The 165,772-nt window shown below is 59.1% G+C and carries 119 protein-coding genes and 1 pseudogene (1 of these 120 only partly in view); 62 read left to right on the top strand and 58 right to left on the bottom strand.

Annotated features, from left to right (window positions below):
- Positions 1 to 1,309: 1,309 nt before the first annotated feature.
- Entirely contained in the window at positions 1,310 to 1,954 is a 645-nt protein-coding gene (locus DRW39_RS13795) for an SET domain-containing protein (RefSeq protein ID WP_116107637.1), read from the top strand.
- A 96-nt stretch (positions 1,955 to 2,050) separates the two neighbouring features.
- On the opposite strand, the gene DRW39_RS13790 is transcribed toward DRW39_RS13795, so the two are convergent.
- On the bottom strand, positions 2,051 to 4,111 hold the full coding sequence (locus DRW39_RS13790; RefSeq protein WP_116107636.1) for an RICIN domain-containing protein: 2,061 nt from the start codon (positions 4,109 to 4,111) through the stop codon (positions 2,051 to 2,053).
- Positions 4,112 to 4,605: 494 nt separating this feature from the next.
- Here DRW39_RS13790 and DRW39_RS13785 point away from each other — a divergent pair, with 494 nt between their 5' ends.
- The 6 genes from DRW39_RS13785 to DRW39_RS13760 all read left to right on the top strand — a co-directional run bounded on the left by DRW39_RS13785 (position 4,606) and on the right by DRW39_RS13760 (position 16,006).
- Positions 4,606 to 5,568: a hypothetical protein gene (locus DRW39_RS13785; RefSeq protein ID WP_116107635.1), complete on the top strand. Its 963-nt coding sequence runs from the start codon at positions 4,606 to 4,608 to the stop codon at positions 5,566 to 5,568.
- 71 nt (positions 5,569 to 5,639) lie between these two features.
- Positions 5,640 to 9,701, top strand: coding sequence for a DEAD/DEAH box helicase (locus DRW39_RS13780; RefSeq protein WP_116107634.1), 4,062 nt, complete (start codon positions 5,640 to 5,642; stop codon positions 9,699 to 9,701).
- A 69-nt stretch (positions 9,702 to 9,770) separates the two neighbouring features.
- Complete coding sequence (locus DRW39_RS13775; protein WP_116107633.1) at positions 9,771 to 10,664, top strand: bestrophin family protein; 894 nt, start codon at positions 9,771 to 9,773, stop codon at positions 10,662 to 10,664.
- A 412-nt stretch (positions 10,665 to 11,076) separates the two neighbouring features.
- Positions 11,077 to 12,150: a leishmanolysin-related zinc metalloendopeptidase gene (locus DRW39_RS13770; RefSeq protein ID WP_116107632.1), complete on the top strand. Its 1,074-nt coding sequence runs from the start codon at positions 11,077 to 11,079 to the stop codon at positions 12,148 to 12,150.
- Positions 12,151 to 12,693: 543 nt separating this feature from the next.
- Complete coding sequence (locus DRW39_RS13765) at positions 12,694 to 13,761, top strand: leishmanolysin-related zinc metalloendopeptidase (RefSeq protein WP_116107631.1); 1,068 nt, start codon at positions 12,694 to 12,696, stop codon at positions 13,759 to 13,761.
- Positions 13,762 to 13,951: 190 nt separating this feature from the next.
- Positions 13,952 to 16,006, top strand: coding sequence for a glycoside hydrolase family 3 protein (locus tag DRW39_RS13760; protein ID WP_198664888.1), 2,055 nt, complete (start codon positions 13,952 to 13,954; stop codon positions 16,004 to 16,006).
- Between the two features lie 484 nt (positions 16,007 to 16,490).
- Here the strand turns inward: DRW39_RS13760 and DRW39_RS13755 are convergent, their stop codons facing one another.
- Together DRW39_RS13755 and DRW39_RS13750 are read right to left on the bottom strand one after the other, a co-directional pair.
- Positions 16,491 to 17,060 carry a hypothetical protein gene (locus tag DRW39_RS13755; protein ID WP_116107630.1) on the bottom strand — a complete coding sequence of 190 codons (570 nt, stop codon included), beginning with the start codon at positions 17,058 to 17,060 and terminating at the stop codon, positions 16,491 to 16,493.
- A 10-nt stretch (positions 17,061 to 17,070) separates the two neighbouring features.
- Positions 17,071 to 18,573, bottom strand: coding sequence for a class I SAM-dependent DNA methyltransferase (locus DRW39_RS13750; RefSeq protein ID WP_116107629.1), 1,503 nt, complete (start codon positions 18,571 to 18,573; stop codon positions 17,071 to 17,073).
- A gap of 69 nt (positions 18,574 to 18,642) precedes the next feature.
- On the opposite strand from DRW39_RS13750, the gene DRW39_RS13745 reads away from it, so the two are divergent.
- Together DRW39_RS13745 and DRW39_RS13740 are read left to right on the top strand one after the other, a co-directional pair.
- Positions 18,643 to 19,662: a HipA family kinase gene (locus tag DRW39_RS13745; RefSeq protein WP_157976113.1), complete on the top strand. Its 1,020-nt coding sequence runs from the start codon at positions 18,643 to 18,645 to the stop codon at positions 19,660 to 19,662.
- Positions 19,659 to 20,507: a hypothetical protein gene (locus DRW39_RS13740; protein WP_116107627.1), complete on the top strand. Its 849-nt coding sequence runs from the start codon at positions 19,659 to 19,661 to the stop codon at positions 20,505 to 20,507. The genes DRW39_RS13745 and DRW39_RS13740 overlap by 4 nt, the downstream gene beginning before the upstream one ends.
- A 358-nt stretch (positions 20,508 to 20,865) precedes the next feature.
- On the opposite strand, the gene DRW39_RS13735 is transcribed toward DRW39_RS13740, so the two are convergent.
- From DRW39_RS13735 to DRW39_RS13720, 4 genes are read right to left on the bottom strand one after another with little or no spacing between them, the layout of a single operon-like run.
- Entirely contained in the window at positions 20,866 to 23,019 is a 2,154-nt protein-coding gene (locus DRW39_RS13735; RefSeq protein ID WP_116107626.1) for a DUF262 domain-containing protein, read from the bottom strand.
- Positions 23,020 to 23,067: 48 nt separating this feature from the next.
- Positions 23,068 to 23,622 carry a hypothetical protein gene (locus tag DRW39_RS22280; RefSeq protein WP_157976112.1) on the bottom strand — a complete coding sequence of 185 codons (555 nt, stop codon included), beginning with the start codon at positions 23,620 to 23,622 and terminating at the stop codon, positions 23,068 to 23,070.
- A 21-nt stretch (positions 23,623 to 23,643) separates the two neighbouring features.
- A complete protein-coding gene (locus DRW39_RS13725; RefSeq protein WP_116107624.1) occupies positions 23,644 to 25,089 on the bottom strand; it encodes a restriction endonuclease subunit S in 1,446 nt (481 codons plus the stop codon).
- Positions 25,089 to 27,878 (bottom strand): DEAD/DEAH box helicase family protein, encoded by a 2,790-nt coding sequence (locus DRW39_RS13720; RefSeq protein WP_116107623.1) that lies wholly within the window; start codon positions 27,876 to 27,878, stop codon positions 25,089 to 25,091. The genes DRW39_RS13725 and DRW39_RS13720 overlap by 1 nt, the downstream gene beginning before the upstream one ends.
- A gap of 162 nt (positions 27,879 to 28,040) precedes the next feature.
- On the opposite strand from DRW39_RS13720, the gene DRW39_RS13715 reads away from it, so the two are divergent.
- Positions 28,041 to 30,860 carry a helicase-related protein gene (locus DRW39_RS13715; RefSeq protein WP_116107622.1) on the top strand — a complete coding sequence of 940 codons (2,820 nt, stop codon included), beginning with the start codon at positions 28,041 to 28,043 and terminating at the stop codon, positions 30,858 to 30,860.
- A 163-nt stretch (positions 30,861 to 31,023) separates the two neighbouring features.
- Here DRW39_RS13715 and DRW39_RS13710 read toward each other — a convergent pair whose 3' ends face one another.
- The gene (locus DRW39_RS13710; RefSeq protein ID WP_116107621.1) at positions 31,024 to 31,416 is read right to left on the bottom strand and encodes a hypothetical protein; all 393 of its coding nucleotides are present in this window, start codon (positions 31,414 to 31,416) and stop codon (positions 31,024 to 31,026) included.
- Positions 31,417 to 31,474: 58 nt separating this feature from the next.
- A complete protein-coding gene (locus DRW39_RS13705) occupies positions 31,475 to 31,804 on the bottom strand; it encodes a hypothetical protein (protein ID WP_116107620.1) in 330 nt (109 codons plus the stop codon).
- A 94-nt stretch (positions 31,805 to 31,898) separates the two neighbouring features.
- Between DRW39_RS13705 and DRW39_RS13700 the strand changes: the two genes are divergently transcribed.
- Positions 31,899 to 32,555 (top strand): endonuclease/exonuclease/phosphatase family protein, encoded by a 657-nt coding sequence (locus DRW39_RS13700; RefSeq protein ID WP_116107619.1) that lies wholly within the window; start codon positions 31,899 to 31,901, stop codon positions 32,553 to 32,555.
- 31 nt (positions 32,556 to 32,586) lie between these two features.
- On the opposite strand, the gene DRW39_RS13695 is transcribed toward DRW39_RS13700, so the two are convergent.
- Positions 32,587 to 33,198: an FMN-dependent NADH-azoreductase gene (locus DRW39_RS13695; protein WP_116107618.1), complete on the bottom strand. Its 612-nt coding sequence runs from the start codon at positions 33,196 to 33,198 to the stop codon at positions 32,587 to 32,589.
- 124 nt (positions 33,199 to 33,322) lie between these two features.
- Positions 33,323 to 33,694 (bottom strand): winged helix-turn-helix transcriptional regulator, encoded by a 372-nt coding sequence (locus DRW39_RS13690; protein WP_116107617.1) that lies wholly within the window; start codon positions 33,692 to 33,694, stop codon positions 33,323 to 33,325.
- 119 nt (positions 33,695 to 33,813) lie between these two features.
- Between DRW39_RS13690 and DRW39_RS13685 the strand changes: the two genes are divergently transcribed.
- From DRW39_RS13685 to DRW39_RS13670, 4 genes are all read left to right on the top strand, one after another.
- Complete coding sequence (locus DRW39_RS13685; RefSeq protein ID WP_116107616.1) at positions 33,814 to 34,029, top strand: hypothetical protein; 216 nt, start codon at positions 33,814 to 33,816, stop codon at positions 34,027 to 34,029.
- Positions 34,030 to 34,081: 52 nt separating this feature from the next.
- The gene (locus DRW39_RS13680) at positions 34,082 to 35,392 is read left to right on the top strand and encodes a DUF1684 domain-containing protein (RefSeq protein WP_116107615.1); all 1,311 of its coding nucleotides are present in this window, start codon (positions 34,082 to 34,084) and stop codon (positions 35,390 to 35,392) included.
- Between the two features lie 127 nt (positions 35,393 to 35,519).
- The gene (locus DRW39_RS13675) at positions 35,520 to 36,305 is read left to right on the top strand and encodes a hypothetical protein (RefSeq protein WP_116107614.1); all 786 of its coding nucleotides are present in this window, start codon (positions 35,520 to 35,522) and stop codon (positions 36,303 to 36,305) included.
- Between the two features lie 39 nt (positions 36,306 to 36,344).
- On the top strand, positions 36,345 to 37,139 hold the full coding sequence (locus tag DRW39_RS13670) for a hypothetical protein (RefSeq protein WP_116107613.1): 795 nt from the start codon (positions 36,345 to 36,347) through the stop codon (positions 37,137 to 37,139).
- Between the two features lie 2 nt (positions 37,140 to 37,141).
- On the opposite strand, the gene DRW39_RS13665 is transcribed toward DRW39_RS13670, so the two are convergent.
- Complete coding sequence (locus tag DRW39_RS13665) at positions 37,142 to 39,694, bottom strand: CHAT domain-containing protein (protein WP_116107612.1); 2,553 nt, start codon at positions 39,692 to 39,694, stop codon at positions 37,142 to 37,144.
- A 219-nt stretch (positions 39,695 to 39,913) separates the two neighbouring features.
- On the opposite strand from DRW39_RS13665, the gene DRW39_RS13660 reads away from it, so the two are divergent.
- Positions 39,914 to 41,476 (top strand): carbon-nitrogen hydrolase family protein, encoded by a 1,563-nt coding sequence (locus DRW39_RS13660; protein ID WP_116107611.1) that lies wholly within the window; start codon positions 39,914 to 39,916, stop codon positions 41,474 to 41,476.
- A 224-nt stretch (positions 41,477 to 41,700) separates the two neighbouring features.
- On the opposite strand, the gene DRW39_RS13655 is transcribed toward DRW39_RS13660, so the two are convergent.
- From DRW39_RS13655 to DRW39_RS13645, 3 genes are all read right to left on the bottom strand, one after another.
- Positions 41,701 to 42,597: an aminotransferase class IV gene (locus DRW39_RS13655; RefSeq protein WP_116107610.1), complete on the bottom strand. Its 897-nt coding sequence runs from the start codon at positions 42,595 to 42,597 to the stop codon at positions 41,701 to 41,703.
- A gap of 8 nt (positions 42,598 to 42,605) precedes the next feature.
- Positions 42,606 to 43,331 (bottom strand): hypothetical protein, encoded by a 726-nt coding sequence (locus tag DRW39_RS13650; protein ID WP_255419253.1) that lies wholly within the window; start codon positions 43,329 to 43,331, stop codon positions 42,606 to 42,608.
- Positions 43,332 to 43,630: 299 nt separating this feature from the next.
- The gene (locus DRW39_RS13645; protein ID WP_116107609.1) at positions 43,631 to 44,854 is read right to left on the bottom strand and encodes a cytochrome-c peroxidase; all 1,224 of its coding nucleotides are present in this window, start codon (positions 44,852 to 44,854) and stop codon (positions 43,631 to 43,633) included.
- Between the two features lie 196 nt (positions 44,855 to 45,050).
- Between DRW39_RS13645 and DRW39_RS13640 the strand changes: the two genes are divergently transcribed.
- Positions 45,051 to 46,865, top strand: a complete 1,815-nt coding sequence (locus DRW39_RS13640) for a UbiD family decarboxylase (RefSeq protein ID WP_116107608.1) — start codon at positions 45,051 to 45,053, stop codon at positions 46,863 to 46,865.
- Here DRW39_RS13640 and DRW39_RS13635 read toward each other — a convergent pair.
- Positions 46,831 to 48,021: an acyloxyacyl hydrolase gene (locus tag DRW39_RS13635; protein WP_157976111.1), complete on the bottom strand. Its 1,191-nt coding sequence runs from the start codon at positions 48,019 to 48,021 to the stop codon at positions 46,831 to 46,833. The genes DRW39_RS13640 and DRW39_RS13635 overlap by 35 nt on opposite strands.
- A 142-nt stretch (positions 48,022 to 48,163) precedes the next feature.
- A complete protein-coding gene (locus DRW39_RS13630) occupies positions 48,164 to 48,721 on the bottom strand; it encodes an OmpW family outer membrane protein (protein WP_116107606.1) in 558 nt (185 codons plus the stop codon).
- 166 nt (positions 48,722 to 48,887) lie between these two features.
- Between DRW39_RS13630 and DRW39_RS13625 the strand changes: the two genes are divergently transcribed.
- The 7 genes from DRW39_RS13625 (at position 48,888) to DRW39_RS13595 (ending at position 57,285) form a co-directional block, all read left to right on the top strand.
- Entirely contained in the window at positions 48,888 to 50,078 is a 1,191-nt protein-coding gene (locus tag DRW39_RS13625; RefSeq protein WP_198664887.1) for a molybdopterin molybdotransferase MoeA, read from the top strand.
- 11 nt (positions 50,079 to 50,089) lie between these two features.
- A complete protein-coding gene (locus tag DRW39_RS13620) occupies positions 50,090 to 51,196 on the top strand; it encodes an NTP transferase domain-containing protein (protein WP_116107604.1) in 1,107 nt (368 codons plus the stop codon).
- A 118-nt stretch (positions 51,197 to 51,314) separates the two neighbouring features.
- Positions 51,315 to 53,822 carry a nitrite reductase large subunit NirB gene (gene nirB, locus DRW39_RS13615; protein WP_116107645.1) on the top strand — a complete coding sequence of 836 codons (2,508 nt, stop codon included), beginning with the start codon at positions 51,315 to 51,317 and terminating at the stop codon, positions 53,820 to 53,822.
- A gap of 59 nt (positions 53,823 to 53,881) precedes the next feature.
- On the top strand, positions 53,882 to 54,247 hold the full coding sequence (nirD, locus tag DRW39_RS13610) for a nitrite reductase small subunit NirD (protein ID WP_116107603.1): 366 nt from the start codon (positions 53,882 to 53,884) through the stop codon (positions 54,245 to 54,247).
- 16 nt (positions 54,248 to 54,263) lie between these two features.
- Positions 54,264 to 54,866, top strand: a complete 603-nt coding sequence (locus DRW39_RS13605) for a DUF4202 domain-containing protein (RefSeq protein WP_116107602.1) — start codon at positions 54,264 to 54,266, stop codon at positions 54,864 to 54,866.
- A gap of 3 nt (positions 54,867 to 54,869) precedes the next feature.
- Positions 54,870 to 56,588: an ATP-binding protein gene (locus DRW39_RS13600; protein WP_116107601.1), complete on the top strand. Its 1,719-nt coding sequence runs from the start codon at positions 54,870 to 54,872 to the stop codon at positions 56,586 to 56,588.
- 46 nt (positions 56,589 to 56,634) lie between these two features.
- Positions 56,635 to 57,285, top strand: a complete 651-nt coding sequence (locus DRW39_RS13595; protein ID WP_116107600.1) for a response regulator — start codon at positions 56,635 to 56,637, stop codon at positions 57,283 to 57,285.
- Positions 57,286 to 57,302: 17 nt separating this feature from the next.
- Here the strand turns inward: DRW39_RS13595 and DRW39_RS13590 are convergent, their stop codons facing one another.
- The 5 genes from DRW39_RS13590 to DRW39_RS13570 form a co-directional block, all read right to left on the bottom strand.
- On the bottom strand, positions 57,303 to 58,103 hold the full coding sequence (locus DRW39_RS13590) for an ABC transporter ATP-binding protein (RefSeq protein WP_116107599.1): 801 nt from the start codon (positions 58,101 to 58,103) through the stop codon (positions 57,303 to 57,305).
- A 9-nt stretch (positions 58,104 to 58,112) separates the two neighbouring features.
- Complete coding sequence (locus DRW39_RS13585) at positions 58,113 to 58,985, bottom strand: ABC transporter ATP-binding protein (protein WP_116107598.1); 873 nt, start codon at positions 58,983 to 58,985, stop codon at positions 58,113 to 58,115.
- Between the two features lie 173 nt (positions 58,986 to 59,158).
- Positions 59,159 to 60,262 carry an ABC transporter permease gene (locus DRW39_RS13580; RefSeq protein WP_116107597.1) on the bottom strand — a complete coding sequence of 368 codons (1,104 nt, stop codon included), beginning with the start codon at positions 60,260 to 60,262 and terminating at the stop codon, positions 59,159 to 59,161.
- 50 nt (positions 60,263 to 60,312) lie between these two features.
- A complete protein-coding gene (locus DRW39_RS13575; RefSeq protein WP_116107596.1) occupies positions 60,313 to 61,680 on the bottom strand; it encodes a CmpA/NrtA family ABC transporter substrate-binding protein in 1,368 nt (455 codons plus the stop codon).
- A gap of 40 nt (positions 61,681 to 61,720) precedes the next feature.
- Entirely contained in the window at positions 61,721 to 63,001 is a 1,281-nt protein-coding gene (locus tag DRW39_RS13570) for an alginate export family protein (protein ID WP_116107595.1), read from the bottom strand.
- Positions 63,002 to 63,192: 191 nt separating this feature from the next.
- On the opposite strand from DRW39_RS13570, the gene DRW39_RS13565 reads away from it, so the two are divergent.
- The 5 genes from DRW39_RS13565 to DRW39_RS13545 all read left to right on the top strand — a co-directional run bounded on the left by DRW39_RS13565 (position 63,193) and on the right by DRW39_RS13545 (position 72,497).
- Positions 63,193 to 66,720 carry a nitrate reductase gene (locus tag DRW39_RS13565; RefSeq protein WP_116107594.1) on the top strand — a complete coding sequence of 1,176 codons (3,528 nt, stop codon included), beginning with the start codon at positions 63,193 to 63,195 and terminating at the stop codon, positions 66,718 to 66,720.
- On the top strand, positions 66,717 to 68,159 hold the full coding sequence (locus DRW39_RS13560) for a rubredoxin (RefSeq protein ID WP_116107593.1): 1,443 nt from the start codon (positions 66,717 to 66,719) through the stop codon (positions 68,157 to 68,159). Before DRW39_RS13565 ends, DRW39_RS13560 begins: the two co-directional genes overlap by 4 nt.
- A 57-nt stretch (positions 68,160 to 68,216) precedes the next feature.
- A complete protein-coding gene (locus DRW39_RS13555) occupies positions 68,217 to 69,302 on the top strand; it encodes a GNAT family N-acetyltransferase (RefSeq protein WP_157976109.1) in 1,086 nt (361 codons plus the stop codon).
- 37 nt (positions 69,303 to 69,339) lie between these two features.
- On the top strand, positions 69,340 to 70,137 hold the full coding sequence (locus DRW39_RS13550) for an enoyl-ACP reductase (protein WP_116107591.1): 798 nt from the start codon (positions 69,340 to 69,342) through the stop codon (positions 70,135 to 70,137).
- A 365-nt stretch (positions 70,138 to 70,502) separates the two neighbouring features.
- On the top strand, positions 70,503 to 72,497 hold the full coding sequence (locus DRW39_RS13545; RefSeq protein WP_157976108.1) for a putative porin: 1,995 nt from the start codon (positions 70,503 to 70,505) through the stop codon (positions 72,495 to 72,497).
- Positions 72,498 to 72,823: 326 nt separating this feature from the next.
- Here the strand turns inward: DRW39_RS13545 and DRW39_RS13540 are convergent, their stop codons facing one another.
- Both DRW39_RS13540 and DRW39_RS13535 read right to left on the bottom strand, forming a co-directional pair.
- On the bottom strand, positions 72,824 to 74,092 hold the full coding sequence (locus tag DRW39_RS13540) for an NAD(P)/FAD-dependent oxidoreductase (protein WP_116107589.1): 1,269 nt from the start codon (positions 74,090 to 74,092) through the stop codon (positions 72,824 to 72,826).
- 118 nt (positions 74,093 to 74,210) lie between these two features.
- A complete protein-coding gene (locus tag DRW39_RS13535) occupies positions 74,211 to 74,993 on the bottom strand; it encodes a M48 family metallopeptidase (RefSeq protein ID WP_116107588.1) in 783 nt (260 codons plus the stop codon).
- A gap of 265 nt (positions 74,994 to 75,258) precedes the next feature.
- Here DRW39_RS13535 and rnr point away from each other — a divergent pair, with 265 nt between their 5' ends.
- Positions 75,259 to 77,523, top strand: a complete 2,265-nt coding sequence (gene rnr, locus DRW39_RS13530) for a ribonuclease R (RefSeq protein WP_116107587.1) — start codon at positions 75,259 to 75,261, stop codon at positions 77,521 to 77,523.
- Between the two features lie 516 nt (positions 77,524 to 78,039).
- Here the strand turns inward: rnr and tnpA are convergent.
- Positions 78,040 to 78,534: an IS200/IS605 family transposase gene (gene tnpA / locus DRW39_RS13525; RefSeq protein ID WP_116107586.1), complete on the bottom strand. Its 495-nt coding sequence runs from the start codon at positions 78,532 to 78,534 to the stop codon at positions 78,040 to 78,042.
- Between the two features lie 960 nt (positions 78,535 to 79,494).
- Here tnpA and DRW39_RS13520 point away from each other — a divergent pair.
- The 3 genes from DRW39_RS13520 (at position 79,495) to murI (ending at position 81,424) form a co-directional block, all read left to right on the top strand.
- The gene (locus DRW39_RS13520) at positions 79,495 to 80,013 is read left to right on the top strand and encodes an OmpH family outer membrane protein (RefSeq protein WP_116107585.1); all 519 of its coding nucleotides are present in this window, start codon (positions 79,495 to 79,497) and stop codon (positions 80,011 to 80,013) included.
- 87 nt (positions 80,014 to 80,100) lie between these two features.
- The gene (locus tag DRW39_RS13515) at positions 80,101 to 80,604 is read left to right on the top strand and encodes an OmpH family outer membrane protein (protein ID WP_232830150.1); all 504 of its coding nucleotides are present in this window, start codon (positions 80,101 to 80,103) and stop codon (positions 80,602 to 80,604) included.
- 10 nt (positions 80,605 to 80,614) lie between these two features.
- Entirely contained in the window at positions 80,615 to 81,424 is an 810-nt protein-coding gene (murI, locus tag DRW39_RS13510) for a glutamate racemase (protein ID WP_198664892.1), read from the top strand.
- A 25-nt stretch (positions 81,425 to 81,449) separates the two neighbouring features.
- Here the strand turns inward: murI and DRW39_RS13505 are convergent, their stop codons facing one another.
- Together DRW39_RS13505 and DRW39_RS13500 are read right to left on the bottom strand one after the other, a co-directional pair.
- A complete protein-coding gene (locus DRW39_RS13505; protein WP_157976107.1) occupies positions 81,450 to 81,830 on the bottom strand; it encodes a response regulator in 381 nt (126 codons plus the stop codon).
- On the bottom strand, positions 81,820 to 83,271 hold the full coding sequence (locus DRW39_RS13500) for a sensor histidine kinase (protein WP_157976106.1): 1,452 nt from the start codon (positions 83,269 to 83,271) through the stop codon (positions 81,820 to 81,822). The genes DRW39_RS13505 and DRW39_RS13500 overlap by 11 nt, the downstream gene beginning before the upstream one ends.
- A gap of 472 nt (positions 83,272 to 83,743) precedes the next feature.
- On the opposite strand from DRW39_RS13500, the gene pnp reads away from it, so the two are divergent.
- The 5 genes from pnp (at position 83,744) to DRW39_RS22275 (ending at position 89,300) form a co-directional block, all read left to right on the top strand.
- The gene (pnp, locus tag DRW39_RS13495; protein ID WP_116107580.1) at positions 83,744 to 86,023 is read left to right on the top strand and encodes a polyribonucleotide nucleotidyltransferase; all 2,280 of its coding nucleotides are present in this window, start codon (positions 83,744 to 83,746) and stop codon (positions 86,021 to 86,023) included.
- 97 nt (positions 86,024 to 86,120) lie between these two features.
- Positions 86,121 to 87,416, top strand: coding sequence for a CitMHS family transporter (locus DRW39_RS13490; protein ID WP_116107579.1), 1,296 nt, complete (start codon positions 86,121 to 86,123; stop codon positions 87,414 to 87,416).
- A 2-nt stretch (positions 87,417 to 87,418) separates the two neighbouring features.
- Positions 87,419 to 88,735, top strand: coding sequence for an acyclic terpene utilization AtuA family protein (locus tag DRW39_RS13485; RefSeq protein WP_116107578.1), 1,317 nt, complete (start codon positions 87,419 to 87,421; stop codon positions 88,733 to 88,735).
- Positions 88,732 to 89,049, top strand: coding sequence for a hypothetical protein (locus DRW39_RS13480; protein ID WP_116107577.1), 318 nt, complete (start codon positions 88,732 to 88,734; stop codon positions 89,047 to 89,049). The genes DRW39_RS13485 and DRW39_RS13480 overlap by 4 nt, the downstream gene beginning before the upstream one ends.
- Before the next feature lie 89 nt (positions 89,050 to 89,138).
- Positions 89,139 to 89,300: a hypothetical protein gene (locus tag DRW39_RS22275; RefSeq protein ID WP_157976105.1), complete on the top strand. Its 162-nt coding sequence runs from the start codon at positions 89,139 to 89,141 to the stop codon at positions 89,298 to 89,300.
- An 11-nt stretch (positions 89,301 to 89,311) separates the two neighbouring features.
- Here DRW39_RS22275 and DRW39_RS13475 read toward each other — a convergent pair whose 3' ends face one another.
- Positions 89,312 to 90,244, bottom strand: coding sequence for a glycoside hydrolase family 43 protein (locus DRW39_RS13475; RefSeq protein WP_116107576.1), 933 nt, complete (start codon positions 90,242 to 90,244; stop codon positions 89,312 to 89,314).
- 189 nt (positions 90,245 to 90,433) lie between these two features.
- Here DRW39_RS13475 and DRW39_RS13470 point away from each other — a divergent pair, with 189 nt between their 5' ends.
- The 16 genes from DRW39_RS13470 to DRW39_RS13395 all read left to right on the top strand — a co-directional run bounded on the left by DRW39_RS13470 (position 90,434) and on the right by DRW39_RS13395 (position 106,593).
- The gene (locus DRW39_RS13470; RefSeq protein WP_116107575.1) at positions 90,434 to 91,750 is read left to right on the top strand and encodes a hypothetical protein; all 1,317 of its coding nucleotides are present in this window, start codon (positions 90,434 to 90,436) and stop codon (positions 91,748 to 91,750) included.
- Between the two features lie 74 nt (positions 91,751 to 91,824).
- Positions 91,825 to 93,375 carry a carboxylesterase/lipase family protein gene (locus DRW39_RS13465; protein ID WP_157976104.1) on the top strand — a complete coding sequence of 517 codons (1,551 nt, stop codon included), beginning with the start codon at positions 91,825 to 91,827 and terminating at the stop codon, positions 93,373 to 93,375.
- A gap of 2 nt (positions 93,376 to 93,377) precedes the next feature.
- Positions 93,378 to 96,062: a glycosyl hydrolase gene (locus DRW39_RS13460; protein ID WP_198664886.1), complete on the top strand. Its 2,685-nt coding sequence runs from the start codon at positions 93,378 to 93,380 to the stop codon at positions 96,060 to 96,062.
- A 63-nt stretch (positions 96,063 to 96,125) separates the two neighbouring features.
- Positions 96,126 to 96,812: a DUF2490 domain-containing protein gene (locus tag DRW39_RS13455; RefSeq protein ID WP_116107572.1), complete on the top strand. Its 687-nt coding sequence runs from the start codon at positions 96,126 to 96,128 to the stop codon at positions 96,810 to 96,812.
- A 31-nt stretch (positions 96,813 to 96,843) separates the two neighbouring features.
- Entirely contained in the window at positions 96,844 to 97,065 is a 222-nt protein-coding gene (locus tag DRW39_RS13450; RefSeq protein ID WP_116107571.1) for a hypothetical protein, read from the top strand.
- On the top strand, positions 97,062 to 97,463 hold the full coding sequence (locus DRW39_RS13445) for a hypothetical protein (protein WP_116107570.1): 402 nt from the start codon (positions 97,062 to 97,064) through the stop codon (positions 97,461 to 97,463). Before DRW39_RS13450 ends, DRW39_RS13445 begins: the two co-directional genes overlap by 4 nt.
- A gap of 152 nt (positions 97,464 to 97,615) precedes the next feature.
- Positions 97,616 to 98,182 carry a Dps family protein gene (locus DRW39_RS13440; RefSeq protein ID WP_116107569.1) on the top strand — a complete coding sequence of 189 codons (567 nt, stop codon included), beginning with the start codon at positions 97,616 to 97,618 and terminating at the stop codon, positions 98,180 to 98,182.
- A gap of 86 nt (positions 98,183 to 98,268) precedes the next feature.
- Complete coding sequence (locus tag DRW39_RS13435; protein WP_116107568.1) at positions 98,269 to 99,474, top strand: sensor histidine kinase; 1,206 nt, start codon at positions 98,269 to 98,271, stop codon at positions 99,472 to 99,474.
- Between the two features lie 46 nt (positions 99,475 to 99,520).
- Positions 99,521 to 100,717 (top strand): sensor histidine kinase, encoded by a 1,197-nt coding sequence (locus DRW39_RS13430; RefSeq protein WP_198664885.1) that lies wholly within the window; start codon positions 99,521 to 99,523, stop codon positions 100,715 to 100,717.
- A 128-nt stretch (positions 100,718 to 100,845) separates the two neighbouring features.
- Entirely contained in the window at positions 100,846 to 102,528 is a 1,683-nt protein-coding gene (locus DRW39_RS13425; protein ID WP_198664884.1) for a mechanosensitive ion channel family protein, read from the top strand.
- Between the two features lie 191 nt (positions 102,529 to 102,719).
- Complete coding sequence (gene rplM, locus DRW39_RS13420) at positions 102,720 to 103,160, top strand: 50S ribosomal protein L13 (RefSeq protein WP_116107565.1); 441 nt, start codon at positions 102,720 to 102,722, stop codon at positions 103,158 to 103,160.
- Positions 103,161 to 103,167: 7 nt separating this feature from the next.
- The gene (gene rpsI, locus DRW39_RS13415; RefSeq protein ID WP_116107564.1) at positions 103,168 to 103,557 is read left to right on the top strand and encodes a 30S ribosomal protein S9; all 390 of its coding nucleotides are present in this window, start codon (positions 103,168 to 103,170) and stop codon (positions 103,555 to 103,557) included.
- 107 nt (positions 103,558 to 103,664) lie between these two features.
- The gene (gene rpsB / locus DRW39_RS13410) at positions 103,665 to 104,414 is read left to right on the top strand and encodes a 30S ribosomal protein S2 (RefSeq protein WP_116107563.1); all 750 of its coding nucleotides are present in this window, start codon (positions 103,665 to 103,667) and stop codon (positions 104,412 to 104,414) included.
- A gap of 124 nt (positions 104,415 to 104,538) precedes the next feature.
- Complete coding sequence (tsf, locus tag DRW39_RS13405) at positions 104,539 to 105,369, top strand: translation elongation factor Ts (RefSeq protein ID WP_116107562.1); 831 nt, start codon at positions 104,539 to 104,541, stop codon at positions 105,367 to 105,369.
- Positions 105,370 to 105,468: 99 nt separating this feature from the next.
- Positions 105,469 to 105,684: a heavy-metal-associated domain-containing protein gene (locus tag DRW39_RS13400; protein ID WP_116107561.1), complete on the top strand. Its 216-nt coding sequence runs from the start codon at positions 105,469 to 105,471 to the stop codon at positions 105,682 to 105,684.
- Between the two features lie 9 nt (positions 105,685 to 105,693).
- Positions 105,694 to 106,593: a 1-aminocyclopropane-1-carboxylate deaminase/D-cysteine desulfhydrase gene (locus DRW39_RS13395; protein WP_116107560.1), complete on the top strand. Its 900-nt coding sequence runs from the start codon at positions 105,694 to 105,696 to the stop codon at positions 106,591 to 106,593.
- Here the strand turns inward: DRW39_RS13395 and DRW39_RS13390 are convergent.
- The 3 genes from DRW39_RS13390 to DRW39_RS13380 all read right to left on the bottom strand — a co-directional run bounded on the left by DRW39_RS13390 (position 106,590) and on the right by DRW39_RS13380 (position 109,324).
- Positions 106,590 to 107,447, bottom strand: coding sequence for a glycosyltransferase family 2 protein (locus tag DRW39_RS13390; RefSeq protein WP_116107559.1), 858 nt, complete (start codon positions 107,445 to 107,447; stop codon positions 106,590 to 106,592). The genes DRW39_RS13395 and DRW39_RS13390 overlap by 4 nt on opposite strands.
- A gap of 77 nt (positions 107,448 to 107,524) precedes the next feature.
- Entirely contained in the window at positions 107,525 to 108,499 is a 975-nt protein-coding gene (locus DRW39_RS13385) for a polyprenyl synthetase family protein (protein WP_116107558.1), read from the bottom strand.
- 15 nt (positions 108,500 to 108,514) lie between these two features.
- On the bottom strand, positions 108,515 to 109,324 hold the full coding sequence (locus DRW39_RS13380) for an SdiA-regulated domain-containing protein (RefSeq protein ID WP_116107557.1): 810 nt from the start codon (positions 109,322 to 109,324) through the stop codon (positions 108,515 to 108,517).
- Between the two features lie 136 nt (positions 109,325 to 109,460).
- Between DRW39_RS13380 and pdeM the strand changes: the two genes are divergently transcribed.
- Positions 109,461 to 110,111, top strand: a complete 651-nt coding sequence (gene pdeM / locus DRW39_RS13375) for a ligase-associated DNA damage response endonuclease PdeM (protein WP_116107556.1) — start codon at positions 109,461 to 109,463, stop codon at positions 110,109 to 110,111.
- A 112-nt stretch (positions 110,112 to 110,223) separates the two neighbouring features.
- Here the strand turns inward: pdeM and DRW39_RS13370 are convergent, their stop codons facing one another.
- The 5 genes from DRW39_RS13370 to DRW39_RS13350 form a co-directional block, all read right to left on the bottom strand.
- On the bottom strand, positions 110,224 to 110,766 hold the full coding sequence (locus DRW39_RS13370) for a hypothetical protein (RefSeq protein ID WP_116107555.1): 543 nt from the start codon (positions 110,764 to 110,766) through the stop codon (positions 110,224 to 110,226).
- 226 nt (positions 110,767 to 110,992) lie between these two features.
- A complete protein-coding gene (locus tag DRW39_RS13365; RefSeq protein WP_116107554.1) occupies positions 110,993 to 111,430 on the bottom strand; it encodes a hypothetical protein in 438 nt (145 codons plus the stop codon).
- A gap of 117 nt (positions 111,431 to 111,547) precedes the next feature.
- Positions 111,548 to 114,076, bottom strand: a complete 2,529-nt coding sequence (locus DRW39_RS13360; protein WP_116107553.1) for a hypothetical protein — start codon at positions 114,074 to 114,076, stop codon at positions 111,548 to 111,550.
- A gap of 150 nt (positions 114,077 to 114,226) precedes the next feature.
- Positions 114,227 to 114,568, bottom strand: a complete 342-nt coding sequence (locus DRW39_RS13355) for a hypothetical protein (protein ID WP_116107552.1) — start codon at positions 114,566 to 114,568, stop codon at positions 114,227 to 114,229.
- A 20-nt stretch (positions 114,569 to 114,588) separates the two neighbouring features.
- Complete coding sequence (locus DRW39_RS13350) at positions 114,589 to 115,476, bottom strand: SDR family oxidoreductase (protein ID WP_116107551.1); 888 nt, start codon at positions 115,474 to 115,476, stop codon at positions 114,589 to 114,591.
- A gap of 138 nt (positions 115,477 to 115,614) precedes the next feature.
- Here DRW39_RS13350 and DRW39_RS13345 point away from each other — a divergent pair, with 138 nt between their 5' ends.
- Positions 115,615 to 115,977 carry a winged helix-turn-helix transcriptional regulator gene (locus DRW39_RS13345; protein ID WP_116107550.1) on the top strand — a complete coding sequence of 121 codons (363 nt, stop codon included), beginning with the start codon at positions 115,615 to 115,617 and terminating at the stop codon, positions 115,975 to 115,977.
- Here the strand turns inward: DRW39_RS13345 and DRW39_RS13340 are convergent.
- Positions 115,974 to 116,654: a haloacid dehalogenase type II gene (locus DRW39_RS13340; RefSeq protein ID WP_116107549.1), complete on the bottom strand. Its 681-nt coding sequence runs from the start codon at positions 116,652 to 116,654 to the stop codon at positions 115,974 to 115,976. The two genes, DRW39_RS13345 and DRW39_RS13340, sit on opposite strands and share 4 nt — an antisense overlap.
- Positions 116,651 to 117,532, bottom strand: a complete 882-nt coding sequence (locus DRW39_RS13335) for an alpha/beta fold hydrolase (RefSeq protein WP_116107548.1) — start codon at positions 117,530 to 117,532, stop codon at positions 116,651 to 116,653. The genes DRW39_RS13340 and DRW39_RS13335 overlap by 4 nt, the downstream gene beginning before the upstream one ends.
- A 111-nt stretch (positions 117,533 to 117,643) precedes the next feature.
- Here DRW39_RS13335 and DRW39_RS13330 point away from each other — a divergent pair, with 111 nt between their 5' ends.
- Entirely contained in the window at positions 117,644 to 118,225 is a 582-nt protein-coding gene (locus DRW39_RS13330; RefSeq protein WP_198664883.1) for a Crp/Fnr family transcriptional regulator, read from the top strand.
- Positions 118,226 to 118,303: 78 nt separating this feature from the next.
- On the top strand, positions 118,304 to 118,690 hold the full coding sequence (locus tag DRW39_RS13325; RefSeq protein WP_116107547.1) for a VOC family protein: 387 nt from the start codon (positions 118,304 to 118,306) through the stop codon (positions 118,688 to 118,690).
- On the opposite strand, the gene DRW39_RS13320 is transcribed toward DRW39_RS13325, so the two are convergent.
- The 8 genes and pseudogenes from DRW39_RS13320 to DRW39_RS13285 form a co-directional block, all read right to left on the bottom strand.
- Positions 118,687 to 119,142, bottom strand: coding sequence for a MarR family winged helix-turn-helix transcriptional regulator (locus DRW39_RS13320; RefSeq protein WP_116107546.1), 456 nt, complete (start codon positions 119,140 to 119,142; stop codon positions 118,687 to 118,689). The two genes, DRW39_RS13325 and DRW39_RS13320, sit on opposite strands and share 4 nt — an antisense overlap.
- 1 nt (position 119,143) lies before the next feature.
- The gene (locus DRW39_RS13315) at positions 119,144 to 119,635 is read right to left on the bottom strand and encodes a glutathione peroxidase (RefSeq protein WP_116107545.1); all 492 of its coding nucleotides are present in this window, start codon (positions 119,633 to 119,635) and stop codon (positions 119,144 to 119,146) included.
- A 119-nt stretch (positions 119,636 to 119,754) separates the two neighbouring features.
- A complete protein-coding gene (locus tag DRW39_RS13310) occupies positions 119,755 to 120,573 on the bottom strand; it encodes an oxygenase MpaB family protein (protein ID WP_116107544.1) in 819 nt (272 codons plus the stop codon).
- Between the two features lie 147 nt (positions 120,574 to 120,720).
- Positions 120,721 to 121,143, bottom strand: a complete 423-nt coding sequence (locus tag DRW39_RS13305) for an SRPBCC domain-containing protein (RefSeq protein WP_116107543.1) — start codon at positions 121,141 to 121,143, stop codon at positions 120,721 to 120,723.
- 107 nt (positions 121,144 to 121,250) lie between these two features.
- A complete protein-coding gene (locus DRW39_RS13300; protein WP_116107542.1) occupies positions 121,251 to 121,679 on the bottom strand; it encodes an SRPBCC domain-containing protein in 429 nt (142 codons plus the stop codon).
- A 94-nt stretch (positions 121,680 to 121,773) separates the two neighbouring features.
- Positions 121,774 to 123,566: pseudogene (locus tag DRW39_RS13295) on the bottom strand (alpha-L-rhamnosidase C-terminal domain-containing protein).
- Positions 123,567 to 123,580: 14 nt separating this feature from the next.
- Positions 123,581 to 124,849: an alpha/beta hydrolase family protein gene (locus DRW39_RS13290; protein WP_198664880.1), complete on the bottom strand. Its 1,269-nt coding sequence runs from the start codon at positions 124,847 to 124,849 to the stop codon at positions 123,581 to 123,583.
- A 141-nt stretch (positions 124,850 to 124,990) separates the two neighbouring features.
- Positions 124,991 to 126,328 (bottom strand): hypothetical protein, encoded by a 1,338-nt coding sequence (locus tag DRW39_RS13285; RefSeq protein WP_157976103.1) that lies wholly within the window; start codon positions 126,326 to 126,328, stop codon positions 124,991 to 124,993.
- 1,240 nt (positions 126,329 to 127,568) lie between these two features.
- Between DRW39_RS13285 and DRW39_RS13280 the strand changes: the two genes are divergently transcribed.
- The 3 genes from DRW39_RS13280 (at position 127,569) to DRW39_RS13270 (ending at position 147,609) form a co-directional block, all read left to right on the top strand.
- Complete coding sequence (locus DRW39_RS13280) at positions 127,569 to 134,441, top strand: malectin domain-containing carbohydrate-binding protein (RefSeq protein WP_232830149.1); 6,873 nt, start codon at positions 127,569 to 127,571, stop codon at positions 134,439 to 134,441.
- A 231-nt stretch (positions 134,442 to 134,672) separates the two neighbouring features.
- Positions 134,673 to 142,058 (top strand): immunoglobulin-like domain-containing protein, encoded by a 7,386-nt coding sequence (locus tag DRW39_RS13275; RefSeq protein ID WP_198664879.1) that lies wholly within the window; start codon positions 134,673 to 134,675, stop codon positions 142,056 to 142,058.
- Between the two features lie 70 nt (positions 142,059 to 142,128).
- Positions 142,129 to 147,609: a MopE-related protein gene (locus DRW39_RS13270; RefSeq protein ID WP_116107537.1), complete on the top strand. Its 5,481-nt coding sequence runs from the start codon at positions 142,129 to 142,131 to the stop codon at positions 147,607 to 147,609.
- 355 nt (positions 147,610 to 147,964) lie between these two features.
- On the opposite strand, the gene DRW39_RS13265 is transcribed toward DRW39_RS13270, so the two are convergent.
- The 8 genes from DRW39_RS13265 to DRW39_RS13230 all read right to left on the bottom strand — a co-directional run bounded on the left by DRW39_RS13265 (position 147,965) and on the right by DRW39_RS13230 (position 162,574).
- Complete coding sequence (locus tag DRW39_RS13265) at positions 147,965 to 149,083, bottom strand: hypothetical protein (RefSeq protein ID WP_116107536.1); 1,119 nt, start codon at positions 149,081 to 149,083, stop codon at positions 147,965 to 147,967.
- A gap of 174 nt (positions 149,084 to 149,257) precedes the next feature.
- Positions 149,258 to 149,749: an HAD family hydrolase gene (locus DRW39_RS13260; protein WP_116107535.1), complete on the bottom strand. Its 492-nt coding sequence runs from the start codon at positions 149,747 to 149,749 to the stop codon at positions 149,258 to 149,260.
- A 158-nt stretch (positions 149,750 to 149,907) separates the two neighbouring features.
- The gene (locus DRW39_RS13255; protein ID WP_116107534.1) at positions 149,908 to 153,747 is read right to left on the bottom strand and encodes a glycoside hydrolase family 97 catalytic domain-containing protein; all 3,840 of its coding nucleotides are present in this window, start codon (positions 153,745 to 153,747) and stop codon (positions 149,908 to 149,910) included.
- A gap of 21 nt (positions 153,748 to 153,768) precedes the next feature.
- Positions 153,769 to 155,694, bottom strand: a complete 1,926-nt coding sequence (locus tag DRW39_RS13250) for an alpha/beta hydrolase-fold protein (protein ID WP_116107533.1) — start codon at positions 155,692 to 155,694, stop codon at positions 153,769 to 153,771.
- A gap of 32 nt (positions 155,695 to 155,726) precedes the next feature.
- On the bottom strand, positions 155,727 to 156,875 hold the full coding sequence (locus DRW39_RS13245; RefSeq protein ID WP_116107532.1) for an alpha/beta hydrolase-fold protein: 1,149 nt from the start codon (positions 156,873 to 156,875) through the stop codon (positions 155,727 to 155,729).
- 17 nt (positions 156,876 to 156,892) lie between these two features.
- Positions 156,893 to 158,005, bottom strand: a complete 1,113-nt coding sequence (locus DRW39_RS13240) for an esterase (RefSeq protein ID WP_116107531.1) — start codon at positions 158,003 to 158,005, stop codon at positions 156,893 to 156,895.
- Positions 158,006 to 158,015: 10 nt separating this feature from the next.
- Entirely contained in the window at positions 158,016 to 159,578 is a 1,563-nt protein-coding gene (locus tag DRW39_RS13235; RefSeq protein WP_116107530.1) for a glycoside hydrolase 43 family protein, read from the bottom strand.
- Between the two features lie 356 nt (positions 159,579 to 159,934).
- Entirely contained in the window at positions 159,935 to 162,574 is a 2,640-nt protein-coding gene (locus DRW39_RS13230) for a HEAT repeat domain-containing protein (RefSeq protein ID WP_116107529.1), read from the bottom strand.
- 199 nt (positions 162,575 to 162,773) lie between these two features.
- Here DRW39_RS13230 and DRW39_RS13225 point away from each other — a divergent pair, with 199 nt between their 5' ends.
- Positions 162,774 to 163,985 (top strand): hypothetical protein, encoded by a 1,212-nt coding sequence (locus DRW39_RS13225; RefSeq protein WP_157976102.1) that lies wholly within the window; start codon positions 162,774 to 162,776, stop codon positions 163,983 to 163,985.
- Positions 163,986 to 163,999: 14 nt separating this feature from the next.
- On the opposite strand, the gene DRW39_RS13220 is transcribed toward DRW39_RS13225, so the two are convergent.
- The 4 genes in view from DRW39_RS13220 to DRW39_RS13205 are tightly spaced (at most 11 nt apart) and all read right to left on the bottom strand, a layout consistent with a single transcriptional unit that may run on beyond the window.
- A complete protein-coding gene (locus DRW39_RS13220) occupies positions 164,000 to 164,335 on the bottom strand; it encodes a hypothetical protein (protein ID WP_116107527.1) in 336 nt (111 codons plus the stop codon).
- On the bottom strand, positions 164,332 to 164,907 hold the full coding sequence (locus DRW39_RS13215) for an RNA polymerase sigma factor (RefSeq protein ID WP_157976101.1): 576 nt from the start codon (positions 164,905 to 164,907) through the stop codon (positions 164,332 to 164,334). The genes DRW39_RS13220 and DRW39_RS13215 overlap by 4 nt, the downstream gene beginning before the upstream one ends.
- Positions 164,897 to 165,232, bottom strand: coding sequence for a hypothetical protein (locus tag DRW39_RS13210; RefSeq protein ID WP_116107525.1), 336 nt, complete (start codon positions 165,230 to 165,232; stop codon positions 164,897 to 164,899). Before DRW39_RS13210 ends, DRW39_RS13215 begins: the two co-directional genes overlap by 11 nt.
- An 11-nt stretch (positions 165,233 to 165,243) precedes the next feature.
- On the bottom strand, positions 165,244 to 165,772 hold the end of the coding sequence (locus DRW39_RS13205) for a serine hydrolase domain-containing protein (RefSeq protein ID WP_116107524.1). The gene runs 584 nt beyond the window's last position; only the last 529 of its 1,113 coding nucleotides appear in the window; the start codon falls outside the window, past its right edge — the gene reads right to left on this strand; the stop codon is at positions 165,244 to 165,246.

Here is a 165,772-nt window from a genome sequence, read left to right as displayed (position 1 = left end):
CCCGGTTGTGATCCAGATCACGTGTAGGTACTTTGATCGCCTCTACATTTGTATCATCGAAAGCGACAAACCATTGATCACCTTCGATAAGAAATAAGACTTTTTGTCTCGTGTAATTGTGTTTTGTTCTATAGTGTCATTTAGATAAAAAGCCCCGGCCCCGCCGGGGCTTTTCTTTTTTCCGGCCGTAGCGATGCAACGACTTTGCTGACATCTACTCTCCTCGAAATTTTCTAAGAAAAAGTACCCCGGTTGTGATCCAGATCACGTGTAGGTACTTTGATCGCCTCTACATTTGTATCATCGAAAGCGACAAACCATTGATCACCTTCGATAAGAAATAAGACTTTTTGTCTCGTGTAATTGTGTTTTGTTCTATAGTGTCATTTAGATAAAAAGCCCCGGCCCCGCCGGGGCTTTTCTTTTTTCCGGCCGTAGCGATGCAACGACTTTGCTGACATCTACTCTCCTCGAAATTTTCTAAGAAAAAGTACCCCGGTTGTGATCCAGATCACGTGTAGGTACTTTGATCGCCTCTACATTTGTATCATCGAAAGCGACAAACCATTGATTGCCTCCGATAAGAAATAAGACTATTTGTCTCGTGTAATTGTGTTCTGTTCTATAGTGTCATTTAGATAAAAAGCCCCGGCCCCGCCGGGGCTTTTCTTTTTTCCGGCCGTAGCGATGCAACGACTTTGCTGACATCTACTCTCCTCGAAATTTTCCAAAAAAAAGCACCCCGGTTGTGATCCAGATCACGTGTAGCTACTTTGATCACCCCTACATTTGTATCATCGAAAGCGACAAACCATTGATTGCCTCCGATAAGAAATAAGACTTTTGTCTCGTGTAATTGTGTTCTGTTCTATAGTGTCATTTAGATAAAAAGCCCCGGCCCCGCCGGGGCTTTTCTTTTTTCCGGGCGTAGCGATGCAATGACTTTGCTGACATCTACTCTCCTCGAAATTTTCCAAGAAAAAGTACCCCGGTTGTGATCCAGATCACGTGTAGCTACTTTGATCGCCTCTACATTTGTATCATCGAAAGCGACAAACCATTGATTGCTTACGATCAGAAATCAGACCCGCGGGTCGCATAAAATTGTGTTTTGTTCTATAGTGTCCTATAATAAAAAGCCCCGGCCCCGCCGGGGCTTTTCTTTTTTCCGCCTACCCCTCCAACACCTACCGCGCGACAACCGACATCCGACAACCGCCCAACCGCCCCCCGTGAAAATTTTTCACCACCGTATACCCAGGGATATTATTTTTATACCGCCGCGATTAAAAACCCCCGTGGCGCAACCATGATCCATCCAAACACCCGTCTGCAATTCATCAACCCTACCATCGGTTACGGCGTCTTTGCCACCGCCGATATTCCGGAAGGCACCATCGTTTACGTTAAGGATAGCCTCGAGTTGGTGATCACCCCCCAGGATTATGCCGGCCACGGTCCGGAAATGCGGGAGGTTGTCGACAAGTATTCCTACATCGACGAGAACGGCGACCGTATCGTCAGCTGGGACTTCGCCAAGTACGTGAACCACTGCTGCAACTGCAATACCATCAGCACCGGTTACGGCTTCGAAATGGCCATTCGCCCCATCAAAGCGGGCGAACAGATCACCGACGAGTACGGCATCTTTAACCTGGACGAGCCCATGGATCTCGTATGCCCCTCGGCGGGCTGTCGCAAACGGATCGGCCCCGGCGACTTCGACCGCCACTACCAGGACTGGGACGCCAAGATTCTACGGAGCATCGGCCGGTTGAGCCAGGTCGATCAGCCCCTGCTGCCTTACCTGACCGAGGCTACCCGCAACCAGCTGGATGTCCTGGCCGTGGACCCGGATTCGTACAAGTCGGTCTACGCCCTGAAGTACCACGCCGCCGGACCGGACCGGGCCACGGTGCGTAGCAACGGGGTCCACCACACGATCAAGGCTTAGGGGACCCGAGATACCCGTAAAAATAAAGGCCCGACAACATCCGTCCATTCGGGGATGTCGTCGGGCCTTTTTACGAAGGACGCAGTAGTTCGGGCGCTATTCCGTCACGACGAGTCGCCGGGCGATCGTTTGCTCGCCGGCCCGGATCCGGATCAGGTAGAGTCCGGCGGCCCGGTTGCTGACGTCGAAGTCCAGTTCGTGGGTGCCGGCCTGGGCGCGGAAGTTCCACTCCTCCACGGTGCGGCCCTGGGCGTCGCTTAGGGTGACCTGACCGGCTTCGCGGTCCTGGCCCAGGCGCAGTTCGAGGTGGACCCCTCCGTTAGCGGGGTTAGGATACAGGTCTACCTGCATTTCATCGGTGGTCCCGGTGACCAGGCTGCCGTTTACGGGTACGAAGCGGAAGTCGTCGTTGGTTTCGGTAGTACACGGCCACTGGACGGCGTTGCCCCCGTTCGACTTGGACGCGCCCTCGATATTCAGGCATTTATCGCTGTGGGTGGCGATCACGTGGAAGTAGTCGTCGCCGACCGATTCGAGCCGCCACTGCTGGTTAGCACCGCCGACGTAGCTCCACTGATGGACGTTGGCGCCATCCTCCGTGCTGATGCCGGATACGTCCATGGCCTTGCCACTGTGCTCGTTGACGATCTGGTATACATTGTTGCCGAGGTGGGTCAGGTTCCACTTCTGCGACCGCAGGTCGCGGGGACGGAACTGTATGATATTCGCACCGTCCGCCTGGCTGCCCCGGTCGATGCGCAGCTGCCGGCCACTGTGGCGGGCCGTCATGTAGTACTGACCGTCGGGCAGGAGGGCGGTGTCGTCGCCTCCACCGGTTCCGCCGCCACCGCCGCCGGTGCCGCAGTCAAAGCCGCTACAGCCGGCGTTGGAGGCGCGGCTCCGGATCCGGTTACCCGGTTGGGTGCCGAATCCCTTGGTGAAGTTGATCCCGACCTCGGTGAGGTGACAGTAGCTCATAATGGTACCGCCGTCCTGGGGAATCACGCCGTTGGCGGCACATCCGCCGCTGGGGGAGTAGCAGTTGTCGATGGGGGTATTGTTGCCGTTCCAGGCGCAGTCATGGGTATGTGGCGATCCGAAGTTGTGGCCGAGTTCGTGGGCCAGCACCATCACGGTCCAGGAGAAGTTGGGCACGGCCCGGTAGCCGTTGTCGATGCCGGAAAGCCCGTAGCCGTAGCTACCGTTACAAAGCACGTCGAGGTAGGCGACCCCGCCGCCGCCGCCGCGGTGCACGTAGTGGGCCACGCTGCCGTCCACGCGGTTACCGGCGCGGTAGGAGCGGTACTGATCGAGATTCTTGTAGAAGGGTTCGCGGGTGGTCCACACCTGGGTGCCGCTGATGGTGATGTCGATCGCTTCGTTGGCGTAGAGCGTCGCTACCTCCGCGAAGGCGCCCTGCATGAAGGCGACCGCCCCGTTCGTGCCGCCTTGCTCGATGTACACTTCCTGGCCGATATCGAGGAAGATGCCGAAGCAGCCGTCTACCTTGCCGACGATGCCTTCGGACTTCGATTTGTCGATCGGCTGGCGGACGTCGTCCGGCTCCAGTACGGTGCAGTCGAGGTCATTGAATTTGTCCTTGATCTGGACGTCGTCGTAAAGGAGGTAGGCGTCTTCGTCCTCCAGGCTGACCAGGTTCAGCTCACCCGATTGCCCGGGCAGGCTGACCAGTCCCATCACCTCGCTATCGATGATGCTGAGGACGGCGAAGGAGCCGGCCTGGTTCAGCACCTTGCCGCGATAGAAAACACCTTCTGGGGTGTCGGTTACGACGCGGTTGGCGGGCATTTCGATGACCTGGAAGTTGGGGCCCAGCAGATCGAAGCGGGCCAGGTCCAGGGATAGGTTGCCGCCGCTGGGGTTGGGCAGGTCGACCCGTAGCGTGGTCGGTTGTTCGGTTATTAGTCGGGCGGCTTCGGCTTCGTCGAGGGTCAGTAGGCTAAACTCCCTCAGGTCGGTATCCCGACTGCTGATGCGCCGGTTCAGGTCCGGCGAATCCACCGGGCGAAATAGCTGTGCGTGCGCCGCCGACCCTATGAACAGCGCGAGGAGCAGCAGCAGAAAGGGGAGGCGAGAGTTAGTAGGGAATGAAAATCGGCCCCGATCGGGGGTTTGCGAGTAAAAGTGTAATGGCATGCGTCATGGTTTTAGATGAAATCATCCGGCCCGTGTCTTCGTCGCACACCGCCGCCCGGCCACCGGGGACAGCGGGGCTCCCGGTCACGACGGTGCACGGGAACCTGCCGACTTTCTCCGTGGAAAGCGGGGTGTAGGAACAAAAACAAACTGGGGGATCGGTAGCCTGGGGAACTCCGGATGGGCGGACGAAATCAGTCCTTTGTATAGATGCTTAAAGCCGAAGCCGTCACACCGCGATCGCCGGCTATACCACCGGAAAATCGAGAATGACGCCTTCGCGATGGGGTGAAAATAAGCCAAATTTCCCAAACGGGAAAAACTGCGGTCCGGGTACATCCGATCGATGGCGGCGGAGCGCAGGTAAAAAGCCATTCTTAAATTGCGGCCATGCCATCACTCCCGCGCTCCGGCGCCCACCCGAAAAGCTTCCACGTGGTGGCTACGTGGTGGTCAGGCAAATGGTATATATTCGGCTTTTCCAACGGACACAAATGCAGAGCCTCCATCCAACCCTCGGCCCATTGGTGCAAACCATCGAGTCGGTCGTGTACGCCGTAGTGGACCGACATGCGCAATTACGCGACCGGGATGTCGAGTGGGTCTACGGCGAGTACCTGAAGTACTTCAGGGCCACCGGCGCCGGGCGGGAGGTGCCCGAGCCCACCGCTACCGGGATGCTGCGTGAGAAGTTATTGGCTGATATCTGGGAGGAGCTACTGAACCGCGAGGAGCAAGATGCGGACGATGATTTGATCGGCAGAACGGAGCCGGATCCGGCCGGACGGCCCATTCCGAACCTTGAACGGCTGTACATCATCGTCTTTTCTTTTCTGCGCGACATGGTGCGTACCTACCACAAGCGGGGCGGCTACCTCACGGAGCTCCGGGAGAATCACGTTGAAAATTTGGCGGAAGACGACGCCGATGACTGGCTGTACGAAACGGAAGACTTCGAGCTCGACCACCTGTGGGATGCATACGGCGTGGAGGTGCTGCAGGGCGACCGTGCGGATCCGGAAACCTCCACCCGCGCGATGCGCAATATCGCGGACGAAAAAGCCTTCCGGAACGCCGCAGAGGAGGCGGGCTTTTCGCTCCGGCTGCACCGCCACGACCGCCCGGAAGACGGTCTCCTTTACTACACGGACTTCCTCGATTTCAGTGCCGTAGCCATCCGCCTCGCGGCACTCCGGGGGCAGCGAAAGGAAATCTTCCGGCTCGTCGAGGATCTTGTACTCGTCGGCCTGCCCGAGCGGGATATGGCGGAACTGTACAGTTACGTCAAAGATCCGGTACTGGCCAATTTCCCTACTGACACAGCTGCGGCCGGTCCCTTCGATAACTATTTTCAAGACGATTCCAATCCCCTGGGGGCGGCCGAGGTACTGAAGTGGGCGCTATTCCGCAAGCTCGGTGAGGAGGAAGCCTTCCTCCACTTAGCCGAGGAGGAATAGAGGTGGTCCACCAGTAGGGGGACATTACGGGCGACGGGGCGCGTGAGAAACAGGTGCCGTAGATTGCGGGCATGCAGTTACCCTCGCTCACCGAAGACCAGGCCGCGTGCCTGGATGCCGTCCTGGTATCGGAGGATCACGTACCCGTAGCGCGGCTCGCCGATCTGCTGAATGCGGAAGGCATAAAAGAATCGACCGGTAGGGATTTCACGCCGGACCTGGTGAGCATCCACCTCAAATCTCTGGTGCCCGGATTGCTGTCCGTATATGGTTACGTTACTTGCCCCCCGGCCCGGCGCGAAGAATTGCTTGCCTGGCGGGGAACCGCGGACAACCCCTACCTGCCCCGGCTCGCGGCGCGCGTATACCGGCAGGAGGCGGATACGACGGGACGCAACTTCTCCCTCCGCGCCAGTTATCCGACCGTTGGGGGGCTCGCGCTGTTGGCTAATGACTTCCCGGCTTTCCAGGCGGCGTGGGAGTTTGCTAATCGGCGCGTTTGGTATGGGTCGCGGGATTTTCTGTTGCTCGATTCCCTGCTCCGGATCACCGAGCCGGCCTTCTGGAATTGGCGCGACACCGGTTTCCGCCGCGCTATTTTAGAGCGCGGCGGTCGCGAACCCTTCGACCTTGACGAAAGCGGGCAGCAGCTCATCGTCGATTTGCTGCGGCGGGACGATCTGCTCGGCTACGATAATTTCCGCCTGGCGGAACGAGCCGGCTTGTTTGCCCTCCCCACCATCTTGAAGGACGAACTAGTCCGCGACGCCCACCTGGATCTCGACCTGCTGTGCAGGCTGGTGTCGGGGGAGCAGATCGATTCGGAGCTGCTGCACGCCCGGCTGACGGCCGCCGAGGGGGAGCCCGACTTCATCGACGTGCCGCTGTTCATGGCAGCCTACCGTTCCGGTGCGGCCAGTGCGGCGGAGATCGAGGAGGTCCTGCACGGATATAGCCAGGCCACGGCCCCCAACGCCATCGAGGCTTTATGGTGCTGGTTGGACGAACGTCAGGGCCGGTCCCCGGAGGAAAACGAACTCGCCCTCGTGATCGAGCAGGGGCCGGAGGTGACCTGCCTCGACACGCTGGCACTGCTCTGGGTAGCCCATTGGACGGGCCTGCGATTGCCCGACGAATTCCGGGAGGCGACTATCGGTGAACTCGACCGGCTCACTCGCCTGCCTTGGGTCTACGGCGAAACCCTACATGCCCTGGCCGCGCTTTACCCCCTCCATCCGCAGCGGGCGGATTGGCAGCGCAAAGCCGACGCCTTGGCCGAGCGGTACGGCTTTACCTATCTGCTGGGCCTGCAGCCTGGCCGACCCCGCTGGGAGAGTGCCCTCCGGCAGGTCGAACAGCTTACCTCGGGCAAACGAAATACCCGTCCTACCTACCAGGACCTTCCGGCCTACCGCACCGTCTGGATCGTCGATGATAACCAGCGCGACATCTACCCCAAGGAACAGAAGCTGGGCGCCAAGGGCTATTCCAAGGGACGCAAGCTGAAGTGGAGCGAACTCTTTGGCGCCCAGCACCGCCGGCACCGGAAGCCGGAGGATCTGAATGCCGTCTTCGGGCTGCTCTACGCCGACGGCCGCCCGGTCCGCTCGGACTACTATATCCAGGAGGAGCTGATCGTCGTCCTCTTCGAACGGATGCTCTACGAATTGGCCGGTCATCCCCACCTTTACCTCGGCGAAAGCAAACGGCTGCCCCTGACCGTGGAGCGGGGCGAGCCCGCCGTAACGGTGGCGGATCAGGGGGAGACCCTCCGCCTGCGCTTCGATCCGCCGGTCGAGAGCCCCGGCCGCTACCAGCTGAAACGCACGACCCCCACCCGCTGGGTGGCGTACGCCCTCAGCGAGCGGCAGGCGGCCCTGGGCCGGGCGGTCGGCTACGGACTCGACGTGCCCGCCTCCGCCCGCGAGCGGCTCGAAGCTACCGTGGAGGGGATGCGCGACGACGTGAGCGTGCAGTCGGATACCGACCTGCTGCGTAGCGACCTGCCCGTAGTGGAGGGCGCGCCGCGGCTCAGCGTACACCTGGTGCCGCTGGGGGATGGATATCAGGTCCAGTTGCTGGTTCGACCCCTGGCCGGTCTGCCGCTGTATTTTCCGCCGGGGGAGGGCATGCAGCGCAGCCTGGTGGCGGTTGACGAGGGGCGGCGCATCCTGCAGCGGGACCTGGAAGCGGAGGCCAGGGAGGCCCGGGAGCTGATCGAGTCCTGCCCCGCGCTGGGCACGCCCCGCGCCGGTCACTACGAATGGCAACTGGACGATGAGGAAGCCACGCTGGCCTTCCTGCTCGAACTGCGGGTCCCGGTCAGCGCCGGCCAAGTGGAGGTAGAATACCCGCGCGGTCAACCCCTGCGGCTGGATAAGGTGGCCGACTTCGAGGATATGAAACTCCGCGTCGGTAAAAAGCGCGAGTGGTTCGAAGTGAGCGGCGAGGTGATCCTTGACGAACACCGCGTACTCGACCTGCAGCTTCTGTTCGAGCAACTACGCAACGACAAGAGCCGATTCGTCAAACTCCAAGCCGGCGAGTTCATCGCGCTGACCGACGAGCTGCGCGAACGGATGGAACAACTGGAGGGGATGCTGCACGACCGGGGCAAAAGCCTGCAGTTGCCCGCCCTGGCCGCCGAGCCCTTTGCCGATTTGGTGGAAGACTTCGGGGAGGTGACTAACGATGATGCATGGCGCGAAGCCCTTGCCCGTATTGAATCGGCTCGTTACCTGCGCCCCGCCGCCCCCAAAAATTTCCTGGCGGAGCTGCGGCCCTACCAGCGGGAGGGCTACGACTGGCTCTGCCGCCTGGCGGAGTGGGGGGTAGGGGCGTGCCTGGCCGACGATATGGGGCTGGGCAAAACCATCCAGGCCTTGGCCATACTCACCCAACGTGCGAAGCTCGGCCCCGCGCTGGTACTCGCCCCCGCCTCGGTGGTGCGCAACTGGCGGTCGGAGTGCGAACGCTTCGCGCCGGCCCTCCGACCCCTCCTGCTGGCCAAGCGCAGCGACGTGCACCTGATCGATGAACTGGGGCCCGGCGACCTGCTGCTGGTGAGCTACGGGCTGCTGACCTACGTGGCCGACGAACTGGGGGCAATCGATTACGCCACCATCGTGCTCGACGAGGCGCAGGCCATCAAGAACCCGACGACCAAGCGCTCCCGTACCGTGCGTGACCTGCGGGCCGACTTCCGCATCGCCACCACCGGTACGCCGATCGAGAACCACCTGGGCGAGCTGTGGAGCCTGTTCCGCTTCCTCAATCCGGGGCTGCTGGGCAGTCGTAAAGCCTTCAACGAGCACTACGGGGTGCCGATAGCGGGGGGTAACAGCATGCTCGGCGACCAGCTGCGCCGGCTGGTGCAGCCCTTCATCCTGCGGCGGCGCAAGGACGAGGTACTGAAAGAACTACCGGCGAAGACCGAGGTCGTCCTTTCGGTTTCGCCCAGGGCCGAGGAAGCCGCCCTGTACGAGGCCCTGCGCCGGGATGCGCTGCAGGAGATCAACGAAGCGCCGCCCGAAAAGAAAAAATTCATCGTGCTGCGGCAGCTGACCCGGCTGCGGCAGGCGGCCTGTCACCCGCGGCTGGTGCGGCCGGAAAGCGCCCTGCCCAGCGCGAAACTCGAACTGGTGGGCGAGACGATCCGCGAGCTGCTGGACAACGGGCACAAGGCATTGGTCTTCAGCCAGTTCGTCCAGCACCTCAAAATCGTCGAGGAGTGGGTGAAGGCGGCCGGCATTCCGTACCAGTACCTCGACGGCTCCACGCCGGGCAAGGAGCGGGCGCGGCGGGTCGATGCCTTTCAGGCCGGCGAGGGTGAGCTTTTCCTCATCAGCCTCAAAGCGGGCGGCACGGGGCTGAACCTGACGGCGGCCGATTACGTCCTGCACCTGGACCCCTGGTGGAACCCCGCCGCCGAGGACCAGGCCAGCGACCGCGCCCACCGGATCGGACAGCAACGGCCGGTGACCGTCTACCGCTTCGTCACCGAGGGCACCATCGAGGAAAGGGTGCTCGCCCTCCACGACGACAAGCGCGACCTGGCCGACCGCATGCTGGCCGGTACCGGTAAATCGGCCGGGCTGGACGTGGACGAGGTGCTGCGTATGCTGGCCGGCTAGTCCGGGCGCAACTCCCCCGGCCTTCTTTTCTTTGCGGGGCATTTCCCGCGCATTTATTCCCCCCGCCAAATGATCATACGCCAGTTTCTTCCGATCGAGTACATTTTCGACAAGATCAAGATCCCGTTCTTCGTGGTGCTCGTCGGCGCGACGGCCTTCGACTTGCTCTCCCTCGTCCTGGAGGATCGCCTGCCGGAATTCCCGATCAACATCGCCACGACCCTGGGTATCGCGATCTCGATCCTGCTGTCGTTCAAGATCGGGCAGTCGTACGACCGCTGGTGGGAGGCCCGCAAGATCTGGGGAGCCATCGTCAACGACTCCCGCTCGCTGGTGCTGCAGTTGCAACTGTACCTGGAGGACGGCAACCCCGCGGTCCGCGACATGGCCTACCGGCAGATCGCTTGGTGCTACGCCCTGACCCGTTCGCTGCGGGAACAGGATCCGCTACAGGACCTGGGCGAACTCCTCCCGGCCGAAGAACTGCAGGCACTTGCCCGGCATAAAAACGTCCCCCTCGGCATCCTCGGCCGGCAGATCGAGTCGGCCAAGCAACTGAGCGGCTCGGAACTGCTGGACAACTTCAGTCGGCTACAGATCGACGAGACGCTGGTGCGCCTCACCGCTTCCATGGGCAAGTGCGAGCGGATCAAGAACACGGTCTTCCCCACCAACTACCGCAAGGGGCTGCACGCGGCTATTTACCTCTTCGTCATCTTTTTGATCCTCTCCGTGCCCTTTACGCTCAGCGTCGTCATGGAGGTACTGATCGTGCTGCTCATCGCCATGGTCTTCTTCTTCCTCGAGAAGGCCGCCTACCTCCTGCAGGACCCCTTCGAGAACCTGCCCACCGATACGCCGATGTCGGCCATCAGCCGCACGATCGACATCAACATCCGGCAGCTGCTGGGGGAAACGGAACTGCCGCCGAAGGTGGAGCCGGAGGAGTTCTATCTGATGTAGCAGATGTTTTTTGCGGCGGAGCGCAGGTAAAATGCGAATCGCGCTACCGGCTTATAAATGCGTTCCTGCATCATCGGCCGGGGCGGGTGGATGTACGGACGGGGACCTTTTCCCGCGTCCACCCACACAGGGTGAGGGCACTCGCTTAAATACGATGGCTAAACACGTAATTTCCCTCGCCGCGGGCGGGAGGCTACGGCGATTTTTGGACTTTAGCCTCGTGAAAAGGGGGTTTACGCCAAATGGATGACTAAACCCCGATGAGTTTTTTTTACAACCGCTTAGCATTAGGATCGGGCTAATGGGCTGGTTACCTTTCGCCCACCCCCAGAGGGCCCGTTTGGGTTAACCAACCTCTAGGGAGCAGCGCTTTCTAACCAACGCAATTACCTGAACTCAAGTCACGGACTGTATGCTATTCAAAGATTTACAATTTTCCACCACCCTGTTGCGGGCCTTCTGCGCCGCCCTCCTTTTCCCCCTGCTCTTCGCCGCCTGTACGGAGGACGTAGAAGAGACCATTGCTCCGCAGGAAGAAGCCCTTCCGCAGGATATCATCCAACTGGCCCCCAACCCCGATAAATGGGTCACCATCGAGGCCAGCGACGTCGCCCAGATGGAAGAGCTCGGCAAAGCCAAGCGCGCGACCACGGCGCCCGGCGTCGACCGCGGCCGGTTCAACATTACCCTCAAATTCATCGTGCCGGTCACGGAGCAGCAGGAGCAGGTCTTTAACGACGCCGCCGCCCGCTGGGAGCGCATCATCATTAAGGATGTGCCTTCCTTCACCGGCACCATCCCCTCCGCCTTCACCGGTTTCCCCCCGGCCATTGACGGCACCGTGGACGACATCCTCATCGAGGTCGCCCTGGCGCCGATCGACGGTGCCGGTGGCATCCTGGGTCAGGCCGGTCCCCGCTTCGTACGGACCAGCGATAACTTAACCCTCTCCGGCGTCATGTTCTTTGACGTTGCCGACTTGGCGTTCCTGGACGAGCTCGGTCTCTTCGAGGAGGTCATCATCCACGAAATGGGCCACGTACTCGGCATCGGTACGCTGTGGAATTTCGGCGGCAGAAGCCTCCGGGAGTTCAATGCGGACGACCTTCCCTACTTCGACGGCAAGCAGGCCAACGTATTCTGGAACGCCGAAGGCGGCACCTACGAGCTGCCCATCGAGGATGATTTCGGCCCCGGTACCCAGTTCAGCCACTGGAAAGAAGCTACCCTTAACAACGAGCTGATGACCGGCTTCCTGAATCGCGGCGAGAACCCCCTCAGCCGCATCACCGCCGGCTCCGTGCGTGACCTCGGCTACGGTGCCGCCATGGTAGGCGAAAGCTACGACCTGCCCGAAGGCGCCATGGGCGTACCCGTCAACGGTGATCCCGCCAGCATGGACGAGGCCGAAAACGAGGGCGAAGGCATCCACATCGCCGCCCGCGAGATTACCCTGATGCCGATTGGCTCGGTTAATGACAAGTAATTGATTCGGTTTTCGGTTGCCGGTTTCGGCCATCGATCATCGGTGATAGGGTAGGGGTTACGGCCCTTGCTTACCGAATTTAGAAGAACCCCCGCACGTGGATCGTGTGGGGGTTCTTTTGTTTGGGCATTTTGGTTTTCTAATGTTTAGGTGCGCGACCTCCCTTCAATTTTCACGAGGTGGTCTCGAATGGCAACTGCTACGTCAACGGTTCTCAACTGCATTCCGGACGACACCCAATCAGCCCACCCACCAAGGCCGACCGCTCCGCCTACCTGTCCATCTCCATTCGAATTAGCAAGCAGGGAAAAGACGGTCATTTTCAGTCTTTACAACATAATCTCTTTGCCGGAGCTATGAAAGGCAGTTAAAAGGCAGGCGGCGGACAGAATTTCGATCAATTTCATTTCGGCGTCCTGGCATTGGCATGTCATCATGACCTAAACTATCTTGTCATTTCGCCGACCTTTAATCTTGTCAGAACAAAGGAATCGGCGCATTTTACACCTATTCACTACAACCCATAATCCAATCCTTTACCTGATGAAACGTAAAGCTTTACCCTATGTCAACTTTGGCAGGGTGCTCTGTGCCGCCCTGCTTTGTTCCGTCCTGTTCACCGCCTGTACGGAAGACCCCGAGGTCATTGCCTCACTGGGGGAAGAGGCCGCCCCGCAGCAGATCATCCAGCTTGCGCCGAGGCCCGATAAGTGGGTGACCATCCACGCCAGCAAGGAGGAGGAGCTGGAAGACCTCAGCAAGAAGCGGCGCGCCACCCAGGCCGGTGGCCCGGACCGGGGTCGCTTCAACATCAGTCTGAAGTTTATCGTGCCCGTCACCGAAGAGCAGGAGCGGGTCTTCAACGACGCCGCCGCCCGCTGGGAGTGCATCATCATCAAGGACGTACCGTCCATCACCGGTACGATCCCTTCGGCTTTCGTAGGTTTTCCCCCTGCCGCTGACGGCACGGTGGACGACTTCATTATCGAGGTGGCCCTGGCGCCAATCGACGGTCCCGGTGGCATCCTGGGGCAGGCCGGTCCCGTCTACATCCGTAACAGTGACAACCTGCCGCTGTCGGGGGTCATGTTTTTCGACGTGGATGACCTGGCGTTTCTGGACGAGCTCGGCCTGTTCGAAGAGGTCATCATCCACGAAATGGGGCACGTACTGGGGGTAGGTACGCTGTGGGACTACGGCGATCGCGACCTACTCCGCGGGGAGGAGACCAATCCCTACTACGCCGGAAAACTGGGCAACATCTTCTGGAAGCTGGAGGGAGGTAGGAAGCTCCTACCGGTGGAAGACACGGGCGGCCCGGGTACGGCGCTGGGCCACTGGCGTGAATCCGTCCTGGGCAACGAGCTGATGACCGGCTTCCTGAACCTGGGTGAAAATCCCCTGAGTCACATCACGGCCGCTTCCATGCGTGATCTCGGCTATGGCGCCATTCCCTTCGGTGAGCGCTACGACCTGGAGCGGGGTACCCCCGGCGTCGATCCCAACGACGAGAACACCACGCCCCCCGACATCGAGGATCCAGCCGCCGGCATTGACCTTGCCGCCCGCGAGATCACCCTGCGGCCGATCGGCTCGGTGGAGGTGAAGTAGTTCGGTTGTCGGTTGACGGCGATCGATGATAGGGTAGGGGTTACGGCCCCTGCTGACCGGATTTGGAAGGACCCCCGCACGTAATTCGTGTGGGGGTTCTTTTGTTTGGGGGAGCCGTGCCGCCCTGAAAGGACACAAGCAGCGAGAAAACTCTACCTTCCCTACGGGGCGGGTCTAAGTTTTGTCGATCATGCACGCTTACAATCTTTCGCTTTATTTGCTCGGTATGGGTTTGCTGCTCACCGCCTGCGGGCGCAACCCCACCGGAGAAGTGGCTGATGCCGCCGCCGCCGCGCCCCGTCTGGCTTACCGATCGGTAGCCCTCCTGACCGTAGACGGCCAATCCTTCAAGGATCTCAACCGCAACGATACCCTCGACCCCTATGAAGACTGGCGCCTAACCGCCGAGGAGCGCAGCCGCGACCTGGTGGGTCGGATGACCCTGAAAGAAAAAGCCGGCTTCATGCTCATCAGCACGACGCGGATGGAGAACGACGCGGGCTTCGGGCCGGGAAACGGGGAACCCATTGCCAGCGGCTTCAACGAGGAGGACCAGGTGAGCGAAACCAACATCTTCACCCGCAAGCCCCTGGACGCCCCGATGATGAGCTCGGCCGGGACGACGAAGGCGGTGACTGAATTCCACGGCCGCCACTTCATCCTGCGCGCCACTACCGAACCGGACATCATGGCGGAGTGGGCCAACAACCTGCAGGCGCTCTGCGAGGAGCAGCGACTGGGCATTCCGGCCATCGTGGCCTCCAATCCGCGCAACCATATTGCGGTCGACGTGGCCGCGGGCCTGAACGTAGGCACCTCCGCCTTCACCGCCTGGCCCGGGGAGCTGGGGCTGGCGGCGATGCGCGACTTCGAGCTGGTGCGGGAATTTGCCGACGCGGCCCGGCAGGAATGGACGGCCGTCGGTCTGCGCAAGGGCTATATGTACATGGCCGACCTGGCGACCGACCCCCGCTGGCAGCGGACCGAGGGCACCTTCGGGGAGGACCCCGAGCTGGCGGCGCGAATGATGCGCGAGATTGTCCTGGGCTTTCAGGGAGAGGCCCTCCACCTGCGCTCCGTCGCCCTGACCACCAAGCACTTCCCCGGGGGCGGTGCCGCGGAGGGCGGACAAGATCCCCACTTCGACTGGGGCAAGCGGATGGTCTTCCCCGGCGGCCGCTTCGAAGACAACCTGATCCCCTTCCGGGCGGCCATCGAGGCCGGAACTTCGGCGATCATGCCCTATTATTCTTACCCGACGGGCACCGAATTTCCGGAACTGGCGTACGCCTACAACCGGGAGGTGCTGCAGGGCGTGCTGCGCGAGCGGCTCGGCTTCGACGGCATCATCAATAGCGATACCGGCCCGATCGAGATGATGCCCTGGGGCGTGGAGGAACTGAGCATTCCCGAGCGCTACAAAATGGTCCTGGAGGCCGGCGTCAACCTCTTCTCCGGCACCGCCGACCCGGCCCTGCTGCTGGAAACCCTGCGCACCTACCCCGAACTGGAGGCGGCCGTGGACGACTCGGTCTACCGCCTGCTGCTGGAGAAATTTCGGTTGGGCCTCTTCGAGGATCCCTACGTGAATCCGGCGGCCGCTACCGCTACGGTCGGTAAGGATACCTTCCGGGAGCGGGCCGCGGAGGCGCACCGGAAGTCGATCGTGCTGCTCCGCAACGGGGAGGTAGCCGGCGAAGCGGCCCTGCCGCTGGCGGCGGGCACGAAGGTCTACTTCGCCACTTACCTGCCGCGCCGCGAGGGCGATCCGGTAACGGTCTACCGCCCCGAAGCTGCCGCAGACTGGCCCGTGGAGTTCGTCGACGACCCCGCCGCGGCCGACCGGGTGGTGCTGTGGCTGCTGCCCCGGGGCAAGTCGCTGTTCCAGTCGGACGGCAGCCCCCTACACGTCAACCTCTCCGCGAACGGCATCGACGTAGCGGCGGTCCGCCAACTGATGGCCGACAAGCCGACCGTCCTCCTCATCAACTACAGCAACCCCTGGGCCATCGACGAGCTCTACACGGACGGCGACCCGCAGATCCCGGCCGTCCTGGCCACCTTCGGCACGACTCCCGAGGCCGTGCTGGATATCCTCACCGGGGCGTACGCGCCTAGTGGAAAAATGCCCTTCACCACGCCGACGTCGGACGCGGCGGCGCAGGCGCAGTTGTCGGACGTACCGGGCTACGATGAGGAAGCGGGCTATGGCCTATTTGAGTTTGGGGAGGGGCTGAGCTGGTAGTGGCGGTCTCCGACCGCGCAGTACAACGCGGTTTCCAACCGCGCGGTAGGATGCGGTCTCCGACCGCGGCAGTAGGATGCGGTCTCCGACCGCGCAGTATCCACCCCTCGCTAGCGGATACATTAAATGACCACGATTATTCAGATCATCAGGTCACGAGCCGAAAGCATGAACTCAAGCCCCATTTCAAGTTCTTCAACTTGAAAATTTTCCCAAAATCAAGTCAATCCACTCGAAAATGGTCACCCTAGGCTATGTCATTATTACTCTCGATTGATCTTCCTCTGCGTTTGCGGGCGGTGGAGATTTTGGGATTACGAACCTGGGGAAACCGGCGATATTAGGATCATACTCCTAAAATGACCGATTATTTTGGGATTAGGGGGTCGGCATTCGCACATAAAAAGTGTTGCCAGAGATAGTGCTAGCGAGGAACTTCTCACCAGTCACAAATTCACTTGTCAAGACTTTCCTCATCCAAAGCCTAGATAAACAGCAGCCGGTCCATGTCACGCAGCGACTCCGGCCTGCCTTGCAGTTCACGATGAAACCAGCGGATCAACTTCTCTGCATGGCTTGCGATATCCTTTATCTGAAGGTTACGATGCACATCGTCCCGCTTGACCCGCCCGCTATTAATTAAAATCCGGCGGTCCAGAATAGGAATCAAATCAGGAAAATGAACGTGCAACAACGCGCTCAAATAAGAGGGTCCGAATCCACGCATACACGTCTTTTCAGAAGATGCCAATTGCAGCGTTTCTTCCACCCGCTCAATGAGAAGTTTTAAACTTGATTCGGATAGATCACGCAGCTCAGCATTACCAAACTTATCCCGTATAAGATTCAGTTGCTTGTCGTATTCCGGCAGCTTCTCGCTTATCGATGCTTCTTCCTCAGTGATTGATGCATTCCCGCCCTTAAAATTCGAGATGTATAGCAGATCGATGATTGATAGTTCTGCACCCTGTTTGCGATTCAAGTAGAGGCGGTAGTTTTCCAACGCGACGTTGAGGTTCTCCCAACGCTTTTCACTGCCTGTTCCTTTTTGCATCGCTCTATAGTCAGTTCTCCTGTAGCTCACCGGCTACGCTTCGAAAGCCTTCCAAAGCAGCCTCCAGACTCTCAATAATCTCCTCCGCCAGTACGTCCGGCTCCGGCAGATTTTCCAGGTCGGTCAGACTTTCGTCGCGCAGCCAGAAGATGTCGAGGTTGGTTTTGTCGCGGGCGATGATCTCGTCGTAGGTAAATTTCCGCCACCGGCCTTCCGGCTCTTCCTTTCGAGCAGCGCGGTTGCCGGGTTTGTAACAGTCGATGAAGGGCTGCAAATCCTCAAGCCGTAGCGGACGCTTCTTCAGCGTGTGGTGGATATTCGTGCGATAGTCATAAATCCATACTTCCTTAGTCCAGGGATCGCGGGCGGCGGGCTTATTGTCGAAGAAAAGGACATTGGCTTTTACGCCGTGGGCGTAGAAAATGCCGGTGGGCAGGCGGAGTATCGTATGCAGATCGGTGCTCCGCAACAGTTGTTTTCTAACCGTTTCTCCCGCGCCACCTTCGAAGAGCACGTTGTCAGGCAACACTACCGCAGCCTTTCCATTCGTCTTGAGCAGGGTGCGGATGTGTTGCAGAAAGTTGAGCTGCTTGTTGCTGGTCGAGGCCCAGAAGTCCTGCCGGTTATAAGACAAATCCTGCCGCTCCTGCTCTCCGACTTCGTTAGTAATGGTCATGCTGCTCTTCTTGCCGAAGGGTGGATTAGCCAGTACGTAATCGTAGCGGCTGCCATCGTCGCTAATTAGCGCATCGTTAGGACTGATGGTAGGCTCCCCATCGATTTCACCGATGTTGTGTAGGAACATATTCATCAGACAGAGCCGCCGGGTATTAGCCACAATCTCATTGCCGTGGAAGGTGTCGTTTTTCAGGAACTTTTTAGCCTCCCGGTCCAGATCGTTTTCCCGTACTACGTGATCGTAGGCCGCCAGGAAGAACCCACCCGTTCCGCAGGCGGGGTCGACGATCGTCTTCATGGGTTCCGGCTGCAGACAAGCCACCATTGCGCGAATCAGCGGCCGCGGGGTGAAGTACTGTCCGGCACCGCTTTTCGTGTCTTCAGCGTTCTTCTCGAGTAGTCCCTCGTAAATCTCCCCCTTAACGTCGGCATCCAGTAAGCTCCACTCCTGCTCGTCGATCATATTGATGACCTTCAGCAGCTTCGCCGGATCCTGAATCTTGTTTTGACTCTTCACGAAAATTTGTCCCAACATGCCGGGCTCGGTCGCCAGGCTGCGCAGCATCTGTCCGTAGAAGGCTTCCAGTTCCGCGCCGCGTTTGCTGCTCAGGGTTTCCCAGTTGCAGCGGTCACCGGTCGGGTCTTCGTTACCCTCAACGTCTTTGAGGTGAGGGAAGTGAATTTCCTTACTGTACGGTGGTTTGGTCAGCTCATCCGCCATTTTCAGGAAGAGCAAATAGGTGATCTGCTCAAGGTAGTCACCGTAGCCTACGCCGTCGTCGCGCAGGACGTTAGCGAAGGACCAAACACGGGAGACTATGGCGGATTGGGACATTAGAGCAGGTTTGTGGCAAGGTAGCAATTTGCATTTTCCCCAGTATTCTGCAAGGAAGCTTGCTTTAGCTTGCAAAAACAGCTGATTTCTGCGACCTATATCGGTTCAATTTTCAAACTAGACCAAAAACTGAAAAATCACTTGGGCGGCGGAGCGCGGATACAATGCTGCCTCGGGCCTCGCAAGCAAAGAGCGGTGTCCGACCGCGCTGGCCCGGATACTTATCGGCTACAAAACAGGTATACTTGTAGCATGTACACCGCCCCAAGGCTACATAGTATAGAGACCCTTCAGCCCGGCAAAATATTTCTAGGTACCGCATATAACCCTATTCAGGTGCGGGCGAACGATCTAAACTATTACGTCACAAAGGTGCAGGCCACCCCATCAGACGAAACCGTGATCCGGGAATATCTGGGTGGCCATTTCTTGAAATTTTGGAATTTACCCGTACCTGATTTTGCGATCATAGACATTAACCCAGCTCACATTCCGGACGGATTGCACCGTCGGTTAACTGCTTACGAATTCAGCAGACCGGCATTCGGAAGTAGTTTTATCCCCGATGCAACCTACGTAATGGATGCCGAGGCAATGGCAGGGGCGTACCAGGTCCGCCAGACGGAAGCGGATACCGAACTTATCCATCTGGCGCTATTTGACCTCTGGTTGGCTAACAACGATCGGAACTGGAATAATTACAATTTGCTCTACCGATTTCCACCGAACACTGGGTTCATACCGATCGACCACGAGCGACTGTTTGATCACGGGTCGCCCGGTGATCCGTTGACCCTTCAGACCGACAACGAGAGCCTTTCCGCGACGCCCGTTTTCCAATCGTTCGTCGGTCAGCAGCGAATCCGTTCGTACTGCCGTGACGAAGCCAGTAAGCAGACCTTTACCGAAAATGTTGCGTCCTGCCAGCATGAACTCCCCCGTATCATAGCTGAGATGCCGCCTGAATGGTCGCGTCTTTGCCCCGACTTGATCGACCGGTGTGCGCAAACTATCTTTGACCAAGCGTGGTTGGATAAAGTTTGGAGACAACATCTAGTCCAACTAGCCGCATCCGCCAGTCAGTCATGAGATCCTTCTATTCCGTCATCTACGTGCAAACCAACGCAGCCGCCCAGGACCGGTTGGCGATCGCTATGGTCATGATGGAACCAGAAGCCCAGGTGGTACGCTACGACTATTCAGCGCGCAAGCTGAAAGTGATCGGCGAACTTGTCCAACCGGGCGTGCGAACTGGGATCAAATGGACGCTTAGCAATCTCAAGAGCCTGTTTTCCGACCGACGAGTCGCCGGGGATACCGGCTTATTTGACCAGATTGAGGAAGCCTCAGCCCAACGGTGGCTATCCGAGCGCTACCTGAACCAGCTGGCTACTTACCAAAAGAATCTGATTCAGTTCAGCAAGCCGGTAGGGATTGAACTGCAGTGTACCGAGCAAACCTTTGAATTTCTCTACAAAGAGCAGATTGACGATATTCCGGACAATGACCGGACCCGCGATGACCGTCGTCTGCTACTGGAAATCAAAGATCGCCCCATCATCAAGCAGCGCTTCGACCAGAATGTACGCGTCGACCAAACCATAAATCCCCGCGTAGAAATCCCCGTCAAAGTATCCCTCTTCGGGCGCAACGGCGTCGACTACTTTGGAAAGGTCATCGATCCTTACCGGCCGGTGAATTGGCTCAACCAGGATGCCTCCAGCTTTTTGAGCTTGGCGCTACAAACCCCGAAGGACGTTCACTACCTGATTAGCAAGGAACCCGATCCGCGCACGCATCCCAAGCAGCATGACAGCTGGAAGCAGTACCGCAAGGTTCCCAGCTTTGAGTACATCGACGTGTCGGAGATTGAAAAGATTGAGCGAGTAGCCGAACGAAAAGACGTACACCGAGTCTTGGGAGAAGAAGAGTAGCGGGTCACCCTTCTCCCTCAGAAACCAGAGCCCAAATTCGCCGCAACGGCACCCGCGCCCGCCGTTCCTCACTCAGCTTATCGTAGTTGCGATAGATCTGCTCCAGTACGTCCTGCTGCGACCAGAGCCGATTGTAAAAATGGTCGTCCCGGGCTTCTTAGAGAACGGATTGCCTAAAACCGTCCCAAGATGGCAAATCCAGGAAGCTTTTCACTTAGCGCTCCGAAATCACTAGCCACCTCTTTCAGTCTCGACGAGCAAAAAAGATTGCTGGAGATTGTTAACGAACGGGTGATCTGTCTTGGCAGGTCACAAGGTAAATAACACCCCGCTCGCATAACGTCAATAAATAGATATTTTACCGCGACCAGTGCTTGTTGATATATTCGTTCGCTTCCATCATATTGTATGCCCGAGATGAAGCCGCATTGCGCACGTAAAATTCCAGGTCCTTACCTTTTTTCAGATAGACAGGCTTATTGCTAGCGTCAACTTTGACCACGGCCACCTCCTTCCCTTCTACTTGTACGAACTTCAGGTCGAGATGGGCATGCTGCTCCTTGCCAATCGATTTATCGATCAGGTTATCGTAGTGCAGCAGGAAGCCATCCTTTCCCTTGCTACCGAATGAGGCGAAATCCTTTTCGAGTCCCAGCACCTCTCCCTCATCACTGACGCCAATAAGCAGAGTGCCGCCTTCTGTATTGAGAAACGCATTAATTGTCTTCACAATACCGTGCTCAATGTAGTCCATCGGCTTATCCTGCCGGAGACAGATGCGAAGGCTACTCTTTTTCTCCATCCAATAATCTTCTTCCCGGCGGACGTATTCCGACCAGTCCATAGCGGTAGCTTTGCCGTTCGACGACTTTAGGTTCTCCGATTTTACCTGTAGGTTCTTCAGGTAATCGTTGATGGCATCGGCGATCAGATTGCGCCGTTCGTTGAGAAAGTCCTCGTAGCGCTCGGCCGTCCAGAGCCGCTGGTTATCTGGAATGAATTGCTGTTGCAGCGCATTGGGGTAGGCTTCCAGCACCATCGGGAAGTAGTCTCGCGGTGCCATATCCGATATGCCGTAGTTGGTATCGCGCGTGATGAAAGCCCGATTGGCGATCTCATTGACCGTTTTGCGGTGCATGTGGTTGTGGCCGTCGTAACCGTTTCCGTAGAGATAGTTGATTGGAAATACATGGTGGCTCTGAATGCTGTTGTGATCTCCGATTGTGTCGTGGATCGGCCCGCCTTTCGACCAGTCTTCCGCTTTGTTGGCTTTCGTAATGATGTAAAGGATACGGTATAGCGGATGTCCGGCCGTTCTGCCTTCCAGATCGGAGGCCTTTACTTCGATCCGCCCCCGCTGATCCTCGATCTGCTTAATCAGCTCGTCAATGAAGTCGCCCGGTGTATTGTAGATGATGTTAACGTCCTTATCCAGTCGCTGCTCGGTCTGGCCGGAGTACCGAGCCCACATGAGTGCCAGCATCATCCATTTGATGAAGCGATACTTCAGTTGGGTAGTAAAGCGATTTCCGTTCTTGACCAGGTAGGCTACCACCGGAATAAGCACGTTGTTCGTACTTAGGTCATCCGTAGTAGTGATGTAGGCGTCCTGTTTGAGAATGGGAATGAGGTAATCCAGCGCCTTGGACACTTTGCTCCAGGCCGACTGGTAATCCTCTTTCGTGAAGCTGTCGTACCGCAGTTTCGTATTTTCCTTGAACAGGGCGGAATCGGTCAGTGTGATGACCAGCATTCGCGTAAGTTGATCCAAGGTGAAGTCGAAGCCTCGGTCCTTAAAGTCCGCCATCTTGTCCTTCATCACACGCCGGGCCTGCGGCCAGCGGCCTACCACGTGCGTCAGTACCAGTTCGGCCGCGGTCAGCTTGGTTCCCTCGGAGTTCACGTTATCAAATACATCGATGGCCTCGTCAATTGTAGCGGACTTCGGCACGGTCAGAATGGGGTAGTCCCGCTCCGTGATCGAGCGGAGCGTTCCGAGGTTCTTGCTCACCGTCTGCATGACGGTTTTGAAGTCCGCGTCCTCCCGCGTGTCCGTGTACGACTGGGCTACGTCAAAGGCATCTACTTTCTCCGTGTTGAAGCAGTCGATCACCGGATGCCAACAGGGGTCACCCGACATGACGCTCTTTTTGTAAAACTGAAATTCCGAAGTCAGCAAATTGAAGGACAGGTTCCTTGGGTCATTTTGGATGTCCGCTTCGGTATAGTATGGAGGAATTTCGCCACGAAGCAGCATGTATAGGGTAGTCAGCCGTTGCTGCCCGTCTAGGATGACCTTTGTGAGCCCTAGCCGCTCATTATCCACGGCGGCATTTTTGATCTCCGGGGGCGTATTGGTTTCCCAGAATAGCAAACACCCGGTAGGGTACTCTTTGTACATGGACAGCATTAGGTTCTTGGCTTGGTCCTTGCGCCATACGTACTCCCGCTGAAATTCGGGCATGACCATTTCAAGGGATTCTACCCCGTCGAGTATCTGTTGTAGTTTCATTTAGCTTGTTTCCGATAAATACAATAAGCCTAGCGCAAAAGGCTAGACTCAATCCCAATTCAGTGATTCTGCGATTTCTTGAATAATAGCCTTAGCTGTTGCGGGTGCCCCCTTGTGATTTCCAAAATGAATTTCGTTTTGATAGGTTGGCCATTTGTCCAGAATGCCCCTTACCAAATAAGCCATCTCACCCTCGACTGCTTCAATTTCGCACCGCCTCTCTTCAGGATCAAATTCTTTCTCAAAAAGAAAGGAGTAGATTTTTAGTTCACTAGCATTGTTGTTATTCAATATTTCAATCCATTTGTAGCCCTTGTAGCCATTACGAGCCTTGCCGGTTCGCAAATAATGCCTGTAAGCAACAAAGCCTCGATGCAACCGAGTATTTAGACTTGACCTTGCCTCGCCAATATAGACTATCTCATTTTCGAATACTACCACATATAATAATCTAGTTGGGCATTCTAAGGATGCATTAAGCTCCCCATTATCAGGAGTAATGGTATAACTTACTCTTTGTGAATCAGTCGCATTAGGATGCTGATGGTGTCGACGGACTAATCTATGAGTTAAAGTGTAAACTTCTGAAGTGTAATTGAACATCACGTGATAATTTATATGCTTTTAAATTAACTCCCCAGCAAAAGCCCGCTTCAACACCCCCTGCCGCAACCCCCGCGCCCGCTCGAGGCTCTCCGCAATCTCCTGTTCGAGCTTGTCGGCTACGGAGAAACGGGTTTCTATTTCTTGAACTATCTGATTCTGTTCGGCTAAAGTTGGTAGAGGAAAGACTAGCGTCTTAAACCTTCCAGCGCTAATTTTCTTTTGCGCAACGCCTTGCGTAATTAATCCAAGTTGTTGCTTAATGTACACTGATTCTATAGCGTACCGGAAAAACTTCCTGTCCGCAAATTCTTCCCAAACACGAAATTTCAAACAATCAGATGTAAGAATTGCCATAGGAGCATCTGCCGGATAGATATCGGTATCTCCAGGCGGGTCCCCCATTTTTGTAACCAAAATATCTAAAGGCTTTACGCTATGGGGAATTAAATCTTGGTATTTTTCTTCCGTTACGAACTTTTGCCTCAAACTATAATCGGCCCGAGTTATATTTCTCACAAATATTAACGGAACACCGGATTCAGTATAATCTTCAACCTTAAGATTGCTCCCGAATGGTCCTATCCCGATGCTATAATCTTCGGGAGATGCGACATCTTGAGGGTAGACCGCAGTCCATACGTTCGGAATATCTAAGATTTCTCTTTCACTTTTTGAGACAGGCTTAGACTTAATACTTTTTGGCTTTTTTGAGCCATCCTTTTTACTTCTCCAAATTGCCAGCTGTGTTGTAAAGTAATTCTGTCGAGCTCTTTCAATTTCCGACAAATAGTCATTACCACTTACGATCGAATTTGTTTCCCGCCACCCCTCAGTCAACCGCCCAGCAAACGCCTCCTTCAACACACTCTGCCGGTACACCCCCAGCTTCTCCCGCGCCGCCTCCAGCTCCGCCACCGAGCGGTCCAGCTCCGCGAAGAGCCGCTCCAGCTTCGCTACGATGGCGCGTTGCTCGGGTAGGGGGGGGAGGGGGAATTCTAACTGTCGGACGATACTTTGGCTAATATTGGGTTGCGCTCCACCAATTCCCTGAGACATCAGTTTCGGTCTCTGATATTTCAAATACCAAAAGCAGAAATCAGAATCGACTTTTGGTGATTCAAAAATTCCGCAAATAGCTTGATTGGTTGCAGCATAGATTTTTAGTCGGGAGACTTTTCCAATTGTAGCACCGTATAATGCTAAAAGCAGTGTACCAGGAGGAAAAACCTTTGCGGAAGATTTTTTTACTGCTTCTTCAGTGATATGTTCTTCAGCTTGAGAAATAGGGCCATCTCCTAGTTCGCCAGATTTGATCCATGGTATTGTTCCATCAACATAAAATTCCTTGTTTCTCCGACTAGGTGTTCCTCCGCTAGTTGTTTGAAATACATTTCCAAATTTTACGACTTCCCATTTGTCTTTCGGAATCGTTCGTTCTATGACATCAACTTGCCCCTCTTCCATCACGCCACCAGTATTTCATTCATCTCCGCAATAACGGCATTCATCTCCGCCCCGAAGGCCCGGAACATCCCGCCCCGCCCGCCGCGCTGGTCGAAGGGGGCGTAGTCCAGGTCGTCGGGCTCGAGGTGGAAGCTCTGCTTGACGTGGTCGCGGATCATACGCAGCCAGTCCAGTTGCTCCTCGGTGAATTTTTGGGCGCCGGGGTCATTATTGTGGGCGAAGATCCAGCGCTGAAAGTTGCGGTCCACCTGCCCGGGGTAGCCGGTTAACTGATCGTCCGGACCGGCCACCCGCCGCAGCAGGCTCACCAGCGCCACCAGTTCGCTTTCGGGCTTGTCGCCCTTCACCTCCTCCAGTTTGGCGTAGGCTTCCCACACGTAGGGCGGGGCCAGGTTGGGCCGGTCGGCCTTCAGGGTGGCGAGCAGGCTCTTTATCATCGCGAAGGTCACCTCCCGCCGCCGGTGCGGATGGCGGAAATAGATGTCCAGGGCGGTGATCTCGTCGGCGTGGTCGCGCAGCCACCCGCTGAAGTCGGCCACGACCTCCCGGCTACGTTCCTGGCTGAAGCCGGCGGCCTCGCTGCGCAGCACCTCGTCCACGCTCACGTGGTCAATGGTCTGGCTGTGGACTTTCCGCACGTTTTCCACGTACTCACAGAGGGGGCCGTTGAAGATGCGCGCGGCGTCGCGGGTAAGGTCTTCCAGGGCTTCGGTGGTGGCCCGTTCGATGTCGAGCGGCGCGGCCCCGTGTAGTTCGCTTTCCACCTGCGCTCCGACGCCCTCCCTTACGTCCGGATCGTAGGCGTCCAGCAGTTTTTTGACGGTCTGTTTGATGGTCCGGCCACCCGCCAGTTCCTCGAATTGCCGGCGCTCGTCCGGCGTGATCTGCTTCTCCAGCCGGATGAGGCGGTTGGCCAGACTGCTGAACAGCTCCTCGTCGCGAACGCCCATCTTGACGGCGTCGAGCAGTTCCTTCATGGAGGTCGACGGCTTGCGTTCCAGCGGGCGGCTGACGGTCTTCTTACTCTCGGTGGCCCCTACGGCATCGACGATGACGAAGTGCGTCTTGGCGTGCTTGGCCGTCCCGCTCACCTCGCGTAGGGCATCGAAGTCGATGGTGCGGGTGCCACGGCCCTTCATTTGCTCGAAGTAGTTGCTGCTCTTTACGTCGCGCAGGAAGAGCAGTACCTCCAGCGGCTTCACGTCGGTGCCGGTGGCGATCATGTCGACCGTGACGGCGATTCGCGGGGCCCAGGAATTACGGAACTGGCCGAGTACGCTTTTGGGGTCCTCCGCGGATTTGTAGGTGACCTTCTTGCAGAATTCGTTGCCCCGCCCGAACTCCTCGCGGACGCACTGGATGATGTCGTCGGCGTGGCTGTCGCTCTTGGCGAAGATTAGCGTCTTGGGTACTTCGAAGGTGCCGTCCTCGTGGTAGCGGTCGGGAAAGAGCCCCGGCAGCACCCGCCGGAACTCCCGGATGATGGTGCGGATCTGGTCGGGACTGACCACGTCGCGGTCCAGCTGGCGGGCTTCGTACTCCACGTCCTCGTCGATCTCCTCCCAGCGTTTGCGGCGGCTCAGCTTCTCCCGCTGCTCGATGCGTCGCTCGGCCTTCGGGATGATACTGCCCTGCTTGGTGATGCGGGTCTGGATGCTGTAGACGTCGTAGGGCACGTTCACGCCGTCGGCGACCGACTGCTCGTAGGTGTACTCGCTCACCACGTTCTTATTGAAAAATCCGTAGGTGCGGCTATCGGGGGTGGCGGTAAGGCCGATCAGGAAGGCGTCGTAGTACTCGAGCACCTGTCGCCAGAGATTGTAGATGCTGCGGTGGCACTCGTCGATCACCACGAAATCGAACTCCTCGATGGGGTGGCGCTCGTTGTACACCACCGGCTGGGCGGCGCTGCGCTTCCAGGCGGGACCTTCGTTGGGGTCGGTTTCTTCGGCGCTGTCGTCCAGTTCCTCTCCCTTTAGGGTAGCGTAGAGGCGCTGAATGGTGGAGATGACGACCTGGCTGTCTCCGGCGACGTGGCTGCTCGTGAGCCGCTGCACGTTGTACAGCTCGCTGAACTTGCGGTTGTCGTCGCGGGGCTGGTAGCTCAGGAAGGCCTGTTCGGCCTGTTCGCCTAGGTTGCGGGTATCGACCAGGAAGAGGATCCGCTTCGCCTTGGCGTACTTCAGCAGGCGGTAGACGAAGGTGCAGGCCGTGAAGGTCTTGCCGGCCCCGGTCGCCATCTGGATGAGGGCCCGCGGCCGGTTTTCGGCAAAGGACCGTTCAAGGTTATTGATGGCGTCGATCTGGGCGGGCCGCAATCCCTGCTTGGGCAGGGGCGGCATCTTTTCCTTCAAATTGCGCCGGAGCGCAGGAGAATTGGAAGCCCAAGCGAGCAAGGTTTCCGGCCGGTGAAAGCTGAACACTTCCCGGCTGCGGGGCAGGGGGTCGCGGTAGTCGGTGAATCGGGTGATCTCGCCGGTACTTTCGTAGGCGAAACAGAGCTTGTCCGTACTAACGAACTTCATACCCGCCGTGAGGTAGCGCAGGCTCTGCTCCTCTACCGTGGTGATATTCATAGCGGCCTCTTCCCGCTTCGCCTCCATCACCCCTACCGGCTGCTGCTTTACGAAGAGGACGTAGTCGGCCGGGCCGTCGTTGGTCTGAAATTCCCGTACGGCTACTCCAAAGTGGGCGTAAACCGATTCATTCTTATCCTGCACCACCCAGCCGGCTTCCCGCAGGTGGTGGTCGATGCGGTCGCGGGCTTGTTGTTCGGGGTTTTGGTTCATGGGTTGGGCGCAAAAGCGCTGTGTGGTTGAGTGCGCGCCTAAGATGGGGAATTTCTTGGATTTGGGAAGGTGGGAGGTTTTGTCAAACGCTAAGTAGAAATAAAGACCCGAAAATACCGCTTAACTTTAAACTACATGCCAGCTTAACCGACCCGAAACCCTATGACTTCCTTTTCTCGGCAACCGATGGACCACTGGTCCAATAATAGCGTAGCGGCTTTAAGACCATACTTGGAGCGTGCTGAGGTTTCAGTGGATATTGCGACCGGCTTCTTTACCGTCCAGGGCTACGACCTGATCCGGCCACATATGAGTAGCGTTCGGGTAAGGCTCCTTTTGGGCTTCGAGGAAAACGACCGGGAAAAACTTCGGGAAGCGGTCATTGCTAACATCTTGGCCCATCTTGCTGGATGGGACGCTGAGGATCGGCGTGCTGCGGTTAAGGAGTTGGTACGTCGCTTGCAGACAGGCAAAATGCTGATTAGCCGAAATGAAAATATCAGTTTGGAGGGGCGCGTAAGCCAGCGCGACCATGCGAAAGTCTACATTTTCGATGATCGGTACGTACTGGCTGGTTCAGCGAACCTGACCCAAGGAGGTCTGAAACGCAACGTAGAGAACCTAACGCCCGTAGAGGAAGTGAAGAGGGTAAGGTTTTATGTCGACGCCTTTCAGAAAAAATGGGATTCCGACAAAACGGAGGACTTAACGCAGGAACTGCTGGATGCTTTGTTAAGGTGGTTGGCTCTGGATCGACCTTTTGATATTTACTTAAAGACTTTGCACGTACTTCTGCGGGAAGAGCAGCCACTTGAACTTCGAGCAGGGTACAAGTATCCCGTTGACTATCAAATGGCGGTAATTGAGCGGGTGCTGCGACAATTAGATCAGCACCGCGGTGCTATGCTCGTAGCCTCTACCGGCTTAGGGAAAACCGTAATGGCTACCCACGTGGCTGTACGCTTGACTCACCAGAATCGCATTAACAATGTCATAATCTTCTCTCCAAAACAGGTTCATCCCGATTGGCGGCATAGCATTCGTTCGGCAGGATTGAGTGCGGAGGTGTTTACGAGAAATCTTCTTGATGCAAGCCGAAAGGGTAAAGCGCTCAATGACGTTGAAGAGGCCCTAAAATTCGTGGATGATCGCTACCTGATAGTAATTGATGAAAGTCAACACTTTCGGAACAGAGTAAAGGCGGACGCTAGCGCATTACGGCGAAGTTTTAAGCGGTTGGAACCGCTGGTGAAAGATCGTAAAGCTCTAATTCTATTGCTTACCGCCACCCCATATTCCAAAGGTGTCAGCGACATAAACAATCAACTCAAAATTTTACCACGCACGGCGCCGCCAGCGCAATTCGACGAAAGAGGCAGGGGTGTACTGTGGCAACTCTTGGATGACAAACAATCCCCTTATGCCTGGAGAGTACTTGAAGAGAAAGACTTCTTTGAAAAATTCATTCGCCTCCCCGTTGCTACGGTCATCAGCACATCGCAGGTGGCCAGGGATTACGCGGTAAAAGTCGAAGCCGGCAGCTACATCGAGTTCGGCGAGGAAAAGCGTTGGCTGCCCTCGGTTGATATTCACCCCGTAACATCCTTTCTACCACTAGAACAAGCTATTGCCGGCCTGATCAAGTCGGGTGTCTTCGCCCACGCTACTCTAAAGTACCGAGATCGGAGTGGCCTGTGGCATTATACCAACACCAGAGTTCGTAGTTTGGTGGAGTACGCATGGAGCAGCTCACCGGCTACCCTCGTACAAACTTTGCGCTACGTAGTAGCTGACAAACCTTTACTGGAGGGCCAGGGGAAAAAAGAAGTAGAATATCTCACAAGCTTAAAAGCACGGCGTAAGCTTATTCAACCGGTTATTGATCAGTTGGAGTCATTATCCACTAGTGCCGATCCCAAATATGTAGTTTTAAAAGAGTTACTCGCCGGTCAACTTAAAAACAAAAAGGTTTTGGTTTTCTGCGAATACCTCCCTACCGCCCTTTATCTTGAAAACGCTCTGAGAAGGGATTTACCGCTACTGACCATCAGTAGTACAATAGAGGAAACGAAGGGAACTATACGACAACGCAAATTTGAAGGTGATACACTAGAATTAATAAAGCGCTTTGCACCAGTCGCCAATGCCGATAAAATCTCAGGGAAACTCAAGAAAATAGAAATTGATATTCTGATAACTACCAACGCGTTATCTACCGGGGTAAATCTTCAAGATGCTAGCGTAGTCATAAATTACGATATGCCTTGGACACCAGATGTTTTGATCCAAAGGGCCGGCAGGGTTTTACGGATGTGGAAGGAGCCACGCACGGTATCTTTCTACACCTTTGTGTATGATTTTGGTCCGGCAGAACCTCATCTTCACGGAGTCAGTAAACGGATAAGGGAACGGCTTAATCGCTTGCTAGCGCGTACAGAACAGGCACAACAGTTCAGTGAACTCCCGTTACTATCAAAAGAAGACTCTGTACGTTACAAAGATCTTGGTGATCTTTCTCGTATAAAGGTCGAGCACCTCGGAAAGGCGTCCCTTGAGGAACTAGAGGAGTTTACCGGTACTAGTCCCTTCTTAGATCATTCCCGTATCCTGCTTCGCCACCAGTCGGAAGCCTCTTCGTTGGGTACTGATCTGACATCCGCTCGCTACTATTCGGGGAAGCGCCCACAAATTTATCTTCTATTACGGGATGAGGAGGGCAAGCCACATTTTCTTCACTGCGATGAAAAAGCAAACCGCTTTCTGAGCACTACTGAAGATGATCTGTTTGACCTCCTAAAGTGTAATCCGACGGAGGAAGTGGCCGCGCTTACCGCAGATGAGGTAGAAATGCGAATACAGCAAATGTTTCGGCGGTGGTTGCGCTTGGACAAGAAAAGATCGGAACTCCGTTTTGAGCGGATTTGCGGATGTTTGCTGATTCCAAGAAGTGACAAGGATGATTTGACGGCAATGATCAATTGACACCGCACGCTGTGGTAAAACTGCCTGATCTACCAATTCCTAAGCAATAATGACATAAGTATATTATGCTGAAAAACAACAAATAATTGCTACGGCCATCTACGGACCTACATACAGCGAACGTTTGGTAGCGTACTAAACCTCCAACCTGCTAATTTTCCACTCACCCACAGGTAGCCTTATAACTTCGATGCTGTTTTCCAGCGTCCAGTACACCGTCGCGTTGGAAGCGTAATCGAGAAGCTGTCCGACGGCCTCGCGCCGGATGCGGGTGTCCGGTGCTGCGCTTGACTTCGACCAGCCTAGAAATACCATCCTGATCCAGGAAGAGGTGGTCGATGCTCCAGCGATTGGCGCATTCTTGGCCATCGGGAATACCTAATTCACGCTTGACCAAAAGCCAGCGCCGCGGACTCGCCTCGTCCAGTTGCTTTCCCGCCATCAGCTGGGGGAAGTCGGCTAATAGTTGCTGGAGATTCGCTTCGGTGAGGTGGTGCGCCTCGGTCAGTTCGCGTAGGGTGCTGTCTTCGTCTAGCAGGAATATGGAGTCGGCCAAGGATAAATTTTGAAGAGCTCAGGACCACCAGGGTAGCTACAGTACCATTCTACCCCACCTACACATTCTCAGTCTGCAGCACCTCCCCAAGAAGAATAGCAAATCCGTACCGCTCCTCACTATCCTCCGGCTCATCCGTGTATTCCTCAATCACGATCTGCTTAAATTCGACATCCATCATTCGGGAATTCGAACTGGATCCATGCCGGAAGCGGACAATGTCGTATTCCCGCAAGCTCTCGATCTCGCCTTGATCGTTCATCGTAGCCAGGCGGGAAATCCAAAAGGGGGAAAAGGCGCGGTATTCTTCTTTCTTGGTGCCGGCTAAAATGGCGTCGAATGATTCCCGTTTGACCGGGATAGGTAGAATGGAAGTTGCTTTAGACATTGCAGATAGGTTTTTAGGGCGTAAGTCGCCGCAAAAGCGGCCGTATACCTGAGCGCTAAATGTATTGGAAACACTTCACTTTACCAACTAACCCATGCGCATAGCTACCTGGAACCTGGACCACCCCACCCAAAATACCAAACGGTTCCATTTCATCCGAGACTACCTCTTAGATCTCGACGCCGACCTCCTAATTCTAACCGAAGCCAACGCCGCCCTCCACCTCCCCGGCTACACCGCCGTCTTCAGCAAGGAATCGCCCTACCTGCGGCGGGGGAGGAACATGGCCCCACCGAACCGCTACCATCAGGTAGGCATCTACGCGAAGGGGGAGCTGCGGAAGCTGCCGGAGATCAACGACATCAACGGCGTGGCCGCCGAAGTCGACGGGCTCCGGGTCTACGGCTGCGTATTCACCATCAAAGACCGCTGGGCCAACTGGTCCGACAAGACCTACACCGACCGCGTCCAGGAGCAGTGCGCTATCATCCGGCAGCTAGCAGGCGCCGATTTCCTGGTCGCCGGCGACTTCAACTTCCGCGGCCCCCGATCCTACAACAAACTCGGGGCGGACCGCGTCACCGAATTAGTAGAGGCCACCGGGCTACACTGGCCCACAAAACAAGAAGATCGGACGGTGAAGCACCTGCTGCACGCATCCGATCTTGATTTGACGTACGACGTCGACACCAGCGTAAGCTTGAGCGATCACCCCGTAGTAAGCGCCAGCCTACGCCGAAAAGAAAGCTAACCGGCTACGGTGCGATCCGGTAGCGGGCCACCTACACGGTCACCTCACCAATCTCCACGCCGGCGATCGCCTTCTCCAGCGCCTGGTCCTTCAGGTCGGGGACGGCGGTACCTTCTACCCGGTACACCTCGACGTCCGTCATACCCAGGAAGCCGAGGACGGCCTTCAGGTAGGGTGCCACGAAGTCGTAGGACGCCATCGGGCCGGAGGAGTAAACGCCGCCGGAGGCCAGGGCGATGTAGACTTTCTTGCCCTTCACCAGTCCCTCGGGGCCGGACTCGGTGTAGTGGAAGGTGACGCCCGCGCGGGCGATGTGGTCGATCCAGGACTTCAGGACCGACGATACGCCGAAGTTGTACAGCGGCGCGGCGATCACGATGGTATCCGCGTCCTTCAGTTCGGCGATGGACTCGTTGGAGTGGCGGACGGCTTCGCGCTGCTCGGGGGAGTGATCCTTCTCGGGGGTGAAGAAAGATTGCAGGTGAACCTCCTCCAGGTGGGGGAAGGGTGGGGCGGTCAGGTCGCGGACGACCACCTTGCTGTCGGCTTCGGTGGCGGTCAGCTTGTCCACGATCGCGTCGGCGAGTTGGGTGCTGTAGGAAGCTTCCCCGCGGGGACTGGAAATAATCTGTAGGATTTTCATGCTTTGGTTGTTTGGGGTGCGCCCGGCGGACAAAACGCCCGCGAGCTTATACACCCCAACCAACCCGTATCGGCCTTCTGAGTCGCTATGGGTTACACCCCTGTAACCGCTTACACGGGTGTAACTACCCCTCCTCCGTTGGGTCGTGCGGCCGCTTCGTACCGGCTACCTTCTCGTAGTGCAGGTAGCCCCACTCGTATACGGCCTCGATGAGGGGCTCCAGCGTAGCGCCGTGGGCCGTGCGTTCGTACTCCACGGTTACCGGGCGCGTCTTGCGTTCCGTGCGCTTCACCAGCTTATTGCGCTCCAGTTCCTTCAGCTCGCGGCTCAGGATGCGGGGGGAGATCTCGAGTTCGCGGGTCAGCTCGTTGAAGCGTACGGTGCGCTCCTTCAGGGCCGAGAGGATCAGCAGTTTCCACTTGCCGCTGATCACGTCTAGGGTGTCGCGCATGGCCCGGTGGTGCGATTTGCAGGCCGGGGATTGAACGTCGAGCATGGTGCCGGTAGATTTAGGTAGTACGGTTTGGATAGTGACAGGGAATACAAGCGGAGGTCACGGAGGGTTGTCAGACACAACGGCAACTAACCGGGCAACGACAGCAGTAATTTGCATCCATGACCCCACCCGAACACCAGAACGGCATCTACCCAGCCGACCTCTACGATCCCCGCCGCCGCATCAGTCGGGAATACTTTGTCGTTTTCGCACTCTACGCCTTCGTGCTGGTGGTCGTGGGCATGAAACACTTGCGGGCCACCGGGCGATCGTTGGCCCGGTTGCTGGTGCCGGGGTATACTGTCTATCTGTTGTTGCGGGCACCCGACCGGTAATCCACTATCTACCTGCGCTCCGCCGCCATAATTGCGCTAATTTTATGAGCCTATGCACCACTCCCTACGCTTTGTCCTCTGCAGCTGCCTGCTGCTGTTCACGCCGCTTAGCGCCCGTTCGCAGGCGGACGTCGAATCCGATTCGCTGGGCCAGCTCATCGACCGGCTCTACACCGTCGAGGGTTTTCAGCAACGCTTTACCCAGGCCCTGGACGCCAACCCGACCTTCACGGAGTACGCCGAAAACCCCGTCTTCATCGAGGCACTGATGCCCCACGTAAAGGAAACCGCGCTGCTGCGCTACGGCATGGCCGTACGGGAAGCGCTGGCCGACTTCACCCCCGCAGAAATCGCTACCCTGCGGGAGGCGGCGGACTCCCCGGCCGGGCCGCTGCTGAGCCGGCTGCTGCTGGCCGACCAGACCCAGGTAGACCGCCAGCTGCGGCAGTACGTCACCGAACTTATGAACCTGGGGGTAGCCGCCACGGTGTCCGGCGATAGCCTGCTGTTCCACCACGAGTTCGGCTACGACCTGCGGGAGCTGATGGATGGCGCATACCGGCAAACTACGCTACCCGGTTCGTATACCATCGTCCGCCGGGAGGGGGCGCTGCAGACGGAAACGGTGGGTAAGCTGTCGCTGGCGTACGACGTGAAGTGGCTGTCCAACAGCCAATTCCGGCTGTCCGAACGCGAGGGGAACGCGATCAGTAAGGCACCGGAGCGGGTCGCCAACGTCTACGAGATCGAGGGCATGGAGTGGCGGCTCATCTACCTGAACCCCGACGGCACCTACACCAAAGAATCGCTCTGGAAGACGGACTACCCCTCCTACGCGCAGGAGATGACCACCTTCCGCCGGGCGCTCGACGAGCAGTACCGCCACCCCGGCACCTCCCCGCTGCCCGAGGCCGAGCGGGAGGCCTTCGCCGGCCACGGCTTCTTTCCGGTGGACGAGTCCTTTCGCATCGTCGCCGATTTCGTGCCCGATACCACCGCCACCCAGCTCACCATGCCCACCAGCAACGAAAGCTCGGTCACCTACACCATCTACGGCCGCGCCCGCTTCGATTTGGGCGGCGGAGCGCAGGAATTACTCCTTCTCCGCAACAGCAATGCCGACGATTCCGCGACCGGCCGCCTCTTCGTCCCCTTCCGCGATGCGACCTCGGGCCAATCGACCTACGGGGGCGGTCGGTATTTAGACATTTCCCTGCCCGCGGACGGGACCGTCGTCCTGGACTTCAACAAAGCCTACAACCCCTACTGCGCGTATACCGTAGGCTACGCCTGCCCGATACCACCAGCGGAGAATACACTGGATGTTGAGGTGCCGGTTGGAGTGAAAGCGCCCCGCTATTAGTAGGCGGGAAGGAGACGGTAGGGGATAGCCCCACCGTGGTTAATCTTTTGCAGACGCGCCGGGCGAGTAAAATCCCTAATTGTAGTGAGCTCTCCCTCTCCGGGCTCTGGGCATCTTACCGGGGCAAATGAATGATCTACGCCTGGAAACGAGTGCCCCGCCAGCCAGCAGCGGTAGAAGGATATGTTTAGCCGATAAATTTCGTGCCCTCACCGGACGTGATATTCCGGTCTTTAATCAGTACGCCCACGCTGATTGCGTTGGCCAGGCGATCGCCCTGGCTGCCGGCGTACTGTCGGGTTTGGCCAACGGACACTACGTGGAAGTCGCCAGCGAGCCCGTTTACGCCGGAGCCAAGCACAGGTACCGTTCCTCCGAATACCCCTGCACCGAACAGGGCGCCCGCCTGTCGTGGGGCATAGCGTACATGACCGACGCCGGGCTATTCGTGCGCAAACGCTACGGGGACTTTGACCTGACAGCTTACGCACCGGCACTGGCCCGCGCCTGGGCCTGCAGCGGCGTACCCCGTGAGGTCACCGAGGATGCCGGCCGCCTGGCTACGTTCACTACGCGTACCATCACCACCTACGAAGAAGCTTACGCCGCGATCGCGAATGATCGTCCGGTGGTAATCGGTTCTCCTACCATCTTTCAAAGCAGCCTACGCGGAGAAGGCCTGGGTACCCCGATGCCTGCGGGTCGGCAGGGGCACTGTTACTGTGCGCTGGGCGTGGACGACCGCGCGGGCAAGCGGCGCATATGCTGCTTCGATTCACGGGGGAGATACTTTTACCGGGAATCCGATACCGGCCGGCCACGGCCCTCCTTCTGGGTGGACGCCGACGTATTCCACGAAATGGTCCGCGGCGGCGAAGCCTACGCGATCGGTTACCACCCCATTTTTTCGTAACGCAATTCATTCACCACACACCTCATTAACGTACCATTCATGAGTTATAACCGATTCGCCAAACGCGTTTCCAGACTACAAGCTACTGACACGGTTCCCCTGCTGAACGCCAAGCTGGAAGAAATTGCCAGCCCCGTGAGCTTCGAGAGCTACCTGGTCGACAACCAATTTTGTGTAGGTTTTACGGATACCCCCATCAGTGAATCCGTAGGGAACGACGAAGCGTACTACTTCAACGGGGGTAACCTCACCGTACCCCGCCAGATGTATCGCCTCGAAAACCTGACCTCCGGGATCGTCGGACAGGAACTGGCACCGGCCATTCTTCCCGGGGGACACGCGGCCAGCTTCGCCTTCGCAACCGATGTCCGGGTCCTGAAGCCGGCGGATCAGTGCGCGGGTAATCTGACCATCGATCACCACTGCGATCCGAAAGATGCCGATCCGCTGCAGGGTATGGGCAAGACCGGCGGTGGAGTTTGCGGCAAGAAACTGGTATCCAACTTCGGCTATGTCGCCGAGCTATGGAAGTGGGGGGAAGTGTATACCGAGGACGGAAGCAACCCCTACGAGCTGAAGGAAACTGCCAAGGTGCGCAAGATTTACCACTATCTGATGGATCGGTTCGGTCTGGAAAAGGCAGTTCCGCTCGTGAGTCTGCTCCTCCCCGACAACAGCATCGTCCGCGTTCCCGTCGACCCGGGAAATACGGAGGATGTGCACGAGCTACTCGCGGATAGTGGGAAGAACGATGCCGTTTACGGCATCGACAACCTCGTTATGCTGGACGGCCCCGATATCCTGCTGGGTACCTGCACCTTCGATCCCGTCTAGGCTTATCCCGATATCAGGCCCGCCCAGTAATACGGGTGCCGGTAGCGCCGGTAGCGCGAGTCGCTAAGGAACCGGCGCTGTCCCAGGGCCAGGGCGAGCCCGGGCGCGGCCGTTCGGTTTAAGTGGTCGTAGAAGCTGCGCATCGCTATCTGCGTGGCCGCGGCCGGCACGTCAAACAACGAACTCACCACGTCCGGTACCCCCGCCCGGTGAAAGCTTCGGCGTAAACTGTAGGTCCCTTCGCGCCTGGCGGATAAACCCCGGGCGGTGGAGCACGCCGCCAGTACCACCAGCCGGCAGGGCAGGGCCAGGTTGCCGATCTGGAGGCCGTTGATGCTGTCCTGCTCCGTGAGGTAGAGGTAATTCTCATGGAGGCGTCGGGGATTACCGCGGGCATGCACGGAGAGATGGATCAAGTCGTAGCGAGCGGCCCCCGCAAGCAGGGAAGCGGCCGTGGCCTCCGAACCGGCGTAGTGCCGTCCGGAGGCAACGTACTGGAGCAGGGTATCCGCTACCGGGCCGAGGTAGTTCGTCAGACCGGGGTGGGTCCAGATGCCGGCGCTGGTGAGTCGGTCCTCAGCGTAGCGTTGGCGCTGGGCGGCGTGAATGCGCTCCGTGCGCCAACTGTCGATGTAGCGAATGCTGTGGGCGGCTACGAGGTAGTCGTCTCCGCGGGTGAGGGCGGCGAAGGGTAGGGTGCTGAGCGATGCACTCGGGGAGAGGATCAGGTGCTCCTTAGCGGCCAGTCGATCGGTGACGGGACCGAATAACCGCTCGTAGACCCCCGCGCCGACCCGCTTGATCTCCGCAACATCGCTCTTACGATCCTGCATAAGCCCCCGCAGGGTAAGGGATGCCCCGTGTACCGCGGTATCGATCGAGTAGGCAATACTGGTATCCCGGTCGACGTATAGCCCGTACACGGCATCTTCGACTTCCAGCAGCTCTACCAGCGCTTCCTCCCCGGTCAGCTGCCGGCGGACTTCCCTCAGGGGCAGCAGGCTGTCAAAGGCAGTCTCTCCACCTTCCCGCTCGGTCCGGAAGGCACGCGCCAGGGATGCGTCGAGCGCTCTTCGCTGGCGCATCACGGCGGCGAATTCCGCAAAATCATCGTCGGATATGTTCGTGCCCCGCTCGAATCTTGCCTTCAGCAGGTCCTCCCGGTTGTTGACGGCTCGCCATTCCGCGAACACCGCCTCGTTCCCGGCATCCGCCCGGTGCCGCGCCAGCTCACTTAATTCCAGGGCGAGGGAGTGGGCCTTTCCGAACTCGATGGCCCGGAAGGCGGATGCCGCCAGTTCCGGTTCTTCCAGCAAACCGGCCTCCCGCATCGCGTACACGGTTCGTATGGCGGCAGTGATGACCACGTCGCCGTGCGTGACGGTCTGGTTGTAGGTGCCTTCGTCACTGATGCGTTGCAGGGCTTCCTGGTATCCGTCCAGGGCTTCGAAAACAAGTTCGTAGGCAGCGCGCAAATCCTTCGGGTCACCCCCCTTCTTATAGCGCTGCCGCAAAATTTCGGCGTGGTTGGCCATGATGAAGACACAGGCCGTCTCCCGGAAACACGCCGGTGATCCCCGCTCCTTCTCGGGACAACAACCGTAATATTCCTGGATGCGCTGACTCGTCGCCAGGGCATCCGTAAATAATCCTTTCTGTTTTGAGATCAGCCGGTCGTAGTACATGGCTTCCAGCGGGTAGCCCTGGGCGAATTCGCCGGTCACCCCTTGTAGCCGGCGATAGTAGTGCAGCGAGCTGTCGGCATCCGCTCTTTTCCAGTGGTAGTAACCCTTTAGGCGCAAGGCGTTCGGTCCCGGCACGGTGGCCAGCCGGTCCGCGATCGCGGTGACCTCCCCGTATCGAGCGGGCATGCGGGAGAGGAGGATGCCCAATTCTTCCCGGGCCAGTGCGTGGCGGGGCAGGTCGGCCTCGTCCAGGGTTTCGATAGCCTCCCGCAGGGCTACTTCGCTCGCGGCGTACGTCTTTTGCCGATCGGTGGTATCCTGCATCCGGTCGGCGAGCTGTTTCAGGGCCTTGCCGCGGGCGATGAGCAGCAATCCGGTGAGGTGCGGCTGTTCCGCTGCTTGCCTCGCCAGTTGACGGAGCCCGCCGGCGGTGTAGATCTCCATGTCGCGCATCGCCCAGTCGTGGTAGCTGGCGTACGACCAGCAAAGCGCCTGTCGGGCGTGCACCGTCGGGGGCATTGCGGGGGTGAGCAGCGTATCGGCCGCCGCGGCGAAGTAGGCCATGGAGTCCAGCCACCGCTCGTGCTCGAAGTGCAGCATGGTCAGGTACTGGTACACCTCCGCCCGCAATTCCGCCCGCAGGGAATCGGCCAGCGGCTCCATCGTGGTACGCAGCCGCCGGGCCCGGGCCATAGCTTCCCGCAAACGCAGCGAGTCGTAGTCGCGGCGTAGCAGGTCCAGGCTATCCCGGAAACCTATTTCCAGTCGCGACAGCGGCGGGGGAGGTTGGGAGGGCGGGGGAGTCGAATCCCGGGTACAGGCATAAAATACCAACGCCAGCAGGGCGGCGAGGATCTGGGGGGTGTTCATAGTGGGCAGGCTACAAAAGCTGAAATTACCGGATCGGCGCAGCTTAGACAAATACCGGTCGGCATTCTTTTACGCCATACGGGGTTAGGCTTCTGGTGGGCGCACAGATAAATGGGCGGCGGAGCGCAGGTATAAACACTTCTCCCGCGCTCCGCCGCAAACCCCAGGTCCGCCGACGGTGTTCTCCCCCTTTACCCCAATTGAAACCACCCCGCCCGCATGGCCAGTCCGAATACACCCGAAGTACAAGCACCCGTCGTTCACCCCGAGATCGAAAAGGTCGAGCTGAAGTACCTCACCATCCGGGAATACAAGCAATTGCGCGACATCATGGAGGAGGCCTACGCCGTCCTGCCCGATGCCGCCTGGGCGCGGGAGGAGATCCAGGCCCTGATCAAGCGCTTCCCCGAGGGGCAGATCGCCATCCACATCAACGGCGAACTGGCCGGCTGCGCGCTCTCCATCATTGTCGACTACAATAAGTTCAAGGATACCCACACCTACGAGGAGATCACCGGGAAGTACACCTTCGATACCCACGACCCGGAAGGGAATATCCTCTACGGGGTCGATGTCTTCGTGCACCCCCAGTTCCGCGGCTTGCGTCTCGGCCGGCGGATGTACGACTACCGGAAGGAACTCTGCGAGGAAATGAACCTGGAGGCCATCCTCTTCGGCGGCCGCTTACCTAAGTACCACGAGTACGCCGACAAACTCAGCCCGAAGCAGTACATCGATAAGGTGCGCTCCAAGGACATCCACGACCCGGTCCTCAACTTCCAGTTTGCCAACGACTTCACCGTCAAGCGCATCATCAAGGACTACCTCGAGGGCGACCACGAAAGCCACGAATACGCCGCCCTGCTGCAGTGGAACAACGTGCTGTATTCGCCGCCGACCCGGAAGGCCCGCATCGAAAAGAGCGTCGTCCGCCTCGGCCTGGTGCAGTGGCAGATGCGCCCCTATAACGGTATGGACGAGGTGCTCGAACAGGCCGAATACTTCGTCGACGCCGTGGCGGCCTACCGTTCCGACTTCGCGCTCTTCCCCGAGTTCTTCAACGCCCCGCTCATGGCGGAGTACAACCACCTCCCCGAGCCCGAAGCCATCCGCAAACTGGCCGAGTTCACCGAGCCCCTGGTGAAGAAGTTCAGCGAGTTCAGCATCAGCTACAACATCAACATCATCACCGGCTCCATGCCCTCGGTAGAGAACGGCAAGCTCTACAACGTCGGCTACCTCTGTAAGCGCGACGGTACGGTAGAGAAGTTCTACAAGCTGCACGTCACGCCCGACGAAGCCAAGGTGTGGGGCATGACCGGCGGCAAGAAACTCAAGGCCTTCGATACCGACTGCGGTAAGATCGGCATCCTCATCTGCTACGACGTCGAATTCCCCGAACTGCCGCGCCTCCTGGCCGAGCAAGACGTCGACATCCTCTTCGTCCCCTTCCTCACCGATACCCAGAACGGCTACAGTCGTGTGCGCCACTGCGCCCAGGCCCGCGCCATCGAGAACGAGTGCTACGTGGCCATCGCCGGCTCCGTCGGTAACCTGCCGAAGGTGGCCAATATGGACATCCAGTACGCCCAGTCGATGGTCTTCACCCCCTGCGACTTCGCCTTCCCCAGCAACGGCGTCAAGGCCGAAGCCACCCCCAATACGGAAATGATCCTCGTCGCCGACGTTGACCTCGACCTCCTCAAGGAACTCCACGTCCACGGCAGCGTCCACAACCTTCGCGACCGGCGGACGGATGTTTATAGCCTGAAATTGAAGTAGTCGCGTTTTGGGGGCTAGACTTTTTAGGGCGAGCTGTGTCGCTTATATCTCGGCGCAGAGCGCCTCGACCTTGGATTTTGCGGAACCCACGCTACGGTCCAAGGTCGAGACCTTCCAGGTCGAGTGGTCATTTCAATTATAGTGCCCCAAGTACCCCACCCCGTGCGGCAGCCCGGCCCATCGTAAATCGTAATTCAGAAATCGTATATCGTAAATCCTAATTCCTACACCAACCGCGTACCCCCCACCCGGGTAAGCTCTCGAAACAAATTTTGCACCTTCTCCAATACCGACTCCCCGTGCTTATTCACGATCTCCCGACCGTCGATCGCCCGCACGCGGGTCAGCTCGCCCATGGTTCCGGTGGTGAAGACCTCGTCGGCGACGTAGAACTCGCTGGGAGAGATGCGCGCCTCTTCACAGGGAATACCGTTGTCGCGACACAGCTGCAGGACGGTAGCCCGCGTGATGCCCGGCAGGCAGTAATCCGCCCATGGGGTCCGCACCTTGCCCCGGCGGATGCAGAAGACATTTACCCCGTTCGCCTCCGAAACGAAACCGTCCTTATCGAGCATCAGCCCGGCATCGGCACCCGACTGGTTAGCCTCGATCTTGGCCATGATGTTGTTGATCAGGTTGTTATGGTGGATCTTGGAGTCGACGCTCATGGGGCTGTTGCGGCGGACGGAGCTCGTCGCCAGCGTGATGGACTCGGGGTACACCGGCGGCTTATGCTCCGCCAGCACGATCAGGGTGCAGCCCTTCTGGTTTAGCCGGGGGTCCATGCCGGAGGTGATCTTTTCGCCGCGGGTCAGGGTCAGGCGGATGTGCACGTCGTCGCGCATGTCGTTGGCCTCCAGGGTTTGCTTGATGGCGTCCACGACGGTGTCCCGTTCCGGGATGCCCTGGAACCACATCGCATGGGCGGAGTCGAACAGCCGGTCCAGGTGGGCATCCAGGGAAAAAACCCGGCCGTCGTAGACCCGCAGGCCTTCCCAGACCGCTTCGCCACCCTGTACGCTGCTGTCGAATACGCTGACTTTAGCTTCGCCGCGGGGCAGTAGCTTTCCGTCGATGTATACTTTGATGTCCTGGTTAGCGGGATTAAATCCTTGTAGCATATGGTGGATTAGATAGCGTGTTCGAGCAAGCGCTGGTAGACGGGGAGGCATTCCTTGGCCACCAGCTCCAGATGGGGTGATAATTCGACGGGTCGGGGCCGGTAGGGGCGGAAGCCGACGCTTTCGTGCACCCCTTCGTACCAGTACGGCGCCCAGCTACCGTCGTATTCTTTCGGTCCTTTCTCCCAGCTCAGCATGACCGGGTCGTAGTCGATCCCGATCTGCTCGCAGAGTTGTTCCAGTACGGCGGGCGGGTCCTCCAGCAGGCGGCGGGCGTCCACGACGGCGGCCAGGGTGCCGGCTACGGCCAGTCTGTCAAACAACTCGCCCTGTTGCGGCAGGCCGATGTCGGCGGCGGTGACCTTGTCGATCACCTGGTTGAAGGAGGCGAGGATCTCGCGCGGATCCCGAATGAGCAGGACGTTCACCATGCCGAACAGAAAGGCCTCGGGCAGCTCGATGAGGTGGTGCGTCATCTGCTTGAAGACAACGATGGGGGTGGGGAATTCCCCCTCCGACATATACCGCACCACTTCGTTGCCGTCCGGATTTTGGGTCTTCAGGATCTCTTCGCGGCCGGGGTGATCGGCCTCGGTGGGTTGCCGGCTTAGGTAGTGGGCGTAGAGGGGCTCGTCTACCACCGTCGTGTCCGGTCGCTGGGCGAATGCGTACATCAGCGCGGTGCTAATATTACGCGGCGATGACCAGAGATTTATCCGGCTGCGGGTTTCCATATAATGGCGAAGAAAAAAGAAAAGGCGGGGAAGAAAAAATCCAAGGGGGGTAAGAAGAAGAAATGCTGCGAGAAATACCTCAAAAAGGGCAAATACTGCAAACGATGCCCCCTGGCCCCGGAAGACTAGCCAATAACTATACCCTGAGAGCCGGCTTAAAACAATAAATGTTTGTACAAACGATGTATCTTACCTAGTTTCGCGCCAGCCTATTCTATCCAAGACCACTCGAAGCAAAGCATCAGCTGCTACCGAAATAAGTGGTTATTCACCCCCGGTCAAAACGGCCGGGGGTTTTTTTATTTACTGCGGAAGGGATCGCTCAGCGAGGCATCGGTCAGTACCGACCGGTCGGTCGTCATTTCCAGGAAGGCGATGAGCGCCTGCTTTTCTTCCTCGGTAAAGTTCATCCGGCGGGGCGCGCCGGATCCGTTGGTAAAGTCGCGCAGGTTTGCGCTGAGGTTTTCATGCCGCTGGATCCCCTCGCTGTAGTGGTCGATTACTTCCCGCAGCGTGGCAAACCGGCCGTCGTGCATGTAAGGGGCCGTGAGGGCGACGTTACGCAGGAAGGGTACCTTGAACACTCCGTTGAATTCCCGGCCCCGGTGCTCGCCCACGCCGAGATCCGTTGATAGGCGGTCCAGGCCGTTATTAGCAATGGGTAATACGGGCTGGGTCATATTGAAGCCGTGGCAACTGCCGCAATTCTCGGTAAAGAGGGTATGGCCCATCTGCTCCGCTTCGGTGAAGCCCTCGAGCTCCACGGCTCCGTTTGGCATCATCATGGCATCCATCATGTCGTCGAAGGGGGAGTCCATACTGGAAATCGTAGCGCAAAACTTTTCCAGGGCCAGCGTGATCCGGTCCGCCGTCAGATCTTCCGTACCGTAAGCTTTACGGCTCAGGATGCGGTACATCTCTTGTTGCTTGAGATCGTTGGCGAGCTCCTCCAGGTCCCGGCCCATTTCTACCCGGTCCTGAATCGTCAGCGTGCTCTGCTCCTTGATCGTCGCGGCGCGCTCGTCCCAGAAGAAGGCCACGCTGCCCTGGCTGAAGGAATTGCCGTCCATGGAGGTTTCCCCGTACCCGCTCACCTCGTTGGCAAAGCTGGGTACGCTCGCCAGGGCGATGCTGTTGCGCTTGGTATGGCCGCCGTTGATTCCTTTACTGAAGGCCAGGTCATCCCCGAAGGCCAGTTCCTGTTTGTGGCAGCTGGCACAGCTCGTCTCTCCCGTAGCCGAGAGTTGGGTGTCGTAAAAGAGTACGCGGCCCAGCAGAGCCTTGGTCAGGTCTTCCGGCTCCTGGTGCAGCTTCCCATCCGGGGTCGTGAATTGTCCGATGTGAAGGGGCAGGTCGACTTCTCGCTGGAACACCACTTCGCCCAGGTCCAGTTGCTCGTTGAGTACCTCCATTTCCGCGGCGGTAAAGGGCGCGGTGCCTAAGGTCAGCGAACTCGTTCGCTCGTCTTCCAGACAAGCGGTGAGGGTCAGCGTCAGAACCGAGAGAACGAGCAAGTTTTTCATAACGGGGAAGTTGTAATGGGCTAACTAAAGATATGGCATTGTCAACACAATGCCATACCAGCGTCAGGGCAGTGTCATAGTGTTGACGAGCATTTCCGTGAATTCGTTGGTCACCTTAACCTATTTTAACACATATAATGCAAGCGTATACCAACGATCGCGGCAACCAAAGTCCGTCCGTACCTATTTATCCGTCATGTATGCATCCCTTCGCGCCGCCGTCGACGATCTCGAACGCAGCGGTCAGCTGCTTCGCATTTCCGCCGAAGTAGATCCCGACCTGGAAATGGCGGAAATCCACCGCCAGGTTTTCGACGCCGGCGGCCCCGCCGTCCTCTTCGAACGGGTGAAGGGCAGCCCCTTTCAGGCCGTCTCCAACATCTACGGGACCTATGAGCGCACGGACTTCCTCTTCCGCAAGACTTTCCCCGGTGTCAAGAAGCTTGTCGAACTGAAGGCCGACCCGGCCAACGTGGCCAAAAATCCCCTTCGCTACCTGGGCACGCCCAAAACGGCCTTCTCCGCCCTGCCGCGTCAGCGCCGCAAGCCCGCCGTCAAGTACGCGCAGACCACCATCGACCAACTGCCGCTCGTCAAGTCCTGGCCCATGGACGGCGGCGCCTTCGTCACCCTCCCCCAGGTATGCACCCTCCCCCCGGGCAGCCGCAAGCCGATGGAAAGTAATATCGGGATGTACCGCATCCAGCTCACGGGCAACGAATACGAGACCAACCGCGAGATCGGCCTCCACTACCAGCTGCACCGCGGCATCGGTATCCACCACACCGAATACAACCAGACGGCCGAGCCCTTCCGCTGCTCCGTCTTCGTGGGCGGCCCGCCCAGCCACGCCTTCTGCGCCATCATGCCGCTGCCCGAGGGCCTGAGCGAAATGACCTTCGCCGGTATGCTCGCCGGCCGCCGCTTCGGTTACGCCTGGGACCGCGACTGGCTGCTGTCCGCCGACGCCGATTTCGTCATCACCGGCACCATCCGCAAGGGGGAAAAGAAGCCCGAGGGGCCCTTCGGCGATCACTTGGGCTATTATTCGCTGCAGCACGATTTCCCGGTTATGGACGTCGAGACCGTCTGGCATCGCAAGGACCCCCTCTGGCACTTCACCGTCGTGGGCCGCCCGCCCGCCGAAGACAGCAGTTTCGGTTACCTCATCCACAAGATCGTCAAGGACCTCACCCCCGGCGAGTTCCCCGGCATCCGGCAGATCAACGCGGTCGACGAAGCCGGCGTCCATCCCCTCCTGCTGGCCATCGGCTCGGAGCGCTACATGCCCTTCCGCGATAAGGTGCCCGAGGAGATCATCACCCAGGCGAACCGCATCCTTGGCAGCGGCCAGACCAGCCTGGCGAAGTACTGCCTCATCGCCGCCGAGGAAGATGACCCCGAACTGGACGCCGACGACCAGCCCGCCTTCTTCCGCCACCTGCTGGAACGCTTCGACCCCGAGCGCGATCTCCACTTCCAGACGCGCACGACCATCGATACCCTCGACTACTCCGGCTCCGGCTGGAACGCGGGCTCCAAACTCATCTGGGCCTGCCGGGGTCCGGTCCGCCGCACCCTGGCAACGGAGGTGCCCGATGCCATCGACCTCCCCGAAGGATATCATAGCCCCCGCCTGGTAGCGCCGGGTATCCTGGCCGTGGGCGGTCCCCCCTTCACCGGTAAGGACGGCTACGCCGCACTAGATCCGTTTTTGCGGCGGAGCGCAGGTAAAGAGCTTGTCCACAAAACGCCGCTTATTATCGTGTGCGACGATCCCGACTTCCTGGCCGCCGACTTTTCCAACTTCGTCTGGGCCACCTTCACGCGCAGCAACCCCAGCCACGACGTCCACGGCATCGACGCTTTCACCGAACACAAACACTGGGGGTGCCGCGGACCGGTTGTCATCGACGCCCGCGTGAAGCCCTGGCATGCCCCGGGTTTAGTGACGGACCCCGGTACGGTCGAGCGCGCTAGTCGGATCCTCTCCGCGGCCGGCTTCGGCTAAACCTGTAGCCCACGTGCCACTCTACGAAGTCCGCTACGCTGAACTGCCGGGCGTTGACCAGGGTGGCCAGGTAAATGCGGTCCGTCAGGTGATACTTAAGGCCGATCCGCTGGCGAAACCGGTCCGCGTTATCCATGCCACCCGGAGATAATAGATAATACTCGGCTTGCACCTGTACCGACCACCGGTTAAAGACCAGTTCGTAGGCCGGGAAGACGCCGAGGCGGACCGGTCCGGCCAGGGTGCCCCCGTTCCGGTGATGCAGTTGGCCGGCGTCAGTCCAGGTAGACATATTATCGGCGCCGTGGTACAGCACGGAAGCCCCGATGCCGACTTTGGACGCGTGTGTCAGGCGTCGACTAACAATGGCCGCTATGCCGCCCAATCCGTGGGTCAGCCCGCGGTACTTCTCTTCGGGAGGTAACTCCTCCGTCCGGTAAAGCCGTTTTTCCACGCCGCCGAAGACCGACAGGGTGAAATCCGTAGAGGGTACAAACCGGGGTAGGGTAACCGCTTTGGTGGGGGGAGCGGGCTTCACGGTATAGTAGAGCCCCAGGCTGGCGGCGGCGGCATTTAGTCCGGCGTTCGGTCGCCTGACGTTGCCGTTAGAGACGTGGGTCAGGCCCGCATCGAGGCGTAACGCCCAGTGGTCGGCCAGCTGCAGGCGGGCACCCAGCCCCAGCCGGAAGTAGGCCGTCAGCCGGGTACTGATCAGTTTATTGTAGGGGTTGCGCCGCGTATCATAGGTCTTCCAGCCGGTGGCCAGGCCTATGTCGGCGCCGTAGCCCAGTCCCAGCCTTCCTCGCTGCCATAGCGGCGCGCGGAACGTTCGGTGGACCGCAACCGGCCGACCGACTTCTACCGGATTGTCGTAGTCCAGCAGGGTGATCCCGAACCCGGCTTCCGGCATCCCGTGGCGATGGTGCCATAGGCGGTCGCCGCTGGCCCGCGTCGTAAAGCCGAGCATCAGGCCGCGGAAGCGAGCCATCGGGCGGTCGAGCAGATTCTCGCCACGCAGAAAAGCTTCCACGGGTAGGATGGTCCCAAAATGAGCTTCCGCAATCAGGGTCGGGCGGCGCCAGTCCCACTGCCGGTTCGTCTGGGGCGTGCTCTCCTGTCCCGTTAACCACCCGGGTACGGTCAGCAGCAATAACATCCAAGCTTGGAAAGCAAGCCGCATAGGAGCAACCGTGCGCCGATTATGGTCGCACGCAGCTATGCTACGGATGGAGATTCGCCTGGGTTCGGACCGTACGCGATCTTAATTCAAATAGGTCGGGCTACAGGTGCAGCGGTACCTATTTCGGTCCGCCGAAGAGGGTAGGGGCGATCATGATGCCGAAGTAGTTGGACACTTGGTCGCTGAACGTAAGGTTATACTCCAGCGATACGCGGAAGTGACCGATCTCCATACCGACACGGGGCACGATACCGAGCGACCGACCGACCTCAAGATCCTCCTCGTCAACGGTGTCGTCGGTATCCTCCACGGTGACGCTCGCCCCGCCGAAGGACCCGAGCCCCATGCCGCCGAACGGCCGGAAACCGCCCTCCGTGCGCAGGTAGTAGTCCCCCGTTACGACAAAGCTACCCGCCGCGCCGACGTCGATGGTTTCCGCTTCGAGGTTGGACGTGTAGGCCGCCACTTCGGGGCGCAGGCCGACGGAGATACGGTCCGAGGCGTTGTACCGCACTTCCGTACCGAAGGCCACTCCGCCGCCGAAGCGCTCGCCGCCGGGAATGGCGTATCCCAGCCGGAGCAAGTCCCACTCGAACATGCGGTAGTTGTTGGACTGCGCGGTAGCGACGCCGGAGAGTACAAGCACCAGCAGAAAAGAAAGGATGGATTTAGTCATGTGGCTTTGGTGAGCGTTGATTTGCGGAAGGTCTCCGCAGCAATGAGGGAAAGTTCAAGAACGCTTGGCCGGCGGGATGTGTATGTATGGGTGTAGTAATAACAACTCTCCCTGCCCCCCACCCGGTGGAGGGGACCTAACTTGCCCCACCTTCAATCCTGACCTAATGATCGCCTATCCCGCCGCCCTCGCCCGCACCCTGGAACAGACCTTCGACTGGGGGACCGAACGGGTGCCTTTGGCCCAGGCTACGGGTCGCGTGCTCAGCCAGTCTGTCGTAGCCGACCGCGACCACCCCCCCTTCGACCGGGTAGCGATGGACGGGGTGGCGATCGACTTTCAGGCCTATGCTGCCGCCCAGCGCCGCTTTGCCGTGTCGCACGTAGCTCCGGCGGGTACGCCTCCCCGCCCTTTGGCGGCTAGCGATCAGTGCGTGGAGGTCATGACGGGCGCCCCGCTTCCCCCGGGAACGACCACCGTCATACGCTACGAGGATATTCAGCGGGACGGCGAGTTCATCGTTCTACCTGACGGCGTCACGGACGCCCGGAGTATCCATCGCCGAGCCACGGATGCCCGGGCCGGTACAACCATGCTGGAGGGCAGCCGAATCATCGGCCCCGCGGAAATGGCCGTCCTGGCCACCTACGGACAGGCGACGGTGACCGTCCGGCGCTGGCCGCTGGTAGCGATCGCCTCTACTGGCGATGAGGTGGTTGACGTGGATAGGGAACCGCAGGACCATCAGATCCGCAGTTCCAACGTCCACCAGCTCGCCTCCCTGTTTCGAATGGCCGGCATCCAACCTACCCTGAGCCATCTGGGTGACGACCCGGCGGGCGGCCGGCATACCCTGGGCCGGCTCATCGACGATCACGATGTGGTGCTCTTAAGCGGTGGAGTTTCCAAGGGAAAGCTCGATCACATTCCCAACTGGTTGGCGGATGCCGGCATTGAGAAACTCTTCCACCGCGTAGCCCAGCGACCGGGCAAGCCCCTCTGGGTGGGCCGCAACGAGGATACTATGGTGTTCGCCCTTCCGGGCAACCCCGCCTCCAGCCTCGTCGGAGCGGTTGTGTACGTAGGGGCGTGGCTACGACAGCAACTGGGCGTGCCCGTCGAAAACCGGCGCGCCTTACTCGCGGAAGACGTGAGCTTCGCACCCGAACTGACCCTGTTCCGGTCGGTTCAGTTGGAACATGCTAACGGACAAATCACCGCCCGCCCCGTCACCAACAGCGGCAGCGGCGACCTGGTCAGTCTGCTGGAGACGGATGGATTCCTGGTCTTACCCGCCGATCGGACCAACTTTATGGCCTCGGAGCCTTTTCCATTCGTACCCCTTCGATTCTTTTAAACCCGTCAGTAATGCACCAGAAACACCCCAAAATGGCCCGTCCGGACCTTGGTCACTACGGACACACTGAATTCGCGCTCGTCGGTTCGACCTGTGAGCGGATGGAAACGATCATGAGCGAGTGGGTGGACCAGTTGTCCGATCGCTACCGTTGCCTGATGGTGACCGGCGAGCACCAGGAACACCCCACCCCCGCCAGCCTCCGGTATGGCCGTAAACGCTTTACCCCCTCCACCGATGCGTGGAATGAATACGATGACCGCCTGACCGGCGCCGACTACGACCTCGTGCTGGTGAATGGTAATCACTACCCGGCCGCCCGGCAGATCGTCTTCGTAGACGAACAAAAGGCCGGAACTCTCGAACGGCGACGGGAGCAGCTCACCGATATATACGCTATCGTGCACGTCAACGGGCCGGCCTCCATGCCCGAATGGTTGCGAGAACAGGCGAAGAATCAGCACTGTCCGCCCATCACCACCTCCATCAGCCTGCTCAAGCCGGTGCTCGTAGGCCTGGAGCGCGTGCTGTCCGATAGGGTTGCTCCACTCCGCGCCCTCATCCTCGCCGGTGGAGCGAGCAGCCGTATGGGGACCGATAAGGCCCACCTCGTATACCGTGACGGCCGGTCGGAGGTGGAGCGGCTCTATGAACTATGTACTTCCGCCGGTGCACCCGTTAGTATTTCCGTGCGCGATGACGCGCAGACCGGTAAGTATCCGGCCCCGGTGATTACGGACCGGTTTTTGGGCTTGGGCCCGGCCGGGGCCATCTGCTCGGCTTTCCTCGACGACCCGAACAGTGCCTGGCTGGTACTGGCCTGTGACCTGCCCCTGCTCGACGAAGCCACCATCAAGCAATTGATCGATGCCCGTGCCCCCGGACGCTACGCCACCGCGCTTAGGGGGCCGGAGCGGGAGTGGCCCGAACCCCTGGTGGCCATCTACGAGCCCCGCGCCTACCAGCGCCTGCTGCGCTTCATGGCGCTGGGGTATTCCTGCCCCCGCAAAATGCTCATCAACAGCGAGATCGCCCTGGTCAACCTCGACGATATGCTGCCCCTCACCAACGCGAATACCCCGGAGGAGCGGGATCGCATCCAGGCTATTTTCCGCTAGTTGACGGGAGGATCAGGTCGGTCGCGAAAAGAGATTGGCATAGCGCTTGCGTAATTACGTAGAATATACGTAGATTTGCTACGTAGTTAATTCAGTGTACTACGTAAACACCAGCGCTATGCAGATCGTCGTCATTGGGAATGGAATGGTCGGACACAAATTTTGTGACCTCTTTTCCCGCCATCCCCGCCGGGGAGAATTTCAGCTCACCGTATTCGGGGAAGAACGGCGGCCGGCCTACGACCGCGTTCACCTGAGTGCTTACTTCAGCGACCGCGATGCCGACAAGCTGGCCCTGGCCTCCCGGGAGTGGTACGCCGAGGCGGGCATCACCCTCCGCACCGGCGAGTTGGTCACCGAACTGGATACCGAACGCCGGGAATTGACGACCCACCTGGGAAACGTCCTTCGCTACGACTACCTCGTCCTGGCTACCGGCTCCGTGCCGTTCGTCCCGCCGGTCCCCGGCTGCGAAAAGCAGGGCGTATTCGTTTACCGCACGATCGAGGACCTGGAGGCCATCATGGATTACGCCGACAAGATCCGCGACAAAGCCGGCGCCCGGTCCGTCATCATGGGCGGCGGCCTGCTGGGTCTCGAAGCCGCCAAGGCTACCCTGGATATGGGCCTGGCGACCGACGTCATTGAGTTCGCCCCGCGCCTTATGCCCCGGCAACTGGACGAGGCCGGCGCCACGACGCTGAAAAATAAGCTGGCTGACCTCGGGCTCGGGGTGCACCTTTCCAAGAGCACCACCGCTATCGCGGGTAACGGAGCCATCACCCACCTGGAGTTCAGCGACGAGACTTCCCTGCCGGCGGATATGCTGATCATCTCCGCGGGCATCCGCCCCCGCGACGAACTCGCCCGGAAGGCCGGCATCGAGGTCGGCCCGCGCGGCGGCATTATGGCCGACGAATACCTGCGCACCAGCGCGCCCGACGTATACGTCATCGGGGAGGCGGCCCTCTACCGGGAGATGATCTACGGACTGGTAGCCCCCGGATACGATATGGCCCGCGTGGCGCTCGGCTCGATCATGGCCGACGCCGACGGGGGCTGCATGCCCGAGGCGATCGACCTGTCGACCAAACTCAAGCTCATCGGTACGGACGTGGCCAGCTTCGGAGAGTGTTTCCCGAATGCTGACGAGGCACGCTCCATCGTCTTCCACGACGAATCCGGGGGCATCTACAAGCGCATCAACATCAGCCGCGACGGCAAGCGACTGCTCGGGGGCATCCTGGTCGGCGACGCGGCCGACTACAACATGCTCCACCAGATCTATAAGAATAACATGGCCCTGCCCCCCCAGCCGGAAGACCTGATCCTGGGTACCCGCGGCGTGGGCGGCAATCCGGGGGCCGGGGTACTCGACCTCCCCGACGCGGCCGTCATTTGCTCCTGTGAGAACGTCTCCAAAGGCACCCTTTGCAGTCTGTTGAGCGAGGGGGAAGCCGCCTCGGTAAAGGAGCTTGTCGCCTGCACCGGGGCGGGCACCGGTTGCGGAGGATGCAAACCCATCCTCACCGACCTCGTCGAGAATTACATGAAGTCGCAGGGCAAGGTGGTCCGTAACACGATCTGCGAGCACTTCGCCTACACCCGCCAGGAATTACGCGACCTGGTGCAAATGAAAAACATCCGTACCTACGACGAGGCACTCGACGTCATCGGCCAGGGGAACGGCTGCGAAACCTGTAAGCCCGCTCTCGCCAGCATCTTCGCCACCGTGTACGCGGAAACCGCTAATCCACAGGCGCAGATTCAGGATACCAACGACCGCTTCCTGGCCAACATCCAGCGCAACGGTACCTACTCGGTCGTCCCCCGGGTACCGGGCGGAGAGATCAGCCCCGACAAACTGTTAGCCATCGGCAGCGTCGCCAAGAAATACGATCTGTACACCAAGATCACCGGCGGTCAGCGCATCGATCTATTCGGCGCCCGCCTGGAGGAATTACCGCTCATCTGGGAGGAGTTGATCGCGGCGGGCTTCGAAAGCGGCCACGCCTACGGAAAATCGCTGCGTACCGTCAAGAGCTGTGTCGGCAGCACCTGGTGCCGCTACGGGATGGACGAATCGGTCTCCTTCGCCATTGAGATCGAGGAACGCTATAAAGGTCTCCGGTCGCCCCACAAACTAAAGGGGGGCGTCAGTGGCTGCATCCGGGAGTGTGCCGAGGCGCGGGGCAAAGACTTCGGCCTGATCGCCGTCGAGGAGGGCTACAACCTCTACGTCTGCGGCAACGGCGGTGCCCGGCCCGTGCACGCCCAGTTGCTGGCCGGCCCCGTCGACCGCGCCACCGCCGTCAGGTACCTCGACCGCTTCCTCATGTTTTACCTGCGCACCGCCGGCCCCCTCATTCGCACCGCCAAGTGGCTGGAAGGTCTCGAGGGGGGCATCGACTACCTGAAGAGCGTCGTGGTGGATGACGTACTCGGCATCGCCGAGGAACTGGAAACCGAAATGCAGGGGCTGGTCGACGGCTACGCCTGTGAGTGGAAACAGGCCATAGAGGATCCCGCCCTGCGCGCCCGCTTCCGCCCCTTCGTGAACACCGACGAAAGCGAGGAACTGGAGTTCGTCGCGCTGCGCGACCAGAAAATGCCGAAACCCTGGTAGGACCGCCATCGCCTCGTTTTGCCCACCCAAGTTCTTGCAGTTAGCTCCAAACGAATATCATGACCGCTTACACCACCACCCCCCTGACCGACGTAACTACCTGGTTCCGCGCCGGCCGCACCGACCAGTTCCCCGTCGGCGCCGGAGCCGTGATCAAGTACCGGGACCGCCAGATCGCGGTGTTCTACTTCAACCGCACCGAGCGTTGGTACGCCTGCCAGAACCTCTGTCCGCACAAGCTCGAAAATGTACTGGGCCGCGGCCTCATCGGGGAGCAGGACGGCATTCCCAAGGTCGCCTGCCCGATGCATAAGCGGACCTTCAGCCTGGAGACGGGAGAGAACCTGAATGGTGATTGCCCACCCGTAGCCGTTTACCCGGTGAAGGTCGAAAATGACTACGTATACGTAGGATTCGCCGACTAGCCCTTACCTTTCCGCTATGTCCGAATCCGACAACCAACAACAGCTCGAGGCAGCCTTTGCCGCTATAGATCAGGCTAATTCCGCCGACCCCCGGTACGTGCAAACGGAATCCGGGGAGGTCCCTTCCGAATGGCTTTACGGGAGAAGGATGTCGGAGGAACTGGATCGCTACCTCCCTGACGCCCCTATATCCCTGCGCCTCGCCGCCCGCGCCCAACACCTGGAACGCTGGCGCAGCCCGCGCGACAGCTACCCCATGGACCGGGAAGGCTATCTGCGGTGGCGGGCCGATCTCAAAAAATTCCACGCCGCCCGCGCCGGCGAGATTCTGCGGGAGGTCGGCTTCGGGGAAGACGTCATCGAGCGTGTCGCCTTTCTGCTGCAGAAGAAGCGCCTCAAGCGGGACGACGATACGCAGACGCTGGAAGACGTCATCTGCCTCGTCTTTCTAAAGCATTACGCCGCGGAGTTCGCCGCCGAACACCCCCACGAGAAGGTCATCGACATCCTGCACAAAACCCTGCGGAAAATGTCCGACCGCGGTCGGGAAGCCGCGCAGACCGCCGATCTGCCGCGGGCCGTCCACGGTATGGTGCTGGAGGCGATGGAAATTACCTAGGCCGTGGGAGAAACCGGCATCTTCTCCCGCCTTCGCCGCGCCTACCTCCTGGCGCTTTCCCTGATTGCCCTGGCCCTGATCGGCGAGCTTTTGTTGGTGGACGGCTACCTGATCGACCAGGAGCGCGACGCCGACATCATCAACGTAGCCGGCCGGCAGCGGATGCTCAGTCAGCGCATCGCTAAGATGGTGGCCCTGTCCCCGCCCGCCGAAGCGGAAGACGTTGCCGAGTGGCAAACCCGCCACGTCTGGCTCAAAAACGAACTTACGGGGCTACCCGTCCGGGAGGAACTGACGGAACTGGATAGTTTGGTCGATCGGCTGTCGGCACTCGCGCAGGAAGATTCGGGCGGCGGAGCGCAGGTAAAAGAAGTTAATCGGTTGTCGAATGCTTTCTTACTCCGCATGGACGCGATCGTCGACGAGCTCAGCCAACTGGCCACGCGGAAAGTCGATCGGCTGCAGCGGGTCAATATGTGGCTGACCGTGCTGACCCTCGTGATCCTTCTGCTCGAGTTACTCTTCATTTTCCGGCCGATATCCAACTTCGTGCGCCGTCAGTTCGACCAAATTCAGACCGAGCGGCAGGCACAGGTCGCCGCCCGCGGGGTGGCCGAGTCGGCGGTGCGGGACAAGGACGCGACGCTCCGCCAACTGTACGCGCTGAACAGCGCGATCGACGAAGCGGCGCTCTTTGCGTCACTGCGTGCCGACGGCACCGTCATTCACCTCAGCAAAAAGTTTCGCAAGTTGCTGGATGCGGACAGCCGGCCGGCGAACCTACCCTTCGCCGCCGTGCTCAACCGCGAGGAAGGAAGGCAGGCCCGGATGGAGGAAATTCTACGTAACGTAACGGTAGCGCCGTGGCGGGGCGAATGGCAACTGACGGGCCCCGAAGGAGAAGTGCGGTACCTGGAATTGAGCGTACTGCCCGCCCGCCGCGCCGGGGTGGATACGGAGCTCTTCGTACTGGCTACGGACGTGACCGAGAGCCACCTCGCCCGCAAGGAACTCAACCGCCTGACCGAGCGGCAGATCGCCGAGGAAAAGCAACGGGCCGATCAGCGCGCCCGCCAGTCGACCGAGGCCCAGGAGAAGGAACGACTCCGCGTTGCCCGCGACCTCCACGACGGGGTAGGCCAGAACCTGACCGCCCTGAAGTTTAGCCTCGAGAGCCTCCGGCTGGAGAATTCGGAGCGCAGCCAGGCCGATCTGAACCATCTCAAGCAGCTGGCCGGCGACATCATCCGCGGCGTGCGGATGGCCACCTTCAACCTACGCCCCCCCGAGCTCAGCGACTACGGCCTGGCCATCACCCTGGAGCGGATGGCCCGCGAACTGAGCCGGCTGACCGGCGAGCGGGTGGTGTGCCAAACGGAAACCTTCAACGTAGGCCTGGACCCCGCCGTCGAGCTCAATCTGTACCGCATCACGCAGGAGGCCGTTAATAACGCCATCAAGTACGCCGGAGCAAACTACATCCTGGTGACGCTATCCGCCGGCAAGGACCTCGTCAGCATTACGGTGGACGACGATGGCCGTGGCTTCGATCCGGATGCCGTCAAGGCGCGTACCGACGGCTCCGGTCTGGGAATGGCCAGCATGGAAGAGCGAATCGCCCAGTTGAAGGGACGGCTCTTCATCCGCAGTTCACCGGAAACCGGCACCCGGATCACCATTAACGTGCCCCTCTCGGCGGCACCCGTCACGCCCCGGGGCTGAGGGCTACGGCCTAAAGCAGTAATTTCCCCCGGTAAACAGCTCGATCATGCCTACCCAAATATTACTCGCCGACGATCACGCCCTGGTGCGGGACGGTATTCGCCGCCTCCTGGAGGACGAAGCCGACCTGCACGTCATTGCCGAGGCCGACGACGGGGTCGCGATGCTCGAACTGATCGACGAGGTGAATCCGGATCTTGCCATCGTGGATATTCGCATGCCGCGACTCAATGGTATCGAAGCCGTCCGCCAGCTCCGGCAGAAAGGAAATAACACCCCCTGTCTGATGCTCTCCATGCACGATAGCGAGGAGTACGTGCTGCAGTCCATCGATGCCGGCGCCTTCGGATATCTGCTTAAGGATGCCAGCCGCGAGGAATTCCTGCGTGCCGTTCATACCATCGTCGGCGGCGACCGCTACTTCAGCGGCGACCTCTCGAATATCCTGATCCGGCAATTGATGAAGTCGGACGGGGTCGTAAGCAGCCCGGCGGCCAATGAAGAAAAGATAGAGCTTACCCGGCGCGAGCGGCAGATCTTACCCATCATCCTTAAGGGGGCCACCAACCAAGAGATTGCCGATCAGCTGGACCTCAGCCGCCGCACCGTCGAGACCCACCGCTTCAACATGATGAAGAAGCTCGGCGTCAGCAACAGCAGCGAACTAAATCGCCGGGTACGGGAACTGGGCCTATAGACTATTCCGGCGGTGCATCAATGCTCCAGGAAACCGATCAGGTGTTCCCGGTAGCGATAGTAGTCGGGGTGGTGGAGGATCTCCTTCCGCACGCGCGGCCGCTCGAAGCCGATCTCCAGGATATCGCCGATCTGGGCGCGGGGGCCGGAGGTCATCATGATGACCCGGTCGGCCAGGAAGATGGCCTCGTCCACGTCGTGGGTGATCTGAATGGCGGTGATCTTTTCCTTGTCCCACACTTCCAGCAGTACGTCCTGTAACTCGGCCCGGGTAAGGGAATCCAGCATGCCGAAGGGCTCGTCGAGCAGGAGAATTTTCGGCTTCAGGGCAAAGGCCCGCGCGATACCGACCCGCTGCTGCATGCCCTGACTGAGCTCGTTGGCCCGGCGGTGCATCCACTGGCTGAGGCCTACTTTATCGAGGTAGTACTTCACGATGTCCTCGCGCTGGCGGCGGGTGCCGTGCGGAAAGACCTGGTCGACACCCAGCATCATGTTTTCGAAGGCGGTCATCCAGGGGAAGAGGCTGGGGGACTGGAAGATGACCCCGCGGTCGGGACCCGGGCCGGTAATGGGAAATTCGTTCAGGAGGATTTCTCCGCGGGAGATGTCGTTCAGTCCGGCGATCATGGTCAGGAGCGTCGTCTTCCCGCAGCCGGAGTGGCCGATGATGGAAACGAATTCCTCCTTTTTGATCTGTAGCTGCAGGTTTTCCAGGACGACGTATTCCCCGGTCGGGGTAGGATAGACCTTCGTCAGATCACGAAAATCGAGAACGACGTCGCGAAGATTGACGGGGGGCGTGAGCATTATTGACATGATGAGGGGTTATGCGCGACGCCACTTGCTGACGAAGCTGCGGCTACCGGGTTTGATGGGTTGGATGTCGGGGAGGGTAAGGGAGGCGTCACTCTGTTGCTTGCCGGCCTCTCCCAGCTGAACCAGGTAGTTCAGGATCTCGGTGCGTACCCGTTTGAAGTGCGGGTCGTGATTCATGTCGGTCTTGTCCCGCGGCCGGTCCAACTCGATGCGGAATTCCGGTCCCAGGCCGGCTGCCGGGCCGGGATCCAGGGGGATGATCCGGTCGGCCATGTAAATCCCTTCGTCGACGTCGTTGGTGATGAGCACGGCACTCCGCCGGTTGGCGCTCCATATTTGCAGAATCTCGTCCTGCAGGTTGCCGCGGGTCAGGGCGTCGAGAGCACCCAGGGGCTCGTCCATGAGCAACAGGTCGGGGTCGGTAGCCAGCACCCGGGCAATGGATACCCGCTGCCGCATACCGCCGCTCAGTTCGGACGGCCGCTTATCTACCGCGTGGGACAGCCCCACCATTTCGACGAACTTGCGGACGTGTGCTTCCCGTTCTTCCCGGCTCCACTGCGGGTACACCTCGTCAACGGCCAGCGCCACGTTCTGAAAGACGGTATACCAGGGCAGGAGGGAGTAATTTTGAAAGATGATTCCCCGTTCCGGTGCCGGCCCGGTGATCGGTTGGCCCCGGTACAGCACTTCCCCCTCGCTGGGTTGCAACAGGCCCGTCATCATATTCACGAGGGTGGTCTTTCCCGAGCCGGTAAATCCGACAATGGCCAAGAATTCCCCTTCCTCGATGGTCAGGTTGATGTTGGAGAGCACTTCGGTGCGGGAGTCGCCCTCGCCGTACCACTTGCTGACGTTTTTGAATTCTATTATGGGAGGCATGGTTAGCGTTTTGTTCTTTGTTGTGGTTGCGTGGGGGTGTAGGTCATAGGTTATAGAGTATAGGTTATAGCGGATAGCAGAGGGGCGAATGCCCGGGTACTTATGGAAGCAGCGCGCTATGGCCTATGACCTATACCCTACTTCCTATGACCTATCTACTATAACCTCGAATCCTACCCCACCGCCTTCTCAAAACTAACCCGCTGCTGCACCCAGAACATGATGCGGTCGAGGAGGAAGCCGACGAGGCCGATGACGAACATGGCGACGATGATCTTGGCGTTGCTGTCGGAGCCGCCGTTTTGGAACTCTTCCCAGACGAAGGAGCCGAGGCCGGGGCTCTGGGCGAGGAGTTCGATGGCGATGAGGACCATCCAGGCCACCGAAACGGTGATGCGCATGCCGGTGAAAATGACGGGAATGGCCGAGGGCAGGATGACCTTGAAGATTTTCTTGCCGATGCCCAGGTTCAGGACGCGGGCTACGTTCAGGTAATCCTTATTGATGGAAGAGACGCCCAGGCTGGTATTGACCAGGGTGGCCCACATGGAGCAGAGGCCGACGCTGATGCAGGAGATGAGGAAGGAGGTGTCCGAATCCGATCCCAGGGTCAGGGTCTTGACGATCATGAAGACCAGCAGCAGCCAGACGACCGGCGATACGGGCTTGAACACCTGGATCATCCAGTTGAAGGCGATGCGGAGGGTGTCGTTGAGCCCGATGATGATGCCGATCGGGACGGCGATGAGCAGCGAGATGAGGAAACCGACGGCCACCGTTTTCAGGCTGGTACCGATCTGGTCGACGAAGGAAGGACGGCCGGTGTAGACGATCGGATCCAGGCCCTGCTCCGCCCGCACCACGTTGAGTTCCGCGGTTTCGGTGTTGAACTCGGCCTTCTTGGCACTGATCTCCCGGTGGTCGGCCAGGAGCAGGCCGGCGGCGTGCAGGACCTCGCTCGGAAAGGGCAGGGTATTGGGTTTGCAACTGACGTCTCCGCTGGCGATACAGGCTTCCATCTGCGCGCCGGCTTCCGGTCCCTGCTCTCGGACGGTGCGCTCGATGCGGGCACTCGCCTCGACACCGTAGAGGTAGCTCGCGCTCATTTGCCAGAGGAGCAGGAAGACGGCCATGGACGCCAGGGAGATGCCGAGGGTCCGGGCCATGCCGGGTAGCTGCCGGCCTACTTTGGCGCGTGCGGGGAGGTAACGGCCCAGTCCGGCCAGGGGAGCCTTTGGGGCGGGGGCGACGGGGGATTCGGTAAGGTGCTGTCCCATGATGGATGTACTTGAGTAAGGAATGGTACCGCGAAGACGGTCTTAGGTGTTTACTGGTCTTTGTTGCCGATGGCGAAGCTGTTGAGGTAGCCGATCGGGTCTTTGCCGTCGTAGGAGTTTCCGTCGATGAAAGCATCGGTGGCGGGCTTGTAGCCGTCGGTGTCGGGAATGTCGGATTCGGGGATGTGTCCGTCGGCGACAAGCTCTTCGGCGGCCTGCCGCCAGATATCGGGGCGGTAGATGTCCTGGATGGTCTCCTCGTACCATTCGGCGGGCTTCGCTTCGGGGATCTGTCCCCAGCGGCGCATCTGCGTCAGGAACCAGATACCGTCGGAATAGAAGGGGTAGGTGGCGTCGTGACGGTAGAAGACGTTGAAGTCGGGCATGCTCCGCTTGTCGCCTTTCTCGAATTCGAAGGTGCCGGTCATGGAGTTGGCGAGCACGACCGAGTCGGCCCCGACGTAATCGGAACGGGAGAGGATGCTGACGGCCTGGGTCCGGTTGGCGGGGTCGTCGAGCCACTTGCCGGCGCGGATCAACGCCTTGGTGATGGCCTTGGTGGTGTTGGGGTACTTGGTGGCGAAGTCGGCGCGCAGGGCGAAGACCTTTTCCGGGTTATTCTGCCAGATATCGTAGTTGGTCACTACCGGCACGCCGATGCCCTTGAAGACGGCCTGCTGGTTCCACGGCTCGCCCACGCAGTAGCCGTAGATCGTGCCGGCTTCCAGGGTGGCGGGCATCTGCGGGGGCGGGGTCACGGAGAGGAGTACGTCGGCATCGACCTGCCCCTGAATGTTGTCGGCGGTGTAGAAACCGGGGTTCAGGCCGGCCGCGGCGAGCCAGTAGCGCAGCTCGTAGTTGTGGGTAGATACCGGAAAGACCATCCCCATCTTGAAGGGTTTGCCGGCGTTGCGGTATTCTTCTACGACGGGTTCGAGGGCGTCGGCGGAGATGGGGTGGACGGGCTTACCGCTATCGTCCATGCGGAGGTGTGGTTTCATCAGGTCCCACACTTCGTTGGAGACCGTGATGCCGTTGCCGTTCAGGTCCATGGAGAAGGGGGTAATGAGCTTGGCCTGCCGACCGAATCCGGCCCCGGCGGCGATGGGCTGCCCGGCGAGCATGTGGGCGCCGTCGAGCTGCCCGTCGATCACGCGATCCAGGATGTTCTTCCAGTTGGACTGAGCCTCGACGCTGACGAAGAGGCCTTCGTCCTTAAAGTAGCCGAGTTCCTTGGCGATGGCTAGGGGCGCCATGTCCGTCAGCTTTATGAAGCCGAAGGTTAACTGGGGCTTTTCGATCGCGGCGGCCTTCGGGGCGTCGCCGGTGCCGCTAGAGCTATTGGGTTGGGCGTTGCTTTCTCCGCAGTGCTGGAGCAGGAAGGAAAAAGCCAGGAGGAGGAGTAAAAGATTTTTCATGGTAGCGTACGTTTTGGGGGGGAGAGCCGACCTGGATGGTCTATTTCTTTTTGTTTTCCGTTTTGAGCAGGGTGGGTTGGAAGGTGATCATGGTCCAGGCCCAGTTATTGGATTTGCGGTTGCCGGGGCGCAGCGTGGTCAGGGTTTCGGTGCCCAGGAGGTGGGAGTAGCCGACGTGCAGGGTGACGGTTTCGGCCAGTTTGCGGACGTACACCAGGTCGAGTTCGGTGCCCATCGAGGCGTTGAGCGTTTCGCCGGAAGCGTCCAGCTGCTCGGAGCCGGTGAGGAAGTGGTGGCCGTGGGCCAGAAGCGAGGCCTTACCCACTTGCCACTTGGTCTTTAGGTAGAAGTCCGTGACGCCGACGTTGCCGTTGGCGGGTCCGACGAAGAAGTAATCCATGAATCCGTTGAAGGCGTGGTTGGTCCCGTAGGTGGGCAGGAACCAGGTAACGTCGTCGGATTCGTCGGTGTCGTCTTTGCCGGAGATGTATTCGAAGCCGACCGTGAGGGGCGTGACCTTGGTGGGGAAGGTGGCGTTGAGCCCCCCCAGTACACCGCGGATGGATTGCTCACCGAGCTTACCGGTCTGGGCGTAGAGGTCGCCGGAAAGGGTAATCTTCCCCAGCTGGTAGGTGAAGTAGGTGCCCAGCGTTTGGCGATTGGAGACGGTGGAGTCGGCATTTTGCAGGACTTCGTTCATGGCCAGCAGGGACAATTCACCCTTCTCCTCCGCGAACTTCCGGTTGAACCAGGCGTACTGAAGGCTTTTGTAATTGTCGCTAACGGTATAGAAGTTGGCGCCGGGGCGCTGGAGTAAAGCCGGCTCGGGAACGTCATCGTCGGAATTGAAGGCGAATCCCAGGTGGAGACGATTCACTTGCTTCTTGCCTTCGAACTGCAGCAAGAGGGCATCGTGCCGACGGCCCTGCTGGGCCCATTCCAGACCCCCGAGGATGCGCTGGTTGTCGTAGCTGATGATTTGCCGGCCGGCCTTCGCGGAGAAAACGGGCGTGAAGCGGTACTGCCCCCAGGCTTCGCTGAGAAAGGTATTGCCGTCTTCATTCTTGAAGATCTGGGGTACCTCTCCCCAGAGGCGAACGTCCTGAAGGGCCAGGCGGAAGGTATACTTCTCCTCCGCGTAATCGAGGTACAGGCGGCTGCGCTGCTCGACGAAGAAGGCGGGGTCGAAACCCGAGGAACTCGGAGTTTTGAAGCCATTGCGGAATTCGGCCCGCGGGCGAACTTCGGCACTCAGCTGAAACTGGGCGGCGAGATTCGCGCCCAGTATGGCGAACAACATCAGAAAGGCGAACTTTTTCATAGCTTGTTAGACTAAGCGTGTGAGTGAAGCAGCGGGCATCCGTGTTCCCGCTAGGACAAATCTAAGTAGCAAATCTTTAACTACGTAGTTTTTTACGTATTTATCTAAGTATTTTTTTCTGGTCGGTCTGTAATTACGTATGTTTGTGGGGCTTTCATCGGTGTAATTACGTAGTTTAGTAGTCCGTATATATGGCGACCAACCAAGTGAAAACAACCTGTTCCTACTGCGGCGTCGGCTGCGGCATCATTGCTAAGACAGACGCACAGGGCCGGCTGACGGTAGCGGGGGACCCGGATCACCCGGCCAATAGCGGTCAGCTTTGCTCCAAGGGCCGCAATCTGAACTACGTAGTTCAGGACCGCTCCGACCGGCTCCTGTATCCGCAGATGCGGCTGCACCGCGACCATCCCCTGCAGCGGGTGGGGTGGGACCAGGCCATCGACCGGGCGGCCTCCGTATTCCGGGGGATGATCGACCAGTACGGTCCGGACAGCGTAGCCTTCTACATTTCCGGGCAGTGCCTGACCGAGGAGTACTACCTGGTCAATAAGCTGACCAAGGGTTACCTGGGTACCAATAATATCGATACCAACTCACGGCTCTGCATGAGCTCCACGGTGGTGGCCTATACGAAGGCACTGGGGGAGGATGCCGTACCGGGCAGCTACGAGGATATCGACCAGACCGACTGCCTCTTCGTTGCCGGGGCCAATCCCGCCTGGTGTCATCCGATCATCTGGCGGCGCGTGGAGGCGCGAAAGGAGGCTCATCCGGGGATGAAGATCATCGTGGTCGATCCCCGCCGTACGGATACCTGCGCGCTTGCCGACCTGCACCTGCAGATCAACCCGGGCACGGACGTCCTGCTCTACCACGCCATCGCACGCCGGCTCTACGACACGGACCGGCTCGACCTGGAGTTCATCCGCAACCATACGGAGGCTGACGAAAACTACCTGCGTATTTTAAAGTCTTTAAACCTGCGCTCCGCCGCAAAAACCTGTGGCGTCCCGCTAAACGATATAAAAAGGGCGGCGGCCTACATCGGTGACGCCCGGGCGTTCATGTCGATGTGGGCCATGGGCCTGAATCAGAGCCGGGTGGGGGTAGAAAAGAACGGCGCACTGATTAATCTGCACTTGCTCACCGGGCAGATCGGAAAGCCGGGCGCGGGGCCCTTCAGCCTCACCGGTCAGCCGAACGCCATGGGCGGCCGCGAGGTAGGAGGAATGGCCAGCCTGCTGGCGGCGCACCGGGTGCTGGCCAATAAGGCGGACCGGGAAGAGGTCGCCCGCTTCTGGGGTGTGGAGAAGATACCGGCCGAGCCGGGCCTGACCGCCACCCAAATGTTTGATGCCCTGGAAAGTGGAAAGCTCAAGGCGATCTGGATCATCTGCACCAATCCCTCTGTCAGTCTGCCGGATGCCGTCCGCGCCGACGCGGCCTTGCGCAAAGCGAAGTTCGTCGTGGTGCAGGATATCAGTAACCGGAGCGATACGGCCGACTACGCCGACCTGCTGCTGCCCGCCGCCGGCTGGCTGGAGAAGACCGGTACGATGACCAATTCCGACCGACGGATCAGTTACCTACAGCCGCTCGTTCCCCCGCCCGGCGAGGCCCGCCCGGATGCGGATATTATCTGCGACTTCGCCCGGAAGATGGGCTACGACGGCTTCGGCTACCGCGACGTCAGCGAGGTGTACGACGAGTACGCGCGCATGACCGCCGGCACGAACATCGATGTGAGCGGACTGAGTCACGACCGGCTGCGCCGCGAGGGGACCTTCCAGTGGCCCGTACCTACGCCGGTACACCCCGGCACGCCCCGGCTCTTTACCGATCATCGCTTTTATACCCCTACCGGCCGCGCCCGGTTCCTGTCCACCATCTCCCATACGGAGCGGCCGCCGGTGGCGCCGCCGGATCGTCCGTACATCCTCACCACGGGCCGGATTCGCGACCAATGGCATACCATGACGCGGACGGGGAAGGTGGCCCGCCTGCGCAAGCACATCGACCTGCCCTACCTGGACATGCACCCCTTCGACGCCGCGTCGGAAAAACTTGAGGACGGCCAGCTGGCGGTCATCGATTCCGGGAACGGGGAGGTGCGCGTCCGGGTCCGCCACCAGCCCGACCTCAAGCGGGGGGTAGTCTTCCTGCCCATGCACTGGGGCAAAATTCTGGGTAACTCCCTTACGCGGGCTAACAACCTGACCGACGCCACGCTGGACCCCTACAGTAAGCAACCCAATTTTAAGTTCACCTTCGTGGGGGTGAAGGCCTTCGTGAAGCCGCGCGAGGACATCCTCGTCATCGGGGCGGGGGCGGCGGCCTACCGCTTCGTGACCAGCTACCGGGAGCACAACCAGCGCGACCGGATCATGGTGTTTTCGCGGGAACAAAATGCCTTTTACAACCGGGTGCTGCTACCGGAGTACGTCACCGAGCACCTGAGCTGGGAACAGCTCGAAAAGATCCGCGAGCAGGAGCGGCGGCGGCTGGACTTCGATCTGCACCTGAATACCTCCATCGAACGGATCGACCGCGAGCACCGCGTGGTCTACACCGCCGCCGGGGACGCCTACACCTACGATCGGCTGGTCATCGCCACGGGCAGCCGGCCCTTCGTGCCGCGGGAGGTACCCCTCCACCTGCCGGGGGTCTTTACGATGCGGCGGCGGGAGGATGCGGACCGGCTGAGTACGTACCTCCGCCTCCCGGATCGGCCCCAGGACGCCCACCTGCTGATCGTGGGCGGGGGACTGCTGGGGCTGGAACTGGCTGCCTCCATGCAGGAAATCGGCATCCGCATCACGTTGGTGCAGCGTAGTAACCGCCTGATGGAACGCCAGCTGGATGCCACGGCCAGCCAGTTGCTGGCGGACCACGTTGGTGAGCGGGGGATACAGACCTACTTTCGCAACGAGGTGGATACGATCTTTCCGATCCGGGAGGGGGAGAAGGCGGGGGCGATGCGCGTCACCTTCAAGAGCGGCATCTCCCTAATTTGCAACGCCGTGGTGTACGCCATCGGTACGCGCCCGAACCTGGAGATGGCCCGAACGGCCGGTCTGAAATGCTCCGGGGGAATCGAGGTGGACGATCGACTGACGACCAGCGACCCCTACGTACACGCCATCGGGGAAGTGGCGGAGTGGCGGGGTAGACGCTTCGGCATTACCGCCGCGGCCGAGCAGCAGGCCGATCTGCTGGCGGCGTACCTGACCGGCGACCTGACCGCCGTGTACGAGGGATCGGTACCGATGAATATTCTCAAATTCCGTGACCTCGACCTGTGCAGCCTGGGGGAGACGAGCGTCCGGCCGGGCGTGGCCGGCTACGAGGAAGTGGTCTTCCGGGACCTCAGCCGGCGGTACTACAAAAAGTGCGTGATCTACCAGGACCGCCTGGTCGGTGCCGTATTGATCGGGGACAAGAACGAGTTCGCGGAGTACCGCGGACTGATCGAGGACCGCGTGGAACTGGGCGACCGGCGGGAAGAACTACTCCGGTCGGGCAGCAGCCGGGAGCCGCTCCGGGGCAGGGTGGTGTGCAGTTGTAATAACGTGGGGGAGGGGAACCTGGTCGGCGCGATAGCGGGGGGCTGCACGAAATTTCCGGACTTGGTGGCCCAGACCGGGGCGGGCCTGGGTTGCGGCAGCTGTAAACCGGAAGTGAAATCCATTCTTGACCAGCAATTAACCAGCGTATGAGCCATCTGCACCGTGTATCCGTAAAGGGGGGCGTGCTTTCCCCCAGCGAACTGCTGACCATCATCGGGTTGGCCCGCGAACTGGGGCTGGACGGGCTGCACTTCGGGTCCAGGCAGGATATTATTTTTCCCGTTCGCGAGGAGCAGGAGGCCGTACTGAGTCGGTATCCCCGGCTGACCATCGAGTCCCTCGAGGCCAACCACCACGCCAACATCATGTGCAGCTACGTCGCCGCGGACATCTTTCCCGCTACCGCGTGGCTGACCAGTTCGACCTATCTGTACATCCTCGAGCAGTTCAGTTTCCCGACACCGCTGGAGGTGAACATCGTCGATCCCCAACAACGCCTGGTGCCCCTTTTTACCGGCCACCTCAATTTCGTGGTTTCCGAAGATGAGGATTTCTGGTATCTATTCGTAAAGCTACCGGGCTGGACGGAAATGGAAACCTTTCCGGCCCTGATCCACACCTGGGACGTAGGGCGGGTGGCGGAGGCTATCTGCGCCGCCCCCGACGCCGAATCGATGGAGGAGGTCGTCATTGCGGCGCATGAGAACGAGAACCTTAATCTGCGGGACGTACGGCAGGACCTGACCATTGCGTTTCGGCCCTTCCCCTACTACGAAGGTATGAACCGCCTCGACCGGGAACACTACTGGCTGGGTCTGTACTGGCGCAACAACTGGTACGCGCTGGACTTCATGGCGGCCGCCTGTGATCTTTGTCTGGAGCAGCGCATCGGTAAGTTGAGCATTACGCCCTGGAAAAGCTTTATCGTGAGCGGAATCCCGGAAAAGGGGAGGATCCGGTGGGAGAAACTGCTCGGTCGCTTCGGAATTAACGCCCGGCACAGCAGCCTGGAACTAAATTGGCACCTACCGGTGGCGGACGGCGAAGCCCTGGAGCTGAAACGTTACCTGGTCCGCGAATTCGATCGGCGGGACATCAGTACCTACGGGTTGACCTTCGGCGTGAGCCGCAACGGGGACGTCCCCTTTACCAGCATCCTGGTCGAGCGGGAAGAACTGCAGGCCGGTTTCGTAGACGGCTTTGCCGTGCGTCCACTTTACACGCTTAAATGCGCGCGTAATTTCGACCCCAATACCCGCGAATACGCGGAGTACGCCCGGCGGGTGGACCGTTCCGAACTGGCCGAACTCATGGTGGAGATCAGCCAGCTCTACTTCGATCAGCTGAACGAGGAGCGGGAAGAGACCATCGAGAGCAAGGCCGCGGGACCCGAGGCCCTGCCGACGCGCGGGGTATGGCAGTGCGAGCGGTGCCTGTCGGTATACGATCCGGAGCTCGGCGAGCCCGTCTCCGGCATAGCCCCCGGAACGGCATTTTCGGATCTGCCGGAAACTTACGGGTGCTGGACCTGCGGGACCGGGAAAGAAAACTTTTCGGCATTGTCCTTATTCGTTCCGGCCATGGAATAAACAAAAGCTAGGCGGGGGAGGGTTATCTTTACACCTACCCAGTTATTACTTTCCCTCTTGGCGACTCACATCATTCACCCCCGGCAGTTTCTCGATCCGGATCAGCTCGATGCCTTTCTGGAACGTGGCTGGCGACCTACGGGCCAGTCGATCTACACCTCCGATTATCTCCGCACGGACGATGACGAACTACACGGCTGCCTGCAGATCCGGCTGCCGCTGAAGGGGTTCACTTTTAAAAAGCGCCATCGCAAGTTGCTTCGTCGCAACGGTAAACGATTCACCGCCCAGTACGCCAAGGCGGGCTTCCCGGATCAGGAATTGCTGGCCGTCAACCGGCGGTATATGGCCGACCACCCCGACAAAACGCGCGAAGACCTCGAATACAACGTCATCAACGAAGCGGGGCAGCAGGTACTGAATACCCACATCCTGCGCATTTTCGAAGGCGAGCAACTGGTGGCCTTCAGCTACTTCGACATGGGGCAACGGGTGATTTACGCGAAGGCGGGTATCTATGATCCGCGTTTCGCATCGGCCAGCCTGGGATTATACACGATGTTGCTGGAGGTGCAACACGCCCTGGACCTTGGCTTCACCCACTACTATCCGGGTTACTATTCGCCGACCTTTTCGGCCTTCGACTACAAACTGCGGCTGGGCCCGATGGAGTACCGGGACATTTCCGCCGCCGAGTGGCGACCACACTCCACCGACCCCGTCGCACAACCGGAAGACCCCCTGCACCTGAATCGCGAGATGCTGCGCGAGGCCCGCGAAGCCCTGCTGGCAGCCGGCGTTCGGGCGGAGTTTCGGGAGTACCCTTCCTTTACCGGTCGCTTCCGTCCGGTACAGCAGGGGGAGAACGTGATGCTGGACGCCCCGCAATTGTTGCTGATCGGCCGTCCATTGCCGCTGGAGTTTTACTTCGTTCTCACCTACGATAATGAGGTTCGTCGTTACCGTTTCGACGTGGTACGGACCGCGAACCTCTACGATATGCGGGTGCAAATACTGAGCCGGCAGGGGGTTCCGCGCTTTACTACGCCGGTCGTGGTGCACAACCGGATCGTGGAGAGCGAACGGCTGTCCGTGATTATCCGAAAAGTCCGGGAGCGGCTGGCGGGGACTTCCCCAAGCTGATCGTTACATTTGCGGGCCAACCTCTAAAGGTATTACCATGAGCAGCCAACTCCTCGCCGGCAAACGCGGCGTTATTTTCGGAGCCCTCGACGATCAAAGCATAGCCTGGCAAGTTGCCGAAGTCTGTGCCGAGCAGGGCGCCAAATTCACCCTCACCAACGCTCCCGTTGCCCTGCGTTTCGGCAGCCTCAACGAACTGGGCGAGCGTCTCGGCGCGGAAATCATTCCCGCCGACGCTACCAGCATCGAGGATATGGAGAACCTGTTCACGAAGTCGGAGGAGATCCTGGGCGGTAAACTGGACTTCGTCCTGCACGCCATCGGTATGTCGCTCAACGTGCGGAAGGGTAAAACCTATACGGACCTGAAGCACGACTGGATGCTGAAGACCTTCGACATCAGCGCCATTAGCTTCCATAAGATGTGCCAGGTCCTGTACAAGGGAGACCACATGGCCGACTGGGGCAGTATCCTTGGCCTGACCTACATCGCTGCCCAGCGTACCTTCCCCGACTACAGCGAGATGGCCGAGTCCAAGGCCCTGCTGGAAAGTTTTGCCCGCAGCTTCGGCTACCACTTCGGCGAGAAGAACCACGTGCGGGTGAATACCATCAGCCAGTCGCCCACCATGACCACCGCCGGAAAGGGCGTGAAGGGCTTCGATGAATTCTTCGGTTACGCGGATAAGATGTCCCCCCTCGGCAACGCCCCGGCCAAGGCTTGCGGGGAGTACTGCGCCATGCTGTTCAGTGACTTTACGCGCTACGTGACGATGCAGAATTTGTTCCACGATGGTGGTTTTAGTAGTATGGGGATGAATCCTAAGGCTTTGTAGGGCTTGCTTTGGCTCGGGGTAGAGACTGCGTGGTAGAGTTCACTTCGTTCACGGTAGAGGCCTTCGGCGGTAGATGCTCGCCTTTGGCTCGCGGTAGAGACTGCGCGGTAGAGTTCACTTCGTTCACGGTAGAGGCCTTCGGCGGTAGATGCTTGCCTTTGGCTCGCGGTGGAGCTTCCTGCGGTCGCGGTAGAGGCCTTCGGCGGTAGATGCTCGCCTTTGGCTCGCGGTGGAGGCTGCGCGGTAGAGTTCACTTCGTTCACGGTAGAGGCCTTCGGCGGTAGATGCTCGCCTTTGGCTCGCGGTGGAGCTGGTTTTGTCGGGGGGAGGGAGTGCGTTTTTGGGCGTCGATACGTTTGCTAACTATGTGGAGAGGTTTTTGCTTGATTGGTCTGCTGTTGTTGCTGTTTGGTGGGGGGAGTCTGCACGCGCAGGTGCTGGACCCCAGCGATACGGGGCGGCTTGATCCGGACGATCCGGATTATGACGCTTCGTCGGCGCGGACGGCGGGGCCGCAGAAACAGCGCGTGATCGAGCCGGATACCTTTGGTATTTACCTCTACGGGGCGGATAACCCGAACCGGGAGGTCGCCTTTAGCGACAGCTTGCTGCCGGGCTTTCAGCAGTACGAGCCGGACCGCCGCGTTCCCTTTGACTATGCGACGCTGGGGCAGATCGGCTCGGCGGCCTACCGCCTGCGTTACGAGCCGGAGTATCGCCGCGGGCTGGAGATTGGGCTGCGGCAGTTCGACCTGTACCGGTTGAATATGGATAACCTGGACTTTTACCGGTTGCAGCGGCCGTTTACTTACCTGCGCTACTTACGGGGCAGCGAACAGCAGGATGGAATGCTCGAGGCCCGCTTCAGCCGGAACTTTGCCGATGGGGTAAATTTGCTGCTGGGCTACGACCGTATTTTTCAGCTGGGGGAACAGGACCAGTATCCGAACAGCGCGATACGCAACACCAACGTAGCCGTGGGGCTTTCGGTACGGCCACCGGGGAGCCGCTACAGTGGGTTCTTCAGTTACACCGCCAATACTTTTGAGCAGCAACAGAACGGCGGGCTGGCCGACTCGCTGGACCGGGACATCGGGGAGATTGATAATCCGGGCACGTATAGGGGCTACTTAGGCGGAGATCCGGGTACCGCCGGCACCAGAGTTCGGCATGCGTACCGCGAGGTAGCTGCTACGCAGTACCTGCAATTCGGTGCGGCCACGGATACGCTGACCGGCCGCGAACGCCGGGCCTTTACCCTCAAGCATCAGCTACGCATCCAACGGCAGTTCTTTCGGATGAGCAGTACTCGCGCACCTACGGATACCGCCTTCTATTCCCTCTATCCGGGCCTCGATCGGGATGAGCGGGGGCTTCGCAGTCAGGTGACGGATAACGTGATCAGCAACGAAATCGGTTTTTCGACCTTCCGTCGAAGTCGCACCGCCAGCCGGGAGGCGGTGCAGCGCGACCTGCTGGAGGTAGGTGCCGTGCATGAGTACCATCGACTTGGCCAGGAGGCTACGGGCGACAGTAGTCTGCACTACGTATTAGCTACGGCCCGAGTGGGTTTGCGGCCCAGCGACCGCTTTAATCTGCTGTTGGACGGCCAACTGAACCTCATCGGGCAGGTAGGGGATTACCGCGTTGCCGCGCGGGGAGAGGTGGACCTGGGGGTGGCCGGTAAGCTGGAAGTCGGGGCCGTAAATCAGCTTTACGCACCCGATTTAATCCTCCGTACCTACACCCTGAACGGTAGCCCGTATTACGACCGGGATTTCGGTAAAACCCTGGAACTCCGGCTGGAAGGAGCGTATACCTTACCGTTTTTAGGCATCCGGGCCGGGCTGGCCTATACCGTACTCACCAATTACATTTACCGCGACAATGATGGCCTTCCCCAGCAGAGCGACGGGCCGAACAGCATCCTGCAACTGACGGCCGAGCGGAATTTCACATTCGGTGCGTACCGGATCGATAACCGAATCCTGCTGCAGGAAGCCGACCAGAGCGTATTCCGCCTGCCGCGGCTGTACGGTGAGCATAGCATCTATTACGCGGGTAAGTGGTTTGGGGTGCTGAACGTCAATCTGGGGGCCGATATCCGCTACGCCTCGAGTTTTACGCCCCAATACTACAATCCGATCCTGCAGACCTTTCACTTCCAGGACCGGCAGTCCACGCCCTTTTCCGTCCAGGTGGATCCGTTCTTCAGTCTGCGGGTTACGCGCTTTCGGTTTTTCGTCAAATTCATCCAGGCGCAGACGCTGGCGAGCAGCCGGCTGTTTTTCCTGACGGCGGATCATCCTTATCCGGACGGGGCGGTTCGGTTGGGGGTTAGTTGGCGGTTGTTGGATTAGGGTGGGGCTCGCTGCGGTTGTGGCCTTTGGCGGTAGAGCTCGCCTTTGGCTCGCGGTAGAGGCCTTCGGCGGTAGAGCTCGCTTTGCTCGCGGTAGAGGGCTGGGGCGGTAGAAGCTCGCTTTGGCTCGCGGTAGAGGCCTGCGGCGGTAGAGCTCGCCTTTGGCTCGCGGTAGAGGGGAAAAAAAGAACCTCCAAACCCACAAATAAGGGTCGGAGGCTCACTTTACACTCACTAGTATATATGAAACTTAATCAACTGCTTAGCTAACTACCTGAGCGGAGGATTTGTTACATACGAACTCAAATTTTTTGATCGTCTTAACGTTTATCCTCCTTTTTCGGCGACCGCGGGGAGCTTACCGGCCTTGGTCCGGAGGAGCTTCCACCAGAAGGTCGGTTTGACCAGCTGTTTGCGGAGTTCGAAATCGGTATACATTCTACAGAGTAGCTCGATGACCTTAGGGTTGGCTGCGACGATGCCGGTGAGGAAATTTGTTATCCATTTGTACTGCATAATCTGCTGCATGCGGTAGCTGAGCCGGAGTTCGGTGCGGAGAACCCGTTCTATACGAACGTCGTAGGCCGACAGGAAGGCGGCGTCGAATCGTTGCACGGCCAGGCACTTTTCAGCCAGTTCAGCGGCAATGAAGCCGGAGTAAACGGCATTGCCGATGCCTTCGCCCGTCAGCGGATCGATCAGGTGGCCGGCATCTCCGGTAAGGAGATAGTGATCGCCGGAGAGGGTTCTTTCCTTGGAACCGAGGGGCAGGCCATAGCCGGTAATCTTTTCAATAGGAGTGGCATGTGCAAATCTTTCCCGAAAAGCTTCGCTGGCAATAATTTTCGGAAGTTCCTTGCGCAAATTAAGACCTTTCTTCTTCACGATGTCCGATCGCATGCCCAGCCCGACGTTGGCCTCTCCGTTGGGGAGAGGGAATATCCAGAAGTAGCCGGGATTGTAGTCGTCGAGGAAGTGAAGCTCGATGAAGTTGTCCGGGTGGAAGCCGGTGACTCCCCGGTAGTACTGCCTCACGGCGGCGGCGTGGTGGTCTTTGTCGACTTCCTGTCCGGCTTCGTGACGGCTGAAGCGGCTGTGGGCTCCGCTGCCGTCGATGAGTAGGTTGGCATCCCACGACCGACCATTCTTTGCCGTAATCCGATACCCGTTCTCGGTGTGCTCGGTGCTTACGATCTCGGTATCGAGGTGTAGGTCGATATCCGGTCGGCGGCGTACTTCCTCGATCAGGAAGGCATCGAAATCGATTCGCTTGCTCACGTAGCCCGGGGCCTCGTCGGGAACACGCTCGTAGCCGATCTTGAAGGGGAGCTCGATGAGTTTCTTACTGGGCGGGTAGAAACGGATGCCCCAGACGTCACTCGGCTGAAACCGACTCCGGAACCGGTCCATAATAGCGGGGTCAAGTCGGTTGAACAGGGTAGGGACCTTGCCGGAAATCGCATCGCCGCAAATTTTGTCGCGGGGGAAAGTCGCCTTATCGATCAGCACGCTCGGAATGCCCAGGTAGGAGAGTCGCAAGGCCGTCGCCGCTCCAGCCGGGCCTGCACCGATGATGACTATTGGGGTGGAGGTCATGGGGCAAAGGTAGGGCGGTGGGGCTTTACTTTGTTGTCGGTTGTCGGTTGTCGGGTTTGGGCGGCGGGGCGCAGGTAGAGAGCCTATTGGGAGAGGGTAGGAGATGAAGACCCCCGTTCTAGGGCAAGTCGGCCTTAAATTGCTGGAAGGCGGTTTGGTCGCCGGTGGTGGTGGAGCAGTTTTGTTCCTGGGCACGGGCGTTGATGTCGGCTACGCGGTTGTCTGGGTTGGGGTGGCTGCTGAAGAATTCGGGGGGGCTGGAGCCGTCCTGGATGGACTCGAAGAAGCCGGCGGCTCCGTTGGCGGCGTACCGGGTATTGCAGAGGTAATCGACCGAGCGGTCGTCGGCTTCGGCTTCGTCGCTGCGGCTGAAGCGAAGGGAAAGCAGGCTGCCCGCAATCTGGGAGAGCAGTCCCGGGTCGCCACCCGTGATGACGCTGACGAGGGTTGAAAACCCGTACTGTTTGGTAAGCTGGTTGGTAGAGTGTCGCTCGGCGGAGTGAGCGATTTCGTGGGCCAGTACGCCCGCCAGCTCGCTTTCGTTGTCGAGGACATCAATTAAGCCCGTGTAGACGTACAGGTAGCCGCCCGGCGTGGCGAAGGCATTCTGCACGTCCTGATTGATGATCGTCACCTCGTAGGGGAACACGTCGGCATGCGCTACATCACCCTGTTGGACGATGTCATTGACCATACGTTGCAGATAGCTGTAGGCTTCGGGGTAATCCTCTGTATCGAGAATGGGATAATCGGAGGGGGTATTCCGGATTTCCTGGTTGGTTTGCCGACCCAACTCGAGGTCCTGCTCGACGGAGAAGACGTTGAGGTCGCCATCTTCCGAGCAGGTGGCGAAGGTCAGGATAAAGGATAGCAGTAAGATTGGCTTGCGTAGATATTTCACTGGTTGGCTTTATGGGTATAACCGGCCCAGCGGATGTCGGTGTTCGGCCCCTGGGTGTCAGCTCGCCGCGAGAAGTCGGAAAGGCGGCATGGGCTTCCGGAATAGCCAGGCTATTAGAAGGCTTCTATCCTGCGCTCCGCCGCCTAAAACAAACTATCGACGGGTATTGGGCGTTTCTGCGGATGAAGCTATATACCAAATCCCCGTTGCGCCACCTTATGCGCACCGATCGTCCAAAGGGGGCGGTCGCACTTTTATCCCCTACATGCCTAAGAATAAAACGAAGAGCGGCAAGCTCAAGGCACGCGATTTAGAGCGCGTAGTCTACCAGGAGTTCAAAACTAATGCCCGCAAGCAACTCAATCCCAAGCAACTCCAGCGAAAACTAAAGGTCAAAAATAGCCGCGACAGCATACAGGCGGCGCTGGATAAGCTGGTCAGCACCGGCAAGGTCAAGAAGACCGAAGACCACCGCTACCAATTCAACGGCAGCGACAACAGCAAGCGGTCGAGCACCTATGCGGAGGGACGCGTGGACATGACCCGCAGCGGATCCGCCTACATCATTATGGACGGCGACGCCAACGACATCTTCGTTTCCCAGAACCGCCTGAAGAACGCTCAGGATGGTGATAAAGTAAAGGTGCGCTACTGGACCCCCGGTGGTCGGCGCAAACCCGAGGGAGAAGTCGTCGAGGTGCTGGAACGCAGTGTCACGCACTTCGTAGGTACCCTAAAGATCCACGAGAAATACGCCGAGGTGGTCGTTGACGGACCCGGTGGCAAAAACATCAGCGTGGCCGTTCACCGCTCCGAGCTGATCGGGGCCAAGAGCGAAGAAAAGGTGGTCGTACAGATCGTCGACTGGGAAGAGAATCGCTTCGGCCAGATCAGCGGTAAGATCACCGCCGTACTCGGCGAGCCCGGAACCAGCAACATCGAGATGCAGGCCATCCTGATCAACAACGGCTTTCAGATCACCTTCCCGGACGCCGTACTGGCGGAAAGCGAAGCTCTGCCGGGAGAAATCTCCCCGCAGGAGATTAATATCCGGCGCGATATGCGGGAGGTGACCACCTTCACGATCGACCCCCTGACGGCCAAGGACTTCGATGACGCGCTGTCGATTCAGACCCTGGAAGACGGGCAGATCGAAGTCGGTATTCACATTGCGGACGTGAGCCACTACGTACGTCCCGGCAGTGCCCTGGACGAGGAGGCCGCCGACCGGACCACGAGCGTTTACCTGGTTGACCGGGTGTGCCCCATGCTGCCCGAGCGCATCAGTAACGAACTGTGCTCGCTGCGGCCCAATGAGGATAAGCTCACCTTCAGCGCGGTCTTTAAGTTCAATGCCCAGACGCTGAAGATGACCGATCGCTGGTTCGGCCGTACCGTTACTCACTCCGACCGGCGCTTCACGTACGAGGAAGCCCAGGAGGTACTGGATACCGGGGAAGGGGACTTCGTCAGCGAACTGCAGCAGCTCGATATCATCTCGAAGAAACTGCGTAAACAGCGGTTCAAGGAGGGGTCCATCGACTTCAACACGAATGAGGTGCGCTTCAAACTGGACGACGAGGGCAAGCCGCTGGAAGTCTACATCAAGGATCGCATCGATACCAATATGTTGATCGAGGACTTCATGCTCCTGGCCAACCGGGAGGTCGCCAGTTTTATCAAGCGCAAGGAAGAGCGGCTGAAGCAGAATATCCCCTTCGTGTACCGCGTGCACGACGAGCCGGACATGGACAAAGTAGCCGAACTGGCCAACTTCGCCGCGGCGCTGGGTTACGAGATGGATTTGAGTAGCCCGCAGTCGGTATCAAAGAGCTACAACAAGCTGCTGGCGAAGGCGGACGAAGACCCCATGGTGAAAATGCTCTCGCCCATCGCCATCCGGACGATGTCGAAAGCGGTCTACACCACCGAAAATATCGGCCACTACGGACTGGGCTTCGACGATTACACCCACTTTACTTCCCCCATCCGCCGCTACGCGGACGTGCTGGTACACCGCCTGCTGGAGAAGAACCTGGAGAAGGGGAGCCTCTACAAGGCCAATGCCGCCAAACTGGAGGAAACCTGTAAGCACATCAGCAGCCAGGAACGCAAGGCCGTAACGGCGGAGCGGGAAAGCATCAAGTACAAGCAGACCGAGTTCATGCTGGAACAGGTCGGAGAGGAGTTCGACGGGGTGATCAATGGCCTGGCGGACTTCGGTGTCTTTATCGAGCTCATCGAGAATTTCGTGGAGGGCATGATACCCTTCGACAAGATGGATGAGCCCTACGACCTGAGCGCCGGCAAACTGAGCATCGTGGGTAAGAAATCCGGGAAGAAGCTCAAGATGGGGGATGTCGTTCGCGTCAAGATCGAAGATGTCGATATGGAGCGTCGGCGCATCGACATGTCGCTTGTCAAAGTGCTGCAGGTGCACGGTAGCGATGCGAAGGCTGACGGCGACAAGAAGAAGGGAAAGGATAAGGGTGACGGCCGGACGGGGCGGCGGCGGAAGATGCGGAATTGAGTTTTTGGGGTGCGAGGGTGCGAGGGTGCGGGATGCATTATGCGCGATGCCCTTCGCTTCGCTGCAGGCATCGCTTGGGGTAGACGTGCCTTCCAGGCCCGTGTACGGGATGCATTATCATTATGCGTGATGCCCTTTGCTTCGCTGCAGGCATCGCTTGGTGTAGACGTGCCTTCCAGGCCCGTGTACGGGATGCATTGTGCGTGATGCCCTTCGCTTTGCTGCAGGCATCGCTTGGGGTAGACGTGCCTTCCAGGCCCGTGTACGGGATGCATTGTGCGTGATGCCCTTCGCTTTGCTGCAGGCATCGCTTGGGGTAGACGTGCCTTCCAGGCCCGTGTACGGGATGCATTGTGTGCGATGCCCTCCGCTTTGCTGTAGGTATCGCTTGGGTTGGCGTGCCTTCCAGGCCCGTGTTGGGGATGCATTATGCGCGATGCCCTTCGCTTTGCTGCAGGCATCGCTTGGGGTAGACGTGCCTTCCAGGCCCGTGTTTAAGCGTCTCTGGTAGTTGCTTTACGCGGCGGAGGGGTCTTGGGGGAAGAGGTATTTCGGATTGTAGGGTATGGCGTGTCGATCCAGTAGTGACAGGACCTCGTCTTCAAATGAGAGCTTGGCGGCTGTGTGGTAATTCGCCAAATTGCCGTAGTGGTGTGCTTTTTGATTGCGGATATACTGTTTGACCTGTTCAATGGCTTGGTAGTCTACCGAAAAGCTGCCGTAGCCGTCCTGCCACCAAAAGTTGTAATAGCCTTGTTCTGCCATCCATTTTGAGCTGAAAGATTTGGCGTCTTCCAAAAGCTTGGCAATTGATTTCGTTCTCGGCAGCGTGTGGAGAATGTGGACGTGGTCCAGTGTGCCTCCGATTTCTTCCACCATCGAACCCTGCTGCCGTAGGCGGTAGGTCAGGTATTCGTGAAGTTGGCTTTCGATCTCCGGTCGGATAGTCGGTCGGCGGTACTTGGTGGAAAAGACGGTGTGTAACAGGATACGGGTGTAGGATTGAGGCACTTTACCTTTTTAGCTAATTTATAAATTGTTTGTTTATTTTTTGAAATTAAACAAATAATTTTTTTGGTGAAGCGTGTATTATTGTTCGCGATGCCCTTCGCTTCGCTACAGACATCGCTAGATGGTAGACGTGCCTTCCAGGCCCGTATGGAAGTCCGGAATATCCGGCCCTGGAAGGGACGTGTGGGTAGGGCGGGGAACACCCAGCGCGAAGTGCGGCGTGGGCCCCGCCCGGTCATTCGGACAGACGTGCCTTCCAGGCCCGTATGGAAGTCCGGAATATCCGGCCCTGGAAGGGACGTGTGGGTAGGGCGGGGAACACCCAGCGCGAAGTGCGGCGTGGGCCCCGCCCGGTCATTCGGACAGGGGTGCCTTCCAAACCCGTGTAGAAACCGCCATATCCGGCCCTGGAAGGGACGTGTGGGTAGGGCGGGGAACACCCAGCGCGAAGTGCGGCGTGGGCCCCGCCCGGTTATTTGGGTAGGGGTGCCTTCCAAACCCGTGTAGAAACCGCCATATCCGGCCCTGGAAGGGACGTGTGGGTAGGGCGGGGAACACCCAGCGCGAAGTGCGGCGTGGGCCCCGCCCTGTTTTTGGATATTAGCCAAGACTAATGATTAGGGGGGGAAGCTATGCTCCCAGCGTGGAGCGCGACGTTATTCCAATGCAGTCATGATTGCAGACGACGTAAGCGTTTTGATGGACGTTCAACCAGCCATTTTGGGCCTGGCCCCCGGGAAAGGGGGGTGGGAGGGTATCTTGCGAGCCGTTAATATTGCGTTAAACCGGCGGTCAAAGCATGGAGTAAAAGCAAAGGTAAGTTGTTGTAATACAGGGCAATAGACATTAAAGGTGGGAATTAAAACTTCCTTATCGGAGTAACTTCCACATTCTTTAAGCGTCTATTCCTTAGCAGATCGGCACGTGCCTCTGTACTTTTGTCATCCAAAATTTAGCACTATGCGTTTTCGCAACTTTCTGATGGTCGCCATTTTAGCCGTTGCCGGCTTTGGTGCCCAGCTCTCCGCCCAAAAGATTGCCTCCGTGGATATGGAGAAGATCCTGAGCAGTATCACCGAGTACCAGGAAGCGCAAGAGCAGCTTGACCAGCTTGCCGCCAAATGGCAGCAGGAGATCAACCAGGAGTACGATGCCATCAAGGGTATGTACAATAAGTACCAGGCCGAACAGGTGCTGATGACCGACGAGCAGCGGCAGACGCAGGAGCAGGCCATCTTCGACCGGGAAACGAAAGTGCGCAATATGCAGGCCGACCGTTTCGGTCCCGACGGATCGCTTTTCCAACGCCGACAGGAACTGATTCAGCCTATTCAGGATGCGATCTACGAGGCCATCGAGACCTACGCCAACCAGAACAACTACGACTTCATCTTCGATCGGGCCGGGTCTGCGGGCATCATCTTCTCCAGCGAGCAGTACGACAAGACCGACGAAATTCTCAGAAGCCTTAAAAACTAACTAGGAAGTACGAAGGCCGGCCGGCCCAGCGCTACCGTCCGACGGACTGCCTTTCCCTACACTCCAAATTCGAACTAAACTATAATCATGAAATTTTTCAAATTCGCTTTTGTAGCCCTGGTGCTACTGGTTGCCACCGCTACGGTTTCGGCACAGAAATTCGGCTACGTGAATTCCGCTGAACTCCTTTCCGAACTCCCCGCTACCAAGGCCGCCGAGTCAAACCTTGAGGCACTGCAGAAGCAGCTGCAAAAGCAGGGACAGGGCATGGTAGAAACCTTCCAGACGGACTATCAGAAGCTACAGGAGCAAGCCCAGCAGGGTACGCTGAGCCCCAAGCAGCAGCAGGAGGAAGCCGCCAAGCTGCAGGCACGGGAGGAAGAGATTGCCAACTTCGAGCAGAAGATGATGGCCGATCTGCAGAAGAAGCGGCAGACGCTTCTAACGCCGATCTACGACTCCATCAACAATGCCATCAAGGAGGTCGCCGAGGAGAACGGTTTCCAGTTCATCTTCGACGAGCAGGTGCTCCTTTACGGGCAGGACAGCCAGGACGTTACCGCGATGGTACGCGCCAAGCTGGGCATGTAAGCAGCGCCCCTTGTATCTGCCCCCACATAACGGATCCATTGGAGTCTTCGACTCCGGCATTGGCGGCCTCTCGGTCGCCAATGCTATTTCCGGGCTATTGCCGAGGGAAAGTATCCTCTACGTGGCCGATAATGCAAATGCCCCCTACGGGGCCCGGACGGGCGGGGAAGTCCTGGATTTCAGCCGGCGAATAACCGATCGTCTGCTGAGCGCGGGAGTCAAGATGGTCGTGGTAGCCTGTAACACGGCCACGAGTATGGCGATCGATACCCTGCGGGAATTGTACCCCGAAGTCCCCTTCGTCGGACTCGAGCCCGCCGTCAAACCGGCGGCTACGGGAAAACGCGTCGGGGTCATGGCTACGGCCGTTACGTTACGGAGCCCGCGCTATCTCGCCCTGCGGGAAAAATACCTGGCAGGTCGGTCCATTTGGGAAAATCCTTGCGTGGATCTGGTACCGTTGATTGAAACTTACGGGCCGGGCTCTCCCCAGATTACGCAATACCTGGAGCGGCTGTTATCGAGCGCCGGGCCGTTAGATACGGTCGTACTCGGCTGCACGCACTATCCCTTGGTGGGAAAAGACATTGCCGCGCTGCTCCCCGAGGGCGCCCGGGTCATCGATCCATCGGGAGCGGCGGCGCGGCAGGTAGAACGCTTACTTATAAAGGGGCAGATGCTCGCATTGGATGAGCAACTCCCCTCCCGTTACGACTTCGTGTCTACCGGCGGCGGGGTGCCCCTGCAGCGGACGCTTTACACGCTCGAACGGCTGAATGCGGCGCGGCGGTGGGTAGTGCCTAACTTTTCGGTATCCTAATGCAGGCGCACGGAGCCGGCAACGGCTAGGCCGAAAAATGCAGATTGACCAGGTTGGTGATTTTGTCCTCCGTCAGGGGCTTTGCTTCGTGGCCGTCGATGATGGTGTAGGCGTGGGCGCGGGCGTAATCGGTATCGCCGACGGAACTGGTGAGCATAACCACGGTCACTTGAGCGCGTTTGTCGGCGGGTAGTTGCTGGTATTCATCGAGAAACTCCCAGCCGTCCATGACGGGCATATTGATATCGAGGAACAGGAGATCGGGCCGACCGTTGGCATCCGTTTCGGTCAGGTACGCGAGGCCCTGCCGCCCATCCATGCGGATGACGATCTGATCGGACAGGCCCATCTTCTTGAGTCGGCGGGAATGGATGAAATTATCCGTCTCCGAGTCGTCAATTAGCATAATGCACCCTAGCTTCATCATTCCTTAAACTGCTGGGTAAGATGACAATAAAGGTACTTCCCAAACCGGGTTCGCTACGCACGGCCAGGGTTCCCTGGTGCAATTGTACTATTTTTTGACAAAACGCAAGCCCGATTCCCTGTCCCTCTCGCATTTGAGAAGAATCCAGTCGGGTAAATAGCTGAAAAATCTTGTCCTGGTCGGCTTTATTGATACCGATTCCGTGGTCCCGAATGGTAATACGCACTTTATTGCCCTCCGTTTTCCCCTGGATCTCGATGCGCGGTGGTTCTCCGGCACGATGAAATTTTATCGCATTGGCCAGCAGGTTCTGAAAAAGTTGCCGGAGTGCCACGGGGTACCCTTTGATTGTCGGTAGTTCACCGATTTCTATCCTCGCTTCGGATTCTTCCACCCGGAGGGCGAGGTTCTCCAGCGCCTCGCGTACGGGTTGGGCCAGGCACAGCTCTCTGGGCTCCTCGGACCGGCCGATGCGGCTGTAGGTCAGCAAGGTTTCTATCAGGGAGCGCATCCGGTCCGTGGCGCGGTGAATCGTGGAGAGATGCTCCCTGCCCGCGTCATCCAAAATGGGTGCATAATCTTCTCCGAGCACTTCGATGTAGTTGCTAACCGTCCGCAGGGGCTCGCGGAGATCGTGCGAGGCCATGTAGGCGAACTGGTCCAGCTCGCTGTTCTTTGCGTTCAGGCTGGCGATAAGCTCGTGATTTTTCTTTTCTACGCGGCGGCGTTCGGTATTTTCCTCCTTCAGCCGGCCGTTGGAACTCGTGATGGTATCAAAGAGCGGGCGTACCTGTGAGTAGATGTAGTAAAAGACGAGCCCCAGGCCGACGACACCCAGGAAACGCAGTATGGTGGTCACCGTACTGAGTTGGGCGAGTTGGGCCTGTCGGACACGGATATCCCGCATTTCGGCATTCCGTAGCAGGCCCACGAGGTGGCGGATACTGTCCATGGCGTGTAAGCCTTCATTCGTATCCATTACGTTTTGCAGGGCCGTGGTATCTCCCTGCCGGAATAAGGAAAGGGTCGTATCCAGCTCCGCGAATTTGATCTCCGTAGCCAATCGTACCCGCTGAACGCGATTAAGCTGCTGGTTGTCCAGGGAAACCTCGCGGGCCAAATCCTTGATAATGGCATCGTATCCCTGTCGGGCATGAATGTAAGGTTGCAGGTATTCCGGATCGCCGGTGAGCAGATAGCCCCGCTGCCCCGCTTCTGCGTTTTGTACGATGGAGAGCAATTCGCTGAGATCCTGCTCCAGCGTCAGTGCATTGTCCAGCTTCTTGCGCACGTCGATGGCCGTCAGCTCCGGGATAACCGAGGCCAACACGATAACCGTGAGCAGTGCAAGGCCCACGAATACAACACGGAACAGCCGGTAGCTTTTATCGCTTCCGGAGATTTGAGAGTCCTGAGACAAAGAGACGGATGAATTTGCTGGTTTGGCAATTGACCTTGACAAGATAGGGCGGGGGCGTGGTGTACCCAAATCTTGCAGTCCAATGATATTCCAGGTGGCCTTAGAAAGGCGATGGCGTTAATTTAAACGGAGACGAGAATAGGGCAAAGGCGGTTCGGTAAGGGGAGTTTCCGAACCATGACAGCTTACTTACCCGAACTGCCGCGCGGCAAAGATGGGAAACTTGCGTATATTCGCGGCGATACAAATTGACTATATGAACTGCCGCGACCGCGCGGTATCCGTCGGTCTTCAGCGACCCCCGGCGGGATTGAAAGAAAATGTAGCGGATTGATTCCGCTCTCTGTGGCTGGAATCGGTTTTTTACCTGCGCTCCGCCGCCCCCTTCCCTTCCCCGTTAGGCTTTTTGTGTCAACGCCCCTGCGCGCAGGGACGAACGAACGCATATTATCATTTTAAAGTCCAATCAATAATGGGTAATCAAACCCCAATGTCGGTGAACTTCGAGCTGCCCAACGGGCGGGAGGTCACCATCGAGACCGGAAAGCTGGCCACGCAGGCCGACGGATCGGTCGTCGTTAAGTGTGGTGACACCATGCTTTTCTGCTCCGCCGTTTCCAGCACCAGCGTCCGGGAAGGGCAGAGCTTCTTCCCCCTCAGCGTTGATTACCAGGAGAAATTCGCGGCCGCCGGTCGTATCCCCGGTAACTTCTTCCGCCGGGAGGCACGCCTGAACGACTACGAGATCCTCATCTCGCGCCTCGTCGACCGCGCCATCCGTCCCCTCTTCCCGAAGGGATATATGTTCGATACGCAGATCATCATCAACCTAATCAGCCTCGATCCCGAGGTAATGCCCGATGCCCTGGCCGGTCTGGCCGCTTCGGCCGCCCTCACCTGCTCGGATATTCCCTTCGAAGGACCGATCAGCGAGTGCCGCGTCGCCCGCATCAACGGCGAATACGTCATTAACCCCGACCGCAGCAAGCTGGCCGAGGCCGACCTGGACCTCATCGTCGCCGCCGATAAGGACAACATCATGATGGTGGAAGGCGAAGGCAAAGAGGTCGAGGAGAGTGCCATTCTCGGTGCCCTCAAAGCCGGTCACGAAGCCATCAAGACGATGTGCGACGCCCAGCTGAAACTGAAGGAGATGGTGGGTGATAAAGCTACCACCCGCGAAGTGGAGGTCCACGAGATCGACGCCGACATCCTGAGCTACGTCGAAAGCTCCATCAAGAGCGAAATTCTGCGCGTCGCCGGTTCCGCTTCGGACAAGGCTACCCGTAAGAAGTCCTTCAAGGAAGTGAAGGACAACTTCAAGGAAGTCGCCCTGGCCGAGAAAGGCGAGGAGTGGATGGCCGAGAACAAGGACGACGTCAGCGCCGCCTACGATAATAGCCAGAAGAAGCTTATCCGCAATATGATGCTGGACGAGAAGAAGCGCCTCGACGGCCGTGCCTTCGACGAGGTCCGCTCTATCTGGACGGAAGTGGACTACCTGCCCTCCGCCCACGGTTCGGCCATCTTCAACCGCGGAGAGACGCAGTCGCTGACCAGTCTTACGCTGGGAACGAAGACCGACCAGGCCATGGTCGATATTGCCTTCGAGAACAGCTACGATAACTTCATCCTGCACTACAACTTCCCGGCCTTCTCGGTAGGGGAAACGAAGCCTATGCGCGGCCCCGGCCGCCGCGAGGTAGGCCACGCCAACCTGGCGGGCCGTTCCATTCGTCAGGTACTGCCGGACGATATGACCCACACCATCCGCCTGGTTTCCGATATCCTGGAATCGAATGGATCGAGCTCGATGGCTACCGTCTGCGCCGGATCGCTCGCCCTGATGGACGGCGGCGTGCAGATCAAACGCCCCGTAGCCGGTATCGCTATGGGCATGGTGGCGGAAGGTTCTAAAATCGCCATCCTGAGCGACATCCTCGGCGACGAGGACGCCCTGGGCGATATGGACTTCAAAGTCACCGGTACCAGCAAAGGCATTACGGCCTGCCAGATGGACATTAAGATTGACGGACTCCCCTACGAGCAGCTGGAACAGGCCCTCGAACAGGCCCGCGTTGGTCGCCTGCACATCCTCGGTGAAATGGACAAGACCCTTAGCGAGCCCCGCGACGATATCAAGCCGCACGCTCCCCGGATTGTCAAGCTCATCATCGAGAAGAGCTACATCGGTGCCGTTATCGGACCCGGTGGTAAGATCATCCAGGAACTGCAGGAGCTCACCGGTACCAACATCAACATCGACGAGATCGACGGTAAGGGACACGTGTCCATCGCCAGCTCCGACAAGGCGGCCATCGAGGACGCCGTCGCCCGGATCAAGAAGATTACCTTCACGCCCGAGGTAGGCGAGACCTACGAAGGCACCGTGAAGACGATCATGCCCTACGGCGTTTTCGTTGGCTTCGAGGGTGGCCGCGACGGTCTCCTGCACGTTAGCGAGATGAGCCACAGCCGCATTGAAAGCGTCGAGGACGAGTTCAGCGAAGGCGACAAGGTGAAATTCAAGATCGTCGATATCGACGAGCGCACCGGAAAGCTGCGACTAAGCCGGAAAGCCATCATGCCGCGGGCCGACGGAACCATTCCTACCGACGAGGAACTCGAGGAAGAGCGCAAGGCCGCGAAGTCACGGGGTAAGGAACGCCGCAGTGGCGGTGGTGGCCGTGACCGCGGTGACCGGGGCGATCGCCGTGGCGGCGGACGCCGTGGCGGACGCGATCGCGATTAGAACCCGTCATTGCCAAATAGATAAAGCGCCCGGTAGCCTATGGCTGCCGGGCGCTTTTTGCTTGTCCCCGCCGGGGATGTATCTTCCCCCCGCGGTTATGCTAGCCTTACTCGGACTCCTCACGATAGGATTGTTGCTTCTGTTGATCATCAGCAAGACGCTGTCACCCGTGGTGGCCCTCGTAGCGGTGCCGGTCATCACGGCCTTATTGGGTGGATTCGGGTGGGAGATTTCGGCCTTCATTACCGACGGGATCGTCACGATCGCACCTACGGCGGTGATGTTCATCTTCGCCATTCTCTTCTTCGGGATCATGACCGACGCCGGCACCTTCGAACCGGTGATCAAGCGACTGTTGCGGGCCGCCGGCAACGATCCGGCAAGGGTGACGGTGGTCTCCGCCCTGCTGGCCATGCTCGTTCACCTGGATGGCTCGGGCGCGGTAACCTTTCTGGTCACGGTTCCGGCCATGCTGCCGCTTTACGATGCGCTCGGGATGCGGCGTACGACCCTGGCCACCGTCGTGGCCCTCGGTGCCGGCACCATGAATATCCTGCCGTGGGGCGGGCCCACCATTCGCGCGGCTACGGCACTGGAGGTGCCCGTCACGGAACTCTTCAACCCGATCCTGATCCCGGTGCTGGTGGGTCTGGCATCGGTCCTGGTCATAGCGTGGTGGCTGGGGAAGCGGGAAGGGAAACGACTGGCTGTCGATACTTCCGTCGAGCTTAGTCGCGAACCGGTCCCGGAGGAGGAGGTAGCGGCCTACCGCCGGCCCGACCGCCTATGGTTCAACGGCCTGCTGATCGTCGCCGCGGTGGCCCTGCTGATCTCCGCCGCCCTGCCGCCGCACATCGTCTTCATCGGTGCCTTCGTGATCGGGCTGACGGTGAACTACCCGGACCTGGCGGAGCAACGCAAGCGCATCGATGCCCACGCTAAGGCTGCCCTGCTGATGGCCAGTATCCTTTTTGCGGCGGGATGCTTTACGGGCATCCTGAAGTCATCCGGTATGATCGCGGCCATGGCGGATGCCTCGGTGGAATTGTTGCCCGCGTCGGTGGGTGAGCGGCTGGCCCTGATCACTGGGCTGGTGAGCATGCCCGCCAGTTTGCTCTTCGACCCGGATTCTTTCTACTTCGGCATTCTTCCGCTGCTCAGCAGCACGGCCGAGCAGTTCGGGGCCGACGGTCTGGAAGTAGGCCGCGCCGCCATCATGGGGCAGATGACAACGGGCTTTCCCGTAAGCCCACTCACCGGGTCGACCTACTTACTGGTCGGCCTGGCGGGCGTGGACCTGGGCGATCACCAGCGCCGGACCATACCGCTGGCATTTCTGGTTACGCTGATTATTCTCTTTGTCGCGCTCCTCATCGGGGCGGTAAGTATGTAAAGATGCAGAAGATTCGAATCGGCGGTGGAGCCGGGTTTTCGGGTGACCGACTGGAACCGGCCGTGCTACTCGCCCGGGAGGGTAAGCTCGACTACCTCGTGCTGGAATGCCTCGCCGAGCGCACCATCGCCCTGGCGCAGCAGCGTAAACTTCAGGATCCATCCACCGGATTTGACCCGCTGCTGGAACGGCGTATGGAGTCCTTGCTTCCGGTCATCAAGGAACACGGCGTGCGCCTGATCAGCAATTTTGGAGCGGCCAACCCGGTCGCGGCAGCACGTAAAATCGCCGAACTGGCGAAGCGGAAGGGCATATCGATCACCGTGGCCGCCGTATTCGGCGACGATGTGCTGGAGCAAATTGATCCGGCCATGCCGACTATGGAGACCGGTCGCCCGCTGTCTGACTATGGCGACATCATCTCCGCCAATGCTTACCTCGGCATCGATGCCCTGCTGCCCGCGCTGGAAAGCGGTGCCGAGGTGATCGTCACCGGGCGGGTCGCCGATCCTTCGCTCTTCCTGGCCCCGATGGTGCACGCTTTCGGATGGTCGGTAGGGGATTACGCTACCTTAGGGCAGGGGACGGTCATCGGACATTTGCTCGAGTGTGGCGCGCAAATTTGTGGGGGCTACTTTATGGACGGCGACCGGAAAGCGGTGCCGGACCCCGCCCGTCTCGGCTTTCCGATCGCGGAGGTGGCAGCGGACGGCTCGGCCACCATCAGTAAAATCGCGGGCACCGGGGGGCGCATCGATCTGCGAACGGCCAAGGAACAGCTGCTCTACGAAGTGGTAGACCCCCACGCCTATCTGACTCCAGACGTGGCCGCCGATTTTACAACCGTTCACTTACAGGCGGACGATACGGATATTGTCTCCGTGTACGGAGGGACCGGCGTCGAACGCCCCGACACCCTGAAGGCCAGCGTCGGGTACCGGGCCGGCTACCGTGGCGAGGGGGAGATCAGCTACGCCGGCCCCGGGGCGGAATCCCGGGCCCGACTGGCCGGGGAGATCGTGGCCGAACGACTTCAGGGAGAGTTGGACCATGTCCGGGTGGATATCGTCGGGGTGGATTCCGTCCATTTGGCGGCGGGGCAGTCGACCGATCCGCGGGAGGCTCGCGTTCGGGTCTCGGGCTCGGCGACAACCAGGGAAATCGCCGCCAGGGTAGGGGAGGAGGTCGAAGCCCTCTACACCAATGGCCCGTGGGGCGGCGGGGGTGCCCGTAAAACGGTGACCCAAATGGTCGGCATCGTATCCGTGCTACTCGATCGGAAACGCATTCACCCGTCACTTGAAATCTTTCGCGCATGAAGCTCTACGACATCGCCCATTCCCGCGCCGGGGACAAAGGAAATACCCTCACGCTCAGCCTGATCCCCTTCGATTCGGCGGACTACGAATGGATAAGCCGGGAGGCATCCGTCGATCGAGTGGCTGCCCACCTCAGCAACAGCGTTCACGGTGAAATTCGGCGCTACGAAATGCCCAATATCCACGCCCTGCTCTTCGTGTGCGAGGGCGCGCTACAGGGGGGCGTGACGACCTCCCTGACCGCGGACACCCACGGCAAATGTATGAGTGGCGTGTTGCTGGATATGGAGATAGCAGGCGACGGAACAGGGTAGAGCATGCCATTCGTAGAAGGCAGCCATAGCCTGGTCGAAGAAGCTCCGTGATCCAGACGGACGCTGCTAGCTTCGGCCAAAACGATATGATGCGTCAACTTACTATGCCCCAGGCACTGGCCTTCGCCGCCCTCATACTCACCTCGGCCTACTTTCTCGGTGACTGGGCCGGTTATCCTTACCTGGCCGCCACTTTCCTCGTAGCGTATGCTTATACCGTCCGGCGCCGGACGTCTTGCCGCCGGGTATAAATGTTACCCCGCTAAGGGAAAGCCTTCAGCAGTCGGGACAATTCATCCTTCGAAATTCGAAACACCGTCCCGTGCCGCGTTCCCTCCGGGAAGCTCAGTTGCTCCGACATATCGGTCCAGCTTTCCAGGTCCGTGGACTGCACGGCGCCCATCTCGTGGTCGGTATAGCGATCGAAGTAGACCGTCCAGGCGCCGTCGACCTTAGTGACGGTCGGCCCCTCTACCCAGTGCCCGGTAATGGGATCCCCGGCCGGTGTGTAAGGCCCCGGTAGCCGGTCTGCCGTAGCGATGCGGATGTTCTTCTCCGCTGCCGGGTGCTTGGTTTCGTCCTTCAGAAACATCACGTAGCCGTCCGCGGTCGGCTGGATCGTAGCGTCGATTACATTGAAGCCGTGATCGTAGAGGACCTCCGTGGGTGTGAATTCCCAAAAGTCTGCGGTAAGCGTATAGTACATCCGGTGGTTGAGGCCATTATCGCCGCTGCTGTCCGTCTCGGGGTAGCGCCCCGGGATGGTCGTGGCCCAGTAGATCATGTATTTCTGGGTGGCCTTATCGTAGGTGATTTCAGGCGCCCAGCTGTTCTGCGCTTCGGGCTCGTGCTCCATCACCGGCAGGAAGCGTTGGTCGGACCAGTGGATCAGGTCGGGGGAGTGGGCGTAGCCGATGCCGCGCTCGTGCCAGCTGACGGTCCATACCATATGAAACTCGCCGTCGCCCCCGCGAATGATGCACGGGTCCCGCATCAGTTTGTCCTCTCCGACGTAGGGCGTAAGGACGGGTCGGTTGCCGTTGATCGGCGTCCAGTTCAGCCCGTCTTCGCTGTAGGCTAAATGCAGCCCGTCCTCGCCGTTACCCTGGAAATAGGAGAACACGTAGACGTCGTCCTGGGCGGACAGGCTGGTAACGAAAAGACCGAAAACGAGCAGTAGAAGAAGCAGGCGCATAGTAAGCGGGAATAGGGCCCGGCAACATACGGAACATAGCGGCGGCGGGGCGCAGGTAAAGTGCCTTAAGTTCCGCCGGAAAGGTAATGTGCCCGTCCGCGGCAACGTTGCTGGTATGACCATCGGATCCTTCATACTCGCTATAGCGGGGGAAGCCATCCCGTCATTTTGCCTAACCCAAGCCTATTCATGCGTATTCTTTCCTACTTCGGCGTGCTTCTGCTGCTGCTCGTCGCAATCTCCTGCGAAAAGGAAGTCATTGAACCCGCCGTCGTGGTTGAACCCGAACCCGAACCGAACCCGGAACCAGCAGTCGATACCATCCGCTACGATCGGGTCGGCGGCTACGTCCAGAAGGGGCCGTATCTGAACGGCACCTCCATCCAACTCGTCGAGCTGGACGGCCAGCTGGCCCCGACCGGCAAAAACTTTCAGACCCAGATCGTCGACAACCGGGGCACCTTTGAGGTCCGCAACGTCGAACTCGTATCACCCTACGTGCAGCTGAAGGCGGACGGCTTTTACTACAACGAAGTGACCGGCGAAAACTCCGCCGCCCAGCTTACCCTCTACGCCCTCAGTAATCTGGAGGACTACGCATCGCTCAACGTGAATCTGCTCACTACCCTGGAACGGGCCCGGGTGGATTACCTCGTCTCCCGCGGCGGCAAGTTCGGCCTGGCCAAGCTGCAGGCCCAGCGGGAGATTATGGACATCTTCGAAATGACCAACGATGGCGTGGCCAAATCCGAGTTGCTGGACATCACCAAGGGGGGAGACGAAAACGCCCGGCTGCTGGCCATGTCCGTCATCCTGCAGGGATACCAGAGCGTAGCCGACCTTTCGGAGTTAGTGGCCAACCTGAGCACGGACTTACGGGAAGACGGGGTGCTGAACAGCGACCGCCTGGGCAGTACCCTGGTGAATAACGCCGTAGCCCTCGACCTGCCGGCCGTGCGTCAGCACCTGGAAGAGCGCCTGGATGAGCTCGGGCTCGAAGCCACCGTCGGCGATTTTGAAGCCCACGTAGAGCACTTTCTGGAGAACACCGATTTCGTGCATACCGACACGATCGCCTATCCCGCCCAGGGTGAATACGGACCCAACGCTCTTCAACCCGGTGTCATGGAGTTTGGGTCGGGGGCATACTCCGTTCGCGCGGAGCTCCCGATGTCCACGACCGTGCGGGTGCGCATCAGCGGACCGAACTGGTCTCTCATAGGTATCCAAAGCAAAGAGTGGAAACAAATTAGCTTTGATCGGGCCACTTGGTCGGCTGAGTATACTGCTGAAGGGAAGGCGATTGCTGATATGGAAATGCGATTAAATCTAAGCGATCGTTGGCACGGCCAGGAACGGGATGGTCCCATCGTCAACCCCCCGGACTCCACCGGCTACGTGAACCCGAACCCCGATCAACCGACGGATACCACGCGCATCATTATCTACGAAAATGGTTCCGACGTACCTTCCTGGACGAAGAAATTCGTAGTGAAATTCGACTAAACTAAGCCCGGCCAGGGAGTCTCCGCGGGGCAATCGGGAAATATGGTTAGGTTAGCGGGCAAAGCCCGTTGATCATGCACAAGTGTCCGTTAGGCCGTTTTCGCGCCTGTTTCCTCCCCGCCATATTGTGGGTGGTTTCCCTGACCTTATTTGCTCAGCCGGCGGCCGAAACCCACTTCGGCCGGGTAGTCGGAGAGACTACGGCGGACGAAATCGTCCATATTTATCGAGGAATCCCCTTCGCCCGCCCTCCCGTAGACAGCCTGCGGTGGCGCGCGCCCCAGCCCCCGGAAGCCTGGACCGGCACCAAGATCTGTACCACTTTCGCCGCCAGTCCGGTACAGCGATCGCCCGCTCCCTTCAGCATGTGGAGTGAGGAATTCATCATCCCCAAGGAGCCCATCAGCGAAGACTGCCTCTACCTGAACGTATGGGCGGAGGCGCGGGCGGAGCAGCAACCCGTGCTCGTATGGATTTACGGTGGTGGATTCAATAGCGGGGGCAGCGCCGTGCCCGTCTACGACGGCGAGGCCATGGCGCGGGAGGGCGTCGTCTTCGTCAGCATCAACTACCGGGTAGGCCCCTTCGGATTCCTGGCTCATCCGGAACTGAGCGCCGAGGCCGCCTACGGTAGCTCGGGGAATTACGGACTGCTGGACCAGATCGCTGCGCTGCATTGGGTGCGGGACAACATCGCCGCATTCGGCGGCGACCCGGATCGCATCACCATTGCCGGGCAGTCGGCCGGGGCGGGCAGTGTCAGCGCGCTCGTGGCGTCTCCGCTGGCGGAGGGCCTGTTCCAGCGCGCGATCGCGGAAAGCGGAGCCCTCATCACCTGGGAGACACTCGATCTGGCCGCCGCCGAGGAGGCCGGCCGGCACTTCGCCGATACGCTTGGCGTCCGGAGCCTGGCGGAACTAAGGAAACTCGACGCCGCGACGATTCTGGCTGCGCCCGTACCCCAACCCCGCCCGATCGTTGACGGCTACGTACTCCCCCTGCCGGTGGCCGAACTGCTCGGTAGCGAACGCGGACGCAGCGTGAACCTGCTCACGGGCTGGAATGAGAACGAGGGGTTGGGGCCCAGCGGGATAAGCGACGCGCAGACCTACCGTAGCCAGGTGGAGGAACGTTATGGGGAGCAAGCGGAAAATTACCTGACGTACTACCCGGCCACCAACGACAGCATTGCCCGGCGCTCGCAGCAGGACGCGGCGCGTGATGCGCTCTTCGGTATACAGAATTATACCTGGGCCAATCTGCACGCGGGCTACGCCGCCCGCCCCGTCTATCTATATCGCTTTACGCGCCGGGTACCCGGCGAAGGGAAGTACGGGGACTACGGCGCCTTTCATACCGGCGAAGTTCCCTACGCTTACGGTAACCTGGATCAATCGGACCGCCCGTGGACGTCAGTCGATTATGAACTTTCCCGCAGCATGCTCACCTACTGGGTCAACTTCGTGAAGCACGGGAACCCGAACGCGGTGGGCATGCCCCGCTGGCCGGTTTACTCCGCGGCGCAAAAGGAGATGATGATACTGGGTGACCGCTTGCAAGCGACCGTGTTACCCGATGCCGACCGACTTGATTTTCAGCTTTACCTACAAGGATTACAAAAATGACGGTGCGCTCCTGGCCAGCCCTGCTGCTTTTACTCTGCTTATTCTCCGCCGGCCTGGATGCCCAGGCGACCGGCCGCACCGCCCGCCCCTGGACGTACTGGTGGTGGATGGGCAGTGCCGTAAATAAAACGGAGATCAAGCGGCAACTGACGCTGTTCGCCGAGTCCGGTCTCGGCGGCGTCCACATCATTCCCATTTACGGAGCGAAGGGTTACGAAGAGCAGTTTTTGCCCTTCCTGTCCGAATCGTGGTTGGAGATGGCGGTCTATACGGTCGATGAGGCCGACAAGCTCAATATGGGCGTGGATATGACCCTCGGCACCGGCTGGCCCTTCGGCGGCCCCTGGGTAGATGCCGACGAGGGTGCCCGGCGCATCGTGATCGATACCCTGGCCCTGGTAAGCGGAGATGCCTTCCGGGCGGATGCAAAAGCCATCGCTTCCGAACTCGACCTGCAGGCGGTGGAAGCGATCTTCGTCACCGATGGCCGCCGACAGTACAATCTATCTCCCTACCTCCGTACCGGTGGCGAGGGCTGGACCGTACCCGACGGCGATTGGCGTGCCGTCATCTTCGGTGTCCGCCCTACGAGTCAGCAGGTCAAACGCGCCGCGCCGGGTGGTGAAGGCCTGGTGGTCGATTACTTCGATCGATCCGACGTCGAAACGTACCTCGCCCACTTTGACTCGGTGTTTGCCCGAATGCCTTCCCCGCCCGGTGTACGGGCTATCTACCACGATAGTTACGAAGTATACGGCGCTCAGTGGACGGAGGACTTCGCCCGGGCATTCCGGCGGCAGCGGGGATACGATCCGCGCGCCAGCCTGCCGCTGCTTAGCGATACCTACCACCGCGACCGCGGGCCCTTCCTCCACGATATCCGCGCTACTCTGGATGAACTGCTTTACGAGGCTTTTGCCAGAACCTGGACGGCGTACGGCGAAGAGCATGGCTGGCTGACCCGCTACCAGGCGCACGGTTCCCCGGGCAATATCCTGGATCTGTACGCGCTGGCGAGTGTCCCGGAGACGGAATCCTTCGGCTGCGCGGAATTTGGCATTCCCGGACTCGCGTGTGACCCGGATTTCGAGCCGGAAACCTTTGGCCGGCCCAGTATCCTGATGACGAAGTTTGCTTCCTCGCCGGCGCACCTCTACGGGAAACCACTCGTCAGTTCCGAGACCGGTACCTGGCTAGGTAACCACTTCCGCGTGTCACTGCGGCAGGTGAAGCCCCACATCGACCAGCTGTTCGTGGGCGGCGTGAATCACGTCTTTTACCACGGCACCACGTACTCGCCCCTGGATGCCGGCTACCCCGGCTGGCTGTTTTACGCTTCCACCAATTTCGGGCCTACGGCTCACTTCTACAATGAACTGCCCCTGTTAAACAGCTACATCGAACGCTGCCAGTCGGCTCTCCAATCCGCTGCTCCGGACAACGACCTGCTGGTCTACTTTCCTATCCACGACCTTTGGTCGACCGCCGACGACGATATCCTGCTGCAATTGGATGTCCACCACAGCGAGGACTGGTTCGAGGCTACGCCCTTCGGACGGACGGCCGCCGATCTGCTGGCCCGGGGCTACGCCTTCGACTACCTTTCCGACCGGCAATTGCAGGCCCTGACGGTCGGCGGGGGAGGGACCGTGTCGCTCCGGGGAGCCAATACCTACCGCGGCATCCTGGTGCCGGCAACGACTTATCTTCCGGCGGCTACGCTGGACCGGCTGCTCGCCCTCCGGCGAAAGGGGGTGCCCATAATTTTTCAGGATCGCCTGCCTACGCAGTACCCCGGCTTAGGTGGGGGTAAGATCCCGGCCCGTCGCTTAGCCGGATTGACCGCGGTGTCGGACGTGGCGGCCGCACTCGAGGAAGCGGGGATAGCGAACGAGGCTATTCGGACGATGGGCATCGACTTCATCCGGAAGTCTACGGAATCCGGAAAGCGGTACTTCCTTACCAACCTGACGGGGCGGTTTGACCGGGGCTACGTCTCCTTGTCCGGGGACTACCAACGCGTACGGTTGACCGACCCCCTGACCGGTGTGGTGGAAACCGTCGCTACCCAGGACAGCTTCTACCTGGAGCTGCCGCCCGGTAAATCCATGCTGGTGGAAACCGGCATATCCGCCCCGTCCGCGGATACCGCCATCCCCCTAGCGGCGACCGATACCTTTGCCATCGGCGGTCTCTGGAGGGTCACCTTCCGCGACACTACCGGTTTGGAGCTGCAAGCATCGTACACCCGCGATAGCCTGACGTCTTGGACGGAATGGGACGATGACCTGGCCTTCTTCAGTGGGAAGGCGACGTATACGACGACCTTTGCCCTGGATGCCGCCGCCCTCGGTGCAGGTGGGTACCGGCTCCACATCGATGAAGTGTACGAAACGGCGGAAGCAATAATAAACGGGAAGTCGGTCGGTACGATGTGGGCCTTTCCGAACGAATTGATCGTGCCTGCTGATCTGCTCCGTGAGGAAAACGAGCTCACGATCGTGGTACAGAACCTCTCGGCCAATTACCTGCGCCGCTACGACCGCGAGCATCCGGAGTGGAAAAACTTTTACGATATCAACTTCGTGGACATTACCTACCAGCCCTTTGATGCGGGTTCCTGGCCGCCTTCTCCTTCGGGTCTCAGCGGACAGGTGACGTTGATTCGGATGGCTGACGGGGGGTAATGGGAGTGGGTCTTTATCTTGTTCGCGTTCCGAAATTTGTTTCTACCTGCGCACCGCCGCCCTATGAAGTATTCCCTGTATTTCCTGCTTTTTTTTAGTGTATCGCTGAACGCGCAATCCGTCGACGAAGACAAGCTTGGTGCGTGGTATATGTACTTCTACAGCCACAAATTCGGAAACAGTCAGTGGGGCATCCAGGGCGATGCCCAGTACCGAAACTGGAACCTCGGGGGGGACCTCGAGCAGTTGCTGCTTCGCTCGGGCGTAACGTATACGCCAACCGACGCGGGCATCACCTTTACGCTCGGCTACGCCAATATCACGAGCGGGGCGTACGGCGACAGTGACGCTACGACCGGTGAAAGCCGCGTGTACCAGGAGGCGCTCTTTCCGCAGCGGATCGGGGGCCGCTTTCTGCTGACCCACCGGCTGCGGTACGAGCAGCGCTGGGTAGCGGATCAGGATTTGCGAACCCGCTACCGGTACAATCTTTTCGTCAACGTGCCGCTGAACGCCAAGGATATGGGGAAGGGGGTGCTGAACCTGGCGCTCTACAACGAGCTATTCATCAACGGTCAGCTGGACATCGGTGACGGAAGACGAGTACAGTACTTCGACCGCAACCGGCTGTATCTCGGGTTGGGCTACGGCATCACCGACGGGCTGCGGACGCAATTGGGTTGGATGCGGCAGACATCGGTGGCGGTGAATAAAGCACAATTGCAAGTGAGTCTGCACCACAGCTGGTGAACCCCACTGTGTACTATGGCCTTTGGAGAGTATGGATGAACCCCAAGCACCGGACTCCGGCGCTGTTTCGCTGAAGGATAAGGCCGCCGAAACCTACCGCTGGTGGGACAACCTGGCCACCATCAACGCCGAGGATCCGTTTTGGGTGGGGGCGGCCAAGATCGGGGTCCGGCTCCTGGGCGTTATCGTTTTGCTGGCACTGTCTCCCGTGATCATATTGGGGCTCATCATCGCATTCTTTGCCGTCCTGTGAACGTACTGCGTAATCCATACTGGTGGGCCGCCGTGGTGGTCTTTGCCCTGCACCAGGCGCTACAGTGGGGGCTGGACATTCGTATGCCCATCATCGACAGCTATCTCGATCCTTTCCTGGCCCCGACGATCTTACTCGGTCTATGGCTCTACGAGCGCCAGCTAATCTGGCGGGCGCCCGCGCTGAGCTGGTTTGAGACCGCCGTGGCCACGCTGCTGCTCGCGGTGATTTTCGAAGAGGTTTTTCCACGCTTGGAGGAGGGCTTCAGCCGTGACCTTTTGGATTACCTGGCTTACGCCCTCGGAGGCCTGTACTTCTACTGGTTTGTCAATCGATCTCCCGGTCCACGTACGCGGGAAAGGGCACCTGAAGAGCTGGCTTCGCCCAATGGTAGGTAGGCAGGAGGGCAATCCACATAACATTATCTAGGCGTAAACCCTACTGGGTACGGCTGGGGTTGTGCACAGACTCCCGCTTGCCGGTGTCAGGTGACTTCATTTTAGTATGGTGACGGTATACAGGAGATTTCTAACATTATAATGATATCGTAATGCGTATTTTCCTTCCTCTACTCTTTCTCCTTCCCATCGTCGGTTATTCCCAGGCTGACACGGCGACCCTCCAGACCGGTTATTCATCCAGCGAAGGTGCCGACCGCGTACCTAGCACCGAACTAACTATTCCTCCCACGGCGGAGGCATTGCAGGCTACCCTGTATGAACTCGACGACCAGTATCACGCCATTCACCAGATGCACTGGAACGTGACCGGCCCGTTATTTATCAGTTTGCATGAATTGTATGAAGAATTCTACACGGCGATTGCCGGTAAGATGGATGAAGTGGCCGAGCGCAAACTGGCGCTGGACGAGCCGGCTGACGCTCGCCCCGCGGAAGTAGCGGCTAATGCTAACCTGTCTCCCGCCGTGCCCGGTGGCTTCGTGGCCGATAAGGAAACCCTCGAGTTACTGTCGGCCCGCCACTTGCAAATCAGTAACCGGCTGGGCGAACGCATCGCCGAAACCGGGGAGACGGACGTTGTCACCCAGGACTTGCTGATCAGCGTCCGGGACATGATCGACAAGCAACTGTGGATGATGCGGTCGTTCCTCAAGTAAACGCTTTCCCCGTACCGCCGCATCACGGGTACATACCGCCGGTCAGCGGTACCAGCACCGCGCTTAGGCCGTACCTTCGCGGCATTATGGTCCCGATTCCATCCGACGAAGAAGACCGGCTGCGCAACTTGCGGGAATTCAACATTCTGGATTCCCTGCCGGAGGACGAGTATAACGATCTCGTAAGCCTGGCGGCTGAAATTTGCCAGACTCCGGTCGCGCAGATTACCCTCGTGGATGCCGACCGACAATGGTACAAAGCCGAGCACGGATATCAGGTGCCGGGTCGGCAAATAGACCGGCAGGATGGTTTTTGCGCGCACACCATCCTGGATAGGCATCGACCGTTGATCGTTTCCGATATGCGCGCTGACGATCGCTTCCGCAACAACCGCTTCGTGGCCGGTGATCCTCACGCGGTTTTTTACGCCGGCTTTCCCCTGCGCTCGTCGGAAGGTTTCGCGCTGGGGTCGTTGTGTGTAGTGGATCTGAAGCCCCGGACACTGACGGAGGGGCAGTTGCGGGCGCTACGCCGGCTAAGTACCCAGGCCATCAAGTTGATGGAACTACACCGCTCCCTACAAGTCAGTCAGGCCCGGCTGCAGGAGAAGGAATACGCCTACGGATTGCTCAAGGACTTCAGTCATATTGTCGCCCACGATTTAAAGGCCCCGGTTCGCAACATTCGTCAGGCGAGCGAGATATTGCGGGAAGACTTCCTGACGGAACTGGCGCCGGAGGGTGCCAAGCTTTTTCACATGATCGAGGAGCGGGCGGCCGACGCCGCTAGGATGATCGACGGCGTACTTCGTTACAGCAAGGCCGCGCGTAGTATGGATATATCTAGGGAATGGATTTCGGTACCTCAACTGCTGAGGGAAGTGATCGATCAGGTGGGGCGGCCGGGCTGCGACATCGCCTACGTGGGCTCGGTGGAGGAAGTGCACTCCTCGCCGATCGCTTTGAAGCATATTTTTCAAAACCTGATCGGCAACGCGGTCAAGTTTAACGATAAGGAGGCCGGGTGGGTGAAAATCGATGGATGGCATGACCAGCAAGGGAATTACCACTTCACGGTAGGCGATAACGGACCGGGGATCCCGCCGCAGCACCTGGAAGCCATATTCCAGATATTTCACTCCGCTGTTGACGATCACCGCCGTGGGCACGGTGTGGGGCTTTCTATCGTGCGTCGCCTGCTGGGTGATCTGGGAGGCACGATTTCCGTACGTTCAAATATCGATGCCGGGGCTACCTTTTCGGTTTTTCTACCGGCAGTACCCGGTCGCTGAATAAGGGGTTCCCGGACGAGCAATATAATTGTTCTAACTTGTGCAAGTGATTTACCCAGAGAACGAACAGGAGCGGTTAGAAGAATTGCGCCGGTACAATATTCTGGATACCCTGCCAGATGAAGACTTTGACGACCTGACGAGTCTGGCCAGTCAAATTTGCGGTGCTAAAGTCTCCCTGATCAGCCTGATCGATAAAGATCGGCAGTGGTTTAAATCCCAGTTTGGCTGGGATTTGGGCGTGGACGAAACCAGCCGGGACGTAGCCTTCTGTTCCCACACCATTCTCCAGCCCGACCAACCCCTGGTCGTTCAGGATGCCCGTTCGGACGAGCGATTCCGGAGTAATCCGCTGGTTCTGGATGATCCCAACATTGTCTTCTACGCCGGAATGCCCCTGGTCACCCAGCGTGGATATGCTCTGGGAAGCTTGTGCGTTATCGATCACGAACCCCATCAGCTGGACGAACTACAGCTGTCGGCCCTGAGAAAACTGGCCCGCCAGGCCGTACGGCTATTCGAGTTGCGCCGCGCCGTGGACCGCGGGAATAAGCTCTTGCGGGAACGCGAATCGGCCTACAAACTGCTGACCGATTTTAGCCACGTCATTGCGCACGACCTGAAGGCGCCCGTGCGAAACATCCGGCAGGCCGGTGAATTGCTTCGGGAAGATTACCATGACCTTCTGCCCGAGGATGGCATGTCGCTGGTTAAGATGATCGAGCGGCGGGCCACGGATGCCACCTACATGATTGAAGGCGTACTAACCTACAGTAAGGCGGCGCATACCCTAAAGGTATCTTTCGAGGAGGTGAATCTTCGCGATACCATTGAGCGGGCGGTCCGGCACATCCAAATAGCCGATACCTGCGCGGTGGAATATCTGGGTACGGTAGAAGTATTACAAAGCTCTTCGATCGCCCTGTTGCAGATCTTCCAGAATCTGATCGGTAACGCTATTCGATTCAATGACAAGAAGGAATGCCGCGTAGAGATCTCCGGGGAGTTTGATAAGGACAGCGGTTATACGTTTCACGTCCGGGATAACGGGCGTGGTATTCCGGCGCACCATCTGGATGCGATCTTCCGGCTTTTCCATACCGCCCTGGATGCTGAAGACATCCTCCAGGGGCACGGCGTCGGCCTGAGTATCGTCAAGCGCCTGGTCGAGGCGCTGGGCGGAGCGATCTCGGTAAGCTCCGAGATTGGGGTCGGGTCGACCTTCACGTTCACGATCCCCTAAGGCTTAAGGGACGATAGGCCCCTGATAGCGAACTTATTGGACGAATAACGGCCGGATCAGCAAGCCGGATAAACATCCTTCCCCGCTCCACGTAGATTAGCATGCGTCCACTTTTCTACTTACTCCTTATGCTTCCCGTCCTGCTCTCCGCCCAGCGTGGAACGGGCGATACCTTGCCTACCAAGGATTCCGTGGTGGCGGGGCAGTCTGCGCGTTCACCCGATACGCTGGCCCTGGGGGGATACAACGAGGCGTACTACCAGCTCGAACGGCTAAATGACGACCTTCCCGAGCGGCCGACCCGCATCAACCTGCGTACGCCGCAGGCCGCACTCGAGCATTTTATCCTGTCGTGCCGGGAGGGCGACTTTGCCGCGGCGGCCTACGTGCTAAACTTAAACCTGTTGCCGCAGGGCGTTCAGCAGGAGCAGGCAGCCATCCTGGCCGAAAAGTTATACTACGTCATGACCCAGCGCGTGTCGCTGGCCTGGGACGATCTGCCGGACCGGGCCGACGCGCAGGTCAACGTAGCCGGAGCAGGTAAGCAGGCGGTTGCCGGGCAGCCCCGACGCCTCCTCTCCTTTGGTCGGCTCGGGCTGGGTGACCGGGATATTCCCCTCAATTTGCAGCGGGTACGGGTAGGCGAGCGGGCACCGATCTGGGTGATCGCGGCGCCTACGGTAGAGAACATCGAAGCGCTGTACGCCGAATTCGGTCCTACCTGGCTGGACCGCAACGTGCCCGAATGGGCGGACAAGGTGGTGCTGGGCATTTCGCTCTGGAAAGTACTGGCGGTCGTGCTACTTGCTTTCCTGTGCTATCTGCTGTTTATACTGATCAAGACCATCACGCACCGGCTGCTCAACCGGAGCGACAGCGAATGGCTGACCGATCTGAGCGATCACGTGGCGACGCCTACCGCCCTGGCGCTGTCGATATTCATCTTCTACCTCTGCATGAATAACCTGCTCAGCATAGCGGGGGGCTGGTCGCCGTACTTGTATGCCTTACTGTTAGTGGTCGTGGTCGGTACCGTGACCTGGCTCGTGATGCGCATTATTGATTACGTCATGGAGCGGCTGACCGAAACGCAGGTGGAGGACGTCAGCGACGAGGATAATATGGAAAGCCGGCGGACGCTGACCACCATCAGCGTGGCCCGGCGGGTGATCACATTTGTGGTGATCGTCGTCGGCATCGGCGTCATTACCAGCCAGTTTCCTTCCCTGCAGAACCTGGGGGTGAGCCTGCTGGCGTCCGCCGGTCTGGCCACCATTCTACTGGGTATCGCCGCCCAACCTACGCTGGGTAACATTATGGCCGGATTGCAGATCGCCATTACCAAACCCGCCCGGATCGGGGATAGCGTGATCTTCGAAGGGGAGTACGGCACCGTCGAGGAAATTCGCTTCACTTACCTGGTTATCAAAACCTGGGACGCCCGCCGACTGATCATTCCCCTCAAATACTTCATCACTAATCCCTTCCAGAACTGGAGCATGAACGATCCGCATATGCTCAAGCCCATTGTGCTGCACGCCGACTTTCGGACCGATGTCGACCGTGTCCGCGACAAGTTCGCTGCATTGCTAAAGGATCATGAGCTGTACGACGGGGAAAGCGAGCCTACGGTACAGGTGGTCGACAGCGATAACGTGGCCATGGAAATACGGTGTTTGGTGTCCGCACGTGACTCCAGCAGTGCCTGGCAGTTGCACTGTGATTTACGGGAAGCGATGATCCGTTATTTGGCCGAAGCGGCGGACGGCCGCGCATTACCCCGGGAGCGCGAGGAAAAAGTGGCCGAATAGTAGCCGATTATGGTTCCGTGCGAAATTCGGACTGTTTTTCAGTGACTTATACGGGTGCGTGATGAAAATTAAGTGTCGATATGCTTGTTAATCGCCGGGGATAAACTTACCTTTGCGTCCGCTTTCGTAATCGCGTCTCCACCGGGGCGGTGTTGCGGGTGCGATAAATCAGTTAAAATCAAGTATTTCCAGTGAATACCTTATCCTACAAGACGCAGTCGGCTAACGCCAGTACCGTGGAGCGGAAGTGGCACGTGATCGACGCCGAAGGCGAGATCGTCGGTCGTCTGGCCACGAAGATTGCGCGCGTACTGCGCGGCAAGCACAAGCCCGACTTCACCCCCCACTTCGACAACGGCGACCACGTCGTGGTAATCAATGCCGACAAAGTCCGTTTCACGGGCCAGAAGTTCAACAAGAAAGTTTACCTGCGCCACACCGGTTACCCCGGCGGCCAGCGGGCGGCAACGCCCCGCCAGATCATGGACCGGAAGCCGGAAATCGTCCTGGAACACGCCGTCCGCGGCATGATGCCCAAGACCAAACTCGGCCGCGCTCAGTACAAGAAACTGCACGTGTACAACGGCCCCGAGCATCCCCACACCGCACAGCAACCCCAGGAACTGAAGTAGAAGTACAATGGAACAAATTAATGCAATTGGCCGTCGCAAGGCCGCCGTCGCCCGTGTCTACCTCATGCAGGGGAAGGGTAATATCACCGTTAACGGAAAGGATTACAAGAACTACTTCCCCCAGACGCACGTCCAGGGCAAGATCGTTCAGCCCTTCCGCGTCATCGAGGTGGATAACAGCATCTACGACCTGAAGGTCAATGTAGACGGTGGTGGCTATAAAGGCCAGGCCGAAGCCATCCGGATGGCGATTAGCCGCGCGCTGGTGAAGTTGAACGAAGACTTCCGCAGCCCGCTAAAGAGCAACAAGCTGCTAACCCGCGACGCCCGCGTTGTAGAACGTAAGAAGTACGGTAAGCCCAAAGCCCGTAAGAGCTTCCAGTTCAGCAAGCGCTAACCAGCAACCAGCGCCTAGCAACTAGCAACCAGCGCCTAGCAACCAGCGCCCAACAGTAATTCAAAAATCCCCGGTTGGCTCGCCCTGCCGGACACCAATAAAAAACAATGGCTAAGCCCACCCATCAGCAGCTCCTGGAGGCCGGCGTTCACTTCGGTCACCTGCGCCGGAAGTGGAACCCCAAGATGTCGCCCTATATCTTCACCGAGAAGAACGGCATCCACCTCATCGACCTGAACCGCACTCTGGAGAACCTCGATCGCGCCGGAAACGCGATGCGTCAGATCGCCCGTGCCGGTAAGAAGATCCTCTTCGTCGCCACCAAGAAGCAGGCCCGCGACATCGTCACCGCCGCCGCCAAGGAAGTCAATATGCCTTACGTTACCGACCGGTGGCAGGGCGGTATGCTGACCAACTTCAACACCATCCGTCGCTCCATCCGCAAGATGCAGAACATCGAGCGCATGCTCAACGACGGTACCCTGGACAGTGTAACCAAGAAGGAGCGGCTCACCCTTACCCGGGAGCACGACAAGATGAACAAGGTACTGGGCGGTATCGCTGATATGCAGCGTATCCCCAACGCCATCTTCGTCGTCGACATCGTACACGAACACCTTGCCATCGCCGAAGCTAAGAAGCTCGGTATGCGCACCTTCGGTATCGTTGACACCAATGCGGACCCCACCAGTGTCGACTACGCCATCCCCGGCAACGACGACGCCAGCAAGGCCGTCGGTGTAATCATCAACTACCTGATCGAGTGCATTAAGGAAGGTCTCTCCGAGCGCAGCGAGGAGAAGGACGCCAAGGAGAGCGCCGGTGAGGAAACCGAAGCCGCAGCCACCGCGGAATAGGTTTTAGTACGGTAGTACGGCAGGGGGTAGTACGGTAGGTTAGACCACCGTACTACCCCTTCGGCTGAGCCCATGGCTACTGGCTACCGTACCAATCAATTTAATAGACAAAAAAAGGTATAAAATGGCGATCAGCGCTAAAGACGTAAAGAAACTACGGGACATGACCGGTTCCGGCATGATGGATTGTAAAAAGGCCCTGGCGGAAGCCGATGGCGATTTTGACAAGGCCATCGAGATCCTGCGCAAGCGCGGGGAAAAGGTTGCCGCCAAGCGGGGCGACCGCGAAGCCAACGAGGGAGTCGTTATCGCCCAGGTGAGCGACAACAATGATTACGGCGTGATCGTACGCCTGAGCAGCGAAACCGACTTCGTCGCTAAGAACGACGATTTCGTAGCCTTCGCACAGAAAATTGCCGATATCGCACTTGCCCAGCGCCCCGCTGACGTGGACGCCCTTCGTGCACTCAAGATGGAGGGTGACCTGACCATCGGTGACAAGGTGACCGAGATGGTCGGCAAGATCAACGAAAAGATCAACGTCACCGCCTACGAGCAGCTCGAAGCGCCGCTGGTAGCTCCTTATATCCACAGCGGTTACCGTGCGGGTGTACTGGTAGCCCTGAACAAGAACGATGAGCAGGCCTTCGATGCCGGTCGTGACGTAGCCATGCAGGTTGCGGCCATGAAGCCCGTTGCCGTAAATAAGGACGGCATTGATGAGGCAACCATCAACCAGGAACTTGACATCGCCAAGGACCTCGCCCGCCAGGAGGGTAAGCCCGAAGCTATGCTGGACAAAATCGCCCAGGGTCGCCTCAATAAGTTCTTCAAGGAGAACACCCTGGAGAACCAGGCTTTCGTGAAGAGCGACAAGCAATCGGTGGCACAGTACCTCGACAGCGTCGAGAAAGGTCTTAAGGTTACCGACTTCAAGCACGTTGCGCTTGGATAAGGTGAATGTAAAATAAACTTTACAGGGGTCGACTTCCGTTAGGGGAGTCGACCCTTTTTTATATTGCTATTGTTGTGTGATCGATAAATACAGCTATACATGACTGCCACTTTGAAATCCTACCAAACCAATATCAACTGCGGTAGCTGCGTACGTAGCATCTCTCCCTTTCTCGATGAGTTGGACGGCGTTACGATCTGGCGGGTTGACGTTGAGGATGACCGCAAGGTGCTTACCGTAGAGGGCACCGCCTCCGACGCCGAGATCATCCAAGTGGTGGAAGAAGCCGGCTACCAGATTCAGCCCCTGAACTAGGCCGGCTCGTTGTTAGCCCCCAGTCCGCTGCAACCCCTGACCCATCCGCTGGCCCACGCCGCGGGGGTCCGTCTGTACTGCAAGCGCGACGATCTATACGCTTTTGATGCAGGTAGCCCGCTACAGGGTAACAAGGTTCGCAAGCTCTGGCCCTACTTGTCGGACCCCGCTTCCTTGCGCGGCCGTCGGGTGGTCAGTTTCGGAGGAGCGTTCAGCAACCATCTCGCCGCCCTGGCCACCGCCGGCTTGCGATTTGGATTCGCTACCCGATTCATCGTTCGTGGCGAACCGGTAAGTAATCCGGTCCTGGACTACCTACGCGCTGCCGGGAGTGAGCTGCACTTCGTAAGTCGCTCCGAGTACCGACGCCGCCACGATGAAGACTACCTGCGGGGCCTCGCCATTGATACCAGCGACATTCTTATTCCAGAGGGAGGAAGTACGACCGCTTCCCTGGGAGCCGTCGGGAAGCCTTTCACGGAAACCGTGGATCAGCTCGGGGAGGTGCCCACCTATTTCTGTCTTAGTGCCGGCACGGGCTGTACGGCCGCGGGCATCGTGGATGCCGCTTCCGATTACGGGTCGGAAATCGAAGTGTACCCCGCGCTGAAGGGAGACTGGATGCTAGGGGAGATTGCCGCCTGGCTTGAGCGACCTTCGGAGGATATTCTTGTCCGAATGATCTACGACTACACTTACGGCGGATACGCCAAATTCCCCCCACACTGGCGACTGAATACGCCCGACGGGTGCCTGGCCAAGCGGGCGGACATCGGTATTGCCGGTCTGCCGCCGCTGGAACCCGTCTATACCGCCAAATTATTTGCGGGCGTCATGGACCGGATCGCTAAAGGTGTTTATGCGCCGGGTTCCACGCTCGTGATCCTCCACACCGGTGGTATCTACTAACCGTAGGGGGATTCGCTGCGAACCGTGTCAATGGTCTCTTCATCGGCCGATTGTAGTAAGCGGATGGAGTCCTTGTCCCAGGCGATGTAACCCCCTTCCTCGAATTTTCGCAGCCAGCCCTCCATGGGCCACATTCGCCATTTCCGGTAAAAGTGATTCGCGTTGATTACGATGTCTTCCAGGTGATTAAAGGGGGGAGAGTACGACGGGTGATACTGGTGGTAGGCCCGCGCGCCGCAGGCGAACAGCGGAACACCGGCTTTTCTGGCGGAGAAGGAAAAATCCGTGTCCTCTCCGCCGTATCCAACGTACGATTCGTCGAAGCCGCCTAAACGGGCGAATTCCGTACTACGCAGGGCAAAAGTCAGGGACCAGAAGAGCGGATAGGCGAGCGGAATGATGTCCTTATCGGCCGGTATCTCCGGGCGCCTCGGGTGAATGATGGCATCCGCGGCGAGGGATTCGAAGGTCCAGCTATCCAAAGCACTTCCCTTCGGCAGGTACCGGACGTCGCCCATGACGATCCCCTTTGTACGCTCTACGGCCGGAATCAGCTGGGCCAGGTAGTCGGGGTGAGGGATGCAGTCTACGTCCAGAAAAGCCAGAAATTCCCCACTGGCCAGGGCTGCGGCGCGGTTGCGGGCTGCGGCGAGGGGTAGGGGGTGATCTTCGTCGATGTGGCGGTGGAGGTAGAGTTTGCACCCCGGGTCGGGGAGCTGCTCGGGTACCTCCTCGTTCATAAATATGATGACGACCTCAGCGGGTTTCCGGCTCTGGTCGGCGACACCACGTAGTAGGTTGTGTAATTGTCGACGCCTTCCCTTTACGATGGAAAGCAAGCTTATCTCTGACATGAACGTTGGTTAACCGGGGACCGAAATCTACCCGATTAAAGGCGGCGCTAACCGCCAAGGTTCGCGGTCACCAATCACTAGTGTGTCCGGTCGACCACGAAGTTTACGAGTTGCTCCAGACCGGTGCGGGCCTCGGAGGGCGGGAGCTGGCGGAGGAGTTCGAATGCCTCGTCGCGGTACCGGTGCATGGCTGCTTCGGCATAGGTAATTCCCTCGCTGTTGCGGACGAACTGGAGCACCTCCTGGACCCGCTTCGGGTCGGTACTGTATTTTTTAATACTCCGGATCATGCGTCGGCGATCGGAGCGGCTGGCCTGGTTGAGCGCGTGGATAAGGGGAAGGGTCATCTTCTTCTCCTTAATGTCGATGCCCAGTGGTTTGCCGATCTCTTCTTCTCCGAAGTCAAACAGGTCGTCGCGTATCTGAAAGGCGATACCGATCTTTTCCCCGAAGGCGTGCATAAGGTTGATCGTGTCATCGTCCTCGTTGGCGGAGGCGGCACCGGCCGCGCAGGAGGCGGCGATCAGGCTGGCGGTCTTTTGGCGGATCACCTCGAAGTAGATGGCTTCGTCGATGTCGAGGCGCCGGGCCTTTTCAATCTGCAGCAGCTCACCTTCCGCCAGCGCCTGCACCGCGTTGGAGCTGATCTCCAGGGTGCGGTACTGCTTGTTTTCCAGGGCGATGGAGAGTCCCCGCGCCAGGAAATAATCGCCGACCAGTACGGCGATCTTGTTTTTCCACAGGGCATTGATGCTGAAAAACCCGCGCCGCTCGTAGCTTTCGTCTACGACGTCGTCGTGGACCAGGCTGGCGGTGTGTACGAGTTCAATTAGGCTGGCGGCGGTGTAGGTGTCGTCGTTGATGCCCCCGCAGGCGGCCGCGCTGAAGAAGGTGAACATCGGGCGCATTTGCTTTCCCTTGCGCCGGACGATGTAGTAGGTGATGCGATCCATCAGCGGAACGGGCGAACGGAGCGTCTCGCGAAACCTCTTCTCGAAGGTATCCAGTTCCTGGGCGATGGGTCGCTTTATCTGGTCGAGGCCGTTGGCCATCCGGAGGGGGTGCAGCTAGTTAGGCGACAAAGGTAGCCTATAAATTCTGCCCGGTTTACCATCCCTGGCTTCCGAACTGATGTACATCGTCCCGTCTTTATCGAAACAGATTCCTTCCGGCTGGGGGAAGTGCTTCCGGGGCAGGTTGATCAGCATATCGATCTCCCCCTCCGTCGACACGACGGCGAGTTGTTTTCCCACGCTGCTGGTCAGGTATAGATCACCGCTCTGGGGGTGAATCGCCAGCCCGGAAGGGGAAAACTTGTTGTAGCGGGGAAAGGTGAAAGCAGGTTCCTTAGCCAGTTGTGACGTAGCCAGGTCGAAGGAAAAGACGTAGCGGTTCTCCTTCGGCATACCGTTGCCGGGGGGATCTTTCTTACAGGCCAGCAACAAGCGTTCGTTGGAGGCATCGTAGTAAAGGCCTTCCACGTCATAGTCCTGGTCGAGCCAGGTCTTATGCCGCGTCACCTCCTGGTCCGGCTGGCCCGCAGCGGTGACCTGGTACAGATGACCGTCGCTCTTGGCTACCCAAATGTCTTCCCCGACCAGGGCTACGCCTTCGTAATCCCCGTCGTCACCGAATAGGATGCGCTCCTTGATCGACCCGTCGACGGTACTCACCCGAAAGATGATGCCGTTCTCGTCCTGGATCGCCAGGAGGTCGTCGCCGTCCAGCGTAAGGCCGCTGATTTCTTCCAGCTCGTCGGGAAGTTCGACGAGCAGTTCCGGGCTTTGCACCTGATAGGTGAACTGGCCGAAGGCGGGCGGCGGGGCGCAGGTATAGAGCAGGCCGGCAAGGAGGTACGTATATAGGTAAAATCGCATCAGAAGAAAAAGGTATCCCCACGGGCTATGGTTCACTGGAAAGTCCACCGATCGCGCTATGCCCGTAGCCGACTTTCCCCAAGCTTTTGTTTGAATTTTGGCTCCGCTGACCGAACACGCGGTACATTTGCCGCCGATGGAATCCGTATTCGTTGCCGGTGAAAAATTGCTGCTTCACCCCGACCGCGCCGCCTTCTGGCTGGCCCGGAAAATGCTGCTGTTGGCTGATCTGCACCTGGGAAAGGGGGCGCACTTCCGGCGGGCGGGCATTGCCGTCCCACCGCTCGTCAGCAATGTCAATTTTGCCCGCCTGGAAGGGCTGATTGAAACCTTCAGTCCTGAGCGTATCCTGCTCCTGGGCGATCTCTTCCACAGCGATCACAACCACGTTTGGGGGGCGTTTTGCGATTTTACGGCTTCCCACCCCTCGATCCGCTTCGAACTCGTACCCGGCAACCACGACGTATTGCCCCCACACTGTTACGACGAGGCGCGGCTCGTTTACCATCCCGAGATCATTGTGGAAGGCCCCTTCAGTCTGAGTCACCATCCGCTGGAAGAAGAGCAGCGGCTACCCGGGAAGTATAACCTCTGCGGCCACGTCCACCCCTGCGTCAAGCTGCTGGACCGTAGCGGCCGCGGCATGAAGCTTCCCAGCTTTTACTTCGGTCAGCATGAAGGCATCCTGCCCGCCTTCGGAGAGTTTACCGGCTGCGCGGAGGTCAAGGTCCGCCCCGGCGATCAGGTATTCGTACTGGCGGAGGATAACGTGCTGGCGGTGGGGTAGGCCCCCGGTCCGCCGAGCGCTAGCTCGTCTGCCCGGGGGCAATCGCGTTAGGGATGTGTTTGTACTGGACCCGTGGGCGGACGAACTCCGCTCCGCTACGTTCGGCAGACCACTAGCGGAAGCGCAGGGAGACTTGCCGGCCGTCCAGTGTATCGGGGGCATCGTCGAAGAGCAGGATGGTGTAGGCCAGTCCGCGGCCTTCCCGGTAGAGCGCAATCAGCTGGGCCTGTTCCTTGTTGCTGAAGCTGCGTTTGGGGCGGAAGGTGTACATACGCCCCCAGTCGGCATTATAAATGGCCATTTCCTCGGTGCCGAAGCTGTGGACGGCGGTGACGGCATCCTCGTCGTTACTGCCCAGGTTCATGGCGAGGGTCGTGGCGGCCAGGTGGGGCAGCCCGTAATAGCGATCGCCCTTTTGCTCGGGCACGAGATGGAAGCGGATCTCCAGCTTTTCCCGTCTTGACGACATGGTGTAGTGATCCTCCAGCCACCGGTTTTCGTCACGCAGGGTTTTCTCCCGGTAATCGCTGTCCAGTGGCGCGTTGAAGCGCATATCCAGGCTATCCAGTCGCGCCAGAAAGTCGGGAGGTAAATCCATCTGAGCGAAAAGGGAGGAGCCGGAATGCAACAGGAGGAAAAAGAGGATCGGCTTCATTGGCTATCAACCGTTTAGGGCCGCAATATACCACCTGAAATTGCCCGCGGGAAGCCAGTCACGGCTTGGCGTCGGGTGTACGACCTCCATGGGGAGGTCAGGGTGGCGGAGCTCCAGCTCCGCCAAAGCGTTTGCTGCGTGTGCACTACACCGTCGCGAGAAGAATCTTGCCTGCCTGACGAATACAGCCAGGCGAGTCATCCCCGGAGGTGGAGCTCCGGGACCCTTACTCCGTTTCCACGCTCACCGTAGCCGCGCCACAGTAAACGTCCGTTTCCTTGAAGGTGAAAACGACGGTATAGACGCCAGAGGCCCGGCAGCGGTAGTTGAACTGCTCGCGGTAGCCCGTGTGGTCGTAGGAGGAGGCCACTTCGTTCTTTTTGTTGTTGATCACGGCAGCTACGACGCCTTCGGCGCCGCCGTCGGAACCGGTAGCCAGCTGGAAATAATAATTAGTGTCCTTGCGGAGATTGACCTTGACTTCCACTTCCTTCTTCTCCCCGTTCTTGCCGTCCAGGTGAAAGCTCTTGAGGAGTCGCTGCCCCTCCGGAATTTTGGAAGCGCTGTGTTGCTGGTAGGCGCTGAAGTTGCACTGGGCGGTGAGGGGGGTACTGGTGGCCAGCGTAAAGCAGAGGGCCAGGCAGCAGGTAATCAGGATTCGCATATCGGATGTATGGGCGGTAATTGGAATTGTCACCCCCCATAACCGCTGCCGGGGCGGAAAATTGCCGCATCCGTCTACCTTAAAGGCCGTCTGGCAGCCCCAAGCACCCGATCAGGATCAATCGTAGCGTAATGCTACCCGGTTGATCATGGTGGTCGATCCACCGTTGTACAGCACACCGAAGCCACCCGCCCGCGTAGGCTCGATCGCCGCCCGAAGGTCCAGGCGGTCGTGTACATCCCCGGGGTAATCTTCCGACCCGTAGTCGGCGGTGGTGCTGCCACGGACCCGCAGTTCCGTGCCGCGCACCTCCATATTCAGGGTGAAGGGCGAGCGAAAGGAGCTGATAGCCACCGGCTCGGTGAGCGGGATGACCTCAGCCTCTTCGTAGCGGACGAGGTAGCACTCCACGGCATTTCCGTAGCGGGTGCCCCGCATGATCCGTAGTCCGACTCCGTTCTGCTCCGTCGGATCGTACTTCACCAGGATGTCCATATACAGCGGAGCTACGCTGAAACCCTGTCCCGCGGTCTTATGTGGCGAGAGGGACAAAGAGACCCGCATATTACCGTGCGTGTCCCCGACTGGCGTATAACTCAGCGCGGCCGTCCGCCCGGTCTGGATCAGTCCCGTTTGCCCCGCCGATCCGCCGGTCCCCGCGCCGTACGTCCACGCGTCCCCCGGTTCGACCGGTGCTTTCATATCCGGTACGCGCAGGGGAGCAAACCGCCAGAAACCCGGCATAACCAGGGGTTGATTTTCTACCGCGACGTGCCGGAAGTCGGTCACGACGTCCGGGGTAGCACCCCTAATCTGGCCCTCCGTAATCGGTGCGGGCAGCATGGCGTATCGGGGGTTGCCCGATGCACTCCGCTCGTGCCGTGGTGCTACCTCGGACAAAAGGTAGTAACCCACGTCGCCCGAGCTGAGGGGGTAGCTGCGCAGCGGTCCGTCCATGCGGCTGACCGCTACCGGTATGGCCTCCTCACAGGCTTGGGTGGGACAACGGTACCAGCTCACTGATGACGCATCGCGGTAGGACGAGGCGTCCAGTTCGTTCGCGACCGTCACCACTCCGCTATCGGTGACGGATAAACGCGGTGCGGAAGCAAAGGCCGGCGCGGGCAGGGTCTCTGGCTTAACCAAAAGCTCAACCGCCGCCTCCAGCCCCGAACTCGCCGTGGCGGTCACCACCACCGAAGCCGGATGATCGGTTTCGTTCCGGGGAAACACACGGCACGACTGACCGTCATCACCCGGGATCACCCTCACCAGGTTGACCACGCTATCCGGCACGGACCAGCTTACCGTCTGCCGTTCCGCCGGGTAATTGCCGAAGCGCAGGAAGGTCACCGCCAGCTCGGTGCTGTCGGCGCCTGTTTCGAGCTCCGTCCGCTCGGCTGTGATGTTGAGCTGTACCGGTAGGGAAGTCAGGTCCTCGCCGCGGCGGGATTCCAGCCGCCGAATTCGGGGTTCCAGGTGGTCGGGATCCCAGTTGTCGTCGCCGCGCAGCAGGTTGTAGGTATTGTAGAGGATAGAATTACCGGTTTCGATCCGGTAGGCGTCGAGCAATCGTTCCCCGTCCAGGTGCACGGTATTCTCGGGGTTTTGCGCGCCGATGGTGAATGGTTTCCCGTTCCAGCGCACGTCGTACTGGTAGTTCTTTGTGGCGGCGGGTGGCGTGTCCCGCCAGTTGACGCTCCGCATCGAGGGGGAGGTGAAGCGGGTATCCACTACCGTCAGCTGCCCGTTCGCTTTGGTGAAGTACTGCTCTCCGCCGGTGTAGGAGGTGATATCGCAGTTCAGCAGGACGGCCCCGGTACCGCGTGTATGGTACCAGGGTTTGGAGCTGAAGAAAACGAAGGTACTGTTCAGGTAGACGGCGGTGCCGGACAGGGCGTCGTCCGTAGATTCGAAGTGGCAGCGGTCGAACAGCGTGCGTTTGCCGCCCACGAAGGGGCACAGATTCAGGCGGCTGACGAAGCGCACGTTGCGCGCCACGATCTTATCGCCGTTACAGTGGATGAGCTGCGCCTGTACGATGGCCTCCGCTCTTTTTTTGCGGCGGAGCGCAGGTAGAAGCGGATACTCGAGGTCAACATTGCAATAATTCCCGAACGTCACGTTCTCCGCCGCGGTGCCCTCCCCGTCGAAGCGAAACATCGTGAAGTTGCCCTTCGCGCCGATCGTCTGTCCGCGATTACTGGCGAGTACGACGTTCCGCGGGTCCTTGTTCAACCCCTGAAACCGCAGCCATTCGCACTTGATCTCCAGGCCATAGGGGGTATTGCCGCCCGGCGGGGGGACCCGTATTTCGGGGTCGTCGGGATCGTCTATCCAGTACACGTAGGGGGCCAGGTACAGCACCATCGGGTCGGTCTCCGTGCCGTCGTTCACCACCTCGGCGGCGTCGTTTACCGAGCGAAATACATAGGGCCGGTCGGCTACCTCCTCCCCGGTAAACCGTCCGTCGATGAAGAAGGCACGGGGACCAAGCATCACGGTATCGCCTCCATACACGATCCGGTCGCCGGTGAAGGCGATGGGGTCCGACGGATCCAGGGAGACGTATACCTCGGCCTGGGCGCATAGATCGTTCAGCACGCCGCACAGGAACAAGGAAAATAGCAACCGGTAGTAAAACATAAACCGAAATTACCCCGATTTGCTGAACAGCCGGAAAACTGGCCTACCGCAAGCGGGTATTCGGAAGCCGCTTGCAATGAATGAATTTGGCCAAAGGCAACACGATAGCAAAAGTGTTTTTATCCTGCGCCCCGCCGCCCAAACGGGATGTCAAAGGGCGCCCCGCAATCGTTCCACCAGCAGGTTGGTGATGCGGCGGTTGATGGAGCTTTCGTTGTCGAGGTAATAGGCCATTTCCGGCTCGTTGAAGTGGCCGATGGTCATGCCGAAGAGCAGGCCGCGCAGGCGGTTGTCCCGGGTCACCAGTTCCTTCACCTTCTCGAAGCGCTGGGCCGCCGGCACGGAACTCAATCGGACCTTTCGCTTCTCGAGATAGTGCTGCATCACCGCTACCAATCGGTCGTGCAGCTGCTTCAGGATGGGGCGCAGCGTATCGTTCTGAAAGGCCTCGTCCGGGGAATCGGTGGGCTGGGTGTTGATCTCGGGTCGCATGGGTAAGGTTTAAACGGTGTTCAGGCGTAGGTCGCGCGGAAGAAGTCGCGCAGGGACTGCGTTTTCCGGCCGAGTACCTGCTCCAGCTCGTCGGTGGTGCCGGCAAATTCGCCCTCCGCGATGCCCGTGCTGAAGACGTCCGTCATCCAGATCGCGTCGTCTGGAACGCCGTGGTCCTGCATCGTTTTGCGGAATTCCTCGCGCCCGGGGGCAACGTATTGTATGTCCTCTTTTAGGATGTCGCCTAGCATATCCGCCACCTCACTAAAGGTAACGCGCTCGCTCCCGTTGAATTCCAGCGTCCGGTTGCGGTAGGGGGCGGGATCGGTCAAAATAACGGCCGCCGCCTTGGCCAGATCTTCGCGGGGGGCCAGGGCGACGCGACCTTCCCCCGCGGGCAGGTAAACGGTTTTGGATTGTAAAAGCTGGTCGCGGCTACCCATGAAAAGGGGAGTCACCTCGGCGTAGAGATTGTGGCGCAGAATGGTATAGGCTATACCCGATTCCTTGATCCAGTCTTCCGTCTGTTTGTGGGCGTCGACGATAGGGTGGAGCACCGTGTCGGGGCCCTCCGTCTTGCGGACGCTGCTGGTGTAGAGAATATGCCGGACGCCGGCTTTCTTGGCGGCTTCCACTACGTTCTCGTGCTGCGACAGTCGGTTTTCGACGTCGCTCGACGAAACGAAGTAAAGCACCTCGATCTCCGCGAATGCCCGTTCGAGTTCGGCGGGATTGCCGTAGTCGCCGATGCGCACGTCCAGCCCGCGCTCGTGGAAGCCATTGGTGGTTTCACCGTCGGGATGCCGGCTGAGTACCGCGATGGAAGCGGGGTCATTGTCCTTTGGGAGATAGTTGATGACGCTGCCGCCGAGGTGGCCGGTCGCGCCGGTGAGGAGTGTCTTTTGCATGGTAAATATTTTGGTTGCTTAAAGTGTGTTACTTACTTTTGGTAAGTCAAAGCTAGGGGAGATTGTTGCGCAGGACAAGTAGGTACGTCGGAATCCGTTGCGCACCCCCGCGTAAGTACTGCTGAAAATCAGCGCATTATGGAACAAGATAATTTCGTCGATCTGGCAAATGCCGCTGACTGTCCGGTCCGGAACGTGCTCGATCGCTTCGGGGATAAGTGGTCGACCCTCATTCTGTTGGTTCTCCAGGATCGAGGCACGCTGCGCTTCGGCGCCATCCACCGCGCCATTGGTACCATCTCGCAGAAGATGCTCACGGTGAGCCTCAAGAAGTTGGAAGCGGACGGCCTCGTGAAGCGGGTCGTATTTCCGGAGGTGCCTCCGCGGGTGGAGTATTCACTGACGGAACGGGGGAGCAGCCTCGTCCCGCTGTTGCAGCAGCTTGTCGAATGGGCGAAGGAAAATATGGACGATATCCGCGCCGACCGGGCTACGGCTTAGCGGTCTGTCAGCACATCGGCTAGCTCGGCGAGGTCCTTGACCGTGTAGTGAGCGGGGTCAGCTAGTGGAAAGGTTACGTGCCCCGGCCGTTGTACGAAGGCGGTGCGCAGGCCGGCCCAGCCCGCCCCGGCGACGTCCCATCCGTGGGCGGCCACCAGCAGGCAGTTTTCGGGAGCTATCCCCACCTGTTCGGCAGCCCAGGCGTACACCTCCCGGTGGGGCTTGAATTTTTGCACGCCGTCGACGCTCAGCCGGGCGGCGAAGTAGTCTTTGAGACCGGAATTTTTCATCTGGTCTTCCAGGGCATCGGCGGCGGAATTCGTCAGGGTGTAGAGGGCGAAGCCGGCCGCACGTAGCCGTTGCAGGGCGTCGGCTACTTCCGGGTGGGGCGGTAGGGAGCGGACCGGCTTCACCGCCGCTTCGGCTTCTTCCTCGCTTAGCGACATCCCGTTCTTCTCGGCGACCATTTGCAGGGCGGCGGCGGCGATCGTACCGAAACCGGCGTAGCGGTCGCCGACGGTCATCACCAGCGAGTACTGGAGCAGGGTCGTGAACCAGAGGGGGACCAGTTCCGTCCGGCCGCCTAAAGCTTTCGCCACGGAATCCTTAACCGGTTGCATGTCCAGCAGGGTCTCGTTGACGTCGAAGAAGATGGCCTTGGGGGCAACGGAAATCATGGGCGGAACGATTTGGCGATGTCAATGATGCGTTGGGCGATAGCCGGTGCCTGTTCTTCCTGCAGGAAGTGTTTGGCCGGCAATCGGTGGACATGACGGAGCCCCGCCACCTGTTTGATTTCTTCCCCGTAGCGTTCGTAGGTCAGGCCCGGATCCTGGTCGCCCCAGATGGCCTGCACTGGGTAGGAGACATCCTGCACGGCCCGGTAACAGCGATCGCGGAAGGCTTCCGTCTGGGTGAAGCTGCGCATGATCTTTAGGAAGGCGGAACCCTTGTCGGTCAGTTTGAGCAAGTCGATGTAGGCGTTCATCTCCTCCAGGGGGATTCCCTCCGTATCGGTCACGCACATTTTACGGAAAACGATCGGCCAGGTGGCGTGGGCCATGGCGGCCAGTTCCGTCTCACCGACTATGGGGATAGCGAAGGGCCGCATCGGCAGCGGCTTCTCGAAATGGACGACGTCGATCATGGTATTGAGGATCGTCAGCGACCGTACCCGTTCGGCCTGATCGGTGGCCACGGCGAAGCCGACCGGGCCGCCGATGTCGTGGACCACCAGGTGGTAGCTGTCCAGCCCGAGGACATCCGTAGCCAGGGAGGCGAAGCGGGCCAGGCCGGTGAAACTGTAGTCGTAGGCCTCCGGGCGGTCGGTGAACCCCAGGCCGGGCAGGTCGAACGATATGCCGCGCATACCGCCGTCAGCCAGTTCGTCGATTACTTTGCGGTAGAGATAGGAGGAGGTGGGTACGCCGTGGAGGCAGACGACCGCTTCTCCCGTTCCTTTATCCAGAACGAAGGTATTAAGCTTGTCGACCTCAATAAAGCGGCCGGATGCCCGGTGGGCGTTTACTACGTCGACGGTCGTGCGGGTGGCCATGGGTGGAAGTTGGGGGTGTTACCGTATGTGGTAGGCTCGGCTGATTGTTCGGTGCGTTGCTTCCGGACCCGGGGGCAGCCGATTATCTTCACCTGCTCAATACTGTCTCCCTTGCTGCTCGATTTATTTCGTACCGTCTATGATTATCCCGGTCGCCGCGAAAGCGAATTACGCGAGATTGCCGCCGCCCACCGTCCGGTGCGGTTTGAGCGGGAGTCGTTCATTCTTCGGGAAGGGGAACGTGCCCATGCTTACTATCTCTTGGAAACCGGCCTGGTGCGCGCTTTCGTTTCCGACTATACCGGCCGGGAAATCACCACTGACTTCTTCCAGCCCGGGGAGGTGCTCATCGAGGTATCCTCCCTCTTTCAGCGCATCCCTACCCGGACCAACTTGCAGACCCTTACCGAGGTCAGCGGTTACGGCATCGATTTTGACGTCTTCCAGGAGCTTTTCCACCGCATCGAAGGATTTCGGGAGTGGGGGCGGGCGTGGATGTCCGGACAGCTCTTCCGGGAGCGGCAACGGCGCATCGATATGCTGACGCTCAGCGCCACGGACCGCTACCGCACCCTCGTGGATACCCAGCCCGAGGTGCTGGCGCAGGCACCGCTGAAGCACGTCGCCTCCTATTTAGGGGTCACGGACAGCTCCCTGAGCCGGATCCGAAAAGAAATCAGCCGGAAGGCGTAGAACTTGCCATAGGACAATTTTCCTGCGCCCCGCCGCCCCTACATTTGACGTATTGAATCACCCCAAAAGCCTGACTTTATGTCTGCACAAAATCCCGTCGTTTGGTTTGAAATTTACGTTGACGATATGGCCCGTGCGAGCCGATTCTACGAGCAAGTGCTGGAGGTCACCCTGGCGGATATGCCATCACCCACCGACGAACCAATGATCATGAAGAGCTTCCCGGGGGATATGGAGACCAAGGGCGCGGCCAGCGGCTCGCTCGTCAAAATGGACGGCTTTCCAGCCGGCGGTAGCGGTACCATCGTGTATTTTCACAGTACCGACTGCAGCGTGGAGCAGGGGCGCATTGCCGGAGCCGGTGGAAAAGTGCTGCAACCGAAAACCAGCCTCGGAGAGCACGGCTTTATGGTACTCGCGGAGGATACGGAGGGAAATACCTTCGGCATCCACTCGATGGCCTAGGCAGGGCCCCGCCCCAATCGGTCGATCAGGAGCCCGAGGGTGCGCCGGAACGCTTCGAGTTGTTCGGTGTCCGCCGCTTCACCGCCTACGGCCTCGACGATGCTGGCCGGGATGCAGTGTGCCCGTTCGCGCAGGTCCCGCCCCGCCGCGGTGAGCCGGACGATCACTTTACGTTCGTCCTCCGCCGAGCGTTCCCGCCGCAGCATCCCTTTCCGCTGCAGTCTTTTCAGCAGGGGCGTGAGCGTGTTCGTTTCCAGGTACAGGCGGTCACCTATCTCCGTAACCGTACGTCCGTCCCGTTCCCAGAGCAGCAGCAGCACGAGATACTGCGGGTAGGTCAGGTCCAGGTCCGCCAGGAGCGGGGCGTACAGCTTGGTCACCAGCCGGGAGGCGGCGTAGAGCGGGAAGCACAACTGGTTATCCAGCAGGAGGGCGGAGGCATCCTCGTTCATCTCAGAGCAGCTTTTCGATGTCGGGGGCGATCTTGTCGGGCTCCGTGGTCGGCGCGAACCGCTCCACCGGTTGGCCTTCCCGGTCGACCAGGAACTTGGTGAAGTTCCACTTGATGGCGCTGGTGAGGAAACCGCCGCAGGACTTCTTCAGGTACTTAAAGACGGGGTGGGCACCCTTGCCGTTGACCTCTACCTTCGAGAACATGGGGAAGCTCACGCCGTAGTTTACCTGGCAAAATTCCTCGATCTCGTCTTCACTGCCCGCTTCCTGGCCGTTGAACTGGTTGCAGGGGAAGCCGAGGATGACCAGGCCGCGATCCTGGTATTTCCGGTACAGTTCCTCCAGGCCTTCGTACTGCGGGGTCAGGCCGCATTGACTGGCGGTGTTGACGACCAGGATCACCTGGCCGGCGTAGTCCGCGAGGGAAACGTCCTGCCCCTTGATGTCCGGAGCGGAAAATTGGTAGAGGGATTGGGTGGTAGTAGTGGCCATATTCAATTTTGGTCGAGTAAGATAATATCGTGCACGACACAAATATACGGTGCCGGGTATAAATAGAAGGTAATCGGGGGCCGTAAGCGGCGTTTTGCGCCGGAGCGCAGGGAAAAGGCTTACCGCGAACGCTGGCCGTCCATCCTGACCGACCATCGCGGTTCGGATAGCGGATCCGGTGATCTCCGGTCCAGCGATTTTATTTCCGCCTTGTAAGCGGTGGGCAGGATCAGGTCCCGCATCAGGGTATGGACGCCCAGCCACCGGGCCAGTTTATACCCTCCGATCACGGGGTATAGGAGGGAGAATTTACGGAACCGAAGTAACCGGCGCACCCGCTCGGGCACGACCAGCATCTGTCCTTCTCGTAGCATCAGGTACCGCGCCCAGCCCAGGTGTTTACGGTACTGGCGGTAGAGGTCCTCGGTGTAGGCACTATAGACCAGATCGTCCCGCAGGTGGCTGTGCCGCATCTCCGTCCATTCGCGGTAGGTAGCGGGCAGGCCGCGGACGCCCATGCGGATTCCGACGCGGTTAAACACCTCGAAGACCTCCGTTTTCTCCGCCTTCGTCAGCCTGCGCTCCAGCACCTCATAGGCCCGGATGGAGTAATCGATAAGCATAAATAGCACGTCGCGGTAGGCCCAGTCGGGGATTTGCTTGCCCCGCTTCTCCTCCACGGCGGCGTGGATATGGGCCATGGCGTCGATGGCCCGGTGGGCGCCCTCCCGATCCGAGAAGACGATGGTGCGCGCGTAGCCGACGGTAGAAAATAGCCGGCCCAGCGGGTCTTTCGGGAGCCGTCCGGTGAAATAGAGCCAGTCGACGGCTTTATTGACGGAGAACTCCGCCGCGGCGCCGGCGAAGATGAACAGGATGGTATCGCCGGTGCCCCAGATTTCGCGGACGATGGAGTGGGGGTTTACGAAGGCTTGCATGGGGGGGAAACGCGTAAGGGTTTGTAAAGTGCTTTGAAATTTAAAGTTTTTTAAGCTTACTGGGATAATGCCCGCGCAGTTGGAAACTGCGTTGTACATCGCGGTCGGAGACCGCATTGTACCGGCGCGGTCGGAGACCGCTTTTTACTAGGCTTCGACGCTGCTTACGTACTTGCGGAAGTTATCGAGGATGGCTTGCCAGTGCTGGCGCTGCTCGTCGTTTTCCATCGATTCGGCGGGGTCGAAGGTTACCTCGACCGTAATGCCGCCGTCGGCGTCCGTGAAGTCGACCTTGACGTAGCGGCCGTTCTCCAGGGTGTATTCGATGTGGGTTTCCGGCTCGATCTTGGTGTAAGTGCCTTCGAGTTCCATCTTCATCGTGCCTTCCTTTTCGGCCATGACGATCTCGAACTTACCTCCTTCCCGCAGGTCATTGGTGGCTTTCGGGCAGTGCCAACCCTTACCGGCGAAGTTCCAGTTGATGACGTGCTCGGCTTCCGTATAGTAATGCCAGGTTTCGCTACGGGTGGCGGGTGCGGTGGTTTTGACGGTGATGGTCTCTGTGGGCATGCTAGATGGTTTAGCAGTGTAACCACGGCCCGTCCATCTAGTTTAGGTATTCCAGCCCCCCGGCTATCGCGTTATGCGGAGTTGTCGGCACTTGCGGGCAGGACGGATCATTCCGCACCGTGCTGGGACTCGGCGTAGCGCTTGAAGTTGTTGAGGATAGCCTGCCAGCCCTGTTGCTGCATATCCCTGTCCTGACTCGGCTCGGCGTCGAATGTGACCCGAACGTGGGTCGTTTCCCCCTTGCCTTCGAAGTCGACGCTAACCTTCCGTTTGTCGGTGAGGGTATAAGCGACGTGTTCCTCCGGCTCCACCCGGTCGTAGGTGCCTTCCATGTCGAATTCCATGCTGCCGTCCTTGGCAGCCATGGTGATGACGAATGCGCCACCGACGCGTAAATCGTTTACCGCTTTCGGACAGTGCCAGTCTTCCGAAGCAAAGTTCCAGTTAATGACGTGCTCGGACTCCGTGTAGTAATGCCAGGTTTCGGAGGGTGGGGCGGATACGTCGGTCTCTACGGTGATGGATTCTGCGGACATGGTGTCGAAGATTTAGGTTGAAAACCCCAAGCTTTGGATGGGGTTCGGTGCCCCTAACGGGCGCTAGGTTCGAGTATGCCACGCTCGTCCGTCGTTACCGCGCGTCGAGGATGCGGACTCCTTTCGGCGCGTCGACAACCGACGCCACGGAGCCGTCGGCCCTGCGCTCGTGACGAATATTAACCACGCCATGCGGGGTAGGGTAGGTGCCTTCCACCCATTCCAGTCCACCGAGGTGGGGTTCGATCCGTAGGGCCGTGCAGCCGGGTTCCACTATCTGTACGCCCAGCACCCGCTGGCTCAGCCAGGCCGTCACCCCGGACGACCAGCCATGACATAAACTGTGGCGATAGCTCGCATAGCAATAGTCTCCAAAGTCTCCGTGAATGTCGTTCATGCCTTCCGGCGTAACTCGTCCAGGCGGGCGGAATTCTCCATCCAGTCCACATCGAAGTGTTCCCAGAATGTCGTGGCCCCCATATCGAGCATGCCACCCCAGTAATCCGACGCGATATCGAGTGCGGTCTCATGCTGCCCCGCCAGGGTGAGGGCCTCCAGCATATACAGGCCGTAGAAGGTGGAAAAGCGCTGCGGCCCGTCGACGGCAATCACCTCCCGGCTGGCATTCGACGGTTCCATCAGCCCGGCAACGGCCATCAGCGCGGCGGCTTGTTTCAGGTCGTTATGGGGTTTATGCTGCCGTGCCAAGCGGTCGATAGCCGCTTGGCAGGTCGCCCTCGCTTCCGGTTCGCCCAGGATGTCCGCCAACTTAGCCGCGTCCCGCAGGGCCCACGTCAGCAGGGCGCGGTAGCCCGCTTCCACGCCGGCTTTGTTGGGAGTAGACGGCCAATCAAGAAATTTAAAGCCCCCGAAAGTTTCGGTTCCGTCTTCGTTGATCTTTCCGTCGATCTGGTCGATCAGGCCGAGCATGTAATCGCGGTGTTTCTCGAGGAAATCGCGGTCGCCGTTCTGCATATACCAATCATACTGAATGATCAGGTACCAGAAGGAGTAAGAGGACATATTATTCATCCAGGCCGGCAGGGGGTACTGTTCGCAGGCCAGGTCGAGGCTGTTCGGAATGACCTTGTTGTTACCGAAGACCGCGCTGATGGCCGCCATTTCCGGGTGGAAATCTCCTAACCACACGAGCCGGTCGCGCTTTATACCGTCCCACAGGTATTCTTGCATATTAAGGTGAGTCGTATAGGCCCCGGTGAGCCAGATCGAGTCCAGGCGGGGATCACTGCTCCGAAAGGATCCCAGGTAGGGGATGTCGCGGTACCGCAGGATCGCGCGGGCCTCCTTGAGTTGGATCAGCGTACCGGGTTGCAGCAGATCGATGCGTACGAAGCGAAAGCCGGTATTGCCAACTTCGATGAGTCCGTCGCGGGGGATTTCCATGACGATGTCCCGCTTGGCATGGTCGTCGGTGCTGTAGCCCATCAACCAGTCGGAGTTGTACGTCTCGCTGTTGGCCTCGCCCACCGATTCTCCGAAGCGGATTCGCACCAGCGAAGGTTCCCTCCGCGAGGAGCTGCCCATCACCAGCTGTAGCCCACCGTGTAGCTCCTTCCCGTAATCCAGCAGGATGGATGCCGTATCGTTCTCCAGCGTCCGCATGCGGCAGAAGCGGGTTTGCCGGCTCATGCTCGACTGGCTGATGCCCGGCTCCAACAGGACGCCGGTATTTTGGATCAGGGTATCCGTATCGTCGGAATCCCACATGACGCGTACGGGGGAGATAAATACCCGCGTTAGTTCGTCCGGTCTCGCTATGCTATCGTATTCCGGCCCGAAAACGGGTGGGAGTTGGGCGGCGAGCGCAGGTGAAATGACCGTTAGGAACAGGAAGATTTTCAGTTCGAGCGACCTGGTCAGATGCATGGACGGGGGAGTTGTTATTGCAGGAAGTGCCGTTTCATGAAGTTGATAAACACGGTGTAATCCTCCGGAACCGGACCGTGTCCGCCTTCGTGCATATAGTACCCGAGATCGTGGAGGATGGGCACGCCCGGCCCCGGCCAGTCGGTGGTTTCCAGTCCGTGTCCTCCGAGAAGTTCGTAGACCGGGCCGGCGGCGACGGCGGCCTCGAACTCCCCCTTGGGGTCAGACCACAGGTCCGTTGTCCCGGTTTGCAGCAGCAGGGGGCGGGGCGCGATGAGGGACAGCAGCAGGTGCCCGTCTACGGGGCTGGTGCCCGGATCGGCACCGTACCTGGCCCGGTTGCCGGCAAACTGGTAATCGTAGCGGCTGGAATCGATCATGTGCGCGGTCGTCTCGCCGTACTGCCGCCGCGATAATGTCGCCCCTCCCTCCCCGGAGCAGCAGGCGATGACCATGCCGAAGCGGGGATCGCTGGCACCGGTCCAGAGGGCGGTCTTTCCCAAGCGGGATGCACCGAACACGGCTACTTTCTCCGTGTCTACGCGCTCGTCCGTTTCCAGGTAATCCATGACTCCGCTCAGGCCCCACGCCCAGGCTGCGATCGTACCCCACTCGTCGTCGGCGGGATAGTCACGTCCATTTTCCAGGAAGTGGCCGCGTACACCGTGAGCGATGCCCGCCTGAAAGTCGGGCTCGATGTCGCCGTAGTAAATGGCCGCCACGCCGATCCCTGCGGCCAGGAAGGGGGCAACATCCAGTGTCCCGAACGAACGACTCTCCGAAGCGGGAACCCGCCCCCCGTTGCCGTTCCAGACCGTGCCTTCCCGGATGCCCGGATCATCGAAGGACAGCGAATTGGCCGAGAAACCGATTTTCAGGAAGACCGGAACCGGGCCATCGGCATCGGACGGGGTGTAGATCAGCAGGTCGGCCTTATGCCGGGTGGTATCTTCGGTAAAGAAGAGGGTAACCTGCCGGCGAAGGGCGGTGCCATCGAAGGCCGGGGCACTTGCCTCGAAAATGGTGAAGTTGGTCGTCCTGCGCTCCGGCGCCCGACCAAATTGCTCCGTTTCGAATAGATGGAGGATCTCCGGCCGCCGCTCCTCGTACCAACCGGCCGAGTCGGTCACGGTCCGACCGTTTTGCAGGATGAGTGGATCGGGAAGCTCATAGGCCGGTACCCGCGCCTCATCGTAATTGACGGGGATACCCGCTACGGTATCGGACTGTGCCCAGACCACGCCGTTGGACAGGAGGAGTACTCCGAGGAAGAAAAGGTGCACGATCGAAAGAATTGTATGGGGAAGATACCATTCCTTTCGAGCCCTGTCAGTTAAAGGATATGCGGTCGTCCGTCTTCGTTGTTTCTCGAAGAACGGAATTACGATTTGGTCAGGCGAAGCACTGATGTAGCCATTTACCTGTCACAAGGTGACCACGTACTCCAGGTCTTCACCGTGGCTATCTCGTAACCGTAAGCGATAACGTCCCTTCCACAGGCGCAGCACCCGTTCATCTTCCCGGTCCATGAGTTCGGTAGCCAGAACGGGGGTAGCGATTGCGCTATCAAACTCGCCCCGCAATTCCACGATTGCGGGGAAGGTGAGCTCGTCAACCTTTCCTCCAAGCGTTTCGTGCAAGGACAGCGTGCCGTACGCCCGACCGTCACACCGCCATCCATCCCATCCGCGCCGCTGGTCGGTACTGCCCAGCGGCGGGGTGACGGTTACGATGTCGAAGGGCATGTCACCGTTCGGACCACGCCACAGGTTCCCCTCGTCGTCAATCAGCACCAGGGGTGTGCCGCCCTGCTCTAAACGCTCCTGTAGCGTGGTGTAGTAGGGACTGGACTTCTGGGCTTCGGCGACCTTCTCGTTCATCGCATCCTGGTAAACGGTCAGGGGATCGTCGCCGGTGAGCTGACGATAGTGCCAGGCCATCCAGTAGGTACCGGAGCCGGGCCGTTTTTCGGTTTTTGTCTCTATGGCGTGGTACCAGCCACCGTGGCAGACAATCTTTTCGCCGGGGTGGGCTTGCTGGTAGGCGACGATGTGTTCGGCCTGCTGCAGATCACGTTCGCTTTCCGAACTTCCATTCCGCTCGTAAGCGAAGATCTGAAAGCCGAGGTCGATAGCGTGGCGCAGTAAGTTGCCATATTCCGGTTCGCTGGGGTAGATACCCGACATATGGTTCAGGACCGGATACCCACGCTGTTGAAGGAGCGAATCCAAGGGTTGGCTCCCGGTTGCCTGCGGCAGGGCGGTCAAGTTTTCCAAACCGAGGTGCCGGTAGCCGGCGGCGTAGAGGTCATCCAGCAAGCAGCGGGTAAATACCCGGTGCTCCGGTTTTGTGTGCGACTCCGTGATGATGAGCAGCTTAGCTCGTGCGGCCCGGTCGGCAATGACGCTTTCCGCGTCCCGCAGCCTATAGTCAGCCAGGGCGGTGACCGCCGCGGGCATCAGCGTGTCCAGATCCCATATGAGCTCCAATTCGGTCTGCCGGTTCACGGTGCCGTATTTACCGATCTGTAGCCAGGGATGATAATATCCATCCCGGATTTTACCGGCGGCTATACCGCGGCGTATGGAATCGGAGGAGAGTAAGGGATAACGGGGAAAATTGGCCGGGAAGGCCGCATCGGTTAGTGTATCGCGGGCGCTTGGGCCTATGTTCTCATCGCGCGTCTCGTTCCGCTGTGCGGACTGACAGGAAACCAGCAAGATGGTCAGGAGGAGGGGCAACGCTAGTATTGATCGATGCATGCCGAATCGGTCCGTTTTCTCACAAGATAGACTGCCGGTATTCGATACAGCAACTCTGCTCGCTGTAACGCTTGATCGCCACCCACTTTGCCTTGGTGGAAAGTTTTTCGGCAGGGGAACGAATACGTTGGATGATGGCAGGAGATTTCCGGTTTCCGAGTGTCGTATCTACCTGCGCCCCGTCGCCAGGTTAAAAAAGGAATAGCGATCGCTAAGGGGAGGGATGGGGTTCGGAGGACTAAAAAGCCGGGGCGAACATAATTTGTCGGTCAAACGACATTGTATTTTTTATAGCCCGCGTTTCGGTGAACCTTCCCAGTAAACACTAGGGGTGTACAGCCATGCGGAAGCTTATAGCAACGTATGGCAACCGGGCGTATATGACCGAATTATTCGCTGTAAATAATAGCATAGAGGATATATCAATAATTTTATGGGGTTGATTCTCAAAACATTATGGTGATTTTCGTCCCATTTGCACGCTACACGGGTTAATCTGGAGTACCGCTCTCAGGCTCTCCGTTAGGACATCCCCATAAATGGTGGGCCAAGCCGCCTTTTGGCCTACATTAATTTGGTGATCCGGAATATATTGCTATATTAGTGATGGATTTGGCAGTTGACCATTTACGAACCACCTAGAGGATAACGCCTCTTCCGCTGTGGATGGTCCGATACCGAAGGTCGTTTTTCCTTCCTGCCGATCGTTACGCTCACCTACCCATACATATTCTACTGGGCGATACCCAGAATTCTCGGGCGCTGGCTGTTGGCCAATCTTGCCGGAGATGGATATGGACTATGAGCATACAAGAATTACAAACACTCCTTTACACCTAATTAGCCAAAGCTCAGGTAACCCTCCCGATGCAGGGAATGGGTACTAGTTAAAATTAATTCTGCCTGGCAGAATAGGAATTTCTGTGCATATGCCATTCGATTTTTGGTGCATAGTATGGAAGTTATATGCGTATTAATTATTCACCTTGTTTACCGGGTATTTTCCGCTGTTTGATATCTGCTTTTTTTGACAATTAACTACTAGCATAACACTATGAACACACATTTACCTACTCCCTGCCACAGGGTTAACGGACATTCTGTGTCCGCAATCATCCGATTGATTTTAATTCCATTACTTGTTCTGGCTGCGGTAGGTAGTCAAGCACAGAACATTAGTTTTAATCAGAGCAATCTCGATTTTGCCGGGCAGGGGGGGGTCTCCCAGGGTACCTCGCTCATGTTCGGCCCGGACGATCGATTGTACGTCGTGGGCCTGAACGGAACAGTGGATGTGTTCTCCATCCAACGATCAGGCCCCAATGATTATGTGGTCACCAGTTCGGAGGAGTTGCTCGATGTAAAAAACATTCCCAACCACAATGATGATGGCAGTGCGAACAGTAATAACAACCGGGAAGCGACCGGTCTGACCGTAGCCGGAACCGCCGAGAGTCCGGTGATTTACGTTACCTCGAGCGACTCGCGGGTAGGGGGACCTAGCGGTGATCAGGACCTCGATACCAATTCCGGGGTGATCACCCGCCTGAGCTGGAACGGTACCAGCTGGGAGGTTGTAGATATTGTACGCGGCCTATCCCGCTCGGAAGAAAATCACGCGACGAATGGGCTGGAGTTCGTGACGATAGACGGCGAAGATTTCCTAATCGTCTGCTCCGGAGGCCATACCAACGCGGGCTCACCGTCCGATAATTTCGCCTGGACGACGGAGTACGCGCTTTCGGCCGCTATCCTGTCGGTTAACCTGACCGAGTTGGAGCAAATGCCCGTCAATACGGATAACACCTCCGGCCGGAAGTATATCTACGATCTTCCGACCCTCGACGATCCCACGCGACCGAACGCTAACGGCATCGTCGACCCCGACAACCCGGGTTACACCGGTGTCGATGTCGGTGACCCCTGGGGAGGCAACGACGGCCTCAACCAGGCCATGATCGTGGAAAACGGTCCAGTTCAGATCTTTTCGCCCGGCTACCGGAATAGCTACGATCTGGTTGTCACCGAAGACGGTAAAGTATTCGCTACCGACAACGGTGCCAACGGGGGGTGGGGCGGCTTGCCCGTAAATGAAGGCGTCGACGGTACGGTGACCAATGACTATATATCCTCCGAACCGGGGAGTTCCAGCCCGGTGGGGGGCGAGCAGGTGAACAACGCGGATCACCTGACCATGATCACCAATGACCTTCAGAACTATGTCTTCGGCAGTTTCTACGGTGGGCACCCCGCCCCGGTGCGGGCGAATCCGGAAGGGGCGGGTCTGTTTACAAACCCCACGGCCAACGCCAACAGTAATTCCGTGTTCCGTACGCTCATTTACGATCCGGACGGATCGCGTGGGCCTGGATACACCAACGATCCGAATATCGGGCTGCCCGCCAACTGGCCACCGGTACCCCCCAGCCTCGCCGATCCGCGGGAGGGAGACTGGCGCGGACCGGGCATTAATAACCCGGACGGTCCCGATGATGTACTCGTGACCACATGGGGGACTAATACCAACGGTATCGACGAGTACACCGCTTCCAATTTTGCCGGGGTGATGAAGGGGAATCTGATCGCCGGAACGAACGGTGGCGTATTGCGCCGCGTTGAATTGGACGCCAACGGCAACCTGGACCAACTTACTAATGCCTTTATCTCTAACCTGGGAGGTAATCCGCTCGGGATCACCTGTAACGGCGATTTTGATCCCTTTCCCGGCACCATCTGGGTAGCCACTTTCAACAGTACAATCAAGGTTCTGGAACCCCAGGACATCGATTGCGACGAGCCCGGCGACGCCGATTATTCTCCGACCGCCGATAACGACAACGACGGCTATACGAACGAGGACGAAATTGCGAACCGCACAGCGGAGCAAACGATTGAGGAGGTCATTTGCAACGGAGGTAATCAACCCAATGACTTCGACAAATCCGCCGGTGCTCCGCTGGTATCCGATCTGAACGACCCGGACGACGATAGCGACGGCATTTCCGATGCCGACGACCCCTTCCAACTCGGCGACCCGGACACCGGCGGCAGTGATGCCTTTAACCTGCCGGTACTGAACGACCTGTTCTCGGATAACCAGGAACTGGAGGGCTATCTGGGTCTGGGCTTCACCGGACTAATGAATAATGGCGCGGCGAATCCCAACTGGTTGAATTGGCTCGACCGGCGGGACGACCCCAACGATCCAAATCCCAACGATATCCTCGGTGGTGCCGTGGGCGCCATGACCATGCAGATGACGGACGGCACGGCCGCCGGCACCGCCAACAGCCAGGAGAAGGGATTCCAGTACGGGATCAATGTAGACCAGTCGACCGGCATGTTTACCGTTGAGGGTCGCTTGTTTAACTTTACCGACCAGCTGCAACTCTACGGCAGTTCGGCCCCCACCAACGGAGAGCTGGGCCTGTTCATCGGCGACGGTACGCAGAGTAACTACATCCAGCTGGTGCTTACTGCCAACGGTAAGCTGGAAGCCCGCCAGGAAAATAACGATGTACCGCAAACACCCCTTACCGCGACGGTAACGGCGAGCCAGGACATCATTATGTTCTTCGAGGTAAACCCGGCCGACGGTACCGTCACGCTGCTGTACACCGTCGACGGTGGAAGCAAGTCGGTGCTGGGTAGCCTCACCGCCCAAGGCAGTATCCTTACCGCCATGCAGGACAGCGGCACCCCGCTTGCCGTCGGTTTGATCGGCACGTCCAATGCCGCCGGCGAGGAGGTAGAAGGTACCTGGGATTACCTCTACGTGCGCAGCACGCAGCCCTACGCCGAGCAGAGCCTGCCCGATGTCGACGCACTTATTAATGCCAGCGACCGGACATTCGACCTCGCGGACTACTTCGGCGATGACGGGGGAGACGATAACCTTGCCTACACCGTTGCGAGCAATACCAGTACGGGCGTGGGTACGAATATCACGGGAAGTACACTAACAATATCATTCCCGGCAAGCTCTGAAACAGCTGACGTCACGATTCGCGCGACGGACGGGAACGGACTATTCGCGGAACAGACCTTCACGGTCACCGTTTCAGACGAACCTATCCCTATCCTCCGTATCCGGGCCAACGGTTCAACCCTGGCCGCCACGGACGGTGGGAACCCACCCTGGAGTGGAAATATCCCCGAGGGCCAGCAGAACGGATCGTACAACGATATCTCCTTCGCCGTCAACACCGGTACCTATTCCACGCAGAACGTCACCGGGCGGCACACCTCCCTGCCGGACTACGTGCCGCAGGCGCTTTTTACCAATGAACGGTACGACGTAGAGGCCGCTCCGGAGATGGAGTGGACCTTTGACCTCCCGCAGGGGAACTATGTCGTCCGGCTCTACATGGGCAATGGATTCAACGGGACATCCGAAGTCGGTGAGCGTGTATTCGATATATCCATCGAGGGACAGCTGGTCGAGGATGATCTTGACCTGGTAGCGACCTTCGGGCACCTCAACGGCGGTATGCTGGAGTACCCGGTAGCCCTGGGTGACGGTACCCTGAATATCTTATTCGAGCACGTCACGGAGAATCCGCTCATCAACGGCATCGAGATCCTGACCGTCGGTGGCGAGTTCACCCCGCCGATCACGGTGATGCCCATTCCAGATCAAAGCAATGCCGAGGGCGACTTAGTCAATCTGACCGTCATGGCTTCCGGTGGAGACGACAATGAGAATTTCTCCTTCAGTGCTACCGGTCTACCGACGGGTATCCAGATTGAACCCACCACCGGTCTGATCTTCGGTACCATTGCGGACGGAGCCTCAGCGGGGAATATCTATAATGCTGTCGTTACGGTCAGCAAACCCGGCAGTAGCAACGCCACCGTTTCCTTCACTTGGACCGTGATCGGTGAATTCAACCAGCTTTGGAACGATCAGACCGACGACGAAAACTACACGGCGCGCCACGAGTGTTCCTTCGTACAGGCCGGGGATAAATTTTATCTCTTCGGCGGGCGGGAAAACTCCACCACCTTTGACGTCTACGATTACGAATCGAAGACCTGGAGTCAGATTCCGAATTCGGCCCCGTCGGAATTCAATCACTTCCAGGCCCTCGAGTACCAGGGATTGATCTGGGTTATCGGGGCATTCAAAACCAATAACTTCCCCGCCGAAGAGCCGGCTGACTACGTCTGGGCGTACAATCCGGCCACCGACGAATGGATACAGGGACCGGAAATACCCGAATCCCGGAAGCGGGGCTCCGCCGGGCTGGTAATCCACAACGGCAAATTTTACGTCATAGGTGGTAACACCATTGGGCACGACGGCGGCTACGTAGCCTGGTTTGACGAATTCGACCCCGAAACCGGCGTATGGACCAACCTTGGTAATGCCCCCCGCCCCCGCGACCACTTCCACGCGGAGGTTATCGACGGGAAGCTTTACTTGGCCGGCGGTCGCCTGTCTGGAGGAACCGGGGGCGTCTTCGCCCCCCTGATCGCGGAAGTGGACGTCTACGATTTTGCTTCCCAGAGTTGGACTTCGATCCCAGACCTGCCCACTCCCCGTGGCGCCGCTACCGTGGCCGCCTTTAAAGGAGAACTCTACGTCATCGGCGGAGAGATCGGCACGGATCTACAGGGTAATAACATCGGTGATGCGCAGAAAACCACGGAGGCGTTTAATCCCACTACCGGCTACTGGTCTACTAAGCCGGACCTGATCACGGAACGGCACGGGACCCAGGCGATCGTTTCCGGCGACGGTATACACGTTACGGCCGGATCCAACAGCCAGGGTGGCGGCGGCACCATGAAGAACATGGAATTCTTCGGGACGGATAATCCGGTCGGGACCCCGCTTACTGCCAGCCAGCTGGAAACGCCCGGCAGTGTATCCATCAATGCCTACGGGACGTCCGACTTCGCGGCCACCGCAACCGGCGGCAATACGGGCCTGATCATTACCGACATGGCCATTTCCGGGCCGGATGCCGAATCCTTCTACGTGAATTCTCCCCGGACCTTCTCCCTGGTCGAGCCGGGGGCCAGCGTAGGCCTCACGGTCGGTTACAGCGGAACACAGGCCGGGCAAACCGCCACGCTTACCATCACCTACGGTAATTCGGCTACTGCTACGGTGGCTCTGAACAGTACCCTGGTCACTTCCGGCACCGTCCTGTACCGGGTCAATGCGGGCGGAAGTCTTACGGCCGGCAACGACGCCGACCCCACGGACTGGTCAGCCGATCAATCGGCCGTCAACGCGGGCGGTAGTGCCGGCATAGGTACGCCATCTTCCTACTACAACCTGACGCCGCCGGCCCAGGACATTACCTACGGCGTGGCCTTCACGGGCACCAACAACACGGGGTATCCTGATGAGCTGTTTTCGACGGAGCGGTACAGTACGGTGCCCAATCCAGACAATATGCAGTGGGATTTTCCGGTAGAGAACGGCGACTACATCGTCAACCTGCTCTTCGCCGAAGTTTGGACCGGTGCACAAGATCCCGGTACCCGGGTCTTCGACGTGATGATTGAAGGAGATCCGGTGTTGGAGGGTTTTGATCAAACCGTGGCCTACGGGTGGAACACCGCGGGGGTAGAAACCTTCTCGGTGACCGTCGCCGACGGCAACCTGGATATTGACTTCCTGCTGATTGCGCAGAATCCGAACATCAAGGGCATTGAAATCCTGAGCGCCGCCGGCCCGCCAGTCAACGAAGCACCGGTGGTGACGACGCCCGTCGGGCAAATTGGAAGAGAGGGCGACTACGTATCGCTGCAGATCGACGCCAGCGACGCGACGTCCTGTAGCGGACTGACCTATACTGCAACCGGTTTACCGCCCAGCCTGACGATCGATCCGAGCACGGGCTTAATCTCCGGTACGCTCGACGTTGAAGAGGAAGGCGACGGAAACGGCGCGTTTATGGAAAGCGGCGGACTCGTCGTGATCGAGATGGAATCGGCCCCGATACTGCCTGGTTCGTGGGAAAATGCCGCGACTTACAGTACCGGCAGTTCTCCGAATTTGAATAATCCGACCAGCGCTTCCGGTGATGACTTCATCATCTGGCAGGGATCGCAGTACTTCAATAACCCCGGCAACGGTCTGCTCACCTATCCGGTAGAGATCACCACGCCGGGCGTATACCGCTTCCAGTGGCGCAGCCAGGTCGCCAACGGTACGGATGCTACCGAGCACAACGACACGTGGTTGAAGATTGAGGCGGACGCCTATTACGGCCAACAGGGCGGGTCGAGTATTGTCTGCCCGGTAGGCGCGCCCGCGGGGAACGACTGCACGGGTGATGCTCCCGAAGGATCTTCTTCCGGCGGCTGGTTCAAAATTTATGCCGGCGGAGCCAATAACTGGAGCTGGAGCACCAATACCAGCGATAGCGACGCTCACCAGATATACGCACGCTTCGATGCGCCGGGCACCTACAACATCCTGGTGTCGGCACGCTCTTCGTCGCATGCTATCGATCGCATGGTGATGTCGCATTCCGGCTATTCCGGAAACCCTCAGAGCCTTAGTCTGCCGGAATCAGAACGCGCGGAGACGGGTTCGGCGGGCGCGGCGGCCAATAGCCCCTACGACGTGGTCGTGACGGTGGCCGACGGTTGCGTGCCTTCCCTCAGTACCCAGGTAAACTTTAACTGGGAAGTGGTCGATCCGCAGGCACCTTCGAGCCTCACCCTGCTTACCAGTACCCAGGGCCGTACCAACTACGGTGGCGTGCACACGGTAGAATTGTACACGCCGAGCAACCTCACCGCCCCCCTCTACCGCTACACGCCCACGGCCGACGCGAGCGGCCAGATGAAGGTATCGGGCTTTGCTCTGGGGCAGTACCGGGTACTCGTCAAACGATCCGGCTTCCTGCAAAGGGTGCAGACCGTAAGCCTTACCGGAGGCGACGTTACCGCGACCTTTGGTGAATTGCGGGCCGGTAACCTGAATGCGGACAACTCCGTCAGTATTCTGGACTTCTCGCTGCTCGCAAATTCCTTCGGTCAGTCCGGCCAGATTTCCGATTTCAACGGGGACGGCGTGACCAATATTCTGGACTTTTCGCTACAGGCATCCAACTACGGGTCAAGCGGGGAATCCGTATCCGATAATTAATAAATAATAATTGATGGGATAGGGCTGCTTTCAGCCCTATCCCATCCAATAACGCGTAATCCTGCCCCTGGCGGTAAATCATTGCATATGGCACCCTTATTGAACAAATCTATTTCTACGCGTATTTCGCGGTCTATTTTATTCCGGGCCGGATGGGTACTGCTAATACTCCTGACCGGCTGGTGTTTGCCGGCACAGGCGGATTTAAACTTAATACCCAACAGTTCGAATGTGACCGTAGGGGAAGAAGTAACCGTAGTACTACAAGTTGACGCCGGAGCGCAGGAAATAGACGGCGTCGAGGCCTATTTGAATTTCGACCCGGATTATATAACCATTAATTCCGTTGAATACAACGCGTCCGCGGAATTGCCCACCGTCATAATCAGCCCGACGGTCGACGCCGCAGGCGAAATTAACGTAGCTTCCGGATTACTCGGCGGTGGATCGGTGAGCGGGACCTTTAATTATGTCACTATTAACCTGACGGCGACCGCGGTAGGCAGCACCTCCATCGATTTTTCCTTCGACCCGGGCCCTCCTAACCGAAAGACGGAGATATCCTTTGATGGTTTACCCGTATTAGGAACGACTTCGGGCAGCGTACTGACGATCACCGACTCCGCTACCCAGCCGGTCGTCACCATTGGCGGACCAGGTGCCAAAACGGTCTCCGAAGGGGGCAGCCTGCAGATCCCCCTCTCGGTCACCGATCAGGATGGTGACGCCCTGACCGTCACGATCACTTCGGTATCCGAGGAGCCGCAGTTACTGCAAACGGACAATGGCGGCACGCAGAAAGACCCCTTTCCAACCACCGCGGAAGGATTTCTTACGGTAAGCGATATAACCAATACGTCAGGCGCGTATAGTGCCAATTTGAATTTCGACCCGGTCTTCGGTGACGGCGGCGGGGCAAACGGTGACGGCGATGGTGTTTATACCATAACCGTCACCGTATCGGACGGCGACAATACCATCACCGAACCCTTCACGCTTACGGTAACGGACGAACCGCAACCCCTTTCCCCCTTCGCCGTCACCCGGATCGAGGCTGAGTCCTTTGACAATCAGGGACCGCCCAATCCGGGAAGCGGGAACTTAGGAATCGGAGTAGAGGTGAATGAAGGGGCCGCTACCAACATCGGATTTACGCATGTCGGTGACTTTGCCGAGTACTTCATCGATGTACCTCAGGCCGGGACCTACGATTTTACCTTTTTAGCAGCCAAGAGCAACAGCGGCACCGCAACCATGGACCTTAAGGTCGGCGGTAGCGAAACGGTTTTGGGGTCCATCGACGTCACTTCAACTGGTGACTGGCAAGCCTACGTTCCCGTTACTACCTCCGCGGAATTACCGGCGGGACCGCAGACCCTGCGGTTTGAATGGTCCGCGGGCAGTAGCTTCCTTTTTAATATTGACTATTTCGACGTTGAATTTGCCGAAGATGCCGCCCCGGTAGTCGCCATTGTACAGCCTGATGACGGAGATTCCTTTGTCGAAGGCAGTACGGTCACCATAATTGTAGAAGCGAGTGACGACGTTGGCGTGACCGGAGTGGAGCTGTTTGACGGCTCCACCAGCCTGGGTACCGCTGCTACTGCTCCCTATACATTCACCATTGCAAACTTCAGCGGAACGTATGCGCTGACGGCCGTCGCCTCCGATGGCTCGGCTACGACTACATCCACCCTCGTTACGATCAACTCAGTAGTTGACAATACGACCCCGGTAGTTGCCATTGTCAACCCGACGAGTGGCGCTACGGTAACGCGGGGGACGAATATTTCCCTAAGCGGGACGGTTACGGATACCGAAGAAAGCGGACTGGCGGGTGAGTTAGAGTGGACTTCCAGCGACATTCAGTTTTCTACGAACCCGGTGAATGGCATCGGCGCCAGCATTACCGGTCGATTAGTTACGCCGGGAAGCCAGGCCATCACCGCTTCGGTTACCGATAATGGAGGTCTGACGGGGTCCGACGCGGTGATCGTTACGGTGTCCAGTCCGGATGTAACACTTACCTCCCCAGGGAGTGGCGCTACGGTGGGGAGTACGAACCTGCGGGTGGAATGGACGGCCACTAACATGTTGTACGACCTGGCGGAACACTTCCACCTCTACGTCAATCCTCCCGACCTCAACAACATAGACTACGACAGTCGGATATCTACGGGATCCGCCCCCGGTCAAACGTTCTGGGACCTTGGCTCGGCGGATGGCATTACGGACGGCGTGAACACCATTGTGATCCGGACGGCGAATCAGTTCCACGAGGAATTTTTAACCGATCCGAATGATCCTACCAGCCACGTGCAGGATATGGTCACCTTCACGGTCGATGCTTCCGACGCAACGTCGCCGGTCATCACCCTGCTCGGCGATAACCCGCTCGAACTTACGGTAGGTGAAGGGTACACGGAGTTGGGGGCGACGGCGTTCGACGACGTGGATGGTGACCTTACGGCCAGCATCGAGATCGACGATTCAGCGGTAGACGTTACTACCGTGGGGTCCTATGCCGTGCAATACAGCGTAAGCGACGCAGCGGGTAATAGGGCCACTACCGTTCGGGTCGTTAATGTATCGCCCGGCCTGGAGCTACCCGAACCCTGCGAGAATACCCTGTACCGGGTGAACGTCGGTGGTATGGAAGTAGCTTCCGCCGATGCAACTCCCCTGGCCTGGAGCAGTGATGAGGGGCAATTCCCCGATGGGGCCATCTCGCCTTATTTGGTGGCGAATTCTACCGGCGGCAGCACCTACAACGGAGATGGCGGAGGAGCCCACCCCGGCGAAATTGTTATGACGGATCCCACGGTTCCCGCCTCGGCCCCCGCCTCGGTTTTCAACACGGAGCGGTACGATTTGGATAGTGACCCCGAAATGAAGTGGGAATTTCCGGTAGCCGCTGGCACCGAGGTACAGGTTACGCTACTCTTCGCCGAGCTGTTCGGCCAGGTCGATGAAGCCGGGCTACGGGTATTCGACGTAGCCATCGAAGGGACCGTACTACCGGCGTTTGACGACATCGACCCCTACGCCATTGCGGGTCCGAAGGGTGCTTTCTCCCGTTCCGCGACCCTAACGGTTACGGATGGTACACTCGATATTGAGTTTATCCACGGCGTGGAGAATCCGGCCCTGAAGGGCATTCAGATCTGTGGCATATCCGGTGGGGAGGACAATACCCCGCCCGTAGTTGCCCTGCAGGGCGATAACCCCCTCAACCTTACGGTGGGGCAAAGCTTCACGGATCCCGGAGCTACGGCATTCGACAATGTCGACGGCGATCTGACCGGAAGTATTGTCGTTAACGCTTCCGGTGTAAATACAAATGCTGTCGGTAGCTACGCCGTAAACTACAGCGTCAGTGACGCGGCGGGAAACACCGGTAACGCCGTACGAATCGTCAACGTTTCGCCCGGCGTGGAGCTTCCCGATCCATGTGAAAATACGCTGTACCGCATCAACGTCGGCGGGGATGTATTGGCTTCCTCGGACGCGACCCCCCTGGCCTGGAGTGCGGACTTGGGAGCTTTCGGAACTGCCGGGAACTCTCCCTATTTGGCAGCGATGTCGGGCGACGGAGGAATCTTTAGCGGTACCTCCGGTTCTGCCCACAGTGGCAACATCATCATGACAGACCCCACCGTACCCGCTTCGGCCCCCGCCGACGTGTTTAATACGGAACGGTACGATGGCGGGAACGATCCCGAGATGAAATGGGAATTTCCGGTAGCCGCCGGGACCGAGGTGCAGGTTACGCTGCTCTTCGCCGAGCTCTTCAACGGAATCACCGGACCCGATCAGCGGGTGTTTGATGTAGCCATCGAAGGGACCGTATTGCCGGCATTCGAAAATATCGATCCCTACGCCATTGCGGGTCCGAAAGGCGCCTTCACCCGTTCAGCCACCCTCACGGTTACGGACGGGACCCTGGATATTGAGTTTATCCACGGCGTGGAAAATCCAGCGCTGAAGGGAATCCAGATCTGTGGTATCTCGGCTGCCGATGATATTACCCCTCCGGTGATCGCGCTACAGGGAGCCAATCCCCTCAACCTCACGGTTGGCGACAGCTACGTCGATCCCGGAGCCACGGCATCGGACAACGTCGATGGTGATCTTAGTGGTTCGATTGTTGTCGGCGGTGACTTCGTCAACACGCTTGTGGCCGGCACCTACGCCGTAACCTACAACGTGACGGATGCCGCCGGCAATGCGGCCACGGAAGTCATCCGCACGGTAGTCGTGAATCCCGCTGATTTTGCCTGTGCCTACGTGGCCATCGATCCGGGCAGCAACGATCTGCTCACGGCAAGTACGTTCAGCGACGGACTGATCATCACGAACAATTCGCAGGGACAGCAGATCACCTCGGTCAGCTTTGACCTCAGTACGGCGATCTACCCGAATATGGTCTTCGATCCGGTCGGTACGGCGGGGGATGCCACCGCAAAATGTCTGACCATCACCAGCCAGACCGGCGGTGACGGTAGCGTGGGCCTGACCGTCCCCGGCAACGGCGGAGCGGGGGGCGACCCGGACTGCACGGCCCCCTTCGTGGGCGAAGTCGAAGTAGGCAACGGAGGATATTCCGTACTGAACCTTAACTTCAATGACTTCGAACCGGGGGAAAGCGTCAATCTCGCGATCGACATCGACCCTACCAGCATCGAAGGCTTTAACGGTGCGGGCAACGCGGGCGCGATTTCCGGTCTGGAACTGGCGGGATCTACGGTCACCGTAGAATTTTCGGACGGACAGACGTTGACCAGCGTTTCCGGGGAACTGTTTCGTATTCAACCAAATAGTGGGGTAGGGTCGGCGAACTATTTCTACCCCGGTAGTGAGAATACGGCCCCCGACCTGACGCTACTCGGAGCTAGTGGGACCTCGAACGTAGCCGGCTTCGTGGACGCGAACGTGGAAGAAGAAGCCCAGACCGTACGGATCACCGGTACGCCCGATGCTGCGGTCTCCCTGCTGGTGCTGGAGAGCACGATCGAGGACCTAGGCCCCGGTACCTTCCCGGGGTCGTTCGAGGCCAATAAAGCCCAGACGGTAGCGCAGTTCGACGCCGTGGTAGGTTCCAACGGTACGGTTGACATCCCCGTCACCCTTTCGGACAACGCCAGCGGAAACATCTACCACTTGGTCGCCGTGCAGGCCCGCAACGGTGGCGGCTCCTGCGAGAATGGTTTTTCCAATACGTCCGAAGTATGGCGGGTGAAGGTCAACAACGTCTCCGGTCAGCCGAACGTACTGATCGAGGTCACCCCGGGAGCCGTACTCGGTGCTTCCACCTACGGGGGCAGCGATAAGTTCCAGATCACCAACCAGAGTACCGGCAACCTGCAGATTACCGGAGTCTCCTTTGACCTCTCTACCGGCATTTTACCGGATATGGTGTTCGATCCCACCGGAACGGGGGGGGACGCTACCGCCCAGTGCTTTACGCCCGGAGGCACCGCCGCCGCCGTTGGACTGATAAATCCATCCGACGCCTGTACCACTCCCTTCGGTAGTCCGCGCAACGGTGGCTTCGATGTGCTGACCACGGCGTACACCGATTTCGACCCGGGTGAAAGCTTCACCTTTTCGGTCGACCTGGACCCCAACAGTATCCAGGGCGTACCCGGTGCCGGGGATGCCGGAGCCGTGTCTGGCTATGAGATCACGGGCGCGACCGTAACGGTGACCTTCAGCGATGGTTCCACCGTCGTGAGCAGCCTGTACGAAGACGGCAGCCTGGGCGGTGGTCAAGCCGTCGTAACGGACAATGCTCCGGCGGCACCGGTGATTAGCGTAGTGGACGTTCCTTCTACTCCCGCCACCGTAGGTGAAGCCGAGCAGACCATCACGGTGTCCGGTACACCGGGCGACTACGTCTCCCTGCTGATTATGGATTCCCGCCTCTTCATTGCTTCCGGCGACCCGCCCTTCGACGTAGCGGATCCCACCTACTACGCCAACGAAGCGATGTCGGGTAAGGCGATGTACAGCGCCCAGATCGGTGCCGGCGGTACGGTGGATATCCCCGTAACGTTGCTGGCTACGCCTAGTGGCAACGCGACTCCCGACGGTGGGCTGAATCAGATCGTTGCGGTGGCTTCGTCGGTGCCCTACGCAGTGGATCAACCCGTAAGTACCACTTCCAACGTGATCACCCTTCTTTACGATCAAACAGTGCCGCCCTTCGGCCAACCTAGCGTATTGGTAGAGATCACCCCCGGCGCCGGACTTGATGCCACTACCTACGGCGGGAGCGACAAAATTCAGATCACGAACCAATCCACCGGCAACTTGTCGGTAACGGGAGTTTCGATTGATCTGTCTACCGGCATCCTTCCGGACATGGTGTACGATCCCACCGGCTCGGGGGGAGATGCTACCGCTCAGTGTTTCACTGCCGGACCCACCGCGGGCACCGTTGGGCTCGTCGCTCCTGCTGATCCCTGCGTAAGTTCTTTCTCGGCGCCCCGCAACGGCGGCTTCGACGTACTGACCACCAACTTTACCGACTTCGACCCGGGAGAGAGCTTCTCCATGACGACGGATATCGATCCGAATAGTATTCAGGGGGTCGAGGGTGCAGGTAATGCCGGAGCCGTATCGGGCTACGAACTTATCGGCGCAACGGTCACCGTGACCTTCAGTAACGGATCGACCCTGGTAAGCAGTCTTTACGAAGATGGCAGCCTCGGAGGAGCTCAGGCGGTAGTCACGGCGACCGCTCCGGCAGCTCCAACCATTTCGGTGGTCGGTCAGCCTACCACCCCGGCTACGGTAAGTAGTGCAAGCCAAGTTGTTACGGTTGCGGGTACGCCCGGGGACTACGTTTCCTTGCTCGTTATGGATTCTCGCCTCTTCATCGCCTCGGGTGATCCGCCCTTCGATGTAGCAGACGAAACCTACTATGCCAACGAAGCGATGTCCGGCAAAGGGCAGTACTCCGGTGTAATCGGCTCCGGTGGTACGGTAGACATCCCGGTCACCCTCCTGGCCACTCCGAGTGGAAACTCGACTCCGAACGGCGGACTCAACCAGCTGATCGCGGTCACCTCTTCCGATCCCTACGCGGTGAATGAAGCGGTGAGCACTACGTCGAATGTCATCACGCTACGCTACGATCCAGATGCCGGCCCTGCCGACCTGACGATTTCGGTAACCCGCCAGGGTATGTCGGACTACAGTGGCGACTATACGGTCAAACTGTACCCGGTAGGCGGCTCCACCCCGGTTTACGATCTGATCGGAACGGCTAATGCTGCCGGGGAGATGATAATCGATGATATTGCGCCGGGCACGTATGAACTGGCTATTAAATACCCGAACGCCCTGCAGGTAGTCGATATCGTCACGATCACCAGTGGCGGCTATATCCACGACGCCGGCGAGCTACTTACCGGGGATATCAATAACAACAACCACGTCAATATCCTGGACTTTTCCGCTCTGGTCAATTCTTTCGGCCTGGAACCCGGCGATGCGGGCTATAACCCCAATGCGAATCTGGACGGAACGGGGGAGGTTCAAATACTGGATTTCTCGCTGCTCGTATCCAATTTCGATGTATTCGGAGAAATTCCGAGTGGGCTCATTCCATAACGCCCATCACGAGCATTGCCCTTGATTTTACACGGTATTCGCCTTTTAAACGATACTAATTAATAATACTATGAAGCACATTTTATCGATTTCTCCACCCGTACCGCTCCCTAGGGGAGCCGTATCCCTTGCGGGAAGGCTGCTGTGCGTGGCTTTATTCATCTTACTGGGCGTCCAAAGAGGCGCCAGTCAGGACCTGATCATAACGCCGGCGAATACCATGGTTACGGAAACGTTGCCCGCTGGTTTCACGCTTGAGATAGAGGTAGACAATAGCCCCATAGCGATCGACGGTGCTACGCTGTACCTCTCTTTCGATCCAGGGCTGATACAGGTATCAGCGATTAAGCCGCTATCCGGATTTTTCAACATCATTTCCCCTGAAGTGGATAACGAGTCAGGGAGCATCGTTCTGAACATCGGACTGTTCGATGGATTTCCGGATGGCGGTTTCCCCCTTGCCTCCGTGGCCTTTGAGGCCGTCGCGGAAGGAACGGCCAACGTAAATTTCCTGGTAGACGGTGAAGGCGGCCCGACGATTCTGGCCAGTGCAGGGCAAAGCGTGCTGAAAAACTATTCGGGTGCCGTTGTCAAGATTGGCCCGCCGGTCATCGATTGTACCGTAGACGCGAATGCCGGTGATCAGCCCAAGCAACTGGATTGTGAAAGCGGAACGGTAACGCTTGACGGCGAAACGTCGACGGGCACCTACGCGTGGACCGGTCCGAACAACTTCACTTCTTCCAGTCCGAATCCCACGGTAAGTGCGGCCGGGGTATACACCCTTTCCTCTACTACGCCGGGCTGTAGCGAAACCAGCACCGTTACGGTACTGGAAGCCGCGCCCAAACAGACCTACTATGCGGACAATGACGGGGATAGCTTCGGAGACCCCGGTGCGCCGATGGACTTTTGCAGCCCGCAACCCAACTACGTTTTAAACGCGGATGATTGCAATGATAACGACGACACCGTCTATCCCGGCGCTCCGGAACGCTGCGACGACGTAGACAATGATTGCGACGGAAGCGTGGACGAAGGCTTGCCGAATTTCACCTACTATGCGGATACCGACGGCGACGGACTCGGGGACCCGAATAACACCACCGATGACTGCTCGGCACCAGAAGGTTATATCAACAACGATGATGACTGCGACGACACGGACGCGGCCATCGGTGAAGCGACCACCTTCTACGCCGACAACGACGATGATGGTTATGGCAATGGGTCCGAGATGGTCACCGCCTGTACCCCTCCAAATGGCTATGTAGTGCTGGATGGCGATTGCGACGACAATGACAATACGGTCTACCCCGACGCTCCCGAGCTCTGTGATGGAAAAGACAACGATTGTGACGGTAGTACCGATGAAGAAATTTCGGTGGCTACCTTCTACGCCGACGCAGATGGTGACGGTTTTGGTGACCCAACCAAGCCAATAGCTTCCTGTTCCCAGCCCTTCGGCTACGTCAACAACGCCTCGGACTGCGATGACAGTAACGCGGCCATTGGTAAAGCGACCAAATTCTACGCCGATACGGACGGTGATGGTTTCGGCGAGACTTCCCAGATGATTACCGCCTGTACGGCCCCCGATGGCTACGTTGCGCTGGATGGCGACTGCGATGACACCGATGGTACGGTCTATCCCGACGCTCCCGAACTCTGTGATGGGCTCGACAACGACTGTAACGGTAGTGTAGACGAAGGCTTACCAACCTTTACCTTCTACGCTGACACGGACGGCGATGGCCTGGGTGATCCCCTTAACTCGGTCGAGGACTGTTCGATGCCTGTCGGTTACGTCAACGACAACTCGGACTGCGACGACACGAACGCATCGATCGGCGAAGCGACGCTGTTTTACGCCGACACGGATGACGATGGCTACGGTGACCCTTCCAATTTTGCTGTCGCCTGCTCGGCCCCGATTGGCTACGTAGCGCTGGCGGGCGACTGCGACGACAACAACAATACCGTCTATCCCGGCGCTACCGAACTCTGCGACGGGCTCGATAACGACTGCAACGGTAGTGTAGACGATGGCGTAACCTCAATCACCTTCTACGCTGACGTGGACGGCGATGGTTTGGGTGACCCGGATAACTTCACGGATGACTGTTCGAAACCTGAAGGGTACGTTTCTAATAGCGACGACTGCGACGATACGAACGCATCCATCGGTGAGGCATCCACCTACTATTTCGACGATGACGGTGATGGCTACGGTACCACCGAATTCACCCTTACGGTCTGCGTCCAACCCGCTGGCTACGCGGATAAGTCCGGCGACTGCGATGACGATAACGCTTCGATCTATCCCGGCGCGCCCGAAATATGCGACGGACTGGATAACAACTGTGACGGCAACGTAGACGAGGGTTTGAATACCGTTACCTACTACAAGGACTCGGACGAAGATGGATTGGGTGACCCCAATCAGCGGGTCGAGTCATGCATCCAGCTGATCGGGTACGTCACGAACGCGAAGGACTGCGACGATACGGACGCCACCATTGGTGAAGCCACCTTATTCTACGTCGATACGGACAACGACGGTTACGGTTTGACCGCCAGCGCGGTGCTTGCCTGTACGGCTCCGAGTGGCTACGTATCCCAGTCCGGCGACTGCGACGACGATAACGATACGATCTATCCTGGCGCGCCCGAACTGTGTGACGGCCTGGACAATGACTGTGACGGTAAAGTGGACGAGGGGGTAACCTCAACCACCTTCTACGCCGACGTGGACGGAGACGGCCTGGGCGATCCGCATAACACCCTGGTGGATTGTTCCCTGCCCGGAGGCTACGTAACCAACAACAATGACTGTGATGATACCAATGCATCCATCGGTGCGGGTATCACTTTCTACGCCGATGTGGACGGAGACGGTTACGGTAATGCAGCCTTTACAACCACTGCCTGTACGGCTCCCGAAGGCTACGTAGCTTACTCGGGTGACTGCGACGATACCGATGGTACCGTTTACCCCGGTGCTCCCGAGCTCTGTGATGGACTCGACAATAACTGCGACGGTCGCGCTGACGAGGGCGTAAGCTGCTCCGGTAAGACCAGTTTCTGGCTGGAAGCTGAATGTGCAGCGGTTGGTGATGCCTGGACGATCGTGAACGGTGCGGAAGCGTCCAACGGCTCCTACGTGAAGGTCAAAAGCGGCCGGAATGCATCGACCACACCGCCTGCGGATGTGCCGGCTAACCGGGTGCGATTCACCATCCCTGATGCAGTGCCGGGCAGCTTTAATCTGTTTGCCCGCATCGGCGCGCCTTCGGGTACGGAAGATTCCTTCTGGGTTCGGGTAAACGGCGGAAGCTGGTACCGTTGGTCCAGAGGCCTGATCCGCACCAGCGGCACGGACCTTGCCTGGAACGCCTATCCGGGCGAGCAACCCGTACTAACAGCGGGTAGTAACACCATCGACTTTGCCTACCGTGAAAACGGAGCTATACTCGATAAGATCTACCTGTCCCAGGAAGGCACGCTGCCCAGTGGCATGGGTAGTCCGGCTACCAACTGTACCGACGCACCTGCATTCGAATCCACCTTCTGGTTGGAGGCGGAGTGCGGCGACGTGGGAAGTGCCTGGACGGTTGTATACGATGCTGCAGCAGCCAACGGTCAGTACGCGGTTGTCAAGGGACTTAACGCTTCGGCAGAGGCGCCCGCGGATGTATCCGCTAATCGTATACGGTTCCGTATTCCCAACGCCGAAGCCGGCGACTACGACCTCTTTGCCCGGGTAAAAGCGCCGTCTACCGGCGATGACTCGTACTGGGTTCGCGTCAACGGCGGCAGCTGGTATAAGTGGAACGGTGACATTAAGACCAAAGTCGGATTCGCCTGGAATGCCTACACCGGTCCCCAGGTCGTCCTGGCCGAGGGAGCGAACACCGTCGACTTCGCCTACCGCGAAGACGGTACGCAGTTGGATAAGCTTTACCTCAGCAAGTCGGGTATGGCACCGAGCGGAACCGGCGAGGCAGCTTCGAATTGCGGCGATGCGCCGACGAATCAGTCCCCGATCGCCATAGCCTCGGCTACTCCGGCTTCGGGTACGTCCCCGCTGACCGTACAGCTAAGCAGTACCGGTTCCTATGATCCGGATGGCTCCATCGTCAGCTACGTCTGGACCTGGGACGGTGGTACCGCTACCGGCCCGAGTCCGGTGGAGGTTTTCACGACCGGTGAGTACGCTGTTTCCCTAACCGTTGTCGACAACGAGGGCGGAACCGCGACCGACATTGTCAACGTCAGCGTGAGTTCACCCACTACGACAACATCTACATTCTGGCTCGAAGCCGAATGCGCGACCGTCGGCAGCCAGTGGACGATCCTGAACGATCCCAACGCATCGGGTGGCCAGTACGCCGTCGTTAAGCAGGTGAATTCGTCCAGCGTTCCGCCGGCCGACGTAGCCGCTAACCGCATCCGCTTCCATCTCGCCAACGCCGAAGCCGGCGCGTACAATCTGTTTGCCCGCGTAAAGGCGCCGTCAACCGGCGATGATTCCTTCTGGGTACGCGTCAACGACGGTAGCTGGTACCGCTGGAATGGCGACATCAAGACGAAAGCCGGATTTGCCTGGAATGCGTATCCCGGTCCAGTGGTAAGCCTTGTGAAAGGCTCGAACACCATTGACTTTGCGTACCGTGAGGATGGCACCCAACTCGATAAGCTGTACCTGAGTAAATCAGCCGTCGAACCTACCGGAACCGGGCTTCCCGCTTCCAACTGTGGTGGAACGACACCTCCCGCAACCTCGGTTACCCTGGAAGCGGAATGCGCGAATGTCGGCAGCGACTGGACGCAGTTGACGGCAACGGATGCCTCCGGTGGAAAGTCAGTCGTCTGGACGGGTAAGGCCTCCATGTCTACTCCTCCCGCTGATCTGCCCGCCAACCGCATTCGGTTCACGGCCTTCAACATGGAGGCTGGTGACTACACGCTCTTCGCCCGCATTTTCGCTCCGAACCGCGACAGTGACTCGTACTGGATCCGCGTCAATGAAGGAGCATGGCTGAAGTGGAGCACGCGCATCAAGGAAGGATCGGCCTACTACTGGAATGCGTATCCCAGTGGTGTACTGACCCTCTCCGCGGGCACGAACACCATCGACTTTGCCTACCGGGAAGCCAACGCTGCACTCGACAAGATTCACCTGGACCTCGATCCCACCACCCCCAGCGGATTGGGTGATCCCGCCAGTAATTGCGTTGAAGCGTATGTACAACAGGTTCCCGAGACGCAGTTCGCGAAGGAGAAGGTTGAAGCCGCAACTTCCGAACTGAATCTGTACCCCAACCCCGTAGCCGACCAGCTCAGCTTTAATCTGGCCAGCGACTACCGGGGCTCGGTGGACGTACTGCTGACCGATGCGACGGGACGGACTATCCGTACGCTACAGATCGATAAGCTCAGCGATGAATTGCGGCAAGAGCTGCAGGTCGGTGCCTTACCCCCGGGTGTCTACCGCCTGCGGGTGATTGAAGGCGATAGCCATTCGATTAAGCCGTTCATCAAGCTTTAAGACGTTAGGTAGACACTTTGCCTCACACACCGGGGTCACGTCGAAAGACGTGGCCCCATTTTTTGTGCGAGCTGGTGGCTTACGCATACATCAATGCAGTGATAAGGCTGTGCTGTCAACCGGCTGGAAGTCCCCAATTTGATGCTGTACGTGACCTGACTCCATACGATCAAGCATCGCTTCGTAGTACGGGCTTGATCATTAAGCGTCGGCTTTCTTTCGTTTCTCGCGTCCTGGTAGACCGTGAAGGGGCATCGCCGGTCAACCGTTGGTCGTGTCAGGCCATCCACTAGGTGCCGGATACTGGCCATTTTCGCTTTTCGTTTCGGGGCCGTGGGACCAGCCGCCATTGCACCTAACTGTGCTGATAAGCGATCAAGATTTTGTCGGGAGATTCGGGATGGTAGAAGAAGTAAAACTCCCCGTCGGGCTTTATCGGTAATTCCGCAAATTGATAAAACAGCGCTTCACTGATTTGCCCGATAAACCGCCAAGCCTGCGCATCTTCGTACCGTATTTCCGTGTAGGGTTTTGTCAGTCCCTCCAGGTCAAAACCAATGCACTGCTGCACCTCGCGAGGATAACCGCCGATCGTTAAGGTGAAAGAGTGACTGTTATGTCTGGGTGAATGACGCGCGATCAAGTCATCGTAGTGATCGCGCACTCCTTCGTACACTTCGGTATCGACTAGATCTGCTTTGACCTCAATCAGGCTATGGACTGCCGAAGGGGTAGCCATCAACTCTCCCACCTCGTGGGTGAGGGTATGGTAGTGGCCGACGAACCTATCGGTCGGATCGGTTTGGTGAATACGGACACTGTCTCGCAGGGGCCACTCATGGTTATTCTCCGGAATGAAGAACTGGAGGTAGCGATACCCCGTATGGAATGCGGAAAGGTCTAACATCCCATCGATACCCTTATCGTGCCGGAAATGAATGTTTATTGATCGGGATCCCGGCCGGGAGCTGTCGTTTTTGGTACACATAAGCTGGTAGCCCGGGCGCAGCAGCCCTTTGAAGTAGTCTTTTTCGGGCAGCGTACTGTACTCCACGAGTAGCTCCCACAGTCGGCGTTGAAAATCTGGCCACCGAACCTGTGCACCGCAAGCATCTGTACTAATAAGGTAGGTTCCCGGGATCAGTAGTGCCGTGATCGATGAGGTATAGCCGTGGGAAAAGATCAATTTGCTGTCCAGCGTCAGATCAAATGTCCCATCTTCTCGGGGAACAACTTTTTCTAAATATACCCGGTCCGTGTACCCCTCAACACATGCAAGCGCTTCAGCCCCGTAAACATCTCCTCGTAGGACACGCGCACGTACGGTTGACAAACCATATTGGGCAATAGGTTCCGCTCCGGAATCGAATCTAAAGTACGTATGATCGGGTAGGGACTTCGCTTGATCAAGTTCAAACGGGAAGGTCTCGTGGGCCACCAGGTCCAGAAGTTCCACTACTAGGATATTTTCCATGGCTCAGTTAATTGGCAGGCTTTTAAATTGAGATCAGGAATTCATTTAATGGTGCGGATCCAGACACGCCATTTATAGGGGCCGGACCAAAGTACGCGTGACCGGAGGAGAGGTACAGAATGTGCAAGCTCAGATATCTTCATAATACATACCCGACTTGCTCTGCCAACCCGTTCAGCGCGCCGCTCGGCCATTATCACCGGGTATCGTTCGAGGCTTCCCGGGGCGATCCACCAATTCCAGAACCCGCGAAGCCCACTGCAGATCGCCGGGCTCAATGATGAAGGTTTCGAAACCGTACCGCAGGCCTTCCTGCCGGACCCCCGCAGAATCGTCGACATGAAGGTCGATGCCGAACAGGGCGGGGTTTTTAGATGCCGTACACTGATGCGCCCGCAACACCTGAGTGTTGAGGTCACCATTGATGACTCGTTTCGGCCATAGCCCATAGGCCAGGAAACTTCTGCGGAGGTACCAGCGGCTTCGAAAGGAGGTTGTGTACAGCCAAACCTCATGTCCACGGTCCTCTAGCGCCCGGAAAAGCGACACGGTACCCCGGCGGATCGCTTCCCCGCCCAGCAGCCGGGTCCACGGCGATCTCCCCTCCACCGGAAATTCATCACCGTAAGGGATTAGCGTATTGTCGATATCAAAGCTAACGATCATGTCCTCCGGGTGCGAAAGATGGTCGGCGAAGAGTATTGCGTGAATGAGGTACGGGTGGAACGCCCCCTTCACCGGCAAAGTGCTCTACCTGCGCTCCGCCGCCAAAATGTCTTTCAAAGCATAAGAACGGCGGGAAGCTGGCGTATGGGGACTGACGGTTAGTCAATCACCAAAACGAAACCGTCCCGCGGGCCCACGGCCACCGTCCACTTTCCGCCGGTCGGGATAGTCACCTTTTCCTGCCGGAAGGTAGGCCGGTCTTCCGTAGATGCTTCTTCGCCGGCCGCGATGAGTGTAGCTGTCCGACCGCCGAGGAAGTCCAGGTCCAGGTTCAGTTCTTGACCATTCTCCGCTCCGTTCAGGCCGGCCACGTACCAGCGGTCACCGTGGCGACGGGCGACTACGTAGTGGCTGTTGGGGTCTCCGTCGATGTAGCGCACGTCCTCCCAGTAATCCGGCAGTTCGCGCAGGAAATTCCGCACGTAATCCGGCACCTTGGCCATGCCTTCCGGCTGCTCCGCGTAGTGCTGAACGCCGGACAGCATCGCTACGGACGTAGCCAATTCGAAGGCCGCCGTGGTGGTCCGCTCCACGCGACCGGGGATGCCGCCGAAGTTGACCGGAGTGAAGTCCATCGGGTCATAGACGTTGCGGATCATGGCCGACAGGACCATGTGCATGGGCGCCCGGTCGGCCGCGTTCTGTCCGAAGGTGATCATCTCATAGCCGAAGACCGCCTCGGCCGTCATGTAGTTCGGGTAAGTCCGTTGGAGTCCGCGGGGGAGGGTGGCACCGTGGAAATTGCAGAGCAGGCCGTTTGCCGCCGCGTCCTCGAGGATGCCGTGGTAGTAGGCGATCATGGACTGCCCGTCGCCGCCGAAGAAGTCGATCTTCACGCCCCGGATACCCATATCCCGCAGCTTGCCGAATTCCTCCATCCGGCTCTCGTGGGTGAGCAGTTTATCCTTCGGGGTGAAGGGCACCGTGTTCCAGCTACCGGCACTGTTGTACCACAGCAGCAGTTCCACGTCCTTCGTTTTGGCGTAGTTCGCCAGCAGGCGTACCGAGTCGTAGCCGATCGTCTGGTCCCAGCTCGCGTCGATGAGGCAGTACTGCCAGGCCATGTCCGCGGCAAAGTCGATGTAGTCACGCTGCACGTCATACACCGTTCCCGCATCCTTTTTTAAGATCCAGCTCCAGCTGGCCTTGCCCGGATGGATCCAGGCCGTATCCGCCAGCACCGTCGGCGCGGCCAGGTCGGTTCCCAGCGTCCCTTCCTGGATGGTGCGCAGGTCGCCGATGGCCATGATCCGCCAGGGGGTTTCCCAGGGCAGGCTACTCTGTGGGTTGAGCGTAGGCACCCCGTCGGTAAAGACTTCCGCTTCCTGGGGGAAGTTGATCTTGTACTCGCCGTCGGGACTGTACTGCTGCAGCGCCGTACCGCAGTAGGTCGTATCCAGGTCGGCCTCGGTCAGCAGCATCCAGGTGTCGCCGTAGCGGAAGAGCGCCGGGTACACCCAGCCGTTATCGCCGGGGGCGGCCGTGCCCACCGGAATGTCCGACATATAGTGCGCCTCGTAGGAGGGATTCGTATGCTCGAAGCCGCTCTGGGCTTCCGTTTTCGGCTGCAGCCAGGCGCGCGTTCCCTCCCGGAAGGGGAAGGTGGTCGCCTCGCTCACGATCTTTTTCACCTCCGCCGTCGTGTCCGGGAACACGTAACGGAAAGCCACCCCGCCGTTGGATACGCGGAATACGATATGCATCCGCTGTCCGTCGGCATTCTCAGTTTCCCACGTCCGCTCGGTGGCTTCGAAGGTGATGTCGTACTTCTTCGCGTTCTTGGTCGTGTACGCTTCGCGCACGGTCGTCGGCTCGCTTGTTGCGACGGAGCGCAGGTTAGAAGCAAAGTCGCCATCCTCGCGCATCACGCCCAGTTTACCTTCGTTCAGCACCGTTACGCCGTCCACTTCGACGGTGTAGGTTGCGGCTTCCACATCGCAAATTATCCGAATCCGGCCGTCGGGGCTACTTACTTCGCCCATTCCCTGCTCCTGCGTAGGGATGTCCGTACGAAAGGGACGCGCCGGCAGGCCGGCCGCGTTGAAGAAATTGATATCCTCTGGCGCGTCGGCCCAGGCGTAGCGGACGGCAGTGGGGGTGCTTACCTCCGGACTACTCACCACCACCGTTTCTCCCTGGATGCGGGCTTCGGCCCAGACGAATCTTCCGTCCGCTCCGGCCACCGCGAAGTGACGCAGGGGTTCCCCGTCGCTCGACGCTAATCCGCCGCCGACGTGGTCGAAGTGCAGGATAGCCTTCCCGTCACGCACCTCCATCTCGCGGAAGGTAGGTCCCTCGGCGATCACATCGGCATCCCCGTACACGTCCCGCTCGGCCAGCAGGGCCAGCCGCTTGCCGACGTCCATTTTATTAAGCGGATGGATGTCGTTCCATTCCCCGATGTCGATGGTCGTAGCCAGGCCCGTGTTGTCCATCGCGAGGATTTTCTCCTGTGCTTCGCGCATCCTGGCCCACCCGCTTTCGCCGGGTTTCTCCTGGATTGATCCGAAGTTCGGTAGCTGCACGGCCAGGAAGGGGAGGTCGGGGGCGTCGAGCTCCTCGCGCCAGTTCTGGATCAGGTTCGGGAAGAGAGTCGCATACTGCCGGTCGCGACCGACGTTCGATTCGCCCTGGTACCACAGCACCCCCTTCAGTGCATAGGGGAGCAGCGGGGCGATCATGGCGTGGTACAGCCCGGTCGGCTTCCACTGGATGAAGGTGGGCCCCTGCAAGGGATCCATCTCTCCGCCGCGACGGAATTTCCATTCGCCGGTCAGGTCCACGGTGGTCGTACCGTCGGTAAGGGCGTAGGTCTTTTCGGGGATGAAACCGCCGCTTCCGCCGGAGCTGACGACGCGCACGGCGATGGTATTCGCACCCGCCTTCAGTACCCCGGCCGGGACGGTATAGTTGCGCGGCACGTAGCGCGAACCGAATCCGCCGACGAAGGTGCCGTTGATCCACACCGAGTCCGCGTCGATGAGGTTACCGAAGGGGAGTTGCACTTCCTTGCCGGTCAGCCCGGCCGGCACCTCGAAGTTGCGGCGGTACCAGACGGAGCCGCTGGCCTCTCCCGCCTCGGTTTCGTTCCATAAACCGGGTAGGGTGGTGGTGGACCAGTCGGCGTCGTCGGCCGCCGGATCGCTCCAGGGGGTGGCGCCCGTGTAACCGGCGTCCTGCTGCTTCAGTTCGGCGTACCAGCCGCCGATGCGCTCGCGGTCGCTGCGGCGCACCTGGCTTACGTAGGCCGTGTCGCGGTAGCGGAGGGCATCGTCGTAGAGACCGGGATATTCCCGCAGTGCGTCCGGCGTCATCCAGGCCTCGGCGGGGGAGCCCCCCAGGCTGGCGTTGATGAGCCCCACCGGCACGTCGTGGCGTTCGTTGATCTCGCGGGCGAAGAAGTAGCCAACCGCGGTGAAGTTCACTACGCTCTCGGGGTCCGCGCTGGTCCATTCTCCGCCGCCGAAATCCTCGCGGGGACCAGCGAAGTCATACTCCTTCGGCACGTTGAACTGCCGGATGCGGTCATTGGTACTGGCAGCGATCTCGTCCTCGTAACGGGAGGCGACCATGCCCATGCTGTATTCCATATTCGACTGCCCCGAGCACAGCCATACGTCGCCGAAGAGGATGTCGGATAGCTCGATGGTGTTGCTCCCCGCCACGGTCATCGTGTACGGACCGCCGGCGGGGTGGGCGGGCAGGGTCGTACGCCACCGCCCGTCGGCTGCCGGGTCGGCCACGTAGCTTTTACCGTCGAAGGTGACGGTAACGGATTCCCCGGCGTCGGCCCAGCCCCACACCTCTACTTCGGTATCGCGCTGCAGGATCATACCGTCGCCGATGAGGCGGGGCAGGCGCACTTCCGCCCGCAGCAGGGGCGAGCAAAGCAATAGGAAAAGAATACTGCGGAGGAAGGGTGTGGTCAGACCGTGCATGAAGGAGAAGTTGGGAAAGGACTACTTAAAAAGTTTCTGGGCGAAGCCGTGGAGGTCGTGGCGCCATACGGGCCAGGCGTGGCCACCGGCGTACTCGCTGTATTCGTATTCGACGCCAAGGTCGTCGAATTTCTTCATCATGGCCTGGTTGTTCTTCCAGGCGATGTCTTCCTGGCCGCCCTGCGACAACCAGAACACGTCGAGGTCCTCGTTGATGGCGTCGGCGTGTTCCTCCATAAAGGTGTACTCCGGGCCGGAGAGTTCTGTATTGTCGGCCCACCAGCCGGAGCTGAAGACACCGAGGGCGCTGAACATACCGGTGTTCCGGAGACCGGCGTGCAAGGTCTGCAGGCCACCCATGGAGAGCCCCGCCAGCGCGCGGCTGTCAGCGTCGCCTTTAACGCGGTAGGTTTCCTCCACGAAGGGGATGACGGCATTCTTGAGTTCATTCGCGAAGGTCTCGAGGCTGCGACCCCCAAAGCCGCCTGGACCGCCCGGGCCGGTCACGTTGCCGTCCATCATCACGATCACCATCGGCTCGGCTTCGCCTGCGGCGATCAGGTTGTCCAGGATCAGGTCGGTCTTGCCCTGGGTGGCCCAGCCGGACTGATCTTCGCCCCCGCCGTGGAGCAGGTAGAGGGCGGGGTATTCCTCGTTGCTGTCATCGTAACCCGGGGGAGTGTAGACGTACATCTCGCGCCACTGATTGAGTACGCCCGACCAGTATTTTTTGATGCGGACCTCACCGTGGGGTACATCCTTCAGGGCATAGTATTCATCGTCCGGGAAGGGAATCTCGATGCCGCTGGCCATCCGGCCCATGCCGTAGAAGGTTTCGCTGGCGGGGTCGGCCACCGCCTTCCCGTCGATGAGGAGGGAATAGTAGTGGAAGCCGCGGGTAATCGGCTCGGTGGTTACCGTCCAGAAACCCTCCGCGTCTTTTTCCATGGCGTACTTCTTGCCGAGATCCACCTGCACCGTTTCCGCTTCGGGGGCCTCGACGCGAAACATCACCCGGTTGTCGGGGAGGATCTGGGGGTAGTTCGCTCCGCGGACGTTCGTTTCGGCGGGGGTGCCGAGCAGGCTGTACTGATCCAGGGTAGACTTGTCCACCGGCTTCCACAGGAAGCGGGAGAACATGTACAGGCCGTTCTTCCACACCTTGAAGTCGTGGCCGCCCGGCTCGACGTAGTACACGTGGGGTACCTCGTTGCGGTAGAGGTAGTCGTGCAGCCGCTTGCTGAAGGTGATCAGGCCGTCGGCGTCGCCGCAGGAAATCCAGAGCAGGTTCAACTGCTCGTCGGTCTTGGCCGGTTCGGGGACCAGTTCTTCCGGCGTCTTGGTGTTCGGGGCCGAGGAAAAGCCGCCGACGTAGGAGAAGACGTCGAGATTCTGTAGGCCGAAGTTCAGCGACTGTCCGCCGCCCATCGACAGGCCGGCGATGGCGCGGTGTTCGCGGTCGGCGATGACCGGGTACTTCTTCTCCACGTACGGAATGAGGCTGCCCAGCAGGTCTTTTTCGAAGTCGGCGAAGGCCTGCACCTTGTCCGGCGCGAAGACGTTGCCCACCGCCCGGTCGTCTTCCATGGCGCGGCCGTTCGGCATGATGACGATCATCGGTTCTACTTCACCCTTAGCGTAGAGATTATCCAGGATCACTTCCGGGTGGCCGCCGTTGTACCATTCCATTTTATCGCCGCCGATGCCGTGCAGGAGGTACAAGACCGGGTAGTCCTTTTTCTTATCGTAGCCGGGCGGCGTATAGATCAGCGCCTGCCGCTTGGTGCCGACGGACTCCGACTTATAGGTGAAACTATCGATCACGCCGTGGGGAATGTCCGATTGAGGTACGTCGAAGCCCTCGGGTGCCTCCATGACCGTATCCTGGGCCATGGTCGCGACGGAGAGTAAAAAAAGGAGCGAGAAAAGGAAGGGGATACGCTGCATATAAGATCGATTTAGGTCGTGCGAATTGGGGGCTATTGGAAGATGAGGCCGGCGAACTGCTTAAGCGACCGCCGCCAGGTCTGCCACTCGTGGCCGGTGCGGGGTGACTCGTAATAGACGTGCTCGATACCGGCGTCTTCCAGCATCTTGTGGAAGGCATTTACGCCCTGGTACATGCGCTCCGGCTCGTCGGTGCCGATGCTGACGTACATGACCTTCATTTTGTCGTTGAAGGCATCGGGGTCGGCCCATACGCCGTCGTAGATTTCGGTGATGTCGCCACCCCGGACGAAGGCCGCGCCGCTGAAGCCACCCACGTAGGCAAATTTGTCCAGGTTGGTCATGGTGGTCTGGAAGGTCTGGAAACCGCCCATCGACAGGCCGGCCATGGCGCGGTGCTCGCGGTCGGAGATGGTGCGGAAGGTCTCGTCGATCATCGGAATCACTTCTTCCACCAGTACCTCGCCGAAGACGTTGCCACCCATGAAGCCGGCGTTCGGGTCGACCTCCCGGTCGGGATCGGTGGCGTAGCCGCGTTCCATGACCACGATCATGGGTTCGGCTTCCCCGGATGCGATCAGGTTGTCGAGGATGAAGTCGGTCTTGCCCTGATTGGGCCAACCGGTCTCGTCCTCCCCGCCGCCGTGCTGCAGGTAAAGGACGGGGTAGCGGGTGTCGGTGTTTTGGTCGTAGCCCGGCGGCGTATACACGAAGGCACGGCGGTAGGCCTGGGTTATGTCGCTATGGTAATTCACCGAACGAATCTGTCCGTGGGGGACGTCCTGCGGCTGGTAGTAGGCCATGTCCTCGTCGGGAATGTCGATGCCGCTGGCCATGCGCCCCATGCCGTAAAAGGTCTGGCTGTTGGGGTCCATTAGGGGGATGCCGTCGGCGACCAGGGAGTAGTAGTGGAAGCCTTCCACAACGGGCTCGGTGGTGACGGTCCAGTAGCCACCGGTGTCCCGTTGCATGTCGTACTTCTGCATCAGGTCGATCTGCAGGCTTTCGGCCTCGGGGGCGTGAATACGGACGACGACCCGGTTATCGGGCAGGATGCGGGGGTACTCGCGGCCGGGGATGTTGGTGGAGGCGGGTACGCCGGCTTCTTCCGTTTGGGCGGCAAGACCTCCCGATAGGAAGGTCGCGAGGGAGAGAAAGAGGAATAAAAGTGTGTATTGCATAGCGATCGAGTTCAGGATTAGCGGGCCGGGCGGAAGATTTGCCGCAGGGTGGTCGCCAGGTATTTTTTGCAGTTCATCCAGGTGTGGCCGCCGTCGGTGACGTTGGCTTCAAGCTCGATGCCCTCCGCCCGAAAATCCGCGATGTTCTGCAAAACCGATTCGTAGAGAAAATCGTCGGTACCCACGCTCAGGGTAAACAACTCGAGGTTCTCGTTAATGGCCTCCGCGTCCGGATCCCAGTCGCCGAAGTTCTTTTGGAATTCTTCGGTCCTCGTCCACGGCGCGTAGGAGCAGACGTAGGCGAATTTGTCGGTGTTCGTCAGGCCGATGTTCAGGGTTTGCCCTCCGCCGACGGAGAAGCCCGCCACGGCGCGGTGCTCGGCGTCCGCTACGACGGGGTAGTTCGCCTCCACGTAGGGAATGATCTCCTCGACGACGTCGCGGGTGAAGTCCGCCATCGGTGCCGGCCGCACGTTCCCGTACGGCATCACGATGAGCATGGGTACGGCCTCCCCGTCGGCGATTAGGTTATCGGCGATGAAGTTCGCCCGGCCCACCTTGTACCAGGTCTCCTCGGTATCCGACCCGCCGTGGATCAGGTACAGCACCGGATACTGCCTGTCCCCGCCCGCCTCGAAGCCCGGAGGGGTATAGATCAGCATCCGGCGGATCGTATCCAGGATGTCGGAGGAATAGTAAACGTAGTGCACGTTGCCGTGGGGCACGTCGCGGATGGCGTGATCCAGCGGAACGGACCCCGGTATATCGACCAGGCTGGCCTTGAAGCGCTCGTTCGCGAAGATGTCCACGTTGGCCGGATCGCTGACGGTTACCCCGTCCACCTTAAAGGCGTAGGGGTAGATGTCCGGCGTAATCGGACCGTAGGTAACCCGCCAGATGCCATTGGTGTCCATTTCCATCGGCAGGTCGCGGGCGCCGAATTGTCCGCCGTCCAGCAGCACGGTTTCCGCCTCCGGGGCGAGGTATTCGAAGGTCACCCGGCCGTCGGAATGAACCTGCGGCGAGCGCGCCTGCGGTCCACGGGGCGGCTGGGCGCATAGGGTCGTGACCGTTGCGACCAAGACTATAACGATCAGGCTTCGGAGCCGTAGGAATCGATTGCGTAACATACCAGCGATCTTATTCGTAGGTGTCGGTGATGCGGAACCAGTCGAAGTCGGCGTAGCCCCCCGGCTCCTCCGTTGCAAAGGTGAAAAGGGCGAAGCGGTAGCCCATAAAGTGGGGCAGGGTATAGGGCATCTTCAGCGGTTCGCCGATGGCCATCCAGTTGTTGCCGTCCAGGCTGTAATAAAACTGGGCCTCGTCCTTGCGCTCGCGGAAGTCGCAACTGGCGCGGAAGTAGACCGTTTTGCCGGTGAAGGGTACGCCCTCCGTTTCTTCCGTTCCGTCTTCGGTCTCCTGCACCATGACGATGCGTTGCGCGCCGCCGTCCTGCTTCACGGCTACGTAGCCGTAATTCTTCTGCAGCAGGCCAAGCCCGGCCACGTCACCGTTGTTTAGCTTAGAGACGTCTACCGCGATGGAGCCGGTGCTCGTGGGGCCAAGGGTACGTTGGGTCAGCGTGTTGCGCGTCTGTACGAAATTGGAGTCCGTACGGCCGTTCCGGATGCGCAGGTAGCCCTTGCGATCGGTGACCGACCAGTTGGCGTTGTCGGGGTTGTGGTTCCACTGCCAGACGAGCCCGAGGTCCGGATCGCCTTTCTTGCGTTTGAATTCGTCGGACGCGGCGAGGCCGGGAATCAGGGTGGGATTGGCCGGCAGGTCGAGGGTATCGGGCACCTTGCCGTCCACGCCGAGCACGGGCCAGCCGTCCTCCCAGGTGACCGGGGTGAGGTAGGGGATACGGCCTACTCCTCCGTTATCGCGGAATAAGTAGGCGTACCAGTCGCCCTCGGGGGTGTCGATCAGTCCGCCCTGCGCGATGCCGCGATCCTCCAGGGCTACGCGCCCTTCCCAGGGCCCGGTGATCTTGTCCGCCCGGTGGATGACCACGGTCCGCATGCCGCCCCGCGGCCAGGTGATGTCGAAGAGGTAGTATTTACCGTCGTGCTTGAAGAGCTGGGAGCCTTCGGCGCCGAGCATGATGTTGTCGCCGGCGGGGGCACTGGCGTTTTCGAGGAGCACGGTATCGAGGCCGCCGGGCAGCGGGCCGCTGAGGTCCGGCAGCATTTCTTTCATATACAGCGTTCCCTGGCCCCAGATCATATAGGCGCGACCGTCGTCGTCGAAGTACATCGTCAGGTCGTGGTGGGCGGGCGCGAAGGTGGTTTCCTCCCAGGCCCCGTTTTCGATGTCGGCCGTCGAATACACGTGGGTAAGCCCCGACGTGGCCGAAAAGGTAGCCACGTAGTAGGTGCCGTCGTGGTACACCAGGCTGCTGGCCCAGGAGCCGCGGCCGTAGGTACTCGCGCCGTTCTCCAGGTTCATGGCGTCGTTGCTAACCAGGGTGTCGTAGGCGTAACCGAGCAGTTCCCAGTTGCTGAGGTCCTCGGATTTCATGATCGGCACCCCCGGACTCATGTGCATGGTGGTGCTGCTCATGTAATAGGTGTCGCCTACCCGGATCATCGACATATCGGGTACGTCGGCGTAAATCAGCGGGTTAGTGGCTCGGTCCGGCTGAGCCGTGAGGCAGGCAGACAGGAGCAGCGGGGCCAAAAGACCGATAAAGTGTTGTTGCATAATCGTGTTCGGTTCCGCGGCGGCCGGCTTGCGACCAGGCTTTATACCTGCGCTCCGCCGCCCATATCAAAACGGGAAAACAACGGAAGCCCGGGCGGGCGGTTTTAATTGTCAATTTGACAAAAATACTAAAATGTACGGATTGGCGCTTGGTTCGTTTTCTTAATTGCCTCACAGTATACCGAAAAAAGAGAGCTGTACGCGGCCGCTGCGCCACATTTCGTCCGTTTTTCGACGGTCCGGCTTGATAAATCTACCGTTTGGAAGGAAAAAACAGGAGTGTAACGGCTTTGTCCTTGGAAGCGACCGGCTATTCGCCGTCGGGTGCGTGGGTAGCGGGCGAGGAGCCCCCGATCCTATTTCTGCTTTTCGAGGAAGGTGACCAGGGAGGCCAGCTCTTCCATGGAGAGTCCGTTCACCAAGCCGGTCGGCATCATGGACTGATCCAGCTCTTCGCGGTTGGTGATGTCGGCCTTCTTCAGCTCGGTCGCGTTGCCGCCGATGTCACGCAGGGTAAGGTCGTCGGCGGATTCCGCGGTGACGAAGCCCACGTAGGCGTTGTCGGCCGTCTCGACCAGGTAGGTCGAAAAGCCCTGGGAAATGGAGGCGTTCGGTTTGAGGATGGATTCGGTGATCTGGTCGCGGGTCATGATGGAACCGATCTGCCCCATGAACGGGCCCTTCTGTACTTCGCCCTTGTCGATGGCGTGGCAGGCTACGCAGCCCTGCTCGGTGAACAGCTCTTCGCCGCGGGCGGGATTGCCCTCCAGTTCGGCCATGGCCAGGATGACGTCCTCGATGGATGCTTTCCCGACCTCGCCCTCCTTGCTCGTGATGGCGTCCAGATCCACCTCGGCTTCCTCGGCGAGTTCAGCCTCGTCGATGGTTCCGAGGTTGGGCAGATCCAGCCGGTTTCGTTCGTTGAGTCGCGCGAAGAAGGATCCGCGATCCCCGGACGCGGCCTCCGCCAACAAAAAATCCTTGATGCGCTCCGATCCTTCCCAGTCCTCGGCCTTGTAGTACGGACCGTGGGTATCGGGCCGCGTGCTCCACCACCAGTCTCCGGCGTAGGGGGCTTCGCGGTGGTACAGGCGCGCCAGGGTGGTGAGGATGCCGTCCTTCACCTGCCGGTCGTCACTCGATTCGTAAGCATGGATGAGTCCTTCCACGGCCTCGGTATCGTGCATGTAGCGAAGCGTCCAGAGGGCCAGGCGGGGGTTGGTTTGGATGGCCCCGACCGTAGCCGTTACGGCATCCAACCGGGTCAGGGCCTGCACGGCCAGGTGCGGCAGGATGATGCCGGCGTTCGGGGTAGCGTGCGGACCCTCTTCGTCGAGCCCGGGAGCCTCGGTAGACTCGGGTACCTCCACCGTGAGCAGGGTCTCGGCGGCATCCTTATTGCCCAAACGACCCAGGCCGACAATGGCCGCGGCGCGAACCCGGGGGTTGGGGTCGTCCACACCGGCCAGGAAGGGATCCAGGGGTACGTTAGCTGTACAGGTCTTGCGGTCGGCCAGTGCCCGCAGTGCGAATTCCCGCATGCGGTCTTCCTCCGTCAGGGAGAGGAGGTTATCGATACCGTCCCCGCACGTCAACTGGGCATAGGTATACATCCCGGCTACGCGGGATTCCAGCGGCAGACTCCCGTCACTGGCCACCGCCCACGCTACTGCCGCCCCTTCTTTTGGCGGCGAGCGCAGGATTTGTTGCTGCGCATGGAATCGGGTGACCGAGTTATTTGCTCGTAACATTTCCCCCAATTCCTCCGTACCGGCGCTTTCCAGATCGGGGAAGGGCTCATAAGTCCATCCTTCGGGCACCACCTTCACTACGAAGCCCTTGGAATCGCTGCCCCGGTAGCCGGCGCCGTCCCAGGCCGAAAGGAACATCCGGCCGGAGCCGTCGAGGTCGATATCGGTGATTTGGGGCAGGGCGATAAATTCTTCCTCCTGCTGGACGAAGCCGGGGCCGTCGCGTTCCACCCGGTGGATGTACAACTGGTTGCGCCCCCAATCGGCCATCATGGGCACGTGGTTGTAGCGGGCGGGCCAGCGGTCGTCGTCCATGAAGTAGCTGCCTACGCCGGAGCCACCGCCGACGTCCACCAGCGCGGGAATGATCTCGTCGGTGAAGTGCTTGAAGAGGGTAGGGTAGCCGTACTCGCCGCTCTGGATGTGGTTGAGGAAACGGATGTTCCAGCCCCCGCCGTCGTTGGTGTTGCCGCGGGTATAGATGTTCATGAAGGGGTCGATCGCCACGTCGTAAATGTTGCGCGTGCCGTGGGTGTACACCTCCATTTCCGTGCCGTCCGGTCGTACGCGGACGATACCGCCGCCGAGCATGGTCAGTTTCGTGCCGTCGCGGTCGGTGGCGTCGTGAAAGCCGAAGTCACCCACGGCGATGTAGATCCAGCCGTCGATGCCCATCCGGATGCCGTTCGTGGCGTGATCCGTCCCGCGGTCCTGTAGCGGAGCGGGGGAACTGATGTTCTCGATCAGCGGTTGGGCGGGCCCGTCGGCTACCCCGTCGCCATCCGCATCCTCGAAGACCACCAGGTCCATCGTACTGGCCACTTCGGCGCCTTCCTCGAAGCGGGTGTGCAGGACGTAGATCTTGTCGCCGACCGGCATCAAACCCCGGGGATTATCGACCTCCGCGAAGACATTATGGGATTCGTAGGTCCCGTCGTTATCGGCATCCACCAGCCGCACGATGCTCCCCTTGCCAGGATCCTTCCCCAGCGAGCCCATCATATCCACCCCGACGAATACCTCGCCATTGGGCAGCACGGCCAGGCAGGCGGGGCTGGGGACGATCTCCGGGCCGGCGATGGTGTCCATCACCAGGACCGGATTATTGGCCGAGGAGGAGTCGGCCTGCCCGTAGAAACCGTCCAGCTCTTCCAAATCCGCCCCGCGCGGCTCCGCATCGTCGGAGCAGGCGGCAACACCGGCTAGAAAAAGAATAAGCAGTAAGTAGAAAGAAGTCTTTTGCATGGGATCATAAACCTGGCCTGCCAAGTTAGTCGGGGCGCCGGTGAATAGTATCCGGTAGTGTCATGGGCCGCCCGTGTGCGGGGACAAGGCGGGCCCGCCGGGATTAAAAGTCCTTTAACGTTACCCGCCTAGCTATATCAGGAAATTGCCCCCACCTTTAGTAAGCGTAATTAACGCTGACCATTCCAAATCAAACGCCTTGCTCAGATTCCTGTGTCTATTGGTATTCCCGTTCTGGCTGTTTGCTCAATCCCAGCCAACCGACACGGTGTACCAAATCAGTGGTAAGCTACTGGACGCATCCACCGGCGGCCCGATTCCCTACGCTACGTTTTACTGCCCTTCCTGCGACTTCGGCGGCACGGTATCCAATGAGCTAGGGGAGTACGTACTCTCCGCGCCTACACCGGTAGCCGAGGTCCGGGTCGATCATATTATGTACCGCACCCTGGAGGCATCCGTGAGTGAGGATCGCGGCAACCTCCGTATGCAGCCGGAGGTGCACGAGCTTCCGCAGGTGGTGGTCGACGGTACCGAGGCGCTCCAACTCGTCGAGCGCGCTTATGCCCGTTTGCAGGCTCAGCAGGACCAATCTTTTCGGGGGGAAGGCTTTTACCGGCAGACCACCCGACAGGATGAAGGGTACACGGAGTTGCTGGAGTATTTCGTGCGTACCCGTTATTCTAATCGGGGGATGGGAGACTGGAAGGTTACGACGGGCCGCTACGCCATCGATCCCGCGCCGCGTCGCATAGGCTTCGGCAACCATTCCTACTGGACCCGGGGCTGGAAAGTACACCACGATGTCTACGACCCCGATAGGTTTGTCACCCCCGTCAATCCGGCCGCCTTTCCCCTTTACGATTTTCGTATCGCCGGGCGGATAGCCAAAGAAAGTGGGGAGGTCATTCTGGTCGACGCGCTGCCCACTGCGGAAGTAAACGCCGGAACCGTAATCGCGGCCCGCCTGTACATCGACAAGCGTACGGCGGAAATACTACAGGCCGACTATTCCCTTGATCAACTGGAACTCGATCAACCCGAACGGGGGGCATTCAGTCCGGCGCGGATGACCGCTACGATCCGGTTCCGCTCGACGGAGGAACGGGTCAGTTTGATCCAGTCCATGCAGACCCGGACGAGCTTTTCCTATTCCGATCGTGGCGTGGAAGCGCACGCGGTGGAGGTGAATTCCGTGTACCTCAACTTCCCACCCCGAGCGGTAAACGGGCAGGCGGATACGGACGCGCAATCCGACTTCGACGATCTACGGGCCGCGTCCGCGAAAAAGTACCGGCCCAAATGGTGGGATCGCCACCCGGTGATTGCCGCCACGCCGGTGGAGCGGGAGGTCATCGAAGCCTTTAACCAGGCCGAGTACTTTGGTAATTACTTCGAACCGGGGCGGTGACGCCGACGACAATCTCAGCGCTCCCGCAGCCGCTTCGCTTCCCGTCCGTACCGCAGGATGAAATACAGCAGCAGGCCGTTCAGTCCCACGACGAGCATGGGCAGCTCGTCCATGATCGGGTATACCGTCGTGAGGGTTTGAATAGTCTCCGTGTGACTGATCCTTTGTGCCAGCATCACGCTCGCTACGGCCAGCACACCGAAGGGCAGGAGAATTTTTCCGGACGAACCCAACTGTTCCCGGTCGCGAGCCCGTTCCGCCTCCAGTCGGTGCAAGAGCTCGTCCTCGAAGCCGGGTGTCGGCCGTTCGATGCTTTCGCGTAGTGCCTCTTTGAGCTGGCGGTCGTTCATAGCAGGTCGGTTTTTTCTTCGCCCAGTATCCGGTCGAGTTCGGCGTTCAGGTTTTTACGTCCGCGGTGGAGGCCCGTGCGAATCTTGGAGGGGGTAAAGCCCGTGGCCCGCTGGATCTCTTTCAAACTTAGTTCGTTCAGGTAAAATAACCGCAACAGCAACTGTTCGTCGTCGCTGAGCCGGCCGAGGGCCAGCTGCAGGAAGTGGCTGCGGTCGGATTGCTGCATCCGATCGGAGGAGCCTTCCCCGGCAGTATGCGGTGGAGCGGCATACGCAGAGCTATCGCGTCGCCGGTTTCGCCGTTCGACCGCGTTCAGCGACTGCCGCACTACGATCACGTGCAACCAGGTGCCGAAGGCCGAATCTCCCCGAAATCGTCGCAAGCCTCTATACGCGCGAACCAGGGCATCCTGGAGAATGTCCTCGGCCAGGCCGCGATCCTTGATGATACCCAGGGCGACGGTGAACGCCGCATCCTGGTAGCGTTGCACCAGCGAACGGAAAGCCTGCATATCGCCTTGCAGCGTACGGGCGATGTCCAACGAATCTTGTTCCGCCTGCTTATCCGACACCCCGCTCCGCGAATTGGTGAGCGAGCAGCAGTCCGCATCCGGTACAGATGAACAGCGTCCCCCAGGTCAGCAGGTCGGCGGTATCCTCCGTCAGGGTCATGCCGGAAAAGCCGGCGGAGATCAGCAGGCCTATCCCTAGTCCGAAGAGTAGTCCGACGAAATGGATCACGCGGTTTCGGTTGCGGGACGGTTCCTCCTCTACGCCGTACTCGATCTTCATCTTTTTGATGCGGTAGACGTAGGTCGCCACGGTAATCACCACGGCGGCCACCGTCGAGAAGAACATAAAGGCGAAGATGGCCTCCAGGTAAAGTATCTGTTCCATGATCGGAGAAGTTAAAACAGCGGACCCACGGACCCGCTCAAATGCCGGATGAAGGGGATAGCCAATGGTGCATTCATAAAGAAAACGATGCCGAAATCGCGCTCGGGCAGCAGCATCAGGTACGACTGAAAGTCGTGATTATTACCGGTATGCATGTGCATCGCACCGTAGGGCGACGGTTTGCGTGCCATGCCCAGTCCCCAGCCGGTCTGCCCGATTTCCTTTCGGAGCTCGTGGTCGGCGGGCAAAGCATTTTGCTCGGCCAACATGTCCCGAAAGCTTTCGGCGGGCAATCCCTTCTTGCGGAGCAGGGCACTTAGAAAGTGTCCGTACTCAGCGGCTTCCGTTTGCAAGCTGCTGTAGGCATGGAAGGAAGTACCGATCTCCTCATCGGTGGGCTTTCCCCGTTCGTCGTGACCGGTGGCACGGTGAGCGGCGAGATCCGGCGTACGGACATATCCGCTTCGAGGCATTCCCAGCTCGTCTCCCACCATTTCCCGGTACAGGCTATCCAGCCCACCTTTACAGTCGGTATTCGAT

The sequence above is a fragment of the Lewinella sp. IMCC34191 genome, from assembly GCF_003390935.1.
Lineage (GTDB): Bacteria > Bacteroidota > Bacteroidia > Chitinophagales > Saprospiraceae > Neolewinella.
This window is presented reverse-complemented; position numbering and strand designations above follow the sequence as displayed.

Excerpts from the sequence above, each read along its gene's own strand:
- DRW39_RS13795 (WP_116107637.1), top strand. The coding sequence starts at position 1,310 with ATGATCCATCCAAACACCCGTCTGCAATTCATCAACCCTACCATCGGT.
- DRW39_RS13790 (WP_116107636.1), bottom strand. The coding sequence starts at position 4,111 with ATGCCATTACACTTTTACTCGCAAACCCCCGATCGGGGCCGATTTTCA.
- DRW39_RS13785 (WP_116107635.1), top strand. The coding sequence starts at position 4,606 with ATGCAGAGCCTCCATCCAACCCTCGGCCCATTGGTGCAAACCATCGAG.
- DRW39_RS13780 (WP_116107634.1), top strand. The coding sequence starts at position 5,640 with ATGCAGTTACCCTCGCTCACCGAAGACCAGGCCGCGTGCCTGGATGCC.
- DRW39_RS13775 (WP_116107633.1), top strand. The coding sequence starts at position 9,771 with ATGATCATACGCCAGTTTCTTCCGATCGAGTACATTTTCGACAAGATC.
- DRW39_RS13770 (WP_116107632.1), top strand. The coding sequence starts at position 11,077 with ATGCTATTCAAAGATTTACAATTTTCCACCACCCTGTTGCGGGCCTTC.
- DRW39_RS13765 (WP_116107631.1), top strand. The coding sequence starts at position 12,694 with ATGAAACGTAAAGCTTTACCCTATGTCAACTTTGGCAGGGTGCTCTGT.
- DRW39_RS13760 (WP_198664888.1), top strand. The coding sequence starts at position 13,952 with ATGCACGCTTACAATCTTTCGCTTTATTTGCTCGGTATGGGTTTGCTG.
- DRW39_RS13755 (WP_116107630.1), bottom strand. The coding sequence starts at position 17,060 with ATGCAAAAAGGAACAGGCAGTGAAAAGCGTTGGGAGAACCTCAACGTC.
- DRW39_RS13750 (WP_116107629.1), bottom strand. The coding sequence starts at position 18,573 with ATGTCCCAATCCGCCATAGTCTCCCGTGTTTGGTCCTTCGCTAACGTC.
- DRW39_RS13740 (WP_116107627.1), top strand. The coding sequence starts at position 19,659 with ATGAGATCCTTCTATTCCGTCATCTACGTGCAAACCAACGCAGCCGCC.
- DRW39_RS13735 (WP_116107626.1), bottom strand. The coding sequence starts at position 23,019 with ATGAAACTACAACAGATACTCGACGGGGTAGAATCCCTTGAAATGGTC.
- DRW39_RS22280 (WP_157976112.1), bottom strand. The coding sequence starts at position 23,622 with ATGTTCAATTACACTTCAGAAGTTTACACTTTAACTCATAGATTAGTC.
- DRW39_RS13725 (WP_116107624.1), bottom strand. The coding sequence starts at position 25,089 with ATGGAAGAGGGGCAAGTTGATGTCATAGAACGAACGATTCCGAAAGAC.
- DRW39_RS13720 (WP_116107623.1), bottom strand. The coding sequence starts at position 27,878 with ATGAACCAAAACCCCGAACAACAAGCCCGCGACCGCATCGACCACCAC.
- DRW39_RS13715 (WP_116107622.1), top strand. The coding sequence starts at position 28,041 with ATGACTTCCTTTTCTCGGCAACCGATGGACCACTGGTCCAATAATAGC.
- DRW39_RS13705 (WP_116107620.1), bottom strand. The coding sequence starts at position 31,804 with ATGTCTAAAGCAACTTCCATTCTACCTATCCCGGTCAAACGGGAATCA.
- DRW39_RS13700 (WP_116107619.1), top strand. The coding sequence starts at position 31,899 with ATGCGCATAGCTACCTGGAACCTGGACCACCCCACCCAAAATACCAAA.
- DRW39_RS13695 (WP_116107618.1), bottom strand. The coding sequence starts at position 33,198 with ATGAAAATCCTACAGATTATTTCCAGTCCCCGCGGGGAAGCTTCCTAC.
- DRW39_RS13690 (WP_116107617.1), bottom strand. The coding sequence starts at position 33,694 with ATGCTCGACGTTCAATCCCCGGCCTGCAAATCGCACCACCGGGCCATG.
- DRW39_RS13685 (WP_116107616.1), top strand. The coding sequence starts at position 33,814 with ATGACCCCACCCGAACACCAGAACGGCATCTACCCAGCCGACCTCTAC.
- DRW39_RS13680 (WP_116107615.1), top strand. The coding sequence starts at position 34,082 with ATGCACCACTCCCTACGCTTTGTCCTCTGCAGCTGCCTGCTGCTGTTC.
- DRW39_RS13675 (WP_116107614.1), top strand. The coding sequence starts at position 35,520 with ATGAATGATCTACGCCTGGAAACGAGTGCCCCGCCAGCCAGCAGCGGT.
- DRW39_RS13670 (WP_116107613.1), top strand. The coding sequence starts at position 36,345 with ATGAGTTATAACCGATTCGCCAAACGCGTTTCCAGACTACAAGCTACT.
- DRW39_RS13665 (WP_116107612.1), bottom strand. The coding sequence starts at position 39,694 with ATGAACACCCCCCAGATCCTCGCCGCCCTGCTGGCGTTGGTATTTTAT.
- DRW39_RS13660 (WP_116107611.1), top strand. The coding sequence starts at position 39,914 with ATGGCCAGTCCGAATACACCCGAAGTACAAGCACCCGTCGTTCACCCC.
- DRW39_RS13655 (WP_116107610.1), bottom strand. The coding sequence starts at position 42,597 with ATGCTACAAGGATTTAATCCCGCTAACCAGGACATCAAAGTATACATC.
- DRW39_RS13650 (WP_255419253.1), bottom strand. The coding sequence starts at position 43,331 with ATGGAAACCCGCAGCCGGATAAATCTCTGGTCATCGCCGCGTAATATT.
- DRW39_RS13645 (WP_116107609.1), bottom strand. The coding sequence starts at position 44,854 with ATGAAAAACTTGCTCGTTCTCTCGGTTCTGACGCTGACCCTCACCGCT.
- DRW39_RS13640 (WP_116107608.1), top strand. The coding sequence starts at position 45,051 with ATGTATGCATCCCTTCGCGCCGCCGTCGACGATCTCGAACGCAGCGGT.
- DRW39_RS13635 (WP_157976111.1), bottom strand. The coding sequence starts at position 48,021 with ATGTTATTGCTGCTGACCGTACCCGGGTGGTTAACGGGACAGGAGAGC.
- DRW39_RS13630 (WP_116107606.1), bottom strand. The coding sequence starts at position 48,721 with ATGACTAAATCCATCCTTTCTTTTCTGCTGGTGCTTGTACTCTCCGGC.
- DRW39_RS13625 (WP_198664887.1), top strand. The coding sequence starts at position 48,888 with ATGATCGCCTATCCCGCCGCCCTCGCCCGCACCCTGGAACAGACCTTC.
- DRW39_RS13620 (WP_116107604.1), top strand. The coding sequence starts at position 50,090 with ATGCACCAGAAACACCCCAAAATGGCCCGTCCGGACCTTGGTCACTAC.
- nirB (WP_116107645.1), top strand. The coding sequence starts at position 51,315 with ATGCAGATCGTCGTCATTGGGAATGGAATGGTCGGACACAAATTTTGT.
- nirD (WP_116107603.1), top strand. The coding sequence starts at position 53,882 with ATGACCGCTTACACCACCACCCCCCTGACCGACGTAACTACCTGGTTC.
- DRW39_RS13605 (WP_116107602.1), top strand. The coding sequence starts at position 54,264 with ATGTCCGAATCCGACAACCAACAACAGCTCGAGGCAGCCTTTGCCGCT.
- DRW39_RS13595 (WP_116107600.1), top strand. The coding sequence starts at position 56,635 with ATGCCTACCCAAATATTACTCGCCGACGATCACGCCCTGGTGCGGGAC.
- DRW39_RS13590 (WP_116107599.1), bottom strand. The coding sequence starts at position 58,103 with ATGTCAATAATGCTCACGCCCCCCGTCAATCTTCGCGACGTCGTTCTC.
- DRW39_RS13585 (WP_116107598.1), bottom strand. The coding sequence starts at position 58,985 with ATGCCTCCCATAATAGAATTCAAAAACGTCAGCAAGTGGTACGGCGAG.
- DRW39_RS13580 (WP_116107597.1), bottom strand. The coding sequence starts at position 60,262 with ATGGGACAGCACCTTACCGAATCCCCCGTCGCCCCCGCCCCAAAGGCT.
- DRW39_RS13575 (WP_116107596.1), bottom strand. The coding sequence starts at position 61,680 with ATGAAAAATCTTTTACTCCTCCTCCTGGCTTTTTCCTTCCTGCTCCAG.
- DRW39_RS13570 (WP_116107595.1), bottom strand. The coding sequence starts at position 63,001 with ATGAAAAAGTTCGCCTTTCTGATGTTGTTCGCCATACTGGGCGCGAAT.
- DRW39_RS13565 (WP_116107594.1), top strand. The coding sequence starts at position 63,193 with ATGGCGACCAACCAAGTGAAAACAACCTGTTCCTACTGCGGCGTCGGC.
- DRW39_RS13560 (WP_116107593.1), top strand. The coding sequence starts at position 66,717 with ATGAGCCATCTGCACCGTGTATCCGTAAAGGGGGGCGTGCTTTCCCCC.
- DRW39_RS13550 (WP_116107591.1), top strand. The coding sequence starts at position 69,340 with ATGAGCAGCCAACTCCTCGCCGGCAAACGCGGCGTTATTTTCGGAGCC.
- DRW39_RS13545 (WP_157976108.1), top strand. The coding sequence starts at position 70,503 with ATGTGGAGAGGTTTTTGCTTGATTGGTCTGCTGTTGTTGCTGTTTGGT.
- DRW39_RS13540 (WP_116107589.1), bottom strand. The coding sequence starts at position 74,092 with ATGACCTCCACCCCAATAGTCATCATCGGTGCAGGCCCGGCTGGAGCG.
- rnr (WP_116107587.1), top strand. The coding sequence starts at position 75,259 with ATGCCTAAGAATAAAACGAAGAGCGGCAAGCTCAAGGCACGCGATTTA.
- DRW39_RS13520 (WP_116107585.1), top strand. The coding sequence starts at position 79,495 with ATGCGTTTTCGCAACTTTCTGATGGTCGCCATTTTAGCCGTTGCCGGC.
- DRW39_RS13515 (WP_232830150.1), top strand. The coding sequence starts at position 80,101 with ATGAAATTTTTCAAATTCGCTTTTGTAGCCCTGGTGCTACTGGTTGCC.
- DRW39_RS13505 (WP_157976107.1), bottom strand. The coding sequence starts at position 81,830 with ATGCTAATTGACGACTCGGAGACGGATAATTTCATCCATTCCCGCCGA.
- pnp (WP_116107580.1), top strand. The coding sequence starts at position 83,744 with ATGGGTAATCAAACCCCAATGTCGGTGAACTTCGAGCTGCCCAACGGG.
- DRW39_RS13490 (WP_116107579.1), top strand. The coding sequence starts at position 86,121 with ATGCTAGCCTTACTCGGACTCCTCACGATAGGATTGTTGCTTCTGTTG.
- DRW39_RS13485 (WP_116107578.1), top strand. The coding sequence starts at position 87,419 with ATGCAGAAGATTCGAATCGGCGGTGGAGCCGGGTTTTCGGGTGACCGA.
- DRW39_RS13480 (WP_116107577.1), top strand. The coding sequence starts at position 88,732 with ATGAAGCTCTACGACATCGCCCATTCCCGCGCCGGGGACAAAGGAAAT.
- DRW39_RS22275 (WP_157976105.1), top strand. The coding sequence starts at position 89,139 with ATGCGTCAACTTACTATGCCCCAGGCACTGGCCTTCGCCGCCCTCATA.
- DRW39_RS13475 (WP_116107576.1), bottom strand. The coding sequence starts at position 90,244 with ATGCGCCTGCTTCTTCTACTGCTCGTTTTCGGTCTTTTCGTTACCAGC.
- DRW39_RS13470 (WP_116107575.1), top strand. The coding sequence starts at position 90,434 with ATGCGTATTCTTTCCTACTTCGGCGTGCTTCTGCTGCTGCTCGTCGCA.
- DRW39_RS13465 (WP_157976104.1), top strand. The coding sequence starts at position 91,825 with ATGCACAAGTGTCCGTTAGGCCGTTTTCGCGCCTGTTTCCTCCCCGCC.
- DRW39_RS13455 (WP_116107572.1), top strand. The coding sequence starts at position 96,126 with ATGAAGTATTCCCTGTATTTCCTGCTTTTTTTTAGTGTATCGCTGAAC.
- DRW39_RS13450 (WP_116107571.1), top strand. The coding sequence starts at position 96,844 with ATGGATGAACCCCAAGCACCGGACTCCGGCGCTGTTTCGCTGAAGGAT.
- DRW39_RS13440 (WP_116107569.1), top strand. The coding sequence starts at position 97,616 with ATGCGTATTTTCCTTCCTCTACTCTTTCTCCTTCCCATCGTCGGTTAT.
- DRW39_RS13435 (WP_116107568.1), top strand. The coding sequence starts at position 98,269 with ATGGTCCCGATTCCATCCGACGAAGAAGACCGGCTGCGCAACTTGCGG.
- DRW39_RS13425 (WP_198664884.1), top strand. The coding sequence starts at position 100,846 with ATGCTTCCCGTCCTGCTCTCCGCCCAGCGTGGAACGGGCGATACCTTG.
- rpsI (WP_116107564.1), top strand. The coding sequence starts at position 103,168 with ATGGAACAAATTAATGCAATTGGCCGTCGCAAGGCCGCCGTCGCCCGT.
- rpsB (WP_116107563.1), top strand. The coding sequence starts at position 103,665 with ATGGCTAAGCCCACCCATCAGCAGCTCCTGGAGGCCGGCGTTCACTTC.
- tsf (WP_116107562.1), top strand. The coding sequence starts at position 104,539 with ATGGCGATCAGCGCTAAAGACGTAAAGAAACTACGGGACATGACCGGT.
- DRW39_RS13400 (WP_116107561.1), top strand. The coding sequence starts at position 105,469 with ATGACTGCCACTTTGAAATCCTACCAAACCAATATCAACTGCGGTAGC.
- DRW39_RS13390 (WP_116107559.1), bottom strand. The coding sequence starts at position 107,447 with ATGTCAGAGATAAGCTTGCTTTCCATCGTAAAGGGAAGGCGTCGACAA.
- DRW39_RS13385 (WP_116107558.1), bottom strand. The coding sequence starts at position 108,499 with ATGGCCAACGGCCTCGACCAGATAAAGCGACCCATCGCCCAGGAACTG.
- DRW39_RS13380 (WP_116107557.1), bottom strand. The coding sequence starts at position 109,324 with ATGCGATTTTACCTATATACGTACCTCCTTGCCGGCCTGCTCTATACC.
- pdeM (WP_116107556.1), top strand. The coding sequence starts at position 109,461 with ATGGAATCCGTATTCGTTGCCGGTGAAAAATTGCTGCTTCACCCCGAC.
- DRW39_RS13370 (WP_116107555.1), bottom strand. The coding sequence starts at position 110,766 with ATGAAGCCGATCCTCTTTTTCCTCCTGTTGCATTCCGGCTCCTCCCTT.
- DRW39_RS13365 (WP_116107554.1), bottom strand. The coding sequence starts at position 111,430 with ATGCGAATCCTGATTACCTGCTGCCTGGCCCTCTGCTTTACGCTGGCC.
- DRW39_RS13360 (WP_116107553.1), bottom strand. The coding sequence starts at position 114,076 with ATGTTTTACTACCGGTTGCTATTTTCCTTGTTCCTGTGCGGCGTGCTG.
- DRW39_RS13355 (WP_116107552.1), bottom strand. The coding sequence starts at position 114,568 with ATGCGACCCGAGATCAACACCCAGCCCACCGATTCCCCGGACGAGGCC.
- DRW39_RS13350 (WP_116107551.1), bottom strand. The coding sequence starts at position 115,476 with ATGCAAAAGACACTCCTCACCGGCGCGACCGGCCACCTCGGCGGCAGC.
- DRW39_RS13345 (WP_116107550.1), top strand. The coding sequence starts at position 115,615 with ATGGAACAAGATAATTTCGTCGATCTGGCAAATGCCGCTGACTGTCCG.
- DRW39_RS13340 (WP_116107549.1), bottom strand. The coding sequence starts at position 116,654 with ATGATTTCCGTTGCCCCCAAGGCCATCTTCTTCGACGTCAACGAGACC.
- DRW39_RS13335 (WP_116107548.1), bottom strand. The coding sequence starts at position 117,532 with ATGGCCACCCGCACGACCGTCGACGTAGTAAACGCCCACCGGGCATCC.
- DRW39_RS13325 (WP_116107547.1), top strand. The coding sequence starts at position 118,304 with ATGTCTGCACAAAATCCCGTCGTTTGGTTTGAAATTTACGTTGACGAT.
- DRW39_RS13320 (WP_116107546.1), bottom strand. The coding sequence starts at position 119,142 with ATGAACGAGGATGCCTCCGCCCTCCTGCTGGATAACCAGTTGTGCTTC.
- DRW39_RS13315 (WP_116107545.1), bottom strand. The coding sequence starts at position 119,635 with ATGGCCACTACTACCACCCAATCCCTCTACCAATTTTCCGCTCCGGAC.
- DRW39_RS13310 (WP_116107544.1), bottom strand. The coding sequence starts at position 120,573 with ATGCAAGCCTTCGTAAACCCCCACTCCATCGTCCGCGAAATCTGGGGC.
- DRW39_RS13305 (WP_116107543.1), bottom strand. The coding sequence starts at position 121,143 with ATGCCCACAGAGACCATCACCGTCAAAACCACCGCACCCGCCACCCGT.
- DRW39_RS13300 (WP_116107542.1), bottom strand. The coding sequence starts at position 121,679 with ATGTCCGCAGAATCCATCACCGTAGAGACCGACGTATCCGCCCCACCC.
- DRW39_RS13285 (WP_157976103.1), bottom strand. The coding sequence starts at position 126,328 with ATGCATCGATCAATACTAGCGTTGCCCCTCCTCCTGACCATCTTGCTG.
- DRW39_RS13280 (WP_232830149.1), top strand. The coding sequence starts at position 127,569 with ATGTTCGGCCCGGACGATCGATTGTACGTCGTGGGCCTGAACGGAACA.
- DRW39_RS13270 (WP_116107537.1), top strand. The coding sequence starts at position 142,129 with ATGAAGCACATTTTATCGATTTCTCCACCCGTACCGCTCCCTAGGGGA.
- DRW39_RS13265 (WP_116107536.1), bottom strand. The coding sequence starts at position 149,083 with ATGGAAAATATCCTAGTAGTGGAACTTCTGGACCTGGTGGCCCACGAG.
- DRW39_RS13260 (WP_116107535.1), bottom strand. The coding sequence starts at position 149,749 with ATGATCGTTAGCTTTGATATCGACAATACGCTAATCCCTTACGGTGAT.
- DRW39_RS13255 (WP_116107534.1), bottom strand. The coding sequence starts at position 153,747 with ATGCACGGTCTGACCACACCCTTCCTCCGCAGTATTCTTTTCCTATTG.
- DRW39_RS13250 (WP_116107533.1), bottom strand. The coding sequence starts at position 155,694 with ATGCAGCGTATCCCCTTCCTTTTCTCGCTCCTTTTTTTACTCTCCGTC.
- DRW39_RS13245 (WP_116107532.1), bottom strand. The coding sequence starts at position 156,875 with ATGCAATACACACTTTTATTCCTCTTTCTCTCCCTCGCGACCTTCCTA.
- DRW39_RS13240 (WP_116107531.1), bottom strand. The coding sequence starts at position 158,005 with ATGTTACGCAATCGATTCCTACGGCTCCGAAGCCTGATCGTTATAGTC.
- DRW39_RS13235 (WP_116107530.1), bottom strand. The coding sequence starts at position 159,578 with ATGCAACAACACTTTATCGGTCTTTTGGCCCCGCTGCTCCTGTCTGCC.
- DRW39_RS13230 (WP_116107529.1), bottom strand. The coding sequence starts at position 162,574 with ATGCAAAAGACTTCTTTCTACTTACTGCTTATTCTTTTTCTAGCCGGT.
- DRW39_RS13220 (WP_116107527.1), bottom strand. The coding sequence starts at position 164,335 with ATGAACGACCGCCAGCTCAAAGAGGCACTACGCGAAAGCATCGAACGG.
- DRW39_RS13210 (WP_116107525.1), bottom strand. The coding sequence starts at position 165,232 with ATGGAACAGATACTTTACCTGGAGGCCATCTTCGCCTTTATGTTCTTC.